The organism is Serratia oryzae (assembly GCF_001976145.1).
Taxonomy (GTDB): domain Bacteria; phylum Pseudomonadota; class Gammaproteobacteria; order Enterobacterales; family Enterobacteriaceae; genus Chania; species Chania oryzae.
The window spans coordinates 1-230686 of record NZ_MOXD01000002.1; the positions used below are offsets into that span (position 1 = coordinate 1).

At 54.4% G+C, this 230686-nt stretch carries 194 protein-coding genes, 1 tRNA gene, 1 other RNA gene, 4 pseudogenes and 1 other annotated feature; of the genes and pseudogenes, 120 read left to right on the forward strand and 80 right to left on the reverse strand.

All coding sequences use genetic code 11. From position 1 onward, the window contains the following. Positions 1-636: 636 nt before the first annotated feature. On the forward strand, positions 637-1041 hold the full coding sequence (gene uraH, locus BMI79_RS03210) for a hydroxyisourate hydrolase (protein WP_076940401.1): 405 nt from the start codon (positions 637-639) through the stop codon (positions 1039-1041). A gap of 41 nt (positions 1042-1082) precedes the next feature. Here the strand turns inward: uraH and BMI79_RS03215 are convergent, their stop codons facing one another. Genes BMI79_RS03215 through mhpD form a run of 7 tightly spaced genes read right to left on the reverse strand, consistent with a single transcriptional unit; the run spans position 1083 to position 6624 of the window. Beyond that, complete coding sequence (locus BMI79_RS03215; RefSeq protein ID WP_076940402.1) at positions 1083-2072, reverse strand: amidohydrolase family protein; 990 nt, start codon at positions 2070-2072, stop codon at positions 1083-1085. Beyond that, on the reverse strand, positions 2072-2641 hold the full coding sequence (locus tag BMI79_RS03220; RefSeq protein WP_076940403.1) for a 3-hydroxyanthranilate 3,4-dioxygenase: 570 nt from the start codon (positions 2639-2641) through the stop codon (positions 2072-2074). The genes BMI79_RS03215 and BMI79_RS03220 overlap by 1 nt, the downstream gene beginning before the upstream one ends. Positions 2642-2683: 42 nt before the next feature. Then, positions 2684-3100 (reverse strand): RidA family protein, encoded by a 417-nt coding sequence (locus tag BMI79_RS03225; protein WP_076940404.1) that lies wholly within the window; start codon positions 3098-3100, stop codon positions 2684-2686. Further along, positions 3097-3879, reverse strand: coding sequence for a 2-keto-4-pentenoate hydratase (locus tag BMI79_RS03230; protein ID WP_076940405.1), 783 nt, complete (start codon positions 3877-3879; stop codon positions 3097-3099). Before BMI79_RS03230 ends, BMI79_RS03225 begins: the two co-directional genes overlap by 4 nt. Continuing rightward, positions 3876-4913: a 4-hydroxy-2-oxovalerate aldolase gene (gene dmpG / locus BMI79_RS03235; protein WP_208611175.1), complete on the reverse strand. Its 1038-nt coding sequence runs from the start codon at positions 4911-4913 to the stop codon at positions 3876-3878. The genes BMI79_RS03230 and dmpG overlap by 4 nt, the downstream gene beginning before the upstream one ends. After that, positions 4910-5857, reverse strand: coding sequence for an acetaldehyde dehydrogenase (acetylating) (locus BMI79_RS03240; RefSeq protein WP_076940407.1), 948 nt, complete (start codon positions 5855-5857; stop codon positions 4910-4912). The genes dmpG and BMI79_RS03240 overlap by 4 nt, the downstream gene beginning before the upstream one ends. Continuing rightward, complete coding sequence (gene mhpD / locus BMI79_RS03245; protein ID WP_076941217.1) at positions 5854-6624, reverse strand: 2-keto-4-pentenoate hydratase; 771 nt, start codon at positions 6622-6624, stop codon at positions 5854-5856. Before mhpD ends, BMI79_RS03240 begins: the two co-directional genes overlap by 4 nt. A gap of 255 nt (positions 6625-6879) precedes the next feature. Between mhpD and BMI79_RS03250 the strand changes: the two genes are divergently transcribed. The 4 genes from BMI79_RS03250 to BMI79_RS03265 all read left to right on the forward strand — a co-directional run bounded on the left by BMI79_RS03250 (position 6880) and on the right by BMI79_RS03265 (position 12441). Then, the gene (locus BMI79_RS03250; RefSeq protein ID WP_076940408.1) at positions 6880-7860 is read left to right on the forward strand and encodes a LysR substrate-binding domain-containing protein; all 981 of its coding nucleotides are present in this window, start codon (positions 6880-6882) and stop codon (positions 7858-7860) included. A 158-nt stretch (positions 7861-8018) separates the two neighbouring features. Further along, positions 8019-9491 (forward strand): 2-hydroxymuconic semialdehyde dehydrogenase, encoded by a 1473-nt coding sequence (locus BMI79_RS03255; protein WP_083704355.1) that lies wholly within the window; start codon positions 8019-8021, stop codon positions 9489-9491. A gap of 127 nt (positions 9492-9618) precedes the next feature. Then, the gene (locus tag BMI79_RS03260; protein WP_076940409.1) at positions 9619-10983 is read left to right on the forward strand and encodes an MFS transporter; all 1365 of its coding nucleotides are present in this window, start codon (positions 9619-9621) and stop codon (positions 10981-10983) included. A gap of 336 nt (positions 10984-11319) precedes the next feature. Then, complete coding sequence (locus BMI79_RS03265) at positions 11320-12441, forward strand: ribosomal protein uL16 3-hydroxylase (RefSeq protein ID WP_076940410.1); 1122 nt, start codon at positions 11320-11322, stop codon at positions 12439-12441. Positions 12442-12646: 205 nt separating this feature from the next. On the opposite strand, the pseudogene BMI79_RS24535 reads toward BMI79_RS03265, so the two are convergent. The 3 genes and pseudogenes from BMI79_RS24535 to BMI79_RS03275 all read right to left on the reverse strand — a co-directional run. After that, a pseudogene (locus BMI79_RS24535) lies at positions 12647-13060 on the reverse strand (MFS transporter); the annotation flags it as partial. Positions 13061-13395: 335 nt separating this feature from the next. Then, on the reverse strand, positions 13396-13767 hold the full coding sequence (locus tag BMI79_RS03270) for a VOC family protein (protein WP_076940411.1): 372 nt from the start codon (positions 13765-13767) through the stop codon (positions 13396-13398). Positions 13768-13878: 111 nt separating this feature from the next. Further along, a complete protein-coding gene (locus tag BMI79_RS03275; RefSeq protein WP_076940412.1) occupies positions 13879-14439 on the reverse strand; it encodes a GNAT family N-acetyltransferase in 561 nt (186 codons plus the stop codon). Positions 14440-14855: 416 nt separating this feature from the next. Here BMI79_RS03275 and BMI79_RS23270 point away from each other — a divergent pair, with 416 nt between their 5' ends. After that, complete coding sequence (locus BMI79_RS23270) at positions 14856-15053, forward strand: DUF4762 family protein (protein WP_076940414.1); 198 nt, start codon at positions 14856-14858, stop codon at positions 15051-15053. Between the two features lie 152 nt (positions 15054-15205). On the opposite strand, the gene tehB is transcribed toward BMI79_RS23270, so the two are convergent. Beyond that, a complete protein-coding gene (tehB, locus tag BMI79_RS03285; protein WP_076940416.1) occupies positions 15206-15814 on the reverse strand; it encodes a tellurite resistance methyltransferase TehB in 609 nt (202 codons plus the stop codon). Between the two features lie 86 nt (positions 15815-15900). Continuing rightward, positions 15901-17580 carry an alpha-keto acid decarboxylase family protein gene (locus tag BMI79_RS03290; protein ID WP_076940417.1) on the reverse strand — a complete coding sequence of 560 codons (1680 nt, stop codon included), beginning with the start codon at positions 17578-17580 and terminating at the stop codon, positions 15901-15903. A 970-nt stretch (positions 17581-18550) separates the two neighbouring features. Between BMI79_RS03290 and pagP the strand changes: the two genes are divergently transcribed. Then, complete coding sequence (pagP, locus tag BMI79_RS03295; RefSeq protein WP_076940419.1) at positions 18551-19138, forward strand: lipid IV(A) palmitoyltransferase PagP; 588 nt, start codon at positions 18551-18553, stop codon at positions 19136-19138. An 11-nt stretch (positions 19139-19149) separates the two neighbouring features. Here pagP and BMI79_RS03300 read toward each other — a convergent pair whose 3' ends face one another. Beyond that, complete coding sequence (locus tag BMI79_RS03300) at positions 19150-19758, reverse strand: hypothetical protein (RefSeq protein WP_076940421.1); 609 nt, start codon at positions 19756-19758, stop codon at positions 19150-19152. 157 nt (positions 19759-19915) lie between these two features. Between BMI79_RS03300 and BMI79_RS03305 the strand changes: the two genes are divergently transcribed. From BMI79_RS03305 to BMI79_RS03315, 3 genes are all read left to right on the forward strand, one after another. Continuing rightward, the gene (locus BMI79_RS03305) at positions 19916-20683 is read left to right on the forward strand and encodes a DeoR/GlpR family DNA-binding transcription regulator (protein ID WP_076940423.1); all 768 of its coding nucleotides are present in this window, start codon (positions 19916-19918) and stop codon (positions 20681-20683) included. 18 nt (positions 20684-20701) lie between these two features. Next, the gene (locus BMI79_RS03310; RefSeq protein ID WP_076940425.1) at positions 20702-21085 is read left to right on the forward strand and encodes a VOC family protein; all 384 of its coding nucleotides are present in this window, start codon (positions 20702-20704) and stop codon (positions 21083-21085) included. A gap of 155 nt (positions 21086-21240) precedes the next feature. After that, positions 21241-21495 carry a hypothetical protein gene (locus BMI79_RS03315; protein ID WP_076940427.1) on the forward strand — a complete coding sequence of 85 codons (255 nt, stop codon included), beginning with the start codon at positions 21241-21243 and terminating at the stop codon, positions 21493-21495. A gap of 209 nt (positions 21496-21704) precedes the next feature. Here the strand turns inward: BMI79_RS03315 and BMI79_RS03320 are convergent, their stop codons facing one another. Further along, positions 21705-22490, reverse strand: coding sequence for a helix-turn-helix transcriptional regulator (locus tag BMI79_RS03320; protein ID WP_076940429.1), 786 nt, complete (start codon positions 22488-22490; stop codon positions 21705-21707). Between the two features lie 106 nt (positions 22491-22596). Here BMI79_RS03320 and BMI79_RS03325 point away from each other — a divergent pair, with 106 nt between their 5' ends. Continuing rightward, complete coding sequence (locus BMI79_RS03325; RefSeq protein WP_076940431.1) at positions 22597-23367, forward strand: class I SAM-dependent methyltransferase; 771 nt, start codon at positions 22597-22599, stop codon at positions 23365-23367. Positions 23368-23484: 117 nt separating this feature from the next. On the opposite strand, the gene aqpZ is transcribed toward BMI79_RS03325, so the two are convergent. Both aqpZ and BMI79_RS03335 read right to left on the reverse strand, forming a co-directional pair. Next, complete coding sequence (aqpZ, locus tag BMI79_RS03330; protein ID WP_076940433.1) at positions 23485-24180, reverse strand: aquaporin Z; 696 nt, start codon at positions 24178-24180, stop codon at positions 23485-23487. A gap of 845 nt (positions 24181-25025) precedes the next feature. Then, positions 25026-25487 carry a GNAT family N-acetyltransferase gene (locus BMI79_RS03335; RefSeq protein ID WP_076940434.1) on the reverse strand — a complete coding sequence of 154 codons (462 nt, stop codon included), beginning with the start codon at positions 25485-25487 and terminating at the stop codon, positions 25026-25028. Positions 25488-25829: 342 nt separating this feature from the next. Between BMI79_RS03335 and aroL the strand changes: the two genes are divergently transcribed. From aroL to ppnP, 5 genes are all read left to right on the forward strand, one after another. Further along, positions 25830-26354: a shikimate kinase AroL gene (aroL, locus tag BMI79_RS03340; protein ID WP_076940436.1), complete on the forward strand. Its 525-nt coding sequence runs from the start codon at positions 25830-25832 to the stop codon at positions 26352-26354. Between the two features lie 343 nt (positions 26355-26697). Beyond that, the gene (locus BMI79_RS03345) at positions 26698-27525 is read left to right on the forward strand and encodes an IclR family transcriptional regulator (protein ID WP_076940438.1); all 828 of its coding nucleotides are present in this window, start codon (positions 26698-26700) and stop codon (positions 27523-27525) included. A 407-nt stretch (positions 27526-27932) separates the two neighbouring features. After that, entirely contained in the window at positions 27933-29501 is a 1569-nt protein-coding gene (locus BMI79_RS03350) for an OPT/YSL family transporter (protein ID WP_076941219.1), read from the forward strand. Between the two features lie 45 nt (positions 29502-29546). Continuing rightward, the gene (locus tag BMI79_RS03355; RefSeq protein ID WP_076940439.1) at positions 29547-30476 is read left to right on the forward strand and encodes a DUF1177 domain-containing protein; all 930 of its coding nucleotides are present in this window, start codon (positions 29547-29549) and stop codon (positions 30474-30476) included. Positions 30477-30892: 416 nt separating this feature from the next. After that, positions 30893-31183: a pyrimidine/purine nucleoside phosphorylase gene (ppnP, locus tag BMI79_RS03360; RefSeq protein WP_076940441.1), complete on the forward strand. Its 291-nt coding sequence runs from the start codon at positions 30893-30895 to the stop codon at positions 31181-31183. Between the two features lie 42 nt (positions 31184-31225). On the opposite strand, the gene rdgC is transcribed toward ppnP, so the two are convergent. Further along, complete coding sequence (gene rdgC / locus BMI79_RS03365; protein WP_076941220.1) at positions 31226-32137, reverse strand: recombination-associated protein RdgC; 912 nt, start codon at positions 32135-32137, stop codon at positions 31226-31228. A 246-nt stretch (positions 32138-32383) separates the two neighbouring features. Between rdgC and mak the strand changes: the two genes are divergently transcribed. Further along, a complete protein-coding gene (mak, locus tag BMI79_RS03370; RefSeq protein WP_076940443.1) occupies positions 32384-33289 on the forward strand; it encodes a fructokinase in 906 nt (301 codons plus the stop codon). Positions 33290-33315: 26 nt separating this feature from the next. Here mak and licT read toward each other — a convergent pair whose 3' ends face one another. The 3 genes from licT to sbcD all read right to left on the reverse strand — a co-directional run bounded on the left by licT (position 33316) and on the right by sbcD (position 38884). Continuing rightward, a complete protein-coding gene (gene licT / locus BMI79_RS03375; protein WP_076940445.1) occupies positions 33316-34173 on the reverse strand; it encodes a BglG family transcription antiterminator LicT in 858 nt (285 codons plus the stop codon). A gap of 245 nt (positions 34174-34418) precedes the next feature. Next, positions 34419-37658 carry an exonuclease subunit SbcC gene (gene sbcC / locus BMI79_RS03380; protein WP_076940447.1) on the reverse strand — a complete coding sequence of 1080 codons (3240 nt, stop codon included), beginning with the start codon at positions 37656-37658 and terminating at the stop codon, positions 34419-34421. Next, complete coding sequence (gene sbcD, locus BMI79_RS03385) at positions 37655-38884, reverse strand: exonuclease subunit SbcD (RefSeq protein ID WP_076940449.1); 1230 nt, start codon at positions 38882-38884, stop codon at positions 37655-37657. The genes sbcC and sbcD overlap by 4 nt, the downstream gene beginning before the upstream one ends. 206 nt (positions 38885-39090) lie before the next feature. Between sbcD and phoB the strand changes: the two genes are divergently transcribed. The 13 genes from phoB to araD all read left to right on the forward strand — a co-directional run bounded on the left by phoB (position 39091) and on the right by araD (position 55531). Beyond that, positions 39091-39780, forward strand: a complete 690-nt coding sequence (gene phoB, locus BMI79_RS03390; RefSeq protein WP_076940451.1) for a phosphate response regulator transcription factor PhoB — start codon at positions 39091-39093, stop codon at positions 39778-39780. Positions 39781-39804: 24 nt separating this feature from the next. Continuing rightward, positions 39805-41121, forward strand: coding sequence for a phosphate regulon sensor histidine kinase PhoR (gene phoR / locus BMI79_RS03395; RefSeq protein ID WP_076940453.1), 1317 nt, complete (start codon positions 39805-39807; stop codon positions 41119-41121). Positions 41122-41136: 15 nt separating this feature from the next. Further along, positions 41137-42084 (forward strand): PstS family phosphate ABC transporter substrate-binding protein, encoded by a 948-nt coding sequence (locus BMI79_RS03400; protein WP_076940454.1) that lies wholly within the window; start codon positions 41137-41139, stop codon positions 42082-42084. A 505-nt stretch (positions 42085-42589) separates the two neighbouring features. After that, on the forward strand, positions 42590-43912 hold the full coding sequence (brnQ, locus tag BMI79_RS03405) for a branched-chain amino acid transport system II carrier protein (RefSeq protein WP_076940456.1): 1323 nt from the start codon (positions 42590-42592) through the stop codon (positions 43910-43912). Positions 43913-43983: 71 nt separating this feature from the next. Beyond that, positions 43984-45387 carry a proline-specific permease ProY gene (gene proY / locus BMI79_RS03410; protein WP_076940458.1) on the forward strand — a complete coding sequence of 468 codons (1404 nt, stop codon included), beginning with the start codon at positions 43984-43986 and terminating at the stop codon, positions 45385-45387. A gap of 249 nt (positions 45388-45636) precedes the next feature. Continuing rightward, a complete protein-coding gene (malZ, locus tag BMI79_RS03415) occupies positions 45637-47460 on the forward strand; it encodes a maltodextrin glucosidase (RefSeq protein WP_076940459.1) in 1824 nt (607 codons plus the stop codon). Between the two features lie 384 nt (positions 47461-47844). Beyond that, positions 47845-48912 carry a zinc-binding dehydrogenase gene (locus BMI79_RS03420; protein ID WP_076940461.1) on the forward strand — a complete coding sequence of 356 codons (1068 nt, stop codon included), beginning with the start codon at positions 47845-47847 and terminating at the stop codon, positions 48910-48912. 121 nt (positions 48913-49033) lie between these two features. After that, positions 49034-49951 carry a substrate-binding domain-containing protein gene (locus tag BMI79_RS03425; protein ID WP_076940463.1) on the forward strand — a complete coding sequence of 306 codons (918 nt, stop codon included), beginning with the start codon at positions 49034-49036 and terminating at the stop codon, positions 49949-49951. 54 nt (positions 49952-50005) lie between these two features. Continuing rightward, positions 50006-51496, forward strand: coding sequence for a sugar ABC transporter ATP-binding protein (locus tag BMI79_RS03430; protein WP_076940464.1), 1491 nt, complete (start codon positions 50006-50008; stop codon positions 51494-51496). Then, on the forward strand, positions 51493-52482 hold the full coding sequence (locus tag BMI79_RS03435; protein ID WP_076940466.1) for an ABC transporter permease: 990 nt from the start codon (positions 51493-51495) through the stop codon (positions 52480-52482). The genes BMI79_RS03430 and BMI79_RS03435 overlap by 4 nt, the downstream gene beginning before the upstream one ends. A 16-nt stretch (positions 52483-52498) precedes the next feature. Beyond that, entirely contained in the window at positions 52499-53986 is a 1488-nt protein-coding gene (locus BMI79_RS03440) for an FGGY-family carbohydrate kinase (RefSeq protein WP_076940468.1), read from the forward strand. Further along, positions 53973-54842, forward strand: coding sequence for an L-ribulose-5-phosphate 3-epimerase (locus BMI79_RS03445; RefSeq protein ID WP_076940470.1), 870 nt, complete (start codon positions 53973-53975; stop codon positions 54840-54842). The genes BMI79_RS03440 and BMI79_RS03445 overlap by 14 nt, the downstream gene beginning before the upstream one ends. Further along, positions 54836-55531, forward strand: coding sequence for an L-ribulose-5-phosphate 4-epimerase (araD, locus tag BMI79_RS03450; RefSeq protein ID WP_076940472.1), 696 nt, complete (start codon positions 54836-54838; stop codon positions 55529-55531). Before BMI79_RS03445 ends, araD begins: the two co-directional genes overlap by 7 nt. 39 nt (positions 55532-55570) lie before the next feature. Here araD and BMI79_RS03455 read toward each other — a convergent pair whose 3' ends face one another. The 4 genes from BMI79_RS03455 to BMI79_RS03470 all read right to left on the reverse strand — a co-directional run bounded on the left by BMI79_RS03455 (position 55571) and on the right by BMI79_RS03470 (position 60091). After that, positions 55571-56575 carry a LacI family DNA-binding transcriptional regulator gene (locus BMI79_RS03455; RefSeq protein WP_076940474.1) on the reverse strand — a complete coding sequence of 335 codons (1005 nt, stop codon included), beginning with the start codon at positions 56573-56575 and terminating at the stop codon, positions 55571-55573. 107 nt (positions 56576-56682) lie between these two features. Continuing rightward, positions 56683-58446, reverse strand: a complete 1764-nt coding sequence (gene ggt, locus BMI79_RS03460) for a gamma-glutamyltransferase (protein WP_076940476.1) — start codon at positions 58444-58446, stop codon at positions 56683-56685. 230 nt (positions 58447-58676) lie between these two features. Beyond that, positions 58677-59279, reverse strand: coding sequence for a peroxiredoxin C (locus tag BMI79_RS03465; protein WP_076940478.1), 603 nt, complete (start codon positions 59277-59279; stop codon positions 58677-58679). A 230-nt stretch (positions 59280-59509) separates the two neighbouring features. Then, complete coding sequence (locus tag BMI79_RS03470; protein WP_076940480.1) at positions 59510-60091, reverse strand: ACP phosphodiesterase; 582 nt, start codon at positions 60089-60091, stop codon at positions 59510-59512. Between the two features lie 233 nt (positions 60092-60324). Here BMI79_RS03470 and queA point away from each other — a divergent pair, with 233 nt between their 5' ends. From queA to secF, 5 genes are all read left to right on the forward strand, one after another. Then, the gene (gene queA / locus BMI79_RS03475) at positions 60325-61395 is read left to right on the forward strand and encodes a tRNA preQ1(34) S-adenosylmethionine ribosyltransferase-isomerase QueA (protein WP_076940482.1); all 1071 of its coding nucleotides are present in this window, start codon (positions 60325-60327) and stop codon (positions 61393-61395) included. 78 nt (positions 61396-61473) lie between these two features. Then, entirely contained in the window at positions 61474-62598 is a 1125-nt protein-coding gene (gene tgt / locus BMI79_RS03480; RefSeq protein WP_076940484.1) for a tRNA guanosine(34) transglycosylase Tgt, read from the forward strand. Positions 62599-62631: 33 nt separating this feature from the next. Continuing rightward, positions 62632-62964, forward strand: a complete 333-nt coding sequence (yajC, locus tag BMI79_RS03485) for a preprotein translocase subunit YajC (protein WP_076940486.1) — start codon at positions 62632-62634, stop codon at positions 62962-62964. 25 nt (positions 62965-62989) lie between these two features. After that, positions 62990-64837: a protein translocase subunit SecD gene (gene secD, locus BMI79_RS03490; protein WP_076940488.1), complete on the forward strand. Its 1848-nt coding sequence runs from the start codon at positions 62990-62992 to the stop codon at positions 64835-64837. 10 nt (positions 64838-64847) lie between these two features. Beyond that, the gene (gene secF, locus BMI79_RS03495) at positions 64848-65816 is read left to right on the forward strand and encodes a protein translocase subunit SecF (RefSeq protein WP_076940490.1); all 969 of its coding nucleotides are present in this window, start codon (positions 64848-64850) and stop codon (positions 65814-65816) included. 22 nt (positions 65817-65838) lie between these two features. Here secF and BMI79_RS03500 read toward each other — a convergent pair whose 3' ends face one another. Next, entirely contained in the window at positions 65839-66435 is a 597-nt protein-coding gene (locus BMI79_RS03500; RefSeq protein ID WP_076940492.1) for a SadB/YajI family lipoprotein, read from the reverse strand. Positions 66436-66632: 197 nt separating this feature from the next. Here BMI79_RS03500 and nrdR point away from each other — a divergent pair, with 197 nt between their 5' ends. The 6 genes from nrdR (at position 66633) to pgpA (ending at position 70870) form a co-directional block, all read left to right on the forward strand. Further along, positions 66633-67082, forward strand: coding sequence for a transcriptional regulator NrdR (nrdR, locus tag BMI79_RS03505; RefSeq protein WP_076940494.1), 450 nt, complete (start codon positions 66633-66635; stop codon positions 67080-67082). Positions 67083-67092: 10 nt separating this feature from the next. Further along, positions 67093-68208 (forward strand): bifunctional diaminohydroxyphosphoribosylaminopyrimidine deaminase/5-amino-6-(5-phosphoribosylamino)uracil reductase RibD, encoded by a 1116-nt coding sequence (gene ribD, locus BMI79_RS03510; protein WP_076940496.1) that lies wholly within the window; start codon positions 67093-67095, stop codon positions 68206-68208. Between the two features lie 236 nt (positions 68209-68444). Continuing rightward, a complete protein-coding gene (gene ribH, locus BMI79_RS03520) occupies positions 68445-68915 on the forward strand; it encodes a 6,7-dimethyl-8-ribityllumazine synthase (RefSeq protein ID WP_037394682.1) in 471 nt (156 codons plus the stop codon). Positions 68916-68936: 21 nt separating this feature from the next. Then, complete coding sequence (gene nusB / locus BMI79_RS03525) at positions 68937-69353, forward strand: transcription antitermination factor NusB (protein WP_076940500.1); 417 nt, start codon at positions 68937-68939, stop codon at positions 69351-69353. A gap of 45 nt (positions 69354-69398) precedes the next feature. After that, positions 69399-70385: a thiamine-phosphate kinase gene (gene thiL, locus BMI79_RS03530; protein WP_076940502.1), complete on the forward strand. Its 987-nt coding sequence runs from the start codon at positions 69399-69401 to the stop codon at positions 70383-70385. Continuing rightward, positions 70382-70870, forward strand: coding sequence for a phosphatidylglycerophosphatase A (gene pgpA, locus BMI79_RS03535; protein ID WP_076940507.1), 489 nt, complete (start codon positions 70382-70384; stop codon positions 70868-70870). The genes thiL and pgpA overlap by 4 nt, the downstream gene beginning before the upstream one ends. A 53-nt stretch (positions 70871-70923) precedes the next feature. Here the strand turns inward: pgpA and BMI79_RS03540 are convergent, their stop codons facing one another. The 4 genes from BMI79_RS03540 to xseB all read right to left on the reverse strand — a co-directional run bounded on the left by BMI79_RS03540 (position 70924) and on the right by xseB (position 75062). Then, entirely contained in the window at positions 70924-71898 is a 975-nt protein-coding gene (locus tag BMI79_RS03540) for an aldo/keto reductase (protein ID WP_076940509.1), read from the reverse strand. Positions 71899-71994: 96 nt separating this feature from the next. Further along, positions 71995-73857, reverse strand: coding sequence for a 1-deoxy-D-xylulose-5-phosphate synthase (dxs, locus tag BMI79_RS03545; protein ID WP_076940511.1), 1863 nt, complete (start codon positions 73855-73857; stop codon positions 71995-71997). Positions 73858-73890: 33 nt separating this feature from the next. Continuing rightward, a complete protein-coding gene (gene ispA, locus BMI79_RS03550; RefSeq protein WP_076940513.1) occupies positions 73891-74793 on the reverse strand; it encodes a (2E,6E)-farnesyl diphosphate synthase in 903 nt (300 codons plus the stop codon). A 5-nt stretch (positions 74794-74798) separates the two neighbouring features. Next, complete coding sequence (gene xseB / locus BMI79_RS03555) at positions 74799-75062, reverse strand: exodeoxyribonuclease VII small subunit (RefSeq protein WP_076940515.1); 264 nt, start codon at positions 75060-75062, stop codon at positions 74799-74801. A gap of 291 nt (positions 75063-75353) precedes the next feature. Here xseB and thiI point away from each other — a divergent pair, with 291 nt between their 5' ends. After that, positions 75354-76802 carry a tRNA uracil 4-sulfurtransferase ThiI gene (gene thiI, locus BMI79_RS03560; RefSeq protein WP_076940518.1) on the forward strand — a complete coding sequence of 483 codons (1449 nt, stop codon included), beginning with the start codon at positions 75354-75356 and terminating at the stop codon, positions 76800-76802. A 38-nt stretch (positions 76803-76840) separates the two neighbouring features. Here the strand turns inward: thiI and yajL are convergent, their stop codons facing one another. Both yajL and panE read right to left on the reverse strand, forming a co-directional pair. Next, complete coding sequence (yajL, locus tag BMI79_RS03565; protein ID WP_076940520.1) at positions 76841-77431, reverse strand: protein deglycase YajL; 591 nt, start codon at positions 77429-77431, stop codon at positions 76841-76843. Beyond that, entirely contained in the window at positions 77394-78305 is a 912-nt protein-coding gene (gene panE, locus BMI79_RS03570) for a 2-dehydropantoate 2-reductase (RefSeq protein ID WP_076940522.1), read from the reverse strand. Before panE ends, yajL begins: the two co-directional genes overlap by 38 nt. A gap of 165 nt (positions 78306-78470) precedes the next feature. Between panE and BMI79_RS03575 the strand changes: the two genes are divergently transcribed. Next, positions 78471-78962 carry a YajQ family cyclic di-GMP-binding protein gene (locus BMI79_RS03575; protein ID WP_076940524.1) on the forward strand — a complete coding sequence of 164 codons (492 nt, stop codon included), beginning with the start codon at positions 78471-78473 and terminating at the stop codon, positions 78960-78962. Between the two features lie 33 nt (positions 78963-78995). On the opposite strand, the gene BMI79_RS03580 is transcribed toward BMI79_RS03575, so the two are convergent. The 8 genes from BMI79_RS03580 to BMI79_RS03615 form a co-directional block, all read right to left on the reverse strand. Next, the gene (locus BMI79_RS03580; RefSeq protein WP_076940526.1) at positions 78996-80360 is read right to left on the reverse strand and encodes an MFS transporter; all 1365 of its coding nucleotides are present in this window, start codon (positions 80358-80360) and stop codon (positions 78996-78998) included. Positions 80361-80682: 322 nt separating this feature from the next. Continuing rightward, complete coding sequence (gene cyoE, locus BMI79_RS03585) at positions 80683-81573, reverse strand: heme o synthase (protein WP_076940527.1); 891 nt, start codon at positions 81571-81573, stop codon at positions 80683-80685. Between the two features lie 17 nt (positions 81574-81590). Then, a complete protein-coding gene (locus BMI79_RS03590) occupies positions 81591-81929 on the reverse strand; it encodes a cytochrome o ubiquinol oxidase subunit IV (RefSeq protein ID WP_076940529.1) in 339 nt (112 codons plus the stop codon). Continuing rightward, the gene (locus tag BMI79_RS03595; protein WP_076940530.1) at positions 81926-82543 is read right to left on the reverse strand and encodes a cytochrome o ubiquinol oxidase subunit III; all 618 of its coding nucleotides are present in this window, start codon (positions 82541-82543) and stop codon (positions 81926-81928) included. The genes BMI79_RS03590 and BMI79_RS03595 overlap by 4 nt, the downstream gene beginning before the upstream one ends. Next, a complete protein-coding gene (gene cyoB / locus BMI79_RS03600) occupies positions 82533-84524 on the reverse strand; it encodes a cytochrome o ubiquinol oxidase subunit I (protein ID WP_076940531.1) in 1992 nt (663 codons plus the stop codon). Before cyoB ends, BMI79_RS03595 begins: the two co-directional genes overlap by 11 nt. Positions 84525-84528: 4 nt before the next feature. Then, on the reverse strand, positions 84529-85482 hold the full coding sequence (gene cyoA, locus BMI79_RS03605) for a cytochrome o ubiquinol oxidase subunit II (RefSeq protein WP_076940533.1): 954 nt from the start codon (positions 85480-85482) through the stop codon (positions 84529-84531). A gap of 440 nt (positions 85483-85922) precedes the next feature. Beyond that, positions 85923-87401 (reverse strand): muropeptide MFS transporter AmpG, encoded by a 1479-nt coding sequence (ampG, locus tag BMI79_RS03610; protein ID WP_076940534.1) that lies wholly within the window; start codon positions 87399-87401, stop codon positions 85923-85925. Positions 87402-87454: 53 nt separating this feature from the next. Beyond that, positions 87455-88033, reverse strand: a complete 579-nt coding sequence (locus BMI79_RS03615) for a lipoprotein (RefSeq protein ID WP_076940536.1) — start codon at positions 88031-88033, stop codon at positions 87455-87457. A 339-nt stretch (positions 88034-88372) separates the two neighbouring features. On the opposite strand from BMI79_RS03615, the gene bolA reads away from it, so the two are divergent. From bolA to BMI79_RS03665, 9 genes are all read left to right on the forward strand, one after another. Next, positions 88373-88687, forward strand: coding sequence for a transcriptional regulator BolA (gene bolA / locus BMI79_RS03620; protein WP_076940538.1), 315 nt, complete (start codon positions 88373-88375; stop codon positions 88685-88687). Positions 88688-89053: 366 nt separating this feature from the next. Next, positions 89054-90358 carry a trigger factor gene (gene tig / locus BMI79_RS03630; protein WP_076940540.1) on the forward strand — a complete coding sequence of 435 codons (1305 nt, stop codon included), beginning with the start codon at positions 89054-89056 and terminating at the stop codon, positions 90356-90358. A gap of 398 nt (positions 90359-90756) precedes the next feature. Then, complete coding sequence (clpP, locus tag BMI79_RS03635; RefSeq protein WP_037394628.1) at positions 90757-91380, forward strand: ATP-dependent Clp endopeptidase proteolytic subunit ClpP; 624 nt, start codon at positions 90757-90759, stop codon at positions 91378-91380. A 162-nt stretch (positions 91381-91542) separates the two neighbouring features. Further along, positions 91543-92814: an ATP-dependent protease ATP-binding subunit ClpX gene (clpX, locus tag BMI79_RS03640; protein WP_076940542.1), complete on the forward strand. Its 1272-nt coding sequence runs from the start codon at positions 91543-91545 to the stop codon at positions 92812-92814. A 195-nt stretch (positions 92815-93009) separates the two neighbouring features. Further along, entirely contained in the window at positions 93010-95364 is a 2355-nt protein-coding gene (gene lon, locus BMI79_RS03645) for an endopeptidase La (protein ID WP_076940544.1), read from the forward strand. 214 nt (positions 95365-95578) lie between these two features. Continuing rightward, a complete protein-coding gene (gene hupB, locus BMI79_RS03650; protein WP_024913884.1) occupies positions 95579-95851 on the forward strand; it encodes a nucleoid-associated protein HU-beta in 273 nt (90 codons plus the stop codon). Between the two features lie 168 nt (positions 95852-96019). Next, positions 96020-97903, forward strand: a complete 1884-nt coding sequence (gene ppiD / locus BMI79_RS03655; protein WP_076940546.1) for a peptidylprolyl isomerase — start codon at positions 96020-96022, stop codon at positions 97901-97903. 138 nt (positions 97904-98041) lie between these two features. After that, positions 98042-98431 carry a ComEA family DNA-binding protein gene (locus tag BMI79_RS03660; protein ID WP_076940548.1) on the forward strand — a complete coding sequence of 130 codons (390 nt, stop codon included), beginning with the start codon at positions 98042-98044 and terminating at the stop codon, positions 98429-98431. A gap of 168 nt (positions 98432-98599) precedes the next feature. Then, positions 98600-99013: a YbgC/FadM family acyl-CoA thioesterase gene (locus tag BMI79_RS03665; RefSeq protein ID WP_076940550.1), complete on the forward strand. Its 414-nt coding sequence runs from the start codon at positions 98600-98602 to the stop codon at positions 99011-99013. A gap of 95 nt (positions 99014-99108) precedes the next feature. On the opposite strand, the gene queC is transcribed toward BMI79_RS03665, so the two are convergent. Beyond that, the gene (gene queC, locus BMI79_RS03670) at positions 99109-99807 is read right to left on the reverse strand and encodes a 7-cyano-7-deazaguanine synthase QueC (protein WP_076940552.1); all 699 of its coding nucleotides are present in this window, start codon (positions 99805-99807) and stop codon (positions 99109-99111) included. Positions 99808-99941: 134 nt separating this feature from the next. After that, a complete protein-coding gene (locus BMI79_RS03675; RefSeq protein WP_076940554.1) occupies positions 99942-101651 on the reverse strand; it encodes an SgrR family transcriptional regulator in 1710 nt (569 codons plus the stop codon). A gap of 177 nt (positions 101652-101828) precedes the next feature. Between BMI79_RS03675 and cof the strand changes: the two genes are divergently transcribed. Next, complete coding sequence (gene cof, locus BMI79_RS03680) at positions 101829-102647, forward strand: HMP-PP phosphatase (protein WP_076940556.1); 819 nt, start codon at positions 101829-101831, stop codon at positions 102645-102647. A gap of 109 nt (positions 102648-102756) precedes the next feature. On the opposite strand, the gene BMI79_RS03685 is transcribed toward cof, so the two are convergent. Further along, positions 102757-103797: a PLP-dependent cysteine synthase family protein gene (locus BMI79_RS03685; protein ID WP_076940557.1), complete on the reverse strand. Its 1041-nt coding sequence runs from the start codon at positions 103795-103797 to the stop codon at positions 102757-102759. Positions 103798-103917: 120 nt separating this feature from the next. On the opposite strand from BMI79_RS03685, the gene BMI79_RS03690 reads away from it, so the two are divergent. The 5 genes from BMI79_RS03690 to amtB all read left to right on the forward strand — a co-directional run bounded on the left by BMI79_RS03690 (position 103918) and on the right by amtB (position 109963). Beyond that, complete coding sequence (locus BMI79_RS03690) at positions 103918-104379, forward strand: Lrp/AsnC family transcriptional regulator (protein ID WP_076940559.1); 462 nt, start codon at positions 103918-103920, stop codon at positions 104377-104379. Between the two features lie 89 nt (positions 104380-104468). After that, positions 104469-106244 (forward strand): SmdA family multidrug ABC transporter permease/ATP-binding protein, encoded by a 1776-nt coding sequence (locus BMI79_RS03695; protein WP_076940561.1) that lies wholly within the window; start codon positions 104469-104471, stop codon positions 106242-106244. Further along, positions 106237-108015: a SmdB family multidrug efflux ABC transporter permease/ATP-binding protein gene (locus BMI79_RS03700; RefSeq protein WP_076940563.1), complete on the forward strand. Its 1779-nt coding sequence runs from the start codon at positions 106237-106239 to the stop codon at positions 108013-108015. The genes BMI79_RS03695 and BMI79_RS03700 overlap by 8 nt, the downstream gene beginning before the upstream one ends. Before the next feature lie 286 nt (positions 108016-108301). Further along, the gene (glnK, locus tag BMI79_RS03705) at positions 108302-108640 is read left to right on the forward strand and encodes a P-II family nitrogen regulator (protein WP_002208627.1); all 339 of its coding nucleotides are present in this window, start codon (positions 108302-108304) and stop codon (positions 108638-108640) included. Positions 108641-108676: 36 nt separating this feature from the next. Continuing rightward, positions 108677-109963 (forward strand): ammonium transporter AmtB, encoded by a 1287-nt coding sequence (gene amtB, locus BMI79_RS03710; protein ID WP_076940565.1) that lies wholly within the window; start codon positions 108677-108679, stop codon positions 109961-109963. A 62-nt stretch (positions 109964-110025) separates the two neighbouring features. On the opposite strand, the gene tesB is transcribed toward amtB, so the two are convergent. Then, the gene (tesB, locus tag BMI79_RS03715) at positions 110026-110889 is read right to left on the reverse strand and encodes an acyl-CoA thioesterase II (RefSeq protein ID WP_076940567.1); all 864 of its coding nucleotides are present in this window, start codon (positions 110887-110889) and stop codon (positions 110026-110028) included. A 276-nt stretch (positions 110890-111165) separates the two neighbouring features. On the opposite strand from tesB, the gene BMI79_RS03720 reads away from it, so the two are divergent. Continuing rightward, a complete protein-coding gene (locus tag BMI79_RS03720) occupies positions 111166-111657 on the forward strand; it encodes a YbaY family lipoprotein (RefSeq protein WP_076940569.1) in 492 nt (163 codons plus the stop codon). Between the two features lie 52 nt (positions 111658-111709). Here BMI79_RS03720 and BMI79_RS03725 read toward each other — a convergent pair whose 3' ends face one another. Further along, entirely contained in the window at positions 111710-112024 is a 315-nt protein-coding gene (locus tag BMI79_RS03725) for an MGMT family protein (protein WP_076940571.1), read from the reverse strand. 156 nt (positions 112025-112180) lie between these two features. On the opposite strand from BMI79_RS03725, the gene ffs reads away from it, so the two are divergent. Next, positions 112181-112277, forward strand: an RNA gene (gene ffs / locus BMI79_RS03730) — signal recognition particle sRNA small type. 654 nt (positions 112278-112931) lie between these two features. Here ffs and BMI79_RS03735 read toward each other — a convergent pair. The 6 genes and pseudogenes from BMI79_RS03735 to sdeX form a co-directional block, all read right to left on the reverse strand. Then, entirely contained in the window at positions 112932-113135 is a 204-nt protein-coding gene (locus BMI79_RS03735) for an HHA domain-containing protein (protein WP_024913899.1), read from the reverse strand. 50 nt (positions 113136-113185) lie between these two features. Beyond that, positions 113186-113554 carry an Hha toxicity modulator TomB gene (tomB, locus tag BMI79_RS03740; RefSeq protein WP_076940573.1) on the reverse strand — a complete coding sequence of 123 codons (369 nt, stop codon included), beginning with the start codon at positions 113552-113554 and terminating at the stop codon, positions 113186-113188. Positions 113555-114381: 827 nt separating this feature from the next. Further along, on the reverse strand, positions 114382-114522 hold the full coding sequence (ykgO, locus tag BMI79_RS03745; protein WP_024913901.1) for a type B 50S ribosomal protein L36: 141 nt from the start codon (positions 114520-114522) through the stop codon (positions 114382-114384). Between the two features lie 12 nt (positions 114523-114534). Continuing rightward, a pseudogene (locus BMI79_RS03750) lies at positions 114535-114797 on the reverse strand (type B 50S ribosomal protein L31). Between the two features lie 175 nt (positions 114798-114972). Then, entirely contained in the window at positions 114973-118119 is a 3147-nt protein-coding gene (acrB, locus tag BMI79_RS03755; RefSeq protein WP_076940575.1) for a multidrug efflux RND transporter permease subunit AcrB, read from the reverse strand. Positions 118120-118137: 18 nt separating this feature from the next. Further along, positions 118138-119328 (reverse strand): multidrug efflux RND transporter periplasmic adaptor subunit SdeX, encoded by a 1191-nt coding sequence (gene sdeX, locus BMI79_RS03760; RefSeq protein WP_076940577.1) that lies wholly within the window; start codon positions 119326-119328, stop codon positions 118138-118140. 142 nt (positions 119329-119470) lie between these two features. On the opposite strand from sdeX, the gene acrR reads away from it, so the two are divergent. The 3 genes from acrR to mscK all read left to right on the forward strand — a co-directional run bounded on the left by acrR (position 119471) and on the right by mscK (position 123984). Beyond that, positions 119471-120136 carry a multidrug efflux transporter transcriptional repressor AcrR gene (gene acrR, locus BMI79_RS03765; protein WP_076940579.1) on the forward strand — a complete coding sequence of 222 codons (666 nt, stop codon included), beginning with the start codon at positions 119471-119473 and terminating at the stop codon, positions 120134-120136. Positions 120137-120146: 10 nt separating this feature from the next. Continuing rightward, the gene (locus tag BMI79_RS03770) at positions 120147-120500 is read left to right on the forward strand and encodes a DsrE/DsrF/TusD sulfur relay family protein (RefSeq protein WP_076940581.1); all 354 of its coding nucleotides are present in this window, start codon (positions 120147-120149) and stop codon (positions 120498-120500) included. A gap of 157 nt (positions 120501-120657) precedes the next feature. After that, the gene (gene mscK / locus BMI79_RS03775) at positions 120658-123984 is read left to right on the forward strand and encodes a mechanosensitive channel MscK (protein ID WP_244157306.1); all 3327 of its coding nucleotides are present in this window, start codon (positions 120658-120660) and stop codon (positions 123982-123984) included. A 49-nt stretch (positions 123985-124033) separates the two neighbouring features. On the opposite strand, the gene rsmS is transcribed toward mscK, so the two are convergent. Further along, positions 124034-124219 (reverse strand): pleiotropic regulatory protein RsmS, encoded by a 186-nt coding sequence (gene rsmS / locus BMI79_RS03780; protein ID WP_076940585.1) that lies wholly within the window; start codon positions 124217-124219, stop codon positions 124034-124036. Positions 124220-124310: 91 nt separating this feature from the next. Beyond that, entirely contained in the window at positions 124311-124847 is a 537-nt protein-coding gene (gene priC, locus BMI79_RS03785; RefSeq protein ID WP_076940587.1) for a primosomal replication protein PriC, read from the reverse strand. Between the two features lie 132 nt (positions 124848-124979). Here priC and BMI79_RS03790 point away from each other — a divergent pair, with 132 nt between their 5' ends. From BMI79_RS03790 to BMI79_RS03845, 12 genes are all read left to right on the forward strand, one after another. Next, a complete protein-coding gene (locus BMI79_RS03790; protein WP_076940589.1) occupies positions 124980-125360 on the forward strand; it encodes a DUF454 family protein in 381 nt (126 codons plus the stop codon). Between the two features lie 160 nt (positions 125361-125520). Next, on the forward strand, positions 125521-126072 hold the full coding sequence (gene apt / locus BMI79_RS03795; protein ID WP_076940591.1) for an adenine phosphoribosyltransferase: 552 nt from the start codon (positions 125521-125523) through the stop codon (positions 126070-126072). 97 nt (positions 126073-126169) lie between these two features. After that, positions 126170-128119 carry a DNA polymerase III subunit gamma/tau gene (gene dnaX, locus BMI79_RS03800; protein WP_076940594.1) on the forward strand — a complete coding sequence of 650 codons (1950 nt, stop codon included), beginning with the start codon at positions 126170-126172 and terminating at the stop codon, positions 128117-128119. Then, positions 127455-127519 (forward strand) — a sequence feature (DnaX frameshifting element). It overlaps the preceding gene by 65 nt. A 42-nt stretch (positions 128120-128161) precedes the next feature. Continuing rightward, positions 128162-128491 carry a YbaB/EbfC family nucleoid-associated protein gene (locus tag BMI79_RS03805; RefSeq protein ID WP_076940595.1) on the forward strand — a complete coding sequence of 110 codons (330 nt, stop codon included), beginning with the start codon at positions 128162-128164 and terminating at the stop codon, positions 128489-128491. Beyond that, positions 128491-129096 carry a recombination mediator RecR gene (recR, locus tag BMI79_RS03810; protein ID WP_076940597.1) on the forward strand — a complete coding sequence of 202 codons (606 nt, stop codon included), beginning with the start codon at positions 128491-128493 and terminating at the stop codon, positions 129094-129096. The genes BMI79_RS03805 and recR overlap by 1 nt, the downstream gene beginning before the upstream one ends. Positions 129097-129374: 278 nt before the next feature. Then, positions 129375-131240: a molecular chaperone HtpG gene (gene htpG / locus BMI79_RS03815; protein WP_076941221.1), complete on the forward strand. Its 1866-nt coding sequence runs from the start codon at positions 129375-129377 to the stop codon at positions 131238-131240. 248 nt (positions 131241-131488) lie between these two features. Next, positions 131489-132133 (forward strand): adenylate kinase, encoded by a 645-nt coding sequence (adk, locus tag BMI79_RS03820; protein WP_076940598.1) that lies wholly within the window; start codon positions 131489-131491, stop codon positions 132131-132133. 238 nt (positions 132134-132371) lie between these two features. After that, on the forward strand, positions 132372-133505 hold the full coding sequence (locus BMI79_RS03825) for a sugar diacid recognition domain-containing protein (protein ID WP_076940600.1): 1134 nt from the start codon (positions 132372-132374) through the stop codon (positions 133503-133505). Between the two features lie 118 nt (positions 133506-133623). After that, positions 133624-134889: a GntP family permease gene (locus BMI79_RS03830; RefSeq protein ID WP_076940602.1), complete on the forward strand. Its 1266-nt coding sequence runs from the start codon at positions 133624-133626 to the stop codon at positions 134887-134889. A gap of 10 nt (positions 134890-134899) precedes the next feature. After that, positions 134900-136048 (forward strand): glycerate kinase, encoded by a 1149-nt coding sequence (locus tag BMI79_RS03835; protein WP_076940603.1) that lies wholly within the window; start codon positions 134900-134902, stop codon positions 136046-136048. Positions 136049-136342: 294 nt separating this feature from the next. Continuing rightward, positions 136343-137305: a ferrochelatase gene (hemH, locus tag BMI79_RS03840; RefSeq protein WP_125828715.1), complete on the forward strand. Its 963-nt coding sequence runs from the start codon at positions 136343-136345 to the stop codon at positions 137303-137305. 59 nt (positions 137306-137364) lie between these two features. After that, positions 137365-138669 carry an inosine/guanosine kinase gene (locus tag BMI79_RS03845; protein ID WP_076940607.1) on the forward strand — a complete coding sequence of 435 codons (1305 nt, stop codon included), beginning with the start codon at positions 137365-137367 and terminating at the stop codon, positions 138667-138669. Positions 138670-138715: 46 nt separating this feature from the next. Here the strand turns inward: BMI79_RS03845 and ybaL are convergent, their stop codons facing one another. Further along, complete coding sequence (ybaL, locus tag BMI79_RS03850) at positions 138716-140407, reverse strand: YbaL family putative K(+) efflux transporter (RefSeq protein WP_076940608.1); 1692 nt, start codon at positions 140405-140407, stop codon at positions 138716-138718. A gap of 229 nt (positions 140408-140636) precedes the next feature. Beyond that, complete coding sequence (locus tag BMI79_RS03855) at positions 140637-141857, reverse strand: MFS transporter (RefSeq protein ID WP_076941222.1); 1221 nt, start codon at positions 141855-141857, stop codon at positions 140637-140639. Positions 141858-142095: 238 nt separating this feature from the next. Between BMI79_RS03855 and ushA the strand changes: the two genes are divergently transcribed. Together ushA and BMI79_RS03865 are read left to right on the forward strand one after the other, a co-directional pair. Beyond that, entirely contained in the window at positions 142096-143748 is a 1653-nt protein-coding gene (gene ushA, locus BMI79_RS03860) for a bifunctional UDP-sugar hydrolase/5'-nucleotidase UshA (RefSeq protein ID WP_076940609.1), read from the forward strand. Between the two features lie 331 nt (positions 143749-144079). Beyond that, positions 144080-147484 (forward strand): glycoside hydrolase family 3 protein, encoded by a 3405-nt coding sequence (locus BMI79_RS03865; protein WP_083704357.1) that lies wholly within the window; start codon positions 144080-144082, stop codon positions 147482-147484. Between the two features lie 51 nt (positions 147485-147535). Here the strand turns inward: BMI79_RS03865 and ybaK are convergent, their stop codons facing one another. The 3 genes and pseudogenes from ybaK to BMI79_RS03880 all read right to left on the reverse strand — a co-directional run. After that, positions 147536-148015: a Cys-tRNA(Pro)/Cys-tRNA(Cys) deacylase YbaK gene (gene ybaK / locus BMI79_RS03870; protein ID WP_076940611.1), complete on the reverse strand. Its 480-nt coding sequence runs from the start codon at positions 148013-148015 to the stop codon at positions 147536-147538. A gap of 224 nt (positions 148016-148239) precedes the next feature. Next, complete coding sequence (locus BMI79_RS03875) at positions 148240-149043, reverse strand: TraB/GumN family protein (protein WP_076940613.1); 804 nt, start codon at positions 149041-149043, stop codon at positions 148240-148242. A gap of 255 nt (positions 149044-149298) precedes the next feature. Further along, positions 149299-149493, reverse strand: a pseudogene (locus BMI79_RS03880) (cation transporter); the annotation flags it as partial. Between the two features lie 120 nt (positions 149494-149613). Here BMI79_RS03880 and cueR point away from each other — a divergent pair. Beyond that, complete coding sequence (cueR, locus tag BMI79_RS03885; protein WP_076940616.1) at positions 149614-150015, forward strand: Cu(I)-responsive transcriptional regulator; 402 nt, start codon at positions 149614-149616, stop codon at positions 150013-150015. Here cueR and BMI79_RS03890 read toward each other — a convergent pair. The 5 genes from BMI79_RS03890 to tesA form a co-directional block, all read right to left on the reverse strand. Then, a complete protein-coding gene (locus tag BMI79_RS03890) occupies positions 150012-150473 on the reverse strand; it encodes an NfeD family protein (protein WP_076940618.1) in 462 nt (153 codons plus the stop codon). The two genes, cueR and BMI79_RS03890, sit on opposite strands and share 4 nt — an antisense overlap. 2 nt (positions 150474-150475) lie before the next feature. Continuing rightward, positions 150476-151381 carry an SPFH domain-containing protein gene (locus BMI79_RS03895; RefSeq protein WP_076940619.1) on the reverse strand — a complete coding sequence of 302 codons (906 nt, stop codon included), beginning with the start codon at positions 151379-151381 and terminating at the stop codon, positions 150476-150478. A 163-nt stretch (positions 151382-151544) separates the two neighbouring features. Then, positions 151545-152399, reverse strand: a complete 855-nt coding sequence (locus BMI79_RS03900; protein WP_076940621.1) for a co-chaperone YbbN — start codon at positions 152397-152399, stop codon at positions 151545-151547. A gap of 80 nt (positions 152400-152479) precedes the next feature. Beyond that, the gene (locus BMI79_RS03905) at positions 152480-153256 is read right to left on the reverse strand and encodes an SDR family oxidoreductase (RefSeq protein ID WP_076940622.1); all 777 of its coding nucleotides are present in this window, start codon (positions 153254-153256) and stop codon (positions 152480-152482) included. A gap of 25 nt (positions 153257-153281) precedes the next feature. Then, on the reverse strand, positions 153282-153920 hold the full coding sequence (gene tesA / locus BMI79_RS03910) for a multifunctional acyl-CoA thioesterase I/protease I/lysophospholipase L1 (RefSeq protein ID WP_167370514.1): 639 nt from the start codon (positions 153918-153920) through the stop codon (positions 153282-153284). On the opposite strand from tesA, the gene ybbA reads away from it, so the two are divergent. The 24 genes from ybbA to BMI79_RS04030 all read left to right on the forward strand — a co-directional run bounded on the left by ybbA (position 153891) and on the right by BMI79_RS04030 (position 187370). Beyond that, positions 153891-154577 (forward strand): putative ABC transporter ATP-binding protein YbbA, encoded by a 687-nt coding sequence (gene ybbA / locus BMI79_RS03915; RefSeq protein WP_076940626.1) that lies wholly within the window; start codon positions 153891-153893, stop codon positions 154575-154577. The genes tesA and ybbA overlap by 30 nt on opposite strands. Beyond that, the gene (gene ybbP, locus BMI79_RS03920) at positions 154574-157006 is read left to right on the forward strand and encodes a putative ABC transporter permease subunit YbbP (protein ID WP_076940627.1); all 2433 of its coding nucleotides are present in this window, start codon (positions 154574-154576) and stop codon (positions 157004-157006) included. Before ybbA ends, ybbP begins: the two co-directional genes overlap by 4 nt. 864 nt (positions 157007-157870) lie before the next feature. Next, positions 157871-159898: a type VI secretion system Vgr family protein gene (locus tag BMI79_RS03925; protein ID WP_076940629.1), complete on the forward strand. Its 2028-nt coding sequence runs from the start codon at positions 157871-157873 to the stop codon at positions 159896-159898. A 164-nt stretch (positions 159899-160062) separates the two neighbouring features. Beyond that, entirely contained in the window at positions 160063-162585 is a 2523-nt protein-coding gene (locus BMI79_RS03930) for a DUF2169 family type VI secretion system accessory protein (protein WP_076940630.1), read from the forward strand. Beyond that, a complete protein-coding gene (locus BMI79_RS03935; RefSeq protein ID WP_076940632.1) occupies positions 162585-163655 on the forward strand; it encodes a pentapeptide repeat-containing protein in 1071 nt (356 codons plus the stop codon). Before BMI79_RS03930 ends, BMI79_RS03935 begins: the two co-directional genes overlap by 1 nt. Positions 163656-163668: 13 nt before the next feature. Further along, complete coding sequence (locus BMI79_RS03940; protein WP_076940633.1) at positions 163669-164307, forward strand: DUF3540 domain-containing protein; 639 nt, start codon at positions 163669-163671, stop codon at positions 164305-164307. Between the two features lie 39 nt (positions 164308-164346). Continuing rightward, positions 164347-164733, forward strand: coding sequence for a DUF4150 domain-containing protein (locus tag BMI79_RS03945; protein WP_076940635.1), 387 nt, complete (start codon positions 164347-164349; stop codon positions 164731-164733). A 53-nt stretch (positions 164734-164786) separates the two neighbouring features. Beyond that, positions 164787-165344 (forward strand): type VI secretion system lipoprotein TssJ, encoded by a 558-nt coding sequence (gene tssJ / locus BMI79_RS03950; RefSeq protein WP_076940637.1) that lies wholly within the window; start codon positions 164787-164789, stop codon positions 165342-165344. 466 nt (positions 165345-165810) lie between these two features. Then, the gene (gene tssK, locus BMI79_RS03955) at positions 165811-167148 is read left to right on the forward strand and encodes a type VI secretion system baseplate subunit TssK (protein WP_076940639.1); all 1338 of its coding nucleotides are present in this window, start codon (positions 165811-165813) and stop codon (positions 167146-167148) included. Between the two features lie 85 nt (positions 167149-167233). Continuing rightward, a complete protein-coding gene (locus BMI79_RS03960; protein ID WP_076940640.1) occupies positions 167234-168478 on the forward strand; it encodes a DotU family type VI secretion system protein in 1245 nt (414 codons plus the stop codon). A gap of 11 nt (positions 168479-168489) precedes the next feature. Continuing rightward, positions 168490-172119 carry a type VI secretion system membrane subunit TssM gene (tssM, locus tag BMI79_RS03965; protein WP_076940642.1) on the forward strand — a complete coding sequence of 1210 codons (3630 nt, stop codon included), beginning with the start codon at positions 168490-168492 and terminating at the stop codon, positions 172117-172119. A gap of 10 nt (positions 172120-172129) precedes the next feature. Next, entirely contained in the window at positions 172130-172822 is a 693-nt protein-coding gene (tagF, locus tag BMI79_RS03970) for a type VI secretion system-associated protein TagF (RefSeq protein ID WP_076940643.1), read from the forward strand. Further along, positions 172819-173853: a type VI secretion system protein TssA gene (tssA, locus tag BMI79_RS03975; protein WP_076940645.1), complete on the forward strand. Its 1035-nt coding sequence runs from the start codon at positions 172819-172821 to the stop codon at positions 173851-173853. The genes tagF and tssA overlap by 4 nt, the downstream gene beginning before the upstream one ends. A 78-nt stretch (positions 173854-173931) precedes the next feature. Beyond that, on the forward strand, positions 173932-174477 hold the full coding sequence (gene tssB, locus BMI79_RS03980) for a type VI secretion system contractile sheath small subunit (RefSeq protein WP_076940647.1): 546 nt from the start codon (positions 173932-173934) through the stop codon (positions 174475-174477). Between the two features lie 3 nt (positions 174478-174480). Next, complete coding sequence (gene tssC, locus BMI79_RS03985; RefSeq protein WP_076940649.1) at positions 174481-175974, forward strand: type VI secretion system contractile sheath large subunit; 1494 nt, start codon at positions 174481-174483, stop codon at positions 175972-175974. Between the two features lie 315 nt (positions 175975-176289). Further along, the gene (locus tag BMI79_RS03990; RefSeq protein ID WP_076940651.1) at positions 176290-176772 is read left to right on the forward strand and encodes an Hcp family type VI secretion system effector; all 483 of its coding nucleotides are present in this window, start codon (positions 176290-176292) and stop codon (positions 176770-176772) included. 104 nt (positions 176773-176876) lie between these two features. Further along, on the forward strand, positions 176877-178625 hold the full coding sequence (gene tagH, locus BMI79_RS03995; RefSeq protein ID WP_244157307.1) for a type VI secretion system-associated FHA domain protein TagH: 1749 nt from the start codon (positions 176877-176879) through the stop codon (positions 178623-178625). Beyond that, on the forward strand, positions 178625-179422 hold the full coding sequence (locus BMI79_RS04000; protein WP_076940655.1) for a PP2C family protein-serine/threonine phosphatase: 798 nt from the start codon (positions 178625-178627) through the stop codon (positions 179420-179422). Before tagH ends, BMI79_RS04000 begins: the two co-directional genes overlap by 1 nt. Before the next feature lie 3 nt (positions 179423-179425). After that, positions 179426-180241: a type VI secretion system accessory protein TagJ gene (locus tag BMI79_RS04005; RefSeq protein ID WP_076940657.1), complete on the forward strand. Its 816-nt coding sequence runs from the start codon at positions 179426-179428 to the stop codon at positions 180239-180241. Then, positions 180241-180822 (forward strand): type VI secretion system baseplate subunit TssE, encoded by a 582-nt coding sequence (tssE, locus tag BMI79_RS04010; RefSeq protein ID WP_083704358.1) that lies wholly within the window; start codon positions 180241-180243, stop codon positions 180820-180822. Before BMI79_RS04005 ends, tssE begins: the two co-directional genes overlap by 1 nt. Before the next feature lie 4 nt (positions 180823-180826). Beyond that, positions 180827-182713 (forward strand): type VI secretion system baseplate subunit TssF, encoded by a 1887-nt coding sequence (gene tssF / locus BMI79_RS04015; protein WP_076940659.1) that lies wholly within the window; start codon positions 180827-180829, stop codon positions 182711-182713. Continuing rightward, complete coding sequence (gene tssG / locus BMI79_RS04020) at positions 182710-183759, forward strand: type VI secretion system baseplate subunit TssG (protein WP_076940661.1); 1050 nt, start codon at positions 182710-182712, stop codon at positions 183757-183759. Before tssF ends, tssG begins: the two co-directional genes overlap by 4 nt. Positions 183760-183791: 32 nt before the next feature. After that, positions 183792-186410, forward strand: a complete 2619-nt coding sequence (tssH, locus tag BMI79_RS04025; RefSeq protein ID WP_076940662.1) for a type VI secretion system ATPase TssH — start codon at positions 183792-183794, stop codon at positions 186408-186410. An 18-nt stretch (positions 186411-186428) separates the two neighbouring features. Beyond that, positions 186429-187370, forward strand: a complete 942-nt coding sequence (locus BMI79_RS04030; RefSeq protein WP_076940664.1) for a serine/threonine protein kinase — start codon at positions 186429-186431, stop codon at positions 187368-187370. Here BMI79_RS04030 and BMI79_RS04035 read toward each other — a convergent pair. From BMI79_RS04035 to ppiB, 5 genes are all read right to left on the reverse strand, one after another. Continuing rightward, positions 187363-188052 carry a fimbrial biogenesis chaperone gene (locus BMI79_RS04035; protein WP_083704359.1) on the reverse strand — a complete coding sequence of 230 codons (690 nt, stop codon included), beginning with the start codon at positions 188050-188052 and terminating at the stop codon, positions 187363-187365. The genes BMI79_RS04030 and BMI79_RS04035 overlap by 8 nt on opposite strands. A 173-nt stretch (positions 188053-188225) precedes the next feature. Continuing rightward, a complete protein-coding gene (gene purK / locus BMI79_RS04040) occupies positions 188226-189296 on the reverse strand; it encodes a 5-(carboxyamino)imidazole ribonucleotide synthase (RefSeq protein ID WP_076940666.1) in 1071 nt (356 codons plus the stop codon). After that, positions 189293-189817 (reverse strand): 5-(carboxyamino)imidazole ribonucleotide mutase, encoded by a 525-nt coding sequence (purE, locus tag BMI79_RS04045; RefSeq protein ID WP_076940668.1) that lies wholly within the window; start codon positions 189815-189817, stop codon positions 189293-189295. The genes purK and purE overlap by 4 nt, the downstream gene beginning before the upstream one ends. 130 nt (positions 189818-189947) lie before the next feature. Continuing rightward, positions 189948-190670: a UDP-2,3-diacylglucosamine diphosphatase gene (locus BMI79_RS04050; protein WP_076940670.1), complete on the reverse strand. Its 723-nt coding sequence runs from the start codon at positions 190668-190670 to the stop codon at positions 189948-189950. A gap of 9 nt (positions 190671-190679) precedes the next feature. Continuing rightward, a complete protein-coding gene (gene ppiB, locus BMI79_RS04055) occupies positions 190680-191174 on the reverse strand; it encodes a peptidylprolyl isomerase B (RefSeq protein WP_076940672.1) in 495 nt (164 codons plus the stop codon). Between the two features lie 234 nt (positions 191175-191408). On the opposite strand from ppiB, the gene cysS reads away from it, so the two are divergent. Then, entirely contained in the window at positions 191409-192794 is a 1386-nt protein-coding gene (cysS, locus tag BMI79_RS04060) for a cysteine--tRNA ligase (RefSeq protein ID WP_076940674.1), read from the forward strand. A 75-nt stretch (positions 192795-192869) separates the two neighbouring features. Here the strand turns inward: cysS and ybcJ are convergent, their stop codons facing one another. Together ybcJ and folD are read right to left on the reverse strand one after the other, a co-directional pair. Beyond that, positions 192870-193082: a ribosome-associated protein YbcJ gene (gene ybcJ / locus BMI79_RS04065; protein ID WP_076940676.1), complete on the reverse strand. Its 213-nt coding sequence runs from the start codon at positions 193080-193082 to the stop codon at positions 192870-192872. A gap of 11 nt (positions 193083-193093) precedes the next feature. Next, positions 193094-193960, reverse strand: coding sequence for a bifunctional methylenetetrahydrofolate dehydrogenase/methenyltetrahydrofolate cyclohydrolase FolD (folD, locus tag BMI79_RS04070; protein ID WP_076940677.1), 867 nt, complete (start codon positions 193958-193960; stop codon positions 193094-193096). A gap of 354 nt (positions 193961-194314) precedes the next feature. Here folD and BMI79_RS04075 point away from each other — a divergent pair, with 354 nt between their 5' ends. The 6 genes from BMI79_RS04075 (at position 194315) to BMI79_RS04100 (ending at position 205426) form a co-directional block, all read left to right on the forward strand. After that, complete coding sequence (locus BMI79_RS04075; protein ID WP_076940679.1) at positions 194315-198034, forward strand: DUF4132 domain-containing protein; 3720 nt, start codon at positions 194315-194317, stop codon at positions 198032-198034. 115 nt (positions 198035-198149) lie between these two features. Next, on the forward strand, positions 198150-199259 hold the full coding sequence (locus BMI79_RS04080; RefSeq protein ID WP_076940681.1) for an ATP-binding protein: 1110 nt from the start codon (positions 198150-198152) through the stop codon (positions 199257-199259). Between the two features lie 13 nt (positions 199260-199272). Next, positions 199273-201831 carry a DUF5682 family protein gene (locus BMI79_RS04085; protein ID WP_076940682.1) on the forward strand — a complete coding sequence of 853 codons (2559 nt, stop codon included), beginning with the start codon at positions 199273-199275 and terminating at the stop codon, positions 201829-201831. Continuing rightward, complete coding sequence (locus BMI79_RS04090; protein WP_076940685.1) at positions 201815-202966, forward strand: VWA domain-containing protein; 1152 nt, start codon at positions 201815-201817, stop codon at positions 202964-202966. Before BMI79_RS04085 ends, BMI79_RS04090 begins: the two co-directional genes overlap by 17 nt. Continuing rightward, positions 202963-205050: an SWIM zinc finger family protein gene (locus BMI79_RS04095; RefSeq protein ID WP_076940686.1), complete on the forward strand. Its 2088-nt coding sequence runs from the start codon at positions 202963-202965 to the stop codon at positions 205048-205050. Before BMI79_RS04090 ends, BMI79_RS04095 begins: the two co-directional genes overlap by 4 nt. 299 nt (positions 205051-205349) lie before the next feature. Next, a tRNA-Arg gene (locus BMI79_RS04100) sits at positions 205350-205426 on the forward strand. Positions 205427-205610: 184 nt separating this feature from the next. Here the strand turns inward: BMI79_RS04100 and BMI79_RS04105 are convergent. Next, positions 205611-205745, reverse strand: a pseudogene (locus BMI79_RS04105) (integrase core domain-containing protein); the annotation flags it as partial. Between the two features lie 348 nt (positions 205746-206093). Between BMI79_RS04105 and BMI79_RS04110 the strand changes: the two are divergent. Continuing rightward, positions 206094-207041: a LysR family transcriptional regulator gene (locus BMI79_RS04110; RefSeq protein ID WP_076940687.1), complete on the forward strand. Its 948-nt coding sequence runs from the start codon at positions 206094-206096 to the stop codon at positions 207039-207041. Positions 207042-207351: 310 nt separating this feature from the next. Here the strand turns inward: BMI79_RS04110 and BMI79_RS04115 are convergent, their stop codons facing one another. The 9 genes from BMI79_RS04115 to BMI79_RS04155 form a co-directional block, all read right to left on the reverse strand. Beyond that, positions 207352-208086, reverse strand: coding sequence for a helix-turn-helix transcriptional regulator (locus BMI79_RS04115; RefSeq protein WP_083704360.1), 735 nt, complete (start codon positions 208084-208086; stop codon positions 207352-207354). 18 nt (positions 208087-208104) lie between these two features. After that, on the reverse strand, positions 208105-209283 hold the full coding sequence (locus BMI79_RS04120) for a hypothetical protein (protein WP_076940691.1): 1179 nt from the start codon (positions 209281-209283) through the stop codon (positions 208105-208107). Positions 209284-209432: 149 nt separating this feature from the next. Next, on the reverse strand, positions 209433-209978 hold the full coding sequence (locus tag BMI79_RS04125; RefSeq protein WP_125828719.1) for a hypothetical protein: 546 nt from the start codon (positions 209976-209978) through the stop codon (positions 209433-209435). A 21-nt stretch (positions 209979-209999) separates the two neighbouring features. Beyond that, positions 210000-210698 carry a fimbrial chaperone gene (locus BMI79_RS04130; protein ID WP_279626655.1) on the reverse strand — a complete coding sequence of 233 codons (699 nt, stop codon included), beginning with the start codon at positions 210696-210698 and terminating at the stop codon, positions 210000-210002. After that, complete coding sequence (pefC, locus tag BMI79_RS04135; RefSeq protein WP_277755816.1) at positions 210691-213168, reverse strand: PefC/AfrB family outer membrane usher protein; 2478 nt, start codon at positions 213166-213168, stop codon at positions 210691-210693. The genes BMI79_RS04130 and pefC overlap by 8 nt, the downstream gene beginning before the upstream one ends. A gap of 97 nt (positions 213169-213265) precedes the next feature. Then, on the reverse strand, positions 213266-213787 hold the full coding sequence (locus BMI79_RS04140) for a fimbrial protein (RefSeq protein ID WP_076940696.1): 522 nt from the start codon (positions 213785-213787) through the stop codon (positions 213266-213268). Between the two features lie 418 nt (positions 213788-214205). Further along, positions 214206-214511 (reverse strand): PapB/FocB family fimbrial expression transcriptional regulator, encoded by a 306-nt coding sequence (locus tag BMI79_RS04145; RefSeq protein ID WP_076940698.1) that lies wholly within the window; start codon positions 214509-214511, stop codon positions 214206-214208. Positions 214512-214541: 30 nt separating this feature from the next. After that, on the reverse strand, positions 214542-215297 hold the full coding sequence (locus BMI79_RS04150; protein WP_076940700.1) for a helix-turn-helix domain-containing protein: 756 nt from the start codon (positions 215295-215297) through the stop codon (positions 214542-214544). A 484-nt stretch (positions 215298-215781) separates the two neighbouring features. After that, on the reverse strand, positions 215782-216474 hold the full coding sequence (locus BMI79_RS04155; RefSeq protein WP_076940702.1) for a response regulator transcription factor: 693 nt from the start codon (positions 216472-216474) through the stop codon (positions 215782-215784). A gap of 1081 nt (positions 216475-217555) precedes the next feature. Here BMI79_RS04155 and BMI79_RS04160 point away from each other — a divergent pair. The 7 genes from BMI79_RS04160 (at position 217556) to BMI79_RS04195 (ending at position 225961) form a co-directional block, all read left to right on the forward strand. Continuing rightward, positions 217556-218158, forward strand: a complete 603-nt coding sequence (locus tag BMI79_RS04160) for a CDP-alcohol phosphatidyltransferase family protein (protein ID WP_076940704.1) — start codon at positions 217556-217558, stop codon at positions 218156-218158. Next, the gene (locus BMI79_RS04165; RefSeq protein WP_076940706.1) at positions 218158-219072 is read left to right on the forward strand and encodes a phosphatidate cytidylyltransferase; all 915 of its coding nucleotides are present in this window, start codon (positions 218158-218160) and stop codon (positions 219070-219072) included. Before BMI79_RS04160 ends, BMI79_RS04165 begins: the two co-directional genes overlap by 1 nt. Positions 219073-219076: 4 nt before the next feature. After that, positions 219077-219721: a lysophospholipid acyltransferase family protein gene (locus BMI79_RS04170; RefSeq protein WP_076940708.1), complete on the forward strand. Its 645-nt coding sequence runs from the start codon at positions 219077-219079 to the stop codon at positions 219719-219721. Next, entirely contained in the window at positions 219711-221471 is a 1761-nt protein-coding gene (locus BMI79_RS04175; RefSeq protein ID WP_076940710.1) for a bifunctional alpha/beta hydrolase/class I SAM-dependent methyltransferase, read from the forward strand. Before BMI79_RS04170 ends, BMI79_RS04175 begins: the two co-directional genes overlap by 11 nt. Next, positions 221468-222763, forward strand: coding sequence for a phosphatase PAP2/dual specificity phosphatase family protein (locus BMI79_RS04180; protein WP_076940712.1), 1296 nt, complete (start codon positions 221468-221470; stop codon positions 222761-222763). The genes BMI79_RS04175 and BMI79_RS04180 overlap by 4 nt, the downstream gene beginning before the upstream one ends. After that, positions 222739-223143: a hypothetical protein gene (locus BMI79_RS04185; protein ID WP_076940714.1), complete on the forward strand. Its 405-nt coding sequence runs from the start codon at positions 222739-222741 to the stop codon at positions 223141-223143. The genes BMI79_RS04180 and BMI79_RS04185 overlap by 25 nt, the downstream gene beginning before the upstream one ends. A 673-nt stretch (positions 223144-223816) precedes the next feature. After that, the gene (locus BMI79_RS04195) at positions 223817-225961 is read left to right on the forward strand and encodes a glycosyl hydrolase family 28 protein (protein ID WP_244157308.1); all 2145 of its coding nucleotides are present in this window, start codon (positions 223817-223819) and stop codon (positions 225959-225961) included. A gap of 123 nt (positions 225962-226084) precedes the next feature. Here BMI79_RS04195 and BMI79_RS04200 read toward each other — a convergent pair whose 3' ends face one another. Further along, entirely contained in the window at positions 226085-227398 is a 1314-nt protein-coding gene (locus tag BMI79_RS04200; RefSeq protein ID WP_076940718.1) for an NAD(P)/FAD-dependent oxidoreductase, read from the reverse strand. Positions 227399-227680: 282 nt separating this feature from the next. Here BMI79_RS04200 and BMI79_RS04205 point away from each other — a divergent pair, with 282 nt between their 5' ends. From BMI79_RS04205 to BMI79_RS04215, 3 genes are all read left to right on the forward strand, one after another. After that, positions 227681-228319 carry a TetR/AcrR family transcriptional regulator gene (locus BMI79_RS04205; protein ID WP_076940719.1) on the forward strand — a complete coding sequence of 213 codons (639 nt, stop codon included), beginning with the start codon at positions 227681-227683 and terminating at the stop codon, positions 228317-228319. Positions 228320-228322: 3 nt separating this feature from the next. After that, positions 228323-229126: a CPBP family glutamic-type intramembrane protease gene (locus BMI79_RS04210; RefSeq protein ID WP_076940721.1), complete on the forward strand. Its 804-nt coding sequence runs from the start codon at positions 228323-228325 to the stop codon at positions 229124-229126. Between the two features lie 177 nt (positions 229127-229303). Beyond that, a complete protein-coding gene (locus tag BMI79_RS04215) occupies positions 229304-230077 on the forward strand; it encodes a MipA/OmpV family protein (protein WP_083704363.1) in 774 nt (257 codons plus the stop codon). The last annotated feature ends 609 nt before the right edge of the window (positions 230078-230686 follow it).

Below are 230686 nucleotides of genomic sequence, written 5' to 3' on the forward strand. Positions count from 1 at the left end.
GTCCATATCAGTATCGATATCAACATCCGGCAGTCGTAAATCAACACGCACCGCCAATGTTCGATGGTGGCACAGCAAGGCTTTATCGATCGTTTCCTGTATGCGGTCCATATAGTGCTGACACAAGCGACCATGGCTGGTAATCACTTTCATTTATCTTACTCCTCAATGATGGGATGACGTTGTTCACGCCGAAGCGTGCATTACCATCTACAGAGCAGTAACGATTTACTGAGCCAATACCGTCGGTTGTTAAAACACATTGAATCGATAGAGATGCGTTAAGAAGAAAAAGGTAATACGAAGACCTGCCAGGGCATGATTAACGTCACTCAGAGCGTCTGCTGAGCCATACGAAGGTGAACGGATAACAGTGCAGATTAAGGTTGATTATTAACGCGTTATCTCTGTCAATTAACCCTTTATCTGGCAATATCAGCCACCGTTGAACAGAATACTGTAGAAAAGCAAAGGCCGAGGCAGATATAGCCATTCTCTTGCAGTTTTCCCCCTCTCTTCACTCGGCTTGAATTGTCACTGACGGAAAACATTAATAAACTTAAATTTTCTGTTATACAAATTTTTCAGGCGTTTTCGGTGTTACTTTCATTGCCTACATTTGCAATGGAGGTATTTATGAAAGTATTCATTCCGATCCTGTTAGCGGCGTGCAGTTTTTCGGCCATGGCGGCGGGCACGCCTAATCCGCTCAGTGTGCACGTACTCAACCAGCAGACCGGCCTGCCATCCAAAGGTGTGGTGGTCGAGTTGGAAAAGCAACAGGGCAACGGTTGGACGCGCCTGGCACAGGCGGTGACCAATGACGATGGCCGTATTGGCGCACTGTATCCGGCAGGCAAGGATATGGATGCCGGGGTCTATAAGGTCACGTTTAAAACCGGGGATTACTTTTCTGCCATCAAGCAAGAAACGTTTTTCCCGGAAGTCTCGGTTATTTTTAACGTCAGCACCACTAATCAGAAACTGCATATTCCTCTGTTGTTGAGCCAATATGGCTATTCCACCTACCGAGGAAGCTGATTATTTAGCGCGGGAACGGCGCAATACCGTTCCCGCGCTACCTACGCTAGAGAAAAAAACGAACGTGCGTTTGCCGCCAGAATCTGGCGTTTGCTCTCTTCAGGCAGGGCTGAATGGCTGACCAGATGCCCCACCTGCTGCTCACCTAGCGGGAATGGTGCATCCGAGCCCAACATCACCCGATCGGCCCCCATAGTCTCCACCAGCAGTTGCAACGCCCGCGGGTCAAACACCGCAGAGTCGACGTAGAAACGATCTAAGTAGCTCGAAGGCTTCTGCGGGCAATCTTCACGCACGATATCGCGCTGTTCCCAAGCGTTGTCCACTCGGCCCATCAGGTAGGCAAAGCTGCCGCCCCCGTGGGCAAAACACAGCTTCAGGTTGCGCGGCAGGCGCTCGAAGGCACCGGAGAGGATCAGCGACAGGATCGCCAACTGCGTCTCTGCCGGCATCGCCACCAGCCATGGCAGCATCCACTTCTTCATGCGATCTGCGCCGCCCATCATATCCCAAGGGTGTACCAACACCGGGATCTCCTCCCTAGCGCAGTGGGTCAGAAAGGTAATCAGCGACTCATGATCCAGATCTTTCGCCCCCACGTGGTTGCCGATCTGCACGCCAATATGGCCGCACGCCTTTGCCCGGCTGGCTTCGCGGCAGGCGGCATCGCTATCCTGCAACGGCACCTGCGCCAGCACCTTCAAACGCTGCGGGTTGGCAGAGGCCATTTCCAGCGCCTTGTCGTTCATCAGTTGCGCCCAGGGCAGGGCGCGTTCAATGGCGACGTCGTAGGCAAACATCACCGGCGTGGCACACATGATCTGAATATCGATCTGCTGCTCATCCAGATGTTCCAGTCGGCGTTCGGCATCCCACAGTGCGTCATAAACCGGGCGGAATGGTTGATTGTTCAACATGATCTGGCCTTCGCGCCCGTGGGTTGCCAGCCAGGGAGCCCGTTCAACGTCCAGTCTGGCGGCCTCTTGCTGGCTGATTTTCGGGAAGAAGTGCGAGTGAATATCTATTTTCATCAGTTTGTTGTCGCCTTGAGTATGCGATGCCAGGTCTGCCAGTCGCGGCCTGAGTGGATTTCACCGCACTTGGTACAGCGGCGCTCTTCATCGCTGGTTGCATAAAATTGTTCATAAACCGGGGGAAGATCCGTCACGATGCTTTTCAGGTTCATCTCATAGCGTTTGATCAGCGTGCCACAGGCGGCGCATGACCACTGCAATGCGTCGGCTTCCCCTTCCGGGCGTACCCGCTCAATCACCAGACACAGGCTGCCCTCTTCTGGCCGCTGCGGGGAGTGGATCACATGAGGAGCCATCAGGAAAACGTCGCCTTCGCGCAGGTCGATACGATCATAGTGGCCGTTATCCCAGATGTTCAGATAGGCATTCCCTTTAAACTGGTAGAAGAACTCTTCCACCGGATCGTCATGAAAATCGGTGCGCTGATTTGGCCCACCGACGACGGTGACCATAAAATCGCTGTCCTGCCAGATCTGCTGGTTATTCACCGGCGGCTTGAGCAGATGGGAATTCGTGTCTAGCCAGTTCTTGAAGTTGAGCGGAAATCCATATTTGAAGTTAGACATTGTGATTCTCCGATGTGTAGGGCAGAGGATACGAACGGCTTATTATTGTGGTTTATAGGCGATCGCTTTGATTTCAATGAGCAAGTGCGGGTGCGGCAACTGATGTACCGCGACGGTGGTGCGAGTCGGGCCATCGTAGTCAAAATACTCGGCATACACCGCGTTATAACCGGCAAAATCATTCATATTGACCAGAAATGCGCTGATCTCGACCACATCATTCAGATCGGCACCGACACTGTGCAGAATATCGCGGATATTATCGAGTACCGCGCGGGTCTGCACGTCGATGTCCAAACGGGTGGCACCCATGGCGTCTACTTCCGCGCCGGCAATACTGTTGTCCGGCAATCTTGAACTGGTGCCGGAGACAAACAGAAAGTCACCGGCCCGCTTCACGTGTGGAAAGCGCCCGCGCGGGGTCGCTTTGCCTTTAACCACTACCGCCTGGTTGCTCATAGTTCACCTCTGGTATGAAATGCTGTCCGGCCAAAACCGGAGATATCGACGCTGACGTGCAGCCTGGGATAAAGTGCTTCGGCGGCGGTCGCTGCACCCGCCAGAATCACCGATCCCGCAGGCAGCGTGCGCTCTTGCTGATGCAACAGGCTGGCGATCTGCACCAGCGCACGCAGCGGATGCCCGAGGATCGCCGCCGTGCTGCCAACCTGCAGCGCGCGGCCGTTAAAGTTCATCACCACGCCGAGGTTATCAATGGCGCGTTGCGGGCTCTGCAATGCGCCAACGACAAATTTGGCGGATGAACAGTTGTCGGCCACCACGTCTTCCAGGGTGAAGCGGAAGTCCCGATAGCGGGAATCGATGATCTCCAGCGCCGGGCCCACTCCTTCCAGTACCGACCCTGCTTCCGCCAAGGAGAGCGGACTGTTGATCTCTTTGCGGGTGATAAAGTAGATCTCAGGCTCAACGCGCGGGTGGATCAGCTCGCGCAGATCCAGCTCTCCCCCTTCTTCAATCTGCATGGCGTCGGTCAGTTCGCCCCAGATCAGGTGTTCAACACCCATCTGCTGCATTTTTGCGCGGCTGGTAAAACCCAGCTTCAGGCCGACTCGCCGCTCACCGCGCTGTTCGCGCAGGCGGATCCCTTCGGCCTGCACGCGGTAGGCGGTGGCAAGATCGAGCGTTACCTGCCCGGTTAACTGGGCTGCGGCTTCCTGGCGCAGCGTGGCCTGGTCCAACTGGGTGGCCAAGGTGGTTAAATCCATAACGTTGCTCATGCGGTTTTCTCCGGTTGCCCGTTGCGTTGTGCCAGCAAATCCAGGGCGACATCGACGATCATATCTTCCTGGCCGCCCACCATGCGGCGGCGACCAACCTCGAGTAAAATATCGGCGGCTTTGAGCTGATAGCGTTCCGCGGCGCTCTCGGCGTGGCGCAGGAAGCTGGAATAAACCCCGGCGTAACCCAGCGACAGGCTTTCGCGATCGACGCGTACCGGGCGATCCTGCAATGGCCGCACCAGATCGTCGGCCGCGTCCATCAGTTGCAACAGATCGCAACCGTGGTTCCAGCCCAGGCGTTCGGCGGTGGCGATAAACACCTCGAGCGGCGCATTGCCGGCCCCGGCCCCCATGCCTGAAAGGCTGGCATCCACGCGGTGGCAGCCTTCTTCCACCGCAACGATGGAGTTGGCAACGCCGAGCGCCAGATTGTGGTGAGCGTGCATGCCCAGTTCAGTGTTCTCGTTGAGCACTTCGCGCAGGGCGCGGAAGCGATCGCGGATATCCTGCATCAGCATGGCACCGCCGGAGTCGACTACATAAATGCAGGTGGCACCGTAGGACTCCATCAGCTTGGCCTGCTGCGCCAGTTTCTGCGGCTCTGCCATATGGGACATCATCAGAAAACCCACGGTATCCATGCCCAGTTCGCGGGCATAGGCAATGTGCTGGCGTGAAATATCGGCCTCGGTGCTGTGAGTGGCGACGCGCACCACGCGGGCACCGGCGTCATAGGCATTACGCAAATCATGTACCGTGCCGATACCCGGCAGCAGCAGCGTGGCGATCTTGGCGTTGCTGACTGATTCTGCCGCAGCGGCAATCCACTCAACGTCGCTGTGCGCACCAAAGCCGTAGTTGAGGCTGGAACCGGATAAACCGTCGCCGTGTGCTACCTCGATCGAAGCCACCCCGGCGCGATCCAGCGCGCTGGCGATCTGCCGCACCTGTGGCAACGAATAGCGGTGGCGCATGACGTGGGAACCGTCACGCAGGGTCACGTCGGAGATATACAGTTGTTTCATCTTTATGCTCCCTGATGCTGCAGCAGACGCGCGGCGATGTGTTCACCGCAGGCCAAGGCGGCTGACGTCATGATGTCGAGATTGCCTGCATAGGCGGGCAGGTAGTGGGCAGCCCCCTCCACTTCGAGGAAGATCGAGGCTTTCAGGCCACCTTCTGGCCCCAGATCTGGGTAGTAGCGAGCATCGGCCGGTGAGATAGTTTCAAACTGTACTTCCTGCTTCAGCCGATAGCCGGGCACATACTCTTGTACCCTGGCCGCCATAGCGGTAACCGCCGCGCTGATAGCGTGCGGATCGCAGGGCGGCGTCAGGCAGAAAACGGTATCGCGCATCATCAGTGGCGGTTCGGCCGGGTTGAGGATAATGATGGCCTTGCCGCGCCGGGCTCCCCCCACGGTTTGCAGCGCCTGTGAGGTAGTTTCGGTGAATTCATCGATATTGGCGCGGGTGCCGGGGCCGGCGGAACGGCTGGCGATCGACGCCACGATCTCGGCGTAGTAAACGTCGGTGACGCTGGCGACGGCGGCCACCATCGGAATCGTGGCTTGCCCACCGCAGGTGACCATATTCAGGTTTGATGCATCGCCCTGGCTTTGCAGGTTCACCACCGGCACCACGTAGGGGCCAATGGCTGCCGGGGTGAGATCGATCACCCGCACGCCGTGCTGTTGCAGCAGTTGGTTATGATGCGCGTGGGCACCAGCGGAGGTGGCGTCAAACACCACTTTAATGGCACCGAAATCCGGCAGGGCCAGCAGCCCGTCAATGCCTTCATGGGTTGTCGCCACCCCGAGCCGATTGGCGCGTGCCAGGCCGTCTGAGGCGGGATCGATGCCGACCATAGCTGCCATTTTCAAGCGCTGGCCGTGGCGCAGGATCTTGATCATCAGATCGGTGCCGATGTTGCCTGAGCCGATAATGGCGGCAGAAATCTGTGCGCAGTGGTTCATTGTGCGCCTCCTGCGGCCTGTGCAAAGCGAGCGCTGACCTGGCCAACACCTTCAATGCGTGCGGTAAACACCTCTCCTGCGCTGGCAGCCACCATCGGCCCCAGCGCACCGGTGAGAATAATATCGCCAGCCCGCAGTGCATCACCGCGCTGTGCCAGCGTATCCGCCAGCCACAGCGCAGCGCGCAGCGGGTTGCCTAGGCAGGCGGCACCGGCACCTACAGAAACCGGCTCACCTGCGCGCTCCAGCACCATGCCGCAACCGAGTAGGTCCACGTCTTTCAACCGCACCGGGCGGTTACCCAGCACGAACAGGCCACAGGAGGCGTTATCGGCAATGGTATCGGCCAATGAGATATCCCAATCGGCAATGCGGCTGTCGACAACTTCGATGGCGGGCAGCAGATAGGCGGTGGCGCGGATCAGATCGGCGAGGGTGTGTTTTTCGTGGGGCAGATCCTGCTCAAGCACCAGCACGATCTCGGCTTCCACCTTGGGCTGGATCAGGCGGCCAGCGGCAATTTCCTCTCCGTCACACAGCGCCATATCGGCGAACAGCCGGCCAAAATCCGGTTGGTCGACACCCAGTTGCTTTTGCACCGCAGGTGAGGTGAGGCCGATTTTGCTGCCAACCAGGCGGCGGCCTTGCTTGATCTGGTGGTCGTTATTCAAGCGCTGCACCGCATAGGCAGCATCGATATCGTTGCAACCAATCAGGTTGCGCACCGGCGCACAGGGCTGGCCGCTGCTGGCCGCCTGCCTGAGCATGTTGGCGGCTTCATAATATTCAGGCTTCAGTGAGTTTGACACATGGCTCTCCTGTTTGTGTACCACGGCTCACTCCAGGTGGCCGTGGGCGATATTCCTTGCTGATTTGCAATAGCCGGGTGTTGGGCATAGTGGCAGTCTAACCAGCCTGGCAATAAGCGAAAATGAATAAAGGGGCTTTTGCTATTCCCTAAAGTTATGCCATAGTCGCCGAGTGCACTGTTTGGGTCAGACGACTTTCAGGAGTAAACAGCAATGACTGAACGCGCCCCTTTTACCGTCAGCGACATGATCCTCAACCGCCTCAAGCTGCGCCCGCTGCTGATTTTTGACCGGGTATTGCGTAATCAATCCATTGCGCGCGCGGCGCGGGAACTGAATCTGACGCAGCCCGCGGTGACCAAAGCGATCCGCGAGCTGGAACAGCAGTTGGATACGGTGCTGTTTGATCGTAACAACCGCGGCGTGACGCCCACCGACTGTGGGGTGCTGTTGGGGGAACGGGTGAAATCGGTGATTGCCGAGCTGCGTTACCTGACCGATGAGCTGAATACCTTTAAAGGCGGCGTGGTGGGCCATGTGGTGGTCGGAACCCAGATCTCCGCCAGTGCCCGTTTGCTGCCGCGCGCCATCCTGCTGTTGAAAGCGCGCGCGCCGAAAATCCTGGTAACGGTGCGGGAAGGGCCGCAGGATTATCTGTTCCCTGCGCTGGCCAGCGGTGAGTTGGACGTGGTGGTTGGGCGCTTGCCGGAGCCTGATGCGCCGCTGACCGCCAGAATGGCCTTGAGCCACCGAGCGCTGTATCGCAACAGCCTATGCGTGGTTGCCGGTGGCCACCATCCGCTGGTCAATCAAAGCGATCTCAACCCGCACCACCTTGCCGAATGGCCGTGGATCCTGCCGCCGCTGGATTCGCCCGCCCGGCGGGTGGCCGATCATTTCTTCAAAGAGTCCGGGTTACCCGCCCCGGAAAATATCGTCGAATCCCTGTCGCTGCTGACCAACGTCAACCTGCTGGTGGATTCCTCGTTTCTTGGGCTGATGCCCACGGCAGCGGCGCGGCGTTTTATTGCCGCGGGGCTGTTGAGCCAACTGCCGCTGGGGGACGTGGGCCCACCGGCAGAAGTGGGCTTTTCGATCCGCCAGGATAAACCGTTGACCCCGGCGAGCCGGCAACTGATCGAATGCCTTAAGCTGGCGGTGCAGGAAGATCCGGTGCTGCCTGGCTATAACTAAACAGAATAGCAAAGCCCACTTTATTCATTTTCAACTTATTTCAACGGCTCCTTACACTGAGTAACGATACCCAGCCGAAGGTTCCTGCAACGGCGTTGCATTCAGACGCGAATGAAAGGTTCCTTCGTGCTGATTTGTGACTCAGGAGGAACAGTGCCGTGGCAACTTATCAATCCGCACCGGATTTACCCTTGTATATCGACGGGCAGTTTGTCGATGGGTTCCGGCAGTTCGACAATATCAGCCCGGTTGACGGGCATCTGGTTTCACGCGTTGCCGAAGCCAGTGAGGCGCAGGTCGCCGCAGCGGTAAAGGCCGCACAGGCCGCGCTATCTGGGCCTTGGGGGCAACTGAGCGTGCCCGCGCGTGCTGCGCTGATGCACCGGGTGGCCGATGGCATCGAAGCCCGTTTTGAAGAGTTTGTCGCGGCCGAAGTGGCGGACACCGGGCGGCCAGAAAACCTGGCACGCACGCTGGATGTGCCACGCGCTATTGCTAACTTCCGCACCTTTGCCGATTTGGCGGCCACGTCGGTCAGCGAATGCTGCGAAACCCCGCAGGCAGACGGCGGCCTGCTGTTCAACTATACGGTGCGTAAGCCCCTTGGCGTTGTTGCCGTGATCTCCCCTTGGAACCTGCCGCTGCTGTTACTGACCTGGAAACTCGGGCCAGCGCTGGCGATGGGGAACACCGTAGTGTGCAAACCCTCGGAAGAAACCCCGTCTTCGGCCACCTTGTTGGCAGAAGTGATGCACGCGGTTGGCCTGCCCGCCGGGGTATTTAACCTGATCCACGGTTTTGGCCCCGGTTCGGCGGGGGAGTTTCTCACCCGTCAGCCGGAGATCGCCGCCGTCTCCTTTACCGGTGAATCCCGTACCGGTAGCGCGATCATGAAAGCGGTGGCGGACGGTGTCAAAGAGGTTTCCTTCGAACTGGGCGGGAAAAACGCGGCGGTGGTGTTTGCCGATGCCGATTTTGACGCCGCCGTGGCAGGCGTGGCGCGCTCCTCGTTCTTTAATACCGGGCAGGTGTGCCTGTGCTCTGAGCGGGTGTATGTCGAACGGCCGATCTTCGATCGCTTTGTGGCAGCGCTGAAGGAGCGAGCCGAAGCTTTGAAGATCGGTTATCCCAATGAAGCTGGGGTGGAGCTTGGCCCGCTGGTGTCACAAAAACACCGGGATAAAGTGCTTTCCTACTTTGCGCTGGCGCGAACCGAAGGCGCTAACCTGATCACCGGCGGTGACGTGCCGCTATTCGGCGATGCCCGTGATAATGGTTCTTGGGTACGTCCGACCATCTGGACCGGGTTGGGTGACGATGCGCGCTGCGTACGGGAAGAGATCTTCGGGCCGGTGTGCCATATCGCGCCTTTCGATGATGAAGAAGAGGTGCTGGCGCGGGTTAACGACAGCCAATACGGCCTGGCCTGCGCGCTGTGGACCAGCCAGGTGGGGCGCGCACATCGTCTGGCGCGGCGTGTTCACACCGGGATTGTCTGGGTTAACAGTTGGTATGCCCGCGATCTGCGCACCCCGTTTGGCGGCAGCAAGCTGTCGGGGATGGGGCGTGAAGGTGGCCGCCATTCACTCGATTTTTATTCTGAAATCAGCAACATCTGTATAAAACTATAATCGACCACCGGCCGCTGCCAAGCCGGTTGGCGGCCCGCTGTGTCTGGCCCCCGGCCCACATAAGGCGAGCAGCAGGAACACCTGACGCTTGACGTATGACGGGCATCGCTGACAGGAGCTTTACCTCATGGCTAACCCTACATCGCTGGATATTGAGGCTTTTATCGATCGCACCAGGTTCTCTCCGTTCCAATGGTTACTGCTGTTACTGTGTTTTTTAGTGATTTTCATGGACGGCTACGACATGGCCGCCATTGCCTATGTGGCCCCCTCTCTGCTGGACGAGTGGGGGTTACAGAAGGCAGACCTTGGCCCGGCGATGAGCGCCGCGCTGTTCGGGCTGGCCTTTGGTTCACTGCTGTCTGGGCCGCTGGCGGATCGGATTGGCCGCAAACCGGCGGTGATCTTTTCCGTGCTGCTGTTTGGCGCGTTCAGCCTGGCGACGGCCTGGTCTTCGTCGGTCGGTTCACTGACCGTGCTGCGCTTAGTCACCGGATTGGGGCTGGGAGCGGCGATGCCTAATGCCATCACGCTGCTGTCGGAATACTGCCCCAGTAAGCGCCGCACCATGATCGTCAGCGCCATGCTGTGTGGCTTTCCGCTGGGCGCTGCCGCCGGTGGCTTATTGGCAGGCTACCTGATCCCGGCGCTTGGCTGGCGTTCGGTGCTGGTGGTGGGGGGCGTGGTGCCGATCCTGCTGTGCGGCCTGTTACCCTGGGTGCTGCCGGAATCGGTGCGCTATATGGTGTTGAAGGGCTACCCTAACGCCAGCATCCGCGCCATTCTCCGGCGGGTGAAAAGCGAAGGGATGGAGCAGATTGAACACTTTGTGATTGCGGAAAAAATTGCTGACGGCCATTCCGCCATTCGTGCCATTTTAACCGCGCCGCATCGCACTATTACCGCTCTGCTCTGGTTAAGCTGTTTTATGAGTATGCTGGTGTTTTATATGATCGTCAGTTGGATGCCGCTGCTGCTGAAAGAGGCGGGGCTGGCGGTGCAGCAATTCTCTCATATCAGCGCGCTGTTTCCGTTAGGCGGCGGTGTGGGATCCATATTGATCGGCTGGGTGATGGATCGCCGTGAGCCGAATAAGGTGCTGGCTTTCACCTATCTGCTGGCCGGGTTGCTGGCCTATGGCGTAGGTCTGGCGGTGGGTAACGTCAGCCAGACTCTGATCTTGGGCTCGCTGGTGTTCTTTATGGGGGTTGCCTCCGGTGGCGGGCAGTCTGCGTTGGCTTCGCTGGCGGCGTCCTACTATCCCACCAGTTGCCGCGCGACCGGGGTGGGCAGCATGTACGGCGTAGGGCGCTTTGGCGCCATTTCCGGCGTGCTGGCCGGTGCTGAACTGTTGCGCTACCAGTTCCCCGCCACCACCATTTTCAACCTGTTGCTGATCCCTGCCTGGTTGGTTTGCTTAGCGTTGCTGCTGAAATACTACAGCGAACGGCGGCGTGAACCTCTGTTGACCCGTGCGCAGGATAAATACTAAGTGCGTCACCCGCCGTGATGGCGGGTGGCATGCCGCGGATCCCCTGATGGCGTAACCCAAAAGCAATTTCATCGCGCGCCCGATGGCAAAAAAGCTGCCGTCCCACTTCCTGAAATAGCACGCCTAACAGCGGTGTTCGCTGCGCTGCTTGCAGGGCAGCAATATTCCGCTCCTGCACGGCGATCTGAACGTGGGTACCTGCTGGAGTATGGCCAATTCCCAGCGGTTACTCACTGTTTCGCTCCGTACAATGCACAGTCTTGACCCATGACAAGGCGGTGAAGGCATCTGCCTCTTTATAATCAGACCTGTTTGTCTTCTCACAGGTGTGAAAGTATGGCTTATCAACTGAACCTTAACTGGCCCGAGTTTTTAGAAAAATACTGGCAAAAACAACCGGTTGTACTGAGGAATGCCTTCCCTGGTTTCGTCGATCCTATCACGCCGGACGAACTGGCGGGGTTGGCGATGGAAGCGGAGGTGGATAGCCGATTAGTCAGCCAGGAAAATGGCCTGTGGCAGGCCAGCAACGGGCCGTTTGAGCATTTTGATAACCTGGGTGAAACCGGTTGGTCGCTGCTGGCGCAGGCGGTTAACCACTGGCATGCCCCTTCTGCCGAACTGGTGCGCCCGTTCCGCGTGCTGCCGGACTGGCGTTTAGATGACCTGATGATCTCCTTTTCCGTGCCGGGTGGTGGCGTAGGGCCGCATATCGATCAGTACGATGTCTTTATCATTCAGGGAATGGGCAGCCGCCGCTGGCGCGTTGGCGATAAATTGCCTCTTAAACAGTTTTGCCCGCATCCGGCGCTGCTACACGTAGAACCCTTCACGCCGATCATCGATGAAGATCTCGCTCCGGGGGATATTCTGTATATTCCGCCGGGTTTCCCGCACGATGGTTTCACCCACCAAACCGCGCTTAATTACTCCGTCGGCTTCCGCGGGCCCAATGGCCGGGATTTGATCAGCAGCTTCGCTGACTATGCGTTGGAAAACGATCTCGGCGGTGAGCACTACAGCGATCCCGATCTCACCTGCCGTGAACATCCGGGCAAGGTTGAAGATTACGAGCTCGATCGCCTGCGCCAGATGATGTTCGACATGATTAATCAGCCAGAGGATTTTAAACAGTGGTTCGGCCGTTTTGTGACCACGCCGCGCCACGAGCTGGATATCGCCCCCGCACAGCCGCCTTACGAACCGGATGAGATTGTCGGTGCGCTGATGGACGGTGCAATCCTGACGCGCTTGAGCGGGTTACGGGTGCTGCGCGTGGGCGATAGCTTCTTTATCAACAGCGAACGGTTGGAAACGGTAGAGCCTAAAGCGGCGGATGCCCTGTGCCGTTATACCCTGATTGGTAAGAAAGAGCTGGGTGAGGCGCTGCGTAATCCGGCGTTCGTTGTTGAGCTAGCCGGGTTGGTTAATCAGGGCTACTGGTTCTTCGACGAATAACGGCGTTGCTCATCGCGGCTTCCAACAGCCTATATTTGCTACGTTCGGAAGCCGCGTTTTATTTTTTGCCTCGACTCCCGTTGAGGCATCAGTTCTCGGTAATGGCTATTTTCAGCAGTTGCAAAAAACGCACCAGGAATATCAGGCTCAATAGGCCTGCAGCTAGCCCCATACGGTGGAACAATGCTTTATTGCCATGCTGATAAATCCATCGGCCCAGCTCAATGCTCAAAGTAATGGTACTCAGCACGATAATATTAAAGCTGGCCGAGACGGTTCCCTTGGGGGCTGGCAAACAGCGTGCGTCGGAACAGAATCGGGAAGGTCATGCCGATGCCAAAGGCGGATTCCGCCAACGGACCATGCCCAGACGTGGGGGATAAAAAGATTGCCGAATAGTGCCACACTTAGCCCGGCAAGCTGAATAGGGGGGCCTGCCCAAGATCACTGCCACAAAGATCGGTACCTGTGTCCAGGCAGATTGCGCCGAAGACAGCCCACCGTTATCAATCAGGATCATTGGCGAGGTGGCCCCCCAACTCATCATTGGAATGTAAGCACAACTGATGGTGAAGGTAGCCGCCAGAAAGCAGGAACTGCGGAATACCTGCTTAAAATCCTAATTCCTTTTAAAACTTAAACCCCGGTACAATCGCCAGCGCCAAAGTTCTACAACGAAATGTGGCGCAGCAGAAAGGCTGAAGGGCGAAGTATGATGGGGGAGCACCTGGCCGCAGCCCCGAAGGGGCGAGGCCCAGCATGGGCCGAGTCACGCAGCCAACACCCAAGCAACTTGAAGTATGACGGGTATAAATCAAATAAATGGGTTATTTACAAGCTCGAGCAGTATTTTTAATGCATTCCTTGCCGCCTGGACGAAACGCTGAATATTTTAGTGATACGGCTCGCGCTGCAAGCTGCAACCAACAGGCTACAGCTTGCAACATACAGGCGTTATTTCATGGAGTGCAGGCCGATCACATTGCCTTCGGTGTCTTTTGCAATGGTAATGTGGCCATTCTCGCCGATGGCAAACTTCGGCCTCAGGATCTCACCGCCGTTAGAGGCAATGCGCGCTTCTTCCACCGCACAGTCTTCGCAAATGAAGTACACCATGCTGCCGCCGGGCCCTGGCGGGACGCAGTCCATTTTAACCAGCGCACCACCTGCACCTTCACCCCCATGCTGATAAGGGAATAGCCAGTATTCCATCTCCTCATTTTCCATTTTTTCTAATTGAGTATTGAAAACAGACTCATAGAATTTTTTAGCCCGAGGCATATCAGCAACATAAATTTCAAACCAACCAACGATATTCGTTTTCATTGCACACTCCTGTCTGGTTCTAGTTGACTTGTTTCCTGGCCCAGATTGTTACTGGCAATGTATATTTATACAGTGATCTGGATCATGCAATCAGTACAAATTACGCGCGTTTTATTTGTTACGGTTCCACTCATCTTTGGTGATTTCCCAGATCTCACTTTCCATGCGGCCACCGACGAAATCAGCCCATTGGGTGGCGATCACACGCATACCGCTGCGTTCTGATATGCGTCTTGAAGCAAGATTACCCTTCGCTTTGGGTACCCGCAGCACCGGTTTACCAAGCTGGTTAAACCAGAAATCTGTCACCGCCGCGCTGGCCTCGCTCATCAACCCATGATGTTGCCACTCAGGTGTCAGCCAGAACCCGCGGTTAGCATTGGGGGTGTCGCAAAGATTGATAACGCCAATTAAGTGGCGCGCATCCGCCTTGAGCCGAATGGACCAGTACCAGCCAGATCCTTTAGCCATATTTGGTAGAGCAACTTCTTGGATAAATTGCCGTGCTGCACCTTCCGGGTAGGGCCAGGGAACCTGATGGGTGATGTATTTCACAATTTCCCAGTGTGGGAACAGCCGCTGGATGTCTGCAGAATCAGATAGTTCTAAGGGTTGTAATATCAGCCTGTGGGTTTTCAATACCGGGATTGCATGCTTTTTCTCAGTTTTCATGACTCACCATTCGTTGAAAGCCGCGCGGGCGTTGTTTATCAGCAAGGTTAAAACTAAGCATCTGGCATATGAAAATCAAGAAAATAAGTAAGCCATGTGTTGAGTTATTTCTTGTAATTAACTGGGTTTAATCTGTAATGCAATTATTAACTAATTTTTTTTGAAGAATATTAATGTGTTATGTTAAAATTTTTCTTGAGATAATTTCTCCTGTTTTTAAAGAAAGTTCCTGAAGATGTGTTGGGAAATGCACTAACGTTGACTATGGATTTTCTTTGTCCCTATAATCCGAGCGTCTTAAGTTATGGCAATAATCTTTGGTTATTAATAACTCACAGCGAACTTACCTATTCTCTTCGTTATTAATGATAATAAACTTAAGACAGGTTTTATTATTTTACTATAAGGATATTTTTATGAAAAAGTTAAACGTATCAGATGTATCAAGCGTTGTCGGTGGTGCAAATGGTTGCCAGGTCACTTATGAAAAGACAACGGTAAATGATGTTAGCATTTGCCAGCAAGTAACTACCTGTAACGGCAAATATGGCGAGACAGTCACTCGCGCTACTGCTGATTCAGCTTCTTGTATCACAGCAACACCAGCGGCGTAATAAACTCAAATTTTTAAACAATCTAAGATAAGCCATATTGCGGTTTTTTTTCGTCGTACCCTGTCCTAAAGAATAAAATGGACGCTGTACCCGAAGAAAGAGGCAAAATAACAGCCCACTGGTTTACCAGTGGGCTGCTGTATTAATGAGGGTTACTTGCGTGCCAGCAAGGTGGCAAAGCGCAGCTTGATGCGGTTGCCTGCCGCATCCGTTTTGTGCAGCTCGCCAGGGTTTTCGTTGTATTTAATGATGTCCCAGTTTTGGTAATAATTTCGCAGTTCGTCGGTTTTAAAGGTGAAAGGAAACGGCATTGAGCATGGGTAGTCTGGCGTGTCCATAGCGGCGACGATCAGGTTATAACCGCCTTTCACCGTGCTGTCTTGCATATTATTTATGATGGCTGGGATCTGCTGCGGGTTCAGGAACATGAACACCACGGTTGAGAGAATAAAATCGTATTGCCCGCTGAAACGGTGGGTATTGAGATCCTGCTCGCTGGCGGTGATATGGCTCAGCCCTTCGCTGTCGATGATGTGATTCAAACGGGCCACAGATAGCGGATTCTTATCCCATGCGGTGACCGCAAAACCTTTCAACTGGAGATAGAGCGCGTTGCGCCCGCTGCCGCAGCCCAGATCCAACGCTTTGCCGGGGGCGATCTGTTTTACCGCTGCAATCACTTCAGAGTGGGTGGGGGTCAGGGAGTATTTTTGGCTGTAGTAGTCTTCCGCTAAAGCCCGGTGTGTAACCTGGTGGTTCATCGTGGTCATCCTGGATAATATGGTGCATATAAAATACATCTTTGTTGCAGGGTTGACCAGGTATCTGCCAGTCAACCCGATGGGAATCAGGCATTACGCCGTGGGTTGTGCAGGCCAAAATTGAAGTTGTTACAACGCTGGCAAAATTCTTTCATTGCCGAAGGTGCGTCCATCATTGGTAATTTTACCTCAATAAAGGCCAACCGATCCTGCCTTGAAGCTTGCTCCAGCGCCATTTCCAACTGCTGGCCGGTTGCTACTGCCGCGCAGAACGGCGTGGCGTGGCGATTCAGCACCGCGGGCAGCTTGGCGTAATCCCATGGCCCGATGTCGTTGTAAGACGATGACTCACCAAGGATATAGCGTTCGATGGTGTAACCCTCATTGTTAATCAGGAAGATGATCGGTTTCAGTTCACAGCGCAGCAGAGTAGAGACTTCCTGCGCGGTAAGCTGAAATGAACCATCGCCGATAAACAGCAGATGTCGGCGGGCAGGGGCCGCCATTAATGTGCCGAGCAGCGCGGGTAAAGTATAACCGATAGAGCCCCAAACCGGCTGATTCACCAGCGTTACGCCGTCTGGCATGCGTATTCCCCCGATTGCCGCGCCGGAGGTGCCGTTTTCTACTACCAGCACATCGTCCGCCTGAATAAAGTGGCTGATGCGTTGCCAGAAATAGGCCTGACCGAGTGGGGCATCGCTGGGTATCGCCAACCGGTGCTGCGGCTTTGGCAGCGTTGCCTGTGCCGGGGCGTTCGTTTCCCCGGCCAACTCCAGCAGCGCGTGTAGCAAATCCGCTGCCGTTACCGCGGGATATGAGGTGTTATCCAACTGCAGCGAGTAGGGCTGAATATCCACCACCGCCTGCGGTGGGATTTGCTGGCTGAAATAACCGGTCGTGGAATCGACCAGGCGCACGCCAAAGCTGAGCACGCAATCGGCCTGTGCCATTCTCCCGAACAGTTCGGGTGATGATAGGTTGCCGCTGTAGCCACCTTGCCAGCCCGGCGTGCTCTCGGGGATCACGCATTTTGCCGTAGGCATATTGGTCAAGGGGATAGCGAATTTTTGCGCTACCGCCAACACCAGCGGCAGTAGCTGGAAACGATCGACCATCTGATCGACCAGGATCAGCGGCCGCTTTGCCTGTTCAAGGCGCTTGAACAGCGCCGCAGCCGCCAAGCCGAGATGGTTGGCATCGCTGCCCGGCAGGCGCGGTGCAGCAAACTGGTGGGCGGTCTCAATCACGACGTCACAAATGTCAGAAGGTAACTGTAGGTAAACCGGCTTTTTCTGCTGCCAGGCGGTAGAGAGCACGCGGGGAATCTCGGTTGCCGCATTCTCCGGCGTGATCAGCGCCTGGGCCACGGTAAATTGCTTGAAGCAGTTCATTACATTGTCAAAATTACCGTCTGCCAGCGAGTGGTGCAGCAGAGCGTGATTTTTCATGGCATACAGCGGCGGGGTGCCTGCCAGGCAGATAACCGGAGCGGATTCTGCATAGGCTCCGGCAATACCGGCAAGTGCTGCCAGATCGCCGACGCCGTAGGTGGTAATTAACGCCCCAGCCCCGTTGAGACGGGCATAACCGTCGGCGGCATAGGCCGCATTCAGTTCATTACAGTTACCGATAAATTCCACGCTGGCGTCATGCTCAATCAATTCCAGCAAGGCCAGGTTGTAATCACCGGGAACGCCATAAATATGGTTCACATTCAAGTTACGAAGTTGTTGCAGGAGAAATGCGCCTATCGTTATTTTCATTGCTGCTCCACATTTATATTGATTTGTTGCCATTTAACCGAACACAGCAAAGACCTGCTGGCGATGTTGTTCCGTTAAGCGTTAAACATGCGAGTCACTCGAGACAGACGAGATTTGCGAGTTAGCTCTAACAGTCAGTGAAAGTGGAAACTTGTTCAAGTTCGTCTGGCTTGGTGGCCAGCGGCGTATCGTATGTGAAGATTTACGCTCTGAAAGGCCGCAAGGGTGGGGGGGAGAAAGGCCGCGAGTATTTCTCCCGGGCAGGCATTTTCAGGCGTAAACTCTAGGAATGCCTTAATTCTGCGGAATTAGACGTTAAGTGCGGTACTTTTCTTGTTAAAAACTATCCTCACTCGGTGTTTTACTCCATGCAAGACAGCGCGAGTAATCACAGATAAAAATAAGTTAACTCCTTTTAAGTGTTCAAGGCTGCTGACGCAGGCTAATCTACTAAGAAGCCTGGGAATAGAGCGTCTTTGATTCAGCGATGGCGCTGGGTGGCAAAGCCGCTTTACATCTCTGCCCGTTATTGGAGAGCGCTGATAACCAGAGGTGCGATGGGGAGAGAACAAACTGCTGCGGCCAGAAGCTGTGGTACAGTTCACATTTTACCCGTGGAACACTGTCAATATTTTGCCACGCCAGGTGCGGCAGAGAATATTGACTGTACGCTACTCTTTAGGGTTTTTTATCAGTGAGTGGCACTCCTACTCCCTATCTTGGATGAAACATCAAAACATTTTTATAACATACTGATATACAGAATTAATATAAGGAGTTTCCCGACAGACAAGCCGATGGTAAACGAGCTAGATTAGCTGCGCTTTCTTTATAAGACGTAGCCTGGGTACGCTTAAAATGAACGGAATCTCAATAAGCGGATGAAAAGCGTTGTGCAAATAAGATACGGCTTGATCTGAGCATGGTGATCGGTAAGAATCCCCGGCTTGTTTTTTATAGGAGCTTTATAATGTTTTTTGAAAGGACTCTTTTGGCATGTTCGTTGGCGTTGGTACTTCCTGCACTGCCTTCTTACGCTGAGGTTGGTGCAGAAAGTAGCAATACAGCGACGAAAGAGCAGAACTGGTGGGGGCGTTTCAAAAGTAACGTTGCCGAAACCTGGAATGATTCACCGAATAAAGAGTTTTATCTGCCCGCCATTACCTGGCACAACCGTTGGACGTACGATCAGGAAAAGATCGATAGCTATAACGAACGTCCGTGGGGGGCCGGGTACGGTATTTCCCGCTTTGATGCAGATGGGGATTGGCACACCATCTACTTTATGGTGTTCAAGGATTCGTTCAACAAATGGGAGCCGATCGGCGGCTATGCCTATGAAAATATCTGGCGCCCTATTGATGGCGAAGATTTCCGCCTTGGCCTTGGTTTTACCGCCAGCGTGACCGCTCGCGATAACTGGAAGTATATTCCGATCCCGGCCCCGTTACCGATGGCATCAATCGGTTACCAGCAGCTCACTTTCCAGGCAACCTATATTCCCGGCACTTACAACAACGGTAACGTGTTTTTCGCCTGGCTGCGCTGGCAGTTCTGAGGCGCAAAGGGTCAGTACTCGCTGTCGCCGATCGGGTGAAAGGATTCTGCGCCTTCTCCCGTTAGCCTTAAGGGTAATTGCCCGCCCTGATGTTCCTTTACGGAAAGAGTGGCCGCGCGGAAACTGCAGCCGCTCTTGAGATCTTTGACTTTCATAACGTATTCACCGGCCGCATCCATTTTCACCTTGAAACTGCCTGCGGCGGGGATAAACACTTCTGTTGATTGCTTTGGTGCGAGAGTGTTCTCTAATTTGACCCGCACGGCAAACGCGTTATGCCGGTTATCCAGAGTGAATTCCCGCAGAGCTCCCCCTGCTTGCCCTGCTGGCTGCTGCAGATAACCGGCGACGGCAGGCCAGGGTTGCCCTTGATTATCGATCAGTGGCCCGCCGCAATGCTCACGGGCTTCGCGCAACGGGATTTCGCGCTGGATAAGGTAATGCTGTGCGGCGAGCGGTGCGCTGTCTTCATGCTGTTGTGTATACCGAAGGTATTTGGCGGCAAAAATGCCAACCGCAACCAACATAAAGAAGATCAAGATCGTCAGGCGATTTTTGAAGATCGGTGCGAACAGCCTGCCAGGAAGTTGAAACAGCCAACTGGCGATTCTCAATAACATCGTTCTCCCTTAGTGCCCAATGGGTGACGCCACTTTCCCCAGTATAGCCAACATCCTGCCAGCCTAAATGAGTTGCGGGAGTTTTTGACAAAACGATTGTACGATTTTTTACGTTTGTGTACATTCATGATCATTCGATCGCCACTGGGTAGTCATCATGGCCAAATTGCTGCCAAACGAACGCCATCAAGCCATTCTCAATGCTCTACAACGGCAGGGGCGGGTGTTGGCAGCCGAGATGGCTATACAACTGAACACCACCGAAGCCACTATTCGCCGCGATTTACGCCAGTTGGCCGCGCAGAACCTGTGCAAGCGGATTTATGGTGGAGCGCTGGTGCCCACGCCGGCCAGCGGGCAGATCGTCGATCGCCTAGCGTTGAGCGGTGATGAAAAGCAACTGCTAGCGCAGGCCGCCCAGGCGCTGATTAGCCATGGGCAGGTGATTTTTCTCGATGCCAGCAGTACTCATCTCTATCTGGCCGATCTGTTGCCGCGCAACCAGCAACTCACCGTGGTCACCAATGCGCTGAGCATCGCTAGCCGGTTGTTGGAAAGACCGGGGCTGCGCACGATTCTGATCGGGGGTGAAATTGATGCGAATGTCGGGGGTTGCGTTGACGCCAAAGCGGTGACGGAGATCGGCACATTTCATTTCGATATCACCTTTATTGGCGTCTGTGCTTATGAGGCGGCGAGTGGTTTCTCTGCGCTGCATTACCAGGAAGCACAGTTTAAACGGCAGGTGCTGGCGCGCAGCGGCAACGTGAGCGTGCTGTGCACTCGCGACAAACTCAATACTTATGCTCCCTATGGTTTCCTGCCCGCCAGCCGGGTCGACAACCTAGTGACGGTGCGCGGCGCACATCCAGAACTTGAACAGCAGGTAACGCTCAGCGGCGGTAACCTGCTTTCCATCCCTTAACCTCACGGAGAATGACGATTGAAAATAGCTCATGTCGCCATATGGACGCAGGATATAGAGGCGCAGGTTGCCTTCTGGCAGCGCTATTTTAACGGTGTTGCGGGCGAGGAGTACGTGAGTCACAACCGCCCCGGGTTTGTTTCGCGTTTTGTTCGCCTGGCTGACGGGCCAGCGCTGGAAATCATGAAGGTTCCTGGTTTGCTGCCGGGCAAGCAAGGGGAAGAGAGAATCGGCTGGGCGCACATCGCCCTGTCGTTGGGCAGCGAGGCGCGGGTTGACGAACTGGCACTGCGGGCAAAGCAGGACGGTATTCTGCAGGCTGCACCGCGCTGGACCGGCGACGGCTTCTATGAGGCGATTATTCGCGATCCTGATGGCAATGCCATTGAGGTCACCGGCTGATACCGTCTTTTCAAATACGGTAAACGGGCACTTGCGCTGAGTTGTGCGGCAATGTGCTGGGGGGCGTTGATATTTACGCTTTTTTACCGTGTAATCGATTGAAATCTCAGCACTCCTGTTACATATAATGGAGCATTCGACCACAAGGAGGGCATATGGGAATCAGCGAAGAAGAGTCGATCCGCCGTTTAACCTACGAAAAAAATGCCGTAGGGAATGCGGCGAAATGGGTGGCGATTGTTTCAGCCGTTTACTTTATTTTGATGGTGTTTTATGGCCACCCCGCCGGGGTATTGACCATGTCCGGGGCCATTTTTGTTGTTTCGGCCGCAACCTGGTTGAAGAAACGCAAGAAGGTGAAAGCTTACCGCATGGCGCTGGCAAAAATCAGCGATAGTGAAACCCCCTAAACAGCGGCGCCACCGCCATGCTGCCCGTGGGAGATAAACCCAAAATAATTCGAGTTGCAGGAAGGCGGCGACGCAGTGACAAATCGGTCTTTGACCGATTTGTCACTGCTTGCAGCGGCCCTGAAGGGGCGAGGCCCACGGATGTGCAGAGTAACAAAGCCAACGCACATGCAACTTGAAATATGAAGAGCATATGAATTTGTTACCAGTTACGGTAAAGGCATTAACATGACCAGCTTCAGCCCGTGGTGCTCGGCAGGGTAGAACGTGACCTGTTGATAATGCAGTTCCCCCTGCTGCGGGTGGTTAAAGGTGCGTTCCCCGCCTTCGCGTGCCATCACGTCCTGCTGTTTCCACCAATGATGAAAGGCTTCGCTGTTGTGCGTCATATTGCGTACAAAGGCGCGTATTTCTTCGGTTCCCTGATGATGGCTGGTTTCGGCGCGGAACTCGGCCACCACTCGCCGCGCGCGATCTTCCCAATTGCTGACCAGTGTCCTGGCCTGCGGGTGGAAGAACATAAAATGTAACAGGTTCGGGGTGTTGGCCTGATTCAGCCAGCCGTTGAACAGCGTTTCTGCCTGCTGATTCCAGGCCATCATATTCCAGGTCAGATCGAGCAGGTAACAGGGAACTCTTATTTGATGCACGCTGTGCAGCACGGCAGCACTAACCGTTTCCTGTAATTGTTCCAACTCCGGATCGGCGATGCGCGCCAGCGTAAACAGGTAATGACGCTCGGCATGGCCGAGGCGCAGCGCTGTGGCAATCCGCGCCAGCGTGTAGGGCGAAATAGAAACCTCCCGTCCCTGTTCGATCCAGGTATACCAGGTTGCGCTGATGCCGCTGATTTGCGCCAGTTCCTCACGGCGTAAACCGCTGGTGCGGCGGCGCGGAGCCGTGGGCAGGCCCAGCATTTCTGGCGTTACCCGCTCCCGGTGTGCGCGCAGAAAGGCGCCGAGGGCTTTGGGGCCGGATAAAGCGTCTGATTCCATAGGGTGGTACCTGTTGATACTAGGATAAGTGCTCATATTGTACCCGTATAGCAAGTTAATTATAGTCGCTGAAATCCATCCGGCACATACCATAACGGGAGTAGATATGAGCATTAGCGACAGCCACAAAAACGCGGTCGAACGTCAGTTCGGCGAACAGGCTCACGCCTATTTAACCAGTGCGGTACATGCACAGGGCAAAGATCTGCAACGTTTGGCGCAATTGCTGGAGGGCTGTAGCGAAGCACGGTTGCTTGATGTGGGGTGTGGGGCAGGGCATGCCAGCTTTACTGCTGCAGCACGGGTGGCGCAGGTAGTGGCTTACGATCTGTCCGCGCAGATGCTGGACGTGGTTGGCAAAGCTGCCGCAGAGAAAGGGTTGGGTAATGTACAGGTGCAACAAGGCGTAGCGGAGCGGTTGCCGTTTGATGACGCCAGCTTTGATGTGGTGATCAGCCGTTACTCGGCGCATCACTGGCACGATGTGGGCCAGGCACTGCGCGAGGTGAAACGGGTATTGAAACCCGGTGGCTGTGCCATTTTTATGGACGTCGTTTCACCGGGCCATCCTTTGTTGGATATTTATCTGCAAACGGTTGAGGTGCTGCGTGATACGTCACATGTGCGTAACTATGCTCCTGGCGAATGGTTGGGGATGTTCACTGAAGCTGGGTTGCTGGTGCGAGAGGTGACGGCGGATCGCCTGGAGTTGGAATTCAGCAGTTGGGTGGCGCGGATGCGTACCCCTGAGCATTTTGTCATCGCCATTCGCGCCCTGCAGCAAGGGGCGGCAGAAGATGTGCGCCAACATTTTGCCATCCAGGACGACGGTTCGTTCACCAGCGACATCATGATGTTTGAGGTCACCAAGGGGTAATGAGTAACAGGGCGGCCCGATAGAGGCTGCCCAGAGAAATGGCTTTTGAACCGAGATACCCGTGGCTTGAGGGGCCAGCGGTTTACGCCACTTTGCCCCTTTGGCTGGCTCTAGCGCTTATTTTTTATCTTCCAGCAGGCAACGGTAGATCAGCCCACCGACAATGCCGCCGATCAATGGCACTAACCAGAATACCCACAGCTGTTGCAATGCCCAGGTGCCCTGGATAACAGCAACACCGGTACTGCGCGCTGGGTTAACGGATGTATTGGTTACCGGAACACTGATTAAGTGAATCAGCGTTAATGCCAGGCCGATAGCCAGTGGCGCAAACCCTGCCGGTGCACGCTTGTCTGTCGCACCGTGAATAATAATCAGGAAAAATGCGGTCAGGACTAATTCAATGACGATAGCCGCTTGCAGAGAATATCCATCTGGTGAATGTTCACCGTAGCCATTAGCAGCAAAACCGCTGGCGGTGGCATCAAAACCGGTTTTACCGCTCGCCACCAAGTACAGTACAGCACCTGCTGCAATGCCGCCAATAACCTGGGCAATCACATAGGGAACAACATCTTTTGCCGGAAAACGGCCACCAGCACATAATCCTACGGTGACGGCCGGGTTAAAGTGCCCACCAGATATATGGCCGACGGCATAAGCCATGGTGAGTACGGTGAGGCCGAAGGCTAAAGCAACGCCGGTAAAACCGATACCCAGTTGCGGAAAGGCGGCGGCTAAGACTGCGCTACCACAACCGCCGAACACCAACCAAAATGTGCCAAAGAATTCGGCAAAGAGTCGTTTTGACATAGATTCCATCCTGTGAGAAAAAACGAATGAGCATGAGCACTAAAAAATGAACACCTGCTTGTTATCGCAGGGTTTTGACGTTAATAAATGTAGAAAAGTGGTAAATAAACAAAATCGAATGAACTTACTTGGTAAGCGCTTCGGGTTTGTAAATGTAGCCAGTATTCCTGCAACTGAAAAAGTGACGAACATATGCCCAAGTCATTCGCGTTGCTTGCGCTGGCCTACCGGGTGAGCCTCAATCATGAGACTCGTTATCCCTGGAGCATAGTGAGCCATGTGACTAGGGTGAACGACAAATCTGCTTGGCAGATTTGAACGCGGCTGGCAGCGGCCCCGAAGGGGCGAGTAACGCAGCCAACACCTAAGCAACTTGAAGTATGAGGGGGATAGATCATCATCTTTAATATGCCTTTGCATATGGCCGACATTAAATCCCTATCTTTTTATTTTGTCTATATTAAAACAGGTGTTCTGAGGAAATATCGTTTTTTTTCTAGCTTTTTTTGATTTTTATATAGGGGGTAGTCTTACTTATTGCTCGGTAATTTCTTATTTGTTAGATTGTGGTTTGTGTTTTAGTTAGATTGTATTAATCAGTGACGCTGCTGAATATTAAAATCATTTGCTGAGCGTTATTTATTAGTAATAATAATGTAATAACACTCATTATGCGGAAAACTATAGATGTGTTGCCAGAGGAGCCCGGCAACGCATCTATCAAACTGAATGAAAATTTCTTAAAAATGAAAGCACGTTTTTTTGCTGATGAAGTAAGTTTCTATGCGTTTTTGTCAAGCAACTCGAATTGTTTGGGGTGTATTATCCGCTTGCCGGTTCGTTAATCAGAGCTGTTTCTCCATCACCACCACCTGTTCGCCATGCTGCTGACGTCGTTCGATGGTTTGCCAACCCCAACCGGCATACAGCTTTTCTGAACGATCGGTAATCAAATGCAGAGTGGGGTAACCACGCTGTTGCGCAATTAAGACAATGGCTTGCTCCAACTGCCGGGCGATCCCCTGCCGCCGGTGGTCAGGATGCACAAAGACGCCCGCCAGCCAGGGGGAAAGATCCCTTCGGTGATGATCGTCACTTGGCCACAGGCTGGCCATACCCAAGGGGCGATCGCTGTCTATCACTATCAAGGTCAGATAGTCATCGCTGGGTTTGCTGCACAGGGTAAAACGCTGGCGGGTGCGTTCCAGCGAACCACCGCGTTGCGAGCCCCACTGGCCGAAGGCCCAGGCGGCGCAGACGTCGGCAAATTGTGGGTATTCGGTTAACGGAACAATTTGTCGTGTCATTTATCCCTCTCTTTTTCACTCAATGTAGCCTGTTTTTTCTGCTGTTAGCGAACGCTTTTGTCGGCGCTCTCTCTGCACTGCGGGGGCACCCAGAGTCACAAGGGTTCCTGCTAGGGGGAAAATCTGCTTAAATGACGCGCTTTGGCCCTACAAGGGAACGATTGCGGGCCAGGTTGACGGCAGTTGTGGCGGGTAGCCGCTGTGCTGTAGAATTTACACTGTCGTAAAAATTGAAATACAGGCTGGGGGCGGTATGATGCCGCAGTCATCGTTCGATCAGCCTGCCAGACATCCTGCTGGCAAACTAATGCCTACAAGCTACTGCATAAGGGACAACCCGTAATGACACAAACCATTTTTATGGTAGGCGCGCGCGGAGCCGGTAAAACCACGGTGGGGAGCGCATTGGCGCAGGCCCTGGGTTATCAGTTCATTGATACCGATTTGTTTATGCAGCAGGCTGCGCAAATGAGCGTGGCGGAAATGGTGGTGCAAGAAGGATGGCTAGGGTTTCGCCGCCGCGAATCCCTGGCTTTGCAGGAGGTGGCTCAGCCGTCAACCCTGATTGCCACGGGGGGCGGTATGATCCTGGCGGAAGAGAACCGCCGGTTTATGCGCCAGCAAGGAACGGTAATTTATCTGCGCGCACCTGCCAGCGTGTTAGCGCGTCGGCTGGAAGAATATCCGCAAGATGCGCAACGCCCAACCTTAACTGGCCGCCCGATCGCCGAAGAAATGCTGGAAGTGCTGGCAGCGCGCGAGGCACTGTATCAGGAAACCGCGCATCATGTAATGGATGGAACTCTTCCCCCGGCCCAGGTGGTCGAACAAATCCTCGCGGCTTTGCACTGTGAAACGATAAGATAAATTTCCTCCAGGGGCGCCTTCTCGGTTGCCCCGTTTATACCCTGGCCTATTGCCAAGCGTTTTATATGCCCCTCTCATTCACCTCACTGATCACCTTTTGATAATTTTTGACGTAACGATCTATATTAGCATTTTGTGCTGATTTTTATATTTTCAAGCGGACATTCGCAAAGTTTTATTGGTAATGACTTTGTGTTCTGTGTCGTATTTTCTTTAGTGAAGAATTATTTACTGAAGTTATTTGTGGATGTGGGGAATAAATATCTTGACGCTCAATGCTGCGGGTTTTAGTTTCTAAATACCGATTAGGAACTTAGTTCCATATAATGGAACAAGGTGCATAATGACCACATTAGAAAATGCCTCGGCGGTGTTAAAGCTATTTTCTCAGCGGCGTATGACTCACGGTCAGGCGGGGATTTCATTCAGTGATGTGGTTGAGCAACTTGGGTTACCAAAAAGCACGGTTTCGCGCCTGTTACAAACCATGGAAGGCCAGGGGATGCTGGAGCGCGATCCTGAAAGCCGCCTGTATAAGATTGGGCATCTACTGCTTTCAGTTGCCAGCCATTATCTGTCAACGCCGCTGGTGGAAAGCGCCACGGTGCTGATGAGCCAGCTCAACCAACTGACCTTTTGCACCGGTTATATCGCGATGCTGGAAGGGCGCGAGAGCCGTGTGATGCGCACCTTCCCTGGCCGCCATTTCCTGCAGGTGGTTACACCGGTAGGCGTTTGTTCACCGGCAGCAGAAACCTCCGTTGGGCGGGCGATGCTGGCGCGAGAAAGTGATGAACAGGTGTGTGAACGTTTTGCGGCAGGCTATCAGGCCACCGCTGCCAACTCACCGCAGACGCTGGATGCACTACTACAAAAATTGGCCCAGGTTAGGCAGCAAGGTTGGTCATTAGCGTGTAACGAAACGCTGCCGGGGATCAGCTCTTTGGCAACGTCGGTAACCAATAAACACCGCAATGAGACGGTGGGGTTATGCTTATCTTTTCCCTCACAGAGCGAAGAACAGCCGTACTCACCTCTGGTGCTTGAGGCATTGCTGGCGGTTTCCCGGCAACTGGCAGTAAGGCTTGGTGATGAGTACTGGCAACAGGTGGTCTATACCCATCATACTTCAAGTTGCTTGGGTGTTGGCGGCGTTACTCGGCCCATGTAGGGCCTCCAGCAGCGTTCAAATCTGCCAAGCAGATTTGTCACTCACCCCAGGAACGATCTTGAGTAAGCTCCTGGGGCTTATGAGCCTCAGAGAGGCTCACCCTGTGGGCCAGCGCAAGCGCTGTTCAAATCGGTCAAAGACCGATTTGTCGCTCAGTTGCCGCCTGCAAGCAACTCGAATTATTTGGGGTATAGGTTTATAAAACAGCGTTACGATTGAATTAATTTTTGTTTCAACACCAGGGGTATTTACAGACGATTTAATTGCCGGGTTGTAATTAAATCAGACCAATGCAGGCAATAAATAAACCATTTCATTGTAAGTTCCAAATAATGGAACTGCAGCGGCATTTGATACCTGAAATATTATTTTTGCCAAACAAACAGGAATATTCAGAGACACTGTTTATGAAACCAGAGACAAGCATTAATCCGTTAAAAGATATTGGCACGCTGCTGGTGATGGTGCTGCTGTCGGTCATCGGCGCCATTATCGGGGTGCAGCTCATCACCACTCTGGGGGTGACGCCCAATACCTCGATTATCGGTGCGCTGTTCGCTATGTTGCTGGCGCGTATTCCGCTGCAGATGTTCCAGCGTTATCGCTCAATACATACCCAGAACCTGGCACAAACGGTGATTTCTTCCGCCACCTTTGGTGCCGCTAACAGCCTGCTAATGCCAATTGCCGTTCCTTATGTGATGGGGCAACCCCAACTGATTATGCCGATGTTCTGCGGTGTGGCTGCTGCGATGCTGCTTGATGCCTATCTGCTGTATCGCCTGTTTGACACCAAAGTGTTTCCAGCGGCCAATGCCTGGCCACCGGGCGTGGCCGCCGCAGAGGCGATCAAAGCTGGCGATCGCGGTGGTAAGCAAGCGTGGCTGCTGGTAGTAGGTGTGGTGATTGGGGTTGCCGGTTCGATGCTTAAAATCCCGATGGCGGCTTTTGGTACTGCGTTTATTGGCAACATCTGGGCGCTGAGCATGTTCGGCATAGGTCTGTTGCTGCGCGCCTACGGCCAACCGCTGACGGGGGTGGATCTGAATGCGCAGTATATTCCGCACGGTGTGATGGTAGGCGCTGGCCTGGTGGCGCTGATTCAGGTGGTTCAGGTGATCCGCAACAAGAATGCGGATATCGCTTCCACCCATACGCAGCCGGACAGCGAAGTCCGTAAAGCGTTGGGCTTAGGGGCTGCGGGCTATGTGGCGATCGCCGCACTGCTGGCCCTGGGCGGGGGGTTGTACAGCGAAATGTCGCTGACCATGCTGCTGCTGTTTGTGATTTATGCCGCTTTTGCCGCCTTCGTACATGAGCTGATCGTCGGGATCGCGGCAATGCATTCCGGTTGGTTCCCGGCCTTTGCCGTAGCGCTGATCACCTTGATTATCGGTATTCTGCTCGGCTTCCCGCCGTTGGCGCTGTGTATTCTCACCGGTTTTACCGCCGCCACGGGGCCCGCATTTGCTGATATGGGGTTTGACCTGAAAGCGGGCTTTATCCTGCGTGGCTACGGCAAGGATTTGCAGCAGGAACTGCTGGGGCGCCGCATTCAACTGATTGCAGCGCTGATCGCTTTTGTGATCGCTATTCCGGTGGTCTATTTCTCTTATACCAGCTATTTCCTGCAGGATCTGGTTCCACCGGTGGCGCGCGTTTATGCCAAAACCATCGAGGCCGGGGCGCAACCGGGAATCGCTTTCAGCCTGCTGATCTGGGCTATTCCAGGGGCCATCGTGCAGTTTATCGGGGGGCCAAAACGCCAGCTTGGAGTGCTGCTGGCCACCGGTTTACTGATTAACAACCCGTTGGCGGGGTGGGCGGTGGTGGTAGGAATTGCGTTGCGTATCCTGATCATCAAGCGCTGGGGGGATCAAGGCCGTACTCCGATGGAGATCATGGCGGCCGGGTTTATTGCCGGCGACGCGTTGTACAACTTTTTCAATTCCATTTTTTCCAGTAAAGGGAAATAACGCTGGGGCATGAATACACCAGAAAAAATTTGCGAGGTATAGGACATGAGTTTGCAACAAACGCTGCAGGTTTTTGAGTTAATCGATAATGCTGATGTGAGCGGCCAGGATATTGTTGATTTATTCGCATCATATCCGGCGATCAAAGCCAGTACCCTGCGCGCCACGGGTGAAAAAGGATCGACGGATTTTGTCCGTATTGAAATCGCTGGCAGCGAGGGTAAAAGCGTAGGTGGCAGCGCGCCAACGTTGGGGATTATTGGCCGCTTGGGGGGCATTGGCGCACGCCCGACGCGCATTGGGCTGGTCTCTGATGGTGATGGCGCCATTGCCGCGATAGCCTGTGCCCTGAAGCTGGCAGAAATGCAGCGCAAAGGTGACGTGCTGCCGGGGGACGTGATTATTACCACCCATATTTGCCCGAACGCCCCCACGCGCCCGCACGATCCTGTGGACTTTATGGATTCGCCGATCGACGACGTCACGATGAATGATAATGAAGTGGTGCCGGAAGCGGATGCTGTTTTGTCGATTGATACCACCAAAGGTAACAGGATCATCAATCATAAGGGTTATGCGCTGTCGCCGACGGTGAAAGAAGGCTACATCCTGCGGGTAGCGGAAGATTTGCTGCGTATTATGGAGATGACCAGCGGCCGCGCGGCGGTGACATTTCCGATCACCACGCAGGACATTACCCCTTACGGCAATGGTGTGCATCACCTCAACAGTATTCTGCAACCCTCAACGGCCACCAAGGCGCCGGTGGTTGGCGTGGCGATCTGCACGGAATCGGTGGTGCCGGGCTGTGGCACCGGGGCCAGCCATGAAGTGGACATTGCATTGACGGTGAAATTTGCCGTAGAAGTGGCGAAAGAGTTTGGCCGCGGCACCTGCAGTTTTTATGACGCGGCTGAATATGCCCAGTTGCTGGCGCTGTATGGCAGTATGAGCCATCTGCAGCAGCGGCAATAAGGTTAATGCTTGAGAAATATCTGTCCTCTGAACCTGTTTTTCATTGAATACTGTTAACCGTTTGGGGCCTTCTGGCCTAATGCTTGTCAGCTAAACGCAAAACTGCATAATCGTGTGAAATGCTAAAGGAACTGCCCCCTCTCCCAGTGGGAGAGGGCCGGGGGCTTGTAGTGCGGTGTTCATCCCCTCACCCTAACCCTCTCCCCAAGGGAGAGGGAACTGGTTAGCCTTAACTGACAAGCATTCGCCTTCTGGCCCCATTTTTTTACCCCGGCGGTGAATCCAGCTCGACATGAAGAAAAACGCGGCAGCCTTCCCGTGCGCCGTGATCGCATTTCGTGTCAAAAACCAGTGACAGATCAGGCTCCATCCCCCAATATGGGGTTCCATTAAGATGATAACGCGGGTGCCAGTTTATGCTGAAAGTGAACGAATATTTTGCCGGAAAAGTGAAGTCTATCGGTTTCGACAGTAGCAGCATCGGTCGTACCAGCGTCGGTGTGATGGAGGAGGGGGAATACACCTTCAGCACCGCACAGCCGGAGGAGATGACGGTGATCACCGGGGCATTGAAAGTGCTGTTGCCGGGAGCGCCGGACTGGCAGGTGTTTACGCCAGGTGAAAAGTTTTTTGTGCCGGGGAAAAGTGAATTCAACTTGCAGGTTGCTGATGCAACCGCCTACCTGTGCCGTTATCTGAGTAAATAATTTACCGCCGGGGTGCGACACCGTACCCCGGCGGCTTTGCGTTTATCGCTGCGCTTCGCCACCCAAGGCTTCGATCGTATTGCTGATCAATGCCGCCAGTTCGCTGGTCATCAGAATGAAATCGGCATCGAAACGCTGGGCGAAATCTTCACGTTCGATATCCGCGTTCTGCTCGCGTAAGGCGTCGGCAAACTTCAGGCGTTTGAGAGAGCCATCGTCAGCCAGCACCAGTTGGATCCGCTCCTGCCAGTCGACCGCCAGTTTAGTCACCAGCTTGCCTGCTTCAATATGTACGGCGATCTCATCGCTGATCAGATTCTGCTTCTTGCAGCGGATCACGCCGCCGTCTTCCAGAATGGCTTTCAGCTCGGCTTCGTCCTGAATGATAAAACCGGCTGGCAGTTCGCCGGAGCGCACCCATTCGGTCAGCGTCAGCTCGATCGGGCTTTCCATGGTCAACGGCACCACCGGCAGTGAACCCAGGCTTTTACGCAGCAGCGCCAGGGTATCTTCGGCGCGCTTGGCGCTGGCGGCATCGACCATGATCAGGCCGTTGACGGTGTCGATCCACATAAAGGTCTGGTTAAAGCGGCTGAAGGCGCGCGGCAACAGGCTGTGCAGCACCTCATCTTTCAACGAGTCTTTCTCGGTTTTCTTCAGTTTGCGGTGCTGTTCGCCTTCGAGCTTATCGATCTTGGCCTGCAACTCCTGCTTCAGCACCGGTGAAGGCAGGATCTTCTCTTCTTTACGGGCGCAGATCATGATTTGGCCATTAACGGCGTGCGTCAGTGCGTCGCTGTGAGAGCCCATCGGCGAGACCCAGCCGGTTTTGGCCATATCCTGGCTACCGCACGGGGTGAACGCAAAGGCGCTGAGCTGTTTTTCCATTTCATCCGCGTTTAGCGCAACGTCGCGGCTCAAACGGTAAACCATCAAATTCTTAAACCACAGCATAATGTTATCCCAGGCTGGGCGTGCACTTATCTCCATCATTTCTCATGAGGATCGCACGCAGATTCATCAAAAGCAGGGCGGCATGATAACGAATTGACGCTGGAAAATCGCCTTATTCCCGTGGAATTGCGGCGGCTCCCGCGTTTCTGCTACGTGCTGCTGCAATGCCAACAGTAAGCACAAGATTTTTCAGCTGGGTTACATTAGGCTGTATGTCCGTTGTCGTTGCGTGTTGAGGAGAAAATAGTGCGCATTGGTATTGATCTTGGTGGCACAAAGGTTGAAGTGATCGCGTTAGCCAACGACGGGCAGGAGCTGTTCCGTCATCGTATTGCCACGCCGCGTAATGATTATCAGCAGACGTTGGAAGCGATTGCTGGCTTGGTGAGGCTGGCGGAAGAGCAAACCGGCCAGCCAGGCTCGGTTGGCGTGGGCATTCCCGGCACATTATCGCCTTTTACCGGGCTGGTGAAGAACGCCAATTCAACCTGGTTGAACGGCCAGCCGATGGATAAACATCTTTCGGCCATACTGGCGCGTGAGGTGCGGTTGGCAAACGATGCTAACTGTCTGGCGGTGTCAGAAGCCACCGACGGGGCCGCTGCGGGGTGCCAAACGGTGTTTGCGGTGATCGTGGGGACCGGCTGCGGTGCCGGTGTGGCGATTAACGGCAAGGTACACGCCGGGAGGAACGGCATCTCCGGCGAATGGGGCCATAATCCGCTGCCCTGGCTGGATGACGATGAGCTGCGTTTTCGCGCCGAAGTGCCTTGCTACTGCGGTAAGCAGGGCTGTATTGAAACCTTTATCTCCGGCACGGGGTTTGCCACCGACTATGCGCGCCTGAGCGGTAATGCGCTGAAAGGGCATGAGATCATGGCGTTGGCGCAGCAGCAGGATGCGACGGCAGAATGGGCGATCGCCCGCTACGAAATGCGTTTGGCGAAGTCTTTGGCCCACGCGATCAATCTGTTTGATCCTGATGTGATCGTTCTTGGGGGCGGGATGAGCAACGTTGAACGCCTGTACCAGAATGTGCCGCCTTTAGTGAAACAGTGGGTATTTGGCGGCGAATGCGCAACCCCGATCCGCAAAGCGATCCACGGCGATTCCAGCGGTGTGCGCGGCGCGGCCTGGCTGTGGCCGCAGTGATCGTTTTCGCCAAGGGCTGAAGGGGGTCACTCCCTGGCGACGTAATTCCCTTCGCTCTCGCTGCGCACCCGCTCAATGTGGATGGTCAGAAACATCATCTCTTCACGGGTCAGCCGATGCTGGTAGTGCTTTTCAATGTGCTGGTTGATCTTGCCAGCACAGGCGAATGATTCGTGGTATTTGTCCTTCACCACCTGATACAGCGAATCATCGTCACTGTCGACGTAGTTTTTCCCCAGCAGGCGCTGGGCAAAGAACTTGAGATGGGTGACGAAACGGTGATAGCTCAGCGCTTCTTCATTGTAATCAAAGCGGAAATGGTATTTGACGATATTCAGGATCTCCTGCATCACGCGGGTAATATGCAGGGTGTTGTGCATTTCGTCGTTAAGCTGGGCATTGACCAGGTGCAGGGCAATAAACCCGGCTTCGTCTTCCGGTAGCTGGGCTTCCAGGCGTTGGGCGATGATCGTCAGCGCCTCCAGCCCGAGGGCAAATTCGTTCGGGTAGAGTTTTTTGATCTCCCACAGCAGCACATTTTTGATGTCCAACCCTTGTGCATGGCGCTGTAGCGCGAAGTGGATATGGTCGGTCAGCGTAATATAGACGATGTTGTGCAGTTTCCCCGGCAGCCGCTGGCGGGCGAGGGTGATAATGCGATCGGCGGTGGTAATGCAGGCCAGCGGAATTTCCGCCAGCAGTTCTTTGTAACGCTCGCTCATCTCGCCGCTGTTGAGGGTAAATACCTTCTCGATCAGGCTTTCATCTACGCTATCACCGGCTTTCTTTTTAAAGCCAATGCCTCGCCCCATCACCACCGTTTCTTCCTGATGGCCATTCAGCGTAATCACTACGTTATTATTGAGTATTTTAGCGATTTTCATGGCTATTCCTGGCTTTTCCAGCCCGCTGAAAACGAAAAAACCCGACACCCAGGAGCGATCCCGAAGGTCAGGTTTTGCCTGTATTCACAGTGACAATCCTTTTATCCCCGTCATACATCAAGCTGCGCTGGCACTCGAATGACTACGGGTAATTCAGTTGCATGATAACCATTGCCCGCCGTGGCTCAACGCTTTTCGCCCTGGACTGCAGTTGTGATCACATTTCTCTGCGGCCAGTGAGCCAGTTACTCGATGCGGAACTGCGGTTCCAGCCTGCTAATCCCCAGCCCGTTGACCTTTTTCACTTTAATCTGCACCGGGATGCGTTCTTTCATCGCTTCGACATGGCTGATCACGCCGATAGTTTTGCCGGTGGCATTGAGGCTATCGAGAGCATCCAGCGCGGTATCCAGCGTTTCTGCGTCCAGCGTGCCGAAGCCTTCGTCAAGGAATAACGAGTCGATGCTGGTCTTGTGGCTGACCAGGTCGGAAAGCGCCAAGGCCAGCGCCAGGCTGACCAGGAAACTCTCACCGCCGGACAGGGTGCGGGTATCGCGCAGGGCATCGGCCTGCCAGGTATCCACCACCTGCAGTTCCAGCGCGTCGCTGGTTTTGCGTTGTAACAGATAGCGCCCGTGCAAACGACCAAGCTGGTGGTTAGCCAGATACACCAGATGATCGAGGGTTAACCCTTGGGCAAATTTACGGAACTTGTCGCCTTCTTTCGAGCCTATCAACTGATTGAGCATGCTCCAGTCGTCGTACTGCTGCTGGCTTTGGGCGATCTGCTCAAACAGCGTTTGTTGGTTTAAGCGGCGCTGCGCGTCGCTGCTTAACTGGTTACGTACTTCCCCCTGGCGTTGTTGCAGCGTTTTTAGCTGCTCGGCCAATTGGCTCAGGGCTGCCGGGGTCGCGAGCGCCTCATCCAGATCTGCCGGGCGGCAGAGGCGTTGCTGCTCCAGCGCTTGCTGTGCCTGGGCCAACAGGGCGTTGACTTGTACCTGACGCTGCTGCAGCCCTTCTTTTTCTTGCTGTAATTGTTGGCGCACGCTCTCGTCAAGCAACGCAGCGCGCAGCGCCGCTTCATCGGCGAATTCGCTGCTGGCGAGCGCCTGTAGCCACTGCTGTTCCGCCGCCTGTAAACGCTCGGCATACTGCTGTTGTTGCTGTTGCAAGCCGGTGAGTTGGCCCATTAAGCGCTCGCGCTGCTCCTGCGCCTGGCTCAATTGTTCTGTGGCCTGTTGCAGGGCGTTGTCGCAAGCCGTTTGTGCCGCCTGCAACTGCTGGCGCACCTGTGCCACCTGTTGCTCACCAAAGAGCGCAATACGTTCACGGCGCAGTTCTGCGAGCTCTTTTTCTTGCTGCTGCGCCAGCTGTTGCCATTGCTCATGCTGGCGCAGGGTTTCTGCATGGCTTGTCTGCAGCAGGTTGAAACGCTCATCCAGCAGTGCGATATCCTGCTGGTTTTTTTGCTGCGCCAGCAGCAGGGTGCTCAATTCATCCTTGGCCTGCTGAACGGCGTGGGCAGCCTGCTGGTGCTGTAACAACCGTTGCTGAGCCGTGCGCTCTTCGCTATCGCAGGCGGCCAACCAATCGTTCAGGCGCTGCGCGTCGTGCAGGGTAAAGTCAAACGCCAGCGGCGCGCTGAGCGTTTGCCAGCGTTGCAGATGCTGTTCCTGCTGCTGCTGTTGCTGTTTCAGTCGCTGTTGCAGTTGTTGCTGTTGCTCTTTCAGGCTTTCACAGCGCGCGCGCAGTTCGCTGCCTTGCGTATACAGCGTTTCGGCTTGCGCACGCATTTCGGCGACGCGCTGTGCGGTTTCTGAGGGCTTTACCGCCTGATACTGCGCGATCGCCGGGTGCTGAGTGGAACCACACAGCGGACAAGGCTCGCCGGTTTGCAGCCGGGCGCGTTCGGCCTCCAGGCTGACGATCAGTTTTTCCAGCTCGTGGGTTTTCTCAACGTCGTTGAGATGCGCTTTGTGCTGCTTGTACTGCTGACGAGCCTGCTCAAGCTGCGTTTCTGCCTCGGTCAACTGCTTTTGACGATCGTCAAACTCCAGCCGTTGCTGCTGCAGGTGCTGCTGGCCTTGCTGAAACAGCAACGCTAAGTTGGACAACTGCTGGCGTACCGGGCGCAAATCGGCCAGCTCTGCCTGGCGCTGGCGCAGCTTTTCCTGCGGAGACTGCGTTTCCAGCGCCGCCTGCTGTTGCTGATGTTGTTGCAGCGCCGTGGTCAAAGCCGCCTGTTGCGCCTGCGACTGGCTTGCCACAGCGGAAAGCTGTGTGCGCTGGTTTGCCAGTTGCTCCAATGTGCGGCCGAGTTCTTCGTGCTGCTTTTGGCTATCGGTGCGTTTTTTATGCGTCTCAGCCAACGTGTTTTGCCCGTGGGCAATCTGCTGATCGAGCGGTAGCACCTGCTCATCGATCAACGCTTGTTGCTGCTGTTGGTGTGCAATCTGTGCCTGCTTGGCCGTTTGCGCCTGCGCTAACCGTTGTTGTAGCGGAACAGTTTGTGCCTGTTGTTGCTGCTGCTGTTGCAGTAATAGCGTGATTTGCTGTTGCAGGGCCTGGCTGTCCTGCTGGCAGCGGTTACGCTCATCGAGCAGCGGGCGCAGCTTTTCTGCCGGTTCGCTGCGTGCCAGTTGCTGCAGCCGCGGTGCTGCCTGCTGGTGGGCCTGTTGCACGGCGCTGAGCTGTTGCTGGCAGTCTTGCAACTGCCGTTGGGCGTGCTGCCACTGCTGCAGCCAGTTCAGCTCATGCTGGCGCCGTTGTGCCTGCTGGCTGAGCTGCTGCTCTTCCACGCTGAGGGCCGTAAGCTGGTTTTCCAGGGCTTGGCGCTGTTCATCAGTCAACAGCTCAATGCCGCTGGCGCGCTGGTGCAGGGCATCCAGCTCGGTTTTTGCCTGCTTGTGTTGTTCAAAGACCCGTTCGGAAAGCAGGCCGTAGATCTCGGTGCCGGTCAACTCTTCCAGCAGTTCGGCGCGATCGTTGGCGTCGGCATTGAGAAACGCGGCAAATTGCCCCTGTGACAGCATCATCGACTTGGTGAAACGGCCGAAGTCCAGCCCGGTGATAGAAGCGATCAGATCCAGCTTATCCCGCACTTTGTCTGCCAGGATCTTGCCGCTTTCCCGTAGCGCCAATTCCACTTTCGGTGCTTGCAGGTTACCGCTGGGATCGTTTTTGGCACGGCGCTGGCTCCAGAAGGCACGATAGCCGGTGCCTTTCACCTCAAACTCCACTTCCGCCAGCGATTCGGCGGTGTGGCGCGTCATCAGTTCGTTATGGCTTGGCGTGACGTTCAGCCGGGGAGTTTGGTGATACAGCGCCAGGCAAATCGCGTCGAGCAACGTGGTTTTGCCCGCCCCGGTCGGGCCGATGATGGCAAACAGCCCGTTGCTGGCGAAGGGTTCGGCAGTGAAGTCGATTTTCCACTCGCCTTGCAGCGAGTTGAGGTTTTTCAGGCGCAGGCTGAGGATCTTCATACGGAAGGCTCCTCATCCTGGTGCAAGGTTTCAACCACCTGTTGGAACATGTGGCGCATCCTTTGCTGGCGCGGTTCTGCCATTTCGCTCTCCAGCGCCAGCCGCCGTTCAAAGACGTCGCTAACGCTCAATTCATTCAGGGTTTCTCTGTCCTGCTGGGCGATCGCCTGGCGGCGTTGTTCTTTGCTGCGCCGCAGCAGTAATACCTCCACCGGCAGCGCATCGGTCAGTTGCTGGATGCGGCGCTGGATATCGCTGAGGTAATCCTGCGTCGCCACTTCGATATCCAGCCAAACCGGCAATTCCCCCGAGTAATCGGCAAATTGCCGCAGCTGTTGTTCGATCTGCGATATATCGCCTTTGATCAACTGCATCGGTTGGAAGGTGGGCACCTCCAGCGCGTTAACCTGTTGCAGAGCTCCGTCGGCGAAATCGACTAGCAAGACGCTTTTGGCTTTACCGAGTTCGTCGAAGCTGAGCGGGATCGGTGAGCCGCTGTAGCGAATATGGTCAGATTTAGCCACGTTCTGGGCGCGGTGGATATGGCCGAGCGCAATGTAGTCTGCAGGGGGGAACGCCTGCGCCGGGAAGGCATCCAGCGTGCCGATATAAATATCGCGCACCGAGTCGGAGGTGGTCACCCCCACGGTGGTTAAGTGGCCGGTGGCGACAATCGGCAGCTTCAGGCCCAGCGCGGCGCGGCGCGCGCAGGCGGCCTGATACAGGTGGTGGTAATGTTCGGCGATGGCTTCTTGTAATGCCTGCTGCTTTTGCGTGCCGGACTCCCCAGCGCGGCTGGTGAGCAGATCGCGCGGGCGCAGGAACGGAATGGCACACAGCACCGCCCCCGGTCGGCCATCGCGCTGCTGCAACACCAGGATCTGCTGTTCAATTGCCGTTTGCGCATTGGCAATCACGGTGGTATTCAGACAGGAGAGCAGCTCACGCGATTCATTGAGCGTGGCCACGGAGTCATGGTTGCCGCCCAGGATCACCAACTGGCAGCCGGTATGCTGTAATTCCACCACAAAGCGGTTGTACAGTTCGCGGGCGTAGCTCGGCGGGGAACCGGTATCGAACAGATCCCCGGCGACGATCAGCGCATCCACCTGCTGCTGCTCCACCTGTTCGATCAGCCAGCGCAAAAAGGCCTGGTGCTCGGCGGCACGGCTTTTGGTGAAAAAGTATTGGCCCAGATGCCAGTCAGAGGTATGAATCAGGCGCATGATACTCCCTGCGTAAAATATAACTGTGTTAATGATAAGGGGCGGCTGTGCCCGGTGGTAACGCAATCATTATGACATCTAAATGATTTTTCTTTGATCGTTAGAATAGAGCCGCAAAGGTAGCAGTGATTTTCATAAAAGTGTCACAAAACTGACGCATAATGGCACCGCAACATAGCCTAAATAACACATTGGCAGGATTGACGATGGCAAGACGCATACTGGTGGTGGAAGACGAAGCGCCGATCCGTGAGATGGTGTGCTTTGTGTTGGAACAGAATGGTTACCAACCGTTGGAAGCCGAGGATTACGACAGTGCCATTACGCGCCTGTCCGAGCCGTTCCCTGATTTGGTGTTACTTGACTGGATGTTGCCCGGCGGTTCTGGCATTCAGTTTATCAAGCATATGAAGCGCGAGGCGCTGACCCGGGATATCCCGGTGATGATGCTGACCGCACGCGGTGAAGAAGAAGATCGGGTGCGCGGCCTGGAAGTGGGGGCGGATGATTACATCACCAAACCGTTCTCGCCCAAAGAGCTGGTGGCGCGAATCAAAGCGGTGATGCGCCGGATATCACCGATGGCAGTGGAAGACGTGATTGAAATGCAAGGATTAAGCCTGGATCCTTCTTCACACCGGGTGATGGCGAGCGGCCAGGCGCTCGATATGGGGCCGACCGAGTTCAAGCTGTTGCACTTCTTTATGACCCACCCAGAGCGGGTTTATAGCCGTGAGCAGTTGCTTAATCACGTCTGGGGCACTAACGTTTATGTAGAAGACCGTACCGTTGATGTGCATATCCGCCGGCTGCGTAAGGCGCTGGAGACCAGTGGTCATGACAAAATGGTTCAAACCGTTCGGGGCACCGGCTACCGGTTCTCTACGCGCTATTGATCGCGCTATGCTGGAGCAGATGTCGTGTTAGAACGCCTATCCTGGAAGAGGCTGGCTCTTGAGCTGGCCCTTTTTTGTTTGCCTGCAGTATTGCTGGGGCTGATTTTTGGCTATTTGCCCTGGTTCCTGCTGGTGGCGGTGCTGATTGCACTGGCCTGGAATTTTTACAACCAACTCAAACTCTCCCACTGGCTGTGGGTTGATCGCAGCATGACGCCGCCGCCGGGGCGCTGGAGCTGGGAGCCGCTGTTTTACGGCCTGTATCAGATGCAGCAGCGTAACCGTCGCCGCCGTCGTGAACTGGCGCTGCTGATTAAACGCTTTCGCAGCGGGGCCGAATCCCTGCCCGATGCGGTGGTGATGACTACCGTCGAAGGCAATATTTTCTGGTGTAACGGCCTGGCGCAGCATCTGCTGGGCTTCCGCTGGCCGGAGGATAACGGCCAGCATATCCTCAACCTGCTGCGTTACCCGGAGTTCAGCCAGTATCTGCAACAGCAGGAATTCTCTAAACCGCTGACGCTGCAGTTGAATAACGAGCACTTTGTCGAGTTCCGCGTAATGCCCTATTCCGAAGGGCAATTGCTGATGGTGGCGCGCGATGTGACCCAGATGCGCCAGTTGGAAGGGGCTCGCCGTAACTTCTTCGCTAACGTCAGCCATGAGCTACGCACCCCGCTGACGGTACTGCAAGGCTATCTGGAGATGATGAGCGATCAGGAACTGGATGGTTCACTGCGCGGCAAAGCGCTGAGCACCATGCAGGAGCAGACCAAACGCATGGACGGTCTGGTGAAGCAGTTGCTGACGCTGTCACGTATTGAGGCGGCTCCCAACGTCGATATGAATGAAAAAGTGGATATTCCACTGATGCTGCGGGTGTTGCAGCGCGAAGCGCAGTCGCTCAGTAATGGCAATCATGCGATCAGCTTCCGCGTTAATGAAAACCTTAGGGTGTTTGGCAATGAGGATCAGTTGCGCAGCGCGGTTTCCAATCTGGTGTATAACGCCGTAAACCATACGCCGCCGGGCACCAATATTGAGGTGAGTTGGCAACAGACGCCACAGGGCGCGCAGTTTCAGGTTAGCGACAGCGGGCCGGGGATCGCTTCTGAGCATCTCCCTCGGCTCACCGAGCGTTTCTACCGCGTTGATAAGGCGCGTTCACGCCAGACCGGCGGCAGCGGGCTGGGGCTGGCGATCGTCAAGCATGCGCTCAGCCACCATGATTCACGGCTGGAGATTTTGAGCGAGCCCGGTATCGGCACGCGTTTCATCTTTACCTTGCCTAATCGGTTGATTGTCGCCGCTGCTTTGTCAGAGAATGCGGTGAAAAATTAACGCGCGGACGTGGTTATGGCCCGATTTACCTCAGGATTACTGCTTGGTCTGATGCTGTTGCTCAGCCCCGGAGCACAGGCGCAGCCGGACGGCATGCTGGCTGGCAATCTTTCCAGCGTAGGTTCAGACACGCTGGCCAACCTGATGGCGCTGTGGGGGCAGGATTTTAGCCGCCACTATCCCAATGTTAACCTGCAAATCCAGGCCGCCGGTTCCTCCACGGCCCCGACCGCACTGGCGGCGGGTGCGGCCCAACTGGGGCCGATGAGCCGCCCGATGAAAGCGGCGGAAATATCGGCCTTTGAGCAACATTATGGTTATCCGCCGCTGGCGGTGCCGGTGGCGGTCGATGCGCTGGTGGTGCTGGTCCATCAGGACAACCCGCTGCGCGGGCTGAACCTGCAGCAACTCGATCAGATCTTTTCCTCCACCCGCCGCTGCGGCGAAAATAGCGCGATCCAACGCTGGGGCGAACTGGGGTTGCAGGGCAGTTGGGTACCGCGCACTTTGCAACGCTTTGGCCGCAATTCTGCTTCCGGTACCTACGGCTATTTCAAGCTGCGTGCCCTGTGTGGCGGGGATTTTATGGCGCGAGTGAATGAACTGCCAGGTTCGGCTTCGGTGGTGCAGGCGGTGGCGGGATCGTTAAGCGGCATCGGCTATGCCAGCATTGGTTTTCGTGCCAGCGGGGTGCGTTTGCTGCCGTTGGCTGAATCAGGCCATCGCTACGTCGCCCCGACGGAAAGTAATGTGCGTAACGGTAGCTATCCGCTGGCGCGTTATCTGTATATCTACATCAATAAAGCACCGAACCAGCCACTGGAACCGCTGACTGCAGCTTTTCTCGATCGCGTGCTTTCGCAGCAAGGGCAGGCGCTGGTGAATCACGACGGTTATCTGCCATTGCCCCCGGACACGCTGCGCAAAACGCGCATGATTCTGGGGTTGGAACCGCTTTTTTGAGAGCAAAAAACGAGCGCATTATGTGCGATGAATGGCTAAATTTTGGTGTTTGTACGCAATATTTAGCACAATGTTTCACACTCTGTGAGCTTATTGCTCAAAGATAATACAAATCATGTAGTGTGTATTTCTTGATAACCCCTATGATCGACTGGCTATAAAATATTATCTGGACGATCGCTCTGCTTTCTTTGCTGCATCTTGTCTTTCAGCGCTATAAACGCTTAACTTAGCCCGCGTTGCTGGATTAAACCTCCATTCAACCCCCATGGTGTTTCACCCCCAGCGTTGCTGGTTGCAACCATGAAATCGGTTGGGGATATCACTTCTAAAACGCTGCCCATCATCATGAGCAACCCTTTTGGATCGGTACGACGCGCCAGATATTGTGCGTTTTGGTTGCCGATCAGGCTCAGGATGCCAGGGCAGGCCGCAACTCAATTCCGGTTTTTTGCCACGACACGGGCGGAAATTTTTTTCATTTTTACAGGCAACACAACATAGTATGAGTCAGCGTTTAACATCAAAAGATATTCTGGCGTTGGGGTTTATGACCTTCGCCTTATTCGTCGGTGCCGGGAACATTATCTTCCCACCGATGGTGGGTTTGCAGTCTGGTGAGCACGTATGGACTGCGGCATTGGGCTTTCTGATCACCGCCGTGGGGCTGCCGGTGGTGACGGTGATCGCGCTGGCGCGCGTGGGGGGCGGTGTTGATGCCCTGAGCACGCCGATTGGCCGTAGCGCCGGTTTGCTGTTGGCGACGGTGTGCTATCTGGCCGTCGGCCCGCTGTTTGCTACTCCGCGCACGGCTACCGTTTCTTTTGAAGTGGGGATTGCGCCGTTGACCGGTGACGGCCCGCTGCCGCTGTTTATCTACAGCCTGGTCTACTTCGCGCTGGTGATCGGTATTTCACTGTATCCGGGCCGCCTGCTTGATACCGTGGGGCATATTCTGGCACCGCTGAAGATCGTGGCGCTGGCCGTTCTGGGTATTGCCGCGCTGATGTGGCCCGCAGGGGCACCGATCCCGGCGGTAGAGGCTTATCAGAGCGTGCCTTTCTCCTCCGGCTTCGTCAATGGTTACCTGACCATGGACACGCTCGGGGCGATGGTGTTCGGCATCGTGATCGTGAATGCCGCACGTTCGCGCGGGGTGAAGGATGCCGGTCTGCTGACCCGTTACACTATTCTGGCCGGTTTGATCGCCGGTATTGGCCTGACGCTGGTGTATCTGAGCCTGTTCAAGCTGGGCTCGGGCAGTGGCGTGCTGACGCCAGATGCCACCAATGGCGCGGTGATCCTGCATGCCTATGTGCAGAATACCTTTGGCGGCTTGGGGAGCTTCTTCCTGGCTGCGCTGATCTTTATCGCCTGCATGGTCACGGCGGTGGGCCTGACCTGCGCCTGCGCCGAGTTTTTTGAGCAGTATCTGCCGTTCTCGTACAAGACGCTGGTGTTTATTCTGGGTCTGTTCTCTATGGTGGTTTCCAACCTCGGCCTGAGCCATCTGATTCAGATCTCGATCCCGGTACTGACCGCGATCTATCCTCCTTGCATCGTGCTGGTGGTGCTGAGCTTCACCCTGCGCTGGTGGAACAGTTCTTCACGTATTGTTGCGCCGGTGATGTTAGTCAGCCTGTTGTTTGGTATTCTTGACGCGGTGAAAGCGTCCAGCTTCCAGCATCTGCTGCCAGCCTGGAGCGATAACCTGCCGTTGGCGGCGCAGGGCTTGGCATGGTTGCCGCCTTCGCTGCTGATGCTGGCGCTGGTCGCAATTTATGATCGGGTTTTTGCACGCAGCCGTGAAGTGACTGTGCATTCATAAAACTGCGATCTTAATTTTGGGCCACGGACTTGTCCGTGGCTTTTGTTCGTTTAAAGGGACAGGTCATTTCCATGCAACAACAGTCATCCACCACAGCGCCTAATAAGCTGAAGCGTGGCCTCAGTACGCGCCACATCCGCTTTATGGCCCTCGGTTCCGCGATCGGCACCGGCTTATTCTACGGTTCAGCCGAAGCTATCCGCATGGCAGGCCCCAGCGTTCTGCTGGCTTACCTGATCGGCGGGATCGTCGCGTTCATCATCATGCGCGCACTGGGCGAAATGTCGGTCAATAACCCGCAGGCCAGTTCGTTCTCACGCTATGCCCAGGATTACCTTGGCCCGATGGCCGGTTATATCACGGGCTGGACCTACTGCTTTGAAATCCTGATCGTGGCCATTGCCGACGTGACGGCGTTTGGCATCTATATGGGCGTCTGGTTCCCCGATGTGCAGCACTGGGTCTGGGTATTAAGCGTGGTGCTGATCATCGGTGCCATCAACCTGATGAGCGTGAAGGTGTTTGGTGAGCTGGAGTTCTGGCTCTCCTTCTTCAAAGTGGCCACCATTATCATCATGATCGTTGCCGGAATCGGCATCATTGTCTGGGGCATTGGCAATGGTGGGCAAGCGACCGGTATTAGCAATCTGTGGACGAATGGCGGCTTCTTCAGCAATGGCTTTATCGGCATGCTGCTGTCGCTGCAACTGGTGATGTTTGCCTATGGCGGCATCGAGATTATCGGTATCACCGCCGGTGAAGCCAAAAATCCGAAGGTGTCGATCCCGAAAGCCATCAACTCGGTGCCATGGCGTATTCTGGTGTTCTATGTGGGAACGCTGTTTGTCATCATGTCGATCTACCCGTGGAATCAGGTGGGCACTAACGGCAGCCCGTTTGTGCTGACCTTCCAGCATATGGGGATCACCATGGCGGCAGGCATTCTCAACTTTGTGGTGATCACCGCGTCACTGTCGGCGATCAACAGCGATGTGTTCGGCGTTGGCCGTATGATGCACGGTCTGGCCGAGCAGGGCCATGCGCCGCAGGTGTTCAGTAAAATCTCCAAGCGCGGCATTCCGTGGGTGACGGTGGTGGTAATGATGGCGGCCATGCTGATTGCCGTGTACCTCAACTACATCATGCCGGAAAGCGTGTTCCTGGTGATCGCCTCACTGGCCACCTTCGCCACCGTGTGGGTGTGGATTATGATCCTGATCTCGCAGATCGCTTTCCGCCGCAGCCTGAGCAAGGATCAGGTGAAGAAGCTGGACTTCCCGCTGCGCGGCGGCGTGTTCACTTCGGTGCTTGCCATTATCTTCCTGGTGTTCATTATCGGCCTGATTGGCTACTTCCCGGCCACCCGCGTCTCGCTGTATGCCGGGCTGGTGTGGGTCGCCTTGCTGCTGCTGGGTTACTACATCAAAGTAAAACGCCAGAAGAAGCAGGCGTTGTTGGCAACACAGCAGGATTGACGTGAACAATATCGGCCCTGATCGCAGGGCCGATATTGTTATAGAGCTACCCCTTTCAACGTTGTTCAAAAAACACTCTCATTATCAACCAGGCGTTAGCGTTGATTTACCCTGGGAACTGCATCTCCACCCCTCGGCTCCTCCCCCGAGTTTGTCGCTCAGAGAGGAGGGGAAATGTCACTCAACGTGGCATTGTTCCGGACATTAAACAATGTCGTCGATTTCGTTTTGTACATCAGGAGAACCTTAATGCTTAACGCCTGGCATCAACCCGTTCCCCCCTTCGTGGTGAAGAAAGGGCAACGTCTGGAGATCACGCTGTGGCTGCAGGGGGAGGATCTGCCCGAACAGGTCTTCTTGCGCACCGAACCGGATAATGAGGAATGGTTGCTGAAAATGAAGGCGCAGGCCTCGGAAGGCATGTGGCGCTATCACGCCAGCCTGACATTGAACGAGGGAGAGGCCACCCGGCGCTACTGTTTCAAACTGTTGTGGGCCGATCGCCAGCAGTGGTTTGGCCCACAAGGGGGGGCGCTGATCCCGCCGGGGCAACTGGCGCAATTCGCGGTCGATGAGCCGAATCATAGCCCGATGTGGGTGGCCGACCAGGTGTTTTACCAGATATTCCCCGATCGTTTTGCCAGCAGCGGCGCAGCGCATGGCATTAAAAGTGGCAGCTATCGCCATCATGCAGCAGGATGCGAGGTGATACGCCGCGACTGGCAACATCCGCTGGAAGAGAAACATGCGGCGTCGACCTTCTACGGTGGCGATCTGGATGGCATCAGCGAGAAACTGCCGTACCTGCAGCAGCTTGGCGTGACGGCGTTGTATCTCAACCCGGTTTTCACCTCGCCGAGTGTGCATAAATATGACACTGACGATTATTACCAGGTCGATCCGTACTTTGGCGGCAACGAGGCACTGCAGCGTTTGCGAGTAAGTACTCACAAGGTGGGGATGAAAATGGTGCTGGATGGGGTTTTCAACCATACCGGCGATTCACACCCGTGGTTTGATCGCTATCAGCAGGGTGAGCAGGGGGCGTGTCACCACCCAGACTCCCCTTATCGCGGCTGGTTTAATTTTTATCCGGATGGCGAGGCATTGACCTGGAAGGGCCATACTAATCTGCCCAAACTCAATTTCGCCGAGCCACGGGTGGTTGATGCCATTTATCGTGCCGATAACAGCGTAGTGCGTTATTGGATGCGGCCGCCTTACAGCATTGACGGCTGGCGGTTGGACGTGGTGCATATGCTGGGGGAAAACGGCGGAGCTGAGGGGAATTTGCAACATTTGGCCGGTATTTATCAGGTGGTCAAGCAGGAGAACCCAGAGGCTTACGTGCTGGGCGAGCATTTTGGTGATGCCCGCCGCTGGCTGCACGCCGGGGTTGAAGACGCTGCCATGAACTATGTGGGCTTTGCGTTACCGGTGCGGGCGTTTCTGGCCGGGCAGGACGTGGCCTACCATCCGGTACAGATTGATGCGGCCACCTGCGCGGAGTGGATGGACGGTTATCGTGCCGGGTTGCCGCACAATCGCCAACTGATTCAGTTTAACCAACTGGACAGCCACGATACCGCACGTTTTCTGACGATGCTGGAAAATAACACCCGGCGTATGCAGATGGCGGCGGTGTGGCTGATGAGCTGGATCGGGGTGCCTTGCCTGTATTATGGCGACGAAATCGGCCTGGACGGCGGCAACGATCCGTTCTGCCGCAAAACCTTCCCGTGGGATGAAAGCCAGTGGGATCACCTGCTGCTGAACCTGTTCCGCCGCCTGATTGCGCTGCGTAAACAGAGCAAAGCGCTACGGCGCGGCGGCTGCCAGGTATTGTATGCCGCAGGGGAAACGCTGGTGTTTGTGCGTACTTACCAGCAAGAGCAGGTGCTGGTGGCGTTGCAGCGCAGCGGTAGCGGCGAAGCGGTATTGCCATACAGCCCGTTACTGGCGCAGGGCACATGGCTGCGGTTAGAGGGGGAGGGTGAACTCAAGGTGGCAGAGCAGGGGTTGCAACTGCGGTTGGGCGCGGAATCTGCCTCGATCTGGCGGCTTAGCCGTTGAATGCGTAACGATTAAATAGACCTATCTCTCCAATTGAGCGGGCGTTGCCGTTGGCTGTAACGCCCCGTTTATCCAGGCAAGCCCGCCGCTTATTTCTCTCCTTATAACGTCATGCTTTGGTGATGGGAATGTGATCACGATCGGAATTTGTAGCGCCTTTAGGCTATATGTTAACGAACTGTGATTTTGTTCAAACATTTGTTTTCTTGGCTTTGCTTATATGATGCTCAATGTTTACGTTGTCATTTCTAGTTTTGGTGAGTATTTAATGATTAATCTTATGAAATATATCGATTAATAACTTGGCACGTGTTGTTTTATCTAAAAATGACAACGTCAACATTTTGGTTTTTAAGTCTGATAAAGTTGATAATGGAGAGCAAAATGAGCCAGTTACCTGAGAAGATGCGCGCGGTGGTTTGCCATGGTCCACAGGACTACCGTTTTGAGCAGGTGCCAACGCCGCTGCCAAAGGCAAAAGAGTTGGTGATCAAAGTTGAAGGCTGTGGGATCTGCGCCGGGGACTGCAAATGTAAAAATGGCGCTCAGATGTTCTGGGGAGAAACGCCGTGGGTAAAACCGCCGGTGGTGCCGGGCCACGAATTCTATGGCCGCATTGTTGCCATGGGCGAGGGCGCAGAGAAGAAATACAAGATTGGCGAGCGGGTGATCGCCGAGCAGATCGTGCCGTGCTGGGAATGCCGCTACTGCAAATCTGGCAGCTATTGGATGTGTGAAACGCACAATATTTACGGCTTCCAGAAAGAGGTTGCCGAAGGCGGCATGGCGGAATACATGCGTTTTTCTGAAAACGCGATCGTTCATAAGATCCCAGAAAGCCTCAGCCACGAAGATGCGGTGCTGATCGAACCCATGGCCTGCGCCATCCACACCGTTGCGCGTGGCGATATTCAGCTGGATGATGTGGTGGTGTTGGCCGGTGCCGGGCCGTTGGGGCTGTGTATGGTGCAGGTTGCCCGGCTGAAAACGCCGAAAAAACTGATCGTGATCGATGCCATCGATGAGCGCCTGGAGCTTGCCAAAGAGTTTGGTGCCGATGTGGTGATCAACCCACTGAAAGAAGATGCCGATAAAATCGTCAAGGCATTAACTGGTGGCTATGGCTGTGATGTTTATATCGAAGCGACGGGGGCTCCAGTCGGGGTAACTCAGGGTTTGCAGATGATCCGCAAGCTGGGGCGCTTTGTTGAATTCAGCGTATTTGGCAAAGAAACCACCGTCGACTGGTCGATTATTGGCGATCGCAAAGAGTTGGATATTCGCGGCGCGCACTTGGCACCTTACAGTTATGAAATTGCTATCGATCTGTTTGAGCGCGGCCTGGTGACCTCCAGAGGCGTAGTGACCCACAGTTTTTCTTTAAACGATTGGGATCAGGCTTTCGCGCTGGCGGATTCAACGGATTCGATAAAGGTTGTTTTGGTGCCTTAATTCTAGATTTTAAACGACGATTTAAATGCTTTTTACCAAGCATGGGATGCTATTACTGTTAAATAGGTTAATTCATATTGTTGCTCTGATAATAATGATTCGCCCTACAGGAGAATAAAATATGTTTTCATTTATCAAGAAAACGCTGCCGGTTATTTTTGCTGGTGGCATGCTGATCGCCAGTCAATCGGTATTAGCCAAGCAGATTACTATTGGTGTTTCATTCCAGGAGATGAATAACGATTATTTTGTCTCAATGAAGCAGGCATTAGAACAGGCGGCGAATGATATTGGTGCCAAAGTGTATGTTGCCGATGCCCGTCATGATGTCTCCAAGCAGATTAATGACGTCGAAGATATGCTGCAAAAGAAGGTGGATATCTTGCTGATTAACCCGACGGATTCGGTTGGGGTGCAATCGGCGGTGATTTCTGCCCATAAGGCCGGAGCCGTGGTGGTGGCGGTAGATGCCCAGGCCGAAGGGCCGCTGGACTCCTTTGTCGGTTCAGAAAACTACGACGCCGGTTTCCAGGCGGGTGAATACCTGGCGAAATCACTCGGTGGCAAGGGCAAAGTGGCGATCCTGGACGGTATCCCGGTGGTGCCGATTCTTGAACGCGTGCGCGGTTTTGAAGATGCCATTAAAAAGCACCCAGAGATGAAGATCGTCACCAAGCAAAATGGTAAGCAAGAGCGTGATACGGCGCTGACGGTAACGGAAAACATGCTGCAATCGACGCCCGATCTGGCCGGTATCTTCAGCGTGAATGACGTCGGGGCGCTTGGCGCGCTGGCGGCCATCAAGAGCAACGGTTCCAAGGCCAAGCTGGTCAGCGTTGATGGCCAGGCAGAGGCTATTCAGGAGATCCTCAAGCCAGACTCGCCGTTTATCGCCACCTCTGCACAGTTCCCACGCGATCAGATACGTATTGCACTGGGTATCGCGCTGGCCCGTTACTGGGGAGCGAATGTGCCTAAAACCATTCCGGTGAAAGTCAAACTGATCGACAGCAGTAATGCGCAAGGTTTTAGCTGGTAAGCGTTCGGTAGCGCTCTGCCCTTTGGTTGAGTGCTATTCTCGGAGAATATCATCGTGACGGCATTATTAGAATTAAAGCAGATTAAGAAATCCTTTCCGGGTGTCAAGGCGTTGGATGGTATCAATCTGACGATCCGGCAGGGTGAAATTCATGCGCTGCTGGGGGAAAACGGTGCCGGTAAATCGACGCTGGTTAAGATTATGTGCGGTATTCATCAGCCGGACTCCGGTGAAATACTGCTGGAAGGGCAAAGCCGGCACTTTGATAATTATCGTCAGGCAATTGATGCCGGTGTGGGAATTATATTTCAGGAATTCTCATTAATTCCTTATATGAACGCGATAGACAATATTTTTCTCAATCGGGAAGTCAAAAACCGTTGGGGATTATTAGATCGAAAAGCGATGCGTAAAAAAGTCGAAGCGATATTCAAACGCTTGGCGGTGAATATCGATCTCGATTGCCCGGTGGAGCAACTCAGCGTTGCACAGCAGCAGTTCGTCGAGATTGCCAAGGCGCTGTCGCTGGATGCACGCGTTCTGGTGTTGGATGAGCCGACCGCCACCTTAACTCCTGGCGAAGCCGATCACCTGTTCAGCGTGATGAACGATCTGAAATTGCTCGGCGTCGGCATGGTGTTTATTTCGCATCATCTGGACGAGATCTTCACCCTGTGCGATCGGATCACCGTGCTGCGCGACGGCACCTATGTGCAGACGCTGCCGGTGGCCGAAACCAACGTGGATGAACTGGTGAAGCTGATGGTCGGGCGCACCATTGAGCACACCTTTCCGTTGAAATCGCACCCGGTCGACACTTCGACGCGCCTGCTGGAAGCCAGTATTCAGCGCAGTAAACACCAGCAGGAAGACCATTTCCATCTGTTCAAAGGGGAAATCCTGGGGTTCGCCGGGCTGGTGGGCTCGGGGCGCACGGAAACGGTCTCCGCGTTGATTGGTGCAAGTGCTTGCTATCGTAAACAGGTGCGTCTCAACGGGCAGAGTGCCGCGCTACGCAGCCCGGCGGAGGCGCTGAAACAAGGGATCGGGCTGCTGCCGGAGAGCCGTAAAACCGAAGGGCTGGTGCTGCCGTTCTCGGTGGCGCAGAACATCACGCTTAATCGCCACGAGCGTTTTGGCCGATTTTTTGTCAACGCCGGTAAGGATAACGAGATTGTGCGGCGCCTGATCCGTGAGGTGGGGGTGAAAACGCCGGATCCGGATACCGCGGTCAATACCCTGAGCGGCGGGAATCAACAAAAAGTGGTCATTGCCCGCTGGCTGAACAATGACTGCAACATCCTCATCTTTGATGAGCCGACGCGTGGGATCGATGTCGGTGCGAAGTCTGAAATTTATCAGATGATGCAACAGCTCACGCAGAAAGGCATCTCTATCATCATGATTTCATCAGAATTACCGGAAATTATCGGGGTTTGCGATCGCGTCCTGGTATTCCGCGCTGGCCACATTGTTGCCGAATTGACCGGTGATGAAATCGAGTCTCACAACATCATGCTTCATGCTACCGGGAGTGCACTATGATCGGAATCGAACAATCCTCTACTTCGGGTTATGCCCCGGCGCATAGCACCAGCAAGCGTTGGGAGAAACTGCTGCATCACCCTGCGGTGCTGCCGTTTATCGGTTTCGCCATCCTGTTTTTATTGATGAGCCTGTTCAATGACAGCTTTCTGACGGTTAACAACCTGACCAACGTGGCACGGCAGGTGTCGATTAACGCCATTATTGCGGTGGGGATGACCTGCGCCATCCTGACCGGGGGGATCGATCTTTCGGTCGGGCCGGTGATGGCGCTGTCTGGCTCGATTGCCGCCGGATTGATGCTCGGCGGGATCCCGATTCCGCTGGCGATGGTCGCCGCGTTGCTGATCGGCGCTCTGTTCGGCCTGGCTAACGGGGCCTGCATTGCTTATCTGCGTATGCCGCCGATCATCGTGACGCTGGCTTCAATGGGCATCGCCCGCGGTTTGGCGCTGCTGTACACCGGTGGTTACCCGATTTCCGGCCTGCCGGATGTGTTCTCTTTCTTTGGGCGCGGCACGGTGCTGGGTATTCAGGTGCCGATCCTGATTATGGCTGGGGTCTATGTGCTGGCATGGCTCATGCTCAACCATCTGCCGTTTGGCCGCTATGTTTACGCCATTGGCGGCAACGAAGAAGCCGCGCGTCTGAGCGGTATTCGCGTTTCGCGCTATAAGGTGCTGGTGTATGTGGTCAGCGGGCTAACGGCGGCGCTGGCGGGGTTGGTATTGACTTCGCGCCTGATGAGCGGGCAGCCAAACGCCGGTGAAGGTTTTGAACTGGACGCGATCGCCGCTGTGGTGCTGGGGGGCGCGGCTATCTCCGGTGGCCGGGGCGCCATTATTGGCACTCTGGTGGGGGCCATGATGCTCGGTGTGCTGAATAACGGGCTCAATCTGATGAGCGTGTCGCCTTACATTCAGAACGTGGTTAAGGGCGGCATTATCCTCGCTGCCATTTACCTCAGTTCTAGCCGCCGTAAATAACGCAGAGGGAACATCAATGGGATATTTTCTGGGCGTAGATATTGGCGGCACCCTGATCAAGGCGGGGCTGTATCGCCCTGACGGTGAGGAAATTGCCGTCGCGCAATGCGATGGTGAAGCCTTGTCCCTGCAGCCGGGGTTCAGTGAACGTGAGATGGAAGCGCTATGGCGGGATTTTTGTTCGACCATCCGCCAGGTGCTGGATCTGGCCGCAGTAAGCGGTGAGCAAGTGCGCGGTGTGAGTTTTTCGTCGCACGGTAAAGGGCTGTATGCGATTGATGCGCAGGGGAAACCGGTGCGCAACGGCATTGTTTCATCGGATACCCGTGCCAGTGCCATGGTCGCCGATTTACAGCAGCAAGGGGTGGAAGAGTGCACTTATCCCCGCAGCCTGCAACCCATCTGGAGCAGCCATCCGGCGGTGCTATTGCGCTGGCTGAAACAGCACGAACCCGCAGAGTATGACGCCATCGATGCCGTGCTGATGGCACACGACTACCTGCGCTTTCGCCTAACCGGTGAAGCGGCGGCGGAAGTGACCAATATCTCTGGCAGCAACCTGTTTAACCAGCAGTTGGCGGATTACGATCCGCGACTGATGGCCGCCTTTGGTATTGAGGAGGTAGCGGATAAAACCGCGCCGCTGTTGGGATCGGCGGAGCTGGCCGGGCAGGTCACCGCCAGCGCTGCGGCACAGTGCGGACTCTCTGCCGGAACGGCGGTATACGGCGGCCTGTTTGACGTGGTTGGCGCGGCATTGTGTTCGGGAGTGGTGGATGACCGCATTCTGAGCACGGTGGCGGGCACCTGGTCGATCGCGACCTGCGTGACCGAAAGCGTGATCCCCTCTGCGCACCCTTTCGCCTGGGGGCGTTACTGCATGGCGGATCGCTATTTTGTCCATGAAGGCAGCCCAACCTCCGCAGGCAATCTGGCCTGGTTCCTGCGCCAGTTTTGCGGCAATGACCCGCAGCGCTATGGGCAGTTCAACCATTGGGTGGCAGAACGCAGCGTTCGGCCCAGCGATATCGTGTTTTTACCCTACCTGTATGGTTCCAATCTCGGCAGCAATCTGCCCGGAGGGCTGATCGGCCTGGGGGGCCACCATGATATGGCGGATGTGGTGCATGCGATTTATCAGGGCATCGTGTTCTCGCATCTGATCCATCAGGATCGCATGGTGGCGCTGAACCCACGGGTGGAGCGGATCCGCATGACCGGCGGCCCAACGCAATCGGCTATCTGGATGCAGATGTTTGCCAACGCGGGCAATGTGCCGCTGGAGGTGGTGGAGGTAAAGCAAAGCGGTTGCCGCGCCGCTGCACTTTGTGCCGCCGTGGGGGCGGGCGAATACGCCAGCTTTACCGAGGCGGTGCAGGTTGTGCAGCCGAAATTACATACCTATTTTCCCGACGCGGCCGCCCATCGGCGTTTACGCGAGCGGTTTGCGGAGTATCTGGCGATCGCCCAGGCATTAAACGAGGTCAAGAATGCACACCACTAATACATTGTGCCTGGGGCTGTATGAGAAAGCCTTACCGGCAGAGCTTGATTGGGCACAACGGCTGGATATTGCCAGCGAGTTGGGCTTTCAGTTTATGGAGATCTCCATCGATGAGCAGCCTGAACGTCAGCAGCGTTTGGATTGGAATCACCAACAGCGGCTGGCGCTGATTAATGCCCGCTTTAACAGCGGCATTGCCTTGCCCAGCCTGTGTCTGTCGGCACATCGGCGTTACCCTTTTGGCAGCGCCGACGCCGCGACCCGCCAGCAGGCGCGTGTTCTGATGGAAAAGGCGCTGAACTTTGCGGTGGATGTCGGGATCAGGAATATTCAACTGGCGGGCTATGACGTTTACTACGAAAGCTCGGATCGCCACACGCGTGAGCGCTTTATCGAGGGCATGCAGTGGGCGGTCGCGCTAGCGGCCAAAGCGCAGGTAATGCTCTCGGTGGAGATTATGGATACTCCGTTTATCAACAGCATCAGCAAATGGCGCGAGTTTTCCCGGCAGATTGCCAGCCCGTGGTTCACCGTTTATCCCGATATCGGCAACCTGAGCGCCTGGGGCAACGATGTGGCTTTTGAGCTGGAACAGGGCATCGATAAGATCACCGCCATCCATCTGAAAGATACCTTAGCGGTGGCACCCGGCGCGGCGGGGCAGTTTCGCGATGTGCCTTTTGGCAGCGGCTGCGTTGATTTTGCCCATACCTTTGCCGTGTTAAAGCGCCTGAAGTATCAGGGGCCGTTCCTGCTGGAAATGTGGGCGCGTAACGATGGTGAGGATAGGCAACATATCGCTCAGGCAAAACGCTGGATTGAGCAACAGATGCAAATAGGAGGCATGGTATGTTAAGTGAACTGAAACAGCAGGTGCTTGAGGCGAACCTCAGCCTGCCCGGTTACGGTTTGGTGACCTTTACCTGGGGGAATGTGTCGGCGATCGATCGTCTGCAAGGATTGGTGGTGATCAAACCTTCGGGGATCGCCTACGAAGAGATGACGCTGGCCGATCTGGTGGTGGTGGATTTAGACGGCGTGGTGCGGGAAGGGCAGCGCAAACCCTCTTCCGATACCGATACCCATCTGGCGCTGTATCGCGCATTCCCGCATATCGGCGGCGTTGTGCATACCCATAGCCGCAACGCCACTATCTGGGCGCAGGCCGGGCAGCCGATCCCGGCGCTGGGCACCACCCATGCCGACTATTTCTATGGTGATATTCCCTGCACCAGGCCGATGAGCGAGGCCGAAATTGCCGGTGATTACGAGCGGGAAACCGGCAATGTGATCGTTGAGACTTTTCAGCTAACCGATCGCGATCCGCAGCAGGTACCGGGGGTATTGGTCTATTCTCACGGCCCGTTCGCCTGGGGGAAAACGGCGGCGGATGCGGTGCACAATGCGGTGGTGATGGAGGAAGTGGCGGCGATGGCGATGGCAACGCGGCAGCTGGCACCGGCGATCTCACCCATGCAACCGGGGTTGCTGGATAAGCATTTTCTGCGCAAACACGGTAAAAATGCCTACTACGGGCAGGCGTGATCGGGCTCCAGGTTGCCGCCAGCCCCGGCAACCTGAGGTTTATTGCACGAGCAGTTTCCCGGTGAAAAACTCGCGCCTTAACGGGTGATCGCTCGAGTTGTTTTTGATGGCATTGAACAGCAGCTCTGCCGCTATTTCCCCTAACATCTGCGTATCATGATAAACCCCGGCGATATGTAGGCCGTAATCCCAGGCTTTAGGCGGCTCATCAACGGAAAAGAATTTTACCCGATCGTAAATATTAAGCTGATGGCAGAGGGAGATCGCGCCAAGCGTAATTATGCCATTCAGGCCGACAATATAGTGTGGCGGGTGTTTCTGCGCTGCAAGATACTCTTTAACCTGCGCTGCCTGTGAAATAAAATCGTAGTCACCGTTGATGAGGGTGATTTCAATGTCTCTTTTCTCCAGCGCATCAACAATACCCTGAGTGCGTGCCAAAGTAATTTCTGAATCAGCGGGGCCACCGAGAATAAGAACTCTATTTTTTGCCTTTTCGGCGAGATATTTCCCGGCAAGATGGCCGATTTCCCGGTTATTGAGAAAGACGCCGCTCAGATTCTGGTTATAGATGTCACGATCGATCAGGATCAGTGGGGTATGGTAGCGTTCGGCCTGGTTCAGATAGGCGGGTTGATAGTGTTTATCATCACGCACGGCAGATAACAGAATGCCACGCGCCTTATAACCAAACAGTGCCTGGATCGCCTGCATTTCGGCGGCTTCACTGCCGTCGGTATCAAACAGCATGATCTGATACCCCTGCAAACGCGCAATACGCGATACGGTTTGAATTAGGTTGGAGTAAAACGGGTTATATAAACTGCTGGTGACAATACCAATAATCTGACTGCTGCTTTTCTTTAATCCCTGGGCAAAAGCGTTAGGAACATAATTAAGCTCTTTGGCGATGGCATGAATTTTCTCCAGCGTCTCTGGCTTCAGCAACTCAGGCTTATTAAACGCACGGGAAACAGTGATATTGGTCACATTTGCTCGGCGGGCAATATCTACAATGGTCGCATTAGACTTGGCTTTCGACACCGTCAATCCTTGCTTTATGTATTCACAGAATTCCATTGTAGGGGAAGCGGCCTACAGGATGCCAGGCGAACTTGCCGCCTGGCGCTAACTTGAAATCGACTGAAGAATCAATACCCCACGGCTGAGCCCGCCGGGCGACGCACATCGTTGGCTCCGTACAGATAACCTTCGCGCACTTTGCCGGAAACGGCGGAATCATTGCCGGAGTTGGCTGGGCTAACGCCAGCGGCACCCGGTAGGCCCACCAGAATCAGTTCAGCGGCGCCCCAAGGGTTCTGCTCAACCATCTTGTAACCCATCGTTTGCAGGAGTTTCAGCGTATCGGCGGACACGCCGCGCTGTTCGTAATACACCTCATCCGGCAACCATTGATGGTGAATACGTGGAGCATCTACCGCTTCCTGCGGTGCCATACCGTGATCGATGATGTTCAGCGCAGTTTGCAGCGTGATGCTGATGATGCGTGAACCGCCCGGTGAACCGAGCACCATAAAGATTTTGTCGTCTTTGGTCACCAGCGTCGGGCTCATCGATGATAGTGGGCGCTTACCGGGGGCGATGGCGTTTGCCGTACCCTGCACCAGGCCGTAGAGGTTTTTCTCCCCGACTTTGACGGTGAAATCATCCATTTCATCGTTGAGGAAGAAACCGGTGCCCGGGGCGATCACCACTGAGCCGAAACGGCCATTGACGGTATAGGTGGTGGAAACCGCATTCCCCTGGCTGTCGACAATGGAATAATGGGTGGTTTCCGGCTTTTCGTGCGGTTGCATAGCGGGCTGCACGTTTTCGGAAGGCGTCGCTTTATTGGCCAAGATCTGCTTGCGGATCTGCTCGGCATAGCTTTTGCTCACCAGCCGATCGACCGGATTATTGATAAACGCCGGATCGCCAAGGTAGGTGTTGCGGTCCATATAGGCATGGCGCATGGCTTCGGTCAGGGTGTGGATCGCCGCCGCCGAGTTAAAGCCCATGCTCTTCAGATCGTAACCTTCAACAATATTGAGGGTTTCACACAGCGTTACGCCACCGGAGCTGGGTGGCGGTGCCGAAACGAATTTATAGCCGCGGTAGCTGCAGGTGATGGGTTTGGTTTCGCTGACCTTGTAGTTGGCAAAATCCGCCGCCGTCAGGATCCCACCGCCTTTTCTGGCCGCCTCTTCTACCGCCTGCGGGATCCTGCCCAGATAGAAGGCGGAAGGGCCCTGCTTGGCGATCGCTTCCAGCGTATTGGCCAGATCGGTTTGCACTAATACATCGCCCGGCTGCAGCGCTGAACCATCTTTACGCAGGAAGATTTTCGCCGCTTCCGCATCCTGCCTGAAGCGGGTGACGGTGGTATCGAGGATATCGGTGTCGGCCCGCGTCAGGATAAAGCCTTCGCGCGCCAGCTTGATGGCCGGTGCGAGTACTTGCTCACGGCTTAATTTCCCGTATTTCTCGCGCGCAGTTTCCATCCCCAGCACCGTGCCCGGTACGCCTGCAGCCAGATAGCCGTACAGGCTGGCACCTTTTCTTACCTTGCCATCGGCATCCAGATACATATTGGCGCTGGCCGCCGCCGGGGCGGTTTCACGGAAGTTGATAAAGGTGTCGGTGCCGTCGGCCAAGTGCACGGTCATAAAGCCGCCGCCGCCGATGTTGCCACAGCAAGGGTTAACCACCGCCTGTGCGTAACCCACGGCGACTGCGGCATCCACCGCATTACCGCCCATTTTGAGAATATCCACGCCGATCTGTGAGGCCAGATGTTGCGATGTGACGACCATACCATTCCTGGCTTCTACCGCCGGATTGGAGGCGGCGTACAGGCTGCTACTGATCAGCAATGCTGCCAAGGTCAGTGGCTGGCTCCATTTTTGTAACAACATAACGACTCCTGTCAGTTTTTATTGTAATGAGGTGGTTAGCCCCTCTCTAAATGTGAAGTGCAGACGCAAAGAGCAGGCCAAGTAATGATAGTAGTGGCAGCGGGAAGGTTGGCGATAAGATATGAGTTAAAACAGAGAGGTAAAGCACAAAATAGGGGCGAATGCCCTGCGAACGGGCATAAAAAAACCGGCCAGCAAGGCTGACCGGTTCACAGGCAAACAAGCGGATATTACAGCTTGGAAGCGTTCTCAGACAGGTACTTAGCTACGCCTTCTGGCGATGCGCCCATACCTGCTTTGCCTTTTTCCCACTGAGCTGGGCACACTTCGCCGTGCTCTTCGTGGAATTGCAGTGCGTCAACGGTACGGATCATTTCGTCGATGTTACGGCCGATGGGCAGGTCGTTAACGATCTGAGAGCGAACGATGCCGTTTTTGTCGATCAGGAAAGAGCCACGCAGCGCTACGCCAGCATCTGGATGTTCGATACCGTAAGCTTTTTGAATTTCACGCTTAACGTCAGCAACCATGGCGTATTTCACTTCACCGATGCCGCCTTTGTCGACAGGGGTTTTACGCCATGCGTTATGGACGAATTCGGAATCGATGGAAACGCCTACAACTTCAACGCCGCGCTTCTGGAATTCTTCATAACGGTGATCGAAAGCGATCAGCTCAGAAGGACATACGAAGGTGAAGTCCATCGGCCAGAAGAATACGACAGCCGGTTTGCCGTTCAGGTGCTTCTTCAGGTTGAAGTTTTCAACGATTTCGCCATTGCCCAGTACGGCAGCAGCGGTGAAGTCAGGGGCTTGACGAGTTACCAGGACCATAATTACTCCTGTAATAGTTGTTAGGGGGTTGATGTAAAAGCAAGGGCCAGTATAGGGGCCGTGACTCGGTGAAGAAAGGATAAATGACCAATCAATGAGATAGTTTTTACCTATCAAACCGAGAGATTAAAATTAGCAAGCTTTAAAAATAACCTTTTTGCACAAAAGGGCAAGCGTTAAAAGGCAATTTCTTGTCATCCTGCGTACCTTATAGCATTTGAGCTGCTCTGTTACAGCGTTTTGGCTTTCGCTTGTTGCATGATCTGAGGGTAAAACTGCCAGAAATGTGCTTCAAGCTGATGATAATGACGTTCCACGTCGGCAAAAGAACCTGCCAAGGCACCCAGGCGTGGGCGGCGGTTGGCCATGCCCTGTAACACATTCGCGATAAACGGCAGCTCGGCGTAGCGCTCCAGCCAGCGTTCCTGCCAGAGATAATGATTCAAGTTCTGGAAACGCGCTGGCGTCAGCGGCAGATGCGGCACAATCTGGCCGCGTGCTTCCTGCGTGAAGTGTTGCAGGCTGCGGGTGGGCTCAAGCTGTTGCCAGTGGCGTGCCAGGAAGTGATCCCACACCACGTCGAGCGTAATCGGCGCAACGCGGCGGAATTCGGCGCTGAAATAGTCACGGCAAGCCCGGACTTCAAGCAAAGTATCGGTCAGCACGTCAACGCGGCGGTGCATCATGATGCCAGCAACCACCTCAGGGTCGTAGTCCCCGGCAGGGTTGCCACGTACGAAGTCGGCCAGTAGGTTGCCCAGTAACGAGCTTTCAGCAAGCTGGGCCAAATGGAGATGAGCGAGAAAATTCATCTAACAACTATACCCTAAATAATTCGAGTTGATTGTAGGCGGGCCCCAGTCATATAGATAACTCTGTGACTGGGGGACAAAGCGTAGCCAACACCTAAGCAACTTGAAGTATGACGGGTATATAGGTGAACTTACACAATACCTCCTTATTTCTTGCTGCCGGTCGCTCACGGCTTTAGACTGTAGCGCCTGTTTTTTCCTACATTAGCTACCTATTGAAGAAGTGAATACCCATGCGCGTCGCTGATTTTTCTTTTGAACTCCCTGAGTCTTTGATTGCCCACTATCCGCAGCCCGAGCGTAGCGCTTGCCGTTTGCTGCAGCTGGACGGGCCGACCGGAGCCTTGACGCACGGCGTATTCACCGATCTGCTGGATAAACTAGAAGCGGGCGATCTGCTGGTGTTCAACAATACCCGGGTGATCCCGGCACGCCTGTTTGGCCGCAAGGTCAGCGGCGGCAAGGTTGAAGTGCTGGTGGAGCGGGTGCTGGACGATCACCGCGTGCTGGCGCACGTGCGGGCATCCAAAGCGCCGAAACCCGGTACTGAACTGCTGCTAGGCGACGATGAGAGCATTGCCGCCACCATGCTTGCCCGCCATGACACACTGTTTGAACTGCGTTTCAACGACGAGCGTGACGTTTTCACTATCCTTAATGCGGTAGGCCATATGCCACTGCCACCGTATATCGATCGCCCTGATGAGGATGCCGATCGCGAACTGTATCAGACCGTCTACAGCGAAAAACCGGGCGCGGTGGCGGCACCCACCGCCGGGTTGCACTTCGATGAGCCGCTGTTGGCCGCGCTGCGCGCCAAGGGCGTTGAAATGGCGTTTGTGACACTGCACGTTGGGGCGGGTACTTTCCAGCCGGTGCGGGTGGAAACCATTGAAGAGCACGTGATGCACGCGGAATACGCCGAAGTGCCGCAGGAGGTGGTGGATGCGGTATTGGCCTGTAAAGCGAGTGGCAAACGGGTGATCGCCGTTGGTACCACCTCGGTACGTTCGTTGGAAAGCGCCGCCAAGGCCAGCGAAGATGCATTGATTGCCCCATTTTTTGGCGATACGCGGATCTTTATCTATCCAGGCTACCATTATCAGGTGATTGATGCGCTGGTGACCAATTTCCACCTGCCGGAATCGACGCTGATCATGCTGGTTTCGGCATTTGCCGGTTATCAGCACACCATGAATGCCTATCAGCAGGCAGTCGCCGAGCGGTATCGCTTTTTCAGCTACGGTGATGCGATGTTCATCAGCCGTAATCCGCAGGCGGAGAGTGAATCCGTCGGCGAGTGACGAGGAATCCCTGGGTTACGCGCACCGCGTGGCCCTGTTTTAATGTCATCGGACTGTTTTTCCGGTGCTGGAGGTTTTGTGAAGTACGAATTACAAACAACGGATGGCCGGGCTCGCCGTGGCCGCCTGGTCTTTGAGCGTGGCGTAGTGGAAACCCCGGCGTTTATGCCGGTGGGAACGTATGGCACGGTTAAAGGGATGACGCCGGAAGAAGTGCGAGATACCGGTGCGCAGATCCTGCTGGGCAACACGTTCCACCTGTGGCTGCGCCCGGGGCAGGAGATCATGAAACTGCACGGCGATCTGCATGATTTTATGCAGTGGCACGGTCCGATCCTGACCGACTCCGGTGGTTTCCAGGTGTTCAGCCTGGGGGCGATGCGCAAGATCAAAGAGGAAGGGGTGTATTTCCGCAATCCGATTAACGGCGATAAAGTCTTCCTCAGCCCGGAAAAATCGATGGAAATCCAGTATGACCTGGGGTCTGACATCGTCATGATTTTTGATGAATGCACGCCTTACCCGGCCGATTGGGACTATGCCAAGCGTTCGATGGAAATGTCGTTGCGCTGGGCGCAGCGCAGCCGCCAGCGTTTTGATGAGCTGAATAATAAAAATGCCTTGTTCGGTATTATTCAGGGTGGGGTTTACGAAGATTTACGTGATGTTTCAGTAAAAGGGCTGGTGGATATCGGCTTTGATGGTTACGCTGTGGGCGGTTTGGCGGTCGGTGAGCCAAAAGAGGATATGCATCGCATTCTCGAACATGTTTGCCCGCAAATTCCGGAAGATAAGCCACGCTATCTGATGGGGGTTGGCAAGCCGGAAGATCTGGTGGAAGGCGTGCGTCGCGGTATCGATATGTTCGATTGCGTGATGCCAACGCGTAATGCCCGTAACGGCCATCTGTTCGTGACTGACGGTGTGATAAAAATCCGCAACGCCAAGCACAAGGATGATACATCTGCGCTGGATAAAGACTGTGATTGCTACACCTGTCGCCATTACAGCCGTGCCTACTTGCATCATCTCGATCGTTGCAACGAAATATTAGGTGCCCGATTGAACACAATTCATAACCTGCGATACTACCAGCGCTTAATGGCGGGTTTACGCCAGGCTATTGAAGAGAGTAAATTAGAGCTGTTTGTTGCGGATTTTTATGGGCGGATCGGTAAGCCGGTTCCACCTTTAAACGCTTGAATTAATAATTGATAACTTAATGAGGGATTTTCAATGAGCTTTTTCATTTCTGACGCCGTCGCATCCGCAGGGGCTCCGGCTCAGGGAAGCCCGTACTCTCTGATCGTTATGCTGGTGGTATTTGGTCTGATCTTCTACTTCATGATCTTACGTCCACAGCAGAAACGTGCCAAGGATCACAAGAAACTGATGGATTCCATCAGCAAAGGTGATGAAGTGCTGACCACCGGCGGCCTGATTGGCCGAGTCACCAAAGTGGCTGACACCGGTATCATTGCCATTGCGCTCAATGACACCACAGAAGTGATGATCAAGCGTGACTTCGTGGCGGCCGTTCTGCCGAAAGGTACTATGAAGGCCCTGTAATTTCGTTTTCCCTAAGGGAACTGCCGTGCTAAACCGTTATCCTTTGTGGAAGTATCTGATGTTGATCGTGGTGATCCTCGTCGGTCTGCTTTATGCACTTCCCAACATTTACGGTGAGGATCCGGCCGTACAAATCACTGGCGCGCGCGGTGTCGCCGCCAGTGAAGCTACGCTGGACCAAGTCCGTAACGTATTAGAAAAAGATAATATTGCGAGCAAGTCGATTGCGCTGGAAAACGGTGCCATCCTGGCTCGCTTTAAAGATCCCGACGTTCAGTTGCGTGCCCGTGAAGCCTTGATGGCGGAACTGGGTGACAAATATGTCGTGGCACTGAACCTTGCTCCGGCTACGCCGCGCTGGCTGACTTTATTGAATGCCGAGCCGATGAAGCTGGGCTTGGACTTGCGTGGTGGTGTGCACTTCCTGATGGAAGTCGATATGGATACCGCGCTTGGCAAGCTGCAAGAGCAAACCATGGATACCATGCGCAGTGAACTGCGTGAAAAGGGCATCCCTTACGCTTCGATCCGCAAGCTGGAAAACAACGGTGTGGAAGTTCGCTTCCGCGACGATGCCGCGCGCGATCAGGCGATCAGCTTCATGACGCCACGCCAGCGCGATCTGGTGTTTTCTGCCAATGGCCCCAACACGCTGAAAGCGACGATGACCGATGCGCGTCTGAGTGAAGCGCGTGAATATGCGGTGCAGCAGAACATCACCATCCTGCGTAACCGTGTCAACCAGCTCGGCGTTGCCGAACCTTTGGTGCAGCGCCAAGGGGCCGATCGCATCGTGGTAGAACTGCCGGGTATTCAGGATACGGCTCGCGCCAAAGAGATCCTGGGGGCAACCGCTACGCTGGAATTCCGCCTGGTGAACACCAACGCGGATGCGACCGCAGCAGCAAGCGGCCGCGTACCGGGTGACTCCGAGGTGAAATTTACCCGCGATGGTAAGCCGATCGTGCTCTATAAGCGCGTGATCCTGACCGGTGACCATATCACTGACTCCACCTCCAGCACCGACGAATACAACCAGCCGCAGGTTAACATCTCGCTGGACAGTGCCGGTGGCACCGCGATGTCCAACTTCACCAAGGATAGCATCGGCAAACCGATGGCCACCCTGTTTGTGGAGTATAAAGACAGCGGCAAGAAAGACGCTAATGGCCGTTCGATTCTGGTGAAGCAGGAAGAAGTGATCAACGTGGCGAACATTCAGTCGCGTTTGGGCAACAGCTTCCGTATCACCGGTATCGACAATCCGAGCGAAGCTCGCCAGCTTTCACTGCTGCTGCGTGCCGGTGCGTTGATTGCGCCTATCCAGATCGTGGAAGAACGGACCATCGGCCCAACGCTGGGGCAGCAGAACATCACCCAAGGTCTTGAGGCCTGTCTGTGGGGCCTGGTGGCATCCATCGTGTTCATGGTGGTCTGGTACCGTAAGTTTGGCCTGATTGCCTCAAGCGCGCTGATGGCAAACCTGGTGCTGATTGTTGGCGTAATGTCACTGTTGCCGGGCGCAACGCTGACGATGCCGGGGATTGCCGGTATCGTGCTGACGCTGGCGGTGGCGGTCGACGCCAACGTACTGATCAATGAACGTATCAAGGAGGAACTGAAGAATGGGCGATCCATTCAGCAGGCGATCCATGAAGGCTATAAAGGCGCGTTTTCCAGTATCGTTGATGCCAACCTCACTACCCTGATTACCGCGGTCATTCTGTACGCAGTGGGGACGGGTTCGATCAAGGGCTTTGCAATTACCACCGCAATCGGTGTGGCGACGTCCATGTTCACCGCGATTGTCGGTACCCGTGCCATCGTCAACCTGCTTTACGGCGGCAAGCGCATTAACAAGCTGTCTATCTGAGGAGTGCGTTGTGGCACAGGATTATACCGTTGAACAACTCAACTACGGCCGTAAAGTCTATGACTTTATGCGCTGGGATTACGTGGCCTTCGGCATTTCATTGCTGCTGTTGATCGCGTCGATCGCCATTATGTCCGTCCGTGGTTTTAACTGGGGCTTGGATTTCACCGGTGGTACGGTGATTGAAATCAACCTGGAAAAACCGGCGGATCTGGATCTGATGCGCGATACGCTGGAAAAAGCCGGGTTCAAAGATCCAATTATTCAGAACTTTGGCAGCAGCCGTGACGTGATGGTACGTATGCCACCCGCGACCGGTACCGCAGGCCAGGAACTGGGTAATAAAGTGATCGGCGTGATCAACGATGTCGTTGATAAGAATGCGACCGTTAAGCGGATCGAGTTCGTTGGCCCGAGCGTAGGTAGCGAATTGGCACAAACCGGCGGCATGGCGCTGCTGGTGGCGCTGATTTGTATTCTTATTTACGTTGGCTTCCGCTTCGAATGGCGTTTGGCGTTGGGGGCGGTTATCGCTCTGGCGCACGACGTGGTCATCACTATGGGGGTGCTGTCGCTATTCCATATTGAGATTGACCTGACGATTGTCGCGTCCTTGATGTCGGTTATCGGCTACTCGCTGAACGACAGCATCGTGGTGTCTGACCGTATTCGTGAGAACTTCCGCAAGATCCGTCGCGGAACGCCTTACGAAATCATGAACGTGTCGCTGACCCAGACGCTGAGCCGTACCATCATGACCTCCGCCACCACGCTGATGGTGGTGCTGATGCTGTACATCTTCGGCGGCGCGATGCTGCAGGGCTTCTCACTGACCATGCTGATCGGTGTGTCTATCGGTACCGTATCCTCTATCTACGTAGCGTCCGCGCTGGCGTTGAAACTGGGTATGAAACGTGAACACATGCTGCAGCAGAAAGTGGAGAAAGAAGGCGCAGATCAACCTTCAATCCTGCCGTAACGCTAATCTGCCGTAGGTTCAGTTACCTAGAAAGGGCGCCGCTTGGCGCTCTTTTCTTTTTATCTGGCTGGGGCACTGCGTTGCTTGTCACAGGAGTGAGACTGTGCAGGCGAATATAGCCTAGCTGTTCCGGCGTGACGCCACTCAGGCGCAGTTCAAAGCTTTGTTCATTTTTGGGCAACAACGAATCATAACTCTTGATTTGCTGCGACAGCGCATCTGCCGTTAGCGGCATGCCGGTTGTTGCATCCAACTGGCCCCACTCCAGAGTGGCGGTAAAGCCCGGCAGAGCTTGGCCGGAGAGCGTGCCAATCGCAAGGATCGCCTGAGTACCGTTGGCTTCACTTTTCACCTGGCTGAGTGAGACGCTTAGTTCACCCACGCTGCTTTGCAATCTGGCAGCACTGTTGGCCTGCGGTAACAGGTACACACCGTTGCTGGAATTCTGGTTCAATCGGTTCTGGCGCTCCAGCGCGATGGCCTGCTCGGTCAGCGTACCCAGCATCTGTTTCAACTCAACGACCTGGTTTTTAAGCTTTGGCACTTCACGGTGCTGTGCGCAGCCGGCCAGCAAAATCACGGCAGTGAACAGGCCGAGGTTACGATAACGGATAGTCATGATAAGGGAACCTTATTCAATCGCTTGGGTTGCCAGCTTAACGGCATCGCCAGGTAAAGTCATACCTATCCCGGCAACTTGGCCTGTTTTGTGTTCGTTCATGGTAGTGGCTCGCAACAAATCCCCGACGGCCTTTGTTGTGGGCGAACTTCGGGGTAAACTATTCTTAACTATAAAAACGTTTATCAGGACGAGTTATGCATTGCCCTTTCTGCGCTGCCGTTGATACCAAAGTTATTGATTCTCGCTTGGTGGGGGATGGATCGCAGGTGCGCCGTCGTCGCCAATGTCTGGTTTGTAACGAACGTTTTACGACCTTCGAAGTGGCCGAGCTGGTTATGCCGCGGGTGGTTAAAAGCGACGAGGTCCGTGAACCTTTCAACGAAGATAAATTGCGCCGTGGCATGCTGAAAGCGCTGGAAAAGCGCCCGGTCAGCGCTGACGATGTGGAAAGTGCCATCAGCCATATCAAATCTCAGTTGCGCGCTACCGGTGAACGTGAAGTCCCCACTAAAATGGTGGGCAATCTGGTGATGGATGCGCTGAAGAAGCTGGATAAAGTGGCTTATATCCGTTTCGCTTCGGTGTATCGCAGTTTTGAAGATATCCGTGAATTCGGCGAAGAGATCGCCAAGTTGCAGGATTAACAGGACTCTCATGCATAACGATGAGCTTTACATGGCGCGTGCCTTTGAACTGGCACGGTTAGGGCGTTTCACCACCACCCCCAATCCCAACGTGGGCTGTGTGATCGTGCGTGATGGTCACATTGTGGGTGAAGGGTACCATTTGCGTGCTGGTGAACCTCATGCTGAAGTTCATGCCTTGCGGATGGCGGGGGAACAGGCGCGCGGCGCTACGGCTTATGTGACGCTGGAACCCTGCAGCCATCATGGCCGCACGCCGCCCTGTGCCGATGCCCTGATTGCTGCGGGTGTCAGCCGTGTGGTGGCTGCAATGCAGGATCCCAATCCGCAGGTGGCCGGGCGCGGGCTGTATAAATTGCAGCAGGCCGGTATCGAAGTTCATCATGGTGTGATGCTGGCCGAGGCCGAAGCGGTCAATCTGGGCTTTTTGAAGCGCATGCGTACCGGGTTCCCCTATGTGCAACTGAAGTTAGGGGCATCACTGGATGGCCGCACGGCGATGGAGTCTGGAGAAAGCCAGTGGATCACCTCTCCGCAGGCCAGGCAGGACGTGCAGCGTTTGCGGGCGGCAAGTTCGGCGATCCTCAGCACCAGCGCCACCGTGCTGGCCGATGATCCGGCATTAACGGTGCGTTGGGATGAACTGGATAGTGCAACTCAGCAGATTTACCCGCGTGAAAACCTGCGCCAGCCGGTAAGGATTATCCTCGACAGCCAGAATCGGGTCACACCGCAGCATCGGTTGGTGCAACAGCCGGGAGCAACCTGGCTGGCCCGTCTACAACCGGACGGCCAGCAATGGCCTGCGGGCGTGGAACAGCTGTCGTTTCCTGCGCACGGTGGCGGCATCGATCTGGTGGTGATGATGATGCAACTGGCTAAGCGCCAGGTGAACGCTATCTGGGTTGAAGCTGGTGCAAAATTGGCGGGTGCCCTGCTGCAGGCTGGCCTGGTCGATGAACTTATCGTGTACGTTGCGCCAAAATTGCTGGGCGATAACGGCCGCGGTCTGTGCCAGTTGCCGGGGTTAGAGCAGTTGGCCGACGCACCGGAGTGGGTCTTTAAGGAAGTGCGCCAGGTTGGCCCTGATCTGCGCCTGCGCTTGAAAGCCAAGTCTGCTCTGTAGCTCTTGCCTGCGGTGTGACTAACGTTTTACAAAACCGCCGCGCAGGCAGAGGTACCCTAAATAATTGAAGTTGCATCCAGGCGGCAAGGGAGCTTATCCCGATGAGCTTACTCGGGTAAGCGATTCGGGTAAGTGAGCGTAGCCAACACAGATGCAGCTTCAAGTATGACGGGTATAAAGAATATGATAGAATCCGCCCCCCTGCGGGGTACTGAACCCATTTTTAAGGAAAGCCCATGAAAGTTATCGAAGGTGTTGTTGCTACTCCTAATGCCCGTGTGGCGATCGCAATTGCACGTTTTAACAATTTCATTAACGACAGCCTGCTGCAAGGCGCCATTGACGCGCTGAAGCGTATCGGCCAGGTTGCTGATGACAACATCACCGTGGTCTGGGTTCCAGGTGCTTATGAGCTACCTTTGACGGCACGCGTGCTGGCAAATACCGGCAAATACGATGCGGTGATTGCACTGGGCACCGTGATCCGTGGGGGCACCGCGCACTTTGAGTATGTGGCGGGCGAAGCCAGTTCTGGCCTGGGTAATGTCTCGCTGAATACCGAGATCCCGGTTGCCTTTGGCGTTCTGACCACCGAAAGTATCGAACAAGCGATCGAGCGTGCCGGTACCAAAGCGGGCAACAAAGGTGCAGAAGCTGCCCTGACCGCACTTGAAATGATCAACGTAATCAAAGCTATTAAAGCCTGAATTTAGTCTAAGGGGAATTCCGTGAAACCTGCTGCTCGTCGCCGCGCTCGTGAGTGCGCTGTTCAAGCGCTTTACTCTTGGCAGTTGTCCAGAAATGACATTGCCGATGTTGAACACCAGTTCCTGACGGAGCAGGATGTCAAAGATGTTGACATCGCCTATTTTCGTGCGTTGCTGTCCGGTGTGGCAGTGAATGCAGGTATGTTGGATGACCTGATGGCCCCATACCTGTCACGCCAGCTCGAGGAATTGGGCCAGGTGGAAAAAGCCGTCCTGCGTATTGCGCTGTACGAGCTGAAAATGCGTGAAGATGTCCCTTACAAAGTGGCCATCAATGAAGCGATCGAACTGGCGAAAACCTTCGGCGCTGAAGACAGCCATAAGTTTGTGAATGGGGTGCTGGATAAAGCGGCACCCAACATCCGCAAGAGAAAATAAATTTAAGGCCGGTTTTCCGGCCTTAATTTCTTTGGAAGATTGACCATGGCATGCGGCGAATTTGACCTCATTGCCCGCTATTTTGACCGGTTTAAGAGTCTGCGCCGGGACGTACAGTTGGGCATTGGAGATGACTGCGCACTCCTGACAGTGGCAGAGAAACAGCTTTTAGCGATCAGTACCGACACCCTGGTTTCGGGTGTTCACTTCTTGGCGGATATCGATCCCGCCGATCTCGGCTACAAAGCCCTGGCAGTTAACCTGAGCGATCTGGCCGCCATGGGCGCCGATCCAGCATGGTTATCGCTGGCGCTGACGTTGCCCGACGTCGACGAAGCCTGGCTCAAGGCGTTTAGCGACAGCCTGTTTGAGCAACTGAATTACTATGGTATGCAACTGATCGGCGGCGACACCACCCGTGGCCCACTGAGCATGACCTTGACCATTAACGGCCTGATCCCGGCCGGGCGCGCGCTGACGCGTGCCGGTGCGCGCATCGGCGACTGGATTTATGTGACCGGTATGCTGGGCGACAGCGCTGCCGGCCTGGCGATTCTGCAGGATCGTTTGACGGTGAGCGATCCTGCGGCGCGTGAATATCTGTTAGCCCGCCATCTGCGCCCGCAGCCACGGGTGCTGCAGGGCCAGGCGTTACGCGATCTGGCCAGTTCGGCGATCGACATCTCCGACGGCCTGATTGCCGATTTGCAGCATGTGTTGAAAGCCAGCGAGTGCGGTGCGCGCATCGAATTGAACGAACTCCCTATGTCGCAGGCGCTGACCGGTAGCACTGATGCTGAACAGGCGCTGCGTTGGGCGCTGAGCGGTGGTGAAGACTATGAACTCTGTTTCACCGTGCCGGAAATCAATCGTGGGGCGTTGGAAGTGGCATTAAGCCATCTGGGGGCGGACTATACTTGTATCGGGCAGATTAGCCCGCTGTCTGAAGGCATGAAGTTCTACCGTGACAACCAAGAGATTTCGTTGCCATGGCAAGGTTTTGACCATTTCAATACAGAGCCCAGTCTATGAAGGATGAAGCAAAAAGTCGGTTGCATATGAGCAACCCGTGGCACCTGCTGGCGACCGGCTTTGGCAGTGGGCTTTCGCCGTTCATGCCGGGGACCGTTGGCTCACTGGCGGCGATCCCGTTCTGGCTGTTGCTGATCCAACTGCCGTGGCAGCTCTATTCACTGTTGGTGATGTTCAGTATCTGCATTGGCGTTTACTTATGCCACCGCACCGCGAAAGACATGCGGGTGCACGATCACGGCAGTATCGTCTGGGATGAGTTTGTCGGGATGTGGATTACCCTTATGGCGCTGCCGGTCAACAGTTGGCAATGGGTGGTTGCCGGGTTTGTGGTGTTCCGCATTCTGGATATCTGGAAGCCTTGGCCGATCCGCTGGTTCGATCGCAATGTGCACGGTGGTACGGGGATCATGATCGACGATATTGTCGCCGGGGTGCTCTCTGCCGGGATTATTTATCTGATTGGCCATTACTGGCCGCTCTGATGCGGATCCCGCGGAGCCGAGCGTTTTTGGCTCCGCAGAATTCACCGGTGTTGTTATGCAAAACCCACCACAGGATGTGGCACATAGGCCGTTTCCAATTCGCTAATTTCTGCCGAGGTTAGCTTCAACTCAACGGCGGCAACGGCATCTTGCAGATGTTCGCTGCGCGAGGCGCCAATAATCGGCGCGGTGACCACCGGTTTGCTCAGCAGCCACGCCAGCGCAACCTGCGCGCGGGGCACGCCGCGTAGCTCCGCAATGCTCGCTACGCGTGCAGCGATCAGCGCATCGATCTCTTCTGTTTTGTCATACAGCGTTTTGCCATAGTGATCGGCAACCTGCCGTGCGCTGCTTTCGCCCCATGGGCGGGTCAACCTGCCGCGGGCCAGCGGGCTCCAGGGTAGCACTGCAATCCCTTCGGCAGCACACAGCGGGTGCATCTCACGCTCTTCTTCGCGTTGGAGCAGGTTGTACTGATCCTGCATGGTGGCAAAACGCGTCCAGCCGTGTAGATCGGCGGTGTACAGCGCTTTGGCAAACTGCCAGGCAAACATTGAAGAAGCACCGATATAACGTGCCTTACCGGCTTTTACCACGTCATGCAGCGCTTCCAGCGTTTCTTCAATCGGGGTGTCATAGTCCCAACGGTGGATTTGCAGCAGGTCAACGTAGTCGGTGCCCAAGCGTTGCAGGCTATCGTCGATGGATTGCATGATCTTGGCGCGCGACAGACCACGCTCCAAGTTGCTCATGGCGTTATAGACTTTGGTGGCAATCACCACCTCTTCGCGGCGCGTGTAGTCGCGCAGCGCACGACCAAGGATCTCTTCGCTGCTGCCATCGGAATAGTTGTTAGAGGTATCGAAAAAGTTGATACCGGCATCCAGCGCCTGCTTAATCAACGGGCGGCTGTTCTCTTCCGGCAGCGTCCAGGCATGATTGCCACGCGTAGGTTCGCCGTAGGTCATACAGCCCAAGCAGATGCGGGAAATATTCAGATCGGTGTTACCCAGTTTCAGATATTGCATGCCTACCTCCTGTTGAGCATTCGGACGATCACGATACAGAAAAGGCTATCGGGCGCGTGCTGCGCCCGTCTACAAGATGGAGGAAGTGAGAGGGAATTACGCCAGCCAGTTTTCGATCTGGCGTTGAATGCCCGCAGCATCCAGCCCCAGATCGCTGCGGATCTCTTCCTGGCTGCCTTGGGGGATAAAATCATCCGGCAGGCCGATATTCAGAACCGGTACCACCCGACGTTTGGCCATCAGCAACTCGTTAACGCCGCTGCCTGCTCCACCCATAATGGCATTCTCTTCCAACGTGACCAGCACTTCATGGCTGGCAGCCATTTCCAGCACCAACTGTTCATCCAGCGGTTTAACGAAACGCATATCCACCAGCGTGGCATTTATCGCCTCGGCGGCAGCGATGGCTTCCGGCAGCAAAGTACCGAAATTGAGGATTGCCACTTTCTCACCTTCACGGCGCACGATGCCTTTGCCGAGCGGTAAAGCAGCCAGTGGCTCAAGCGTAGCCCCTGTGCCGCTGCCGCGTGGGTAGCGCACCGCGCTCGGGCCATCGTTATGGTGGTAACCGGTATACAGCATCTGGCGACATTCATTTTCGTCGCTCGGCGTCATGATCACCATATTCGGGATGCAGCGCAGGAAGGAGAGATCAAACGCCCCTTGGTGAGTTTGCCCGTCGGCGCCGACAATACCGCCGCGATCGATAGCAAACATCACTGGCAGATTCTGGATGGCCACGTCATGGATCACCTGATCGTAAGCCCGCTGCAGGAAGGTGGAGTAGATTGCCACCACCGGCTTGTAACCGCCAATCGCCAGGCCAGCGGCGAAGGTCACCGCGTGCTGCTCGGCGATTGCCACGTCGAAATACTGCTGCGGGTAATCGCGGGAGAACTGCACCATGCCGGAACCCTCTCGCATGGCGGGGGTGATGGCCATCAGTTTGCTGTCTTTGGCGGCGGTTTCACTCAGCCAATCACCAAAGATCTTCGAATAGGTTGGCAAACCACCGGCACTTTTCGGCAGAGTACCGCTGGCGGGATCAAACTTAGGCACTGCGTGGAAGCTGATAGGGTCTTTTTCTGCGGGTGCATAGCCACGGCCTTTTTTGGTCATGATATGCAGCAGTTGCGGGCCTTTCAGATCGCGCATGTTTTTCAACGTGGTAGCCAGGCCTTGTACATCATGGCCGTCCACCGGGCCGATGTAGTTAAAGCCCAGCTCTTCAAACAGCGTACCGGGAACCACCATGCCTTTCAGATGTTCTTCTGTGCGCTTTAGCAACTCTTTGATCGGCGGCAGGCCGGAAAGCACCTTTTTACCGCCTTCGCGCAGCGTGGAATAGAGCTTGCCGGACAGCAACTGCGCCAAATGATTGTTCAGGGCACCGACGTTTTCGGAGATCGACATTTCGTTATCGTTCAGCACCACCAGCATATCGGGAGTGATGTCACCGGCGTGGTTCATAGCTTCGAACGCCATTCCGGCGGTGATGGCACCGTCGCCAATCACGCAGACGGTGCGGCGGCCTTTGCCTTCACGCGCAGCTGCCACCGCAATGCCGAGCCCGGCGCTGATCGAGGTGGACGAGTGCCCGACAGAAAGGACGTCATATTCGCTTTCGGCGCGCCATGGGAAGGGATGCAACCCGTTTTTCTGGCGGATAGTGGCGATGCGATCGCGGCGACCGGTCAGGATTTTGTGCGGATAAGCCTGATGCCCAACGTCCCAGACCAACTGATCGAACGGCGTGTTGTAGACGTAGTGCAGTGCCACCGTCAATTCGACGGCCCCCAGCCCGGACGCAAAGTGACCACTGGAGCGGCTGACGCTATCCAGCAGGTATTGCCGCAGTTCATCACACAGCTTCGGCAGGCTTTCTTTTGGCAATGAGCGCAGCTCATCCGGGTTTTCCGCTAGCGCCAATGTCGGGTATTTGGCTATATCAAGACTCATTCGATACTCATATCAGAGGATTAACGTCATACGTTAATTGTCGCGTTCAATGATGAAGCTGGCTAGCGCACGTAATGGCGCCGTATTATAAGATTGTGTTGCCAAAGACTCTAACGCGGCCAAGGCTTCCTGATAGAGATCCCACGCTTTTGCCCGCGCGCTGTCAAGCCCAAGCAAGGCCGGGTAAGTACTCTTTCCATGCTGCTGGTCCGCTCCCTGGCGTTTACCGATTTTTTCGGTTTCACCTACCACGTCTAAAATGTCATCCTGCACCTGGAACGCCAAGCCAATGGCGGCGGCGTAACGATCAAGCTGCGGCAAGGCTGCACGGCCCGGTTCACCGGCCGCCAGAGCGCCTAAACGAACTGCGGCACGGATTAATGCGCCGGTTTTGTGGCGGTGGATCTGCTCTAACGCCGCCAGATCGATGTGCTTGCCTTCCGCTTCCAGATCCAGCGATTGGCCGCCACACATCCCGGCAACGCCGCTGGCGGTTGCCAGCTCAGAGATCATGGCGAGCCGATCGCGCATTGCGACATCGGGCATATCCGCATCGGCCAGAATCGAGAACGCCAGCGTCTGCAGGGCATCGCCCGCCAGAATGGCGTTAGCCTCGCCGAATTTGACGTGGCAGGTTGGCTGGCCGCGACGCAGATCGTCGTCGTCCATCGCCGGTAAATCGTCATGAATCAGCGAGTAGGCGTGAATGCATTCCACTGCGGCGGCGGGAGCATCCAGATTATTCAACGACAGAGCGAACATCTGCCCGGTGGCGTAAACCAGGAACGGTCGCAGGCGTTTACCGCCCAACAGCGCGCCGTGGCGCATCGCTTCGACCATTTTGCCGCTATTGAACGGCAGTGGCGCAATATAGTCCAGCAACGCGCGATCGCTGCGCTGGCGGAAAGCCTGTAACTGCTGGTGAAAATCCGACATCGTAATTACTCAGCGTCCGGGGTAAAAGGTGCTAAAGCGGCATCGTCGTTGCTGTCGTTGAGCAGAATCTGTACGCGCTGCTCTGCCTGTTGCAATTTTTGTTGGCCCTGACGCGCCAGTTGCACACCGCGTTCGAATTCGTTCAGCGCATCTTCCAGCGGCAGTTCACCTGACTCCAGGCGTGTTACGATGCCCTCAAGTTCGCTTAAGGAGTTTTCAAAGCTGATGCTTTGCTCTGTACTGTCTGATTGTGCAGGTTTTTTCGGCATAATTTTCTTTTTTACATCATCATGTGAACAGTGGTGCCAGAGCCTATCCTAGCGGATCTTGATTAGCAAATCATGGCGTGAATGTATGGTTTTGCGCGCGGCGCGCGAGCAGATAGTGATATACTTCGCGCCCAGATAAGAATGATAAAAGTTCGTCAGGTTCGAAGTTTTATCATTCTTATCACCATTGTATACCTAATAGCTTTTAAGTTGCAGCCAACTGCCGCCGCTCGAAAGATTCAGGATATAAATCTTTTACCCCGTAATTCTTATCAGACAATAAAAACCGCCATGAAGTTTATCATTAAATTGTTCCCGGAAATCACCATCAAGAGTCAATCTGTGCGCTTGCGCTTCATTAAGATTCTGACGACCAATATCCGCAACGTACTGAAGCAGTATGACGAAACGCTGGCGGTGGTCCGCCACTGGGATTTTATCGAAGTTCGGGCCAAAGATGAAAATCAGCGCCCAGCGATCGCAGAAGCATTAACCCGCATTCCCGGCATCCACCATATTCTGGAAGTAGAAGATCGCGCTTATACCGATGTGCACCATATCTTTGAGCAGACGCTGGAAGCCTACCGCGAACAGTTGGAAGGCAAAACCTTCTGCGTGCGGGTTAAGCGCCGTGGCAAGCATGAGTTCAGCTCGCAGGATGTCGAACGCTACGTGGGTGGTGGCCTGAATCAGCATATCGAAAGCGCGCGCGTCAAGCTGTCGCATCCGCAGTTTACGGTGAATCTGGAGATCGAAGACGACAAGCTGATGCTGGTTAAAGCTCGCCGTGAAGGCATTGGCGGCTACCCGATCGGTACCCAGGAAGATGTGCTGTCACTGATTTCCGGTGGTTTTGATTCCGGCGTTTCCAGCTACATGCTGATGCGCCGTGGCTGCCGCGTGCATTATTGCTTCTTTAACCTGGGGGGCGCCGCGCATGAAATCGGCGTCAAACAGGTGGCGTACTATCTGTGGAATCGTTTTGGCAGCTCGCACAAGGTGCGTTTCGTGGCGATCGATTTTGAGCCAGTGGTCGGTGAGATCCTGGAAAAAGTGGATGACGGCCAGATGGGCGTAGTGCTCAAGCGCATGATGGTGCGTGCCGCTTCGCAAGTGGCAGAGCGTTATGGCGTGCAGGCATTAGTGACCGGCGAAGCGCTGGGCCAGGTATCCAGCCAGACGCTCACCAATCTGCGCATGATTGACAATGCTTCCGACACGCTGATCCTGCGCCCGCTGATCTCGCACGATAAAGAACACATCATTAAGGTAGCGCGTGAAATCGGCACTGAAGACTTTGCCAAAACCATGCCGGAATACTGTGGTGTGATCTCTAAAAACCCGACGGTTAAAGCGGTGAAAATCAAAATTGAAGAAGAAGAGGCTAATTTTGACTTCGACATTCTGGATCGGGTAGTGCGTGAAGCGCACAATGTCGATATCCGCACTATTGCAGAAGAGGCGCAAGAGCAGGTTACCGAAGTGGAAACCGTCGCCGAATTTGCGGCCGATGACGTGATCCTGGATATTCGCTCCATCGACGAGCAGGAAGAGAAGCCGCTGCAGTTGGCGCAGGTTGAAGTCAAATCGCTGCCGTTCTATAAGCTGAGCAGCCAGTTTGGCGATCTCGATCAGAGCAAGACCTATCTGCTGTATTGCGATCGCGGTGTAATGAGCCGTTTGCAGGCGCTGTATCTGCTTGAGCAAGGCTACGCCAACGTTAAAGTATACCGCCCATAAGGTATGGCCGGCAGGCAGTCTGGCCTGCCGGTAAAAACTTAACAGCTGAAGTCGTACATACCGGGGATCAGCACCAACTGTGCTGCTACCTCTGCGGCCTTGGCTTTACCTAAGAGTAAATCAATCAGCTTCAGAGCAAACTCCATTGAGGTTCCTGGCCCTTGGCTGGTCAGCAGGTTGACGCGTGGATCAAAAACGACCCGCTTTTCCAGCCACTGGCCTTCGGGGATCTGTTCTTTCAGGCCTGGGAAACCGGTCATATTCCCCACCGGGAACAGCTTATGCGGCTGCAGCACCAGTGCGGGAGCGGCGCAGATGGCGGCCACAATCTTACCCTGCAGGTGCATCTGGCGGACTTTTTCTACCAGTAACGGGCTATCGCGAAAGCATTCAGCCCCTTTGAGCCCCCCCGGCAGGACGATGGCGTCGAAAGGTTCATCAACGATCGCCACCAACGGGGCATCAGCCAGCAGTTTCACACCGCGTGAACAGGTGATAGTCAGGTTACCATCACCGGCTACGCTGGCGGTGGTGACTTGAACTCCCGCTCGCACCAGGAGATCGATAGTGGTAACGGCTTCTGTTTCTTCGCTACCAGGTGCTAGGCAGACCAACACCGACACGCTCATATTCATTTTCCTTTCGTTTAATCAATTCGAACAACCGGGTATTTTCTGGCAGTGGAACACCGTGGCTGCGCCCGCGGCGCAGCAAATAGCCGGTAATGTAGTCGATCTCGGTATGCCGCTGAGCGCGGATATCCTGCAACATTGAGGAGATGTTGTCCGCAGTGAGCTGGATCACCTGCATCACGTAGGACATCAGATCATCGCCTGAGGTATGGTGGCCTTCCCGCTCCATCACGCTGGCCACTTCTCGGCAGAGCGTGGCAATCTGTTCCGGGTAACGCTGCAGATCGCCGTTGTGGCAGCCGTACAAGGCAGTCAGCGGGTTGATGACACAGTTGACCGCCAGCTTGCGCCAACTGGCGGAAGCGATGTGGTTATGCCAGGCCACATCCGGCAGTGCCTGATGCAGCACTTCGGCCAGATGGCTGAGATGTGTGGCCTGTGATGTCACGGGGCCGATATGGGTAACCCCGTTCGCCACGTGAATAATCGTGTTGCCATCGTGACGTGCTGCATGGGTGGTGGTGCCTTGCAGTATCGGCTGATTGTGCGGTGGCAGTTCATCCTGCGTTCCCATGCCGTTGTGCAACAGCAAAATGGCGCAACTTGGTCTGAGCTGCGGTAGCAGCGCAGTGACCGCGCCAGACACCTGCCAGGCTTTCAGCGTTACCAGCAAGAGTTCGCTTTGTGCAAGGTGTTCAGGATCGTTGGTTGGCAAATTATGGTTGAACGATGTGCCATCAGGCTCGATCACGTTCACCGCACAGAAGGGCTGGGGGACGCGTAACCACCCTTGTACATCGTTGCCCTGTTGATAAAGCCGTGAGAGCCACAGTTGCCCGAGCGCACCGCAACCAAGAATGGTTATTTTCATTCAATCTCCTTGGTGTCCGGGAATACCGCTAATTTCTGTGATTATAGGCTTTTCTGTTGCCGAACGTCTTGTTCAACGGTGGTATCGGCATTTTGCCTGTGGTCGTAAAGCAGGTATTATGCACCACATCGAAATCGCTTAGGCTCCCATTCAGGAGGAAGAAGTATGCCATCTTTCGACATTGTTTCTGAAATTGATATGCAGGAAGTGCGCAATGCCGTTGAGAACGCAACGCGCGATCTCAGCACGCGTTGGGATTTCCGTAACGTCCCGGCCAGTTTTGAGCTGAATGAGAAAAATGAAAGCATCAAAGTGGCCAGTGAGTCTGACTTCCAGGTGCAGCAACTGCTGGATATTCTGCGTGAAAAACTGAGTAAACGCAGTATTGATGGCGGTGCGTTGGAGATCCCGGAAGAAATGACCCACAGTGGTAAAACCTACAGCGTTGAGGCCAAGCTGAAGCAAGGCATTGAGACGACGTTGGCAAAGAAAATTGTCAAGCTGATTAAAGACAGTAAGCTGAAGGTGCAGGCGCAGATTCAGGGCGATGAAGTGCGCGTTACCGGCAAGGCACGCGACGATCTGCAAAGCGTGATGGCGCTGGTGCGCGGTGCCGATCTGGGGCAGCCGTTCCAGTTTAAAAACTTCCGTGATTAAAACACTCAGGGCCGCTTAGGCGGCCCTGGTTTGCTACAGCGCGTTAACCAGTGCTTCCAACTGGCCACGATTGGTCTGCTTGGTATCGACCTTCACATAGGCACTGCGTTCCTCCGGAACCACAACGGCTTCCGCTACGCCCGGCTGAGCCATCAGGCGGCTTGTTAATGCTGAATCCTTGACGGCCAGCTCAGATAGCGTGATGCGCAGGCTGCTGACGTACGGCGGCTCTTTCATGGTGCTGCTGACCGCAAACCAGAGCGCGGCAATCACCGCACCAGCAATAAACACCAAACCTGCGCCCTGCAGCCCATATAGCCAACCCCCCAGGCTGCCGCCGATGGCAACGCCGATAAACTGGCTGGTGGAGTAAATCCCCATCGCCGTGCCTTTATAGCCCGCAGGGGATTCTTTGCTGATCAACGAAGGCAGAATGGCTTCCATCACGTTAAATGCCATAAAGAACAACTGCACACCGGCAATGATGCCCCACAGATGCTGCCCGGCAAACCACAGCAGCACTTCGGCCCAAAACAGCACCGCGACGCAGCCCATAAAGACCTGCTTCATGCGGCGATACTTTTCGGCATAAATGATAAATGGCAGCACGGCGGCAAAAGAAACCAGCATGGTGACCAAGTAGACTTTCCAATGTTCACTGGCGGCCAACCCGGCGTGTTGCATGGCCAGCGGTAGGGCCACGAAGCTCGACATCAACAGGATATGCAGGCACATGATGCCGAAGTTGAGCTTCAGCAGACGCGAATTGCTCAGCACTTTGCTGAAACTGCCACGTACGATGCTTGATTCACGGTTTAACACATGCGCGTCGGCGGAAGGAACCACCGTCAGCGTAATAGCGATCCCGGCCAAGGCCAAGACGGCAATCATCCAGAACAGCGCATGCAGGCCGAAGGCATGGGTGACAATCGGGCCAACGACCATCGCAATGGCGAAGGTAATGCCGAAGCTGACGCCGATAAATGCCATCGCTTTGGTGCGGTTTTGTTCGCGGGTTAAATCCGACAGCAGCGCCATCACCGCGGCTGCAATTGCCCCGGAACCTTGCAAGGCGCGGCCAAGAATAATGCCCCAGATAGAATCACTGACGGCGGCGATCACGCTGCCGAGGGCAAAGATCAGTAGGCCACCGACGATCAGGGGTTTGCGTCCTATACGATCGGAAACCAACCCGAACGGGATCTGAAAAACCGCCTGTGCCAAACCATAGATGCCGATGGCGATACCAATCAGAGCTTCGCTGGCGCCGTTCAGCGCCATACCGTAGGTGGTAAGAACCGGCAGCACCATAAACATACCGAGCATACGCAGCGAGAAAACGGTTCCCAGGCCCCATGTTGCCCGGCGTTCTTGGGGCGTCATTACATTGTCGTTCATCGTGACCTCAATAAAACCTATTCCGTCAGGCTGAGAAGATTAAAGCCTGATGGAATAGCTTCTGCAAGCTGCGCCATTTTAGTGTGTGGGGTAAGGGGGGTAAATCGAATGTTGTTTAACAGATATTACAGCTAGGCCCTTATTACTTGCAGCTGCAGCGTTGTTGGCTGCGGGCATGTGCTCCAATCACTTACTTCAGTAAGCTCATGGGGACTTACGCCCTTGCCGCCTAGCTGCAACCCTAAGCACTTTGGGGATAAGTCGCTTTTCTGTGAGAGAAATAAAATGGGCCGCTGAGCGGCCCATTCACAGGTTACCGGGTTTACCAAGCGTAGCTTAACAGCGCTTCTGGTGCAGCCCCTGCGCTGAAGTCGATAGACATCATCACGCTCAGCGAAGTAATGGCAACAATCGAGAACACAAACAGTTTACGTGCCCAGACACTGTCATTTTCGGTTTTATAACCCCGTAGCGCCATACCAAGCCACCATACGCTCACCGCCGCTGCGACGATCAGGTATTTATAGCCGGCATACCCCCCCAGAGTCAGCATCAACGTCGCGATCATAAACGCCAGAATGTAGACCGTAATATGATTTTTAGCGACAGAAATACCTTTTACCACCGGCAGAACCGGAATGTTGGCTGCCTGGTAATCTTTAAAGCGGAAGATGGCTATCGCATAAGAATGCGGCATCTGCCACAGGCTGAAGATCGCCAGCAGGATCAACGCCCCTGCGTCAAACTCGTTGGTGACCGCACAATAGCCAATCACGGGAGGCGCTGCGCCCGACAGGCTGCCGATTAGCGTGCCGTATACCGAATGGCGTTTCATGTACAGGCTGTAAACGCCGACATAAACCACGAAGCCCATCACCGCCAGCCACATGGCCAGCGGGTTTGCGGCGATATACAGCAGTGCAAAACCAGCAATACCCAACAGGGTGGCGTAAACCAGGGTCACACTCGGCGCGATCAGGCCTCTTACCAGCACCCGATTCTTCGTTCTCTCCATTTTCTTGTCGATGTCGCGGTCAATGTAGTTGTTAAATACACAGCCCGAGGCGACAACCAACGAGACACCCAGCAGGGTGGCGAGAAACAGGGGATAGTCGATGCTTCCTTTGGAAGCAAGCAGGAATCCCCCAACGACAGAAATTAAATTGCCGAAAATAATTCCTGGTTTAGTGACTTGCAGGTATTGCTTAATCATTGCGTACGGCTCGGCTCTTAATCGACCATCATATTGATGTTGAGGTTGTACATAATCCAGAGTGAACCCACAACAACGATACCGATGATCATAATGGTGAACAGCAATGCCACCAGGTTCCAGCGTTCTTCCGATGAGGTGTTCATGTGCAGGAAGTAAACCAGGTGAACAATCACCTGGATAACCGCCATACCGACCACCACCGCCAGGATAGTGGAATGAGAGGCGGTGCCGCTCATCACCATCGCAAATGGAATTACCGTCAGAATGATCGACAGAATAAAGCCGGTCAGGTATGACTTCACGCTGCCGTGGCTTGCGCCGCCGTGAGAGGTTTCATGTGATGGATGGCTCATGGCATAACCCCCAGCAGGTAGACAACGGTAAATACGCAGATCCAGACCACATCCAGGAAGTGCCAGAACAGGCTCAGGCACATCAGACGGGTTTTATTGGTTGGGTTCAGGCCGCGCTTGCTCACTTGAATCATCAGCACGATAAGCCAGACCAGACCGGCGCTGACGTGCAGACCGTGAGTGCCTACCAGCGCAAAATAGCTGGACAGGAACGCACTGCGGTCGGGACCAAATCCTTCAGCGATCAGGTGATGGAACTCATAAATTTCGATCGCCACGAAAGCGAGGCCGAACACGAAGGTCAGCATCAACCATTTGTTGACGTTACCAGCCAGGCCTTTGTTCATGCCGATCATCGCCATCCCGTAGGTGATGGAGCTGAACAGCAGCAGGAAGGTTTCAACCAGGACCAACTTCAGATCGAAGATGTCCTTGCCAGAGGGACCGCCAGCGGTCCCATTCACCAAGACTGCATAAGTTGCGAACAGGCTCGCAAACAAAATACAGTCGCTCATCAGGTAGATCCAGAATCCGAAGACTTTGGTCTCTCCTGCATCGTGGTGCCCATGCTCTGCATGGGCTGCGTTATGCTGAGTCAGGATATCAGTTGACATGTTTCACGCCTGCTTTGCTGATTTGTTCATAGCGTTGGTTTTCAATGCGCTCGATTTCATCAACCTGCACATAGTAATCAACATCTTCATCGAAGCTCTTGGCAATCCAGGTAACGATCATGCCGACAAAGCCAGCGATCGCCATCCACCAGATGTCCCAGATCATCGCGAAACCAAATACCAGACTGAAGCCAGCAATAATCACACCGGCACCGGTATTTCTTGGCATATGAATTGGCGCGTATTGCGCTGGTTTCTTGTACGCTTCGCCTTTCTCTTTCATATCCCAGAAAGCGTCACGATCGTGAATTTCCGGTACAACAGCGAAGTTATAGAACGGAGGAGGGGAAGATGTTGACCACTCCAGCGTACGGCCACCCCATGGATCACCGGTCAGATCGCGGTTCTTCTCGCGATCACGCACGCTGACGAGGATCTGAATCACCTGGCACAGCACGCCACAGGCAATCAGTGCAGCACCACTGGCGGCAACCAGCAGCAGCGTGTGGAACTCAGGGTTGATATTCTGGCTCAGACGACGGGTCATCCCCATAAAGCCCAGTATATACAGTGGCATGAAGGCAATGAAGAAACCGATGATCCAGAACCAGAAGGCACGGATACCCCATTTTTCATCCAGCGTAAAGCCGAAGGCTTTCGGGAACCAGTAGGTCAGGCCAGCGAAGCAACCAAATACCACACCGCCGATGATCACGTTATGGAAGTGAGCAATCAGGAACAGGCTGTTGTGCAGCACAAAGTTCGCCCCTGGCACTGCCAGCAGCACGCCGGTCATCCCACCGATGGAGAAGGTGATGATAAAGCCAACGGTCCACAGCATTGCAGAGTTGAACTGGATACGGCCTTGATACATGGTGAACAGCCAGTTGAAGATTTTCACCCCGGTTGGGATGGAAATGATCATGGTGGCGATACCAAAGAAGGCGTTAACGTTAGCGCCAGACCCCATGGTAAAGAAGTGGTGCAGCCAGACGATGAACGACAGGATGGTAATCGCGATGGTTGCCCATACCAGTGAGGTATAGCCGAACAGACGTTTTCTTGAGAAGGTCGCGGTGACTTCGGAGAACACACCGAACACCGGCAGAACCAGGATATACACCTCTGGGTGGCCCCAGGCCCAAATCAGGTTGATGTACATCATCATGTTGCCGCCCATATCATTGGTAAAGAAATGGGTGCCCAGATAGCGATCCAGGGTCAGCAACGCGATGGTGACGGTCAGAATTGGGAATGAAACAATGATCAGCACGTTGGTGCACAGCGCTGCCCAGGTAAACACAGGCATCTTCATCAGAGGCATGCCAGGAGCACGCATCTTGAGGATGGTAGCGAAGAAGTTCACGCCGGTCAGCAGTGTACCGAGGCCGGATATCTGTAGACTCCAGATCCAGTAATCGACCCCGACGCCCGGGCTGTATTCCTTACCTGACAGCGGCGGATACGCCAACCAGCCAGTCTGTGCGAATTCACCCACCCCCAGAGAGACGTTGATCAGCACGACGCCCACCACGAAGAACCAGAAGCTCAGGGAGTTCAGGAACGGGAAGGCAACGTCGCGTGCGCCAATCTGCAACGGCACGGCAATGTTCATCAGGCCTACCACGAGAGGCATGGCCATAAAGAAGATCATGATGACGCCGTGGGCGGTAAAGATCTGGTCGTAGTGGTGCGGCGGCAGGAACCCGGCCTCACCCGCAGAGGCGAGGGCCTGCTGACCACGCATCATGATGGCATCAGCAAAACCACGTATCAGCATCACCATCGCGACGATGATGTACATGATACCGATTTTTTTATGGTCAACGGAGGTCAGCCATTCGCTCCACAGCCACTTCCATTTGCCGAAGTACGTTATCAGCGCCAGCAGTGCCAGGCCTCCAACGAGGATCGCGGCAACGGTGACCATGACGATCGGTTCGTGAACCGGAACCGCATCAAGTGTTAATTTTCCCAACATCAGATTATTCCTCAGCTCCGGCGTGAGCATGTTCGCCCATGTCCATACCCTGGCTCATGTCCATGCCTTCGTGCGCGGAGGTTTCTGCGCCTTTGTGCATGTGCATATCGCCCATGAATTTGCCAATCGTCTCTTTGAACAAATTCGGTCTGACACTGGAGAAGTACTCAACCGGGTTGTTTTCACTCGGCTCTGCCAGTTTGTTAAAATCGCTGGTGGCGTTCAGGGTATTCGGCGATTGCTTCACCTTGGCCACCCACTGATCGAAGTCGCCTTCGGTTGGTGTGACAATGGCGGTGAATTTCATACCGGAGAACCCGTGGCCGCTGTAGCTGCTGGAAATACCTTTATATTCCCCCGCCTCGTTGCCGATCAGGTGCAGTTTGGTTTGCATCCCGGCCATCGCATAAATCTGCCCGCCTAACTGAGGAATAAAGAACGAGTTCATTACTGAGTTGGAGGTGACTTTAAATTCGACGGGAACGTCTTTCGGGAACGCCAGTTCATTAACGGTCGCGATGCCTTGCTCTGGATAGATGAACAGCCATTTCCAGTCGAGCGACACCACTTCGATGGTCATTGGCTTTTTGTCAGCGACAATCGGCCGGAATGGGTCCAGCGCGTGGGTTGTTTTCCAGGTAATGGTGCCAAGGATGGCGATGATAATGATCGGAATGGTCCAGACGACCGCTTCAATCTTGTTGGAGTGTGCCCAATTTGGCGTGTACTTGGCCTCTTTGTTAGAAGCACGGAACTTCCAGGCAAAAGCGAAAGCCATGAAGATCACTGGAACTACCACGATCAACATCAAGCCGATTGCAGTAAGGATCAGTGTCCGTTGTTCAACGCCTATTGCTCCTTTGGGATTCATCAAAACCATATCACAACCACTGAGCATTACCGTGGCTGCAATTAATGACAACATCCCAATACTTTTATTGTATTTCTTAAGTCTCATCTAACGACCCCAATTACAAAGGCTCTATTGTCGTTTCATGTGTGCGGGCATTTTACGGGAAGGTTGCAGTACTGTAAACATGCTTAAGGGAGTGTCAGTGTCTTGTTGACACTTTCTGTTAAGGGGGTCACAGATATAACGCCAGGTGATAATTTACTAATGGCAACAATGTGTTGGCAGGCTGAATCGTGCCGGGCAGGCGGTATCTCAAGGAAAACTAACGGTATGCATAGGGATAGCGGCAAATCCGCCGATTTGAAATACGAAAGAAAAGTATATTTAATGTAAAATAATTGTATTTAAAAAGTGAATTTATTTTTATTTCCGAGTGCTGTACTCGGATAAAAAATAATTTCCGCGGCAATATTATTTTTTCAACGAAATAAATTCATTTCTCTGATGCATTTTTGTCGGCCAGCATTTCGGCTGGCCGACAAAAATCAGGCTAATTGCGTACGGCGCAGCGCCAGATAGTCGAGCGCGCTACCCATCACAATCCCTACCAGGCTAAGCAGCGCTCCCACTTGCAGGAGCTGAACGGCAAAATCTGGCCACTGTGTCCAGTCAAGCGCGTTGGAGATCAACACCAGTAACCACAGGCCGAGCAGTGAACACCCGGTCGCCAGCAGACGCAGTGCCCAACGATAGCTGTGGTGGAATTCGGTGCGTGGCATGAAATTACCGGTCTGTTGGGTGTATTCCAGCGTTTGACGGCAAATGGCCAGCAGCAGCAAGCCAGGCAGTGCCGCAACGATGGAGAACAGATAGAACAATGGCCAGCCATGAGCCTCGACAAACCAGCCAGCAATCGGGCCGACATAGACCCGCCCGACGGCAGAAAGTGCTGAAAGCAACGCAAATTGGGTTGCAGAAAAGGATTTATTGCATAGTGTCATCAGCAGGGCAACAAACGCCGCGGTACCCATACCACCACACAGGTTTTCCAGGAAAATAGCGCTGCCCATGGTGATGATATTCTTGGCGGTAACCGCCAAAATCCAGTAACCGATATTGGAAACTGCCTGCAGAATGCCGAACAGCATCAGGGCGCGGAACAGCGTCAGGCGCTGCATCAAGATGCCACCAAACAGCGCACCAACGATGGTGGCAAACAGCCCGAGCGTTTTATTGACCAGCCCGACTTCCCCGGCGTCAAACCCCACGCCACGGATCAGGAAAGTGGTGCTCAGGCTGCCAGCAAAAGCATCACCCAATTTGTACATGACAATCAGCAGCAGGAGCAGCCAGGCATTGTTGCGCGCAAAGAAATCCCGTAGCGGCGCGACTACCGCCTGCTCCATGGTACGTGGTGCCGGAGTGCTGTTATCCGGTTCTGGGGCCATCAAGGTTGCGGCGACGCCGAGCAGCATCAGCCCGGCCATCAGCCAATAGGTCGCCTGCCAGCCTAAGTAGCGATCGGCCAACCACAGGGCCAAACCGCCAGAAACCAGCATCGCCAAGCGATAACCCAGCACCGAAACTGCCGCACCGGCACCGCGTTCTTCCGCCGACAGCAGGTCCGTTTTGTAAGCATCAAAGACAATATCCTGCGATGCTGAACAAAACGCGACCACCACTGCTAGAGCAGCCAACCACCATAAATGTTGCGTTGGGTTCATAAACCCCATGGCGACAATAGCGACTATCAGCAGCAGTTGGCTGATTAACAGCCAACCGCGCCGCCGCCCGAGAAATGACGGTGTGTAGCGGTCCATAAAGGGCGACCACAGGAATTTGAACACATAGGCCTGACCCACCAGCGAGAAGATCCCGATGGTTTTCAGATCGATATTTTCAACGGTCATCCAGGCTTGCAGCGTACCGGAGGTCAATGCCAGTGGCAGCCCTGAGGCAAAGCCCAGCACCAGCAGCATGATGGAGTTACGCTGGGTAAAAATATTCAGATACTGTTTAGACATGAGATCCTTGTTTGCGCTGCCGGGAAATCCTGGCAGCACAAGGCATTAACGGATTAACGTGCGTTTTGCTTGATAAATTCGTTGACGCTGGTGTCTTGTGCCATATCGGCAATGACATCGCCCAGCACGGTGTTAACCGCATTGGTGATTTTTTCGTTTGTCGCGGTGAAAGCGCCCTGTACGTTATAAGTAGAGCGGTAGTTTTTCACCTGCTTACTGCCATTTTTCGCCTGAGCGATAATGGAGATGTCTGCTTTGGTGGTGATGTTATAACGCAGGTTGCCTTCAGAGACGTCAGCAAACAGATTGTTCACTACGATCTGCAGATCCACGGCACCGGCAGGGCCGATCATATAGCCGCGAGCGCCCATTTGTTTTTCCAGCACTTCCTGCAGCAAGAAACGCAGATCGCGTGAAGGGAGCAGGGTAATCAACTGGCCATCGCGGTTCACTTTTGCCAGCGCCTGGTCTTTACGCTGATCGGCACCATTAATACTGATGGTAATACCTTGCAACGTCGGATCCTGCTGCGGCAGGACGATCTTCGGGGTTACGTTCAGCGTATTGGTACTGGCGGCACAACCGGCAAGCAACAATGCAGCCAGCAGTGGAAGACAAAGTTTTTTTAACATATTACTGTCTCATCAATCGTGGTTATCAGTTATGGATATGTATTAGCGCTGAGTAATCAAGGCGCTAGAGTCAACAACAAATTGCCGACATCATAGCATTGCCGCCAACTGGGGGAAGCGTTGAACATAGCCAAGTGATAAATTTTTACCCAGAGTTGATAAAAACATGCTTTTTCGCTCAACTCAATCGGATAAACTCTCGGTTGTACGCTATGTTGGCATTGTTCTCCATGCAGGGCGGAGAAATTTAAACCGGGAAGATTCTCGCAAGGGCAGAAACGGCTAATATGAACTAGGTGGGTAGGGTATAGTGCGCCAGTGTTGTGAGGAGAAGAACCGATGATTCGCGAGCAAATAGAAACAAAATTAAGGGCGGCATTTGAGCCCGCGTATCTGGATGTGGTGGACGAAAGTTACCGCCATAACGTGCCAGCGGGTTCAGAGAGTCATTTTAAAGTGGTGATCGTTAGCGATCGCTTTGTCGGCGAGCGCTTTTTGACGCGCCATCGCTCCATTTATACCGTATTGGCGCAGGAGCTGGCGGACGGCGTGCATGCGCTGGCGTTACATACTTATACCCTCAAAGAGTGGGAAGGGTTGCAGGATACGGTACCCGCCTCACCGCCTTGCCGTGGTGCCGGAACCGTGGCGTGATGGCTAAAATTTACGGTATCAGTGGAACTTTCACCTGGATTTAAGGTATTACTACTGGCGAATTTTGCAACGGCCTACGGGCCGTTGTTGTTTTTGATGACGACAAAGTCGATGTGGAATGCAGCTCTGATGGCCTGGGCTCAAAGGTGCTTTGGGTGGAAAACCGGCAAAAATGTGATTTTTAACGCACCCGTGCCACCTTGCCATCCTCGACTCGTTACGCATGCGCCGCTATAATGTCGCGTCTTATTTTTCCGGAATGGTTTCGGGACGCTTCTGACATCAGGAAACTCGGTTCTATAATGTAGCCATCCTGGTTTTTGGAACGGAGTTGACCGAGCACTGTGATTTTTTTGAGGTAACAAGATGCAAGTTTCAGTAGAAACCACTCAAGGCCTTGGGCGCCGTCTCTCTATTACTGTACCCGCTGATGTTATCAAGCAAGCGGTGAAGAAAGAGCTGATCAACGCAGCGAAAAACGTACGTATCGACGGTTTCCGTAAAGGCAAAGTGCCGATGAATATCGTTGAACAGCGTTATGGTGCTTCTGTTCGTCAGGACGTGCTGGGCGAACTGATGCAGCGCAACTTTGTTGACGCCATCATCAAAGAAAAAATTAACCCGGCTGGTGCACCAAACTACGTTCCAGGCGAGTACAAAGAAGGCGAAAATTTTGCTTTCGCCGTTGAATTCGAAGTATATCCAGAAATTGAGCTGAAAGGCTTGGAAAGCATTGAAGTTGAGAAACCGATCGTTGAAGTTAACGACGCTGATGTTGACACTATGCTGGAGACTCTGCGCAAGCAGCAGGCAACCTGGAAAGAGACCGATCGTGCAGTCACTGCTGAAGATCGTGTGACCGTTGATTTCTCTGGTTCTATCGATGGCGAAGAGTTTGAAGGCGGTAAAGCGTCTGACTTCGTACTGGCGATGGGCCAGGGCCGTATGATCCCAGGTTTCGAAGAAGGCCTGGTTGGGCACAAAGCGGGTGAAGAATTCACCATCGACGTTAACTTCCCAGAAGATTACCACGCAGAAAACCTGAAGGGTAAAGCGGCCAAGTTTGCTATCGTGCTGAAGAAAGTTGAAGAGCGCGAACTGCCAGAACTGACCGAAGAATTCATCAAACGTTTCGGTGTGGCTGATGGTTCTATCGAAGGCCTGCGTGCCGAAGTGCGTAAAAACATGGAGCGCGAACTGAAAGGCGCCGTGCGTAACCGCATCAAGTCTCAGGCTATCGACGGTCTTGTCAGTGCTAACGAAATCGACGTTCCTGCTGCGTTGATCGACGGCGAAATCGACGTTCTGCGCCGTCAGGCTGCACAGCGTTTCGGCGGTAACGAGAAGCAAGCGCTGGAGCTGCCACGTGAACTGTTCGAAGAGCAGGCTAAACGTCGCGTTGTTGTTGGCTTGCTGCTGGGCGAAGTGATCAGCACTAACGAGCTGAAAGCTGACGAAGAGCGCGTGAAAGCCCTGATCGAAGAAATGGCTTCTGCCTATGAAGATCCAAGCGAAGTTATCGAGTTCTACAGCAAAAACAAAGAGCTGATGAACAACATGCGTAACGTGGCTCTGGAAGAACAAGCGGTTGAAGCCCTGCTGGCGAAAGCGAAAGTGTCTGAAAAAGCGACGACTTTCAGCGAACTGATGAACCAGCCTCAACAGGCGTAATCACCAGTTGAACGTAGCGGCACAATGCGTTGTGCCAGCAAATATTCTACGTTGTGCAAAGCCCGTAACTTTGGTTACGGGCTTTTCTTTTGCCACGTGACTGATTAATCTCAGGTTCACTGTGGCAATATGCACTATATTTATTGTGTTACCGGGTGCAGACGGCAGTGGAAAACGGGTTGTGGGCTGCCCTGCTACATAAGGATGCGGGTGAAAAAGGTTCACCGGGCTTGAATTCTGTCTGTGGCCCCCCACTTCAACAACAGTATGGGCTGTTTTAATGATCACGCCGTCAGATGAGCGTGAAGTCTGTCTTTGCTTGAGCGTAGTCATGGTGAGCGTTCTAAAGTAGAATCGACAGATAATGGCGCCAAGGCAATTTCTATTAGGAGACGGTAATGTCATACAGTGGCGAACGAGATCAATTTGCACCTAACATGGCACTGGTGCCAATGGTGGTAGAGCAGACTTCACGCGGGGAGCGCTCTTACGATATCTATTCCCGCCTGCTTAAAGAGCGTATTATTTTCCTGACCGGTCAGGTAGAAGACCATATGGCTAACCTGATCGTGGCGCAGATGTTGTTCCTCGAAGCAGAAAGCCCGGAAAAAGACATTTTCCTGTATATTAACTCACCGGGTGGTGTGATCACTGCGGGGATGTCCATTTATGACACCATGCAGTTTATCAAGCCGGACGTCAGCACGATCTGTATGGGCCAGGCCTGTTCTATGGGCTCATTCCTGTTGACTGCGGGCACCAAAGGCAAGCGTTTCTGTCTGCCGAACTCCAGAGTGATGATCCACCAGCCGCTGGGTGGCTATCAAGGGCAGGCGACAGATATCGAAATCCATGCGCGCGAAATTCTCAAAGTGAAAGCACGCATGAATGAACTGATGGCGCAGCATACCGGTCAATCGCTGGAACAGATCGAACGTGACACCGAACGCGATCGCTTTATGACCGCAGAAGAATCGGTAGAATACGGTCTGGTAGACGGTATTCTGACGCACCGCAGCTAGAACCATGCGGCTGGCGAAGTATAAGTGCGAGCCGATAGACTATAGTATTCAGAGTGAGCTACGCTCGCGCTGAACAGTGTTATCGGCGTTCCCGGTATAACGTTTGGGCGCACCGCCGCCGTAAATTCCTGCGGGACAAAGACAAAATAAGAGGTTTGACTCATGACAGATAAGCGCAAAGACGGTTCAGGCAAATTGCTGTACTGCTCTTTCTGCGGCAAAAGCCAGCATGAAGTGCGTAAGCTGATTGCCGGGCCGTCAGTGTATATCTGCGATGAATGTGTTGATCTGTGTAACGACATTATTCGCGAAGAGATTAAAGAAGTTGCCCCGCATCGCGAGCGCAATTCATTGCCGACACCACACGAGATCCGCCACCATCTGGATGACTATGTCATTGGCCAGGAGCAGGCGAAGAAAGTTCTGGCAGTGGCGGTGTACAACCACTATAAGCGTTTGCGCAATGGTGATAGCAGCAACGGCGTCGAGTTGGGCAAAAGCAATATTCTGCTGATTGGCCCGACCGGTAGCGGTAAAACCCTGCTGGCAGAAACCCTGGCGCGCCTTCTGGATGTGCCTTTCACCATGGCCGATGCCACCACGTTGACCGAAGCCGGCTATGTGGGTGAGGACGTGGAAAATATTATCCAGAAGCTGCTGCAGAAATGTGACTATGACGTGCAGAAAGCGCAGCGCGGCATTGTCTACATTGATGAGATCGATAAGATTTCCCGCAAGTCAGACAACCCTTCCATCACCCGTGACGTATCGGGCGAGGGCGTGCAGCAGGCGTTGCTGAAGCTGATCGAAGGTACCATTGCTGCGGTGCCACCTCAGGGGGGGCGTAAGCATCCACAGCAGGAGTTCCTGCAGGTTGATACCTCCAAGATCCTGTTTATCTGTGGCGGGGCCTTTGCTGGCTTGGATAAAGTGATCGGTCAGCGAGTGAATACCGGTACCGGTATTGGCTTTGGTGCCACCGTTAAGGGGGAATCTGAAAAAGCGACCGAAGGCGAACTGCTGCTGCAGGCTGAACCGGAAGATCTGATCAAATTTGGTCTTATCCCGGAATTTATCGGCCGTCTGCCAGTTGTAGCTACGCTGAGTGAACTGAGTGAAGAAGCGCTGATCCAAATCCTGAAAGAGCCGAAGAATGCCCTGACCAAACAGTATCAGGCATTGTTCAATCTGGAAGGGGTGGAGCTGGAGTTCCGTGACGAAGCGCTGAACGCCATCGCCAAGAAAGCCATGACGCGCAAAACCGGGGCTCGTGGCCTGCGTTCTATCGTTGAAGGCGCACTGCTGGACACCATGTATGACCTGCCGTCGCTGGAGAGCGTGGACAAAGTGGTGATCGACGAGTCGGTGATCTCCGGTCATTCCAAACCGCTGCTGATCTACGGTAAGCCGGAAGCACAGGCGTCTGGTGAATAATTAACCAGTCGAACCAGAAAGTTATTAGCAAAATGGGGGATTTTATCCCCCATTTCTTTTTCCATACATTCTTGCCGTTGAATGTAAGAGATTCATCCCCATATACTCATAATCCAGATTTTGTGAAACGTTTGATGCTGGCGTCTCATGAGATTCCCCCTCAACCTGGCGGAAATTAAACTAAGAGAGAGCTCTATGAACCCTGAGCGTTCCGAACGCATTGAAATCCCCGTTCTGCCATTGCGCGACGTGGTGGTTTATCCGCACATGGTGATCCCGTTATTTGTTGGCCGGGAAAAATCGATTCGGTGCCTCGAAGCCGCAATGGATCACGATAAAAAGATCATGCTGGTGGCACAGAAAGAGGCCTCAACGGATGAACCTGGCATTAACGATTTATTCTCTGTCGGCACCGTAGCGTCGATTTTGCAGATGCTGAAGCTGCCAGATGGCACGGTGAAAGTGCTGGTGGAAGGCCTGCAGCGTGCGCGCATTACCACGCTTTCCGATAGCGGTGAGCACTTTGCTGCCAAGGCCGAATACCTTGAGTCACCTGCGATCGACGAGCGTGAGCAAGAAGTGCTGGTGCGTACCGCAATCAATCAGTTTGAAGGCTACATCAAGCTGAATAAAAAAATTCCACCGGAGGTGCTGACTTCACTGAACAGCATCGACGATGCTGCGCGCCTGGCGGATACCATCGCTGCACACATGCCGCTGAAGCTCAGCGACAAGCAGTCGGTGCTGGAGATGTTTGATATCACCGAGCGTCTTGAGTACCTGATGGCGATGATGGAGTCGGAAATCGATCTGCTGCAGGTTGAGAAACGTATCCGTAACCGCGTCAAGAAACAGATGGAAAAGAGCCAGCGCGAGTACTATCTGAATGAGCAGATGAAGGCCATCCAGAAAGAACTGGGCGAAATGGACGATGCGCCGGACGAACATGAAGCGCTGAAGCGTAAAATTGAAGCGGCAAAAATGCCGAAAGAAGCCCGCGAGAAAACCGAAGCGGAACTGCAGAAGCTGAAAATGATGTCGCCGATGTCAGCGGAAGCGACCGTGGTGCGCGGTTATATCGATTGGATGCTGCAGGTGCCATGGAATGCGCGTAGTAAGGTGAAAAAAGATCTGGTCAAAGCGCAGGAAGTGCTCGATACCGATCACTACGGCCTAGAGCGGGTCAAAGATCGCATCCTTGAGTATCTTGCCGTTCAGAGCCGTGTCAGCAAAATCAAAGGCCCGATCCTGTGTCTGGTGGGGCCTCCGGGCGTGGGTAAAACCTCGCTGGGGCAGTCGATCGCCCGAGCCACCGGTCGGCAGTATGTACGTATGGCGTTGGGTGGCGTGCGTGATGAGGCGGAAATCCGCGGTCACCGCCGTACTTACATCGGCTCCATGCCGGGTAAGCTGATCCAGAAGATGGCCAAGGTGGGGGTGAAAAACCCGCTGTTCCTGTTGGATGAGATCGACAAAATGTCATCCGACATGCGTGGCGATCCCGCTTCAGCGCTGCTGGAAGTGTTGGATCCGGAACAGAACGTGGCGTTCAACGATCACTATCTGGAAGTGGATTACGATCTGTCGGACGTGATGTTTGTTGCTACTTCAAACTCAATGAACATCCCGGCACCGTTGCTGGATCGTATGGAGGTGATCCGTCTTTCCGGCTACACCGAAGACGAAAAACTGAACATTGCCAAACAGCACCTGCTGCCGAAACAGCTTGAGCGTAATGCGCTGAAAAAAGGTGAACTGACGGTTGATGACAGTGCCATTATCGGCATTATCCGTTATTACACCCGCGAAGCCGGGGTACGTAGCCTGGAGCGTGAGATCTCCAAGCTGTGCCGCAAAGCGGTGAAATCGCTGTTGATGGATAAAACGCTCAAGCACATTGAGATCAATGGCGACAACCTGAAAGATTACCTTGGCGTTCAGCGCGTCGACTATGGCCGTGCCGATACGGAAAACCGCGTAGGTCAGGTCACTGGGCTGGCATGGACGGAAGTGGGCGGCGATCTGCTGACTATCGAAACCGCCTGTGTGCCTGGCAAGGGCAAACTGACCTATACCGGTTCTTTGGGAGAGGTGATGCAGGAATCAATCCAGGCAGCGCTGACCGTAGTGCGGGCCCGTGCTGAAAAACTGGGTATTAACGCGGATTTCTATGAAAAGCGCGACATCCACGTGCACGTTCCTGAAGGAGCAACGCCGAAAGACGGCCCAAGTGCGGGTATTGCCATGTGCACGGCCTTGGTGTCCTGCCTGACCGGCAACCCGGTACGTGCCGATGTGGCAATGACCGGTGAGATCACCCTGCGTGGGCAGGTATTACCGATTGGTGGCCTGAAAGAGAAGCTGCTGGCTGCTCACCGTGGTGGTATCAAAACCGTGCTGATCCCTTATGAGAACAAGCGCGATCTGGAAGAGATCCCTGATAACGTCATCGCTGACCTGGAGATTCATCCGGTGCAGAAAATTGATGAAGTTTTGAATATTGCGTTGCAGAACCCGGCCTTCGGTGCGCAGCCTGTCGCGGTAAAATAGTGACGGATCGCAAAAACCATTGATAAAACTTATGCTGGCAAGCCATTTCGGACTTGCCAGTATTTTTATGTGCCGCTAAGTTAGATCGCTGTCATGCCGCGTTTTGCTGCTGTTTGGTGGCTTGCCAAGGCACGACGGGATTGATATAACAGCTGCGCTGTCGCAGCCGTAGGGTTTTCCGGTGCGACGTTTGAATTCTAGAGGGGATGATAGAGTGAATAAGTCACAACTGATCGACAAAATTGCCGCAGGCGCTGATATTTCTAAAGCGGCAGCCGGACGTGCTTTAGATGCAATTATTGCATCCGTTACCGAATCCTTGAAAGAAGGGGATGACGTAGCTCTGGTTGGTTTCGGTTCTTTCACCGTGCGTGAGCGTTCAGCTCGTACCGGTCGTAACCCACAAACCGGTAAAGAGATCAAAATTGCGGCAGCCAAGGTTCCGGCATTCCGTGCAGGAAAAGCGTTGAAAGACGCCGTGAACTGATTACCGCGTCGAAACGATTAGCAACACATAAACAATCACCTGACGCAGCGGTGCTGGTGAGGTAAGATATAAGGCGCATCAGATTGATGCGCTTTTTTTATTTTTGTCGCAGGGAACGCGCCTGCACAAGGGTTTTTAATCCACATCACAGCGGAGTGTTGTCACACTATGATGGACAATTTACGCGCGGCTGCTAACAACATCGTGCTAAAAATCATCCTGGCCCTGATCATCTTGTCATTTGTTCTGACAGGGGTGGGTAGCTACCTGACCGGCGGTTCCGGCGATTATGCGGCGAAAGTCAATGGCCAGGTCATCGAACGTGCTCAACTGGAGCAGGCTTTCCAGAGTGAGCGTAGTCGCATGCAGCAGCAGTTGGGTGACCAGTTTTCCGCGCTGGCGGGGAACGAAGGTTACATGCAGCAACTGCGCCATCAGGTGCTGTCGCAGTTGATTGACAACATGCTGCTCGATCAGTATGCCAAAAAGTTAAACCTGAACGCGAGTGACGAACAGGTGAAGGACGCTATCCGTAAGGCGCCTTACTTCCAGACTGACGGCCAATTCGATAACGCCAAATATCTCGATCTGATTACCCGTATGGGTTACAGCGCCGATAATTATGCGCAATCCATGCGTCAGCAACTGATTAATCAGCAACTGCTCCAGAGCTTTGGGGGTTCCGGTTTTATACTGCCAGCCGAGTCTCAGGCCATGGCTGCCCTGATGTTGCAGGAGCGCGATGTGCGTTTGGCGACGATCGATCTTAAAGCGCTGCTGGCTAAGCAGACCGCGACAGACGATGAGCTGAAAGCGTATTACGAACAGAACCAGAACAGCTTCATCGCACCAGAAAAGGTGAAGGTGAGCTTTATTGCGCTGGATGCTGCCGCACTGCAAGACAAAGTAACGGTTAGCGAAGCGGATATCAGTGCCTATTACGACCAGCATCAGAGCAATTACGGCCAGCCGGAACGCAGAAATTACAGTGTGATCCAGCTGAAAACCGAAGCGGATGCCAAGGCGGTTCTGGATGAGCTGAAAAACGGCGCCGACTTTGCCACGCTGGCGAAAGAGAAATCTACCGACATCATTTCACGCCGCGATGGCGGTGTGCTGGGTTGGCTTGAGCCGGAAACGACCGCTGATGAACTGAAACAGGCCAATCTGACAGAGAAAGGCCAGATATCCGGCGTGGTGAAATCTTCGGTGGGTTATCTGATTGTCCGTTTGAACGATATCAAACCGGCGGTGGTGAAGCCATTAAGTGAAGTGCATGATGCCATCAGCAAACAGGTGAAGCAGGAAAAAGCGGTTGATGCCTACTATGCATTGCAGCAGAAGGTGAGCGAAGCTGCCACCAGCGACAATGAATCCCTGGCTTCGGCGGAAGAAGCCGCCGGCGTTAAAGCGGTGCAAAGCGACTGGTTTACCCGCGACAATGTTCCGGCAGCGCTGAATTTTAAACCTGTTGTGCAGTCAATCTTTGACGGTTCACTGATTGGTGAGAATGGGGCACCGGGCAGTAACTCCGATGTGATCACCGTTGATGGCGATCGCGCGTTTGTTATCCGTGTGACAAATCACCAGCCAGAAGGCATTGAGCCGTTTGACAAGGTGAAAGATCGCGTTACTGAGATGGTGAAGCGCAACAAAGCGCTGCAGGAAGCGAAGCTGCAGGGCGAGAAGCTGTTGGTTGAACTGAAGCAGGGTAAAGGCGATGAAGCGATGAAAGCGGCAGGCCTGAGCTTTGGCAGCGTGCAGAAAATGACGCGGAACTCGGAAGATCGCCAACTGGTGGAAAGCATATTCTCGCTGCCTCATCCTCAGGATGGCAAGTCCGTTTATGGCATGTCGCAGGATCGTCAGGATAACGTGGTGCTGATCGCGTTGGATACCGTGCGTCCTGGCACTTTACCGGCAGATGAGATGAAAGCCTTTGTCAGCAAAATGCAGGAGAGTGCGGTAGGTATTGCACTCGATTCGTTGCTGTCAAACCTGCGTAAAGAAGCCAAAATTACCATGGGTGCCGCTGAGCAACAACCTCAATAAGCACCGCATTTCTCTGCAACAAAATGTAATTCATCAAGGCCGCTTTCGCGGCCTTTTCCATATTTAACATCTGTCATTTGCTGAATATTTGCCGCTGCGGCAAGGTAGCCTCGCTGTTAAACATAGGGAGGATACAGCATGCAACATAGCGAAAATAAAGGCATTACCCGTTTTTCTCATTCCGTAAAGTTCCTGTTGGCGGCGGCTCTGTTCAGCTTGGTGGGGGCATCGGCAAGCGCCGCAGAAAAAGCGCCACCAGCGCCTCAACCGGTGGCTCAAAGCCCGGCTAAAGCCGAGCGGCAGGCTGCCGTTGAAGCACCTTCCGAAGGTGAAGCTACGGTCAGTATCAATGATGCGGATGCTGAAGAACTGGCCAGCAAATTAAACGGTGTCGGGATGAAAAAAGCAGAGGCTATCGTGCGGTACCGGGAACAGAATGGGCCCTTTACGCAGGTTGAACAATTACAGGAGGTACCAGGAATCGGGCCAACGTTATTGGAAAAGAATCGTGCTCGGCTGAAAATGTGATCCCGATCGCGGCTGCGTGGCAAAGTAGCCAGGCAGCCGCTTTCCTCTGCTACATTCTACAGGTCATACCAGTTTCATCGCTGATGAAGAGGGTAAATCCAAACTTGTCAGGGCGCGGTGCGCCCGTTTTAACCGATGATCACCCGTGGCAGGAGCGACCGTTTCACTATGCATACCTATATTAAAGTTCGCGGTTACCATCTTGATTTTTATCAACATGTTAATAATGCCCGCTATTTGGAGTTTCTGGAGGAGGCGCGTTGGGAATGGCTGGAGAATCTGGATGCGTTTCATTGGATGGCGCAGAATAATATTGCGTTCATCGTGGTGAACATCAATATCAATTACCGCAGGCCAGCGGTGCTGGGTGACAAGCTGCGCATTGACAGCCAAATGCAGCAACTGAACGGCAAAAGCGGAGTGTTGAGCCAGCAGGTGACGCTTGAGCCTGAAGGTTCACCGGTTGCGGATGCAACACTGACGTTTGTCTGTGTCGATCTGAAAACCCAAAAAGCGTTGCCGATCGAAGGGGAGTTGCGGGAGCATTTGATGGCGTTACAGCAGAAAGATATGCAGGCCTGATATACCCGTTGTCTTTCAAGCTGCAGCGTTGTTGGCTGCAACTTGAAATCCATAGGGTATAGACCGTATTACATAAATGGCGACGAGCAGCGCTTTTAAATCAGCCCGGTTTTCTGTTTCAGGCTAGTCATGACGCTGCTTTTATCCTGAAGATACTGGTGCAAACCCTTGGCGCGCAGGTGGCAAGCCGCGCATGCACCGCAGCCATCACCTTGCACACCGTTATAACAGCTCAGCGTCTCCTGGCGGACAAGCTCTAACTGCTGGTAATAATCAGCCAGTGCCCAGGTTTCGGCCTTGTTGAGCCACATCAAGGGGGTTTCGAAGCGGATATCGCGCGCGATGCCCAGCACCACAGCATTGTTCAGCGCCTTAACGAACTCGTCGCGGCAGTCTGGATAACCGGAGAAATCGGTCTCACACACGCCGGTTATTAACGCTTCAGCTTCTACCTGATAGGCATAAATCGCCGCCAGGGTCAGGAACAGAATGTTACGCCCTGGCACAAAGGTGCTGGGTAGCGCGTCATCCTGCGTGCTGTCGAATGCGGGCACCGGAATGTTATCGCGAGTCAGGCTGCTGATCGCTAGCTCATTGAGTAATCTGGAATCTAACACTTTGTGCGCCTTGGCACCCAACCTCTGTGCCAGATTTTGAGCAATATCGATTTCGGCACGATGGCGCTGGCCATAATCGAACGTGATGCAGTGAACTTCATCGTACTGCTGCAATGCCTGAATTAAGCAGGTCGTGGAGTCTTGTCCACCGCTAAAAACGACGACTGCGCGTTTCATAGAATCAACCTTCTGTCGAGGAGCCATTCCCGATGCACACTCGGGCGGCTGGTTTAATCCCGCCGCGTGCTATTGGCATCACAGAGGGGGAATAACACTGGCGGCGGTGATGGTAGCAGACTAGGCCCAGGCTATCATTCATTCTCTGCTAACGGTGGCGGCAGCCAGGCCTGGCAAAAATCAAACCAGCCGTGAGCCGTGAGGGTCACCCCCTGAATGCGTGGTGGCGCATTAACCTGATATTGATAATGGAACAGCGGCGTCAGAATTGCCGCCTTCATCAGTTGCTGATAGTAGGTTTTCAATAGGTCGTAGCGCCGTTGTTGATCCGGAACTTGCTGAATATGCAGCAATACCTGCTGTTGTCGCTGCCAGTTTTCCTCCGTCAGAATACCTTGCCAGAGCACATCGCGGCGTAACCAGCTTTCCAGCGTGGCTTCCGGCGCTTCACCAATCAGGTTATCTGCCAGTAACAGGTCGGCCTGCGCCAGTTGCTCGGTACTTTGCCAGCGCTTGCCCGAGTAATAATGCACTTCTAACTCACAACCCTGTTGCGCCAGCAACTGCTGCAAGGCCTGTGTCAGAGTTGCAAGCTCAACCGGTGGGTGGTAAAGCAGAGTTAATCTGGTGGGGAGGGAAACCTGATCCATCTGGTGCTCGGGGATTGCCCAGCCAGGCAGCATTTCATGGCTTGGGGTGATCACGCTATTAGGGATAGGCAAGTCAGCCAGTAGCCCCGAGCGTTGGATCAACATCAACAACTTTTGCCCTTGGGCTTCACTGAGCACTCCACGGCGCTGGTTGATCGCCAGATAGCACCAGCCCAGGCTCATGCTGCGCTGTACCGGCCGTGCCTGGGCTAATTCTTCCTGTTGGCCGATGGTGATCCGCACCGGGTGCTGGCAACTGGTGTCATTACCGCTGGTGAGCAAATCCGGAGTGATCCAATATTCGATGCTTTCCAGATAAGGGTGTTGCAGATGGTAGTAAGGATGCTGTTCCAGCCGCACCATTTGCGGATCATTCAAGGCCAGCTTGAACGGCCCTGCGCCAAGCTCGGGGTGTTCTGGATGGGTCATCAGGCAGGGTAATTCTGCCAAGCGGTGCGCCAGCCAGTAATCTGGCGTATGCAGATCGAACTGAATACACAGCGCATGCGGCAAACTGATAGTTTGCACGCAGCTCAATAACGGCTGGCTGCGCGGATGTTGCTGCAACCGGTTTAACGTTTGCAGCAACTGCTGGCCGGTCAGAGGTTCCCCGTTATGCCAGCGCAACTGGCTGCGCAGAAAGAACTGCCACTGCAAGCCGCCGTTGCCGATCTGCCAATGATGAGCCAGATCCGGCTGAGGTTGCGGGCAACCGGTATTGAAGCGTGTTAGACCCGCATACAGAGTCGCGACCAGGTGTTGTTCGGCACGGCCGCTGAGCGTGAGTGGATCGAGCTTCTCTAGCGTACGGTAATAGGGGATACGCAGCGTAGGGCTGCCCTCTTGCCATTGGCCGCCAAGATGCGGGCTCAGTAGTTCCTGCAGATGCTGGGGGGCAAGCTGCGCCATTTCCAATGCACCCTGATGATCGCCCATCTGCAACAGACGCTGCAAATGAGCGGCACGCAATTCATCAGGCGTTTTCAAGCATTGCAGTTGTGCACGTTTACCGCGCCCGGCATGGGAGCGCCAGCTCAGCCAACCCTGCTCCTGCAACTGTTGCACCAGCGTGCGCGCATGGCGTTCGCTGCAATAAAACAGGGTCGCCAGTTCCGCGACGGTGATGTTTACGGGGGCGCTACCGAGTTGCTGATACAGACGTTGATACTGACTGAGGCGATGAACCAGGCGCATAGCGATCCTCTTGAACTTTCAAGCTACGGCTTGAATATAAATCCGGAAGCATTTTTCTGAATTGTTCACTATTACTTCCGTAAATGCCATCACATACTGTAGCGGTTATCATAGTGCCTACCGTTCTAAGGCATATCGGTACGGCGCGCTGTCTGTGAGATGTCTTGAGAGGTTTATATGTATCGTTTGGCTGCTTTTGATATGGATGGCACTTTGCTGACGCCCGATCATCGGATTGGGCCGGAAACGTTGGCCGCGTTGAATCAGCTTATCGACAGGGACATGGTGGTGACCTTTGCTACCGGGCGGCATTACCTGGATGCACAGCCGATCATGGCGAAACTGGGCTTGCAAGGGTATCTCATCACCGGCAACGGTACGCGCGTCTATGACAAACAGGGGCAGCAACTGCATGCCACGGATTTGCCAGCCGATGTGGCCGAAGAGGTGCTGCATACCCAGTGGCAGACCCCTGCCAGCCTGCACGTTTTCCGTGATGAAGGTTGGTTGACCAATCTGGCGGTGCCGGAAATGTTGCAGGCTCATCATCTCAGCGGTTTTCATTTCCAACTGACCGATTTGCAGCGCTTGCCAGCGTTGGGCAACAGCAAAGTCTGTTTCTGCGGCCCTCATGACGCCTTGGTTGAACTGCAGGCGCAGTTGCACGCCCATTTTGCACAGCGTGTTGATTTGTGTTTCTCGGCTTACGAGTGTCTTGAGGTATTACCGCTGGGCTGCAACAAAGGTGCCGCATTGGAAAAACTGAGCGGCCATTTAGGCATGACGTTGGCAGACTGTATGGCGTTTGGCGATGCGATGAATGACAAAGAAATGTTGGCCAGCGTGGGGCATGGTGTGGTGATGGGGAACGCGTTACCACAGCTGAAAGCGCTGCTTCCCGATCTTCCGGTTATCGGCCATTGCGAAAAACAGGCGGTGGCTCACTATTTGCAACATTGGCTGCGTTCACCACGCTCCCCCTATACCCCCGTATAAAGGAGCCTTTACAGCCGCCGGGTTACTCTTATGACTTGAAGTTGCAACCGACAACGCTGCCACTCCAAGTACCTTGAGTAGGACTACCCGGCTTTTTTATTCCCGTCGTTTACAGATTGGCCAACTGTGTCAAATAAGGCCGCAGGTCGCCGATATTATTGCTGACCCACTCTGGATTGTAGTAAGTATCCAGGTAGCGCTCTCCGCTGTCGCACAGCAGAGTGACGATCGCCCCCTGTTCCCCTTTTTCGCGCATTTGTTTTGCCCGCTGCAGTGCGCCCCAAACGTTGGTTCCGGTAGACGCTCCGACCTTGCGGCCCAGAACACTTTCCAGCCAGTGGATGGTAGCCACGCTGGCGGCATCCGGCACGCGCAGCATGCTGTCGATCACTGAAGGGATAAACGAGGGCTCAGCGCGTGGGCGGCCAATACCTTCAATACGGCTGCCACAGCTGCCGATAATGGTGCGATCGCCGTGGTGGAAACAGTCGTAGAACACCGAGTTTTCCGGATCGACCACGGTGAGCTGCGTATCGTGCCCTTGGTAGCGAATATAGCGCCCCAGTGTGGCTGAGGTACCACCGGTACCGGCGCTCATCACGATATGTTTGGGAATGGGGTAGGGTTCACGCGCCATCTGGCGGAAAATACTGTCGGCAATGTTGTTATTACCGCGCCAGTCGGTGGCCCGCTCCGCAAAGGTGAACTGATCCATATAGTGGCCATTCAACTCTTTTGCCAACGTTTCTGAAACCGCATAAATCTGCGCCGCATGATCGACGAAATGGCTGCGCCCACCGTAGAACGCGATCTGCTCTACCTTACGCCGAGCGGTACAGGAAGGCATCACGGCAATGAATGGCAGGCCTATCAGCCTGGCGAAATAAGCCTCTGACACCGCGGTGCTGCCTGAAGAGGCTTCAATAATGGTGGTGTCTTTGTTGATCCAGCCGTTACACAGGCCGTACAGGAACAGCGAACGTGCCAGGCGGTGCTTCAGGCTGCCGGTAGGGTGGGTGCTTTCATCTTTCAGATACAGGCAGATGCCGGGGAATTCCGGCAGGTTCAGGCGTATCAAGTGCGTGTCGGCGGAGCGTTGAAAATCCGCTTCTATTTCGCCGATAGCATATTTTACCCAAGCGTTTGTCATCATCAGGTCTCAGAATAGGGGCTGGTTGATGGCGTAGCATAGCGTTTCACCAGGAAAAAAGGATTGCCATTTTTCCTGTTTAATCGCCTAATGGGAGAAAAATTTTCTCCGGATTGAGCTATGTTAGACAAAACAGACCGCAAACTGCTGTGCATGCTGCAACAAGACTGTACACAATCGCTGCAGGTTTTGGCCGACGCAGTGAACCTGACGTCGACCCCGTGCTGGAAACGGCTGAAAAGGCTGGAGGATGAAGGCTACATTCGCGCACGCGTCGCGCTGCTGGATAATGAAAAACTCGGGCTTGGGCTGACGGCGTTTGTTCTGATTAAAACCCAGCAGCACAGCAGCGAGTGGTATCAGAAGTTTGTTGCACTGACGGCACAGATGCCAGAAGTGCTGGCATTTTACCGCATGGCAGGGGAATACGATTACCTGATGCAGGTTCAAGTGGCCGATATGAAAAGCTATGACAACTTCTACAAGCGCCTGGTGACCGGCGTACCAGGGTTAATCGATGTGACCTCCAGCTTCGCGATGGAAAAAATCAAATACACCACGGCGCTGCCAGTGCCGGAGTGAAAACGTCACCGAGCAGCTGCTTTACCGGTAGTATTGTCTGCCGCTAAGGCAAAAAAGAGAAAACCGTTACCTGTCTGGAATAAAACTGCGTGAGATTATTTGCTCAAATCGGCTGGTATTTCCGCCGCGAATGGCGCCGCTATCTTGGCGCGGTGCTGCTGCTGATCATTATTGCCATTCTGCAACTGCTGCCGCCCAAGCTGGTGGGGATCATTGTCGATGGCGTGACCAGCAAACAGATGTCTACCCGCGTACTGCTGGCCTGGCTCGGGCTGATGCTCGGCACCGCGATCCTGGTTTACCTGCTGCGCTATGTGTGGCGGGTGCTGCTGTTTGGTGCGTCCTATCAGTTGGCGGTGGAACTGCGTGAAAATTTCTATCACCAGCTCAGCCGCCAGAATCCGGCTTTTTATCTGCGCCATCGTACCGGCGATCTGATGGCGCGGGCCACCAACGATGTGGATCGCGTGGTGTTTGCCGCCGGCGAGGGGGTGCTGACGCTGGTGGATTCGCTGGTGATGGGCCTGGTGGTGCTGCTGGTAATGAGCACGCAGATCAGTTGGCAACTGACGCTGCTTTCGCTGATCCCGATGCCGATCATGGCGATCGCTATCAAGCACTATGGCGATCAGCTGCATGAGCGTTTTAAATCGGCGCAGGCAGCGTTTTCCAGCCTGAACGATCAGGCGCAGGAGAGTATGACCAGCATCCGTATGATCAAAGCTTTTGGGCTGGAAGATCATCAATCCAGGCAGTTTGCCGATGTGGCGGCGCAGACCGGTGCGAAGAATATGCACGTGGCGCGCGTTGACGCGCGTTTCAATCCCACCATTTATATTGCCATCGGTGCCTCCAACCTGCTGGCGATCGGCGGCGGCAGTTGGATGGTGGTCGAAGGGGCACTCACCCTGGGTCAACTCACCAGTTTTGTCATGTATCTCGGCCTGATGATCTGGCCGATGCTGGCATTGGCGTGGATGTTCAATATCGTTGAGCGTGGCAGTGCGGCGTATAGCCGCATCCGCAGCCTGCTGGAAGAAGCGCCGGCGGTGAAAGACGGCGAGCTTGAGTTACCTGCCGCTCGCGGTCAGTTGGCGGTGAAGATCAACGCGTTTCACTATCCGGAAAACGCCAGGCCGGCACTGCACGATGTTGCGCTGGAACTGCAGCCAGGGCAAATGCTCGGCCTGTGCGGGCCGACAGGTGCGGGGAAATCGACGCTGCTGGCCTTAATTCAGCGTCAGTTCGATATTGATGATGGGCAAATCAGTTACCACAGTTTGCCGCTCACCCAGATCAAACTTGATCAGTGGCGTTCACGCCTGTCGGTGGTCAGTCAGACCCCGTTCCTGTTCTCCGACAGCGTGGCAAATAACATTGCCCTCGGAAACCCTGCGGCCACGCAGGAGCAGATTGAGCAGGCCGCGCGTCTGGCCAGCGTGCATGAAGATATTCTGCGTCTGCCGCAGGGGTATGAAACCGAAGTGGGCGAGCGCGGCGTGATGTTGTCCGGCGGTCAGAAACAGCGGATTTCCATTGCGCGGGCGTTGCTGCTGGAGGCGGAGATCCTGATCCTTGACGATGCGCTTTCTGCGGTGGATGGCCGAACGGAACACCAAATCCTGCATAACCTGCGCAGTTGGGGGCAAAACCGCACGCTAATAATCAGCGCGCACCGTCTTTCGGCCCTGACTGAAGCCAGTGAAATCCTGGTATTGCAGCAGGGAACGGTTACCCAGCGTGGGCAGCACACCTCACTGGCGGCGCAGCCTGGCTGGTATCGCGATATGTATCGTTACCAGCAACTGGAAGCGGCGCTGGATGAAACGCCGGAAACCCCTGAGGAGGCGCTGGCTGATGAGTAAGATGCAAAAGATCTGGCCAACGTTGAAGCGGCTGCTGACTTACGGTTCACCTTACCGTAAGCCGCTGGGGCTGGCGGTGGTGATGCTGTGGATCGCGGCGGCGGCGGAAGTCGCAGGGCCAATCCTGATCGGCTATTTTATCGATAACTATGTTGCCAAGGGGCAACTGCCGCTGATGATTGTCAGTGGGCTGGCAGTGGCTTACGTTCTGCTCGAACTGCTGGCCGCTGCGCTGCAATATTTTCAGGCCTTGTTGTTCAATCGGGCCGCGGTGGGGGTCGTGCAACGCTTGCGTACCGACGTAATGGATGCGGCGCTGCGTCAGCCGCTGAGCGCCTTTGATACTCAACCGGTCGGGCAGCTGATATCGCGGGTCACCAACGATACCGAGGTGATTAAAGACCTGTATGTGATGGTGGTGGCCACGGTGCTGAAAAGCGCGGCGTTGATCGGCGCGATGCTGGTGGCGATGTTCAGCCTCGACTGGCGCATGGCGCTGGTGGCGATCTGTATCTTCCCGGCGGTGCTGGTGGTGATGTGGATCTATCAATACTACAGCACGCCGATTGTGCGCCGGGTTCGCAGCTATCTGGCGGATATCAATGATGGCTTTAACGAAGTGATCAGCGGGATGGGGGTGATCCAGCAGTTTCGCCAGCAGAAGCGTTTTGGCGAGCGTATGAGTGCCGCCAGCCGCTCACACTACATAGCGCGTATGCAGACGCTGCGCCTGGATGGCTTTCTGCTGCGGCCACTGCTCAGCCTGTTTTCTGCCTTGGTACTCTGCGGCTTGCTGATGCTGTTTGGTTTCAGCGGTGAAGGAGCGATCGGCGTGGGGGTGTTGTACGCCTTTATCAACTATCTTGGCCGTTTGAATGAGCCGCTGATTGAGTTGACTTCGCAGCAGTCGATCTTGCAGCAGGCGGTGGTGGCCGGTGAACGTATTTTTGATTTGATGGATCGCCACCAGCAGAGCTACGGGGCAGACGATCGCCCGCTGACAAGCGGCAGTATTGAGATTGACGATCTGAGCTTTGCCTATCGCGATCTGCAAAAAGTGTTGCAGCATATCTCGCTGAGCGTACCGTCGCGTGGCTTTGTGGCGTTGGTGGGGCATACCGGCAGCGGTAAGAGCACGCTGGCCAACCTGCTGATGGGGTATTATCCGGTAGAATCTGGCGAAGTGCGGGTTGACGGGCGCCCATTGTCCACGCTTTCGCACCGCACATTGCGCCAGGGCATTGCCATGGTGCAACAGGATCCGGTAGTGATCGCCGAGTCGGTGCTGGCAAATGTGACGCTGGGGCGTAACATTGATGAAGAGGCCGTCTGGCAGGCGCTGGAAGCGGTACAACTGGCTGAGCTGGTGCGTTCATTTTCACAAGGGCTTCACACGCGCTTGGGCGAGCAGGGGAATAACCTGTCCGTCGGCCAGAAACAATTGTTGGCGATGGCGCGCGTATTGGTGCAGGCACCACAGATCCTGATCCTGGACGAAGCCACGGCGAACATCGATTCTGGCACGGAGCAGGCTATCCAGCGTGCATTACGCCTGATCCGCGAGCACACCACGCTGGTGGTGATTGCACACCGTCTTTCCACCATCGTTGAGGCGGACTCGATTCTGGTACTGCATCATGGCCAGGCGGTGGAGCAGGGGAATCATCAGCAGCTACTGGAACAGCAGGGCCGCTATTACCAGATGTATCAGTTACAACTGGCGGGTGAGGAACTGGCTGCCGCTACGCGTGAGGAAGCTCAGCCAGCATAAGAGAGCCCGCCAGTGTGTGCCGCTGGCGGGATTTCCTGATTTTTGCACCACCAGCGGGCATTGTTTCCTTCTCTATGATTTACTGCACCTTCCCAATGCGCGTTGCACCATAATGGTGCAATGCCGCTTGTCAATACTATGCGCCCTTCTCCATCTTCAATCTTTTTGTCGCCACGCATCCGCGTAATTATCTGAATTTTAAGGCTAAATAATTTATGGCATAGCCTTTGCTTTATAAGAATCGTACCGGGGGTAAGTTTTTGGGCTCAATTCGTGGAGAGGCAATATGAAGCTGGTTACCGTGGTGATTAAACCATTCAAGTTAGAGGACGTACGTGAAGCGTTATCCTCTGTAGGTATTCAGGGTTTGACCGTAACTGAGGTCAAAGGGTTTGGTCGCCAGAAGGGGCATGCCGAGCTTTATCGCGGAGCCGAATACAGCGTCAACTTCTTGCCTAAAGTCAAAATCGATATTGCTATCGCCGACGACCAGTTAGATGAAGTGATTGATGTGATCAGCAAAGCGGCCTACACCGGCAAAATTGGCGATGGCAAAATTTTCGTTGCCGAATTGCAACGTGTCATTCGTATCCGTACCGGTGAAACAGACGAAGCAGCACTGTAATCACAGGCTCAGTAAAGTAAATGGGGATGGTTGATAATGAAAAAACTTTTATCCATGTTGGGCCTGAGTACGGTAACCCTGGTTCCTTCTTTGGCTCTGGCCGCTCCGGCAGTGGCTGATAAAGCTGACAATGCCTTTATGATGATTTGTACCGCGCTGGTGTTGTTTATGACCTTGCCCGGTGTCGCTCTATTTTACGGTGGTCTGTTGCGAGCCAAGAATGTGCTGTCAATGCTGACACAGGTCACCGTCACGTTCGCCTTGGTGTGCGTGCTGTGGGTCGTGTATGGCTACAGCTTCGCCTTCAGCGAGGGGAATGCCTTCTTTGGCGGTTTTCAGACGGTGATGCTAAAAGGGATCGGCATTGACAGCGTAACCGGCACCTTTAGCCAGATGATCCACGTGGCGTTCCAGGCTTCTTTCGCCTGTATTACCGTGGCGCTGGTGGTGGGGGGCTTTGCCGAGCGTATTCGCTTCTCCGCCGTAGTGATTTTTGCGGCCATCTGGTTCTCCCTTTCCTACCTGCCGATTGCGCACATGGTTTGGGGCGGTGGCTTACTGGCTTCCGATGGGGCGCTGGACTTTGCCGGTGGCACCGTAGTGCATATCAACGCCGCCAGCGCAGGTTTGGTTGGTGCTTACTTGCTGGGTAAACGCGCCGGTTTTGGTAAAGAAGCGTTTAAACCCCACAACTTGCCGATGGTGTTTACCGGAGCTTCTATCCTGTATATCGGTTGGTTTGGCTTCAACGCCGGTTCTGCCAGCGCGGCCAACGGCATTGCTGCCCTGGCATTCCTGAACACGGTGATAGCGACTGCGGGGGCGATACTCTCCTGGACCTTCGCCGAGTGGAGCCTGCGCGGTAAACCTTCTTTGCTGGGGGCCTGTTCCGGGTGTATCGCGGGTCTGGTAGCGATTACGCCGGCTGCGGGTACCGTCGGTGTGGGTGGGGCTCTGATTATTGGCCTGGTGAGCGGGGTTGCTGGCCTGTGGGGCGTAGTGACGCTGAAGAGATGGCTGAAAGTGGACGATACCTGTGACGTGTTTGGTGTGCACGGTGTGTGTGGGATCGTGGGTTGCCTGCTGACCGGCGTGTTCACCGCCTCTTCACTCGGTGGTACTGGCTATGCTGCTGGCGTGACGATGGCACATCAGCTGTGGATCCAGTTGCTGAGCGTGGTGATTACTCTGGTATGGTCAAGCGTGGCGGCGTTTATCGCCTTCAAAGTGGCCGGGGCTATTGTCGGGCTGCGTGTACCCGAAGAACAAGAGCGCGAAGGGCTGGACGTCAACAGCCACGGCGAGAATGCCTACAACCAGTAATTTGCTGACCGAGTCACGATGGTGGTGCAGAAAGGGCGATGGTGACATCGCCCTTTCTCTTATTATGCGTCGCGCTGGCGGATAACGCCTTCCTGCACCGTGGTGGCCACCAATACCCCTTCACGGGTGTAGAACTGGCCGCGTACAAATCCACGAGCACCGGAGGCGGAGGGGCTTTCCACGACATACAGTAGCCACTCGTCCAGGCGGAACGGACGATGGAACCACATCGAGTGATCGATGGTTGCTACTTGCATGCCAGGCTCCAGGAACCCGACGCCGTGCGGCTGCAACGCCGTTGGCAGGAAGTTGAAGTCGGAAGCGTAGCCCAGCAAATATTGATGGATCCGCGGATTATCCGGCATGGTGCCATTGGCACGGAACCAGACATGACGGTAAGGTTCTTCCACACTACCTTTCATCGGGTTATGGAATTTTACCGGGCGCATTTCGATCGGCTTCTGGCCAATAAATTTTTCCCGTACCTTTTCCGGCAACATATGCGACAGCTTTTGGGCGATCTCCGATTCTGACAGCAATCCTTCCGGCGGTGGCACATCTGGCATGGTATTCTGGTGTTCAAACCCTTGTTCCGGGGTTTGGAATGAGGCGGTCATGTAGAAGATCGGCTTGCCATGCTGGATAGCGCTGACACGACGGGCGCTGAAACTGTTGCCGTCGCGCAGGGTTTCTACGTCATAAATAATTGGTTGGCTGCTGTCACCGGGGCGCAGGAAATAGCTGTGAAATGAGTGCACACTGCGCTCTTCAGGAGCCGTCTGCTTAGCGGCATACAGTGCCTGACCAACGACCTGGCCGCCAAATACCTGGCGTAGCCCCAGATCTTCGCTTTGGCCGCGGTACAAGCCTTCTTCAATTTTCTCCAAATTCAGCAGGTCGAGGAGGTTTTGCAGTGCCTGGCTCATAAAGTGGTAACCCTTTTCATCATCTTGTTGCGCAGTGTGCGGAATATTACGGCAAGACGTCAATATATTGCATGATCCCTTGTGCCTTTCTGGCGGTATTCGTCCGTAGTTTATTGGGTGCGTAGGGGCGATAACCAGTTGTTAATTCCAGTTAAATAGCATCATGTGAGTTACTGATATGCGAAAGTGACGGTATTTATTGGTGTTTTATGCTATATTTTATTGTTGTGGTGGTTTAAGCCACCAAGGTGTTGCTGAAAGTAGAGGAGACGCTCCATGAAACTCTGGCACAAAGTAGGCGGTGTGGCCGTGTTGGCCGTTACCCTGGCGGGGTGTACCCATCAGAGTGCGAATATGCCGATGCCGGCTCATAATGCCTCTGCGGTATCACCAGCGCAGATGCAAGACCCAGCGGTGAGAGGCTCAGTCAATATTCGCCAGCGTATTGCCTTGCCACCGGATGCCGTATTGACGGTCACGCTGTCCGATGCCTCACTGGCTGATGCTCCGTCAAAGGTTATTGCACAATCGGTGACGCGTACCGAAGGCCAACAAACGCCGTTCAGTTTCGTGTTGCCATATCACCCGGCGGACATTCAGCCTAATGCGCGTATCATTTTGAGCGCGGCGATTACGCTGAACGGCCAGTTGATTTTTATCACTGATACCGTTCAGGAAGTGATCAACCGCAACGGGACTCAGGCCGATCTGCTGCTGGTTCCTGTGCAGAATGTGCCTCTTCAGGCAGCCTCGGCTCTCACGCCGTAGCTATGAGCGCCTGAATCAACCAGCCTTTGAGCCTGACGGCCAAAGGCTTTTTTTACCAACGCCAACGATAAACCTGCAGGTCGATACCGCCCTGCGCGCTAAACACGATACCTTCGGCGAGCAGCGCCTGTTTTTGCCGGGCGTGATCCTCGCCACGTAATGAAATCTGGCCGTGACGATTGATGACACGGTGCCAGGGGAGAGTGCTGCCTTCCGGTAACTTTTTCAGAACTCCCCCTACCTGACGTGCCGCGCGTGATGAGCCTGCTAACCGGGCGACTTCGCCGTAGGTTGTCACTTTCCCATAGGGAATGGCGGCTATCACGTGGAACACGCGCTGACGAAAGGTGCCCTCTTCTGGAGCCATGTCTCTATTTCCTGCTGCATAAACCGAGTAACGGAAGTGTGCCATAGCCTGGGTGGGTAAGAAAACAGCGGTTGGCCTGGGTTGGCTTGCTATTTGGGTGGTCATCACCGATAATGCCCGTCGCTTCACAGTCAATGAAGCCGTCAATGGGGGCCCTGTTGGTTCTCCCGCAACACTAACTTGTGAACTCGGTCAGATCCGGAAGGAAGCAGCCGTAGCAGGTGACGTGTGTGCCGGGATGTAGCTGGCAGGGTCCCCACCAATTTTCCCCTCTCAAAAAAATTCCCGGTTAATGCAGACGCTTTTTTTCGCTACTCTTAGCGTACAGCGCATAATTTTCACACTTTAGCTGCTGGTATGGTAAGCAACCACCTTATGCGGGTTATTGCTTATTCATTCTCGTAAATTTCTTATGATTTCTCATTGCATGCATGGGTTTTTCTTCAATATGCTAGAAAATTCTGTATTAAAAGTACGAATAACTCCACGACAAGGGGTTGTTGTTCAGGGGATATACCTTTGATAGAAACGCATGAAGCTACTGCTGCAGTCGGATATTGCTGCTTTTTCGAAAAGAAATATCACCGGATTGTATGATATTAGGAGAATATTGTTAGTTGAGTTTAACGGTGTGTTGTCAAACTGACTTTTCTGAAGATGGGTGTTATTCGGTGATAATGTATAAGATATATTAAAATGTTTAAGAGTTAATCGCTGTTTGTTTATGGCAGACACTAGTTAACGGCACTGAAGCGCAGCGCAGCCTATTTTAACTGAAAATTGTTTCTAACTATTTCAATAAAATTCTCGGCGGTAAAACGCGGTTACCCGATTTTTAAGATAAACACCTAGGTAGAATGGTCATTGAAGCCGATAGTATTATCGGCCCAACACCATGGTACTTTGATTATCTTACGTATTTCCAAACAGCAGTCGGGATTTTATCGTATAGCTTGTTCATGGTCAGTTCGGCTAGGCGATGGTCCGCAGCAGAGTAGAACAGTTCTAGCTCATCGTTAGAGAGCTCGTACTTATTTTTCTCTATAACACGCTCAAGAGTGTCAATCGTGGTGCATTTACGCAAACGCATCAGATAGTCAATTTTCGTCATGGTAACCTTTAATCTTATTAACCGTGAAATTGTTTGAGGATAATTATCCCCTAAGTCTTCATTGTCGTACAGACGCCCTCTCCAGAGAACATTCTGAATAACCGCGCCTTGGTCTTTTGCCACCGACGCAAATCGGAATCATTGATACCATAACTGCTGAACAGCGTATAGGTATCATCGAGATACTCCTCGACCAGCTCCGACAAATCACTTTCGTCCATGTATTTAATTCTAAAACTCATTACAAACGAAGCAATATGTTCAATCAACTCGTTAAGCTGCAGATTGACGGCAGACGTCGGATCGTTTACCCACCCATGGTTGCTGTCACCTAAAGTGGCCATACCCTCGTCATGCAAATTTTCACACAAGAATTTGAGTTGTGCAATATCATGCCCTTTAGGCGAATACTCATCCATATCATCCCCCGTAAGTCTTAATTTCGGTGTTGATAACACTCTGTGAGTACACTGATTAACATCATGGACGGAGGTAGCTTAACTATGGATAAATAAACTTTCCTCATAATGAATATAAATCATTTTTTGCCATCTGACCTGTTACTATTACTTAAACTTACAATTCATCAATAGTTGGTGGAAGGCAAGCCATTGCTCACATCAAATAACCGCCTTTCCCTCATCAGGATAAACGCGGCGGTATCGCAAATCTATTCACCATTACTGATGAACAGATCGGTGCTAAAAATTGAACACTCCAAGGATAACTTATTGAATAATCGATGCTGTTAGCACTTTTATCTCAAGTGTTACTAATGGATTTTTAGTGCGGCTTACATTGTCTGAATAAAAATCCGTAACCGATCAATCTAGATATCCCTACAGATAATCCGTTATTAACCACTTTTTTTAATTGTTTCAACGAAAGTATGTCTACTCTGCCACAACGGATCAATGTTACAACCATGGGGTTGAAGACGATACCGCTATTTCCCCTCATCATACTCTTTTTTCACGCATTAGTGGGCACTTTTCGTTGAATGAAAAGTTTTATTATTCGTAACCTTTTGTACATCCTTCAAAAAACTTATTCATCACCGGCATGCCAGAGGGGATCGGAGGGATGCTGGTTGTACCGGTGGCGACGATCTCTAGTTTGTAATGTTATAACAAAATAGATGAATGACCACTTGCTGCAGTGAGGTTACGGACATGCCGTGGGTGAGCATATAAAGAAAGCCCCGTTGAACAGCTGCGAGGCTTGAATTTAAGTGGCACTTCCGATGCTAGCGCTTTTTCTTGCGCCCTTGTACCGCTTTGAATCTTGGGTTGGATTTACAGATCACATAGATGCGGCCATGGCGGCGCACGACTTTGCAATCTGGATGGCGATGTTTTGCTGAACGCAGTGAACTCAGAACCTGCATGATGACTCCTGGTTATTTTTTGCTGCTGAAGAAATGGCCAAAGCGTTGCTGGAAGCGGGCAGTGCTGCCTTCTTTGGAAAACTCTTTCTGTTTGCCGGTATAGTACGGATGTGAAGCAGAAGAGACGTCGATCGTCACATAGGGCAAATTCTGGCCGTCAAGATCGATAGTGCGATCGGTTTTAATCGTTGAACCCACTTTGAAATAGGTATCTGCGCTGCGCTGAGATCGTGGAACACCACGATACGGTAGTCGGGGTGAATGCCTGTTTTCATGATTGGCCTCGATTGTTATGTTATAATATAACAATAAATATAAATCGCAGCGAGAAGAGGAGCAAGGAGAAAATGTGTTGGCAGGCTTTTTAATCAGAGGAGCTTGCATTAACAGCATGGCAGGCAAAGAAAAGGCCGCATCAGAGTGCGGCCTTGGTGTTGAACAGAAACGGTATCAGTGATGTTTAACTGGGTGGTTGTGTTCCAGGTCTTCAGACTTTCTACTGAAGCGGCGGCGAACTACCACGAAGAACACCGGTACGAAGAAGATGGCCAATACGGTCGCGGCAACCATCCCGCCCATAACTCCTGTACCTACGGCATTCTGTGCACCAGAACCTGCACCGCTACTGATAACCAGCGGCATAACCCCGAGGATAAACGCCAGTGAGGTCATCAGGATAGGGCGCAGACGCATACGCACTGCTTCCAAGGTGCCTTCGACCAAACCTTTGCCTTCTTTTTCCATCAGATCTTTGGCGAATTCCACGATCAGTATCGCGTTCTTCGCCGATAGCCCAATGGTGGTCAGCAGGCCTACCTGGAAGTAAACGTCGTTCTCCAGCCCGCGCAGGGTTGCCGCAACCAGAGCACCGACCACCCCCAATGGCACAACCAGCATGACAGAGAAGGGAATCGACCAGCTTTCGTACAATGCTGCCAGGCACAAGAACACCACAATCAGTGAAATAGCATACAGCGACGGAGCTTGGTTGCCGGACAGACGTTCCTGATAGGACATCCCGGTCCAGTCATAGCCCACACCGCTCGGCAGTTTAGACGCCAGTTCTTCCATCATGTTCATGGCTTCACCGGTACTTCTGCCAGGAGCAGCCTGACCGAGGATTTCCATCGATGGCAGACCGTTGTAGCGTTCCAAACGTGGTGAGCCAAACTCCCACTTCGCGCTGGAGAACGCAGAAAACGGCACCATCTGGCCCGAACTGCCACGGACGTACCACTTATCGATATCATCTGGCAACATACGGAACGGGGCTTCAGCCTGCAGGTAAACTTTCTTCACACGGCCACGATCGATGAAATCGTTGACGTAAGAACCACCCAACGCAGCGCTCAACGTGGCATTAATATCGCTCAGAGCAACGCCCAGCGCGAGGGCTTTCTCCTGGTCGATTTCCAGTTTGAACTGTGGCGTATCCTCCAGGCCGTTAGGGCGCACACCGACCAGTAAGTCAGGGTGTTGTGCCACCATGCCTAACAGTTGGTTACGTGCCTGGGTTAATTTATCATGGCCCAGGTTACCCTGATCGATCAGTTGGAAGTCAAAGCCGGTTGCAGTACCCAGTTCAACGATCGCAGGTAGGTTAAAGGCGAAGACCAAACCATCCTTGATCTGTGAAAATGCCCCCATAGCGCGGCCTACGATAGCCGGCACCTTGTTTTGCTCGCCGCTGCGTTCAGACCAGTCTTTCAAACTAACGAAGGCCAGACCGGTGTTCTGCCCTTGGCCGCTGAAGCCGAAACCGTTAACGGTAAATACCGAGTTAACGTTGTCTTTTTCTTTGGTCAGGAAGTAATTATTGACCTCGTCCAGTACTTTTTGGGTACGTTCTTGCGTCGCCCCTGCTGGCATCTGCACCATGGTTAACAGCATACCCTGGTCTTCTTCCGGTAGGAACGAAGAAGGCAGGCGCAGGAACAACAGGCCCATACCGACCACGATCAGCAGGTAGATCACCAGATAACGCCCGGTGCTGCGCAGAATGTTTGCCACGCTGTCGGTGTAGTGGTGAGTACTCTTTTCAAACAGGCGGTTAAACCAGCCGAAGAACCCGGTAGTGACGCCATGATCGCCTTTGGCGATCGGTTTCAGCATCGTGGCACATAGCGCAGGCGTCAGAATCAAGGCTACCAACACCGACAGCACCATGGCGGAAACGATGGTGATTGAGAACTGGCGATAGATGGCACCGGTTGAGCCGCCAAAGAAGGCCATTGGGACAAATACCGCCGACAGCACCAGGGCGATCCCCACCAGCGCGCCCTGGATTTGATCCATGGACTTTCTGGTGGCTTCTTTCGGCGGTAAACCTTCTTCCGCCATCACGCGTTCAACGTTTTCCACCACCACGATGGCGTCATCCACCAGCAGACCGATGGCCAACACCATGCCGAACATCGTCAGGGTGTTAATCGAGTAACCAAAGACGGCCAGAATCGCGAAGGTCCCCAATAGCACTACCGGCACGGCGATCGTCGGGATCAAGGTGGCGCGGAAGTTCTGCAGGAACAGATACATCACCATGAACACCAGGATGATCGCTTCAACCAGCGTTTTTACCACTTCGTGAATCGAGATCTTAACGAATGGTGTGGTGTCATACGGGTAAACGACTTTCAGGCTAGACGGGAAAAACGGCTCCAGTTTAGCCAGTTCGGCCTTGACAGCCGCCGCCGTATTCAGCGCGTTAGCACCGGTCGCCAGTTTGATACCGATACCGGAAGCCGGTTTGCCATTAAAGCGGGCGATCACGTTGTAGCTTTCACCACCCAGCTCAACCTTGGCAACGTCGCGCAGGCGTACCTGTGAGCCGTCATTATTGACCTTCAGCATGATTTTGCTGAATTCTTCCGGCGAGGTCAGGCGAGTTTGCGCGATGATCGAGGCGTTGAGCTGTTGGCCCTTAACCGGTGGAGTCCCTCCAAGCTGCCCTGCTGCGATCTGGTTGTTCTGCACTTTGATGGCTGTAATGACATCGCCAGGCGTCAGTTGGAAATTGTTCAGCTTGTTTGGATCAAGCCAGATGCGCATCGCATATTGGGAGCCAAATAGCTGAACGGTACCAACGCCAGAAGTACGGCTGATCGGATCCTTGATGTTGGAACCCACATAGTCCGCGATGTCTTCCTGCGTCATACTGCCGTCTTCAGAGATAAAACCGGCAACCATCAGGAAGCTGCTGCTCGATTTCTCCACGCTCACGCCCTGTTGCTGCACTTCCTGCGGCAACAGCGGCATGGCCAGTTGCAGTTTGTTCTGCACCTGAACCTGAGCGATATCCGGATCGGTACCTGAGTTGAACGTCAGTGTAATCTGAACGTTACCAGACGAATCACTGCTGGAGGACATATACAACAGGCCATCAATACCGTTCATGTTCTGTTCGATAACCTGCGTTACGGTATCCTGCACCGTTTTGGCATCTGCACCTGGATAGTTAGCGGCGATGGTCACCGCAGGCGGCGCAATGGTCGGATATTGCGCAATAGGCAGCTTCATTATCGACAAGATGCCTGCCAGCATAATGATGATGGCAATGACCCATGCGAAAATGGGGCGATCTATAAAGAACTTAGCCATGTATTACCGGCTCCTTTTTTATGACTTCTTCGCGGATTCAGGCTGAGTCTGAGCGGGAGCCTGGGCATCAGCTTCTTGCGCTTTCACCTGTACTCCAGGTCTGATCTTCTGCAAGCCGGTGACGATCACACGATCGCCTGCTTTCAGGCCAGAGGTTACAAGCCATTTATCACCAATAGCCTGCGCGGCGTTCAGCGTACGCAATTCCACTTTATCGTCAGCGCCAACCACCAAAGCGGTCGCTTCGCCGCGTGGGTTGCGTGTCACACCCTGTTGCGGAACCAGTAAGGCATCGTTGCGCACCCCTTCATCCAGACGGGCACGTACAAACATGCCTGGCAACAGCGCATCGTTAGGATTAGGGAAAATAGCGCGGATGGTGATGGAGCCGGTGGTTTGATCCACGGTCACATCAGAGAACTCCAACGTACCTTCATGCGCATATTCCTGCCCGTTTTCCAGCAGCAGTTTCACCTTGGCTTTGCCGTTTTCCTGTTGCAGAGTGCCGTCAGCCAATTCCTGTTTCAAACGCAGAAAATCGTTGCTGGACTGGGTGACATCGACATACATCGGATCAAGCTGCTGTACGGTGGTCAGGGCTGCGGCTTGCCCGGTGGAAACCAGTGCCCCTTCGGTGACGGTGGAAATGCCGGTACGGCCGGAGATCGGTGAAGTGACCTTGGTGTAAGCCAGATTGATACGTGCAGCTTCTACTGCGGCTTTGGCGGCCACAACGGCGGCGTTGGCCTGCAACTGGGTGGAAACTGCCGTGTCGTAATCCTGCTTACTGACGTAGTTGGTGCCCAGTAAAGGTTTGTAGCGTGCAACCGTTAAACGGGCGATTTCTGCCGCGGCCTGTGCCTTGGCCAGTTCGCCTTTGGCGCTGTCATAAGCCGCCTGATAGGTCGCTGGATCGATTTGATAAAGTGAGACACCCGCCTTGATATCGCTGCCTTCGGTGAAGTTACGCTTCAGGATAATGCCACTCACCTGAGGACGAACTTCGGCGATGCGATATGCAGCGGTGCGGCCAGGAAGATCGGTAGTAATGTTGAGAGGTTCAGCCTTCAACGTCACGACACCCACTGTAGGAGCGGGGTGTTGGGCACCTTGTTGCTGAGTTTCTTTATCGTTACATCCTGTAAGCACTAAGCTGCCTGAAAGCATCAGAACTGCCGCCAGAGGCGTTAACCCTCTGTTTTTGTTCATAGAAAAACCTCAAGTGTCCGATTTCAAAATGATCAATGGATCACAAGCTTTAAAACCCATTGCTGCGTTAATTTTATTCGCGTGCTATGGTACATACATTCGCGAATGTATGTAAATCACACTTCCCCTAAAAAGCAACGTCATGGCACGAAAAACCAAACAGCAGGCGCTAGAAACACGGCAACAGATTCTTGACGCTGCAGTGAGAGAATTCTCTGAACGTGGCGTTTCAGCAACGTCACTGACAGATATTGCTACTGCGGCGGGGGTCACACGCGGTGCAATTTACTGGCACTTCAAAAATAAGGTAGACCTGTTTAGCGAAGTCTGGGAATTATCAGAGTCGAAAATAGGTGACCTGGAGATAGAGTATCAGGCAAAGTTTCCGGATAATCCACTGCGTATTTTAAGAGAGATTCTGATTTACATTCTGACAGCTACGGTCGATGACGGCCGTCGTCGTGCCCTGATGGAGATTGTTTTCCACAAGTGTGAGTTTGTGGGGGAAATGATGCCGTTACATGATGCACGCAAAATACTTTATCTGGAAGGTTACGATCGTATCGAATATGTGTTGCGCAATAGTATGGAGCATGGCCAGTTGCCCGCTGATTTGAACACCCGTCGTGCCGCGATCATATTACATGCTTATATTACCGGCCTGATGGAGAACTGGCTGTTTATGCCGGAAAGCTTTGATCTGAAAGCGGAGGCGAGTGTATTAGTAGATACCTTCATCGATATGGTGCAACTCAGCCCAACCCTGCGCGTGCAGCAGCAAGAGCTGACGGACCGCCAGCCTTTATAAGGAGAGCTTTATGTCATCCGTTTTACTGATCGCTAATGGCGCGGCTTACGGCCAGGAATCATTATTCAATGCGCTGCGTTTGGCGATTACCCTGAAAGAGCAGCAGCCCGATGTTGATCTCAAACTGTTTCTGATGTCTGACGCGGTGGTTGCCGGTATTGCCGGGCAGCAACCGCGAGAAGGTTATCATCTGCAGCAGATGCTGGAGATCCTGACGGCGCAGCAAGTTACGGTAAAGCTGTGTAAAACCTGTGCCGACGCGCGCGGTGTCAGTTCATTAAAGCTGGCGGATGGCGTTGAAATTGGCACGCTGGTGGAACTGGCGCAATGGACGCTGGCGGCTGAAAAAGTGCTGACCTTCTGAGCCTCAACCTTACATCACCAGCAACGTTTTTCTTATTCATTGCCTACCTGCGATCGTGATAGTCTTATTTTTTCCTATGTCAAACCGACGTTAAATCATGAGTCGCAGGTTTATCACATCATCTTCCCAGTCTGTTTCTCTGATGCGCAGAGTAAATATGAGGCGCATTATCGCCGTATTTCTGCTGTTGCTTGCTCTGGTTTTTCTGCTTTCCGCAGCCAATGCGGCGCAGAATAGCGATATCCCCTCACGCAGTGACATTCAGAGCCAGCTTGATGCGCTGAACAAACAGAAAACTCTGACGCCGGTCGAAAAGCTGTCCCAGCAAGATTTAATCCACACCATAGAACTGCTTGATGCCATTGAGCGTACCCGGCAAGAGGCAAACGAGCTAAAGCTGCAACTTCAGCAGGCCCCGGCCAAGTTACAGCAGGTCATCAAGGATTTGGAGGCGCTGAAAAATCCGGCCAACGAGGCTTTGACCCGTGCAGAGTTGCAACCGCTTTCCCTGCGGCAGTTGGAAGGGCGCCTGTATCAAACGTTGGACGACCTGCAAAACACGCAAGAAAGCCTCTCTACCTATAACAGCCAGCTTATTTCGTTGCAGACTCAGCCGGAACGCGTACAGAGCAGCATGTATACCGCATCGCAGCGCCTGCAGGAAATCCGTAATTTGCTTAACGCTCGCTCGCCAGGGCAGGCGGCATTGCGTGGCACGCAACAGGAGATGCTCAATACTGAGCAGGTGTTACTCAATGCTGAGATAGACCTGCAGCGCAAGAGCCTGGAGGCCAACACCACGCTGCAAGACCTGCTGCAAAAGCAGCGTGATTACACCACCATGAACATTGATGCGCTGGGGCATCGGGTGCAGGTGCTGCAGGAAGTGGTGAACAACAAACGCCTGACGCTGTCAGAAAAAACGGCAAAAGAGGCGCAGAATCATGAAGATACGACCGACATTCAGCACGACCAACTGGTGAGCAAAGAGCTGAATATCAACCGCCAGATCAGCCAGCGGCTGATTGCTGCTACGGAAGAAAGCAACACCCTGTTCCAGCAGAATATTGAGGTCAAGAACTGGCTCGATCGCGGTTTGCAGTCGGAACGTAATCTGAAAGAGCAGATCCAGGTATTGAAAGGCAGCCTGGTGCTGTCGCGCATTCTTTATCAGCAGCAACAGAGCCTGCCGCCGAGAACGCTGGCGGCGGACATGAGCACTAAGATTGCCGATCTGCGGTTGGAGCAGTTTGAAATCAATCAGCAGCGCGATGAGCTATTCAAAGGTGATGATTTCATCAATAAGCTGGTGGCCACCAACAAAGAAAAAGCCAGCGTTGATGTGGTCGATGCGCTGAATGAAATTATCGATATGCGCCGTGAGTTGCTCGATCAACTGAACAAGCAGCTTAATAATCAGCTGTCACTGGCCATTAATCTGCAGATCAACCAGCAGCAACTGACCAGCGTGTATAACTCGGTGCAGGATACGCTGACCCAGCAGATTTTCTGGGTTAACAGCAATCGGCCGATCGATCTTACCTGGTTGAAGGCGATGCCGGGCGCGCTGAAAGAGCAACTGGCTGCGCTGGATTTCAAGTTTGAACCGCGCCAACTGCTGCTCGGTGGGCTGCAGGCGCTAGTATTCTTGATCCCGCTGCTGATAGTTATTGGCTTGCTGCGTTGGCGCTATCGTCTGATCGATCGCCATTTGCAGAAGCTGGCCAATGATGTTGGCCAGCTCAAACGTGACAGCCAACTGCACACGCCTAAAGCCATCCTGTTAACCTTGCTGAAGGTGCTGCCGGGGGCGCTGTTGCTGTTGGGGGGCGGGTTCTGGTTCTATCGGGCAGAATTCACTACCAGCGATTTTATCTGGGCATTGTCAAAGCAGTTGGCACTGTTCTGGCTGGTGTTTGGTTTTGCCTTTCGTGTGTTGGCGCCTGGCGGTATTTCCGAGCGTCATTTCAATATTCCGAACAATCGGTGTGAACATTATCGCCGCCAAACGTTTAGGCTGGGCCTGACCTTGCTGCCGCTGATCTTCTGGTCGGTACTGGGAGAAAAAGCACCGCTGCGGTTGGTGGAAGATGTTATCGGCCAAGTGGTGGTGATTTTGACGTTGGCGTTGTTGTCGGTGCTGGTGTTCCCGCTGTGCAGTGACAGTTGGCGTGAGAAAGGTTCCCACGCGGTGAGGCTGGTGGTGGTCACCATGATTGCCGTGATGCCCATAATCCTGCTGGGGCTGATGTTTGTGGGATATTTCTATACCGCGCTGCGTCTGGCGGGGCGCTGGATTGACAGCCTGTATCTGTTTTTCCTGTGGAATGTGGTTTATCAGACGGCCATCCGTGGCTTAAGCGTGGCGGCACGCCGTTTGGCCTATCGCCGTGCCCTGGCGCGGCGCCAGAACCTGGCAAAAGAGAAAGAGGGGGCTGAAGGCAGTGAGGCGGTTGAGGAACCCCCATTGGCGCTGGATCAAATCAATCAGCAGTCATTGCGTTTAACCACCATGGTGCTGTTCCTGATTTTTGCCACCGCGTTCTACGCGATTTGGTCCGACTTGGTGACGGTTTTCTCTTACCTCGACAGTATTTCCCTGTGGCATTACGCTACTACGATCGCAGGCAGCAGCGTGCCACAGGCGGTGACGCTGGGCAATATGATGGTGGCGATGGTGGCGGTGATTGTCACCTATGTGATGACGCGCAATCTGCCGGGCCTGCTTGAAGTGCTGGTGCTCTCGCGTCTGCAACTGCGGCAGGGAACGTCTTATGCGATCACCACTATCCTGACCTATCTGATTACCGCCGTAGGGACGATAACCGCGCTGAGTTCGCTCGGCGTATCATGGGATAAACTGCAGTGGCTGGTGGCGGCGCTCTCTGTCGGCCTGGGGTTCGGGTTACAGGAGATTTTTGCCAACTTCGTTTCTGGCCTGATTATTCTGTTTGAACGCCCGGTGCGGATTGGCGATACCATCACTATCGGTACCTTTTCCGGCTCGGTCAGTAAAATCCGCATTCGTGCCACGACGATCACCGATTTCGACCGTAAAGAGGTGATTATTCCCAATAAAGCGTTTGTCACCGAACGGCTGATTAACTGGTCGCTGTCCGATACAATTACCCGCGTGCTGATTAAAGTCGGTGTCGCATATGGTTCCGATCTGGATAAAGTGAAATCAGTTCTGATGCAGGCGGCGCGCGAAAACCCACGCGTTATGGCCGATCCTGAACCGCAGGTGTTCTTCCTTAACTTTGGTGCCAGCACCTTGGATCACGAACTGCGTGTCTATGTGCGTGAATTGCGCGATCGCAGCTACACCGTCGATGAACTGAACCGCTCTATCGAGCGTTTGTGTCGCGAAAACGACATCAATATCGCCTTCAACCAACTGGAAGTGTATTTACATAATCAGCAGGGGAATGAGGTGCAGGAAGTGAAGCGAACGCAGAATAATGGCGGTCAACCGGCGATATAACCTGGCAGAGCGATAAGGCGGTGCTGTGTGAGTGAAACTCTGCCCGCCATCATTGCTGGCCCGTAGACTGATACAGAGAGGTTGTTACGCCCGCACGCTGGACTTTTTCCTGGTAATCCTTTTTGACAATATCCAACGCGGCCAGCGCCGTTGCCGGATCGATTTCGTTACATTCCAGCAGGTAAATCAGGTCTACCGCCAGTTGTAATTCTGGAGAAGCATTTTCTAGAGACATAAGTCCAACGTGTGAGTGAGATATGGCTTTGGTGAGTATAGTGAACATCGCTTAGGGGAGGGAATAATCATTCAAATAATGTGATAAATATTCAAAAACCGTTTTCTTTTCGTTCAATATTGCGTTCAATACGCGCCAATGCTTGCCGGCAACGGACTAACCGGCCTTCGATCGCCGCCAGTTCCTGCTGCAGTTTTTTCTGTGCGGCAAAAGTGGTTTGTTGCCCCAACAGGCTTTCCCGATCCTCGATCATGGCGATCAAACGGCGTTCATACTCCTGATGCTCGGCCAGCTTGTGATACAAATCGACGGCCACCACCTCTTTCGGCTGATTTTTGCGCCTCAACGTCTGTGTCGCCATTTCGCGCTGCAGGGCGGTGAGCTGCGTGACCAGTTTTTCCGCCAGAAAAGCGACGTGAGCGGAACGGTTATCTTTCACCGCAGTCTGCAACTGGGCAAAATTCTTCTGCACTTCAGCCAGATAATCGCGCAAGCGCGTGCCATGGTTAGCAAACAGCGCCGTATCAAAACGCGCCTGTGGGATCGGCACATCGCCACGGGGTTGCACCTCGCTGGCCAAAGTGGCGATCTGCTGTTCAAGGGCTTGTAGTAAGCGCTGGGTACTCACGGGGTGTCCTTTGGCAAAAGAGGTTATGCTTAAGCTTGCCCGCGAACGCGATCTGAAACAAGCCGCGAGTGGATAAACCTGTTACGGGTGATACAGTAAGCGGGCCATCATGATAATAAATAAAGGAAAGGCATGACGCGTGGGTTATTGATCATAGTGGGCTGGCTGGCGGTGATGTTGGCAACGCTGGGCGTGGTGCTGCCGCTGCTGCCGACCACTCCTTTTCTGTTATTGGCGGCCTGGTGTTTTGCCCGTTCATCGCCGCATTTTCACCATTGGTTGTTATACCGTTCCTGGTTTGGTGCCTACCTGCGCCACTGGCAGCAACACCGCGCATTGCCAGCGGGGGCTAAATGGAAGGCGGTGCTGCTGATCGTCGTGACGTTTGCGGTTTCGCTGTGGCTGGTGAAACTCTGGTGGGTCAGGGGCGTTCTGCTGGTGATTCTGGTCGCTTTGCTGAGCTTTATGTTACGGCTGCCGGTTATTGATCGGGAGCAACAAAAAACGCGCTGATTGTGCTGCGTCAGTTGCATTTATCGCGCATTTTGCATAGATTTGGGCGTTTTCGTGCGCAGGTTTCTTCCCTTCATTGAATTCTTGTCCCAGGCATTGCCCGGTCGGGGTTTGAAGAGCCTGTATGGAAATTTTCAGGTAGTTTTATCAGGCAATAACTATGACCGCGACTGCACAGCAACTTCAGTTTATTAAAGACAGTATCAAAACCATCCCCGACTATCCGAAGCCGGGCATTCTGTTCCGTGATGTGACCAGCCTGTTGGAAAACCCGCTGGCTTACGCTGCCAGCATTGAGCTGCTGGTTGAGCGCTATCGTGAAACGGGTGTCACCAAAGTGGTGGGGACTGAAGCGCGTGGTTTCCTGTTTGGTGCCCCAGTGGCGCTGGCGCTGGGCATTGGTTTTGTGCCGGTGCGCAAGCCAGGCAAGTTGCCGCGTGCGACCCTCAGTGAAAGCTATGAGCTGGAATACGGCACCGATCGGTTGGAGATCCATACCGATGCCATCACCGCCGGTGACAAAGTGCTGGTCGTGGACGATTTGCTGGCCACCGGTGGAACCATTGAAGCCACCGCTAAGCTGATCCGCCGTTTGGGCGGTGAAGTGAAAGATGCAGCGTTTATTATCAATCTGCCGGAGCTCGGTGGTGAAACGCGTTTGAATGACTTTGGCATTGATTGCTATTGCCTGGTCAACTTTGCCGGACACTGATTCGCCGCAGCGTCTCGGCATTACCATAACGGCCTCGCGGAACGCCGCGGGGCTGTGTTAGCATGGCCCTCCAGACCACTCGACTTCTCCGGTATCAATGAGCTATCAGGTTCTAGCCCGTAAGTGGCGCCCTCAAACGTTTGCAGATGTTGTCGGACAGGAACATGTTCTGACGGCGCTGGCTAACGGCCTCTCTCTGGGGCGGATCCATCACGCCTACCTGTTCTCGGGCACGCGCGGCGTGGGCAAAACCTCTATCGCCCGCCTGCTGGCCAAAGGCCTGAACTGTGAAACCGGTATCACCGCCACCCCTTGTGGCGAATGCGACAACTGCCGCGAGATCGAGCAGGGGCGTTTTGTCGATCTGATCGAGATCGACGCCGCTTCGCGAACCAAGGTGGAAGACACTCGCGATCTGCTGGATAACGTGCAATATGCCCCGGCGCGTGGCCGCTTCAAGGTTTACCTGATCGATGAAGTGCACATGCTCTCGCGTCACAGCTTCAATGCGCTGTTGAAAACGCTGGAAGAACCGCCTTCGCACGTCAAGTTCCTGCTGGCCACCACCGATCCGCAGAAGCTGCCGGTGACGATCCTGTCGCGTTGCCTGCAATTCCATCTCAAAGCATTAGACGTTGAACAGATCCGCACTCAGTTGGAAACCATCCTGCAGGCGGAGCAGATCACCAGCGACGCCCGGGCGCTGCAGCTGCTGGCGCGCGCGGCCGACGGCAGTATGCGTGATGCGCTCAGCCTGACGGATCAGGCGATCGCCATGGGGCAAGGGCAGGTGACTACTCTCACCGTCAGCCAGATGCTGGGCACCTTGGATGATGAACAACCGCTGACCATTCTTGAAGCCCTGGTCAGCGCCGATGGCGAAAAAGTGATGGCGCAGGTGGCTCAGGCTGCGTCGCGCGGGGTGGATTGGGAAACCCTGCTGGTAGAGACGCTGGCATTGCTGCACCGCATTGCGATGATTCAGTTGCTGCCCTCCGCGCTGGATAGCCATTATGCCGTGATCGAACAGCGCTTGCGTGAATTGGCGCGCACCCTGCCACCGGCCGATCTGCAGCTTTATTATCAAATACTGCTGGTGGGGCGCAAAGAGCTGGCCTTCGCGCCGGATCGCCGTATGGGGGTTGAAATGACATTGCTGCGCGCACTGGCATTTCACCCGAAAGCCGTGATCCCTGAGCCAGTTGCCATGGTGCAACAGGCTCCAATGGGGCAACCGCAAAGCCATATGGCAGCGGCCGCGCCACAATCTCAGGACTCGCCGCCCCCTTTGGGGCAGGCGGCCGCGCCACAGAATCATCAACCAACGAATCTACCCGATGCTACCGCGCAATTACTGAAAGCGCGCACCCAGTTGCTGCGGCAACAGGGGGCATCCACACCAAAAAAGAATGAGCCGGCGGCGCCAGGAACAGCGCGGCCGGCAACCTCAGCACTGGAGCGGTTAGCCTCGGTGACTGAGCGCAGCCAGAAGCGTCAGGCGGAAAAGGTGGTGGCGGAACCCGCCAAGCCGGAAGCCTATCGCTGGCGCGCGCAGACCGAACCGGAAGCCGCTCCTGAGCCACTGGCTACGCCAAAAGCATTGCGCACGGCGCTGGAGCATGAAAAAACGCCCGAGTTGTCGGCTAAACTGGTGGTTGAGTCCATTGCGCGTGATGCCTGGGCGGCAGAAATCGATCGCTTAAAAATACCGAAACTGGTCCAGCAACTGGCGTTAAACGCCTTTAAAGAGCGGCTGGAACCCGGCAGAATTTGTCTCCACCTGCGCTCTTCGCAGCGTCATCTGAATTCGCCATCGGCACAGAAGACGCTGGCTGATGCGCTCGGCGAGCTGTACGGCAGCCCGGTTGAACTCATCGTGGTGGAAGACGATAATCCGGCGGAGCGGACTCCGCTGGAGTGGCGGCAAGCCATTTATGAAGAAAAACTGGCACAGGCTCGCCAGTCCATTGTTGCGGATACCAATATCCAGACGCTGCGCCGGTTTTTCGACGCGGATCTGGACGAAGACAGTATCCGCCCTATTTAACGCGGCGCACCGTGCGCGGCCAATGCTATGTGAGAGACGACTATGTTTGGTAAAGGCGGTCTGGGTAACCTGATGAAGCAAGCCCAGCAAATGCAGGAAAAAATGCAGCAGATGCAGGAAGAAGTCGCCAAATTGGAAGTGACGGGCGAATCCGGCGCTGGCCTGGTGAAAGTGACCATCAACGGGGCGCACAACTGCCGCCGGGTGGAGATCGACCAAAGCCTGATGGAAGATGACAAAGAGATGCTGGAAGATCTGATCGCTGCGGCGTTCAACGACGCGGCGCGCCGCATCGAAGAAACCCAGAAAGAGAAGATGGCATCGGTATCCAGCGGTATGCAACTGCCACCTGGCTTTAAGATGCCGTTCTGATGCAAACCAGTCCGCTGCTTGAATCATTGATGGAAGCGTTGCGCTGCTTGCCGGGCGTCGGCCCGAAGTCGGCGCAGCGTATGGCGTTTCAACTGCTGCAGCGCGATCGCAGCGGCGGAATGCGCCTGGCGCAGGCCTTGACCCGTGCGATGTCGGAGATCGGCCACTGTGCCGATTGCCGCACCTTTACCGAGCAGGATACCTGCACCATCTGCAACAATCCGCGTCGGCAGCAAAACGGCCAGATCTGCGTGGTGGAAAGCCCGGCGGATATCCACGCCATTGAGCAGACCGGGCAGTTTGCCGGGCGCTACTTTGTGCTGATGGGCCATCTGTCGCCGCTGGACGGTATCGGGCCTGGCGATATCGGCCTGGATCGGCTGGAGCAACGGCTGGAAAAGGAAAGCATTACCGAAGTGATCCTGGCCACCAACCCGACGGTGGAAGGGGATGCCACGGCGAACTACATTGCCGAGATGTGCGGCCAGTACGGCGTTCTGGCCAGCCGCATTGCCCACGGCGTGCCGGTGGGCGGTGAACTGGAGATGGTCGATGGCACCACGCTGTCGCATTCCCTGGCTGGCCGCCACGCGATCAAGTTCTGACGTTTTCCTGCGGGGCAGGCCGCTGCCCCGTTATCATCGCTTCGCAAAAATTCCCTCGCCAGTCGCTTGAAAAACCTCAGGGTTGACCCCACTTTACCTTCATTGTTCTAATTTGGTCATATACCCTTCGCCTTTCAAGCCGTGGCGTTGTTGACTGCACTCGTTCGCCCCAGTCACTTAGTTGTTCTAAGCTCCTGGGGGTTCACGAGTGGGTCGCCTAGCCACAACTTGAAATTCATTGGGTATAAAATTATCGGCTATTGAGGTAATCAATGAGTATGAAAGGTCAAGAAACCCGTGGGTTCCAGTCTGAAGTCAAACAGCTGCTTCATTTGATGATTCATTCGCTGTACTCCAATAAAGAAATTTTCCTGCGAGAGCTGATCTCCAACGCTTCCGACGCCGCCGACAAACTGCGTTTCCGCGCGCTTTCCGCCCCTGAGCTGTATGAAGGTGATGGCGAGCTGCGCGTGCGTCTTTCCTTCGACAAAAACCAACGCACTTTGACGATCGCTGACAACGGCATCGGTATGAGCCGCGAAGAAGTGATTGAAAACCTGGGTACCATTGCCAAATCTGGCACCAAGGCATTCCTGGAGTCGATAGGTTCCGATCAGGCGAAAGACAGCCAGCTGATCGGCCAGTTCGGCGTCGGTTTCTATTCGGCGTTCATCGTGGCCGATAAGGTCACCGTGCGCACCCGTGCGGCCGGTGCGGCGGCAGAGGCTGGCGTGTTCTGGGAGTCTGCCGGTGAAGGTGATTACACTATCGCCGACATCAGCAAAGAAGATCGCGGCACTGAAATTACGCTGCACCTGCGCGAAGGCGAAGACGAATATCTCGACGCCTGGCGTCTGCGTTCGGTGATCGGCAAATATTCCGATCACATCGCGTTGCCGGTAGAGATCGAAACCAAGAATGAAGAAGACGGCACCGTCACCTGGGAGAAAATCAACAAGGCGCAGGCCCTGTGGACTCGCAGCAAATCAGACGTTACCGACGAAGAGTACAAAGAGTTCTACAAGCACATCGCCCATGATTTCACCGATCCGCTGAGCTGGAGTCACAACCGTGTCGAAGGCAAGCAGGAGTACACCAGCCTGCTGTACATCCCGGCGCGGGCGCCGTGGGACATGTGGAACCGCGATCACAAGCACGGCCTGAAGCTGTACGTGCAGCGCGTGTTTATCATGGATGACGCCGAGCAGTTCATGCCGAACTACCTGCGTTTTGTGCGCGGCCTGATCGACTCCAACGATCTGCCGTTGAACGTTTCCCGTGAAATTCTGCAGGACAACCGCGTGACGCAAAACCTGCGCGGTGCGTTAACCAAGCGCGTCTTGCAGATGCTGGATAAGCTGGCGAAAGACAACAGCGAAGAGTACCAGAAGTTCTGGCAGCAGTTCGGCCTGGTGCTGAAAGAGGGCCCGGCGGAAGATAGCGGCAACAAAGAGGCTATCGCCAAGCTGCTGCGCTTTGCCTCTACCCATAACGACAGCTCGGCACAGACCGTTGCGCTGGAAGAGTATGTTGGCCGCATGAGCGAAGGCCAGGACAAGATTTACTACATCACCGCCGACAGCTACGCCGCCGCCAAGAGCAGCCCGCACCTGGAGCTGTTCCGCAAGAAAGGCATCGAAGTGCTGCTGCTGTCCGATCGCATTGACGAGTGGATGATGAGCTACCTGACTGAGTTCGACGGCAAAGTGTTCCAGTCGGTCAGCAAGGCGGATGAGGCCCTGAACAAGCTGGCGGACGAAACCGCAGAGCAGAAAGAAGCCGAGAAGCAGCTTGAGCCGTTTATCGATCGGGTGAAAACGCTGCTGGGTGAGCGGGTGAAAGACGTGCGTCTGACGCATCGCCTGACCGATACCCCAGCGATCGTCACCACCGATGCTGATGAGATGAGCACCCAGATGGCGAAACTGTTTGCCGCAGCAGGCCAACCGGCACCGGAAGTGAAGTATATCTTTGAGCTGAACCCGGAGCATGCGCTGGTTAAACGCGCCTCTGACGTGGGCGATAACGAGCAATTTGCGGAATGGATCGATCTGTTGCTGGATCAGGCCCTGCTGGCTGAGCGCGGCACGCTGGAAGATCCAAACCAGTTTATTCGCCGGATGAATAAGCTGTTGTCTGCGTAAAGCATAAAAATACGCCCCAGGCTGAACGGTCGGGGGCGTATTTTCTTCTTTTGCTGGTAAATTTTCCTCCCGCTTGCCTCGTTTCAGCCGCGTTTTTCCACCCGCGATCTCCTCTCGCTACCTTGAGCCTCACCCCTGAGAAATGGTAAGGTTGAGCGTTTTCGCAATTTTATAAAAACTCAAACCCAAATGACTTCAGGCTGCGGCTTGGGGGATGAAGGGAAATACATAGCAAGGGGATTTACGCAATGCGTATCATTCTGCTGGGCGCTCCGGGCGCTGGTAAAGGTACTCAGGCTCAATTCATCATGGAGAAATACGGTATTCCGCAAATCTCCACTGGTGATATGTTGCGCGCAGCCGTTAAGGCCGGTACTGAACTGGGCAAGCAGGCGAAAGAAATCATGGACGCCGGCAAGTTGGTTACCGATGAGCTGGTGATTGCGCTGGTGAAAGAGCGTATTACTCAGGAAGACTGCCGTAACGGTTTCCTGCTGGACGGTTTCCCGCGCACCATTCCACAGGCCGACGCAATGAAAGAAGCCGGCATTAAGGTGGATTATGTGCTGGAATTCGACGTGCCGGACGAGTTGATCGTTGATCGCATCGTTGGCCGCCGGGTGCATGCGCCTTCTGGCCGCGTGTATCACATCAAATTCAATCCGCCGAAAGTGGAAGGTAAAGACGACGCCACTGGCGAAGAGCTGACCACCCGCAAAGACGATCAGGAAGAAACCGTGCGTAAACGTCTGGTGGAATATCATCAGATGACCGCGCCGCTGGTGTCTTACTACCGTCAAGAAGCCGATGCGGGTAATACTGCCTATCATAAAATCGATGGTACGCGTAAAGTGACCGAAGTGAGCGCTGAACTGGCGAGCATTCTGGGCTGATCGGTCTTATTGCCATATACCCGTCATACTTCAAGTTGCTTGGGTGTTGGCTGCTTTCGTTCACCCCAGTCACTTACCTGAGTAAGCTCCTGGGGCTTCGCTCAGTTGCCGCCTACAAGCAACTCGAATTATTTTGGGTATAGAACGCCGGGCCTGACGCCTGGCGTTTTTTTTGCCGTCAATGCGCACTATGATGCCCTCTCTTATCTCGCATGTTTAAGTCGACAGGAAAAAACGCATGCTCAAACAGACCCGTTTGCTGGAAGAAGCTACCGCGCGGCAGATCGTGCAGCGTGCGATGGGCATTATTCATCATTCGGTCAACGTGATGGACAGCAACGGCGTGATTATTGCCTCTGGCGATCCGGCGCGGCTGTACCAACGCCATGAAGGCGCGGTACTGGCATTGACGGAAAATCGTGTGGTGGAAATCGATGCCGCGACGGCGGCACATCTGAAAGGGGTTAAGCCCGGCATCAATCTGCCGTTCAGCTTTCGTCAGCAGCACGTGGGGGTGATTGGCATCTCAGGCGATCCGCTGGAAGTGCGTGCCTATGCCGAACTGGTGAAAATGGCCGCTGAGCTGATGGTGGAACAGGCGGCGTTGCTGGATCAGCATCAGTGGGAGCGGCGCTACCGTGAAGAGTTGGCGAACCAACTGCTGCAGCCGCAAACGGAGCCGGGCTCGCTGGACGCCATGGCGGCTTATCTGGGGCTGGATTTACAGCAGCCACGCCTGGTCTGGATTGTCGAGCTATACGATCGGCAGCCTCAGTTATTACGCGATTTATTGACCGAATTAGAAAACACGCAGCGTGAAGCGCTGATCGCCATGACGCATTTCAATGAGCTGGTGCTGCTGCGGCCTGCCATGTTGCAGCAAGGCGAATGGAGCCTGAAGCAGGAGCGCCGTCAGGCGCAGCAGCTGTTGAGCCAGTTACAGGGCCGTTTCAGCGTCAGGCTGATTATCGGTGGTTATTTCACCGGCCTGGAAGGTTTACGGCGTTCGACCCTCACGGCGCGGGCGACTCAGGCAATGGCCCGCAGGTTGAAGCTACGGCATAAAACGCTGTTCTATCAGGATTACCCGTTGCCTGCGCTGCTGTGCGATCTGGGAGAGGACTGGCGGGCACAAGAACTGTCACGACCCTGGGCGGTGTTGAGCGAGAAGGACGAGAAAGGCGTGCTGCGTAATACGCTCCGTCAATACTTTTACCAGAATTGTGATCAAACGCAGACGGCGGCGCAGCTTCATATTCATGTGAATACGCTGCGGTATCGCCTGCAGAAAATTGAGGCGATAACAGGTTTAAAAATCAATAACCTAGGCGATAATTTACAGCTTTATATCGGCATGCTGATTAATGACTGAACTGTATTAACCCACAATTTTCCTGCCCCTTTGGCCGGATGTTTTTGTTGTTTTCTCTCAGGCTAAAACGGAATGCTGGCGGTAAGTTGGCTGGCACACCAACCAAGGGAAAATAATAATGACAACGGTATCCACTTTAGGCGCTCTGGTGGCATTAACTGTCGCTATCGTACTGATTCTACGTAAGGTTCCACCAGCCTATGGCATGATCGCCGGGGCGCTGGCGGGCGGCTTATGCGGCGGTGCCGATCTGGTACAAACCGTCACGCTGATGATTACCGGTGCGCAGGGCATCACCAATGCGGTGATGCGCATTCTGGCCGCCGGGGTGCTGGCTGGCGTCTTGATCGAATCTGGTGCGGCACACACCATTGCAGAAACCATCGTGCGTAAGGTCGGGGAAACTCGCGCTTTACTGGCTTTGGCGGTGGCAACCTTGATCCTGACCGCCGTCGGGGTGTTTATCGATGTGGCGGTGATCACCGTGGCACCGATCGCCTTGTCTATCGCGCAGAAAGCCGGGATCTCCCGCGTGGCGATTCTGCTGGCAATGGTCGGCGGCGGCAAGGCGGGCAACGTGATGTCGCCCAATCCTAATACCATTGCCGCCGCAGAGAATTTTAATGTTCCTCTCACCTCGGTGATGATGGCCGGGATCGTGCCGGGCCTCTGTGGCCTGGTGGTGGCGTACGTGTTGGCTAAGCGTTTGAGCAATAAGGGCAGCAGGGTCAGTGCGGAAGAACTGACCCTGCAGACCGAAGGAGCTCGTCCTGGCTTTGCCGCCGCAATCAGCGCGCCTTTGATTGCGATTCTGCTTTTGTCACTGCGCCCGATCGCCGGTATTGCCGTAGATCCGTTAATCGCCTTGCCGGTTGGCGGCTTGCTGGGGGCGCTGCTGATGGGGCGTATCCGCGACAGCAACAGATTCATGATTTCGGGCCTCAGCCGTATGGCACCGGTGGCGATTATGCTGCTCGGCACGGGAACATTGGCCGGGATTATCGCTAATTCAGCCTTAAAAGACGCCCTGATTGCCGGCTTAACCCACACCGGGATGCCCGCCTGGCTGCTGGCACCGCTTTCTGGCGCGCTGATGTCGATGGCCACGGCGTCTACCACGGCAGGCACCGCCGTTGCCTCCGGGGTGTTCAGCAGCACATTGCTGGAGTTGGGCATCAGTGGGCTGGCGGGTGCCGCAATGATCCACGCGGGGGCTACCGTGCTGGATCACCTGCCGCACGGCAGTTTCTTTCACGCTACCGGCGGGAGCACCAATATGGTGGTGCATGAACGGCTGAAGTTATTGCCTTACGAAACGCTGGTGGGCTTTACCATTGCAACCCTCTCTGCGCTGATGTTTGGCGTATTCAATCTCGCAGGTTAAGGAATTCAAAATGAACATGCTGAAGAAAGTCGTCATTGCGCCGGACTCATTTAAAGAAAGCCTCAGCGCACTGGAAGTGGCGCATGCGATTGAACGTGGTTTTCGTCAGATATTCCCTGCGGCGCAGTATGTGCTGCTGCCGATGGCGGATGGTGGTGAGGGAACGGTGGATTCCATGGTGGCCGCCACGGGCGGAGAGCTTGTTATGGTCAGTGCCACCGGCCCTCTGGGCAAGCCGGTAGAGGCCTTCTATGGCCTGCTGGGGGATGGCGAGACGGCGGTGATCGAGATGGCCGCCGCGTCAGGGTTGCACTTGGCTGCCAGCGGCGAGCGTAACCCGCGCATTACCACCAGCTATGGCACAGGCGAACTGATCCTGGCCGCGTTGGATCGCGGGGTGAAATCAATCATCCTCGGCATCGGCGGCAGCGCAACCAACGATGGCGGCGCGGGCATGATGCAGGCGCTAGGGGCTCGGCTGCTGGACGAACAGCACCAGCCGCTGCAACCGGGGGGCGCAGCGCTGGCACAGCTGGCTCATCTCGATCTCAGCCTACTGGATCCGCGTTTGCAGCAGGTGAAGATCACCGTGGCCTGTGATGTGGATAACCCGTTGTGCGGAGCAAAAGGCGCTTCGGCGGTTTTTGGCCCGCAGAAAGGGGCAACGCCAGCGATGGTGCAGGAGTTGGATAACGCGCTGCACCACTACGGCACGCTGTTGGAGCAGGCTACTGGCCGTGCGGTATTGAATGCTGCCGGTGCGGGAGCGGCAGGGGGCATGGGGGCGGCGTTGATCGGTTTTCTTGCCGCTCAGCTGCGGCCAGGTATTGAGATCGTGATCGAAACGCTTCAACTGGAAGACGCGCTGCGCGATGCCGATCTGGTGATTACCGGTGAAGGGCGGCTCGACAGCCAATCGATTCACGGTAAAACGCCGATCGGCGTAGCGCGGGTAGCGAAACGTCATCATCTGCCGGTGATCGGCATTGCTGGCAGTTTGGCGGCGGATTATCAGGTGGTGCATCAGCACGGTATTGATGCTGCTTTCTCGGTGCTGGATCGCATTGTGACTCTGGAAGAGGCGTTGGCGGGGGCAGCGCGCAATCTGGAAGTGACGGCGCGCAACGTGGCTGCGGTATGGCAACTGGCGCAGAAGTGAGCCACAGTGGGAATACCTGTTGCTGATATCGGTTCCGGCTAAGCACTTTTCCGCTACAATAGCTGTCATTACTTTTATGTCAGTCAGTTAAGCGCAGAATCGCCTGATTTTGCAGCAGATGCTAAACGTGTCGCCCTCCTTGTGGGAGAGGGCCGGGGTGAGGGGCTTAATTCGGTGATCTTCCCCCGTCATCTTCTTAAGGTAGAGGGAACGGTTTAGCCTTAACTGACAAGCATGACGCCATTAATCACGTCTAATAACAGCGTATTAGCCAGGCCGGAAAAGGGAACTGTAATGAAGCAAGAAAAACACGGGGTATTGCTGGTGAACTTGGGTACGCCCGATGCCCCTACCCCGCGAGCGGTAAAACGCTATCTGAAAGAGTTCCTCAGCGATGGCCGCGTGGTCGATCTGTCACCGCTGCTCTGGTGGCCGATTCTGAACGGGGTCATTTTACCGCTGCGCTCGCCGCGCGTGGCCAAGCTGTACCAATCGGTATGGATGGACGAAGGCTCACCGTTGCTGGTTTACAGCCGCCGTCAGCAGCAGGCGTTAGCGGCACGTATGCCGAACACGCCGGTAGAGCTGGGGATGAGCTACGGCTCACCGAGCCTGGCGCAGGCGATCGATAACCTGCTGTCCCAAGGGGTAACCAACCTGGTGGTGCTGCCGCTTTATCCGCAATACTCCTGCTCGACCAGCGCGGCGGTGTGGGATGGCGTGGCGCGGGTGCTCAAAGGCTACCGCCGTTTGCCATCGATCGGTTTTATTCGCGATTACGCCGAACATCCCACCTATATTTCCGCATTGCGGCAAAGCGTTGAGCGCTGTTTTGCCGAGCACGGCCAGCCCGATCGTTTGATCATGTCATTCCACGGCATTCCCAAGCGCTATGCCCGTTTGGGGGATGACTATCCGCAACGCTGTGAGGATACCTACCGGGCGCTGGCGGCCACGCTGCCGTTGGCGGCGGACAGGGTCATGCTGACTTACCAGTCGCGCTTTGGCCGCGAGCCTTGGTTAACCCCCTACACCGATGAAACCCTGAAAAGCCTGCCAGCCCAGGGCGTTAAGCATGTGCAACTGATTTGCCCTGGTTTTTCGGCCGATTGCCTGGAAACATTGGAAGAGATCAAAGAGCAGAACCGGGAGATCTTCCTTGAGGCTGGCGGTGAAAGGTTCGAATACATCTCCGCGCTTAATGATGACTCGGCGCATATCGATATGATGCAAGAGTTGGTGGCACAGCGGTTTTAATCAAACGGGCAGGAATATGCTACTATTCCTGCCCGTTCACAGCCAACTTCGTCAATCACATGAAATTTCCTGGTAAACGTAAATCCAAACACTATTTCCCGGTTAACGCTCGCGATCCGCTGTTGCAGCAGGCACAGCCAGAAAATGAAATCGGCACCTCTTATATCGTCGGCATTGACCAGACGCTAGTGGATATCGAAGCGAAAGTGGACGATGCGTTTGTGGCGCGCTACGGCTTGAGCCTCGGCCATTCACTGGTGATTGAAGATGACATTGCCGAAGCTCTGTACCAGGAACTGCTGGACAATAACCTGATCACTCACCAATTTGCAGGTGGCACGATCGGCAATACCTTGCACAACTATTCGGTACTGGCGGACGATCGTTCGATCTTGTTGGGGGTGATGTGCAGCAACATCAAGATTGGCAGCTATGCCTACCGCTATCTGTGTAACACCTCCAGCCGCACCGATCTCAACTACCTGCAAGCGGTGGATAGTGCGATTGGCCGCTGTTTCACGCTGATCGCTGAAAGCGGCGAGCGCACCTTTGCCATCAGCCCGGGGCAGATGAACCAACTGCGCCCGGAGAGTATCCCTGAAGAGGTGATTGCCGGGGCTTCGGCGTTGGTGCTGACCTCTTATCTGGTGCGCTGCAAGCCGGGCGAACCTATGCCAGCGGCCACCATGCGGGCGATTGAGTTTGCCAAAAAGCATGATGTGCCGGTGGTGCTGACGCTGGGCACCAAATATGTGATTGCCGACAAACCGCAGTGGTGGCGTGATTTTCTCAACGATCACGTCTCTATTCTGGCGATGAACGAGGACGAAGCCCTGGAATTGACCGGGCTCGGCGATCCGCTGATGGCTTCGGATATGGCGTTGGATTGGGTGGATCTGGTGCTGTGTACCGCCGGGCCAAACGGCCTGTATATGGCAGGCTACACGGAAGAGGCCAACAAGCGTGAAACCCAGCATCCGCTGCTGCCGGGCCAGATTGCCGAGTTTAACCGCTATGAATTCAGCCGCGGCATGCGCCGTGTAAACTGCGAAAACCCATTGCGTATCTATTCGCACATTGCGCCTTATATGGGCGGCCCGGAAAAAATCATGAATACCAACGGTGCGGGTGATGCAGCCCTGTCGGCCTTGCTGCACGATATTGCGGCCAATGGCTATCACCGCAACAACGTACCGAATTCCAGCAAACACGTGCGCAGCTACCTGACCTATTCCTCTTTGGCGCAGGTGTGTAAATATGCCAACCGCGTCAGTTATCAGGTGCTGAATCAGCATTCACCGCGCCTGACGCGCGGTTTGCCTGAACGGGAAGACAGCCTGGAAGAGTCTTACTGGGAAAGGTAAGCGAAACGAGCAGGAGCGCGGTTATGGCGCTCCTGAGGGGTATTTGTTAAATCGGGCATGCGCCCATTTTCTCTTCTTCCGACAGCGTTTCCAGCCTGATGCCATGCAGCATGCTGTTGGCAATTTCGCGCTCGCCCATCACTACCTGATCGGCACCCTGCTCAGAGAGGTATGGGATTTCTTCATCATAGTGGGCACGGACAATGATCTCGAGATCCGGCCGTTTGGCGCGTGCAGAGGCCACGATCTCACCGGCTTCGTAACTGTTTGGAATGGTCAGCAGCAGCCAGCGTGCGCAGTCGAGGCGCGCCAGATCCATGATTTCTGCATTGGCCGCATTGCCCAACACCACTTTGACGCCCTGTTCACGCAGCGCCTCAACCCGCGGGCGTGAGTTTTCAACCACCACCAGTGGAATACCGGCCTTGGCGAGTTTGGTGCCCAACAGGCTGCCAACGTTACCAGAACCGACGATCAGCGCATGGTTACACATATCCACCGGGATCTGTTTCTCTTCTTCTACCGCCTCTTCCAGGGTTTGATCCTCCATGGTTTCGGTTTTTGCCAGATAGCGCTCCAGCAAGGTAAACAGCAGCGGATTGAGCATAATCGACAGAATCGCCCCGGCCAGCACCAGGTTACGGCTGTGCTGATCCATCATGCCGAGGGTGACCCCCAGCCCGGCGAGGATAAAGGCAAATTCACCGATCTGCGCCAGGCTGGCGGAGATCGTCAGCGCGGTGCGCTTGGAGTGGCCGAACATTTTTACCAGCAGGAATGCCGCCAGTGATTTACCAAACACGATAATCGCCAGCGTAGCCAGCACCGCCAACGGTTCGTGCAGCAGAATCATCGGATCAAACAGCATCCCGACGGAAACAAAGAACAGCACTGCAAAGGCGTCACGCAGCGGCAGCGTATCGTGCGCGGCCCGGTGGCTCAGCTCCGATTCGTTCAGCACCATGCCCGCAAAGAAGGCACCCAGCGCAAATGAGACATCAAACAGGCCGACGGCACCGTAAGCAATTCCCAATGCCAGCGCCAGCACCGCCAGCGTAAACAGCTCGCGTGAGCCGGTACTGGCGGTTTTGGCCAGGATCCATGGCACCAGACGGCGGCCAACCACGATCATCAGTGCGATAAAAGCGATCACTTTACCGATGGTGAATGCCAGTTCGGTCAGCAGGTGGGAAGTGCTGGTATCATCGCTGCCGATCATATTGGCGAAAGCGGGCAGCAATACCAGCGTCAGCACCATGGCTAAATCTTCGACGATCAGCCAACCGATGGCGATTTGCCCGCGCTGGCTTTCAATCAACTGCCGTTCTTCCAACGCCCGCAGCAGCACCACGGTGCTGGCGGTGGACAAACACAGGCCGAACACCAGGCCGGAGACCAGATCCCAACCCATTAATTTAGAGAGCCCCATGCCCAATAAGGTCGCGACGGCAATCTGCGCAACGGCACCGGGGATGGCGATAGATTTTACTGAGAGAAGATCTTTAAGAGAGAAATGGAGGCCAACACCAAACATCAGAAGAATCACACCGATTTCCGCCAGTTCCGGTGCCAGAGAGGTATCGGCAACAAAACCGGGGGTAAACGGGCCGGCAAGCACGCCTGCAGCCAGATATCCCACCAGAGGGGAGATACGCAGGCGGTTTGCCAGCATGCCCAAAAGGAAAGCGAGGACTAATCCTCCGACAATCGTGGTGATCAGGGGTGTTGAATTATGCATCCAGACTCCTTCTAGTTGCGCATCACAGTCATTTGACGAAAACAGATAGAGAGTTTATTGCATTTGCTTGAGCCGTGTTGGGTTAATTTTGCCATTTATGCGGAAAAACAGAGGATTTCACATTTTTTGCACCAAATGGCTTATTTAATAACTAAAAAGGTAAATAATTCGGTTATACAGTGTGAATAACCCGGATGATGAATGGCTTTCAACCGTTTGAATGTCTGGCTTAATGCACTTTGTGGTTCACATTCGGCAGTAAAGCGGTGATGATCCCAATTAATGGCAGGAAAGCACAGATTTGATAAACCAGCTCGATACTGGTCAAGTCGGCCACATAACCAAGAACTGCCGCACCTAAACCGCCCATACCGAAAGCAAAACCGAAGAATAGGCCGGAAACCATGCCCACTTTGCCCGGAATAAGGTCCTGTGCGTATACCAGAATGGCAGAAAACGCCGAGGCCAGAATAAGCCCGATAATCACCGTTAAAATCCCGGTCCAATAGAGGGAAGCATAGGGTAAAACCAGCGTAAAGGGCGCAACACCGAGGATCGAGCCCCAAATCACATACTTGCGCCCGAACTTATCCCCTAAAGGCCCACCTATCAGGGTTCCTGCCGCCACGGCAAACAGAAAAGCGAACAGATGAAGCTGGGCATTCTGTATCGAAACACCGAACTTTTGCATCAGATAAAAGGTGTAATAGCTGCTGATACTGGTGAGATAGAAGTATTTAGAGAAAATCAGGATCAGCAGAATGCCGAGTGAGAACACTACGGTACGTTTTGGCAGCGGTAATCCCGCTGGCGGGGCTTTGGGCATGCTTTGCGCAACCCGGTGTTGCTGCTGATACCATTTGCTAACCTGGAGCAAGACCACAATCGCCAGCAGTGCGGCGAGCGAGAACCAGGCCACATTGCCTTTACCGTAAGGCGCGATCACCAGAGCTGCCAGCAGCGGGCCGAGTGAACTGCCAAAGTTGCCGCCCACCTGGAACAGCGACTGCGCCAAGCCGTGTCGCCCACCGGAGGCCATCCGCGCCACTCGCGAGGATTCCGGGTGGAAAACCGAAGAACCGGTGCCTACCAGTGCCGCCGCCAGCAGCACGAATGGGAAGGTGTTGGCAACCGAAAGCAGCAATAAGCCAGACAGGGTGAATCCCATACCGACGGGCAGCGAATAGGGCTGCGGGTGCTTGTCAGTGTAGTAGCCAATCAGCGGTTGCAGCAGCGATGCCGTGAGCTGATAGGTGAGGGTGATCATGCCGATTTGCACAAAGCTGAGGTTGAAATCGGCACGCAGGATAGGGTAAATCGCCAGGATCAGCGATTGAATCATGTCGTTGAGCAGGTGAGAAACGCTGATGGCACCGAGGATCGAAAAGACGGTACCCTTAACCGCACTGCCTCTGGCGGGTGGCAGGGCGGCTTCGCTACGGTCAGTCATATAATTATTAGCCTGGTAAGTGGATGACAGAATCGCCATCTTATACTGTTCACCTTTCATGCGACAATGTTGTTGCTGCGATGTTATGCCGCAGCGGCGAGCTCCCAGCACTGAACAGTATTTATCCCATCCGGCATAATCCAACTCATGTCACAAAAATTTGAAATGGGTTGTTGTCAATTCGCGTTACACTTCCACACGCATCGACAATAACCGTTATCAGCAATGGAGATCCGCCATGCGTTTTTCGCTAAAAACCACCGCATGTGCGTTGGCCGTGTCCCTGACTTTGCTTTCAGGAGCGGCCAGTGCCTGGGAAAAGGATAAAACCTACGATATCACCATCCTGCACACCAACGATCATCACGGCCATTTCTGGCAAAACGATCACGGTGAGTACGGTTTAGGCGCACAGAAAACGCTGGTGGATAGCATCCGTCAGGAAGTGGCGGCCAAAGGCGGCAGCGTGCTGCTGCTGTCCGGTGGCGATATCAATACCGGCGTGCCGGAGTCTGATTTACAGGACGCCGAGCCTGATTTCCGTGGCATGACGCTGATTGGTTATGACGCCATGGCGATCGGCAACCACGAGTTTGACAACCCGCTCAGCGTGCTGCGTCAGCAGGAAAAGTGGGCCTCTTTCCCGCTGCTGTCGGCCAATATTTATCAGAAAAGCACCCAACAGCGCTTGTTCAAGCCTTATGCCTTGTTCGACAAGCAAGGGGTTAAAATTGCGGTGATCGGCCTGACCACCGACGACACCGCCAAGATCGGTAACCCGGAGTATTTCACCGACATCGAATTCCGCGTGCCGGCGCAGGAGGCCAGGCAGGTGGTTGAGCAGCTACGCAAAGACGAAAAGCCCGACGTGATTATCGCCGCTACCCATATGGGCCACTACGATGACGGCAATCATGGCTCTAACGCGCCGGGGGATGTGGAGATGGCGCGCAGCCTGCCTGCGGGTTACCTCGACATGATCGTTGGCGGCCATTCGCAGGATCCGGTCTGTATGGCCAGTGAGAACCACAAGCAGGTGGACTACGTGCCGGGAACGCCGTGTGCGCCGGATCGCCAGAACGGCACCTGGATCGTGCAGGCGCATGAGTGGGGCAAGTACGTGGGCCGGGCCGATTTCCAGTTCCGTAACGGTGAACTGAAGCTGATGCATTACCAACTGATCCCGGTCAACCTGAAGAAGAAAGTCGAGAAGGCCGACGGCAGCAGCGAACGCGTTTATTACACCCAGGCGATTGCCGAAGACCCGGGCATGATGAAGCTGCTGACGCCGTTCCAGGAAAAGGGCCAGGCGCAGTTGGGTGTGAAGATCGGCAGCGTTAACGGCAAACTGGAAGGCGATCGCAGCAAAGTGCGCTTTGTGCAGACCAACTTGGCCCGTGTGCTGCTGGCCGCGCAGATCGAAAGGGCCAATGCCGATTTTGCCGTGATGAGCGGCGGCGGTGTACGTGATTCGATTGAGGCGGGCGATATCACCTACAAAAACGTGCTCAAGGTACAGCCGTTCGGCAATACGCTGGTATATGCCGATATGAAAGGCAGTGAAATAGAGCAATATCTGGCGGTGGTGGCAAATATGAAGGTGGATTCCGGGGCCTACGCCCAATTCGCCAACGTCAGCCTAGTGGCCGACGGTAAAGGCGTTAGCAACGTGAAAATCAACGGTGAACCGTTGCAGGCGGATAAAACCTATCGCCTGGCCACGCTGAATTTCAACGCATTGGGCGGTGATGGCTATCCGAAGATCTCTACCCTGCCGAGCTACGTGAATACCGGTTTTATCGATGCAGAAGTGCTGAAACAATATATCGAAAAGCATTCACCGCTGGATGCGGCGGCGTTTGAGCCGAAAGGTGAGATTGTTTATCAGTAAAGGGATTTTACTTTGAATAAGCGCAGCCTGGCAGCCAGGCTACGCTTATTCAGCAATCAAGCTGCTGCACAGCAAAAATAAGACAACAGAAGAAGTGTGCTTTCCGTTTTACGTGTGATTAAAAGTGACATTGAAAGGTTTGCGGGCTCCCCTCCCATTTCCAATCTACCCAGCCAGGCATTTATTTCGAAGTGTGAAATATATCTTAGTATTATTTATTTCCCTCTGTTAAACATCTCTTATGTTTTACAAGACTTGGAATCTTCCAAGGTGTTTGCTTTTCTACTCGGAGAGGGATTCTGTGATAAAGACGAAAAGTGTAATCATTAGCATGCTTATTTCTTTAGCGTTGATTGGCTGCGATAGTGCTGAAAAAAGCACGACGCAGAGCAACAATAATAGTGCGGGAAATAGCAGTAATAATAACGGTAACAACAACGGTAACAACAACGGTAACAACAATGGTGGTAACAGTAATGGAGGTGATATTAACCCACCGAGCACCGCCCTGCCTTACTTTGCCGACTGGGAGAACGTTAACAGCGTCATCAAAAAAGATCCGGCAATGGAAACAGAAATTCAGCGTATTCTGGCGATGATGACGCTGGAAGAAAAAGTGGGGCAGATGATACAGCCTGATTTACGCGATGTGACGCCCGAAGAGGCAGAACAGTATAAATTAGGTTCTATCCTGAACGGCGGCGGTGCTGCGCCAGGCAATAATAAGTACGCCACCGCTGAAGAGTGGGCGAAAGAGGCGGACAAATATTGGTTAGCGCTGGAACGCGTTTATGAAGGGCGCGGATTCAGGATCCCCTTTATGTGGGCAACGGATGCTGTGCACGGCCATAACAACGTGTTTATGGCAACGGTTTTCCCGCACAACATCGGCCTCGGGGCCGCGCGTAACCCCGATCTTATTGAAAAGATCGGTGCTGTGACCGCGCGTGAGATTGTCGCTACCGGCTTGGACTGGACGTTTGCACCAACCGTGGCCACGCCGCGTGATTATCGCTGGGGCCGCGTATACGAAGGTTATTCTGAAGATCCCGAGATCGTTTACGAGTATGCGAAACGCATGGTTCAAGGCATTCAGGGCGGTGAAGAAGGCCTGAAAGGCGAACTGAACGTGATCTCGAACGTTAAACACTGGGTCGGTGACGGCGGCACGCTGCAGGGTATCGATCACGGCCAAAACCGCTATACCGAGGAATATCTGCGTAATATTCACGCCATGGGCTATATCGGTGGCCTGAGCGCAGGGGCGCAGGTGGTGATGAGTTCATTTAACTCATGGTGGAACCCGGCCAACGTCGATCCGATGCTAGATAACCCCTATTACTCTGCTGCAAGCACCGACTCTGGCTACATGCAAAACCAGAAAATCCACGGCTCAAAGTATCTCATCATCGATGTGCTGAAAGGCAAAATGGGCTTTGATGGCCTGGTGGTGACCGACTGGAATGGCCAGGGTGAGATCAACGGCTGCTCTGCGGCCAACTGCCCGCAAGCCGTTATCGCGGGTAACGACGTTTTTATGGTGACATCACGTAATGATTGGCACGCATTTTACCAGAACGTCATCGATCAGGTTAAATCCGGCATTATCCCGATGGAACGTATTGACGATGCGGTCACCCGTATTCTACGCGTTAAAATGCGTGCCAACCTGTGGGAGAAACCGATGCCCAGCCAACGTGCGTTGGCGGGTAAACAGGAGGTGCTCAGCGCCCCTGAGCACGTTGCTGTTGCACGTCAGGCGGTATCCGAGTCTCTGGTGCTGTTGAAGAACGAAGCGCAAGCGCTGCCATTGAAGAAAGGGGCGAAATATCTGGTGGTGGGCTCTGCGGCCAACGATATCACCAAACAGACCGGTGGCTGGTCGTTATCATGGCAGGGAGATGGCAACACCATCGAGAAAGACTTCCCACATGCACAAACCCTGTTAATGGCCATGAAAAGTGTGGTTGGCGCGGAGAATGTGATTACCGACGTTACGGCTACCACGCCTGAAGAAGCGGTAGCGGTTGTCGTGATCGGCGAAGATCCCTACGCTGAAATGTTTGGGGATATCTCCAAGTCACAAACGCTTGAGTTCGCCGCGCTGAAATCGAAATACCGCAAAGATTCAGAGCTGATTAAATCGCTCAAAGAGCAAGGCTATAAAGTGGTCACGGTGTTTTATTCCGGGCGACCGCTTTATGTTAACGAAGAGATCAATCACTCTGATGCCTTTGTCGCGGCCTGGTTGCCCGGTACTGAAGGGCTGGGCATTACGGATGTGCTGTTCGGTGATAAGGACTTTAAAGGCAAATTGTCCTACACATGGGGAGCAACCAAGTGTTCCACTACCATTAACCGCGCTGCGCCAAACATCGCTGGCTATATCACGCCCGTTGACGGCATCACCGGCCAGGTTATTGAACAGGAACTTGATGGTGAATATGGGCAGCTCTTTCCATATGGTTACGGTTTGAATTATGCCGGTAAAACCGACGTCGCCGCGACGGAAGCAGATCTAAATAATCTTCCTCTGGATCCCCGTGATTATGGCTGTGGTATATCTGCACCGGATACCGGCGTTGCGGATACCCCGCTCGAGATCTTTGGCAAAAATGCGAAAGGCGAATTTGTTGCGGCCATATCGGGAGATATTAACGGTTGGGCTAAGCATGAAATAACCAAAGGTGAAACGACCATTGGTTCGCTAACCACCAAGGGGATCGATTACCAAGGTATGCAGCAGTCAGCCCTGAACGTTAATTTCACCGGGGAAACCGAAGGTTTTGTCGGTAAATCTGCCGCTCAGATCTATATGCAAACTACTGACAGCAAAGGGGCGGATTACAATCGCTATGTGAATGCTAAATCGACTATCGAGTTTGATATTCGCATCCATTCAGGCAATCCCGCGTTGGTTAATTTGTCTACGCACTGCGAATATCCCTGCCGGGGTGAAGTTAACATCGCCAATATTCTCCCCAAGCCTTCAAGTGAGTGGTCGACAATTAAAATCCCCGTTCAGTGCATGGTAGAAACGGGAATGTCGTACCAAATGATGAATACGCCTTTCCTCATCTACACTGCCGAAGCGATAAACTTTGATATTGGTGCCATCCGTTATGTGCCGCAGCCGGACGGTTTACCCAAAGATGCCATTCCCTGTGAGACGTTCCATGCCGCCGAATTACCGCCGTTAGAGGGGGCAAGCTACGATATTCTGGCTGACTTTGGCGCAACAAAGGTAACCAGCGATCAGTACAATACGGATAACTGGCAACCCTTACCGGAAGGGGTTACGCATATGACCGTAACAGAGGCCGCCTCTGTGATCGGCGTTGCTTATAATGTGCACAGCCCCGAATCGTATAAAGGCCTATTGCACCTTAATTTCGCCCCTCAAAACCTCAAGCAGTTTGCCAGCGGTCATCTGCAGTTTGATATTTTCGTCAAGTCGCTAGGCGCGCAAAAGCAAGACTCTGAGCAAACAGGTTTAGTGATTAAAGTCGGCGGCAGTAAAGGTGACACGGGGGATATCTTCGTTGACTCGCTGGCAGGAGCCAAACTGGTTCTTGGCGAGTGGAAAACGATCGCGGTCCCGATGAGCACCATTACGTCTAAAGTGAGCAATGCTTATTTTGATCAGAGTATTAACAGCTTCACGGTGTTTCCTGCCTGGGGCAATACGCAGGCGGGCTTTGAGTATGATATTAAGAACATAAAGTTTCTTAAGTAACCCTAGGTGCAACAACGGTGGTGATGCTGCCACCGTTGTTTAATGGGGTTTTCAATCCCGTTTGGCGATATCGGCAAAATTGCCGCTGAGTAAACGGCATAAATCGCCGGCGGCGAGCTCAATATCCAGCCCGCGTTTGCCGCCGGAAACGAAAATCGTGGTGAATTGCTGTGCCTGGCTGTCGATCACCGTCGGCAGCCGTTTTTTCTGCCCGAGTGGGCTGATCCCCCCCACCAGATAGCCGGTGACACGCTGTGCTAACAGCGGATCGGCCATCTCGGCTTTTTTGGCCCCCAGCGCTTTGGCGACCTTTTTCAGATCCAACTGAGTGGCTACCGGGGTGACCGCCACCGCCAGATGCTTGCTATCGCCATTGAGTGCCACCAGCAGGGTTTTATAGACTTGCTCGGCGTTCAGCCCCAGCTTTTTCACCACTTCATCACCGAAGTGGGTTTCTTCGCTGTCGTGATGGTAAGGATGAAGGGTGAAAGCCACCTTTTGTTTTTCAAGCAGTACCACTGCGGGCGTCATAAGGGAGGTTCCTAAACGATAAGAAGGTTGCAGTTTGCGACCATAAAATTACAAAAACGCTGCTTGCTAAGCAACCTACGCCGGGAATAAGTAAAGGCAGTTGCCAATAGGTTCACCAGATTGCTACCCTGTCTATTGTAACCGCTAACACGGCTACAATGCGTATAACTAAAAATATGAGAAATTCCTCTTTGACTGGCCAATAGCGATATTGGCCACTTTTTTTAGTGGGGTTGCAGCATGGCGGGCAGGTTATCCTCGCCATACAGGTGCAGGGCACCAACGGCCACCACATAATTTCCTGGCGGTAACGCTTCCAGTTTTTGCTGCCAACTGCGGTTACGGCGGTGCATCAGCACGTCATACAGTTCGGCGCAAAAGGTAGAAGGCAAGGTTTCCAGCGTGGCGTTTGGCTTGGCGTCCAACCACCAACTCATCATGGTTTGCAGCAGCCGCGCGTTGGTATGCCAGTGCTCCAGCGTATCGTGCAGCAACGCTATTCCCCCTTCTGGCAGTTGTTGCAGCATATCCCATTGTTCCTCTGCCCCTTCCAGTTCGATCACTGCTTTGTGCTGCGTTTTGGCGGCTTGCAATAACTGATAGTCGATACCGTATTCGGCGCGTAGTCCCAATTGTTGCGCCTGTCGCGCCTGCATCATCAAGGCAACCTGCCAGCCTGGCAGGGCAGAGAAGGTTTCACTATCGACGCCCAACTCTTGGCAAAGTACCTGTAAATGACGAAATTCTTCAGTGGTGAGGCGTTGTTCCAGCGGGATTTGTTCGCCATCCTGGGCAAAAGGTGAAGAGGAACCCGTGATATCGGCTTCAACGATCAACGCATCCGCCTGCCGTAAACGGGCAATCAGCTGTGCGGGCAAGGGGGACATATTCACTGTGCCCATATGAATGCTGCCCACCAGATGGAGCTGACGGTTGCCCGGCAACGTGATGTCCAGCGCTGGGTAGGCGTGGGCGTGCGGAGAAATAATGCCGAGGAAAGCGGCGATGCGGTGTAACAGTTGACCCATGCAACGTGGCTCCTGATTAGCGTTTGCCCCATGCTAAACGCTATCCCCCCCATAAGAAAGGCTGAACAGTGAGGGATTTATCCCAAAGCTAAGCAGAGCACGGTAGATTGTGCTCTGCTATAAGATGACTTGGCGTTACTGAGTAGGGAGATGAAAGTGCCATGGTCGCAGCGGTAACCATGGCCACTGATGTTCTAACCGCCGCCTGTGTTTCCGTAAAGTAGAGGGCAGCCAGCAACTTAGTGTTTAGGTGAGTGAGGAGGCCTTCAGCTTGGCGTGAAAACCTGCCTCTTCTATGGCTGCGATCAACCGTTGTGCATCGGCATCGCCGTAAACGTTGGCTGATTCCAGAGTGACCTCAGCGGAAGTCACCCCCGGAACAGCCTCGAGCGCCTTGCGCGCGCTGCCAACACAGTGCATGCAGGAAAGCCCCTGCAGCGATAATACCGTTGTTTGAGACATTATTGATTTCCTCGTAACCAGGGCTATTGCTTAAGGCTTGACCGCCTCAATGTTTATCATTAAAAATGAGCTTAAACCTTCCAGCAAGGGTAAGGTCAAGGAGGTTCAATGAATATCAGCGATGTGGCTAAAAAAACCGGTTTAACCAGCAAAGCGATTCGTTTTTACGAAGAAAAAGGCTTAGTCACCGCCCCAATCCGCACGGAGAACGGCTACCGTAGTTACGATCTGAAGCACGTTGAAGAGTTAACGTTGCTGCGTCAGGCGCGTCAGGTGGGGTTTAATCTTGATGAGTGCCGCGAATTGGTGGCGTTGTTTAACGACCCGGCGCGCCACAGTGCCGATGTCAAGGCGCGCACCCTGCAGAAAGTGGCTGAGATTGAAAAACACATCAGTGAATTGGGGCAAATGCGCCAGCGGCTATTAGCGCTGGCGGAACAGTGCCCAGGTGACGATGGGGCAGACTGCCCGATCATTAACAATCTGGCAGGCTGCTGCCACCGGCATTAGCGGTTAATGGCGCGGATCACCAAGGTGACGCCTTCAACGGCCACCACTTCCACTTCGGTGCCAACCGGCAGATCCTCGTTAGCCTGCGCGCGCCAACTGCTGTCACCAATATTGATGCGCCCCAGGCCGTTGTGCATTGGCTCGGTCAAGGTAGCGCGGGTGCCAATCAACTGGCGGTTACGCTGGTTCAGCACCTGCGAACCGCTGGTTGCCGCGGCAGGCCGCTGGCGTAGCCAGTACCACCATAGATAAGCCACGGCGATGGTCAACACGGCAAAAATGGCGCCTTGCCACTCCCAGTTGAGCTGCGGCAGCAACCAGACGACAATCCCAACCAGCACCGCCGACAGGCCGCTCCACAGCAGGTAACCGCTGGCACCGAGCATTTCGGCGGCCAGCAGCAACCCACCGAGAGAGATCCAGAACCACTGTGGGTTTGCTGCGATCTGCTCAATCATGATTACTTACCTTTACTTTCTTTCAGCAACTCGGTAATGCCACCGATGGAGCCCAACAGACTGCTGGCATCCAGCGGCATCATGATCACTTTACTGTTATTAGCGGAACCGATTTTCTGCAGCGCATCGGTGTACTTTTGCGCCACGAAGTAGTTCACGGCTTGGATATTGCCGCTGGCAATGGCATCGGAAACCAACTGCGTTGCCCGCGCTTCTGCTTCGGCGGCACGTTCACGCGCTTCGGCCTGCAAGAATGCCGATTGGCGTTCCCCTTCCGCTTTCAGGATCTGCGACTGTTTATCCCCTTCGGCACGCAGGATCGCCGCCTGGCGTACCCCTTCAGCTTCCAGAATATCGGCACGTTTGGTACGTTCAGCCTTCATCTGTGCATTCATCGACGCGATCAGTTCGGCGGGTGGGCGCACATCGCGGATTTCAATGCGGGTAATTTTGACGCCCCAAGGATTGGTGGCCTCATCGACGATATGCAGTAAACGGCTGTTGATGCTGTCGCGTTGCGATAGCATTTCGTCCAGCTCCATGGAGCCGAGCACGGTACGGAAGTTGGTCATGGTAAGGTTAACGATCGCCTGTTCCAGGTTGCTGACCTCATAGGCGGCACGCGCCGGATCGACCACCTGAATAAAGCATACGGCATCAATGGCCACGTTGGCGTTATCGCGCGAGATAATCTCTTGGGAAGGGATATCCAGCACCTGTTCCATCATATTAATCTTGCGGCCGATGCGATCCATAAATGGCACCACGACGCTCAACCCGGGCATCAACGTCTTGGTATAACGGCCGAAGCGCTCCACCGTCCATTGGAAGCCCTGTGGCACAATTTTTACGCTGGCGAAGACGATAATCAACGCAACAACGATCACAACGGGAATAACGGTAAACATGGCATAACCTCCTGTCAGACGTATTAATAGATAGTACGTCAACGGTGGGAGAAAGCCTAATATCCCCTTCATACTTCAAGCTGCGGGTACGTTGGTTTATCGATTACTGGCGTGAAATCAGGGAGAACAGGGTACAGCAGGCTGTACCCTGATTAGCGAAGGTTCAATACAATAAAGAATAAAGCTGGCGGCGATATTTACCCGCCAGCGCATCACCGGTGCCCAGCGCGGCCAGAATATCCATCAACGTTTTGCGCGCATTGCCGTTGGCGGCAGCCAGATCTTTTTGCAGATGGCCCATCAGCAGTTCCAGCGCTTCTTCATTACGGCCAACCTGATGCAGTTGCAGGGCAAGCTGAACCGCCAGCTCGACGTTTTCCGGCTGCTGCTGCACCTGCTGCTGTAACTGTTGGATCTCTGGCGTGTCGGCAGCCTGTTTCAGTAATTCAATCTGCGCGATCAGCCCTTGGTAACGGGTATCGCGATCCTGTAATGGAATGGTTGCCAGCACCGCTTCGGCGTCTTCCAATTTGTTCAGGGCGATCTGCGTTTCTGCCAGCGTCAGGCCGATATCGCTGCGCTGATTGCTGGCTTGCCAGGCGTCTTTCAGCAATGGCAGAGCGTCGAGAGCACGATCGTCCTGCAGCATTTCCACGGCTTCGGCCAGTTTCAGATCTTCCGTTTTGGGCAGGAAACGTTGCAGGAATTCGCGGATCATCTCTTCCGGCTGCGGGCCTTGGAAACCATCAACCGGCTGGCCCTCTTGGAACATATAAACGGTGGGGATCGAGCGCAGCCCAAACTGGGAGGCGATCATCTGTTCTGCGTCACAGTCCACTTTGGCCAAAATGAACTGCCCGGCATACTCCGCTGCCAGCTTGTCCAAAACGGGCGTGAGCTGCAGACAGTGCTGGCTGCGATCGGACCAGAAGTAGAACAGTACCGGGACGGACATGGATTGTTCCAGCGTCTGGTGCAGGTTAGTTTCATTAATATCAACAACAGCTTGAGCTAGCATGGTTTTTCTCTCTGAGCTTGCGGAGCGATTGGGTTCTAAATGGGGGCGAACTGACGCACTTCAACCCTGGCCTGGTTGGCTTAACCATTGCTGCGCATCATCCAGTCTAGCACCCTGCCAGGCAGCAGGCGGCGCAGGATCCCCAGGGCATGGGCCAGCAGCGTGACCGGGTAGCGCAGTTTGGCCCTCGGGCTTTCCAGCGCATGGCGCAACTTCGGCAGCACGGCCTCCGGCGGCAGCGTCAGCAGTTTGGCGATACGCGGATTATGCACCGGTTTATCGCTCTGTGTCTGATTAACGTTCTGGGTAAAATGCGTGGTGAGCGGGCCGGGTTCGATCAGGCTGACCTGAATGCCGGTGCCGTGCAGCTCCATACGCAGCGCATCGGACCAGGCCTCCAGCGCAAACTTGCTGGCGGCGTAGGCTCCGCGCCCGGCGCTGGCGACCAGCCCCATCACCGAACTGGTCTGGATAATACGCCCTTCACCGTGCGGTAACATGGCCGGCAACAGCAACTGCGTTAACTGATGGGTACCAAACAGGTTGGTTGAGAACTGCTGTTCCAACTGCTGGCGTGAGATCGTGCTGAGCGGGCCATAAACGCCATAACCGCCGTTGTTGAACAGGCCATACAGGCGGCCGTTGGTCATTTCGATCACCTGCGCGGCGGCACGCTCTACGCTGGCGCTGTCATCCAGATCCAGCTCAATCCCTTCCAGCCCGAGCTGGCACATGTTTTCCACGTCCTGCGGTTTGCGGCAGGCGGCCAGCACGCGGTAGCCACGGTTACGCAGATCCTGTGCGGCAATCAGCCCAATTCCGCTGGAACAGCCGGTTATCAATATCGCTTTTTGCATAACTTTACCTAGTTGGCGGCCCTATTCAGTTAGACTCATGTTTTACTAGAGGTTCCAGCCGCTTTGCCATCCAGGTGGCGATAAACGGCTGGGCATCCTGGTTAGGATGCAACCCGTCATCCTGCATCCATTCCGGTTTAATCACCACCTGTTCCATAAAGAACGGCAGTAGCGGAATGTTGAACTGTTTGGCCAATGCAGGGTAGATAGCACTGAACGCCTCGGTATAGCGGCGGCCATAGTTTGGCGGAATATGAATTTGCATGAGCAGCGGTTGTGCCCCCGTCTGCTGCACCAGGGTGATAATCTGGCTGAGATCGCGCTGGATATCCTGAGCCGGGAAGCCGCGTAACCCATCGTTGGCACCCAGTTCAATCACCACCCAGCGCGGCTGGTGCTGTTTTAACAGCTCAGGCAGGCGCGCCAGCCCCTGGGCTGCGGTGTCGCCGCTGATACTGGCGTTGATCACCCGTGGGCTACCGGGGTGTTTCTGCCAGGCATTAGCCAACAGCGTCGGCCAGGCCTGCGCCACCGGCAGACGGTAGCCAGCACTTAAACTGTCGCCCAGAATCAATAAGGTATCGGCGGCGGCAGCACGTAAACTGAATAATCCCAACAGCAAAAGGAAGGGAAGATGCCAGCGGAAAACGTTCTTGAAGTTCATCATCTTAGTAAACACGTTGGTCAGGGTGAGCATCAGCTCACCATCCTTACCGGAGTCGAGCTGGTTGTCAAACCCGCGCAGACAATTGCCCTGATCGGCGAATCCGGTTCGGGGAAATCGACGCTGCTGGGGATCCTTGCCGGGTTGGACGATGGCAGCGAAGGAGAGGTGCACCTGCTGGGCGAGTCGCTGACTACCCTGGATGAAGAAGGGCGTGCGGCACTGCGTGCCAGAAACGTCGGGTTTGTGTTTCAATCTTTCATGCTGGTGCCAACGCTGAATGCGTTGGAGAACGTCCAGCTACCGGCGTTGCTGCGTGGCGAGAGCGATCGCCACAGCCGCGAGCAGGCGGTGCAATTACTGGAGCAGCTTGGCCTGGGCAAACGCCTTAACCACCTGCCTGCGCAGCTTTCCGGTGGTGAGCAGCAGCGTGTGGCGCTGGCGCGGGCGTTCAGCGGCCGCCCTCGGGTGTTGTTTGCCGATGAGCCGACCGGTAACCTCGATCGCCACACCGGCGAACGCATCGCCGATCTGCTGTTCACCCTCAACCGTGATTTTTCCACCACCTTGATCCTGGTCACTCACGACGAAACGCTGGCTGCGCGCTGCCAGCGGCGGCTGCGCTTGCGTGAAGGCAAGCTGTGGGAGGAAGCATGATCTGGCGTTGGTTCTGGCGTGAATGGCGTTCGCCTTCGCTGCTGATTGTCTGGCTGGCGCTGACGTTGTCGGTTGCCTGCGTGCTGGCGCTCGGCAGTATCAGCGATCGTATGGACAAAGGCTTGAGCCAGCAAAGCCGCGACTTTATTGCGGGCGATCGCGTGTTACGCAGCGCGCGCCCGGTTCCGGAAGGGTGGATCCTTGATGCGCAGCAGCAGGGGCTGAAGGTTAGCCGCCAGCTCAGCTTCACGACCATGACCTATGCCGGGGAGCGCCCGCAGCTGGCGGAAGTGAAAGCGACCGATGTGCTTTATCCGCTGTATGGCAAGCTGGAAACCCGCCCGGCCAATCTCAAACCGGAGCCCGGCACGGTGCTGGTGGCGCCGCGCCTGTTGGATCTGCTGGGGATTCGCGTTGGCGACAATCTGGAGGTGGGGGATACCACCCTGCGCATTGCCGGTGAAATCATTCAGGAGCCGGATGCGGGTTTCAACCCCTTCCAGACCGCACCGCGGGCGATCATCAATCTGGCGGATGTCGCAAAAACCGGTGCGGTGCAGCCGGGCAGCCGCCTGACATACCGCTATATGTTTGCCGGTTCCGCAGAGGATATTCAGCGTTATGAAGAACGCCTTAAGCCGCAGCTCAAGCCGGATCAGCGCTGGTTTGGCTTGGAGGAGTCCGGCAGTGCGCTGGGGAAATCGCTGCAGCGCTCACAGCAGTTCCTGCTGCTTTCGGCACTGCTGACGCTGCTGCTGTCGATTGCCGCCGTGGCGGTGGCGATGAGCCACTATTGCCGCAGCCGTTACGATCTGATTGCGGTGCTGAAAACCTTGGGGGCGGGGCGCCGGGCGCTGAGCCGGCTGATTGTTGGCCAGTGGCTGGCGGTGCTGTTGCTGGCCGGGGCCGGTGGCAGCCTGATCGGGTTGGGGTTTGAAGCGCTGCTGATCCGCCTGCTTTCGCCGGTATTACCAGGGCAACTGCCCGCTGCCGGTGCCTGGCCGTGGGTGTGGGCGATGGGGGCGCTGGTGATGATTTCGCTGCTGGTCGGCCTGCGCCCGTACCGGCAATTGCTGGCCACCCAGCCGCTGCGTGTTTTGCGCCGGGACGTGGTGGCGAACGTCTGGCCGCTGCGTTATTTCCTGCCGGTCAGCGCAGTGATAGTGGTGCTGCTGCTGACCGTGCTGATGGGGGCGAGCACGCTGCTGTGGGCGATCCTCGCCGGGATGGTGGTGTTGGCACTGTTGCTGGGCGGCATTGGCTGGGGCAGCCTGTTGCTGCTGCGGCACATTACGCTGAAAAACCTGGCGCTGCGCCTGGCGGTAAACCGCTTGCTGCATCAGCCGTGGGTGACGATCAGCCAGTTGGCGGCTTTTTCGCTGTCGTTCATGCTGTTGGCGCTGTTGCTGGTGCTGCGTAACGATCTGCTCGATCGCTGGCAGCAGCAGTTGCCGCCGGGCAGCCCAAACTATTTCCTGCTGAATATGACGCAAGCGCAGGTGCCACAGGTGAAAGCATTCCTGCAACAGCACCAGTTGAAAGAGGAAACCTTCTACCCGATCGTGCGCGTGCGCCTGACCGAAATTAACCAGCAGGTGGCAACGGAAAGGGTGCATGAGGACGATCCCGGTGGTGAAGCGGTCAACCGTGAACTGAACCTGACCTGGCAGGCGGATCTGCCGGATCATAATCCGCTAACGGCGGGCACCTGGCCGCCGAAGCGTGGGGAAGTCTCTATGGATGAAGGCATCGCTGGGCGGCTCAAAATCAAACTGGGCGATACCCTGACCTTCAGCGGCGATACTCAGTCGTTCAGCGCAAAAGTCACCAGCCTGCGGCAGGTGGATTGGGAAAGCCTGAAACCGAACTTCTACTTTATCTTCCCGCCGGGTGCCTTGGACGGCCAGCCGCAAACCTGGCTGACCAGCTTCCGTTATGACGGCGATGGCCAGTTGCTGACCCAGCTCAATCGCCAATTTCCTACGCTGAGCCTGCTGGATATTGGTTCGATCCTGAAACAGGTTGGCGGCGTGTTGCAGCAGGTGAGCAGAGCGTTAGAGGTGATGGTGGTGCTGGTGGTGATCTGCGGTGGCCTGCTGCTGCTGGCACAGGTGCAGGTAGGGATGCGTCAGCGCAGGCAGGAACTGGTGGTGTATCGCACCTTGGGGGCGGGTAAACGTCTGCTGCGTGGCACGCTGTGGTGTGAGTTCGCCTTACTCGGGCTGGTGGCCGGTATTGCGGCAGCGGTGGGTGCAGAGGCGGCCCTGTGGCTGTTGCAAACCAAGGTCTTCGACTTCCCGTGGTCGCCGACGCCGGTATTGTGGTGGGCATTGCCGTTGCTGAGTGCGTTGCTGCTTTCGCTATGCGGTGGTTGGCTGGGCGTTCGTCTGCTACGCGGTCAGGCACTGTTTCGCAGTTACGAAGGGTGATTGACGTGTTTGCCTGTTAAGCAAAAGGCTTGAGTTCGTCGAGCCGTACCAGGCCGTTAAGCCAGATGGTGCGGCACCATGTTTACGGTAGAACCGCCTCTCCCCATGGGAGAGGCGTGGCCGGAATTGAAGTGTAATGTTAAAGGATGCTTAAGAGTTTGGTGAGTGTGTCATCTTATTAGTCAGCATAAACGACTAAAATAAGAATTGGGATTGTGATAAACCACCGATAGTGATCCTTACAATAATCAGTAATTCTGGGTTTATTCTCGATAAAGTCTTCATCATCTCTGTATATACCAATTTAATACCTATTAAGGGGTATTTTTTATGCTTATTTAACCGCAAACTCAATGATGAATCCGTTCGTTTTTTCTTAAGAAAAGTGAGGGAGAATGTAAACAGGGGAGAGACCTCAAAGCATAACTTCTGATAACTCATTAACTGATTTTATCATTATAAAATGTAAGGATAAGTGCGGCAACCAGACCCGGCTGTGTGCTTGTGCTGCCAACGAGCGTATTCGCCATGATCAAGAAAATATCCTACTCATTATTCTCATGTCATATCATTATCCTCGCAAGTAAAAAAATAGCCCAGTGTGAAACTATTCAATGAAATATCCAGATAAACCGCTCGGAAAAACCTTGGATGACATGAATTATTATATTCAAATTACTTGTTACATTTATTTGACTACGTTTTAAAGACTGGATAAAAATAGCGTCATTACGTTTGAGTTATAAAGTGGTTACGGAAATATTTACCTTAGTATGCAGAGTTTGAATGTGTATCTGCGCCGTAGGGGGTAGGTATTACAATATTTATATTCCTATTGTTTCCTAATTGTGCGGGCATAAGAAAATGATTACGCCAAACCCAAACCGTTATTTTGTAGCACAACAGATTACAGATCTCTCTGAACCACTTCTCTTTCGCACGTTAACGGGTGAAGAACGGTTATCTGAAATTTATGAATTCGATGTCGAGCTGCTCTGTCCAAATAACACCCTTGACTTAAAGTCACTGCTCGGCAAGTCATTTACTATTACAATTAATGACTTACCTGGTAATCCGCGCTATCTGAATGGCAATATCACCGGCATATCACTTTCAGGCCGCGAAGAGAGTGGTGAAAAATATTACCTCTATCGTGCCACGCTGCGCCCCACCCTGTGGTATCTGACGCAAAATCAGGATTGCCGGATCTTCCAGAGTAAAAGTGTGCCAGAGATCCTCATCAGCATATTAGGTGAATATAAAGTCAAGGTTGAGAATCGCTTAAGCTATGATTACCGCTCGTGGGATTATTCGGTGCAATACCAGGAAAGCGATTATGATTTTATTTGCCGTTTGATGGAGCATGAAGGGATCTATTTTTATTTCACCCATCAGGCTGATGGGCATACCATGATTCTGGCCGATGCGCCTCAGGGGCATAACGTCCTGGCAGGTTATGACAATATTGTTTATCGTCTGACGGAAGGGGGATTAACGCAAAACGACGCCACAATTTATCAGTGGAACGTTTCCGATATTATTACCCCCAGTCTGTACAGCATGGATGATTATGATTTCCGCAAGCCGCGCGCCAACCTGTTAGAGAATCGCCGTAACCCTTTATCCTACGCGAAAGAAAAGGCCGAGATTTTCGATTGGCCAGGCTGTTATACCGACCAGAGCCACGCGCAGTTTTACACCCGCGTGCGCCAGCAGGAATTTGAAGCCAATCATGAACACATGACCGGGCGTGCCTCTTCGCTTGGCCTGGCGCCGGGATACCGGTTTATGCTGGATAATGCGCCACGCCTGGAAGATGCCCGCGAATACCTGACCATCGCGGCCCGTTATTTCTTTCAGGAAAACAGCTACGTCAGCAATGACGACGATGATGCTGAACATTACATCGATTTTGAGGTTCTGCCCGCCAGCACTCCGTGGCGGCCCAAACGGAAAACCGCCTGGCCAAAAACGCATGGCCCACAGACGGCAGAAGTGGTTGGCCCGGCGGGGGAGAGTATCTGGACCGATAACTATGGCCGGGTGAAACTCAAATTCCGCTGGGATCGCTACAGCAAAGGTGATGAAACCAGCTCGTGTTGGGTGAGGGTTTCCAGTAACTGGGCCGGGTGGCAATACGGCGGCGTTCAGGTGCCGAGGATTGGCGAAGAGGTGGTGGTCGATTTTATCAACGGCGATCCTGACAGGCCGATGATCACCGGGCGCGTTTATAACGAAGACAATATGCCACCGTGGGAGCTGCCGGCCAACGCCACTAAAATGGGGATTATGAGCCGCACCACCGAAGGCAGTATCTCGAATGCCAACAGCATTTTTCTGGACGATACGCCGGGTGCCGAGCTGGTTGATATACACGCCGAGCGGGATATGAAGATTTCGGTGGAAAACAACCTGGACATGCTGGTGGAAGGGGACAACACCAGCACCATCCAGGGGTTCAGCGACGCGCTGATTGAGGGGGACGCCACCTCGATGATCCGAGGCGCTTCCGCGGCTTCTGTCGTGGGCGACGCGGTAGAGACCTTCTCCAGCAACCTGACCACCACCGTGGCACAGACGCTGACCACCATTGCGCCAATCATGATGATTCAGCCAACCACCAATCGCGTCTCCATCACGCCCGACGATCTGGAGGCGACAAAACTGAAAGTTTTCGCTGCCGGGCTGCGGGTGCAGGCCGTGGGGGCCGATATTCGGGTACGCGGGATGCATATTGATTCCACGCAGTTCGAAGCGCAGGTTATTCCCACTTATCTAGGGGTCACCAAAGCTAAAATATTGGCCGATGATACCGTACTGAAGATATTTAAAGCGCAGATTAATATCGGCAAATTGGAGTTGAATGCCAAAGATCTGGTGCTTTATCTCTGATTGGAAAAGCAACGGGGATCCCCTGGAAATAGAGCGCTCGCAATGCTCCATAAAGTTATGGGGCATTGCATAGCCAATAACCAATTGAAAAAGAGAATGCTTTTCTGACAAGTGTGATATTTCGCATGTCTTTTACGGATTGCCATTTGGAAGGCGAACTATAAATGAGAATTATCAAGCCGTTGCGTCTCGGGATTATGAACCGCCCTTGTTATTATAAAGCGCATAAGCCTTATTTGGGGGTTGCCGTGCTGGCCTTGGTCGATATGGGAGTTCAGCCCCTGTTGCGCCCAGAGCCGGAATTATGGCAACTGGCGCAAAGCGAATTATCCAGTACGGGAGGCGTGGTCGATACCGCCTATCCCAAATATTATGCCGAGTTTCTGGCAACCGGCCATGCCTATCCACACGCCTGTCTGGCCGAAAATGTTTGCCGCGTCAGCATTACGCTGGGCGAAAAGCAAAAATCCTTAATCGTTTCCGGCGATCGGCAATGGCAGGGGGGCACGCCGACCCACCCGCGCCCTTTTGCTTCAATGCCGATCAACTGGCAACACGCCTACGGTGGCCCGCAGATCGCGGATAACCCGTTGGGTATCGGGGCAGAGGCCAGCGGCATCCCCCAGCGCTTGCCCAATATTGAATTGCCTGGCGAACGTATGACCTCGCCGACGCGGCCAATAACCCCCGCCGGGTTCGATGCCGTTGATATCACCTGGCCAGCCCGGCAGGCGTTTATCGGCCGCCGTTACGATGAAGCCTGGGTGCAACGGGGGGCGATCGGCCTGGCCGATGATGCCGATTTCCGCCTGTTCAATATTGCGCCGCGGGATCAGCAGTGGCTGGAGCTGGCCGAACTGCCGCGCGGCACGCAGTACCGGATCGAGAATATGCACCCTGAACAGGCGCTGCTGGCCGGGCAGCTTCCGCCCTGGAAAGCGCGCTGCTTTGCGCATCATACGCAAAAGGGTGAAGAGGTGTTCTCCGAGATCGAGCTGCGTCATACCACGGTCTGGTTCTTGCCTCATCTGGAAAAAATGATCCTGGTGTACCACGGCGAACTGCCGCTGGAGGCGGAGGAAGAGGATGCCCGCAACGTGCATATGCTGATGCCCGCGCTGGAACATGAAGATCGGCCACGCTCGTTAACCCATTACCGGGATGTGTGGATCAAGCGCAGCGATCGGGAGAAAGGCAGCGCCTTTGCGTTTCAGGATCGCGATCTGCTGCCGGAAGAGAGCCTCGGGCCATGGATAGATAACACCCCTGATCCGGAAACGGACCATCCGCTGCAGCAAAACCTTGAGGCACGTAAGCAAGCCATCTACCAGGATGCCGATCAACGCCTGCAGGTGGTGGACACGACGCTGTACGCAGAGGCGAAAGAGACGCCGGATATCCCGCGCCCGATGCTGTCTCAACTGCCTGAGTTTATGGCGCAAATGGAAGGAATGGCCAACAAGGCGAAAGGTGACGCCGTCCAGCAGATGGAGCAGCGCATGCCGGATCGGGATGACTATGATGCGCGGCGCCCGACGGGGCCAGAGTCGGTTAATAAAATGCGTACTGCCTTGTTGCAACAGCAGGGGGCTTTGCATCCCGGTCAGGAAGAGGGGTTGCACCAGCTTTATCGCCTTGGTGTACCCAACCAGAATGCCGCTCCGCGCCTGAGCGGTGAGCGAGCGGCGCAGTTGAGAACCTGGGTGATCGGCAAAATGGCGCAGGATCGTAACTTTACCGGTTGCGATCTCACCGGTGCCGATCTTTCCCATCTCGACCTGAGCGGTGCCAACCTGACCCGCACCATGATGGAGAGCGTGGATCTGAGCCACAGCGTGCTGGATCACGCCACGCTGACGCAGACCATTCTGGCCCGCAGCGTTCTGAACCATACCTCGCTGCGCCACACGCTGTTCCATGAAGTGACGCTGGCGCTGGCTATCTGCAGCGACGGTGATTTTACCGGCGCCTATCTGAGCCACATAGAAACCGCGGGCGCGCAGTTTGAGCGCTGCAACTTCAGTGAGGCGACGATAGTAAACCAGATGTTCAGCGAGACTTCGCTGACCGATTGTGACTTCAGCGCCTCCAGCCTGGATAACGTGATTTTCAACGGCATCACGCTGGAAAATCCCCGTTTTTTTTCGGTGCGCATCAACAAAGGCACCTTTATCGACAGCCACCTGCAGCAGGCGGTGTTTGAAAATGCGCGGCTTAAGCGCTGTTCACTGACCCATTGCCAAGCCGACGGCAGCGATTTCACCCGTGCCCGGCTGGAGAATTGCGCTTTTGTTGCGGGCACCTCGCTGGCAAACGCCCGTTTCACCCACGCGCTGCTGATGCAATGCAACCTGCGCCAAATGCCGCTTAGCGGGGCCGATCTCAGCTTTGCCCGGCTCGAGGGGTGCGATCTGTCCGAAGCCAGCTTACGTCAGGCAACCCTGCGCCTGGTGCAGGCTAACGATTCGCTGTTTATCCGCGCCGATCTGACGGGGGCGGAGCTCAGACAAGCCAGCCTGATCGGCAGCCGCTTACAGAAATCACGGCTCATCGGCTGCGATCTCACCGCTGCTAACCTGTTCCGCGCGGATATCTCGCAGGCGGAAACCGATGACACCACCCTGATGCACGATGCCTGGGTTAAGCAGATGAAAGTCTACCCGTTGCGTAGTCGAGGAGCCGAATAATGGATGCGGTTCAGCTACAGCAGAAAGTCAAACAGGGTGAAGTGATTGAAGAACAGACCCTGAGCGGCCTCAGCCTGGCCTCCGGCGATCTGGCCGGTGGCATCTTCAGGCAGGTGGATTTCAGCGAAGTTGATTTTAGCGATTGCAACCTGGAACGCTGCCTGTTCCTTGAGTGCACCCTGGCGGGAGCGCTATTTAGCGGAGCCCGGCTGCACTATGCGAGCTTCAGTGAGTCCGATCTGCGCCACGCCAACTTTAGCGCCACCGCGCTGCCTGGGCTGATCTTCAGCGAGTGCAATCTGCAACACGCAGATTTCAGTCAGGCCCGGGCAGAGAAAATGCAGTTTATCGGCTGTCGCCTGGAGCACAGCCGGTTCCGGCAGGCGCAGTTCGACAAGAGTGCCATTTCTGAATCGACGATGGATAACAGCGACTTCACCGAGGCCAAGCTGCAGAAAACCACGTTTTATCAAACGGATTTGCGCCAGTACATCGCCAGCAGGGCGCATTTTGAGCAGGTTAACTTTTTTGAGTGCCAACAACAGGGGCTCGACTACGGCGGCCAGTCATTGATTCAGTGCCTGTTCACCCGCAATCAGCTCGACAACGTTAATTTCACCGCTGCCGTGCTCACGCGCAGCCTGTTTCATGGGGCATCGATGCAGAAGGCGAACCTGAGCGGCGTTCAGGCGGAAGGGGCCCAGTTTGTGGATGCCGATCTGTCTTCTGCCGACTGTCACGCCAGCCAGATGAATCAGTCGATGTGGATTAACGCCTGCCTGTCTGCAACCAACTTCACGGGGTGTCAGCTTGTGCAGGCGCAGTTCAGCAAAAGCCGGGCGCTGGGGGCGGTGTTTACCAACAGCCAACTGGTCTATGCCAATTTTTCCTACGCCGACGTCAGCTATGCCGATTTTGGCGGAGCGCATTTCAACCAGACGCAATTTCACCGGGCGGTACAGCAGGAAACGCACTGGGGAGATAAAACCGGTGTGCTGGCGAATGACCCCGAACTGTTCGCCGCCGAAAGCTGGAGTGAACAACAGTCCTACCCAGCGGATCACGGATAAAAAGGAGAATTTAATGAGCACCGTAACCACATCACACGCTTTGCCGGTCTATTTGCCACAGCAATTCAGTGGCCGGGTGGCGGATATTTTATCCGATGGCAGCATGATCGTCGAAAGTGAAGGGCGCGGCTGGCACTGCCGCCGGGCGGCCAGTTGCCTGCTCACGCCGGAGGCCGGTGATACGGCTTTGCTCGCCCGTTCCAGCGACGAAAAGCTCTGGCTGCTGGCGGTGCTGGAGCGTGGCAAACCGCAGCAGGCGGCGCAAATCGTCGTGGAGGGCGATCTGAATATCGCCACGCGCGGCGGTTCGCTCACCCTGAACAGCGAACGTCAACTGGCGTTGGAAAGCCACCGCTTGCAGGTGAAATCCAGCCACGGCGATTGCAGCATCGGCAACCTGGAATACCGTGGCGACGAACTCAATGCCCGCGTGACCCTCAGCCGCTGGATCGGCGAACGCTGCGAATCCGTCTGGCATACCCTGACGCAGCTCAGCGAAGTGATCTTCCGCCAGGTGAGCAAGACGGAACATGTACGTGCCGGGCAACTGGACTACCAGGCCGAAGATTACGCGCGGCTGCACGCCCGCAGCACGATGATTACCTCGGAAACCATCACCAAAATAGATTCGGAACAGATTCACGTAGGGTAAGACCATCATCACTGGCTAACAACAAGAAGGAACTGACTGATGCCTGCAAATTGCCAACTGGCTGGAACAGATTTTGCCGTCGTTGATGTTTGTATCACGCCGCCAGCTATCCCTATCCCTTACCCCAATTTTGCCCAGGGATGTACGGCGATCCCGAACGTGCTGCATATCCTGTTTATCGCCATGCCTGCGCACAACCTGCTGACGCCGATCCCCTTTACCAGCGGCGACTCACCCGGAGTGCTCGGTGGCGTGTGTTCAGGAACGGTTATGGGCCCCTCCCGGCATATCACCGGCGTGCTGACCTTCCTGGTGGCTGGGTTCCCGGCAACCCGCCTGACCAGCCTGACGCAGCAGAACCTGACCAACGTGGTTGGTCTGCGTGTGCTGCCCAGCCAGCTTACGATCTGGCTATTGGGGCTATAAAGCGGCCAGGGTTATCGGTGCAACTTGCGGCATTACGGAGAACGGGAGACGCCATGAAACAGGCAGTGTGTATTTTGGGGCAACGCGGGGGGAGATTGCTGGTGGTGATCATCATTGGCCTGCTGCTCTGCGGTTGCCTGAGCATGGGCAGCAAAAAAGCCGAACCCGTGGTGGCGTCTTATCGCATCACCTTCTCCGCGACCCGCGAAGCCAACGTTAACCAGGAGAAAAAGCCGGCACCGTTAAAAATCAGCGTGTTTTACCTGCGCTCCGATAGCGGGTTTATGAGCGCGGATTTCTTCGCCTTGCACAATAAGGCCGCCGCCGTGCTCGGCGAAAACTTAATGGGCACCGAGCAGTTCTTTTTATTGCCGGGGGGCGAGACCGTCAAAATTAGCGGAGAGAAAAAAAGTGAGCGTTATTATATTGGGGTTACCGGGGAGTTTCAGGATTTAAATAATAAAACCTGGCGGATTATTATTCCGATCCCCGATCCAGAAAAAGTGCCGTTTTATAAATTCTGGCGCGGTCAACCTCCTCCACAGGAAATTAAGGTTGTTGCCAACGGGCAAGGGCTGCGCGTGACGGAAAACAGCAATAAAGAAAAATAAGCCTAAAAACGGTAACTAACGTATTTCAAACTGAAATACGGCGTGTATTAAGTAATGCCGGTCAGTCAGGTAGAAAGTGTATACCCAAAATAATTCGAGTTGCTTGTAGGCGGCAACGGAGTGACAAATCGGTCTTTGACCGATTTGAACAGCGCTTGCGCTGGCCCGTAGGGTGAGCCTCGAAGAGGCTCATAAGCCCCAGGAGCTTACTCAGGTAAGTGACTGGGGTGAACGACAAATCTGCTTAGCAGATTTGAACGCTGCTTGCAGCGGCCCCGAAGGGGCGAGGCCCAATATGGGCCGAGTCACGCAGCCAACACCCAAGCAACTTGAAGTATGAAGGGTATATAACCCTGCGCACCCTATTGACAGTTGCGCCTCCTCTCCCTGTGGGAGAGGGGATTGGTGAGTCTTAACTGAGCGGTATAAGTGTACCAAGCGCTTTTTATTTCCAAGGACCTCGGTAATGAAACGAGTACATAAAGTCGTCTGGACGGAAGGGATGTTTTTGCGTCCGCACCATTTTCAGCAATCTGAAAACTACCTTGAACATTATATTCGTTCATGGGGTATGGCACAGCGAGAACATTATTGGGGTTTTATCTCACTGGATATTGATGAGAGCGCCCTGCGCCTGGGGAATATCGCGCTTAATTCCGCCAGCGGCATTATGCCCGACGGCAGCTTCTTCTCTTTTTACGGGGCTGAGGAGGCGCCGCTGCCGATTAAAATCGCCGAAGGAAAGAACATCGTTAACGTGATGCTGGCGCTGCCGGTGCACCGTGCCAGCAGCCGTGAGGTGGCGTTTAACGATGCGCCCGATTCACTGGCCCGCTACGTGGCTTATGAAAGCGAAGTGGAAGACATGAACACCATTTCGGTTGGCAGCGCAGAATTGCAGTTCGGCCAGTTGCGCTTGCACCTGATCCCGGAACAGGAACTGACGGCCGATTGGTGCGCCATTGGCGTGCTGCGGGTATTGGAAAAAAGCGCGGATAACAGCCTGAAAATCGACGCGACCTATATTCCGCCGATGCTGGCCTGTCAGGAAAACCCGCTGTTAAACACCTTTATCAGCGACGTTCTTGGCCTGCTGCAGCAGCGCAGCCAGCAGTTGGGGCAGCGTCTTGGCCAAAGCGGGCGGGGCGGCATATCGGAAACCTCGGATTTCATGATGCTGCAGTTGATCAACCGCTACGTGGGGATCACCCACCATGCCCGGCACTGCCATCAGTACCATCCGGAACGGCTGTTCAGCGAATGGCTGGCGCTGGCCTGTGAATTGATGACCTTCTCCCCGGCGCGTGTCGCAGGTGAAGCGCTGCCGGTTTACGACCACGACGCGCTGGCGTTCAGCTTTAACGCCCTGATGAACTGGCTGCGGCAAGGCCTGTCCATCGTCTTTGAAGAGAACGCCATTCAGTTGCCGCTGATCGAGCGTTCACACGGCCTGAACATCGCCACCCTCCCTTACGCCAACATGACCAACGAATTTGGCTTCGTGATTGCCGTCAATGCCGACGTGCCGATGGAGGCCATCCGCACCCGCTTCCCGGCTCAGCTAAAAGTGGCACCGGTCAACAACATCCGCGATCTGGTGCAGTTGCAACTGCCGGGCATTGGCTTACGCAGCATGCCTGCGGCTCCGCGCCAACTGCCTTATCACGCGGGATATACCTACTTTGAGCTGGAAAACAGCGGTGAGCTCTGGAAGCAGATGAGTAAGTCCAGTGCTTTTGCGCTGCATCTCGCCGGGGAGTTCCCTGGCCTGAATATGGAGTTTTGGGCGATTCGGAATCCGTAAGCTGTCGGCATATCCCCCGGGTTTCACGCTGCTGCCAACAGGGTGAAAGGCGGTGGCGATAAGGATCAGGAAACAGGAATATTCTATGCAAAATACTCACGCTAAAGCGGCTGGCGACGATCTTGCCGCGCCACTGGCGCATGTGAAAGCCTCAAACAATCTGTTGGTGACGCTGGCAAATCCGCTGCTTAACCGGATCCCGTATATCCGGAATATGGCCAGCAGCCCCGATCCGCTGAAGCTACGCCAGACCTTGATCGACGATATCCGCCGGTTTGAAGTCCAGGGCCAGCAGGCAGGGCTGCCGTATGACGTGCTGATTGGTGCTCGCTACTGCCTGTGCACCGCCCTGGACGAAGCCGCGATGTTCACCCCTTGGGGGAAAAACACCGTTTGGTCCACCAGCGGGCTGCTGGTCACTTTTCATAATGAAACCTGGGGTGGGGAGAAATTTTTCCAACTGCTGGCCCGGCTCTCTAAGCAGCCGCAGAAAAATATCCTGCTACTGGAGCTGATCAACTACTGCCTGCTGCTGGGCTTTGAAGGCCGCTACCACATTATTGAGAACGGCTACTCGCAGTTGGAAACGCTGAGGCAGCGTCTGGCGCAGATTATCCACGCGGTGCGCGGCGAGTATCCGGTGCCGCTGTCCCAGCATCCAACCGATCTGCCGGTGGGCAAAAAAACCTGGCGGCCGATGCTGCCGGTGTGGGCCTGCGCGGCATTTCTGGGGTTGATGTCCTGCCTGTGGTTTATCTCGCTGGACTGGCGGCTTGGTGAAGCCACTACGCCGGTGGTGGCCTCTATCTATCAGCTTGAACTGCCGCAGGTGCTCTCGGCGGAGATACCGGCGGCGCCGACGCCAACTATTGCCAGCCTCAGGGGCTTCCTGCAGCAGGAGATCAAAGAAGGCCTGCTGAGCGTACATGATGAAGATCAGAAGAGCATCGTGGTACTGCGCGGCGATGGCCTGTTTGACTCGGCCTCAACCACCGTGCGCGCGCCTTACCGGCCGATCCTCAGCCGGGTGGCAGAGGCCCTTAACCAGATCGACGGGAAAATCATGGTCACGGGATACACCGACAGCGATGTGATCCGTAAGGCACGTTTTGCTTCCAATTACGATCTCTCGCTGGCGCGTGCAGATTCCGTTAGTGCGTTGCTGAAGAAGTCGCTGACGCAGCCAGAGCGGCTGATGATTGAAGGGAAGGGCGAGCAGGATCCGGTGGTGCCTAACGACAGCAAAGCCAATAAGGCACTGAACCGCCGGGTTGAGATCACGCTGCAACTGGCGCCGGGCGCCGTCCAAAACACGACGATGTCGCTCTAGGTGGGGGTCTGATGTTGAATTCAATCATTGCCATTATTACCAGTCGTTTCCTGTGGGGCATGGTGGGCGTCGGCTCCATTTCGATGATCATCTGGTTCATCGGCCCTTACGTTGCCGTGGGCGACTATCGGCCACTGGAGTCGGCGGTCAACCGGCAGATCGCCATTGCCCTCATTTGCGGGATCTGGCTGCTGTTCCGGCTGATCGCCGCCGCCTGGCGCGCAAGGCGTAACCGCAAGATGCTGGCGCAGATGGCGGAAACCCCGGCGGAAAACGCGCACAAAGACGCGGAGCGCGACGATCCGAAACTGGTCGAACGCTTCGAAGAGGCCACGCGGCTGCTGAAAAAGGCGCGCTTTAACGGCCAGCAATCGCGCTTTCTACCCGGCTGGCTGAGCCGTTTCGGGCGGCAGTATCTCTATCAGTTGCCGTGGTATGTGCTGATCGGCGCGCCCGGTGCCGGGAAAACCACCGCGCTGGTCAACTCCGGCATTAACTTCCCGCTGGCGGATCGTTTCGGGAAAACGGCACTGCGCGGCATCGGCGGCACCCGCCACTGTGACTGGTGGTTTACCGAAAATGCGGTGCTGCTGGACACCGCCGGGCGTTATACCACCCAGGAAAGCGACCCGACGCACGACGCGCAGGAGTGGGGCAGCTTCCTCGGCCTGCTGAAGAAATACCGCCCACGGCAGCCGATCAACGGTGTGATCGTCACCGTCAGCCTGAGCGACTTGATGAATGGCACCCCAGAAGAGCGCCAGGAACAGGCGCAGGCGCAGCATAAACGCCTGGTGGAACTGCGCGAGTCGCTAAAAATCGACTTCCCGGTCTACATCATGGTCAGCAAGGTCGACCTGCTGCGGGGGTTCCTCGCCTACTTCGGCCAGTATGACAAAGAGCAGCGCAGCCAGATCTGGGGCTTTACCTTCGCCCGCAGCGACGCGCAGCAGGCCGGTTTCGATCTGATGGCGGCGTTTGAGCACCATTTTACCCTGCTGCTGCAGCGCCTGAACCTCGGGCTGGCTGACACCATGCTGGCGGAGCAGGATCAGCCGACGCGTGCAGAAAGCTATCTGTTCCCGCAGGCCTTCGCCCGGCTGCGCCAGGTGCTGGGGGATTACCTCAACACCCTGTTTGCCACCTCCAGCTTTGAAGCCGCTTTCACGCCGCGCGGCGTCTATTTCACCAGCGGCACGCAAGACCGGATGCCGTTCGACAAGATGATGTCGGAAATGAATGGTTCGCTGCATCTGAATCTGGCCCCGCGCTCTGCCGAGGAAAGCGGCCAGGCTGGCGAGGCGGAAGAAGAGAAGCAGACCCAGGGCAAAAGCTACTTCCTGAAAAAATTCCTCGAAGAGGTGGTGTTCCGCGAGTCGGAGCTGGCCAGTAACAACCGCTGGTGGATCTACCGCAATACCACGCTGCACTGGGCGGGCTATCTGCTGCTGGGGGCGATCTTTATGACCGCCGGGCTGTTCTGGTATTCCAGCTATACCAACAACCACAACTACCTGAAGGAAGTGACCGCTCACGTCCCGCTGCTGGAACGGCAGGGCAGTGAAATGGAGCTGTATAACTATCAGGATATTTTCACCCTGCTGCCCTATCTCAACGCGCTGAAGCAGCTAGGCAGCAGCGCGAGCTTTTCGCTGGACGAGCCACCGCTCAGCTACCGCCTGGGGCTGTATCGCGGTGCTCAGGTAGAAACCGCCAGCCAGGCGCTGTATCAGAAGGCGTTGAAAAACATGCTGTTGCCTTACGTCGCCTGGCAGGTGACCGCCATTTTGCGCAACGATATGGGGGCCGATGCCGATTTCAGTTTCGAAGCGCTGAAAGCCTACCGCATGCTGTATGAGCCGGAACATTACGATGGCAAATTCCTGCGCGCCTGGATCATGTTCAATCTGCACCGGGTCTCCGGGCCGGGCACCAGCAAAGCGGCGTGGGACGTGCTCGACGGGCACCTGAAGCAACTGCTGGATGAACGCATTCAATCCTCGCCGTATGTGCGCGACAGCCAGTTGGAACAGGCGGCGCAGCAGCGGCTGAGTCAGGCACCGTTATCGGTGCGCATCTACGGGCGGTTAAAGCGCATTCTGCTGAAAGAGCCTTCGCTGAAAACCGTCTCGCTGACCGATCTGGCTGGCGCACAGGCAGAACTGGCCTTCCGGCGTAAAAGCGGCAAGCCTGCCGCCGACGGTATACCGGGGTTGTACACCCCCAAGGGCTACTGGCTGGCGTTTAACAAGCGCATCGACAACGTGGCGCAAACGCTGCTGACCGAAGACGGCTGGGTGATGAACGTCAACGACAGCGCGTTGGCCAAAGAGAGCCGTGCCGATCTGCTGAAAACCGTGCGCCTGCTGTATATGCAGGATTTCATCAGCGCCTGGGATGCGCTGCTGGGCGATATCGAACTGAAGAACATCGCTAACCTGAGCCAGCGCATCAACACCGCGCGCCTGCTCTCCGCCGGGGATTCGCCGTTACGCAACTTTCTGATCAACGTGGTGAAAAACATCAAGCTCACCGACGAGCAGGAACAGAAAGATAACGGCCTGAAGCTGAGCAATGGCGAGAAAAGCAGCGCGGGCCCCGGCCATTTTCTCGATACGCTGTTTTACAGCACGCCGTCTGAAGATGTGGGGGATATCTCCTCTCTGCCGGAGCAGGTGGTGATCAAGCATTTTGCGCCGATCATCGAGCTGGCGCAGAGCAGCGACGAGGCGGCGAAAAGCATCCCGTTTGATACGGTGCTGAAACAGGCCGATGGCCTCTACAACTACCTGATCGCGGTGCAAAGCGCGGCCAACAGCGGCATGGCACCGCCGCCGGGGGACGTCATTCTGGCGTTGCAGGCCGAATCGGGCCGTTTGCCGCAGCCGTTTAAAGACATGATGCTGTCACTGGCGGTCGGGGCCAGCAGCGACTCGCAGATGAAAGAGCTGGAAGGGCTGCAAAAGCGCGTCGGGTTTGAGGTCGGCAGCTTTTGCAACCAGGCCATCAGCGGGCGTTATCCGCTGGTGCGCAATGCTGAGCGGGAGATCGCCAGTAATGACTTCTCGCGCATGTTTGCCCCGAACAGCGGCATCATGGACAGCTTCTTCCGCCAGAACCTCGAAGGCAAAGTGGACACCTCACGCGGCGGATGGCGCTTTAATCCGGGTGTCGACGGTAAAACGCTGTCCGGCGGCGGCAACATGCTGCGCTCCTTCCAGCAGGCGCGCGACATCCGCGACACCTGGTTCAGCGGGCAGAATCAGAAACCCTCTTACCACCTGACGATCAAGCCCGTCACCATGGATGCCGACATTCTCAGCATGACGCTGGATATCGACGGGCAAGTGTTCCATTACAGCCATGGCCCGCTGGTGCCGCTGGTGGTGAGTTGGCCCGGCACCGGCAACACCAATCAGGTCAGCCTGCAGCTGGCGCTGGTCAACGGGCAGATGGCCACCCTGGCGACCAACGGTGATTGGGCGCTGAACCGGCTGATCGACAAGGCCGCGCTGAAACCCAACTCAGCCTCGCTGACCCAGACAGCGACCTTTAACCTGGAAGGGCACCGGGTGGTGCTGGAGCTGACGCCCGACAGCATACGTAACCCTTTCCAATCCACTGCCTTCAATTGTCCTTAGGAGGCGAATCATGACGCAACAGGCCACTTATGCACCCCAGGACAATGGCATCGGCTGGTACGGCAAGATCCCCAGCTGTGGCGACTTTGTGCAACGCCGCCTGCCCGCCACGCTGGTTAATCAGTGGGCGCACTGGTTCCAGTCAGGGCTGGCGGCCCGGCAGCTTTCTGCCCCGCGCGATGGCCGTTACTCGCTGCTCGGCGCGCCGATGTGGAGCTTTGTTCTGCCCGCTACGCTGGGCACGCCGTTCGCGCAGTTGGGGTATCTGCTGCCGTCGCAGGATCGCGTCGGGCGCCATTACCCGCTGTTCGCCATGTGGCTGGTGCCCCCAGAGCGCTGGGGCAACGAACATCTGCTGCTGGCGGCGGAGCGCTATTACAGCATCGGGCAAATCCTGCAGCGCGGCGTTCATCAGTGCCATTCGGTTGAGCGTATCGATCGCGCTCTGCGGGCGTTACCGCCGCTGCCAACGGAGCTGGCACCGCACGGTGACGCCGCCGTGCAACCGGGCTGGCCGATGGCGGTTTCAGACTTTGATCCGCGCCAGTACGGCAGCTTCTGGTGGAGCACGTCGGGTACCTACATTCACAGCGGCAATCTCACGGTGCAGCTTTTCCATCACCTTTTTGAGCCCGCAGGCGACGTGAAACATGCGCGCCAAGGGCCTTACGGACCCATGTTTGACCAGGGAGAGAAGTCATGACGATTGAACGCCTGTTAACGCCGGTTGCGCCGGAAGACAGTTGCGGTGAGAACCTGGAGTATGACGCCGATTTTATGCGCATGGCACAGACCGCAGCAGGCAAGCCGGAACAGCAGTTTGGCGACACCATCATTCCGGCGGAAGCCCCCGACTGGGGCGCGGTGGAACGCCTGGCCACCGGCCTGTTACGTCGCACCAAAGATCTGCGGGTGATGTTTTTCCTCTCGCTGGCCTGGACGCAGCTGCGCGGGTTGCAGGGCTATGCGGACGGTTTGCAGCTGATCTACCTGGCGATCGAACGTTACTGGCACCAGCTTCATCCGCTGCTGGAGAGCGACGGCGTGCGCGATCCGATGTTTCGCATCAATGCGCTGGCGGAACTGGGGGATAACACCCAACTGACCCATGCGGCACGGGCCGCCACCCTGATGAAAAACGGCGGCAGCGAGCTTGCGGTGCGCGACGCAGTGGCGCTGCTGGACGGCAGCAAGCAGGAACTTGCCAACTTCCCCAATGGGTTGAGTTACCTGCGCAGTGAGCTTGGCAACCCGCAGCAGGCCAACGTTCAGGTGGTGCAGGCGATCACCCGCACGCTGCCCAAATTGCGCCATGCCATTCAGCTCCACCTTGGCGAAAGCGCGCTGCCGGAGATGACGCTGCTGCAGAAAACCTTCGACAGCATCGCCCAGGCCATTCAGCAGCCTGAAGGCCAAGGCAGCCGCGAAGCCGATCCTGAGCGGATCCTGACACCCGAGGCGTTAAGCCTGCCTGGCGATCCGTTGCCGCTGCCGTTGGGGGAGTTGGGGTACGGGCAGGTGCAATCCCGTGCCGATGCCCTGCATCTGCTGGAGAAGGTGAAAGGTTACTTCGAACTCTATGAGCCCAGTCATCCGGCACCGCTGATGATCGAGCGCTTACAGAAGCTGATCAATCTGAATTTTTTGCAAATCGTCAGCGATCTGGCCCCGGACGGCTTACGCCAGCTGGAGGTCATTCTCGGCACCGGAGAGAAACAGAATGGCGAGAAGTAGTCAGGCAAGGTGGTGAGCGCACAATGCGGCGTGGATGTTATCAAAAACCTCTAATAACAGTGACTTATGGAGAAAATAATGGCAAATGTCAAAACGCGCAGCGGGCAGAAATTTATCGCCCGCAACCGGGCGCCCCGCGTACAGATCGAGTACGACGTTGAGATCTACGGTTCGGAACGAAAAATCCAGTTGCCTTTCGTGATGGGGGTGATGGCCGATCTGGTGGGAACGCCTCTTGAGCCACAGCCAAACCTGGAAGAGCGCAAGTTTCTCGAGATCGACATCGATAATTTCGACGATCGCATGAAATCACTCAAGCCCAGAGTCGCGTTCCAGGTGGAAAACACCCTGAATGGCGATGGTCACTTCAACGTCGAGCTGACCTTTGAAAATATGAACGACTTCTCCCCGGCCGAGATCGCCCGCAAGGTCGAGCCGCTGAGCCGCCTGCTGGAGGCACGCACCCAACTGTCGAACCTGCTCTCCTATATGGACGGCAAAAACGGGGCCGAAGAGCTGATTACCAGCGTGCTGAGCAACCCGGCGTTATTGCAGTCGCTGACCCGTGCCCCCAAGCCGGAAAGCGATAACCCTGCCAACCTGGCCCCGCTGGCGGAGGAGTAAATCATGAGCCAACAACTTGAGCAATACGCCGCACCCGTGGCCAAAGCCTATACCAGCGACGAGTTCAACTCATTGCTGCAGAAAGAGTTTCGCCCCAGAACCGATCAGGCGAAAGAGGCGGTAGAAAATGCGGTGAAAACGCTGGCGCAGCAGGCGTTGGAAAATACCGTCACCGTCTCTGCCGACGCCTATCGCACCATTCAGGCGCTGATCGCGGAGATCGACAGTAAGCTGTCGCGGCAGATCAACAAAATCATCCACCACGAAAAATTCCAGAAGCTGGAAGGGGCCTGGCAAGGGCTGCACTATCTGGTCAACAACACCGAAACCGACGAGATGCTGAAAATCCGCTTTATGAGCATCTCTAAACGTGAGCTGGGCCGGGCGCTGAAGCGCTATAAGGGCGTGGGCTGGGATCAGAGCCCGCTGTTTAAGAGCGTCTATGAGCAGGAGTATGGTCAATTCGGCGGCGAGCCGTTTGGCTGCCTGGTGGGGGATTACTATTTCGATCACAGCCCACCGGACGTGGAGCTGCTCGGTGAAATGGCCAAGATCAGCGCGGCCTCGCACTGCCCGTTTATCGCCGGGGCATCCCCCAGCGTGATGCAGATGGAGTCCTGGCAGGAACTGGGCAACCCGCGCGATCTGACCAAGATCTTCCAGAACACCGAATATGCCCCGTGGCGCAGCCTGCGCGAGTCGGAGGATGCACGCTATATCGGCCTGACCATGCCGCGTTTTCTCGCACGCTTGCCTTACGGCATCAAGACCAACCCGGTCGACGAGTTTGATTTTGAAGAGGAGACCGACAGCGCCAACCACGAAAACTACACCTGGACCAACGCGGCTTACGCGATGGCCACCAACATCAACCACTCTTTTAAAGAGTACGGCTGGTGTACCGCCATTCGCGGCGTCGAGTCCGGTGGAGCGGTGGCTGATTTGCCGTGTCACACCTTCCCCAGCGATGACGGCGGCGTGGACATGAAGTGCCCGACCGAAATCGCCATCAGCGATCGGCGCGAAGCCGAACTGGCGAAAAACGGCTTTATGCCGCTGATCCACCGTAAAAACTCCGACTTCGCGGCGTTTATCGGCGCCCAGTCGCTGCAGAAACCGGCGGAGTATTACGATCCCGATGCCACGGCCAACGCCCAGCTGGCGGCACGCTTGCCTTACCTGTTCGCCTGCTGCCGCTTTGCGCATTACCTGAAGTGCATCGTGCGCGACAAGATCGGCTCATTCCGTGAGCGCAGCGATATGGAGGTGTGGCTGAACAACTGGATCATGAATTACGTCGACGGCGATCCGGCCAACTCATCGCAGGAAACCAAAGCCAGAAAACCGCTGGCGGCGGCAGAAGTTCAGGTGCAGGAAATTGAAGACGCCCCAGGCTATTACTCGGCGAAGTTCTTCCTGCGGCCACATTATCAGCTGGAAGGATTGACCGTTTCGTTACGCCTGGTTTCGAAGCTGCCTTCATTAAAACAAAGTTAATTAAACAAGAACAAATCCTGATATTTCGCCTGCGGGTCACAGATACCCGCAAGCTGAAATACAGGACACAAAGAACAGCATAGGAATAACAACTTTCGTTTTCTGAAGGGTTGGGATTTCTCATGCCGTGAACCGCCGTTGCTTTATAAAAACGGAATTTACTTAACTCTTTACACAAAATAATTCGAGTTGCAGGAAGGCGGCGACGCAACGAATCCCCAGGAGCTTACTCAAGTAAGTGACTGGGGTGAGTGAGGAAAGCCAACGTGCATGCAACTTGAAGTATGAAGTGTATAAACCCAAGAGGCTTTAGTTATGGCAATTGATATGTTCATGAAGGTTGATGGCGCGAATGGTGAATCCAAGGACGCGAATCACAAAGGTTGGACCGATATTATTTCCTTTTCCTGGGGCGCATCCCAGCCTGGAAATATGGGCGTTGGCGGTGGCGGTGGTACCGGGAAAGTCTGTTTTAACGATTTGCACATCAAAGCATTGATCGATAAATCCACTCCGGCGCTGCTGAAGCACTGTGCCAGCGGCAAACACTTGAGCAAAGTCGAATTATCCGTCTGTAAAGCCGGCGGCGGGCAGATGGAATATACCCGAGTGACGCTGGATGATGTGTTGGTCACCAATATTCAATACACCGGTGCCGATGACGAAGACACCGTAGGCATTCTTTATTCCTTCCAGGCTGCCAAAGTTCAGCAGCAATACTGGGAGCAAACCGAGCAAGGAGGCAAAGGCGCAGAAAGCAGTGCCGGCTGGGATATTAAGCAGAACTGCGAAGCGTAATTGATAGGGACGATTTCCTGGGTTTCCTGGGAAATCGTCCACTAAAAAATAAAGCGGCGACTCTGGCAAGACAATATAAAAGGGAAAGGGCTATGCGGCTAACGATGATCAGGAACAGGGACAATGAGCGGTTACCCCAGAATTACTGTGACTTCACGGCACCAGGGGGAACCATTGGGCGCGATACCAACAATACGCTGATCCTGCCTGACCAAAGCCGGGCGATTTCCCGTTTGCAGGCCGTTGTGCACATTTCTCCCACCGGGGAAGCCCAGATTACACAGCGCGGCAGCACCACGGCGCTGCTGCTGAACGGCGGCGAACTGCCGCACAACGTGCAACACCCGCTGGCGGAAGGCGACATTCTCGACATCGCGGGTTACCAGTTCAGCGTCAGCCTGAACGATCCTCCCCTCTCGCTGGCTCCGCTGCTGCTGTCGCAGGGGGCCGCGTCATCGGTGAACAGCATCGACGAAGCGGTCTGGGACAACCTGGAGGCGGAGTTTCTGTTGCATCAGCCACAGCATAAAAGGCCGTTACCCCACGAGCAGAACCACCCGCTGTTTGCCAACGAACCGGACAACCGTGCCAGGCAAGATCCGTTGGCGATGGCGCAGGAAACCGATCTGGCTTCGTTGCATGACCAACCGATCGATCCAGACCACCTGTTTGCGCAGGACGATCCCTTCTCTCTGCCGCCGATCATGAAAGACACCACGCCCAGCGTGTTGTCGGTGAACCGTAAATGGTCCGCAGAGGATCTGGCCACCCCTGAGCCTGTGCAACCCCCGGTGGCGGAGCCTGCGCCGCCGCTCTTGAATCTGCCCGATGAACTGGCGGCAGAGTGGGCACTGAATGCCGACAGCGGCAGCGAAGACGACGTTCTGCTCGGCCTGTTTGCCGATAACGCAGTGCCGCTCGCCTCAACCCTGAACGACGAGGCCGCCTTTGACCCGGCGCTGGCGATCTGGCCCGCAGCGCCTGACGCGGTTGCGTCAGCGGCGACCGAAACCAAACAGGCAGCGCCCGTTCAGCATGACGATCTCACCTGGGCGGAGCAGGCCCGCGCTGCCGATGGCGTTTCCCTGAATGATTTCGCTCCCCAGGAACATGAAGCACCGCATCGGCAGGCAGGAGCTCCGCTCGATGCCATGCCGCCCCCGCTGACCAGGCTCGGGGTCGATCCGGTCAGGCATCAGCCGTTCAAACCGGCCAAATCGGCTTCGCAGGAGCAACTGCACGGTGAGCTGTTCAGCGCGTTTGTCGCCGGGCTGGGGTTGGATGATGCGGTGCTGCAACCGGATTTTTCGCCAGAACAGCTCTACCTGGCGGGCAAGCTGCTGAGCCTGTTTTCACAGGGCACCGTCGCGCTGCTGTCGTCGCGCAACATACTTAAGCGCGGCCTGAAAGCCGAGATGACTATGATCCTGGAAGAGGAGAACAACCCGTTCAAGATGCTGCCTTCGGGCAAAACCGTGCTGTTACAGATGTTCAGCACCCCGATGCCGGGCTTTATTCCGCCGGAAAACGCCGTGCGCGATGCGATGATCGATCTACAGGCCCACCAGTTGGGCATGATTGCCGGGGTGCGCGCCATCATTGCCGCCATGCTGCAAACCTTCCACCCCGATAACCTGGAGAAAATGGCGGCGGAGCAGGGCACGCTGCCAGGCAAGGGAGTGTTTTCCGGCAACCGCAAGGCGGCGCTGTGGGACACGCTGAAGGCCCATTACCAGCGGGTAGCCAATGAGGTGGAGGATGATTTTCACACCCTGTTCGGCGAGGCTTTTCTCCACGCTTACGATCTGGAGATCCGCCAATACAAGGCGTCTCAGAATCAGAAGGTGCCGTGATGAAAATAGAAGCCGTCTGGTGCTCGAACCAGGGTAACCGCGCGCAGAATCAGGATAAAACCGGTGAATACCTGGGGGAACAGGCGGCCTGCTTCGTGCTGTGTGACGGGGTGGCCGGTGATGCGGGCGGGGAACAGGCCGCCGCGCTGGCCTGCCAGTTTCTGCTGGAGCACGCCGGGCAGGGCAACCCTTGCCAACCCGAGGCGGTGCCCGGGCTGATCGCCCAACTGCAGCAGATGATCCAGCAGGCGCAACAGCAGGATCAGGCTTACCACCGCATGCGCACCACCCTGGTGGCGCTGTTTATCAATCGCTCCACCCTGCAGGCCCATTGGGTGCATGCCGGCGACAGCCGGCTTTATCTGTTCCGCAACGGCTATCTGTGCCAGTCCACCACGGATCATAGCCTGGTGCAAAAAATGAAAGATGCCGGGTTTCACACCGGCGGGCTGCCCGACAACCTGCTGTATGCCGCTCTCGGCACCGGCAACCCTCAGGATGCCACCTATAGCCCGACGCTCGCGCTGGCGGATGGCGACGTGTTTTTGCTGTGCAGCGACGGTTTCTGGAAGCGCTATAACCTGGCGCAACTGGAGTATACGCTGCGCCTGGCCCACACCCCCAGCGAGTGGCTGACGCTGATCGAACACCAGTCACCGCCGCTTTCACAGCAGGATAACTACAGCGCCATCGCCGTATGGATCGGTGCCCCGCAGGAATCCACGCTGTTGCAGATACTCCCCCTGGAAGAAAAGGTCGCCTTCCAGACGCCAAATTGCCAAAGAAGCAGGAGATAAACCGTGAAATCATTGCTCTCTGTTCTGAAAGGTCAGCCGTTAACCAGCGCGCTGGAGCGTTGCGAGTCGGCGGTCAAAGCCGCCCCGGCGGACGCAGACAAACGCGCCGAATGGGTCCAGCTACTGCTGTTGTACGGTGATTGGCAACGCGCCAGCAGCCAATTACCTGCCTGGCAGGCGCTGACGCCGCAGGCTGCGCCCACCACGCAGCAACTGGCGGACTGCGTAGCGGCAGAAATGCAGCGCGAGCAGGTGTTCAGCGGTGAGATCGCCCCGCCGTTCTTCACGCCGCCGCAGGAGTGGCCATTGCTGTTGGCGGAAGCATTGCGCGCTGCGCCAGCGCAGGCTTGCCAGCTGCGCGATCGCGCTTTCGAACTGGCTGATGAGAACGCCGGGCAGCTCACGCTCAGCAGCGATGAGGGATCTGCACCCGCCCCCCCTTTCGCCTGGCTGGCCGACGCCGACAGCCGCCTGGGGCCAATCTGCGAACTGTTTCTGGATAACCGTTACTACTGGGTGCCGTTTCAGGAGCTGGAGTCGATCAGGTTCCAGCCGCCGCAAAACGTGGTGCACTTGTTCTGGGCACCGGCAATGGTGAAGTGGCGCTCCGGCAAGCAGCAGGTGTGCCAGATCCCGGCGCGTTATCCGCTCACCGCGGCCAGCGAAGATGCCCACCGTTTGGGGCGTAAAACCGACTGGCTGACCCTGAGCGATAACGGCCACTATGCCGGTCAAGGGCAAAAGACCTGGATCACCGACGACGAGGAATACGCGTTGCTGACGCTGCAGCAGATTCAGTTCACCACGGATGAAGCCTGATGACAGATACCACCAACCAGCGCAGCGGGGCCCCGGTGGGATCGCCCGCCGTCGCCGCACGGGTTAACCGCAGGAACAGCGATGGGGTCTCTTCCCGCGATCGCATGCTGCCCGCGCTGTTCGATCGGCTGACGGACTTTGAACCGCAGAATAAGCGGGAAGCGGACAGCAACAAGACCATTGCGCACAGCACGCTGCGCAACATGATCCTGCGCGATTTGCAGTGGTTGTTTAACTGCAACAACAACGAACCGATGATCGATCTGCAGGCCTTTCCCGAAGTCCGGCGCTCTACCCTCAACTACGGCATTACGCCGCTGGCGGGGAAAAGGATGTCGGAAATCGAGTGGCCGGATATCCAGAAAAACCTCACTCAGGCCATCCTCAATTTTGAACCGCGCATTATTCCGCAGCAGCTGAAGCTGCTGTGTATCTCCGGCAGGGACGATCTGGATACGCACAACGTCCTGTCGATCGAGATCCGCGGGTTGCTGTGGTGCAGCCCCCATCCGCTGGAGTTCTGTTTCCGTTCCGACGTCGATTTGGAAAACGGTTATTTCAATCTCAAAGACATAGGGTGAGGACATGGACAGTAAACTGCTTGAGTACTATAACCGTGAGCTGCTCTATCTGCGCGAAATGGGCGCCGAGTTCGCCGAGAGCTACCCGAAAGTGGCGGGGCGTTTGGGGATGCAGGGGATCGACGTTGGCGATCCTTACGTCGAGCGCCTGATGGAAGGCTTTGCCTTTCTCACTTCGCGCATTCAACTGAAGATGGACGCGGAGTTCCCGCGTTTCTCGCAGCGGATGCTGGAGGTGATTTACCCTAACTACCTTTCGCCCACCCCGTCGATGGCGGTGGCCGAGCTGCACCCCGACGGCCGCAAGGGCAACATCAACGCCGGGTTTCTGGTGCCAAGGGGCACGGTGATGACCTGCGACACCTTCAGGAAGAACGGCATTGTCTGCAAATACCGCACCGCCCACGACGTGACGCTGTACCCGCTCAGTATCCGCCAGGTTGCGCTGGGGGCTTTGCCCGCCGATATCGTCAGCACCGCCAAGTTCAACCGCAACGCCAGCCGCCATGCGTTGCGCATCCGCCTGCGGCTGGACGATAACGTCACCTTTGACAGCCTGAACCTCGACAAGCTGATGTTTTACCTCAGCGGCCAGGATCTGGAAGCCATGCAGTTGCTGGAGCTGTTGATGCAGCACACCACCGGCATTATCTGCCAGCCGGTGGGGGCAGTTCTTGAGCAGCGCCATTATTTGCCGAAAGAGCATTTGCACCATGAGGGGTTCGACGCCGATCAGGCGCTGTTGCCCAACGATCTGCGCAACTTTGACGGTTATCGTCTGCTGCAAGAGTATTTTGCCTTTCCCGCCCGCTTCCGCTTTTTCAGCGTCTCTGGGCTGGCGGCGCTGTTTGGTGCGGGCAAAACGCAGCATGGCGATGTGCGCGAGTTTGAGATCGTTCTGCTGCTGGACAAAGAGCTACCGGCGTTGGCCAAACGCATTGACGCCAGCCACCTTGCGCTGCACTGCACGCCGGTGATCAACCTGTTCCCCAAGGTGGCGGAACGCATCACGCTGAATGACAAAAGCAACGAATACCATCTGGTGGTGGACAATATTCAGCCGTTGGATTTTGAGGTGTTCTCCGTGCAACGGCTGTGGGGAACCTCGGCCAACAGCCAGCAGGAGCAGGAATTCCGGCCGTTTTATTGCACCCAGGGGCGCGATGGGCAGAACTACGGTGCCTACTTCTCTTTGCGCCGCTCGCCGCGCCCGCCCTCGGTGCAGAGCCAGCGCCAAGGGGCGCGCAGCAGTTATTCCGGCTCGGAGGTGTTCCTGTCGCTGGTCGACGCCTATCACACCCCTTGGCGTAACGATCTGGAGTACATCACGGCGGAAGTGCTGGCGACCAATCGCGATCTGCCCCTGTTGCTGCAACGGCAGGAGGCGCTCTCTTTCGTGGTGGCCGACTCGATCCCGCTGCGTCAGGTTACCTTGAAAACGCCGCTGTCCCCGCCGCGCGAGGCGCTGGCGGAAGGCCGCATCTCCTGGGGGCTGATCAGCCAGCTGCAGTTGGATTATCTCAGCCTGATGGAAGGGGATGACGAGCAGGGCGCGCGGGCGCTGCGGGAACTGCTGACGCTGTACGCTAAGCTGGATGAACCGCAGATTACCAAGGAGATCAAAGGGGTGCAGCACTGCCGCCTGTCGCCTTCCTATCAGCGTGCGCCCGCGCCCGGGCCGATCGTGTTTTCACGCGGCGTGGCCATTGATCTGACCATTGATGAACAGGCATTTTCCGGCAGCACGCCATACCTGCTTGGCTGCGTGCTGGAGCGGTTGTTCAGCCGCATGGTAACGATGAACACCTTTGTCACTACCTCACTGAGCACCCCGCAGCGCGGTAAGATCGCCCAGTGGCGGCCGCGCATGGGCAGGAGAACCCTGATATGAATTCCGCCATGAAAGTGCGCAGCAGCCCGCGCCTGCCGGAGGATTTCTGGACCTCGCTCACCGAACACCCCTATGAGCACGATCTGTTCCAGATCCTGCGGCGCCTTGACGCGCAGGGCGGGCTCGATTGGCCGCTCGGGCGCGCGCCGCATCCGCGCCAGGAGCCGATACGCCTGGGGCAACAGCCTTCGCTGTCGTTCGCGCCCTCCACGCTGGCCAGCGCCGGGCCCGCCAGAAATGCGCCGTCATACCAGTTGCTGATCTACAGCTTCGGGCTGTTTGGCCCCAACGGCCCGCTGCCGCTGCATTTTACCGAATACGTGCGCGAGCGTTATCTGCACCATCAGGACCGGACGCTGCTCGACTTTATCAACCTGTTCCACCATCGCCTGATCCTGCTGTTTTACCGCGCCTGGGCCAACAGCCAGCCGACCGTGTCGCTCGATCGCGAAGACGATCGCTCCTTTACCCGCTACCTCTCCGCGCTGGTGGGGCTGGGCGTGGAGGGGCTACGCCCACGGGATAGCCTGCCTACCCACGCCAAGTATTTTATGGCGGGGCACCTGGTGCGGCAGGGGCGCGACGCCGAAGGGTTGGCGAAGATCCTGCGGCACTACTTTCAGGTGCCGGTACGCATTATAGAGAACATTCCCGTGTGGTTAGCCATCGCCCCGGAGCAGCAGACGCAACTGGTGGCGGGCCAGGCATTGCAACTGGGGCGCGACGCGTTTCTTGGCCGCGCGGTGCGCGACGTTCAGCACAAATTCCGCATTGAGCTGGGGCCGATGTCGCTGGCGGAGTATCACAGCTTTATGCCCGGCGGCCCGCAGGCGCTCGCGCTGCGCGACTGGGTGCGGCACTACCTCGGCATCGAATATATCTGGGATGTGCGCCTGATCCTGCGCAAGCAGGAAGTCAGCAGAACAGCGCTGAGCGGCGGGCAGCGCCTCGGGTTGAGTAGCTGGCTACGTGATGCCGAACATGACAACGATGCGGGTGAGCTGATTTTTTCACCTGAGCCCATCGAAGGGCAGTATTGCCATTGATATTCATTAAAACAAATCATTAAGGTGTAAGCATGAGAGAGATCAGCCGCGCAGTTCTGTTTGGCAAATTAAACGGCCTGTTACTCAGCAGCCTGGAAAACGCCACCTCATTTTGCAAACTCAGAGGCAACCCCTATGTGGAGTTGACCCACTGGATCCACCAGTTGCTACAGCACCCTGATGGCGACTGGCAGCAGATTATCCGCCACTTCGGCATCAATGCGGGCAAGCTGGGGGAAGATGTGGTCGCCGCTATCGATCGGCTGCCGCGCGGTGCCAGCTCGGTGTCGGATCTGTCGGAGCATATCGACAGCGCCGTCGAACGCTCTTGGCTCTTCAGTTCGCTGAAGTTCGGTGCCCAGCAGATCCGCGGCGGCCATCTGCTGCTGGGCATGCTCAATACCACCAATCTGCATAACCAACTGCTGGCGATTTCGCCCTGTTTCGCCCAGATCAGCAGTGAAAGCCTGTTGCAGCAGTTTGAGGCGATCCTGCTCTCTTCTTCTGAAACGGCGCTGGCTGCCGCGCAGAGCAGCACGGTGGCATCTCCCCGCAGCGGTGAAAGCATGCTTGAGCAATACGGCAGCAACCTGACGGAAAAAGCGCGCCGTGGCGAGCTGGATCCGGTGACCGGGCGTGATGAGGAGATCCGGCAAATCGTCGATATCCTGATGCGCCGCCGGCAGAACAACCCGTTGCTGACCGGCGAGGCGGGCGTGGGGAAAACCGCGGTGGTGGAAGGGCTGGCGGCCTATATCGCCGCGGGCGATGTGCCGCCGAAACTGCGCGACGTCACGCTGTATCAGCTGGATATGGGGATGTTGCAGGCGGGGGCGGGGGCCAAGGGCGAGTTCGAACAGCGCCTGCGGGCGGTGATTGACGAGGTGCAGTCCAGCCCGTCGCCGATCATTCTGTTCGTTGACGAAATCCACACGCTGATTGGCGCAGGCGGTGCGCAGGGCACCGGCGATGCCGCCAACCTGCTGAAACCGGCGCTGGCGCGGGGCCAGTTGCGCACCATCGGTGCCACCACCTGGTCGGAATATAAAAAATACATCGAAAAAGATCCGGCCCTGACCCGCCGCTTTCAGGTGGTGCAGGTGCTTGAGCCTGACGAAAGCAAAGCGGTGCTGATGCTGCGTCATCTGCGCCACACGCTGGAGCAGCATCACCAGATCATCCTGCTGGATGAGGCGGTGGAAGCGGCGGTGCGCCTGTCCCACCGTTATATCCCCGATCGCCAGTTGCCGGATAAAGCCATCAGCCTGCTGGATACCGCCTGCGCCAGGGTGGCGGTCAGCCAGCATGCCGAACCGGGCCGGGTGGAAAGCTGCCGCCGCCAGATCGAGGCGCTGGAAACCGAGCTGGAGGTGGCGGTGCGCGATGTGCGCATCGGTGCCGGTGACGCGCAGCGCCCGGATCAGATCCGGCAGCAGTTGGAGCAGGCCCGGCAGCGGCTGGCCGCCCTCAACGCCCGCTGGAACGACGAGCGGGTGCTGGTCAACGAAATCATCGAGCTGCGCGCCAAACTTTACCGCCCCGGCGAAATCGCGGATGACGAGGACGCCTGGCGCTCGAACCTCAACGAACTACAGCAACAGCTGGCCGTTTTGCAGGGGGACGATCCGCTGCTGTTTTCCTCGGTGGATGCCAACACCATCGCCTCGGTGGTGGCTGACTGGACAGGCATTCCGCTGGGCCGCATGATGAAGAATGAGGTGGAAGCGGTGCTCAAGCTGGCAGACAGCTTAAACGAGCGGGTGATCGGCCAGAAACATGGCCTTGAACTGATCGCCCGCCGCCTGATTACCTCGCGTGCCAGCCTGGACGATCCGAACAAGCCGATCGGGGTCTTTATGCTGTGCGGCCCTTCCGGCGTGGGGAAAACCGAAACCGCCCACGCGCTGGCAGAAAACTTCTACGGCGGGGAGCGCAATGTGATCACCATCAACATGAGCGAGTTTCAGGAGCCGCACACCGTCTCCACCCTGAAAGGGGCACCTCCGGGCTATGTGGGTTACGGCGAAGGGGGCGTACTGACCGAAGCGGTGCGTCGCCGCCCTTACAGCGTTATTTTGCTCGATGAGATCGAGAAAGCGCACTCCGACGTGCATGAAATTTTCTATCAGGTGTTCGATAAAGGCTGGATGGAAGATGGCGAAGGGCAACGCATCGATTTCCGCAACACCATCATCATTCTCACTTCTAATGTAGGCAGCGAGGTGGTGAACGCGCTGTGCGCCGATCCGGCCCTGTTGCCGGAATGCGATCAACTCACCGCCGCGCTGCGCGATACCCTGCTGCGCGCGTTTCCTGCCGCGCTGCTCGGCCGTTTGAACGTGATCCCTTACTATCCGCTGAGCGATACCGTGCTGGGGGATATTGTGAAGCTGCAGTTAGAGCGGATCCGCAAGCGCCTGCTGGAAAGCCACCACATGACCTGCTCGTTTGATGATGAGGTGATCCAACAGATCGTCAACCGCTGTACGGAAGTGGAATCCGGCGGGCGCATGGTGGATACCATTCTGACCAATACTCTGCTGCCGCAGATCAGCCACCGTTTGCTGAGCGCCAGCACCGAGCTGCAGCCGTTCCGCCACCTGCATATCAGCTATGCCAATAAGGCCTTTGCCTATGACTTCCGTGCGTAACCCTGCGGGGAGCGAACCGTGCTGACGGCCTATACAGGGTTAGCCACGGCGGTGTGCGGGGGCCGCGCTCAGGCGCTGCCTCCGGGCTATCGCTTTGCACAACTGGAGATTCAGCAGGCGATTGGCGAAGGTGGCTTCAGCATCGTTTATCAGGCGTTCGATCATCAGCAGCAACGTTTCGCCGCCGTTAAGGAATATATTCCTACCACGATCGCAGAGCGAAATGCTGAAGGCGTGGTTGTGCCGCGTAACCCGTTCCTGCTGCCGACCTTCAACGCCGGGCGGGATTACTTTTGCCAGGAAGCCAAAATACTCGGCAGCCTTGCGCACCCCGGCATACCGCCGCTTTGGGATTTCTGGCAGGCGAATGGCAGCGCCTATATCAGCACGCCACTTTACGGTGGCACCACCCTGAAGAAACGCTATGCGCAACACCCCGCACTGGTGACCGAAACCTGGCTCAGAAGGCTGCTGGCTTCGCTGCTGCCTACCGTTGCGGCGGTACACCGTCAGGGCTGCCTGCACCGGGATATTTCGTGGGATAACATACAGATTGCGGAACATCAGTGGCCAATTCTGTTAGATTTCGGCTCCGCCTGCTTCTGGGCTACGGGGGGCGCAAGAGAAACCAACATCGTGCTAAAGCCCGGGTTCTCGCCGGTGGAACTCTATTGCAACAGCGGCGGTTACGCCCACGGCCCTTGGTCGGATATCTATGCCATCGGTGCGCTGCTGGCTACGCTTATTACCGGCCGCCTACCGCCGGTCAGCCTGACGCGCTCGATTGAAGACCGCTATCAGCCGTTGGCGCAGTGCGGCCCAGCCGGCTATTCCCAACGGTTTTTGCGGGCCATCGACGCTGCGCTTGAGGTTCACCCCGCCGATCGGCCGCAGGATATCGCCGCCTTTGCCCGGTTATTGGCGATCGACCTGCACGGCCAGGCCTGCGTGATTACTTAACGAACGCCTCGAAGGGGATGATGGCTCCGTAGTCATTAACGAAGCTGCCGCTGACCTTGCTGCCCGCATGGCCCGGCAGAGTGAACACCTGGGTAGAACGTGGGGCGATCATCGCTCCTTCGAGTTTTTTGCCATTCACCGACAGATAGGCGAAAGAGACATAGTATGGCGTCGGGTTGTTGGCCAGCAGGTTGCTGTCTTGGGTGCTCCAGGTAAGCACCTTGATGGTATCGTTGGCACTGCCTTGCAAGCTCGCCGGGCGATAGAACAGCTTGATGCGGTTACGTAAGACGAGCTGCACGCGGTTGTTGTCGTCTTTGGCGGGGACTTCCTGCACGTTCAGCCAAAACAGGGATTCTCTGTCTATCGGAAGGTTGTTACCGGTATAGATGAGGCGCAGCCGCTGGCCTTTACCGGGATCGACACGGCTGATCAGCGGGCTTAACAGAAACGGGACTTTGATGGTTGCAGGTTTGGCGTCGGCATTGCCGTCATCAATCCAGTTTTGCAGCACCACCGATGTTGTCCCCACATTATCGACCTGAAGGCTGACGTCTTTGGAGTCCGACAGATAAATTACGCGGGTGCCGTTCAGCGCGACACTGGCCGGAGCAGCGCAGCTGAACAGGGCGAGCATGGCAAAAGTACAAGCCTGACGCATAGTGGGCGAAAAAAGTTTCATAGAACACTCCTGACGCAGAGGCTGGGGTGGTTACTGAATAGAATAGACCACGCTGGGTTTTGTAAAGCTGCGGTGAAGGGGGGATTACCCCCTTAAAGGAGGCGATTGGCTATACCCGTCATACTTTAGGTGGCGACGTATTTAGGGTACAGCCTGAATCTGTGGGAGGAGAATTACCGGTTTAACCTCTGCTGCGCCCAGGCCAAGCCACTTTGATACTCGGCTGGCAGCAAGGGAGCCAAGGCTTGCAATGCCTGCTGCAACGACGCGCTGTTGGGATCGTTAAGGTTCAGGTGCCCCACCTTACGGCCAGTGCGTACCTCTTTCTCATACCAATGCAGATGCACCAAGGGCAGAGCCAGCCATTGCAGATTGACTGCGGTGCCAATCAGGTTGACCATCACCGATGGCGTATTGACTACCGGTGTCGGCAACGGCAAGCCGAGGATAGCGCGCAAATGCAGCTCAAACTGGCTGATCGACGCACCGTTCTGCGTCCAGTGCCCGCTGTTGTGCACCCGCGGTGCCAGTTCGTTAATCAACAGGCGATCGCCGACGATAAAGCACTCCATTGCCATCACGCCAACGTAGTTCAGCTCATTTAGGATTGCCGACAGCATCTGCTCGGCCTGCTGCTGCAGCGCCGGGTTGGGCTGCGGCAGAACCACGCTGGTGCGCAGGATGCCGTCTTCATGCAGATTGTGGGTCAACGGGTAGAACACCGGCCGGCCATCATGGCCGCGCGCGCCCACCAGAGACACTTCGCCAGAGAAATTAATCCCCTGCTCAACAATGCATTCGCCGTAGGCATCGGCCGGTAATTCGCTTTCCTGGCCTGGGCGCAGGCGCCACTGGCCACGGCCGTCGTAGCCACCGACGCGGCGTTTGACGATCGCCAACTCCCCTAAATTCGCAAACACCTGCGGCCATTGGTCCTGGCTTGCCAGCAGTTGCCACGGGGCGGTTGCCAGATTAAGTTGATCGAGCAGCTGTTTTTGCGTCAGGCGATCGGCCAAGCGCGGGAAGATATCGCGGTTGACGAAGCTGCTGTGGGTGGCGAGTTCACGCGTCAGCGCGGTTTCCGGCCAACGTTCGATCTCTGCGGTGATCACGCTGTTCTGATAGGGCACCGCTTCCGGCTCGGCATCAAGGCCCACCGGATACACCGCTATGCCCAGAGGTTCGCCAGCCTGGCGCAGCATGCGCCCCAGTTGGCCGTTACCCAGTACGCAAACCGGCTTCATGCTTCCTCCCGCGGGTCTGGGTGGTTCAGTACCTCATCGGTCTGCGCCTGACGCCAGGCGGCCAGACGCTGGGCCAGCGCGGCATCGTGCAGCGCCAGGATCTGTGCCGCCAGCAGCCCGGCGTTGGCCGCACCGGCCTTGCCAATCGCCAGCGTGCCGACAGGGATCCCGCGTGGCATCTGTACGATCGAATACAGGCTATCGACACCGCTCAAGGCGGCGCTTTGTACCGGAACACCCAGCACCGGCACCAGCGTTTTTGCTGCCAACATGCCCGGCAGGTGCGCAGCCCCTCCGGCACCGGCGATGATCACGTCAAAACCGATAGCGCTGGCGTGCTCGGCAAAGCTGAACAGTTTGTCTGGCGTGCGATGGGCGGAGACGACTTCGACATGGTACGGGACATCAAGCATGGTCAGGACTTCGGCCGCGAACTGCATGGTGGCCCAGTCACTTTTTGATCCCATTACAATTGCGATTTTAACCTCAGCGTTACTGGCTGAAGCAGCGTTGGCTCCCATGGGGTATGGCTCCTGTCGTTGTACAGAGGTCGGCCCGGCAGGCCGGATGAGGGCGTAGAGCATATCATGGGGGCACAGCGAGGAAAACGGTTGCGTCGCGGGTTTTTGCTGCCAACGAACCGGCAAGATGTCAGAAAGGGAATTGAATCAGCTCAACGGCATCGGGCGTGACTTTGATCATTGAGCCCTCCTCGTGCCAGGCCCCTAGCACCGCACGTTGGGCGTTGCCGGTGCTTAGCGCCAGCGAGTGTATTGCCGGGCGATGGGTGTGCCCGTGGATCAGCCAGTGCACGTTATTGCGCAGCAGCGCTTGCTCAACGGCCTGCGGGTTGACGTCCATGATCGCGGCAGACTTGTGCTGATTGCTCTGCTGGCTGCGCGCGCGCATTTGGGCGGCGATCTTCAAACGCCAGCGCAGCGGCAAGGCCAGGAACAGTTTCTGGATCCAGGTGTTATGCACCTTACGGCGGAATTCCTGATAGGCCTGATCGTCGGTACACAGGGTATCGCCGTGCATGATCAGGACTCTGCGGCCATACAGATCAACCACCTGTTGCTCCGGCAGCAGGATCATGCCGCTGGCCTGGGCGAAACGCTCGCCGAGCAGGAAATCGCGGTTGCCGTGGATAAAGTAGCAAGGGGTGCCCGCCGATCGCAGCGCGTTTAGCGCGGCGGCGATCTCTGCGTGCAACGGCTCAGGATCGTCGTCACCAATCCAGGCTTCGAACAGATCGCCCAGAATGTATAACGCGTCGGCGTGAACGGCTTCACGCTGTAAAAAACGCAGAAAACCGGCAGTGATTGCCGGTTCCTGTGCGCATAAATGCAGGTCTGCGATAAACAGCGTGCTCATGCGGCGCGATTACTCGCTGACGGTGACGCGGGTGATCACCACATCTTCCACCGGTACGTCCTGGTGCATGCCGCTGCGGCCGGTTTTCACGCCTTTGATTTTGTCGACCACGTCCATCCCTTCGGCCACTTCGGCGAATACGCAGTAACCCCAACCCTGCGCGTTTTCACCACGGAAGTTCAGGAAGTCGTTATCCACCACGTTGATGAAGAACTGTGCGGTCGCAGAGTGCGGATCGTTAGTACGCGCCATCGCCAGGGTGCCACGGGTGTTTTTCAGGCCGTTGTTGGCTTCGTTTTTGATGGTGGCTTTGGTGTCTTTCTGACGCATACCGGGTTCAAAACCACCGCCCTGCACCATAAAACCGTTAATCACACGGTGGAAGATGGTGTTGTCGTAAAAACCCTCACGGCAGTAGCTCAGGAAGTTTTCAACGGTAACCGGCGCTTGGTCTGCGAAGGTTTTGATAACGATGTCGCCGTGATTGGTGTGGAAAGTAACCATAGTTTTTAGTCCTAACAATGAAGTGATATGCCATATGACGTTAGCGATCAGACCGGCTTTATAACATATCTCAATGAGTGAGTCAGCAAGCGAACCCTTGGGCGGAACTCTGATTTTATGCCGCTTTCTGCCGCTGAAATCAGCAATCCTTGGCCTTAACCTTGCATTGCCGCCGCCTTCGGGTTTCAATACGTGGGTTAACCCGATCAACATTGCACACCACGGAATGCCCTGATGCTAAAGATCTTCAATACCCTGAGTCGTCAAAAAGAGGAATTCAAACCTATTCATGCCGGTAAAGTGGGCATGTACGTGTGCGGGGTAACCATTTATGACCTGTGTCATATCGGCCACGGGCGTACCTTTGTGGCGTTTGACGTGGTGGCGCGTTATCTGCGTTATCTCGGCTATTCGCTCAACTACGTGCGCAACGTCACCGATGTGGACGACAAAATTATCCGCCGCGCGGCAGAGAACGGCGAAACCTGCGATCAACTGACCACGCGGATGCTGGCAGAGATGCATGCGGATTTTGACGCGTTGCTGATCGAGCGCCCGGATCTGGAACCGCGCGCTACGCACCATATCAATGAAATTATCGACATCACCGAGCGTTTGATCGCGCGTGGGCATGCCTATGTCGCCAGCAACGGCGATGTGATGTTCTCTATCGACAGCGATCCGGACTATGGCCTGCTGTCACGCCAGGATCTGGAGCAGTTGCAGGCCGGGGCGCGCGTTGAAGTAGATGACGTGAAACGTAACCCGATGGACTTCGTGCTGTGGAAGATGTCCAAGCCCGGCGAACCGAGCTGGGAATCCCCGTGGGGCCCAGGCCGCCCAGGCTGGCACATTGAGTGTTCGGCGATGAACGGTAAACAGCTCGGCACCCATTTCGACATCCATGGCGGCGGTTCCGATCTGATGTTCCCGCACCATGAGAACGAAATCGCCCAGTCCAGCTGTGCGCATGACGGCCCGTACGTCAACTACTGGATGCACTCCGGTATGGTGATGATCGATAAAGAGAAGATGTCCAAGTCATTGAACAACTTCTTCACCATTCGCGACGTGCTGGCGTATTACGATGCAGAAACCGTGCGTTATTTCCTGATGTCTGGCCACTATCGCAGCCAACTGAACTACAGCGAAGAGAACCTGAAGCAGGCGCGTGCCTCGCTGGAGCGCTTGTACACCGCGCTGCGCGGCACCGATGTTAACGCGCAGCCTGCGGGTGGCGAAGCCTTTGAAGCCCGCTTCCGCGAAGCGATGGACGACGACTTCAATACGCCGGAAGCTTACTCCGCGCTGTTTGATCTGGCGCGTGAAGTGAACCGCCTGAAGAGCGAAGATCTGGCGGCGGCTAACGGGCTGGCGGCTGAGCTGCGCAAGCTGGCGAAGGTGTTGGGCCTGCTGCAGCAGGATCCAGAACAGTTTCTGCAAAGCGGTGCGCAAACCGACGATGGCGAAGTGGCCGAAATTGAAGCACTCATCAAGCAGCGTAACGATGCGCGTAAAGCCAAAGACTGGGCCATGGCCGATGCGGCGCGCGACCGTTTGAATGAGATGAATATCGTGCTGGAAGATGGCCCACAGGGGACGACCTGGCGCCGTAAATAGCATTAGCAGCAAGACAAGATGCTAAAAAAGCCGGGGAGCGTGAGCCACCCGGCTTTCTTTTGGCTGCTTGAACGATCAGGCTTTGACCATGACGTTCATGCCTTTATAGCTGACCTTCTGGCCGTCGACGATCTTGCAGCGCTTGCGTGTTTCTACCTGACCGTTAACTTTAACGAGCCCTTCGGCGATCGCCTCTTTGGCGGCGCCGCCGCTTTCACACCAGCCCTGAAACTTCAGCAGATCGCACAGCTCGACGTGAGGGTGATTTTCCAGATTAAAAATTTCCATACTGCCTTAACTTATTTAGGTTGAACGTCGTGATATTCCTCGCAGGCTTGCAAGGTATTTTGGATCAGCGTAGCCACGGTCATCGGGCCAACGCCACCGGGAACCGGGGTAATGTAGGACGCACGCTGGCTCGCGGCTGCGAAGTCCACGTCGCCGACCACTTTACCACTTTCCAGGCGGTTGATGCCGACATCGATCACGATCGCACCCGGTTTGATCCACTCCCCCGGAATAAAGCCCGGCTTACCAACCGCGACGATCAGCAGATCGGCATGTTCGATATGGTGGCGCAGGTTTTTGGTGAAGCGATGAGTGACGGTGGTGGTGCAACCGGCCAGTAACAGTTCCATGCTCATCGGGCGGCCGACGATGTTGGAAGCCCCGACCACCACGGCGTTCAGGCCGTAAGCATCGATGTTGTAGCGCTCGAGCAGGGTGACAATGCCGCGCGGGGTGCAAGGACGCAGCTTCGGCGCGCGCTGGCACAGGCGGCCAACGTTGTAAGGGTGAAAGCCGTCCACGTCTTTATCCGGGTGGATACGCTCCAGCACTTTGACATTGTCGATCCCGGCGGGGAGGGGAAGTTGCACCAGGATGCCGTCAATTTCACGATCGGCATTCAGCTTATCGATCAACGCCAGCAGCTCAGGCTCGGTGGTGGTGGCGGGCAGATCGTAAGAGCGAGAGATAAAGCCCACTTCTTCACAGGCTTTGCGCTTACTGGCGACATAAATCTGCGAGGCCGGATTCTCACCAACCAGCACCACCGCCAGGCCCGGAGCACGCTTGCCTGCCGCCAGACGTTGTTTAACTTGCTCAGCCACTTCGTTTCTAACCTGCTGCGCAATCGTTTTACCATCAATAATCTTTGCTGCCATCAGTGAGGAAATCCATCATTTAAGAAAAGCGGGGATGTGGCTATTTTGTCAGAAGAGAGGCGCGCTGTCAGGCGTTGAATCAGGGTTATACCGAGAATGGGTCAACGATTGCGTGGCGATTTATGCTTTTTAGCATCAACAGTATGATCCTCTGCACCTTTTTCTTTTGAACATCATGGTATTGGTTAGAAATTAGCGCGGGCATGGGCTGGTAGTGGGGGCCTGTGCTTTGACGCCAAGCCACCGCTCACCGATGAGCGTAGGGTAGGGCTTTTCATTAAATAGTCTTGGTTGTTTGAGTTGCGTTTGATGTGATAAAATACTGTTTATTTATACATGTTTAAAGGGATGTTCATGTTAAAGAAAATTATTAATGCCCTTTCTATCTTTGGTAAAAACGATATTTCAGCTACCGAGAAACTGCTGCAAGAAGCACTGCTCCCTCTCGCAGGCTTAGATAAATCGCTACCCCAAAAAACATTACAGTATGTCGTTGATGGCTCAAATAGCGATGTGCTTTTTACAATGAATAACCTTGATGCAGAGCTCGCCGTAGCGCTATTACAATCGCCAGGGGCGGTAGAGTGGTGGTCCCGCAGTCATACTAATACTGAACGATATAATAAAATTATAAAGCAAGGGGTTAATGCCCGCCATAAACTTTATGGCAAGCTAGGCGACTCTTTCAGCAGTGAGCAACTGGTGCGCTTTGCTAAAGTGCTGGCAAGTGCGTGTCAGGATATCAATATTAAAATATTTACGGCTGAACTGCCTAGTTGGGTACTTTATTTATTAGGGGACGCATTTAAAACGACATTTAGCGATAACTCAAAATTGAGTTTTGAACAACGCAAGGGATGGAGCCTAAAATTACTGGCTGACATCATTAGTAAAGAGACAGATAAACCGGGTGAGTATATTCTATTTGCACTTTTTGATCGCCAGGAAATAAGTTCATACTATGTTGACGGTCTGGACTATCTGTTAAAATTGCCGGATGTCTCAGCCTATATACAGGAACAGCAAGAGTTTGTCAGAAGTATATTAATTAACAAGCTGTCGACCAGTGGTTTAATTAAGCTGGTTAATTATTTGAGTAATAATACTGTTTTACGTGATATATTTCCTGATGTTATTGTTGGCCTCGCAGCGAGTTCCCATAAAAAAGTGAGCAGCGCCGCAGTTCCAATACTGAGTACGCTACCTGCAGCTTGTGTTAAGCAACACCTGGCTGCCCTGTTATTAGAGGGAGCACCAAAACAGCGCTCCCTGGCAGCCGATCTCTTAGCACGACGTGGTGAAAATCAGGATGTGCTTAATCAGGCATTAAAAACCGAAACCAGCAAAACGGTGATTAAAAGCATTGAAAGCGCATTGCAACGCTTCAGCGTTGTTGAAAATGCCAATAGCTTACAAGAAACCACTTTGCCACCGTTTGAGCCGTTACCTGATACACTGTTGCCGGACACTGCAAAGGATCTGTTGGCCAATAATTATCAAGAGATGTTAGCCGATGCGCGCGTTCGAGCCGAAGAGGAAATTGAAGAAAATAAAACAGCCAAACATCGCTATCATTGGGCGCAGGATAATTATAAGCAATTAAGCAAGTTGAGCGAAAACGATTGCCGATTGTTAATTGATAAACTAAACAGCGGTAAGTGGAGTTCTGCTCGTAACGTATTGCAGGTTATTCATCATAAGAATCGGCTTTTTAATTTACCTGACTGTACGCTGTTTCATTACATTCGCGTGTTTTCAGATAAGAATGGCTACATCAACAGCTATCAATATAATAACATTCCAAGGCGGTTGATCGCGGATATAGAATTACGCCATCTGGAAGATGTATTACGCCGTTGTCAATCGCCTAATCCAGCAAGGCAAATTGCAGAGTTGTGCTTGTCCGCTTATGGCAGTGGGCTGGAGCTTTTCCCAAGGGCGGAGCAGATTTGGCCGTTTTTTATTCAGCACCCTGATTTCATTGCCGAAGCACTAAACTTAATACCTAATCCTGAACCGAATAGTCGTTCTGAGTTTATCCTTGCGAAAGCGCTCAGTGTGCTTGCTACTTATCCTTCGATCCCTGCTCAGTTTGTGCCACGTATTATGGAACTGGCGCTGGGTGAAAATAAGACATATCGTATCTCTGCACAAAAACTATTGGAATCACTGCCTAAAATTTATGAAAGCGCCCAAGAGGCGCTGCTTTCGGGTAAGCAAGAAATTCGCATTACCGCAATTGACTGGCTCGTTCGGCTGAAACATCCTGATTCTGTCGCACACCTCTACGCCCTGTTGAAAAAAGAGAAGAAGGAAATCGTCCAGGCGGCATTGTTAACCGCGCTTGAAAAATTTGGCGAAGATATTTCAGCTTATCTCTCGCCCGAGGTCTTGCTTGCCGAAGCGCATTCCGGGCTCAAGGCGAAAGTTCCCGCCAGCCTTGCAGCGTGGTTTAATTTTGACACGCTGCCCGTTTTTTATTGGGAAAACAAACAGCCTGTCAATGCCGATATTATCCGCTGGTGGATAATCTTGGCTGTAAAATTAAAGAATCCGTCAGGCAATGCGCTGCTGCAGCGTTATGTCGGCCTGCTGGCTAAAGAAAGCCAGCAAAGATTGGCAGAACAGATCCTGTACCGTTTTATTACACAAGACACCCTCTGCCCCTCCCTTGAGCAAGCGATGGCGGAGGCTCAACGTGATGCTCCTGCCAAATTGGCCATGTATAAAGGATGGGCAAAATCATACCCAGAATATTACTCGCAATATGAAAACTACACGCTGGAGAAAGTGATTGAAGAGATTAAGAACGAGGTCCTAAAGCGTTACCTGGGCTCTGCAATCAGTGATAAAGGCATGCTTGCTCTGGTATGCGGTATTGAAGGGCACATTGCTGTTACGGTATTGCGTAATTATATGCGCGATCACTACCCACGCCGCAGTCAAATAGAAGCGATGATTGAAGCGGTTTCGGTTAATAACGATCCCGTGATTATCCAGCTATTGCTCTCTCTTGCGCGCCGCTATCGTACCGCTTCTGTTCAAGAAAAAGCCCGGTTGCTTGTCGAACACATTGCAGAACGCAATGGTTGGAGTACTGATGAATTAGCCGACCGGACGATTCCAACAGCAGGCTTGGATGAATCAGGAACGCTGGTGCTGGAATACGGTGAACGCACGTTCACGGCCAGGTTGGATGCCAAGCATAAAATGGTCTTATTAAATCCGGAAGGAAAAGAGATCGCTGCTCTCCCTGCGGCACGTAAAAACGACAATGAAGAGCAGATCAAAGAAGCCAAAAAACTGTTTAGCGCCAGTAAAAAAGAGTTGAAACAGGTTCTTGAGCTGCAAACCCATCGCCTGTACGAAGCGATGTGTGCACAACGTGAATGGACGAGTTCTGACTGGCAGGAGTATCTCTTTGCCCATCCGGTGATGCGCCGGCTTATGGAGCAGCTTGTTTGGCAGGAACTGCGTGACGGTGAGGTGATTAATCAGTTCCGTCCCTCTGATGATGGTTGTCTGTTGGATCTTAACGATGATGAAGTGACGTTAAGTTCGGTGTCGACTATCCGTTTAGCGCATGCGGCACTGGTTAGCGAGGACGATCGCAAAGCCTGGTTGGCACATTTCAAAGATTACAAAATCAAATTCCTTTTCGCGCAAATGACGAACAGCCTGCCGGAGTTGGATCTGGCACTGACAGAGGTTGATAATCGCAAAGGGTGGATCACGGATACCTTCACACTGCGCGGGGTTCTCACTAAATTGGGCTACCAGCGTGGGCCAGCGGAAGATGGCGGCTCATTCAGTCACTATTACAAATATTTCTCCAGCTTGGGCTGCTATGTCAACATTGGGTTTAGCGGCAGCTTTGTGCCTGAAGAGAATATACCGGCGGTGTTGTTTGATTTGAGCTTTGAACAGGGGCAGCAAAGCTATTGGAATCGCAGCAACGTGCCGTTGAAGTCTGTGCCACCGATTTTATTGGCTGAGAGTTATGCTGATTACTTAAAAGTCGCTGAAGCCTGTACGGGATTTGATCCCGAATGGCAAAAGAAAACGCCGTGGTGACCATCGTTCATGAAGTTTAGAGCAGGTATAGCCAGCAGGGGAGAGCACCGCCCTGCTTGGCCAATTCCATCGCAGCGATATCGCTCTTTTTCAGCCACCGTAGCAGGAAACCTTTATGTCACAACAATCGTTATCAACAACCGCCGTGATCCGAGAAAGCGCCGAAGTGCGTTTTGCCGATGAGTTGCAGCGTTTAACGCTGGCAGATAAAGACAATCCAAAACCGCAGGGTTGGTTACGTTCCCCCCGCGCCGTTCGGCGTTTTATTCTTGGGGATGATGAGTTAAAGATTTCGCAAAAATTCTTTGGCGACGATGCTCTGATCGATCGCGCCATCGTGACCCTGTTAGGCCGACAGGGATTGATGTTGGTGGGGGAGCCGGGCACGGCAAAATCCATGCTGTCGGAATTGTTCGCTGCGGCAATCAGCGGTGATTCGGGCTTGACCATTCAAGGCACGGCAGGGACAACGGAAGATCACATCAAATACTCATGGAACTACGCCTTGTTACTGGCAGAAGGGCCGACTCAGCGGGCTTTGGTCAGTTCGCCACTTTACCAGGGCATGGTTCAGGGAAAAATGGTGCGCTTCGAAGAGATAACGCGCTGCCCACCTGAAATTCAAGATGTTCTGGTTTCCTTGATGTCAGAAAAGCAGATGATGATTCCAGAAATGGGGGAAGGGGCTCGGGTCAGCGCCTGCCCGGGGTTTAACCTGATTGCCACGGCCAACTTGCGTGACCGGGGTGTTCATGAAATGTCTGCAGCGCTGAAGCGTCGCTTTAATTTTGAAACAGTGCGGCCGATTCAAGATCCTGCCTTTGAAATTGAATTGATCAACATGCAACTCAAGCGTGAGCTAGGTGATTTAACCAATACGATCGCCATTCCAGAGAATGTCATCGAACTGTTGGTGACCACTTTCCAGGAGTTGCGTTCCGGCAATACGCGCGACGGCGGTAATATCCAAACGCCGGATGCGGTAATGTCGTCGGCAGAAGCCGTGAATATTGCCTATGCCTGTGCATTAGAAGCCCACTACCTCGGTGATGGCGTGCTGAATGCAGGGGCCGTTGCCCGGCAGCTGATTGGTGTCGTCTTGAAAGACAATGCGGATGATATCAAGCGGATCCGTTATTACATGGATAACGTGGCTCGCGAGCGCGCCCGCCACAGTGACGTGTGGAAAGCCTTCTTTAATGCTTCTAAGGAATTTTGGCGCTAGAAGGGATGTAACGATGGATCTGTCTTCAATAATTCTTCCCGCACGAATGGGGGATGCGCTTGAACAATGGCAACGCTTGCAAGAGGCGCAGGTCTATTTTGCCCCCATCCGGCACCATAGCCCCGCGTGCGCCTATGCGGTATTGTCCCTGATTGAGAGCGTTAAACCCGACCACGTACTCATTGAGGGGCCAGATAGTTTTAACACGCTGATTCCGGCTTTATTGGATCAACAAACACGTCCTCCCGTTGCGATTATGGGGCAAACGGAATCGCAGGACGAAGATGATAATACGCCGCGTTCGGCCTATTTCCCCTTTTGTGAATATTCCCCGGAGTGGCAGGCATTACAGGCGGGCCATCAACAGGCGGCCAAGGTACGTTTTATCGATCTGGCCTGGAGCGTGCAGAGAGACGACGATAAACACGATAGCGCTAGCCAAAGCTTACAAGAAGAGCGTTATTTGGCGCACAGCCAATTTATCAACCGGCTAGCCAGGAAATGTTACTGCCGCGATCACGATGAATTGTGGGAACATCTTTTTGAATTACGTGCCATTGAGGCATTAGCGGATTGGCAACAACTGTTTCTGGATACCTTTGTCTGGTGTGCCCTGGCGCGTTTGGATTATGAACCGGAAGTGTTGGAAGCCGAAGGTTCTGCCCGGCGCGAAGCCTATATGCTGGCGCATATTCAAACCCTGAAGCAGCAGCAACCGCTGGCGCGTATTGTGGTGGTCACCGGTGGTGCGCATACCCTGGCGTTAATTGAAGGGATGGCCAATGCGTTGCCGCGGCAGTTTGCATTAACCGTTGAGCAGCAGAAACGGTTCACAATGATGCAAAAGCAAATAGAGAAAGACAGCGCATGGCTGATTCGCTATAGCTTTGATCGCTTGGATGCGCTGAATGGCTATGCCTCGGGCATGCCATCCCCAGCCTATTATCAAAAAAGCTGGGAAAGCCTATTGCAGCAACGCCAAGAAAACCGACAGGAGCGGTCGGGAGCCAAGCTATCGACGCAGCATTATCGTGCTCAGACTGGCGTAGCCTTTTTGGCCTCGGTTGCGCAAACGTTACGCGAAAAGCATTTCGACAATCCCCCCAGTTACCTTGGTGTCAAAAATGCTGCCGAGCAGAGTCTACAATTGGCGGCATTACGCAATCACCCTGGCCCTGGCCGGTACGATTTGTTAGACGGTTTACAAAGCGCCTTTATCAAGGGCAGCCTTGATGAGAGCCAGCAAGAGCTGTGGCAGGCTATTAAATCCTGTTTTTCCGGTAATCAGTTGGGCAATATTCCCGCTGGGGCTACCATCCCACCCTTGGTGGCTGAAACCTATGCACGTGCGGCATCGTTCCGTTTTAAGCTCCATGATACTTTGATAAAAACGGCCAGGCTGGATATTTACCGCAATGCACAGCATCGACAGCGTAGCCGATTCTTGCACCTGCTGGCTTTTCTGGATATCCATTTTGCGCAACGCGTTAGCGGCCCCGATCTGCTTGCCGGTCACCAACTCGATTTACTTTTTGAGGAGTGGCAGTATGCGTGGACGCCCAATGTGGAAGGGGAACTGATCGCGCTGTCTGAAAAAGGGGTACAGTTGGAGGCTATTGCCTTAAATACCTTACTGACGATGGAACGGCAACTGGAAGCGCAAGGCCACAGCCGTTCGAGCCAGAACGCCGTTTCGTTGCTGATTCAGGCGGCATTGATTGGTTTACAGCAGCGTATTCCGTCATTGCTTACCCTGCTTGATCGCTATATTCAACAAGATTCTCGATTAGATTCGCTCACAACCTGCGGGCATAAGTTGATCCATTTATGGCGTTGCCGTGCCTTTTTGGATATCACCGACCTAACGTCGATCAAGGATCGTTTACATCAACTTTTACTACAGGCCTTTTTCTGCCTGGATCAGTTAGCGCAAGGGGATGCGCAGCAGCAAGAGGTGCATTTTCAAGCCTTGCTTGCGCTACGTGAGCTAATCACTTTGCTTCCTGAGATGGCGTTATTACATGACTATCAACATGATTTTCACCAACAGCTTCAGCGTTTAGATGGCGCGCTGGATCGGGTGCCGCTGCTGAAAGGTGCCGTTGATGCTATCCGTTATCTGGATAGTCAAATAGATAGCACTATCTTGACGGTGCAACTAGACAAAGCCTTCAGCACCGGAAGTGATGCCGAACAGGCGGTGGCCTATTTTCTGGGGATCATGCGTGCGGCACCTGAGTTGGCATTGCGCTTGCCTTTGCTGATGGACTGTTTGAACCGCTACCTGGCCGCATGGGACGACCAGCAATTTATTCGTATCCTGCCTGAACTCCGTTTTGCTTTTAGCCAACTGACACCGAAACAGAATGCTGATTTGGCAGGCTATATCGCGGAGGTGACCACTTTAAATCGGCAGGATCTGAGCTTACAGCAAGTGGATTTCAGCTCCACGCAGATGTTAGCCGCTCTCCAGTTAGATCAACAACTACAACGGTCATTAATCGCTCAGGGACTACGGGATTGGTTTGACACAGCAACAGAGGTAGGGGTGCCAGATGAGCCAGCAGAATGATTTTCCAGAGGATAAAAAGCAACATATTCGGCGTTGGCGGCTGGTTCTTGGGCAATATGCCGATCATGCCTTGGGCAAAGTCGCATTTAATGCGGGCGAATTAAAGCTGGAGCGCACGCTAGATTATCTTTATCGCCGCGAATACCAGCGCCGAGGAATGCACCAAGAACCTGGGCGCCACGGTTCGCTGGATGCCTCACAGCTCACGGCGGTCAATTGGCTGAACCAGGCCCGAAAACTGTTCCCAACCAGTACTTTTGAACGTATGCAATCCCAGGCGATTGAACGCTATGAAATCAGCAGCTTTCTGTCTAACCCTGAAGTACTCAAAAGCATGGAGCCAACAAAAGCGCTGGCGAAAACGCTGATGAACCTGCGCGGGCGCATGAATGAAGAAACGCGCGATGCGGTAAAAACCATTATCCGTCAAGTGGTTGATGATATTCTTCGTCAAATCGAAAATACCTTTCGCCAGTCGTTTTCCGGGCGTAGAAATCGCTTTCGGCGCAGCTTAATCGCCAGTAGCCGCAATTTTGATTGGCGCAGAACTATTGCCGCCAATCTGAAGCACTATGATCCCCAACGGCAACGTTTGGTGATCCAAACGCCTTATTTCAACTCGCGGATGCAGCAGCATATGCCGTGGGACATCATTTTGTGCGTCGATCAAAGCGGATCGATGGTCGATTCCATTATGTATGCCGCCATTTGTGCCAGCATTTTAGCTGCACTGCCGAGCGTCAGCGTATCGCTGGTTGTATTCGATACGCTGGTGGTCAATTTAAGCCATCTTGCCCATGATCCGGTTGAGGTCTTAATGACCATTCAGCTCGGCGGTGGGACGAATATTGCCGGTGCGATGCACTATTGCGAAAAGCTAATCAAGAATCCTAAGCGAACGGTTTTTACCTTGATCAGTGACTTTGAAGAAGGCGCCTCTTTGAGCCAGTTAATGGCCTGTACCGAGCGAATGAATAGCCAGCAGGTGAAAATACTGGGGCTTGCTGCTCTGGATGATGAAGCATTCCCCGTTTATGACCGCGCCATCGCTCAAAAATTGGCCGATCGTGGGATGCAGATTGCAGCGCTGACGCCCGATCATTTTGCTCAGTGGCTAGCGGAGGTGATGCAGTGAGCTGGCAAACCATCTATACCCATTATGATGAGGAGGCATTAACCGTATTTGCTAATGCTGGCGTGCTGCGTCGGGCGCGTAAAGATCTCGACAATGGCAAGGTCATGATAACGGATCAGGCCAGCGGTGCATTTAGCAGTGATGGGATGGCGGTTGTTCTTTCACCTGAAGGGATCCAAAAAGCGCGTTGTAACTGTAGCGCACCGGGATGTTGTAAACACATTTTAGCTGCCGTGCTTTGGCTGCAAACCCACGCTGCGGCAAAGGGCCAAGTGGTGGCCCAACCTGCTGAAGAAGCAAGCCTTTCTGGCGCGCAGCCATCTGCAGCACCGCTGCTGCCTGTCTTGTTGGCGCTTGACGCCGAGGCGTTGATAAAGCAGTGCAACAAAGCCGGGTGCCGCCTGGCCAGAAAATGGCTGCAACAGTGGGAATCAAGCAAATTACACGTTGAAGATCGTGATACGCATCTCAATATCTATTTGCCTGATGTGGATGAACCCGTCATTTTTATGCGTGAAAGTGGCTATGAGGGAATGCTTTCATCATTGCCCGAGCAACAGAGAAAAGCGCTTCATCTGGCGGTTATTGCAAAGCTGTTTGAGCAAAATGGGCAACCCTGGCCTTGGCCAGACGACCTGATTGACACTGACGCCTTGCGCCTGCTCTCACTCAACGATGATGAAATTGCATTAATCGATACGATCCGGGCCTTTATCCATTCTCTGCTGCAGCAAGGGTTGTCTCATGTCAGTAAAAGCAGTGCTTTACAGCTACATTTTCTGAACCTGTCGGCGCGCGCGGAAGCGTTACCAAGATTAGCCGCTTATTTGCGCGTACTGAGAGGGCAGGTGACGTTACTGGCGGAGAAACATTTTACGCTGGATGAAGCGCAGGTCTTGCGTTACCTGGCACGGCTTTCGGCCTATCTTTATCAGTTGGTTAATGCGCCGATAGAGACACTACCGCAGATACGCGGGCAACTTCGACGCCAGTATAATGAGAAAGCGGCTCTCCTTACCCTGTTACCGATTGGTGCTGATTGGTGGGTTGCCGACAGCGGAGCGCTAGGTGCCACCTTCACGTTCTGGGACAGCGACAACCAACAACTGTTGCAGTGCACGCAAGCGCGCGCAAATCAGTTAGATGCGCAGTTCTCTCGTGAGAGCGTCTGGTCTGTACTCGCGCTCTGGAGGCAGGCAGCCGGTAACGTGATGCGTAAGCCGTTTCGATTGCACCACCCGAAGTTGTCAGACGAAGGAAAGCTGGCGGTGAGTGGTGAGATGCGTGCTGAGATCGGAGCTGAGTTGTTATCAATGGGCGCATTCCAGGCGCTGAAAACCCAATTTGGTACAGACTGCTGGCAGACGCTTGAAGGTTATTTTGCTGAATATACTGACAGTTTTTACACGCCTTATGTTTTATATCTTCATGATTACCAGCCATTAATATGGAATGAAACGGAGCAATGTGCCGTTTGGGAAATCAATGATGCAGCCAATAACGCTGCATTTCTTCGGCTTTATTGGGGGGAGGCGGAAAAGAACAGTATTGAGGAACTGCGTTTTATCACAGAAGAGCGGTTAACGGTTTTGGCCGTGACTGTGCAGCCAGTGCGGAAAGAGCATGGCATCGATTTTATTCCGACGACTTTGTGGTTAAAGCGTCAAGATCGGGTGGAGCTGTTTTATCTTGATTTTGATTGCTACCCCCGCGCTAGGAGCACTTCAACCTTTATCAGGTATATTCGTGATTATATGGCCAAGAAAAAGCATCAGCGAGCGATGTTGTCGAACGGTGAGCCGACGCTCGCTCTGCAACTCACTCGTCCATTGCTCAACGTTCTTGAGGCACAGGTATGCACGGGGCATTACGGCTTGTCACAACAGCAAAAGGCCGACTTGCAGTTGTGTCTGCAAACCGCGAATGATTTGGGAATGGCGTTCATGGCTAATCAGATAACGCGTTATCTGGCCCAACCGGCCAGCCCGATTGAGGAGGCGTTGCGCCTGGCCTGGCTGTGTGACCGCATGCAGCAGTTGCAAAGCACGTTACCCGTTCGCTTAAAAGACGCTAAGCAGAAATAATAGGCCGATAAAATGGCGGTGCGAGACTGTTCCATTGAACGCCGCATCGCCCGGCCACGGAAAAAGCGAATGGGTATGATGGGTAGCCCAACCCGCATAGTTTATGGGAAGTGGCCGCCTGATGTGCGGCGATTAGCGCTATCAGATCATTGCGTTAGTGCCGTACATTGCCGTTTTATGTGCGAAAAATCACCATAAAACATGTCAGCCGCTGCAACATCATGAAAAGACATTGACTCGTTAACCTCTGACCGTATAATCCAACTCCGCGACCCCTTTTGTCGTATCCGCATCTCAATGCGCCCTTAGCTCAGTTGGATAGAGCAACGGCCTTCTAAGCCGTAGGTCAAAGGTTCGAATCCTTTAGGGCGTGCCATTTTTACTTCTCTCAACGTCTACTAAACCCCCTTAGATAGCGGTTATCACAGCACGGGCGGCCAACTCTCTTATCAGACACAGCCATCAGCGAATAAGGCTTTGTTAATATATTTACAAACTTGCTGTTTTGGCACCACTGCAAACTCTGATGGCGTCTGATAATTCAGTGCTGCATAGGGCTAACGCTCGTCATAGATCTGCCGCCAGTATTAATGAATAATATCGCTGTCCCCCTGCTCATTCAGACGCTCACCGCTAAAATTCCTGTTAAAACTCTCAATAAACCCATTCTGTTTCGGTTTACCTGGCAGGGTTAGCCAACTATACAGAGAGTAGTTTGGTATTAGCCGAATCCCGTCTCCTTCGCAGTAGGTGGGTTGCCCTTGATGATTTTTAGCGGTGTTTCCGCCTGCGCCATGGGTATATTACGTTATTTATGTAATGATGACTCATCATGCTATTTTTAAAACCCCCAAAATTATTGATTAAATTTTGCACTTTTATTCGGTTTTACTATAATAAAAATCAACTCAACATAAAAATCTCCCGGCAGTAGGCTAAAATCAGTAATGAGTTTTTTTATTTAGTAAATAACTTAACATTTATCAATTAAGTGCTAGGGTTGTAAAATATTAAATTCAATCACTATAGAGTGAACGGAAATAATGAACAAACTACAGTTTAAAATGAGAGATTTAAAAATTATTTCTGTCATCGCAGAAACTCGCAGCATTGGCGGTGCGGCAACATTACTGGGGATCGCGCAGGCAAATGTCAGCAAACACCTTTCAGATTTCGAAACCCGCATAGGTTTAAAAATTTTCGAGCGCACCACGCGATATCTGGCTCTTACTCAGTTTGGCGAAGCTCTTGTGCCTTACATTAATGCCACCTTGGAAAAGAATGAAGAGCTTGCTAATTTCATTTCTGATTATAAGCATGAAAAACGTGGGCGGGTGACTATCTACGGGCCAACGGGGGTGGTTTCCTACCTGGCCAGAAGCGTTATTCATAAAATAAAGGATATTGGTGATATTCACATTCACTTGAAAACATATAATTTAAATCGCCATGAGTTTTTTGAAGGTGCCGAGTTTCCAGATGATTGCGACATTTTGATCACCAATACACTACCAAAAGACGAGGGGCTGGTCGCCAGTTATTTAACAAAATATGCCGTCACCGCATTCGCAACTCAAGAGTATTTAAACAGGAATCCAATCAATAGCCCAGACGAGTTGGTGAATCACTCCTGTATTCTTATCGACTCAATGATGATTGATGATGCCAATATCTGGAAGTTTTATCCTCATGACTCTGATGAGGTTCGGGAGTTCAGAGTTACGGGGAATTATATCTGTGATAACTCACAAAATGCGCTTGAACTTGCAAGAAATAATCTGGGAATTATTTTAGCCCCAAAAGGAAATATTCAAAAATATATTCAGCAAGGGGTTTTAATACCATGTTTTAACCACATGCATGAATGGAAGTTGGATCTGATAGCCATCTTTCGTAAACGTGAATACCAGCCACGGCGCGTTCAGTATGTGCTTGACGGTGTGCTTGAAAATCTCCGCATGCAAATCGAGCAGGATGTAAACCGTGAATAGTGAGTATGCTGCTGAAATTAATGCGAATTGTAGATTGCTGTCCTTAACCTCTCAACATGTGAAGGTGAGCAGTGAAAATCTCTTTTGGAATGCCGATACAGGCTCGGTTTCGCGCAGTTTTCAAATAATAACCGATGGTGCGCTCCTGGACATACTCGCTGTTGTTGCCAAACATGCCCGATTTCTTGTCGATACCTGTCGTATCTAGCCGTTGCAACCCCCAATTCTGATAAACCCGCGCATTAATACTCTTCCCCGGCTACTCTGTGGCAGCATGAGCAATATTGCATCACCGCATTGTGCTCAAGCGCTAAACCTCAGGTATTAACAGGGCTTGAATATTACGAGCGCCCAGTTTGCTTAACCCGGCGCGTTTGTAATGACTGATGGTCTTGACGTTCAGTGACAAGGTCTTGGCTATATCTTCCGCCTTGAGCTCTTTTATCAACCCTTGCAGCACACTGCGTTCACGCAAACTCAGCAGTTCTCTAGAGATAATCTCTCTGGTTGAGAGCACTTTCTCGCTGCGTACTACCTTTCCAATAAAACGCTCTAGCGCTGATACGGACTGGGTAAAATGAATCAGCCCGACATGGTTATTCAAACAGTTAAGGTAAAAATGAAGCAGTGGGGTACTGGCCGATCCCGGATCCATCAGCACCTGGCAAGACGGGTGATAGCAGCGAATCAAGTTGGCCAGGCGCACCAGGGCATCAATCTTATCGTTGCTGAGTGACAAAATAATCAGGTCAACCTCACCGTCCCGGGAATGCGCAAGATGTAACCGGCAGCGCTCAATATCCGCTGTGCTGAAAACTCGGGCATCCGGTTTCAGCAGTGTTTCCAGCGCTGTGCGGGTAAAACTACATTCACACAGTAGAACAGCATTTTTCATTTTTCGCTCGCTTGTTAAGGGGGTTACATCACTCGCCGCCTTTATCAAAGGCGGAGGATCCTGTCGTTGCGCGCCTTGAGGGCATGCAACGGATTCAGGCTGCGTCACTTTCAACCGGGGGGCCAATACGGGCAGCATTCCGTACAGCATGTTGATTTATGCTGCCCATCAGTTGGCTGTCAGGGTTACCGTTAGATTTGTGCTCTGTACACCCGTCACGTCAGTTTTGGGATCCAGGCTTAACGAATGTTCGCCACGTGTTCCCTGGATGGTGATGGGTGACCCCAAAGGGATGATGTTTCCTGATTCATCCTGGATAGTGATCGTGACGTCTCCCAGTAACAGGGTATCGCCAGTTTTGGTTGGGCTATCGTAGGTTAAGGTCCAGATATCAGCCTGCCCGCTTCCCGATGCCCTCCAGGTGAGCGGGCGTACCACGGGATCTTGCCGAAGAAATACGGTGCCAAAGTCGATGACAGGGTTGCCGTCATTGAGTGTGATGGTGAGTGGCGTCGCCTCCCTGGCACAGGTAATTCTGAAGGGGAATACCTGAGAGGGGGCAGGGTAATAGCTGCCCGCGCCAAGATTGATTCCGAAGGCGTTGGAGATACCGTATCCAATCGTCAGCAGCGTCTCTGTAAAAGTAATGGTATGCGGTAGGTATTCGTTTTTCGGGCCTGCAGGCAGATTAAGCGAGCGGGAAAACTGCGGCGTTGAAAATGTTGAATTGAAGGCCAGTTGATTATTTATCTGAAAACTCAGCGTGCCGTTCACCGGAGTCAGAAGGATGATGCACTGGGGGTTTCCGCTACAGTTCAGAATATAATTAATCAAATTAGGATCGGTTGATTCAGGTGGCTGAATCCCGTTCCCAGTGAAAGTATGTTTATCTTCATAAAACGCAGCCCCATAGACAGTTGCTGTTGCGTTGGGGCCGCGGAATTGCACTTGAGTCAGGTCATAAAGGCTGCTCTTCAGTGCGTTAATATTGTTGAGCAGAGCAGTGTTATCAAGCCCCTGATCGTCCGTTGCGGTCATTTCCCGAGTGTTGCCCAATAGCTGGAACTCAAAGTGTGTTGGGTCCACCGTGTTATATATTGTGGAGGTATAGGTTGATGTATTGCTCTCAATTGAGCATTGATACGTCCAGGGCGTTGACGCAATGCCTGCCGGGGTGGTGCCCAGTAATAAGAGAACGGCGCTAGAGCGCCAGTATTTATGGGGAGCGGTTCTTTTTGGGTGCTCGGTGTTCTGCCTGTTATTCGGGAGGGCCCCTTGCAGGTTACGCGAAATACAGAACATAAAACTGTTTATGGCAGTGCCTGCCATTATTATAAATCTGAGCATATTATTTGCCTTTAACCTTCTTTTTCTATTTCTTGTCAATAAAATATGAATGATTAAATCTCTTATCACTTTTGTTAGGGGACGGAGGTCTATCTGCTTATTTCAGTCACCAGATATCTTTCCACGTGGTTGACCGTTGGCCCTTACGCTTATGGGTTGACCATGGTGAAGCGTATGGCGGCCGCAACGTTACCGGGCTTAGTGCCAATATTGACGGTGGTAGTCGGGGTCACCGTACAGATACGCGAGTCCTCTCCTGAGCAAAACTGCCGCGCACTGTCGGTGGCACCGTCGATGCCGTAAAGTATCCCGGCAGGTTTGTCCACCGTGGATAGGGTCAGAAGCACCGGGCTTCCCGTATTCCCTGGGTCGCTGTCGTTAACCATGTTCACTGCGGCGGGCGTGGCCGCGTTCACCACCCCGGTCACGACCTCCGCAAAGACAGATGATGTGCGGCTGTAGCTGCAGGTAATGTTCAGGTTAAAGGGAGCAATGGCCTGAGTTCCCAGATGCAGTACGCCGAGCGAGACCGTTTTGCTGTCTGTGCCATCGATATCCACCGTGCACGGCGGCGCCGTGAAGGTTGCCGTCACTGCGACGGTAGCGGTGTCGCTTACCGCATCAGCAGTCGGTATCATGGCCGCATACAGCATCGGCGCCGCCAGCAGCACGGTAGGTAACCTTCTGCTTTTCATTGGGTTTTTCTCTGTGCGGCGTTACTGGATGTCATAGTCTTGTGCTCCACCCCAGTCGTTGATTGCCTGTACTGTCAGTTGCCCGTCGCCGCGTAGCCCTGTGTCTGCTTCACTGAACGGCGGTAACTGGGCCAGCGCCTGGCGCTTCGCTTTCGGTATCGTTACCTCTTTACCGTTCAGCTTCAGGCCCGTGACCGCAAACCAGTAGGGTGTCGGGTTCTTCAGCCACAGCCCACCATCCCGGCGCTGCTTGATCAGCTTCTTCTCGGCATCTTTACGCCCTTCTGTCAGGGCCTTAGGCCGATAAATCAATTTCACTCGGGTGTTCATCGCTATCGCAATGACACTGCCATCCACCTGTTGCGGCTTGGGGGGCAGTTCCTGGACGTTCAGCCAGAACAGTGATTCCCGGTCTGCGGGAAGGGCAGGGTTGACATTCATTAAGCGGACTACCTGCTTTCTCCCTGAATCCACCTTAAACACCGGCGGAGAGGGCACCATGAAAACGTCTGCTTGGCTCTGATTGGCGTTATCGACCCACACCTGGCCACCCCAGGTGCCCTTGGCGTTGTTGGTCACCTCCAGCGAGATGTTTTTCTTGCCTTCTTCATAAATGAAACGGGTCCCGTTAAGGACAAAGGCTGCCATTGCCGGGGGCACCGCAGCGGTGGCCAGTAGCGCTAGCAGGGTGGTACTCAGTAATACTTTTCTTCTATTCACAACGAATCTCCTGAACTGTAATTGCCCCGCCTTTCAGATGGGAGGCGTCAAAGCTGCATGTTTTTCCATCAGTCCGATTTACGGCGATAGTTTTCGGCGCGGACAGGAGATTCATCAGCAACACACCATTGTTTGTGATGAAACCGGCATCCAGCCCTTGCTCGGTGGTGGCGCTACCACCGGTCATAATGTTTCCCTGTGCATCACGCACGCGCAGGATGTAGCGCTGTACTTTCTGGTAATCAAACTCGCGATAGATAATGGCGCGCTCGGTCGGCACTACGTCGTACGACGTGTTTAGCAACTCAGCGCTGTCCGGTACGTTCTCCGGGTTAATACTGATCGTGGTCGGGTTATAGGCTGGCAGATACATCACCGTGCTGCCGCTGCTATTGGTTGGCAGGGATGTGCCGCCGAAGGTTACCCCTGGAATATCCTTAATTTTCAGTATGGCTACGGTCTCCGTTGATTCTTTCGTCAGCAGCAAACCGCTCTCGGCGGTAGCGATAGCCGAGCCTGACAGGTTGCCGGACAGCGTCGTGATGCTACGGTTTTGCGACACGGCCAGGTTGGTCTGCATACGTTCAAAGGCGTAGCTCGCAGAGGCACTTGCCGTGTTGTAGTGCTTCCCAGCCGTCCCGGCGCTCACGCTGTAGTTAAGACGATTATTCACCGTCGCCGAGGCACTGGTGTTGAACGCGGTACCGTTGTAGCGGTTGTAACTCACGGTATTACTGGCGTAATAGCGGGTTCCCCTGAAGGAGAAGGGAATGCTTACTCCCAGCGAAGCCGTATAATCGTCCTGTGTGGACCAGGCATTACGTGACCAGTTGGTGTTCAGGAAAAGCGAGATATCCCCCAGCACGGTGGTACTTGCCGACAGGCTTACACCAAATGCATGCCGATCGCGGTTCCAGTAGGTTTGCTGCCAGAAGCTGCCGCTTAACCAGACGCTGTCGAACCGTTGGTTCACACGTGCTTCGTAGCGCGCTTTCTCTCGCCCGTCGAAATAAACATAACGGTATGCGGCATCCTGATTGTCCGTCAGATAGATTTTGCGGCGGTACTGCGCCTTCGGCTCCCAGTTCGCAAACTCGGTGTATCCCGGGCTCTGATAGCGATAGGTGAGCAGTTGAATATCCGTATTGTTGCTGAAACTTTTCGCGTACTTCAGGGTGGTGCTCACCCCTTGCCGCAGGGAGCCGTCATCGTACTTCGCCCGCGCGGTGTTCAGGTTGGCAGACAGGGCACCCCACTGGCCCAGCGGTTTGGTGAAGCCAAGACCCGTTGCCTGGTAATGGTTGTGCAGAAGCGTCGCCATGTTGAGCGTGCCTGATGGCAGGCCCCAGTCGAGACTGGCCAGTGCAAAGGTGCCGTTACCGGAGGAAAACGCATCCTCGATCCGGTTGCTGTCATTACGCTGCCCCACCGCAACGCTGTAGTTGTAATCCCCTGATCGCAGCAGGGAAGGCAGCGTCGCTACCGGGTATTCGGTGATGGTTTTGCGCCCGCTATCATTCTCAACGGTGACCACCAGGTTGCCGTTACTGACGGAGGTGATGTCATCCAACTTCCATGGCCCCGGTGGTACAACGCGGGAATAAATGGTGTACCCACCCTGCTTAACCGTAATACGCTCGGTGCCCGCTGCCACACCGGTAATAAGCGGAGCATATCCGCGGGTTTGCCAGGCACGCATGTTACTGTTGGAACGAACGGCCGCGCCGTAAAAGCTAAAGTCAGAGAACAGCTCTGTGCGGGTCTGTGAACGCCCCAACAGCAGATCCCCCTTGATCTTACCGATGGCCGTTGACAGGGTCAGATCGCTGGAGTTGACCTGGGTGCCCCAGGTATTTCGCGTGGCGTTAATATCGCCGGATAAGATCCAGCGCCCCACGTTCAGGCTGGTTTTCAGGCTGCCGAAGGCATTAAGGCTTCGATTACCACCGTAGTCCGCATTGTCGTTTTGGATGTTCTTGTTAAAGTTGCCGTTGTAGGTGAAGCGCAGGCCGTTGATACCATAGTCCCAGCGGGTGGCATCGTTCTTCTCCAGCAACCAAGCCTGGGGAATGCCAAACTCCAACGTTTGGGCACCCAGATCAAAATTAATGCGGGTGTTTTCCTTACGGCCCAGCGCGTAGCAGCCGCGCACCTTATCAAAAGTTTTTGCATAGGCCTCTGGCCGGAAAAAGATGCTGGCGCTCTGCAGCCACTCGGGAGTAAGGCACAGATGATCGGCATTTTCATCATCAGTGCTCACTGTCAACGCCATGCGGGCCGTGCGGGAACCATTCAACATCACGTCAACGTAATACTGCCCTGCAGGGTATCTGACGCCGTCCTTCAGGATGGAAGGGACTTCTGTCATGCCTTGCATGAATGCGGTGTTGATTTCGGAGGCATATCCCAAGGAAGAGAAGATGCTTAGCGCAAGCAATGACAGTGCAGGATGTTGTATTTTGATGTTCACACTGACCAGCCTTCAGAGAAAAGAGAATGCGGTTGTCATTCAGAAATCTGAATCACCGTAATGGCCAGCCATCAATACCGGCTGGCCAACAGGTTTTTTAGTTGTAAGCCACAACGAAAGCGGCAACAGATCTGTAATCACCCGCGATGGCACCGCCGTGCAAGGTGGCCTTGAACATCGCGCCCGTCGTCGTCAGCACGTCACCAGTAAAATCAGCGGAAAGGTTGGTGCTGTTGATCCCTTGATCTGGTGTGACACTGGCGTTGACCGTATCAATGGCCGCCCAGGCATCCGCAGCAACACCGGACTGGGCCTTGAGCCCATTGATATCAAACGAGCCATTCCAGCCGATGGTCGCCGTGCTGGCGGCCGTCAGGTTCTGGCAGCCGGTCTGGGTCATATCTGCCTTCAGCGCAAACGGCACGGCGATACCCGTGGCGTTGGTGCCCACAGTCCCCAGTTGCACCAAATTGTTCACGGTGCCGCCCCCCACAATCGGCAAAATGTCACAGGTGGTGTCGGTGACTACGCCCAGAAACTGAACTTCGCCATTAGCTGCTACAGCGGAATAAGACGTAACAGCCAGAGCAAGAGCAGAAACGAACAGTAATTTTTTCATCTTGTTTCCTTATTAGTTAATAAATGACGATTAAAAGTATTGCGGTATTACATTTACTGACAGGTTCCTGATGCATAACCCGCATACCTTTTTTAACGAGGTTGGCTTTAATAAGTTAATTTCCTTTGTAATGTAAAAGTAAAATTGAATACTAAAGCAACCCATACCTGTCACACGATGGCATCAGGTATAACTTTCACTGATTTGGATAAAATGCAGCATGTACGGTATTCAGGAAATATTACAAGGCACCAGTAACCTGACCACTACCATTCTTTATTCTCTGCTTTTCGTTACAGCTTCTTTTCACTTTCATTGGCGCTTTGTTTTTCAGAACGCACGGCAATGAAAAACCACCTATTCATAATGAGATTCTCTTTTTTGATACCCCTCTATGAGATTCAGCCATTTTTATTTTTCAGGCCGTTTCACTTTCTGCCTGCGATGCAGTGCCATTCATCGGCTCAGATGAATACATCAGCGCAATGGTTTTACTCACTGTTTGCATATGATGATATTTCACTGAGAAATAACTCTGCGATACACCGTGTTTCTCACAAGCTTCCTGACGCGACAGACCATTAACCAGCACATCCTCAAGGGCGTTCCGCATATTTTTACCCCGGAGGGTGCAAACGGTGGCCAGAAGCAGGAAGTATCTTTGCGCCACTTTCCCCGGAATCAGCTCCGGAGGTAATTGGCTGTTATTGCGTAATGCGCACATATATCTGCCCTTAATAATCACGAAACATGTCTATTTTGATTCACTACCGGCCGTGCAACTTCTGCTGCAATCTCTTTCAGGGACTGTCGCGGTGACGTTACAGGCGTCACTGAAAGTCAGCGAAGGTATCAGCTCCATTGCAAAGTTGTTCAGCCCCAGGCATTTTTTTATCGCTTGGCGATGGTGATAAATGACCTTGTGGCTTCGCCCGATTAACCTTCCGGCCTCTGTTGGCGTGTAACCTTGTGCCAACAGGTCTATCGCAACAGCTCTCGCCTTAGAGGAAATTATCACGCCGGCAAGCCGCTGGCGCAGCCACTGATTAAGCTCTATCAGAACCACCTCTGGCGATATTTCTGCCAGCGAGGCTCGCTGGCACCCAGCCCATTCCGAACCGGCAAATGCAATACCAACGTGTTCTGCGGCTGATATATTAGGGAAGCCCGCCAGCAAGGCATCGTACTCCTTCAGAATCAGATGCCCGAAATACTCCTGCATCATTCTATCTGAGAATAAAAAATAACTTTGCGTTGCCATTAATGGTAATGTGGGCCATTTTGCACGCAGATTAAAAACAAGGCTGAAATGACACCTCGGCGCACCATCAATAATGATTAAGTCCACGCTTTTGACAGAGAGGGTTTCGAATAAAGTTGCGATGTCACATATTCGTGTGACATAAACATCACAGCCTGATTGTGGTTGACACAAATACTCCAACGCGGTGCCGATAACTGTGTTTTTCGAGTATATAATAATGTTTTTAAATTTATCCTCTCTATCCATAATGCAGTTCTTCCATTTGTGCTGACACAGGATGGATTCCCCTGCTTTGATTGCGGGCAATAGTAGTACCCTGTAAATAATCGCAAAAACAATATTTTTTAATCCTATCGATTTACTTTTCTTATATACAGGAGAAATACAAGTGAAAAGGTTGGCTTAATTTTAGATAATTGGCCTGGATGCCTCTCATTTACAATATAATTGTAAAACTGTAGAAACTCATATATTTAAATGTGTCACTTACAATTAAATCGTATTACAATTTGATTGTAAAATACAATAAATACATGTGGTTATTGCACAGGGGCAATAACACAAGAAAAAACAGACAGAAGAAAAACAATATCAATCAAACCAGGCTCGCTGGTAATAGTAAAAGACTGAAATCGTGCAGAGTCTTTACAAAATTCAGACTTTTTCTTAATAATCCTGTGCCCGTAGAAGCCTTTGGCCAGAATGATTGGGCCATGGGCTGTTCCACGGATTAACGTACGCATGTTTTTGCGTCTATACCCAAAATAATTCGAGTTGCTTGCAGCGGCCCCGAAGGGGCGAGGCCCAATATGGGCCGAGTAACGCAGCCAACACCCAAGCGAATTGCAGGCATCAGCAGTTCCTGAATATGACGGGCACCTAATTTGCGCAACCCAGCACGCTTGTAATGGCTGATGGTCTTCACATTCAGCGACAGGCTCTTGGCAATCTCATGTACCTTGAGTTCTTTTATTAACTTCTGCAGGACGGTGCGTTCACGCCCGCTCAATAATTCCCTGCAGAAACACTCTCTGGCTGATAACATCGTTTTACCCTGCATCACCTGCCCAATGACCCGCTGCAGCGTCAGTACGGGTTGGGTGAAATCAATCAGCCCGACATAATTGTTCAAGCCGTTGAGGTATAAACGCAGCAGCGGGAGGCTGGTTGACCCGGGATTGATCAGCACCTGGCAAGAAGGGTGATCGTACCCTATCAATGTGGCCAAGCGTATCAGGCTATCGACCCTGTAGCTGTCTGTGAATATGACCACCAGGTCAACCTTTGCGTCTAGTGAACGCGACAGATGCCGTTGGCACTGCTCAATGTCTGCGGTGCTGAAAACTTGGGTATCCGGCTTCAGCAGTGTTTCTAGCCCTGCGCGGGTAAAATTACACTCACACAGAAGAACAACATTTTTCATTTCTTGCTCGCTCGTCAAGGGATGACATCACCGGTTGCTAAAGGGTTCTGTCTATTGTTTATTTACAGAGTACAAAGCACCGCCAACAACCTGCCTGGTCTGTTGATAGCAAAGCGGAAGCGATAATAACGGCTCTATTTTTTATTATTAATGATGCCCACTTTTATGGTAATTAAACGCTTAAGAAAAGAGTCAGCAATAAAAATCTTCTCGTTGCCAAGGAAAAGCGTGCACCAATAATCAGCTTCTAGCGATCATTCCGGTGCTCATCATTATCAGATGCCACAGGGTAACTTGGCCCCCACATTTTAGCGTGTCTCTGAATTTTTAATGATTGATGTCCAAAAATAGACAGGTATTACATACCTCTTTTCAACCTCAACGTTCAGAATGATATAAAAGTAGGCTGGCAGCTACGTTGTGCATTGAAAGTATTACATCCGAGCGGGTATTTCAATATGCTTTATTGAAATAAATGGTGCGAAAATAAAAACTCAATTTAATACAGATGGTTAAAATAAATATTGTTTTTATATAAATAAATATAAAATTTATTTTCAATAAAGGCGTTGAAAATAATCAGGCCGTGTCGCTGTAAACCTGGCAGAGTATTTGTTGTCTTCATTCGCCATTTAATCGTAGAGTTATGTCATTACGTAATCAATTAAGCATGCTGGCATGCTATGGGGTAAAACAAGAGGTTTATACCCGTCATACTTCAAGTTGCTTGGGTGTTGGCTGCCTTCGTTCACCCTGGTCACATAGTTTATCTATGCTCCCAGGGCTTCACTCAGTTGCCGCCTACAAGCAACTCGAATTATTTTGGGTATAGTGATAAATGTCCCCTTTCCTTATCTGATCAAGTTAACCATTCTGGCCGCCTTTCTGGCACCGAGAAGGTATTTTTGAACCGTGATAAACGGCATCTGCTTAGCCCGTCGGTTTTCCAAAGAGCAGGCTAGCGTACCAACGCTTCAGATAATTCGCACCCAAGGCCACTGTATCTGAGCAAAACAGTGGCAGGCTTATTGTTTTCTGAGGCAATATAAGGCAATTGCGTAAAATAAATCAGGGAATGATGATGACACTCTATAAGATCAAGCCCGCCTTTCAGGCGCTGTTACGGCCATTGATGCATTGGCTGAACAAACGCCATGTGACGGCCAACCATATTACCCTGGCGGCCATGCTGCTATCGTTTCTGACGGGGGGCTTGCTGGTGCTGTTCCCGCTGCCGGGCCTGTTTTATCTGCTGCCGATCGTCCTGTTCATTCGCATGGCGCTGAATGCGCTGGATGGCATGCTGGCCCGTGAGTGCAACCAGCAAAGCCGCCTCGGTGCCGTGCTCAACGAAATCGGCGATGTGCTCTCCGACGTTGCCCTGTATCTCCCCTTTATCTTTCTGCCGGGCAGCTACGCACCGCTGGTGCTGGCCATGCTGTTTTGCGCGGTGCTGACCGAGTTTTGCGGCATTCTGGCACAAACCATCAACGGTGTGCGCAATTACGCCGGGCCGCTGGGCAAAAGCGACCGGGCGCTGCTGTTTGGCACCTGGGGGTTAGTGCTGGCCATCTGGCCGCAGGCGGTGCAGTGGAACAACCTGCTGTGGGGAATTGCGACGCTATTGCTGATCTGGACGGTAGTGAACCGCTGCCGCAGTGCCTTGGTTGAGGAGCGCCAATAATGCTGTTGGAAAAATCGTTGGCCGTTATTTTCGCTCTGTTGCTGTTTGCTACGGTGGTAAACAGCCTGCTGGTCTGGCTGCGCCCGCAGAAAGACTGGCATGAACTGACGCTGCGTATCCGCACCTGGTGGGTGATCATCGTGCTGTTTTCGCTGGCGCTGATCAGCCCGCACTGGCTGGCGCTGACCTTTTTCGCGCTGGTCAGTTTTATAGCGCTGAAGGAGTTCCTGACGCTGGTTCCCTCCCGGCATTCCGATCGGATGCCGATGCTGTGGATGTTTATCGCCATCCCCATTAACTACTGGCTGATCGGTATTGGCTGGTACGGCATGTTTATCGTGTTTATTCCGGTGTACGTCTTTTTGTTCTTACCCGCGCGCATGGTGATTGCCGGCGATACGCAGGGCTTTCTGAGCACGGTAGCGCAACTGCACTGGAGCCTGATGACCACCGTTTTTGCCTTCAGCCACGTGGCGTGCCTGCTGGTGCTGCCCGCCGACGGCCTGCAAACCGGGGCGCTGCTGGTGCTGTTTCTGGTTGGCCTGACCGAGTTTAACGATATTGCCCAGTATCTGTGGGGCAAATCGCTAGGGCGGGTTAAGGTGACGCCGAAGGTCAGCCCGAATAAAACCCTGGCGGGCCTGCTGGGCGGCATCGGCAGCACGGCGCTGGCGGCGCTGCTGTTTGGCCCGCTGCTCACGCCGTTAAGCGGGTATATGGCGCTGCTGGCCGGGCTGATCATTGGCGTGACCGGGTTCTGCGGCGATATTGTGATGTCGGCGATCAAGCGCGATATCGGCATAAAAGACAGCGGCACGCTGCTGCCGGGCCATGGCGGCATTCTCGATCGCCTGGATTCGCTGATCTTCACCGCCCCAGTTTTCTTCCACTTTATCCGCTACTTCTATTACTGACGCCATGATGAAAAAATTCCTCAGAACGCTGTTTTCGCTGTGTATCGTCTGGCCGGTGATCTGGCTGTGGCTTGGGCTGCGGGTAAAGCACCGGGAACGGCTGCCGCAACAGGGCCCGGCGATCGTGGTGGCGAACCATAACAGCCATATGGATGTATTCGTGCTGCTGTCGCTGTTCTCGGTTGGCCAGCAGCACATGGTGCACCCGGTTGCGGCCGCCGACTATTTTCTGCGCAATAAATGGATGGCGTGGTTTTCGCTCAATATTCTCAACATTATTCCGGTTGCGCGTCAGGGAGGCGAGGCTAATCCGCTGGCGCTGTGCGAGCAGGCGCTGCGTGATAACAAGATCCTGATCCTATTCCCGGAAGGCACGCGCGGCGAGCCGGGGAAACTGGCACCGCTGAAGTCGGGGCTGTGGTATCTCAGCCAGAACCTGCCGGAGGTGCCGATTATCCCCGTTTGGCTGAAAGGCACCGAGCAGGTGATGGCGAAGGGTAACCGTATCCCACTGCCGCTGTTTATTGATGCCAACGTGGGGGAAGCGCTGTATTTCCACCCTGATAAAAATCAGTTTAAGGACGCGCTGTTGCAGCGTTTACTCGAGCTCCGCCCAGAGACAAAAGGAAATGAATCCCATGGCCAATAGCCGCACGCCAGAAGAAAAAAGCTTTCTGACCAGCGACAACACGGAATTGTTCTACCGCCACTGGCCAGCGCAGGAGAGCGGCGCAAGCCGTAAGGTTATTGTCTTATTCCATCGTGGCCATGAGCACTCCGGGCGCTTGCAACATATCGTTGATGAGCTGGCGATGCCGGATACCGCGTTTTACGCCTGGGATGCGCGCGGCCACGGGCGCTCACCGGGCCAGCGTGGCCATAGCCCATCGCTGGCGCGTTCAGTGCAGGATGTGGATGAGTTTGTCCGCTTTGCCGCCGCCGACAGTCAGGCGGCATTGGAAGAGGTGATCGTAGTCGCGCAGAGCGTGGGCGCGGTGCTGGCGGCCACCTGGGCGCATGACTATGCGCCGGCGATCCGCGGCCTGGTGCTGGCGTCGCCCGCCTTTAAGGTCAAACTGTATGTGCCGTTTGCTCGCTCTGGCTTGGCGCTGCTGCACCGTTTGCGCGGGCTGTTTTTCGTCAACTCTTACGTCAAGGGCAAATACCTGACGCACGATCCTGAGCGGGTAGCGAGTTTTAATCATGATCCGCTGATCACCCGGCCGATAGCCGTCAATATTCTGCTCGATCTTTACCGCACTGCGGAACGGATCGTCAGCGACGCGGCGGCGATCACGCTGCCGACGCAGTTGCTGGTTTCTGGTGAAGACTACGTGGTTCATCGCAAACCGCAGTTGGATTTCTATCAGCGCCTGCGCAGCCCGTTAAAAGAGCTGCACGTGCTGCCCGGCTTTTATCACGACACCCTCGGCGAGCGCGATCGTCAGCTCGCGTTTGACAAAATGCGTGCGTTTATCGACACGCTGTACGCGATGCCACCGCAGCGCTTCGATTACCAAAATGAAGATCGCTGGAGCCCCGGTGCAGACCACTGGCGCATGCTGAGCGGCGGCCCGGCCCCTTATTCCCTTGATGATGTGGCCTATCGCGCCCTGCGTTACGGCATGAAAATACTCGGCACCCAGTCAACCGGCGTGAGGCTGGGGTTTGAGACCGGTTTTGATTCTGGCAGCACGCTGGATTACGTTTATCGCAACCAGCCGCACGGCAGCAGTTGGCTGGGGCGGCAGATTGATAAAAACTACCTCAATAGCGTGGGGTGGCAGGGTATTCGCCAGCGCAAAGTTCACTTGCAGCAGTTGATCCAGCAGGCGGTGGCGCAACTGGCGGCGCAGGGCAGGCCGGTGCGGGTGGTGGACGTTGCTGCTGGGCATGGCCGCTATGTGCTGGACGCGCTGGCGGGTGAAACGGCGGTCAGCGAGATTTTACTGCGTGATTACAGCGAACTGAACGTGGCCAAAGGGCAGGCGATGATCGCTGAGCGCGGTATGGCGGATCAAGCGCGCTTTGAGCGTGGCGATGCCTTCAACCGTGCTGAACTGGCGGCACTCGCACCGCGCCCGACGCTGGGCATCGTTTCCGGCCTGTATGAACTGTTCCCAGAAAATGCATTGGTGCGTAACTCGTTGGCCGGGCTGGCCGATGCCATCGAACCGGGCGGGATCCTGATCTATACCGGGCAACCCTGGCATCCACAGTTGAAAACCATCGCCTGGTCGCTCACCAGCCATAAAGATGGCAAAGCCTGGGTGATGCGTGTGCGCACCCAGGGCGAAATGGATGCGCTGGTGCGGGAAGCCGGTTTCGATAAATGCACCCAGCTTATTGATGAGTGGGGGATTTTTACCGTTTCGCTGGCGGTACGTCGCCCTTCATGAACATTTCAGTAACGCGCCGTAAGCTGTTGATACAAGGCGTTGGCTGGCTGCTTCTGCTGGCCCCGTTTTTCTTCCTCACCTATGGCCAGGTGAACCAGTTCACCGCCAGCAGGGAGGGCGTAGGCAGCGTGGTGTTTGCCTGGGAGCGGCATATTCCTTTTATGCCGCTGACCATTATTCCCTACTGGAGCCTGGACTTGCTGTATGGCCTGTCGCTGTTCGTCTGTCTCTCGCTCAGCGAACAGCGCCGCCTGGTGTGCCGGCTGGCGTTGGCTTCCGTGGTGGCCTGCGTCGGTTTTTTGCTGTTTCCGCTGCGCTTCAGCTTTGTCCGGCCAGCCGTTTCCGGCTTTTCCGGCTGGCTGTTCGGCCAACTTGAGCAGTTTGATTTACCCTATAATCAGGCACCTTCGCTGCATATTATGCTTTGCTGGCTGCTGTGGCGGCATTTCAGCCGCCACTTGACCGGCCACTGGCGGCGATTATGTGCCGCGTGGTTCCTGCTGATCGCCGTTTCGGTGCTGACCACTTGGCAGCACCATTTCGTTGATGTGATCGCCGGGCTGGTGGCCGGAATGCTGATTGACTGGTTGGTGCCGGAGCAGGGGCGCTGGCGCTGGCAGCGCCCGGACGCTGCCCGTAGAAGGCTGGCCGGGCGCTATTTATCTGGCGCGCTGATCTGCTCGGTGGCCGGCTGGTTTTTCCACTGGCTATGGTGGCCCGCGCTGGCGTTGTTGATTGTTACCTTAGCTTATGCCGGGCTGGGCGTTGCTGCGCTGCAGAAAGATCGGCAAGGGAAACTGTCGCCCGCCGCCCATTGGCTACTGCTGCCCTGGCGGCTGGGAATGTTGATTTCCCGGTTACGCTACACGCGCCGTTTACCCGCGATCAGCCCACTGACCGAGGGCGTTTTCCTTGGCTTTTATCCCGGTAGTCTGCCCGCGCAGCAGGCGGTGCTGGATGTGACCAGCGAGTTTCCCCGGGCGCGCCACTTAACGGATGTGGCCTACCACTGCGTGCCGATGCTGGATCTGGTGTGCCCGGATGACACGCAACTGCGGCAGGCGGTAACGGCGCTGGAGCAACTGCGGCAATCGCAGGGAACGGTGCTGGTCCATTGCGCGCTTGGGCTGTCGCGCAGCGCGATGGTTGCCGCAGCCTGGTTGTTAGAGCAACAGCCAGCGCTGACGGTGGCTCAGGCGGTGGCATCTATTCGCGAGAAACGGCCGCAGGTCGTTTTCACCTCTCAACATCTGGAGCGGCTGGAACAATGGCGAACCAACAGGATGGTATAAACAAACAGAGTACCTTGCAGGCGGCGTTGCTTGAGCGAAGCTTGGCCAGCTGGCGTTTTTTACTGTTGATGGCTGCACCACCGCTGCTGTGGGTGATTTTTGCCGCATCGCCAGGCGCGCCGCGAGCGGTGATTGCGCTGCTGAGCGGCGCGACGGGTTACGGTTGCTGGCGGCTGTGGCTGGATGCGGGTTATTTTGCGCGCTTCAGCGAGGCAGACAACCAGCGGGCGGGGGATGCATTGGCATTGATCTGGCAGCGGGAAAAGCTGTCGCACCTGTCATTTGCCGAACGGCAGCAGGGCGCAGTACGTCAACTCAAGCGTACGATCCTGATAACCGCCTTGCTGTGGGTGCTTTGGCCGTTGGCCTTAATGCTGTAGCGGGCACTATTCACTCAGCCTGAGCATCTGCTGTGTATCCTGTTTGCTTCACGGCATTTTACTGAGCACACCCGGCTGATTTTCCAGATTCAGATACCGCAGTTGTAAATACCCTTCACGACTCTTTGTAAAACTCCAGGCTACTTTGAAGCGTTATATACCCAAAATAATTCGAGTTGCTTGACAAAAATGCAATGCGTTTTTGAACAGCGCTTGCGCTGGCCTCAAAGGGGCGCGGCCCAGATTTGGGCCGAGTAACGCGGCAAAATTTAGTGAGATAGAGAGAAAAACTTGAACTCTGTCGCGAAAAAAACATATCAATATGATTTAATGAAATTACGTTTTATTATTTATGGCATATTGTTTTGACTTGATCGTAAAAGTGAAGGAATAAGTCAGTGAGATGATAATGAGTTCAACTTTTACAACGTAAGAGTGGGCGTGTAAGCCGCTTTATTTTCATGATGCGATAATATTCGTAGGGTATTTTATTGTGTTTAAAAATGCCCTGATGTTGCTGTGCTGTTAATTCGATTTTTAACCTTTTCCTGAATCAGGCGGGATTACGGCTATAGCCAAAATAACGTGAATTACCAGAGGCGCTAAGGGTTCACGGTTTGAACGCTCGCTGAAAAGGAATTGAGTGCATTGTATTAATCATACAGGAGGTTGCATGTTTTATTCTTTACCCAAAATTCGTCTGACGCTGGGGGCCATTGTGGTGCTGAGTGGCCTGATGGTGGGATGCGATAACGCATCGAACAGTAATAACAGCTTGGGCAGCGATAACACTTCGGGCAGCAACAATGCGTCGGGCGGTGATAACACCTCGGGTGGCAATAATACCTCTGGAGGTGATAATAACTCAGGAGAGAATAATAACTCAGGAGAGAATAACAACTCAGGAGAGAATAACAACTCAGGTGGTAATTCGGGCGAAAATACCGTGGTGGATCGTTCCGCCGCACCACAAAAGGTTCAGGTTCCGACACTGGCCTATGATGACAGCAGCGTGGTTCTGGTCTGGGAAAAGCCTGAGCAGTACAGCGAGATCAAAGATTATAACGTTTACATGAACGGTCAACTGATTGGCAACGCTAATGCCAATCACGATCTGCACTCGCCGGCAAAGCCTTACATCGATAATTTTTACCAGAACATCGACAGCGATAATTGGCACACGAAAATTGGCCTGCATAACTTTACGGTGACCGGGCTAACCCCAGCCACGGAGTACAGTTTCACGGTCCGTGCCGTTTATGCTGACGGTAAAGAGTCGGTAGACAGCGAAACCGTGAAGCAGGAAACCAGCGCTAAACCCTATCTGATTGATGTGAAAACCTTTGGTGCCAGAGGCGATGGCGTGACGCTGGATACTGCCGCGATCCAGAGTGCTATCGATAGCTGTACACTGGAACGCTATTCTCAGGGCTGCAAAGTGCAGCTCAGCGAAGGAACGTATAAATCTGGTGCGTTGTTCCTGCATAGCAATATGACCTTTGAGGTGGCAGAGAATGCCGTGCTGCTGGGTTCCGCCGATGCGGCTGACTACCCGCTGGAAAAGGGGTATACCCTGTATCCTTATACCGTTCCGGCACCGATGCCCAAGCGCCCGCCTTCATTGCTGAACGTGCTGGAAGCGAACGATCGGGGCAGCACTCATGCAGGGACTTTTGAAAATATCCGTATCGTGGGGAAAGGCACCATTGATGGCAATGGCTGGACGCGCGGCATCAGCGCGGGCGGTGTAGATGAGATTACCGATGAGGCTGGCAATACATTACCGCAGTACCGCGCCAGTAAAGAAGACAAGGTTAACAATGACGGTATTCTGGCAAAGGCTCAGGTTGCCGTTGCAGTGGGTGAGGGCATGTCGCTGACGGAAGCGTACAAGAACCGTCGTTCCAGCCTGATGACCCTGCGTGGGGTGCGTAATTTGTACGTTGATGGCCTGACGATCCTCAACCCGGCGTTCCACGGAGTGATGGTGTTGGAATCAGAAAACGTGGTGATGAATGCCCTGTCGCACACCACGTTTGATGCCAACAACGCCGACGGCATCGAGTTTGGTAACAGCCAGAACGTGATGGTATTTAATAACTTCTTTGATACCGGCGATGACTGCGTCAACTTTGCCGCAGGTTTTGGCGCGGGCGTGCAGGAGTTTGGCCAGAAAGCGCAGAGCGGTGCCTGGATCTTCAATAACTACTTCCGCAACGGTCACGGCGCGGTGGTGGCAGGGAGCCATACTGGAGCCTGGATCGAGAAGATCCGTGCAGAAGATAACGTGATGTACCTCACCTTTGTCGGCCTGCGCATGAAGAGCCGCCCATACTATGGCGGCGGCGCGCGTGATGTGCTGTTCCGCGATAACGCAATGGTGGCGATTAACGAACAACCGTTTGTTTTCACCATTAAATACGCTGCTGATGTCAATGATACGGTGCCTGCCAGCGAGCCGGCGCAGTTCCGCGACGTGACGGTGAAGAACGTGACGATTGATGGCACCAGCAAGAAGAACAGTATCCTGGTCGATGGTATGACGGTGGCCGAGATGGAGAGCGCCTACGGCTTTGCCTTTGAGCGTGATGCATTCCATAGCGGGCTGCATTTCGACAACGTGAAGTTTAAGAATACCAAAGCCACGGATATTTCATTCCTGAGAGACAGCCAGTTCAATCAGGTGATATTCGAAAACGTGCCAGCGGCATGGAAATTTATGCAGGTACAGGATATCACCCTGAAGGACAGCGTTAACGATGATGTGGTTAGCGTTTCAGGGGCTGGTGTTATGACATTGGAAGCAGCAACTGAATAATGAAGGTTTTACCTGCGTCTTTGGCGCGCGTAATGCTTTCCAGTTGAAGCTAACCAGTTCCCTCTCCCTCACCCAGAGGGAGAGGGGGATCACGGTTATCATTGTGCCGAATGATTATGCAGACTAAATCTCTTTCCTACCCAGATATCTTTCTTTCATCAGCGACAAGGCAATCGCCACATCCAGCACCGGTGAAGGCGGCAGATAATTGGCTTTGCCGAGTTCCAACATCGCGCCGATCAGCGGGTTATCATGGCCCAAAGCGTAATCTGCCAACAGTGTTCCGGCGATGGTTTGCTTAGAGACCCCGGCGCCGTTACAGCCACCCGCGGTATAAATCCCTGGCTTTAGCTCCCCCCAAACCGGAGCGCCGTTGCGGGTGACGCTGATGGTGCCGGACCAGGTGCGGGTGATCGGCACATCCTTCAGCTGCGGGTAGATTTTATTGAATATGCGCTGGTGTAACCGGGTGGCGTGATAAGTCTGTGCGGCGGTGATTCTGCCATTTAAGGCCGGAGTCACGTGCTGGCGGATTAAGAAGCGGTGATCTTGTGTATAGCGCAACGTTGCCCCGGCAATGGCATTAACCGGGGTCAACCCCCAACTGCTCATCTCTGGGAGTTTTTGCCGCTGTTCTGCGCTTAATGGTGCGGTGATGCTGGCAAAGGTCGCCATCGCCGCCTGCTGGCTGGTGACCGGTGCCAGCTCTCTGGAAAGGGCGTTGGTCGCCAGCATGACCTTGGCGGTTTTAATCGTGCCATAAGGGGTAATGACCTGAGCCACCTTGCCAGGGCGGATCTGCATAACTGGCGTGTGGTTATAGACGCTCACATTGTTCGGTAAATGCTCGGCTAAGCCGGTAATCAGGCTGGCGGGATTGACCAGAATCGCGCTCGGGGTATAGATGCCTTTATGGTAAAAGCGGCTGCCTAATTTCTGATAGAGCGCGTCTTGATCGAGAACGTGGTACGGTTCGTTCATTACATCCAGGTTGTCCGTATATTCCTTCAGCACGCGCTCACTGCGGGTATCGACCTGGCAATGATATTTCCCGACGTTCTCCCATTCACAGTCAATGCCCTGTTGCTCAATCACGGTAGCTAATTGAGCGATGCCGGCCTGCAGCAAATCACGGTAAGACTGCGCCTTTTTGAGTTCTGCCGTTGAACTGCCGATGTTATGCGGCAACCCGATAATAAACCCGGAGTTTCTGGCAGACGAGCTTTCTGCCGCACAGGCTGCGTCGACGACGATGATCTTCAGGTGCGGCGCATGGGTTGCCAACCGTCTGGCGAAGGAAATACCGGCAAATCCTGAGCCGACCACCACCCAATCCGCCTCGGTATCACCGATCAGCACCGGGTAGGCGGTGGGTAGCCGATCGTCTTTTAGCCAGCCGTTCTGGTTCTGATTTAACGGCACTGATGCGTATTTCAAACTCGTTATCCTTTTTAAGATTCTGGTCCGCTCCTGACACCAACGCATCAAGATCGTATTGATACCACGTCAGCCATGATACATGGAGCGATGCTCCCACTCACCTGCCTTGGCTGTCATTGACTGGGGTCAATCAGAATAGAAGATAAAACAAGGCTTATGGGCTGCTTTCGGTCTCTCCAGCCTGAATTTTTCTTGATCAAAAAATCGCTTATTTTAATTGACTGACCGTCGGTCAGTATGTATCGTATGGATATTATCTACTACAACATAGGAAGGGTTATGGCTCGTACAGTGAAAAAACCAGAGGTGCGTCGGGCAGAAATTCTGCAGGCAGCAGGCAACTTGTTTCAGAGTCAGGGGTATGAAACCACCTCTGTCGATGAGATTGTCCGCGCGGCTGGCATCGCCAAGGGCACGTTCTATTACTATTTTAAATCGAAGGAGGAGATACTTGAGGCGCTGGCGCAGCAGATGTGTGCCGATATTACCGCTCAATCACAGCTTATCGCTGACGACCCACATCTAGGGGCGATTGAAAAATTCTGCGCCATCATTGCAGCGCAGAATCAAACGGTAGACCAGGGGCAGTCGCTGGTTGAGGACTTGCATCGGCCAGAGAATCGCGCGCTGCATGAACGCAGTAATATTGAAACGGTATTGGTCTTTGGGCCGGTGTTGGCTGCGGTGGTAGAGCAAGGCAATCGAGAGGGGGTTTTTCAGGTCGCCGATCCGTTATCCACCGTTCAGTTTATTTTGGCTGGTTCACTGTCTTTGTTTGGCCATCAAACTTTTAATTGGACGCCGGAAGAGGAAGCCGCGCGTATGCAAGCCATGTTACTGCTGATCGAACGGGCGTTTGGCGCAGCTCCTGGCTCTTTTGCCCAAGTATTGGGTGCCAGCATTCAGGGGCAGGGGTGAGGTATGGCTAATCTTTCCCATACTCTCCGTTATTCCCCACTGCGATTTTTTGGCTTGGTGTTTGGCTTATCGTGGCTACCATGGATGGCAGCCGCTTATATCAGCCATTTACCTGATGAGCAGCCACTGGCCATCACGCTGGCTTTGGCGGGGCTGCTCGGCCCGGCCGTCGCTGCGGGGATTATGATCCGCCCCGGAACTGGCAGCAGGCTATGGCAGGATTTCCGTAAACGGTTGTTTTCTTTGGCAGGAGTAACGCCAGGGCGCTTGTTAGTGATGTTCGGCTTGATCTTGATCCCGTTGGCGATCGCCACCTGGCTGTCGGTGCGCATGGGGCAGAGCGCCGCCCAGTTCGCTGTTTCCAGCGGGTTTTTGCCGATGTTGCCACTGGCGCTGATTGCGGCGCTGTTAGAGGAGTTGGGTTGGCGCGGCTATGGTGTGGATAGTCTGAGAAGCGTCTGGAGAATGTTATTACCGGTGACGCTGGTATTCAGCGGTTTATGGGCACTCTGGCATTTGCCCTTATTCTTTATTCAAGGCACCTATCAGCATCAATTATGGCAGACAGGTGGCATATACGTTGCCAACTTCTTTATCAGCATCTTTCCTGCCAGCGTAATGGCTAACTGGTTTTATTACCGCTGTCAGCGCAGTATTCCAGCCGCTGTCCTATTTCACTTTACATTGGTGATGGCGGCGGAGTTATTACAGATAGCGCCTTTAACCAAATGTATCTGGAGCGCAATATTATTTCTGATCGCAGCCTTGTTAATTGCCATTGAACAGGATTTTTTCTGTAAAGAATAATACGTACCATTTTATTTCAGCAGTAGTTATACCTGTCATACTTCAAGTTGCATGTGCGTCGCCGCCTTCCTGTAACTCGAATTATTTTGGGTATACAACAATATTACTCTCTTTTTAGAAAGGCGCTTTTCAGCGCTGACGGCAAACTTTTAACTAAAATACGCTAGGAGCTTTATTATGACTTACTCAACTTATTACTCTATTCGCACCTCAATGCTGTCAATAGGGGCGTTTTCATTGATGACTCTGTTATTTTCTGGCGGTGCTCAAGCTGGAAAATGGTCCGTCGGTGCAGGCGTTGCGGCAGAACAATTAGCCTATCTGGATTATGATAGGCAATTTATGCCAATACCCATCGTTACTTATCAAGGGGAGCAGTTTTTTATTAGCGGCCAAGGGGCAGGGATTAATATCATTAATACCGACACCCACGGCTTGAGCTTTAATGTTGATTACTCACCGTTAAGCTTTAAACCTTCCGACAGCCGTGTTCCAGCGATGAAAAAGCTGGATAAGCGGCGCGCTACCGCCATGGCTGGCATGGGATATCAATATAATGCCGCTTGGGGCACCGTCAGCGGTAAAGCAGTGACAGATATTCTTGGCTATAGCAACGGGGTGCTGGTTGACGTTGGCTATCAATACGCCTTCCAATTTGGCCAACTACAGCTGGTGCCTGGCGTGGGTATGCAGTGGCAAAGCCGTTCTTTCAATGATTATTACTTTGGTGTCAGCAAGCAGGAATCACAGCGCAGCGGGATCGCGGCATACCGTGCTCAAAGTGGCGTATCTTCTTATCTTTCTCTTGCCAGTTATTATGCGCTTAACGACAGTTGGCAACTGTTCCTGATGGGTAATTATGAGCAAGTGAGTGACACAGTGAAAGATAGCCCAATGGTTGGACGGGATTATAGCGTCACTGTCGCTACCGGGTTTTTATATAAATTTTAATAGACAGTGAATCGGATTTAAACGCGAATATACCCATTATGTAACTTGAAGTTATTTACAATATTTGCTTAATAAAAAGCGTTCAACGGATTATTATTTAATTGGCTGAATATGACGACTATACCCAAAATAATTCGAGTTGCTTGTAGGCGGCAACTGAGCGAAGCCCCAGGAGCTTACTCAGGTAAGTGACTGGGGTGAGCGAAGGCAGCCAACACCCAAGCAACTTGAAGTATGAAGGGTATATACTTTGCATAACGCAGGCCGTAGCATGCCTTTTATTGTGCGATAATAAATTGATAATATTGAATTAACGCCAATGTCTATTTTATTCTGCTGTTTTATGCGGAGTCGTAAGACTTTTAGAGCCGTGCTGCCGCGCGGCTTTTTTATTTTTAGCGCTAAGCGTTTGCAGAATGAAGAAAGAAACCCTCATCGGTGCATCACGCTTCTGCCACCGTTCAGGGTTTGAGTAAAGCGTGAAGCGAGGCTACGCTAACTGATATTCAGAAGGAGTTTTCCTCGGTGACATGCAAGCCTATTGTGGTGTGGGTCAATATAGTCTTACAGCTGCTATTGCCGTTGAGCCTATCTTTTTACCCTGCAATA

What these genes read in the sequence shown, in the direction of transcription:
- BMI79_RS03260 (WP_076940409.1), top strand. Translation starts at nt 9,619, where the DNA reads ATGGCTAACCCTACATCGCTGGATATTGAGGCTTTTATCGATCGCACC.
- tesB (WP_076940567.1), bottom strand. Translation starts at nt 110,889, where the DNA reads ATGAGCCAGGCACTGCAAAACCTCCTCGACCTGCTGAATTTGGAGAAA.
- nrdR (WP_076940494.1), top strand. Translation starts at nt 66,633, where the DNA reads ATGCATTGCCCTTTCTGCGCTGCCGTTGATACCAAAGTTATTGATTCT.
- thiL (WP_076940502.1), top strand. Translation starts at nt 69,399, where the DNA reads ATGGCATGCGGCGAATTTGACCTCATTGCCCGCTATTTTGACCGGTTT.
- clpX (WP_076940542.1), top strand. Translation starts at nt 91,543, where the DNA reads ATGACAGATAAGCGCAAAGACGGTTCAGGCAAATTGCTGTACTGCTCT.
- BMI79_RS03325 (WP_076940431.1), top strand. Translation starts at nt 22,597, where the DNA reads ATGAGCATTAGCGACAGCCACAAAAACGCGGTCGAACGTCAGTTCGGC.
- ybaL (WP_076940608.1), bottom strand. Translation starts at nt 140,407, where the DNA reads ATGCATAATTCAACACCCCTGATCACCACGATTGTCGGAGGATTAGTC.
- sbcC (WP_076940447.1), bottom strand. Translation starts at nt 37,658, where the DNA reads ATGAAGATCCTCAGCCTGCGCCTGAAAAACCTCAACTCGCTGCAAGGC.
- pagP (WP_076940419.1), top strand. Translation starts at nt 18,551, where the DNA reads ATGTTTTTTGAAAGGACTCTTTTGGCATGTTCGTTGGCGTTGGTACTT.
- BMI79_RS03835 (WP_076940603.1), top strand. Translation starts at nt 134,900, where the DNA reads ATGAACATGCTGAAGAAAGTCGTCATTGCGCCGGACTCATTTAAAGAA.
- BMI79_RS04115 (WP_083704360.1), bottom strand. Translation starts at nt 208,086, where the DNA reads ATGCTGTACGGAATGCTGCCCGTATTGGCCCCCCGGTTGAAAGTGACG.
- BMI79_RS04090 (WP_076940685.1), top strand. Translation starts at nt 201,815, where the DNA reads ATGAGCCAGCAGAATGATTTTCCAGAGGATAAAAAGCAACATATTCGG.
- cyoE (WP_076940527.1), bottom strand. Translation starts at nt 81,573, where the DNA reads ATGATTAAGCAATACCTGCAAGTCACTAAACCAGGAATTATTTTCGGC.
- tssB (WP_076940647.1), top strand. Translation starts at nt 173,932, where the DNA reads ATGGCAAATGTCAAAACGCGCAGCGGGCAGAAATTTATCGCCCGCAAC.
- BMI79_RS03345 (WP_076940438.1), top strand. Translation starts at nt 26,698, where the DNA reads ATGACCACATTAGAAAATGCCTCGGCGGTGTTAAAGCTATTTTCTCAG.
- brnQ (WP_076940456.1), top strand. Translation starts at nt 42,590, where the DNA reads ATGAGTCAGCGTTTAACATCAAAAGATATTCTGGCGTTGGGGTTTATG.
- BMI79_RS03470 (WP_076940480.1), bottom strand. Translation starts at nt 60,091, where the DNA reads ATGAATTTTCTCGCTCATCTCCATTTGGCCCAGCTTGCTGAAAGCTCG.
- adk (WP_076940598.1), top strand. Translation starts at nt 131,489, where the DNA reads ATGCGTATCATTCTGCTGGGCGCTCCGGGCGCTGGTAAAGGTACTCAG.
- BMI79_RS03675 (WP_076940554.1), bottom strand. Translation starts at nt 101,651, where the DNA reads ATGCGCCTGGTTCATCGCCTCAGTCAGTATCAACGTCTGTATCAGCAA.
- BMI79_RS04120 (WP_076940691.1), bottom strand. Translation starts at nt 209,283, where the DNA reads ATGCTCAGATTTATAATAATGGCAGGCACTGCCATAAACAGTTTTATG.
- BMI79_RS03700 (WP_076940563.1), top strand. Translation starts at nt 106,237, where the DNA reads ATGAGTAAGATGCAAAAGATCTGGCCAACGTTGAAGCGGCTGCTGACT.
- tomB (WP_076940573.1), bottom strand. Translation starts at nt 113,554, where the DNA reads ATGGATGAGTATTCGCCTAAAGGGCATGATATTGCACAACTCAAATTC.
- BMI79_RS03725 (WP_076940571.1), bottom strand. Translation starts at nt 112,024, where the DNA reads ATGGCTCCAGAAGAGGGCACCTTTCGTCAGCGCGTGTTCCACGTGATA.
- BMI79_RS03230 (WP_076940405.1), bottom strand. Translation starts at nt 3,879, where the DNA reads ATGAGCAACGTTATGGATTTAACCACCTTGGCCACCCAGTTGGACCAG.
- BMI79_RS04175 (WP_076940710.1), top strand. Translation starts at nt 219,711, where the DNA reads ATGGCCAATAGCCGCACGCCAGAAGAAAAAAGCTTTCTGACCAGCGAC.
- ppnP (WP_076940441.1), top strand. Translation starts at nt 30,893, where the DNA reads ATGCTGAAAGTGAACGAATATTTTGCCGGAAAAGTGAAGTCTATCGGT.
- BMI79_RS03315 (WP_076940427.1), top strand. Translation starts at nt 21,241, where the DNA reads ATGGGAATCAGCGAAGAAGAGTCGATCCGCCGTTTAACCTACGAAAAA.
- dnaX (WP_076940594.1), top strand. Translation starts at nt 126,170, where the DNA reads ATGAGCTATCAGGTTCTAGCCCGTAAGTGGCGCCCTCAAACGTTTGCA.
- uraH (WP_076940401.1), top strand. Translation starts at nt 637, where the DNA reads ATGAAAGTATTCATTCCGATCCTGTTAGCGGCGTGCAGTTTTTCGGCC.
- rsmS (WP_076940585.1), bottom strand. Translation starts at nt 124,219, where the DNA reads ATGTCTCTAGAAAATGCTTCTCCAGAATTACAACTGGCGGTAGACCTG.
- BMI79_RS04080 (WP_076940681.1), top strand. Translation starts at nt 198,150, where the DNA reads ATGTCACAACAATCGTTATCAACAACCGCCGTGATCCGAGAAAGCGCC.
- BMI79_RS03770 (WP_076940581.1), top strand. Translation starts at nt 120,147, where the DNA reads ATGTCATCCGTTTTACTGATCGCTAATGGCGCGGCTTACGGCCAGGAA.
- BMI79_RS03665 (WP_076940550.1), top strand. Translation starts at nt 98,600, where the DNA reads ATGCATACCTATATTAAAGTTCGCGGTTACCATCTTGATTTTTATCAA.
- BMI79_RS03355 (WP_076940439.1), top strand. Translation starts at nt 29,547, where the DNA reads ATGAGTTTGCAACAAACGCTGCAGGTTTTTGAGTTAATCGATAATGCT.
- BMI79_RS03290 (WP_076940417.1), bottom strand. Translation starts at nt 17,580, where the DNA reads ATGAAAATAACGATAGGCGCATTTCTCCTGCAACAACTTCGTAACTTG.
- ybaK (WP_076940611.1), bottom strand. Translation starts at nt 148,015, where the DNA reads ATGACGCCCGCAGTGGTACTGCTTGAAAAACAAAAGGTGGCTTTCACC.
- dxs (WP_076940511.1), bottom strand. Translation starts at nt 73,857, where the DNA reads ATGAGTCTTGATATAGCCAAATACCCGACATTGGCGCTAGCGGAAAAC.
- BMI79_RS03720 (WP_076940569.1), top strand. Translation starts at nt 111,166, where the DNA reads ATGAAACTCTGGCACAAAGTAGGCGGTGTGGCCGTGTTGGCCGTTACC.
- BMI79_RS03805 (WP_076940595.1), top strand. Translation starts at nt 128,162, where the DNA reads ATGTTTGGTAAAGGCGGTCTGGGTAACCTGATGAAGCAAGCCCAGCAA.
- BMI79_RS03735 (WP_024913899.1), bottom strand. Translation starts at nt 113,135, where the DNA reads ATGACGAAAATTGACTATCTGATGCGTTTGCGTAAATGCACCACGATT.
- BMI79_RS04110 (WP_076940687.1), top strand. Translation starts at nt 206,094, where the DNA reads ATGAACAAACTACAGTTTAAAATGAGAGATTTAAAAATTATTTCTGTC.
- BMI79_RS03540 (WP_076940509.1), bottom strand. Translation starts at nt 71,898, where the DNA reads ATGCAATATCTGAAACTGGGTAACACCGATCTGAATATTTCCCGCATC.
- BMI79_RS03890 (WP_076940618.1), bottom strand. Translation starts at nt 150,473, where the DNA reads ATGATTGAGCAGATCGCAGCAAACCCACAGTGGTTCTGGATCTCTCTC.
- glnK (WP_002208627.1), top strand. Translation starts at nt 108,302, where the DNA reads ATGAAGCTGGTTACCGTGGTGATTAAACCATTCAAGTTAGAGGACGTA.
- BMI79_RS04125 (WP_125828719.1), bottom strand. Translation starts at nt 209,978, where the DNA reads ATGAAAAGCAGAAGGTTACCTACCGTGCTGCTGGCGGCGCCGATGCTG.
- BMI79_RS03925 (WP_076940629.1), top strand. Translation starts at nt 157,871, where the DNA reads ATGATTACGCCAAACCCAAACCGTTATTTTGTAGCACAACAGATTACA.
- tehB (WP_076940416.1), bottom strand. Translation starts at nt 15,814, where the DNA reads ATGAACCACCAGGTTACACACCGGGCTTTAGCGGAAGACTACTACAGC.
- tssM (WP_076940642.1), top strand. Translation starts at nt 168,490, where the DNA reads ATGTTGAATTCAATCATTGCCATTATTACCAGTCGTTTCCTGTGGGGC.
- tagF (WP_076940643.1), top strand. Translation starts at nt 172,130, where the DNA reads ATGACGCAACAGGCCACTTATGCACCCCAGGACAATGGCATCGGCTGG.
- tssF (WP_076940659.1), top strand. Translation starts at nt 180,827, where the DNA reads ATGGACAGTAAACTGCTTGAGTACTATAACCGTGAGCTGCTCTATCTG.
- panE (WP_076940522.1), bottom strand. Translation starts at nt 78,305, where the DNA reads ATGAAAATAACCATTCTTGGTTGCGGTGCGCTCGGGCAACTGTGGCTC.
- tssG (WP_076940661.1), top strand. Translation starts at nt 182,710, where the DNA reads ATGAATTCCGCCATGAAAGTGCGCAGCAGCCCGCGCCTGCCGGAGGAT.
- purK (WP_076940666.1), bottom strand. Translation starts at nt 189,296, where the DNA reads ATGAAGCCGGTTTGCGTACTGGGTAACGGCCAACTGGGGCGCATGCTG.
- cof (WP_076940556.1), top strand. Translation starts at nt 101,829, where the DNA reads ATGTATCGTTTGGCTGCTTTTGATATGGATGGCACTTTGCTGACGCCC.
- BMI79_RS03465 (WP_076940478.1), bottom strand. Translation starts at nt 59,279, where the DNA reads ATGGTCCTGGTAACTCGTCAAGCCCCTGACTTCACCGCTGCTGCCGTA.
- BMI79_RS04210 (WP_076940721.1), top strand. Translation starts at nt 228,323, where the DNA reads ATGGCTAATCTTTCCCATACTCTCCGTTATTCCCCACTGCGATTTTTT.
- lon (WP_076940544.1), top strand. Translation starts at nt 93,010, where the DNA reads ATGAACCCTGAGCGTTCCGAACGCATTGAAATCCCCGTTCTGCCATTG.
- BMI79_RS03580 (WP_076940526.1), bottom strand. Translation starts at nt 80,360, where the DNA reads ATGAACGACAATGTAATGACGCCCCAAGAACGCCGGGCAACATGGGGC.
- phoB (WP_076940451.1), top strand. Translation starts at nt 39,091, where the DNA reads ATGGCAAGACGCATACTGGTGGTGGAAGACGAAGCGCCGATCCGTGAG.
- BMI79_RS03900 (WP_076940621.1), bottom strand. Translation starts at nt 152,399, where the DNA reads ATGCTAGCTCAAGCTGTTGTTGATATTAATGAAACTAACCTGCACCAG.
- cysS (WP_076940674.1), top strand. Translation starts at nt 191,409, where the DNA reads ATGCTAAAGATCTTCAATACCCTGAGTCGTCAAAAAGAGGAATTCAAA.
- BMI79_RS04185 (WP_076940714.1), top strand. Translation starts at nt 222,739, where the DNA reads ATGGCGAACCAACAGGATGGTATAAACAAACAGAGTACCTTGCAGGCG.
- BMI79_RS04160 (WP_076940704.1), top strand. Translation starts at nt 217,556, where the DNA reads ATGACACTCTATAAGATCAAGCCCGCCTTTCAGGCGCTGTTACGGCCA.
- sdeX (WP_076940577.1), bottom strand. Translation starts at nt 119,328, where the DNA reads ATGAACAAAAACAGAGGGTTAACGCCTCTGGCGGCAGTTCTGATGCTT.
- BMI79_RS04050 (WP_076940670.1), bottom strand. Translation starts at nt 190,670, where the DNA reads ATGAGCACGCTGTTTATCGCAGACCTGCATTTATGCGCACAGGAACCG.
- bolA (WP_076940538.1), top strand. Translation starts at nt 88,373, where the DNA reads ATGATTCGCGAGCAAATAGAAACAAAATTAAGGGCGGCATTTGAGCCC.
- BMI79_RS03865 (WP_083704357.1), top strand. Translation starts at nt 144,080, where the DNA reads ATGCTTATTTCTTTAGCGTTGATTGGCTGCGATAGTGCTGAAAAAAGC.
- BMI79_RS03930 (WP_076940630.1), top strand. Translation starts at nt 160,063, where the DNA reads ATGAGAATTATCAAGCCGTTGCGTCTCGGGATTATGAACCGCCCTTGT.
- BMI79_RS03270 (WP_076940411.1), bottom strand. Translation starts at nt 13,767, where the DNA reads ATGAAAACGAATATCGTTGGTTGGTTTGAAATTTATGTTGCTGATATG.
- BMI79_RS03400 (WP_076940454.1), top strand. Translation starts at nt 41,137, where the DNA reads ATGGCCCGATTTACCTCAGGATTACTGCTTGGTCTGATGCTGTTGCTC.
- BMI79_RS03905 (WP_076940622.1), bottom strand. Translation starts at nt 153,256, where the DNA reads ATGCAAAAAGCGATATTGATAACCGGCTGTTCCAGCGGAATTGGGCTG.
- hemH (WP_125828715.1), top strand. Translation starts at nt 136,343, where the DNA reads ATGAAGCAAGAAAAACACGGGGTATTGCTGGTGAACTTGGGTACGCCC.
- ybbA (WP_076940626.1), top strand. Translation starts at nt 153,891, where the DNA reads ATGCCAGCGGAAAACGTTCTTGAAGTTCATCATCTTAGTAAACACGTT.
- xseB (WP_076940515.1), bottom strand. Translation starts at nt 75,062, where the DNA reads ATGCCGAAAAAACCTGCACAATCAGACAGTACAGAGCAAAGCATCAGC.
- BMI79_RS03830 (WP_076940602.1), top strand. Translation starts at nt 133,624, where the DNA reads ATGACAACGGTATCCACTTTAGGCGCTCTGGTGGCATTAACTGTCGCT.
- ampG (WP_076940534.1), bottom strand. Translation starts at nt 87,401, where the DNA reads ATGTCTAAACAGTATCTGAATATTTTTACCCAGCGTAACTCCATCATG.
- ppiB (WP_076940672.1), bottom strand. Translation starts at nt 191,174, where the DNA reads ATGGTTACTTTCCACACCAATCACGGCGACATCGTTATCAAAACCTTC.
- purE (WP_076940668.1), bottom strand. Translation starts at nt 189,817, where the DNA reads ATGGGAGCCAACGCTGCTTCAGCCAGTAACGCTGAGGTTAAAATCGCA.
- amtB (WP_076940565.1), top strand. Translation starts at nt 108,677, where the DNA reads ATGAAAAAACTTTTATCCATGTTGGGCCTGAGTACGGTAACCCTGGTT.
- acrB (WP_076940575.1), bottom strand. Translation starts at nt 118,119, where the DNA reads ATGGCTAAGTTCTTTATAGATCGCCCCATTTTCGCATGGGTCATTGCC.
- BMI79_RS03435 (WP_076940466.1), top strand. Translation starts at nt 51,493, where the DNA reads ATGATCGGAATCGAACAATCCTCTACTTCGGGTTATGCCCCGGCGCAT.
- pgpA (WP_076940507.1), top strand. Translation starts at nt 70,382, where the DNA reads ATGAAGGATGAAGCAAAAAGTCGGTTGCATATGAGCAACCCGTGGCAC.
- recR (WP_076940597.1), top strand. Translation starts at nt 128,491, where the DNA reads ATGCAAACCAGTCCGCTGCTTGAATCATTGATGGAAGCGTTGCGCTGC.
- BMI79_RS03425 (WP_076940463.1), top strand. Translation starts at nt 49,034, where the DNA reads ATGTTTTCATTTATCAAGAAAACGCTGCCGGTTATTTTTGCTGGTGGC.
- araD (WP_076940472.1), top strand. Translation starts at nt 54,836, where the DNA reads ATGTTAAGTGAACTGAAACAGCAGGTGCTTGAGGCGAACCTCAGCCTG.
- BMI79_RS03875 (WP_076940613.1), bottom strand. Translation starts at nt 149,043, where the DNA reads ATGGGTCAACTGTTACACCGCATCGCCGCTTTCCTCGGCATTATTTCT.
- BMI79_RS03305 (WP_076940423.1), top strand. Translation starts at nt 19,916, where the DNA reads ATGGCCAAATTGCTGCCAAACGAACGCCATCAAGCCATTCTCAATGCT.
- mhpD (WP_076941217.1), bottom strand. Translation starts at nt 6,624, where the DNA reads ATGCTCAGGCAGGCGGCCAGCAGCGGCCAGCCCTGTGCGCCGGTGCGC.
- BMI79_RS03320 (WP_076940429.1), bottom strand. Translation starts at nt 22,490, where the DNA reads ATGGAATCAGACGCTTTATCCGGCCCCAAAGCCCTCGGCGCCTTTCTG.
- ushA (WP_076940609.1), top strand. Translation starts at nt 142,096, where the DNA reads ATGCGTTTTTCGCTAAAAACCACCGCATGTGCGTTGGCCGTGTCCCTG.
- ribH (WP_037394682.1), top strand. Translation starts at nt 68,445, where the DNA reads ATGAAAGTTATCGAAGGTGTTGTTGCTACTCCTAATGCCCGTGTGGCG.
- BMI79_RS03440 (WP_076940468.1), top strand. Translation starts at nt 52,499, where the DNA reads ATGGGATATTTTCTGGGCGTAGATATTGGCGGCACCCTGATCAAGGCG.
- BMI79_RS03790 (WP_076940589.1), top strand. Translation starts at nt 124,980, where the DNA reads ATGACGCGTGGGTTATTGATCATAGTGGGCTGGCTGGCGGTGATGTTG.
- BMI79_RS04180 (WP_076940712.1), top strand. Translation starts at nt 221,468, where the DNA reads ATGAACATTTCAGTAACGCGCCGTAAGCTGTTGATACAAGGCGTTGGC.
- BMI79_RS03300 (WP_076940421.1), bottom strand. Translation starts at nt 19,758, where the DNA reads ATGTTATTGAGAATCGCCAGTTGGCTGTTTCAACTTCCTGGCAGGCTG.
- queA (WP_076940482.1), top strand. Translation starts at nt 60,325, where the DNA reads ATGCGCGTCGCTGATTTTTCTTTTGAACTCCCTGAGTCTTTGATTGCC.
- BMI79_RS03660 (WP_076940548.1), top strand. Translation starts at nt 98,042, where the DNA reads ATGCAACATAGCGAAAATAAAGGCATTACCCGTTTTTCTCATTCCGTA.
- BMI79_RS03940 (WP_076940633.1), top strand. Translation starts at nt 163,669, where the DNA reads ATGAGCACCGTAACCACATCACACGCTTTGCCGGTCTATTTGCCACAG.
- BMI79_RS03935 (WP_076940632.1), top strand. Translation starts at nt 162,585, where the DNA reads ATGGATGCGGTTCAGCTACAGCAGAAAGTCAAACAGGGTGAAGTGATT.
- BMI79_RS03225 (WP_076940404.1), bottom strand. Translation starts at nt 3,100, where the DNA reads ATGAGCAACCAGGCGGTAGTGGTTAAAGGCAAAGCGACCCCGCGCGGG.
- BMI79_RS03855 (WP_076941222.1), bottom strand. Translation starts at nt 141,857, where the DNA reads ATGACTGACCGTAGCGAAGCCGCCCTGCCACCCGCCAGAGGCAGTGCG.
- rdgC (WP_076941220.1), bottom strand. Translation starts at nt 32,137, where the DNA reads ATGCTGTGGTTTAAGAATTTGATGGTTTACCGTTTGAGCCGCGACGTT.
- BMI79_RS03250 (WP_076940408.1), top strand. Translation starts at nt 6,880, where the DNA reads ATGACTGAACGCGCCCCTTTTACCGTCAGCGACATGATCCTCAACCGC.
- licT (WP_076940445.1), bottom strand. Translation starts at nt 34,173, where the DNA reads ATGAAAATCGCTAAAATACTCAATAATAACGTAGTGATTACGCTGAAT.
- BMI79_RS04195 (WP_244157308.1), top strand. Translation starts at nt 223,817, where the DNA reads ATGTTTTATTCTTTACCCAAAATTCGTCTGACGCTGGGGGCCATTGTG.
- tig (WP_076940540.1), top strand. Translation starts at nt 89,054, where the DNA reads ATGCAAGTTTCAGTAGAAACCACTCAAGGCCTTGGGCGCCGTCTCTCT.
- mscK (WP_244157306.1), top strand. Translation starts at nt 120,658, where the DNA reads ATGAGGCGCATTATCGCCGTATTTCTGCTGTTGCTTGCTCTGGTTTTT.
- BMI79_RS03335 (WP_076940434.1), bottom strand. Translation starts at nt 25,487, where the DNA reads ATGACACGACAAATTGTTCCGTTAACCGAATACCCACAATTTGCCGAC.
- BMI79_RS04140 (WP_076940696.1), bottom strand. Translation starts at nt 213,787, where the DNA reads ATGAAAAAATTACTGTTCGTTTCTGCTCTTGCTCTGGCTGTTACGTCT.
- BMI79_RS04085 (WP_076940682.1), top strand. Translation starts at nt 199,273, where the DNA reads ATGGATCTGTCTTCAATAATTCTTCCCGCACGAATGGGGGATGCGCTT.
- ybbP (WP_076940627.1), top strand. Translation starts at nt 154,574, where the DNA reads ATGATCTGGCGTTGGTTCTGGCGTGAATGGCGTTCGCCTTCGCTGCTG.
- BMI79_RS03595 (WP_076940530.1), bottom strand. Translation starts at nt 82,543, where the DNA reads ATGTCAACTGATATCCTGACTCAGCATAACGCAGCCCATGCAGAGCAT.
- BMI79_RS03690 (WP_076940559.1), top strand. Translation starts at nt 103,918, where the DNA reads ATGTTAGACAAAACAGACCGCAAACTGCTGTGCATGCTGCAACAAGAC.
- BMI79_RS04150 (WP_076940700.1), bottom strand. Translation starts at nt 215,297, where the DNA reads ATGGATAGAGAGGATAAATTTAAAAACATTATTATATACTCGAAAAAC.
- tssK (WP_076940639.1), top strand. Translation starts at nt 165,811, where the DNA reads ATGAAACGAGTACATAAAGTCGTCTGGACGGAAGGGATGTTTTTGCGT.
- BMI79_RS03215 (WP_076940402.1), bottom strand. Translation starts at nt 2,072, where the DNA reads ATGAAAATAGATATTCACTCGCACTTCTTCCCGAAAATCAGCCAGCAA.
- tagH (WP_244157307.1), top strand. Translation starts at nt 176,877, where the DNA reads ATGATCAGGAACAGGGACAATGAGCGGTTACCCCAGAATTACTGTGAC.
- BMI79_RS03240 (WP_076940407.1), bottom strand. Translation starts at nt 5,857, where the DNA reads ATGAACCACTGCGCACAGATTTCTGCCGCCATTATCGGCTCAGGCAAC.
- BMI79_RS03615 (WP_076940536.1), bottom strand. Translation starts at nt 88,033, where the DNA reads ATGTTAAAAAAACTTTGTCTTCCACTGCTGGCTGCATTGTTGCTTGCC.
- BMI79_RS03420 (WP_076940461.1), top strand. Translation starts at nt 47,845, where the DNA reads ATGAGCCAGTTACCTGAGAAGATGCGCGCGGTGGTTTGCCATGGTCCA.
- BMI79_RS03845 (WP_076940607.1), top strand. Translation starts at nt 137,365, where the DNA reads ATGAAATTTCCTGGTAAACGTAAATCCAAACACTATTTCCCGGTTAAC.
- cueR (WP_076940616.1), top strand. Translation starts at nt 149,614, where the DNA reads ATGAATATCAGCGATGTGGCTAAAAAAACCGGTTTAACCAGCAAAGCG.
- BMI79_RS04155 (WP_076940702.1), bottom strand. Translation starts at nt 216,474, where the DNA reads ATGAAAAATGTTGTTCTTCTGTGTGAGTGTAATTTTACCCGCGCAGGG.
- BMI79_RS04035 (WP_083704359.1), bottom strand. Translation starts at nt 188,052, where the DNA reads ATGAAACTTTTTTCGCCCACTATGCGTCAGGCTTGTACTTTTGCCATG.
- BMI79_RS03275 (WP_076940412.1), bottom strand. Translation starts at nt 14,439, where the DNA reads ATGAAAACTGAGAAAAAGCATGCAATCCCGGTATTGAAAACCCACAGG.
- apt (WP_076940591.1), top strand. Translation starts at nt 125,521, where the DNA reads ATGACCGCGACTGCACAGCAACTTCAGTTTATTAAAGACAGTATCAAA.
- BMI79_RS04075 (WP_076940679.1), top strand. Translation starts at nt 194,315, where the DNA reads ATGTTAAAGAAAATTATTAATGCCCTTTCTATCTTTGGTAAAAACGAT.
- BMI79_RS03990 (WP_076940651.1), top strand. Translation starts at nt 176,290, where the DNA reads ATGGCAATTGATATGTTCATGAAGGTTGATGGCGCGAATGGTGAATCC.
- BMI79_RS04215 (WP_083704363.1), top strand. Translation starts at nt 229,304, where the DNA reads ATGACTTACTCAACTTATTACTCTATTCGCACCTCAATGCTGTCAATA.
- clpP (WP_037394628.1), top strand. Translation starts at nt 90,757, where the DNA reads ATGTCATACAGTGGCGAACGAGATCAATTTGCACCTAACATGGCACTG.
- BMI79_RS04145 (WP_076940698.1), bottom strand. Translation starts at nt 214,511, where the DNA reads ATGTGCGCATTACGCAATAACAGCCAATTACCTCCGGAGCTGATTCCG.
- folD (WP_076940677.1), bottom strand. Translation starts at nt 193,960, where the DNA reads ATGGCAGCAAAGATTATTGATGGTAAAACGATTGCGCAGCAGGTTAGA.
- BMI79_RS04165 (WP_076940706.1), top strand. Translation starts at nt 218,158, where the DNA reads ATGCTGTTGGAAAAATCGTTGGCCGTTATTTTCGCTCTGTTGCTGTTT.
- acrR (WP_076940579.1), top strand. Translation starts at nt 119,471, where the DNA reads ATGGCACGAAAAACCAAACAGCAGGCGCTAGAAACACGGCAACAGATT.
- ggt (WP_076940476.1), bottom strand. Translation starts at nt 58,446, where the DNA reads ATGTTGTTACAAAAATGGAGCCAGCCACTGACCTTGGCAGCATTGCTG.
- BMI79_RS23270 (WP_076940414.1), top strand. Translation starts at nt 14,856, where the DNA reads ATGAAAAAGTTAAACGTATCAGATGTATCAAGCGTTGTCGGTGGTGCA.
- aroL (WP_076940436.1), top strand. Translation starts at nt 25,830, where the DNA reads ATGACACAAACCATTTTTATGGTAGGCGCGCGCGGAGCCGGTAAAACC.
- ppiD (WP_076940546.1), top strand. Translation starts at nt 96,020, where the DNA reads ATGATGGACAATTTACGCGCGGCTGCTAACAACATCGTGCTAAAAATC.
- ybcJ (WP_076940676.1), bottom strand. Translation starts at nt 193,082, where the DNA reads ATGGAAATTTTTAATCTGGAAAATCACCCTCACGTCGAGCTGTGCGAT.
- ykgO (WP_024913901.1), bottom strand. Translation starts at nt 114,522, where the DNA reads ATGCAGGTTCTGAGTTCACTGCGTTCAGCAAAACATCGCCATCCAGAT.
- BMI79_RS04170 (WP_076940708.1), top strand. Translation starts at nt 219,077, where the DNA reads ATGATGAAAAAATTCCTCAGAACGCTGTTTTCGCTGTGTATCGTCTGG.
- cyoB (WP_076940531.1), bottom strand. Translation starts at nt 84,524, where the DNA reads ATGTTGGGAAAATTAACACTTGATGCGGTTCCGGTTCACGAACCGATC.
- BMI79_RS03590 (WP_076940529.1), bottom strand. Translation starts at nt 81,929, where the DNA reads ATGAGCCATCCATCACATGAAACCTCTCACGGCGGCGCAAGCCACGGC.
- ribD (WP_076940496.1), top strand. Translation starts at nt 67,093, where the DNA reads ATGCATAACGATGAGCTTTACATGGCGCGTGCCTTTGAACTGGCACGG.
- tssH (WP_076940662.1), top strand. Translation starts at nt 183,792, where the DNA reads ATGAGAGAGATCAGCCGCGCAGTTCTGTTTGGCAAATTAAACGGCCTG.
- BMI79_RS03945 (WP_076940635.1), top strand. Translation starts at nt 164,347, where the DNA reads ATGCCTGCAAATTGCCAACTGGCTGGAACAGATTTTGCCGTCGTTGAT.
- BMI79_RS04000 (WP_076940655.1), top strand. Translation starts at nt 178,625, where the DNA reads ATGAAAATAGAAGCCGTCTGGTGCTCGAACCAGGGTAACCGCGCGCAG.
- BMI79_RS03500 (WP_076940492.1), bottom strand. Translation starts at nt 66,435, where the DNA reads ATGACTATCCGTTATCGTAACCTCGGCCTGTTCACTGCCGTGATTTTG.
- BMI79_RS04205 (WP_076940719.1), top strand. Translation starts at nt 227,681, where the DNA reads ATGGCTCGTACAGTGAAAAAACCAGAGGTGCGTCGGGCAGAAATTCTG.
- BMI79_RS03895 (WP_076940619.1), bottom strand. Translation starts at nt 151,381, where the DNA reads ATGTTTACCGTTATTCCCGTTGTGATCGTTGTTGCGTTGATTATCGTC.
- tssA (WP_076940645.1), top strand. Translation starts at nt 172,819, where the DNA reads ATGACGATTGAACGCCTGTTAACGCCGGTTGCGCCGGAAGACAGTTGC.
- tssJ (WP_076940637.1), top strand. Translation starts at nt 164,787, where the DNA reads ATGAAACAGGCAGTGTGTATTTTGGGGCAACGCGGGGGGAGATTGCTG.
- queC (WP_076940552.1), bottom strand. Translation starts at nt 99,807, where the DNA reads ATGAAACGCGCAGTCGTCGTTTTTAGCGGTGGACAAGACTCCACGACC.
- aqpZ (WP_076940433.1), bottom strand. Translation starts at nt 24,180, where the DNA reads ATGTCAAAACGACTCTTTGCCGAATTCTTTGGCACATTTTGGTTGGTG.
- BMI79_RS03960 (WP_076940640.1), top strand. Translation starts at nt 167,234, where the DNA reads ATGCAAAATACTCACGCTAAAGCGGCTGGCGACGATCTTGCCGCGCCA.
- proY (WP_076940458.1), top strand. Translation starts at nt 43,984, where the DNA reads ATGCAACAACAGTCATCCACCACAGCGCCTAATAAGCTGAAGCGTGGC.
- BMI79_RS03575 (WP_076940524.1), top strand. Translation starts at nt 78,471, where the DNA reads ATGCCATCTTTCGACATTGTTTCTGAAATTGATATGCAGGAAGTGCGC.
- tssE (WP_083704358.1), top strand. Translation starts at nt 180,241, where the DNA reads ATGACAGATACCACCAACCAGCGCAGCGGGGCCCCGGTGGGATCGCCC.
- ispA (WP_076940513.1), bottom strand. Translation starts at nt 74,793, where the DNA reads ATGTCGGATTTTCACCAGCAGTTACAGGCTTTCCGCCAGCGCAGCGAT.
- tssC (WP_076940649.1), top strand. Translation starts at nt 174,481, where the DNA reads ATGAGCCAACAACTTGAGCAATACGCCGCACCCGTGGCCAAAGCCTAT.
- BMI79_RS03825 (WP_076940600.1), top strand. Translation starts at nt 132,372, where the DNA reads ATGCTCAAACAGACCCGTTTGCTGGAAGAAGCTACCGCGCGGCAGATC.
- malZ (WP_076940459.1), top strand. Translation starts at nt 45,637, where the DNA reads ATGCTTAACGCCTGGCATCAACCCGTTCCCCCCTTCGTGGTGAAGAAA.
- BMI79_RS03350 (WP_076941219.1), top strand. Translation starts at nt 27,933, where the DNA reads ATGAAACCAGAGACAAGCATTAATCCGTTAAAAGATATTGGCACGCTG.
- BMI79_RS03265 (WP_076940410.1), top strand. Translation starts at nt 11,320, where the DNA reads ATGGCTTATCAACTGAACCTTAACTGGCCCGAGTTTTTAGAAAAATAC.
- thiI (WP_076940518.1), top strand. Translation starts at nt 75,354, where the DNA reads ATGAAGTTTATCATTAAATTGTTCCCGGAAATCACCATCAAGAGTCAA.
- tesA (WP_167370514.1), bottom strand. Translation starts at nt 153,920, where the DNA reads ATGAACTTCAAGAACGTTTTCCGCTGGCATCTTCCCTTCCTTTTGCTG.
- sbcD (WP_076940449.1), bottom strand. Translation starts at nt 38,884, where the DNA reads ATGCGCCTGATTCATACCTCTGACTGGCATCTGGGCCAATACTTTTTC.
- yajL (WP_076940520.1), bottom strand. Translation starts at nt 77,431, where the DNA reads ATGAGCGTGTCGGTGTTGGTCTGCCTAGCACCTGGTAGCGAAGAAACA.
- BMI79_RS03220 (WP_076940403.1), bottom strand. Translation starts at nt 2,641, where the DNA reads ATGTCTAACTTCAAATATGGATTTCCGCTCAACTTCAAGAACTGGCTA.
- htpG (WP_076941221.1), top strand. Translation starts at nt 129,375, where the DNA reads ATGAAAGGTCAAGAAACCCGTGGGTTCCAGTCTGAAGTCAAACAGCTG.
- yajC (WP_076940486.1), top strand. Translation starts at nt 62,632, where the DNA reads ATGAGCTTTTTCATTTCTGACGCCGTCGCATCCGCAGGGGCTCCGGCT.
- cyoA (WP_076940533.1), bottom strand. Translation starts at nt 85,482, where the DNA reads ATGAGACTTAAGAAATACAATAAAAGTATTGGGATGTTGTCATTAATT.
- BMI79_RS03445 (WP_076940470.1), top strand. Translation starts at nt 53,973, where the DNA reads ATGCACACCACTAATACATTGTGCCTGGGGCTGTATGAGAAAGCCTTA.
- BMI79_RS03685 (WP_076940557.1), bottom strand. Translation starts at nt 103,797, where the DNA reads ATGACAAACGCTTGGGTAAAATATGCTATCGGCGAAATAGAAGCGGAT.